The following is a 230,686-nucleotide window of genomic DNA, read 5'->3' on the forward strand; positions in this document are numbered from 1 at the left end:
GTAATTGTGAACGCATCCGCGTTCCTTTCCCAGCTGCAAGAATAATAACAGTTGTTGACATAACTAACTCTAATAGTGGCTTAAGTCAAAAGATAAAAATGAAAAATAAGAATACAGAGTGCTGCCCAAAGACCAGCAATGATGTCATCCAGCATAATCCCTAAGCCGCCAGACACTTTTTGGTCAGCCCAGCTAATTGGGAATGGTTTCCAGACATCAAATATACGGAATAAGATGAATCCGACAATGACCCACAGCCAATTCATTTGCTGTAAATAGAGCAAAGGCAGGAGGGTAATGGATTGTCCTGCAAACTCATCCCAGACAATGCGACCATCGTCATGCACATTGATGACTTTTGCAGTATGTCCACAGATATAAATGCCAATTAAGGACATTAAAATAACCACAACGATACTGGCCGACAGACCCAAATAGAGCCATAGTGGTACAAATAACAGTGCAAAGGCAGAACCAAAGGTTCCAGGGGCTTTGGGTGCTAAACCAGAACCAAAACCGACACCACAGAATACGATGAAGCGGTCAAACCAAGTCATTTGGCTAAAGTGAATGGGAGGCTTATGCAAAGTGTTGGTATCCATGAACATGTAATGGGTGTGCTTTGCCCATATACTCAAATAACAATCCAGTTTGTTGGGTAATTTCGCCGATTATTGTAAGCGGAACATCTAATTGTTGTCGCGACAGTTCTTTGAAGTTTTGCGGTGATATTGTAAAGCATAATTCGTAATCATCACCACCTGCAAGCGCATAATGCCAAGCTTGTTGCAGATCAAGTTGTTTCAGTGATGCATCTAACGGAAGTTGCTCAAGCTGTAATTTTGCACCGACATTGGATGCTTTTAAAATATGACCTAAGTCTTGCGCCAATCCATCTGAGATATCAATCATACTCGATGCCAACCCTTTGAGCTGTTGACCCAAATGACAACGTGGGGTTGGATAATCTAAGCGTTGTTGTAGTGCATGCCCTAGATGCTGTAATCCAAACGCAGCATCGCCAATCTGTCCACTCACACAAATATAGTCACCAACTTGTGCACCTGCACGGGTAATGGCCTGACCGTGTTCAATCCAGCCTAGTGCAGTCACACTAATCGTGAGTTGAGTGCTTTGGGTGGTATCACCACCAATCAGGCTAACACCGAACTGATCGCAGCAATTAAACAAGCCCTGACTAAATCCAGCCAGCCAGTCATGATCAATAGTTGGGAGACTCAGTGCGAGTAAAATACTATGAGGTTTTGCCCCCATTGCTGCCAAGTCAGATAAATTGACTGCAACGCATTTCCAGCCGATGGCATGGGCAGCGGTGTCTAAGGGGAAATGACGACCAGCAACCAGTGTATCTGCACAGATCACCAGTTGTTGTGAAGAAGGTGGGGTAATAATGGCTGAGTCATCACCGATGCCTAAACTGACATCCGTATTGGATGTGCGTTTAAAGTAATGCTCAATAATTGAAAACTCAGCCATTTAACACAAGCCTATTATTTTGCTTGCTGTTTTTCAGCTTCACGCAGCTTTGATGAAAGACGGTCTAATACACCATTGATGTATTTATGACTGTCTGCACCACCAAAGTGTTTAGCTAGCTCAATCGCTTCATCAAGTACAACGCGATACGGAACTTCGAGGTGATCTCGAAGTTCATACGCACCCAGTCGTAAGGTTGCAAGTTCTACGCCATCCAAGGCATTTAACTCACGATCAAGTACAGGGATGAGTAACTCATCTAAAGCTTCATGTTGAGCAACCACTTGAGTGAGCAATTCATGGTAATAGTTAAGGTCAACTTTGTGCATGGCATTTTCAACACGCGTGCGTGCTTCAATTTCATGAACTGGGTTATGACTCATTTGCCATTCATAAATCCCTTGTACAGCAAAACGACGTGCTTTGCGTTTCGCTGCATAAGCGGCCTGAAGTGTTTGCGACATGCTTTAAATTGCCTTTAATAAGTTAACCATTTCGATTGCAGTCAATGCAGCTTCGCTACCTTTGTTTCCTGCTTTCGTACCAGAACGTTCAATTGCTTGCTCAATGCTGTCTGTAGTCAATACACCATTGATTACAGGCATTGTGCTTTCAAGAGCAACTACGCCTAAGCCTTTTGCACATTCACCTGCAACAAAGTCAAAGTGAGGTGTGCTACCACGAATCACTGCACCTAATGCAATGATGGCATCAAATTTATTTGAAGCTGCTAATTTTTTCGCAACAATCGGCAGTTCCCATGCACCTGGTGCATGAATAACAGTAATCGCTTCTTCTGCAACGCCATGGCGTTTTAAAGTGTCGATTGCGCCTTCAAGTAAATGTTCAACAACGAAGCTGTTGAAACGACCGACTAAGATCGCATAACGACCTTCGCTTGCGAGATGTAATAAACCTTCAATTCGGCGAATTGCCATAGCAACCTCGATTATTTTGCTGTGATTTGATCGGCAGTGATGTATTCCACTACCTCTAAATTGAATCCGGATAAGGCATTGAAACGAAGTGGAGAACTCAACAACTTCATTTTCTCAACGCCTAAATCACGTAAAATCTGTGCACCCACACCAATGGTTTGATATTGGTGAGAAAGTGCGGCATTGGATTTCAGTGGTTTTGGCTGATTTAAATTCTGCAATGCAGGACCAAGATCTTCTAATTGACCCTGACCAATCCATACCAGTACACCGCGATCACTTGCAGCAATCGTTTGCATAGCAAGGTCTAAGTTCCAAGCAGGAGAACCATCGGCTTTATTAAGTTTTAATAAATCACGAATCGGGCTGAAACCATGAACACGTACCGTAGTGACGCCTTGTTTTGGTTCACCTTTAACTAAGGCAACATGAATATCAGGATTGCCGATTTCACGATACTTATACAGCTCAAACGTTCCGTATTCAGTCTCAATGGTTTCTTGAGACAAGCGTTCAACGGTTTGTTCATTGGTCATGCGGTAATGGATCAGGTCCGCGATGGTGCCAATTTTTAAGCCATGTTTTTCTGCAAATACTTCTAAATCAGGACGACGTGCCATTGTACCGTCATCATTAATAATTTCACAGATCACAGACGCTGGCTCTAGACCTGCTAAGCGGGTGAGGTCACAACCTGCTTCGGTATGACCTGCACGGTGTAAAACACCACCTGGTTGTGCCATTAACGGGAAAATATGACCCGGTTGAACAATATCACTTGGTTTGGCATGTGCCGCAACCGCAGTACGAATAGTATGCGCGCGTTCTGCAGCTGAAATACCTGTACTGATGCCTTCTGCAGCTTCAATCGAAAGCGTGAAGTTGGTTGCGTGTTGCGCGCCGTTCTGATCAACCATCAATGGAAGGTTGAGCTGTTTACAGCGGTCGCGACTGAGTGTTAAGCAAACCAAACCACGTGCATGGGTAATCATGAAGTTAATATCTTCAGGGCGAACATGCGTTGCGGCGATGACTAAGTCACCTTCATTTTCACGATCTTCATCATCCATCAGGATGACCATTTTGCCTGCACGAATATCTGCAACAAGCTCTTCAACATGACTCAGCGGCATTCGCTTTCACCTTTTATCTTGCCTTTTTAGGCACTAGTATTCGATAAATCTGGCATAGTTTACCGCATTTTAAAAAATTTCGCCTGTGCTTCTTTATCAATAAAAAGTCAGGCCAAACAAATTATCTTGCAACACATTATCCTGCCCAGCTTTGCCACTTTAAAAGACAGTGTGATGCGATTGTAAGCTTTATATGTATGGGCTAAACAAAAAAACACAAGGCTTTGTATCTAGACAAAGCCTTGTGTTTTGAATGACTCTATTCGCGTAGTCTAAATGCTATTTATTCCAGCTCTGTCGATGCTTTGGCTTTTTTACCCATTAAAATTTCTGTACGTAGCGTTTGCGCCAACGTTGCACATTCTTCATTCATGCCATTAATCATAAAAGCGTGACGGGTCATGATATTACTTGGATTTGGCATTGCCACTAATTCATAACTGTTTTGAATGGTTTTGAGCTGCTCATGATTTAAATGCAAAGCTGCTTCTTTGGCATGTAAATGTTGTGCCAATCGTTTCGCGGCTTCAACTGCATCTAGCTGCATTGCATCGACTGCACTTGCAACAGCACCACGGGTTTGTAAGGCAAAACGTTTATCTTCACGATAACGTTTATACAGTACATCGGCCAATAATTGGAAAACAGCACCGACCATCATCAGACATTCAAGGGTATGACTGTTTTCAGACGTCGTTGCTAAGCTTGCTCCATCTGCATTGAATTCTTGAACCACCTGAATCTGAGCCGCGTCGATCTGGTAATGCTTGGCACAGAGCGCAATACTTTTATCTAAAAATAATTGGCATAGCTTGAAATACGGGACTGAAACAGACTGGTTCACACTACTCAATAACTGCTTAGGATCATAAAACTGAATATTGAGCGCCAAAGCTTGATCATCAAGTGATACGGATTCAGCTGGATTTTTTTCAACACGCGGTTTGGCTTGAACTTTTGCCTGCTGTTGTGCCTGAGTAACCAAAGTCACGGTATTTTGTTTTTCAAGGGCAAGAGCTTGGGTTAAACGTTGAATCTCATGCTTGAGATGATTCTCTTGATTGATACGTGCCAAGTATTCGCTACGTGTTGGGCGTGCGATGGCGCGATAGGCCAACCAAATCAAGCCATGAATGAACAGGGAAACTAAAATCGCTAACCATTGAGTTCGCAAAATCTCACCGATACTCGGTTGGATTAAGGTAATTTCAACGGTACCGACTTTCTTTTCATTTTGTAGCGCATCGCGAACAAACACTTCACCTTGGCGGGTTTTAGCCATACCACTGGTTGCAAGCACTTGTTTATTGGCGTCTAAAATACGAATGGATGCAACACTTGGGTTGGTTGCATAACGATTCGCCACCAATGCCAGCGAAACGGTATTGGCTGGTTCCAACTCAGCAAGACTATCTGCCACTAACTGACTGGTCATCAGTTGTCCTTGGCTAGCGCGATTTTCATTGAGTTGATGTGTCGTTGCAATCACCAATAAAAAGGTATGCAATGCAAAACTTACGATCAGTAGGCTAGCAAATAGCCCTTGGCGAGGCGCATTCAAGTTAAATTTCCAAGGCAAATAGATTCATGGGTTATGTTATGATTCTTACAATAGTTGTCGCTCAACCACGAGTCAATTCATGCGAGAAATCATTCTTATATCCTTTCTAGGACCAGATCAACCGAATCAGTTTACTCGATTAATGCAGGTACTATCCGTACATTCTTTGCAAATACTCGATGTGGGGCAGGCAGTTATCCATAATCAACTGACCCTTGGGATCGTTGTTGCATCGGATAATGAGACTGCAACTGCATTAGCAATGAAAGAGATTTTGATTTTAGCACATGATATTGGCTTAACTGTGCGATTTAAACCAATCTCCAACGCAGAATATGATCAATGGGTAAGTGAAGGTGGTCGAACTCGCTATATCGTGACTGCGCTTGCACCTGAACTTACCGCTGCACATCTGCAAGCCGTGACTAAAATTGTGTCAAGTCAAGGCTTTAATATTGAAACGGTCACTCGTTTATCGGGGCGTTTAGATCTGGATGCAGAAAGCCAATTTCCACGTCGTGCCTGTGTGCAGTTTGGCCTTAGCGGACAGATGTTGGATGCTCAAGCGATGCGTGCAGCATGTTTAAGCCTATCTGGCGAGTTAAATATTGATGTCGCTGTGCAGGAAGACAATGCCTATCGCCGTAATCGTCGTTTGGTGTGCTTTGATATGGACTCCACCTTGATCGAGCAAGAAGTGATTGATGAACTGGCATTAGAAGCAGGCGTTGGTGCTCAAGTCGCTGAAATTACTGAGCGTGCCATGCTGGGTGAACTTGATTTTCAACAAAGTTTCCGTGCCCGTGTTGCTTTATTAAAAGGTTTGGATGCTTCTGTATTGCCGAAAATTGCAGAACGTTTGACGGTGACGGAAGGGGCAGAGCGTTTGATCTCTACCTTGAAAGCCTTGGGTTATAAGACCGCAATTTTATCAGGCGGTTTCCAGTACTTTGCTGAGTATTTACAGGCAAAACTTGGCATTGATGAAGTACATGCCAATATTCTTGATGTAGAAGATGGTTTTGTGACGGGTGAAGTGAAAGGTGCGATTGTTGACGGTGCTCGTAAAGCAGAGTTATTGCGTCAACTGGCCGAAAAAATGGGGATTTCGCTAGAGCAGGCGATGGCTGTTGGTGATGGTGCCAATGACTTACCGATGCTTTCAATTGCAGGTCTGGGCGTTGCATTCCGTGCTAAACCTTTGGTCCGCCAAAATGCCAATCAGGCAATTTCAAGTGTGGGTTTAGATGGCGTGCTGTACTTATTAGGTATGCATGATAAGGATTTAAACCGCGCTTAGATCAACATTTATTGTGTTTCAATAAGGTCGCTTTTACTGCGGCCTTATCCATTTTTTGTACGTCATTTATTCGTCATAATTATGTCTAAATGTATAGAAAAACAACGATAAAAAAATTCCGAAAAAAGTTTTTTTGCAGCAAAAAATAGGCATAGTTTTTTGTAATGACACGCTGTAATTGATGCTATATGGACATTCAAGACTTTTATATGTTTTAAAAATGTAATGACAAAAGCATATTGCGACAGCTTGTGTCGTAAGGTTAATTTCAGGCTCTTTTTTTCTAAAAAAAACGCTCCATAATGCATAAAGACGTTAATGCAATACGAAGTACTGTTAGAGATTACAGAACAAGATAGAGGTCTGAATTAAATACAGACCACCCCTTTTAAGACGGAGGTTTCTATGGAAGCAGCGAATTTCACCATGTGGGTTGGATTTGGCTTAATCGCTGTCGCAGTTATTGCTGTTTTCTTTTCTCCTTATCGTCGTTGGTTAGGTTTTATGTTGGCGGGTATGCTGTGCTGGGGACTGTTAGAAGTGGTGCGCTTTGGTGCGCAAACCATATTCGAGATGTCCGTCGCCTATAGTTATTTGACCGCGTTGAGCCTTGCGATGATAACGGTTACATTTATCCTTTTACGTGAAGACAAACAAGCACAAAAACAGCTGGCAAATCGTCAGTATATTGAACATACACCTGTATATAAGGACGACCAGCAGCAATGTTCTAGCAGATAAATTATAATAATTTGAATAACATCAAAGGTATGCTCAGCATGCCTTTTTTGTACTAATTTTCTGCAACAAAGCTTTTACAGACTTATATACAATTGTGCTAGGATACGGTTGTCTTAATTTTCATCATAATACTGTAGGCATAATTGTCATGAAGCTTTCTTCTTTACCTGTGGTTAAGTTACCTATCGTTGATGTAAGCACTGATCCACTGGATTTATTAGTGGCAGGTTTGGCGTTACGTATGAAGCAATTGGCACGTACCAGCCCAAAGTTTATTGAATTGGTGCATGACCGTGAATTCCGTATTCAGATTGGTACAGATTTAGGTTTTGCCCGTCAGATTCTTGTGAATCGTGGCAAGATTGATACGGTTGCAGGTAGCCCAGAAAAAGCAGATTTTATTTTACAGTTTGCATCAAGTGAGCAAGGTGTAAAAACGTTGCTAAAAGGTGACCCGACCGCATTTATGACGGGTATGCAAGATGGCAGCATCAAGATGGAAGGTGACTTTAGCTTATTGGTGTGGTTCAACCAAGCGGCGAAATTGATTCCACCTAAAGTGCCAAAACCTGTTAAAGAAAAAATTCGTCAAGCACGTGCCTTTATTAAAGAAAAAACAGGCAAATAAGCGGATATAAAAAAACTCCCAAATTGGGAGTTTTTTATTGCCTAGAATTATTCAATCTCTAAATTGAAAGTGACTGGTCCATCATTGATTAAATGAACTTTCATATCCGCTGCAAAAATACCTGTTTGCACGTGGTCGAATTGTTGTTGTGCATATGCAACCAATTGTTCATATAGGGCTTTGGCTTCTGTTGGAGGCATGGCGGGTCCAAAGTCAGGACGTAAGCCTTTTTGGGTTTGTGCCATCAGCGTAAATTGAGAGACCAGTAGTAGTCCACCATTGGCTTGGCAGACATTCCATCCCATTTTGCCTTGTTCATCATCAAAAATACGATATTTCAAGATTTTATCAATCAGCTTTTGGCCTTTTTCTAAAGTATCTTCTTTACCTAGGCCTAGAAACACCAATAAGCCGTGTTGAATCTCGCCTGTGGTTTGCCCGTCAACCACAACTTTGGCTTCGAGGACACGTTGAATTAATGCACGCATAAAAACTAGAGATCTGTTGGGTATAGAGATGCCGCAGTCTAGCAGATTTGGCTGCTTTGCATCGAGCTTGCAACATGGGGGATTTACTATGATCTTATTTTTCGATTTATTTTATTAAAATTATCTTTTTTATCTATTGTTTAAATCTTTGTATAGTCCTGTTGCAGGAAAGGTATTTAGATTTTGGATTTAATAGTATGTTTAAGCGAACATTTTTATTTACGATAATGGCAGCAACGCTTGGCACCGCGTATGCAGCGCCTTTAACAAAAGACAACGGTGCACCTGTAGGTGACAATCAAAACTCAATGACAGCAGGTGCGAATGGCGCAACGCTACTACAAGATGTACAGCTGATTCAAAAATTACAACGTTTTGGTCGTGAACGTATCCCTGAACGTGTGGTGCATGCCCGTGGTACAGGCGTGTATGGTGATTTCGTTGCAAGTAAGGATTTGTCTGATTTAACGGTCGCATCGATGTTTAAGGCAGGTACAACCACCCCTGTTTTTGTTCGCTTCTCAACAGTCATCCATCCTAAAGGCTCGCCTGAAACCGCACGTGACCCGCATGGTTTTGCCGTGAAGTTCTATACACAGCAGGGCAATTGGGATTTGGTCGGCAATAATCTACCCGTATTCTTTATCCGTGATGCAATCAAGTTCCCTGATTTTGTTCATGCCATGAAGCCTGACCCAGTCACCAATGTCCAAGATCCGAACCGTATTTTTGATTTCTTAAAAAGCCAGCCGTGGTCAATCAATATGTTGACCTATGTCTATTCAAATTTAGGCACACCAGAAAGCTACCGCACGCTAGATGGCTTTGGCGTGCATGCTTTTAAACTCTATAACGACAAAGGTGAATATAAGTACGTTAAGTTCAACTGGCGTTCTAAACAAGGCGTGAAAGGGTTGAATCTTGATCAGGTCCGTGAAGTTCAAGGTCGTGACTGGAATCATTTGACCAATGATATGTATAAAAATGTCTATGCCGGAAACTATCCGAAATGGGACTTATACATTCAGGTACTTGATCCAAAAGATTTGGATAAATTTGATTTTAATCCATTAGATGCAACCAAAATATGGCCAAATGATCTAGTCCCTGAAGTCAAAGTCGGAACCTTGACCCTGAATCGTATGCCGAAGAACTTCTTCCAAGAAACGGAACAATCGGCTTTTGCACCAGGCAACTTGATTCCAGGTATTGAACCGTCAGAAGACCGCTTACTGCAAGGTCGTATCTTCTCTTATTCGGATACGCAATTATATCGTTTAGGTGCCAATCATCAGCAGATTCCAGTGAATCGTCCTCGGGTTGCAGTGAATAACAACAACCAAGAAGGCTTTATGAACATGGGGCAAACCGGGTCTCAGGTTAACTATGAGCCAAGTACGATTGAGCCTAAACCATCTACTGAGATTGCCAGAGCTGTACAAACACCGTTGCAAGGAACGGTTTTACAACAGGCAATCCAGAAACAGCAACCCTTCAAGCAAGCAGGTGAGTTATACCGTAGCTATTCTGCGCTAGAAAAAAATGACTTGATTCGTAATCTTGCGGCAGACCTTGGACAAGTCAAAGATATCGAGACCAAGACCATCATGGTGTCTTATTTCTATAAAGCCGATGCTGATTATGGGACACGTCTTGCCAAGGCTGTGGGTGTGAATCTTAAAAATGCTCAAGCGAAAGCAGCGCAATTGAAAGACGAATAACTAGTTTTAGCATGTGGTAACAGGTGCCTGAATGTTACCCCCAGAAAGTCCTGTAACCTCAATAGCCTTTCCTGCACCTAGGGCGAGTGTTACAGGCACTCCTGATTCAATTTTAGGATATTGTGATGATTCACTTTAGAACTGCATTATTTGCAATTGGCGTAGCCTGCGGCAGTGTTTCGGCCTCAGTTTATGCGGACACAGCATCTGCCGCAATCAACGGATCAGAAGAAGTGGTTGAGCTATTTTTCTCTGCGGCCAAGATAGGCAATGTTGAAGTTTTACAAGAGTTTTTGAAGCATGGTTTTCCGATCGATGTGCAGGATCGCTCCGGTTATAGCGCATTGATGATGGCGAGCTATTACGGGCAAAAAGAAGCGGTCAATGTGTTGATCAAACAAGGTGCCAATCGATGTCTTCGAGACAAGCGTGGACATACCGCCTTAATGGGGGCGATTGTTAAGGCCGAATGGAGCATTGCCAAACAATTGCGTCAGGTCGATTGTGATGTTAATGCCGCAAAAACAGGTCAACTCAGCGCTGAACAGTTTGCAATTCAATTCGGACAACAGCAACGCTTAAAACAGATTCAGGCTGAGCTCTCCAACTAGGTTCTACTATATCTGTAAGCTATTGAATTTAAAAAGACACTGAATCAGATGATTTTGAGAAAAATAACCATCGTCGTAGACAGTCTCATTTCTGGATAAAAGTATGCTTTAATGCTTGAAACAGAATAGATCCTAATTCAGTCATGTCTACACCAATTATTCAATCTTTACTGGATACCGACTTATATAAATTCACCATGTTACAGGTGGTGTTGCATCAGTTTCCGCAAACGCATAGTGTGTATTTATTTCGTTGCCGCAATTTAGAAGATACGGTTTATCCCTTAGTTGATATTTTGGATGACTTGAATCAGCAGCTGGATTTGCTCTGTGAACTACGTTTTGCAGAAGATGAATTGCAGTACTTGCGTTCATTGCGTTTTATTAAAAGTGATTTTGTTGATTATCTGGAATTGTTCCAACTTAAACGTCGTTTTATTCAAGCCAGTATCGATGAGGCTGGGCGTTTAGATATTCGCATTGAAGGCCCGATGGTTCAGGCGATGATGTTTGAGATTTTTGTCTTGGCCATCGTCAATGAATTGTATTTCCGTCGTATTCGTACTGATGAGGTGTTGCTTGAGGGTGAACGCCGTCTGCAACAGAAATTGCTGCAGTTACAGCACTATGCCCAAGAACAACAAGATAAAGAGCCACCATTTTTAGTCTCTGATTTTGGTACGCGTCGTCGTTATAGTTTTGAATGGCAGAAGCATGTGGTGCAAGCCTTTCAGGCCGCTGCACCTAAAGTATTCCGAGGCACCAGTAATGTGCTGTTGGCAAAGCAATTGGGGATTAGCCCGATTGGTACTATGGCACATGAATTCTTACAGGCTTTTCAAGCACTTGATGTGCGTTTGCGTAATTTTCAGAAAGCTGCTTTGGAAGCATGGGTACAAGAGTATCGTGGTGATTTAGGTATTGCTTTGACCGATGTGGTGGGAATGGATGCCTTTTTGCGTGATTTCGATTTGTATTTTGCCAAGTTGTTTGATGGTTTGCGTCATGACAGTGGCGACCCGTATGAATGGGGGGATAAGGCTTATGCACATTATCGCAAACTCAAGATTGATACCAAAACCAAGATGTTAACTTTTAGTGATGGCCTGAATTTAGAAAAAGCATGGTCTTTGCATCAGTATTTTAAAGATCGTTTCCAAGTGAGTTTTGGGATTGGCACCAATTTGACTAATGATATGGGGCAGAAACCATTGAATATTGTGTTGAAATTGGTGGAGTGTAATCGGCAGTCGGTAGCGAAGATTTCAGATAGTCCAGGTAAGACTATGACGGATAATGATACCTTCTTGGCGTATTTACGTCAGGTGTTTGAGATTGAAGAAACAAGCGAGACTTTATAAGTTTAATTCGATACGCGTAAACGTCATCCACAACCTGCGTGATATAAGCAAGAAGTCTTTTTTGCGATACAGTTAAATAGATGAAAGAAGTGAACAGGTTTTGTGGATGACAATGGTTTTGCCTACTTTTGTCGAAACAAAAGTAGGTCGAGCCGAAGGCTTATCCCAATATAGGATGAGAACGCAGTAAGACTCTGTAATGAAAATTCAATTATTTAACCTCTCTATATCTTTTTTTCTGCTAAATGAATGCAAAAAATCAGACAAAGATAAAAAGTCGGCTATGTTAATATCATCCCCAATGCGGATGATAAAACAGCATAACCATGACTGACGTAGATTTGAAACTGGGTTTACTGATTGAGCCTGAACAACTGGTACCGTATTTAGGTAGCGAGTTGATTCGTATTATCGATTTAAGCCGAGCTTCGGTATATGAACAATTGCATATTCCTCATGCGATTCATTTACAACCTAAATACTTGGTTGCACAACAAGAACAAGCCAATGGGGTACTACCTGATTTAGCAGGTTTACAAGCCTTAATCGAAAAATTAAATATTTCACCTCAGCATCATGTCGTGGTCTATGACGATGAAGGGGGGGCTTGGGCAGGGCGTTTAATTTGGAATTTACATTGCCTTGGTTTTAATCGGACCAGTTTGATTAATGGTGGCATTCATGGCTGGTTGGGGGCAGGTTTGCCGACTACCGCGGAAGTTGATCCAGTAAAACCCGTTGTGGATCTGTTTCAGATCGATTTAGATACCGTGCAGCAGCATCGAATTGAATATCACGAATTGTTACAACAAGTCGAACAAGACAATATTCAGCTCTGGGATTGCCGTACCAACGAGGAATATACAGGCTTGCGCCTAGCTGCGCGACGCGGCGGTCACATCCCAAATGCACTGCATTTTGAATGGAGTACTGCCCTAAACCGTGAAAATCATCTAAAATTACACCCGCTTGAACGCACACAACAACGTTTAGAACAATTAGGCTTTAATTTACAACAACCTGTGGTGGTGTACTGTCAGTCTCATCATCGTTCTGGCTTGGCGTATATTTTGGCAAGATTGCTTAACTGGCAGGTGAGAGCCTACGATGGTGCGTGGAGTGAATGGGGCAATCGCCTCGATAGTCCTATTATTTCAGGGGAGTCACCGTCTTGAGTTTTGCAGCAGATTTGAAAAAACAACTCTTTATCAAAGCACAGAATCTTGTGCCGCAACATCAACTCAGCCGTGTTGTCGGTAAGGTTGCCGCAAGTGAAAATGTCTTGGTAAAAACTGCTGTAATTCAGGCATTCAAAGCAAAATATGGCATTGATATGAGCATTGCAGCGCAAAGCAACGCACTGCAATATAAGTCATTTAATGAATTTTTTACCCGTGCGTTAAAAGAGGGTGTCCGTGGTATTGATGAACAAGCTGATAGTATTGTTTGTCCAGCGGATGGTGCGATTTCGCAACTGGGTAAAATCGAAGCAGGTGATATTTTTCAAGCTAAAGGCCAAAGCTTTTCTGCTGAAAAATTGATTGGTGATCCGCAGTTGGCGAAACCATTTATTGATGGTCAATTTGCAACCGTGTATTTATCGCCAAAAGATTATCACCGCGTCCATATGCCATTGGCGGGGACATTGACCGAAACTTTATATATTCCGGGCGAGTTGTTCTCAGTCAATCAAACCACGGCTGAAAATGTACCAGGTTTGTTTGCACGTAATGAGCGTATGGTGTGTTTGTTTGATACCGAACTGGGTCGTATGGCGGTGGTTTTGGTTGGTGCCATGATTGTGGCAGGGATTGAAACGGTTGCCACAGGCAAAGTAAAACCATCTGGCAAAGTTGAATTGCAGCATCACCAAATGAAATTGGATAAAGGTGCAGAGTTAGGTCGTTTCTACCTAGGCTCAACCGCTGTGGTTTTATTTGAAAAAGATAAAATGGTCTGGGAAGAACAGTTTAAAGCCAATTCGACGGTGGTGATGGGTGAGCGTTTAGGTCATTCGGTTTAATTTAGATGTGATTTTAAAAAGCTCCAAAATTGGGGCTTTTTATTTATAGTTTAATTCTTATATATTTTGTATGACGTGAAATAGTCTTAGATAATTTAAAATAAAGGCAAATAATGATGAAATTTTTAATACCACAACTCTCATTTTTTGAATTTTTAGGAATACTTACTTTTGCAACAATATTCAGTAATTATTTTCTGGATCGACCATTGATCAATATGACGATTTTTATATTGTATTGTATTTTTGCAGGGATATTATCCAGTTTAAATTTTTATATCCGTTATAAAAGACACACAACCATTTCTGATTAATTTTGATTCTTATTTATGAGCTCATCTTCGGTAGATCAAACATATGATTGAAGATATCAGATATTTAATTATTTTTGCAAAAATTGCTGAGTTTGGTTCAATTTCAAAAGGTGCTAAAGCATTAGGTTTATCCACAGCAACTGTCAGTCTGCATTTAGCCAAGTTAGAAAAAAATTTGGAATGTGCTTTATTTTATCGAAATACACGGAAAATGACCTTAACTCATGATGGGCAAAAACTTTTAGATACAGCCCAAGTCATGTTGGAAACCTATGAATTAGGTATTTCAGATTTTAAGCAACGTTCTATTCTTAGAAAGACACAGCTGCATATTTCTATTCCAGCGGTTTTTATTCACAGTGAGTTGATGCGCTGTATCACGACATTTTGTGAGGCATATAAGGACTTAACTGTGCATATCACCTGTGATGATAGTCGGACAGATTTGATCGCTGAGAATGTGGATATTGCTGTTCGAATTGGTGAGCTTCCAGATAGTTCATTTAAAGCTCGCTATTTATTTCCTTTAGCCCGAAGTATTGTTGCAACACCTGAATTTTTAAGCCAACAGCAACCCATTACTCATCCTAAAGAGCTGATCAATATGAAATGGATTGGTTTGAGTATGAGAAAAAATAAAAGAATATTGCGGCATCAACACACAGGTGAGGAAGTCGAAATTTGCTATCAGCCTCATATTTATGTGAATAATGTTGAAGCCACGTATCGTCTGGCAAAATTAAATGCAGGACTGGCAGCGCCTCCTGATGAGTTAATCCAAGCTGATCTTGAACAGCAAAATATTGTGAAAGTTCTACCGAATTGGACACTTGAGCCGCTGAGTGTGTATGCGGTTTGGCCTGCCAATATTCCAATCAATAGTATTGCACATGCTTTGATTGAGCGAATTTATCAATCATTTAACTCCAAAATAGTTTGATGAGCATGTAGCTTGATAGAATGATTAACGACCCACCCATTATGGTATTCAGGATTTTGAGCTGGCGTGAGTTGGTTAATATTTTGGCGAGTTTATGCCCAGAAATGCCCCAAAGCATTAAACAGATATAGCAGGTAATGAAATAGATGAGAGTAAACAAAATAAAGGGATGATAACTCACGGGGGAGGAAAATAATGAGATACCAGAGAGGCAGGCAATCCATGCTTTGGGATTGAGCCACTGTAAGAGAAATCCATCTATAAAATTGGCTGCCGCAATATTGTTTGATATTTCAACTTCTGCTTTTGAACATATAATTTTTTGCCCGATATAGAAAATAAATAAGCTGCCTAAAACCTCAAGGATCATAAAAAATGTCGGGTAATGCATGATGGTTTTAGATATCCCAAAACCTAAAAATATAAGCAGTAAACTAAAGCCAATGCTTGCACCTGAGATAAAGGGCAGTGTTTTTCTAAATCCATACATTAAGCTGGAGGAGAGAATGGAAATATTGATGGGTCCTGGTGAGATGGACATCGTGAATGAAAAAATAAACATACTGAAAAGAATGGAAAGCTGCATGGTTATGGTCTTTTGAGATCAAGCTTAAAAGCAGATGATACAGCGTGGTTTAAATAAGATTAGTCTGGTTTTATCAAAAGCAGATTTTGATTTTTTGAAGTTTTAAAGCTAAAAGGTAATGCATTTTATTTATCAAAAATAAACATTATTGTGCTCATGAGTTGAGTATCTTATCTAAAAATTATAGCTGTTAGAAATAATGAAAATTTACCAAGTAGATGCTTTCAGTAATCAACTCTTTAAAGGAAATCCTGCTGCAGTTGTCTTGCTAGAACAGTGGTTAGATGAGCATATCATGCAGAATATTGCATTAGAGAATAATTTGTCTGAGACCAGTTTTGCTAGAAAAATTGATGATCAAAATTATGAAATTAAATGGTTTTCACCGGTAAAAGAAGTACAGTTTTGTGGTTATGGCACGCTAGCGACCAGTTTTATTATTTTTAGGAATCAGCCTGAAATTGAGTCATTGGTCTTTCACGTCCCGCACTTAGGTGAGTTTTTTATTACTCGTGGTGAAAACGGACAGATCAAAATGAACTTTCCGATACAAATGCCACATCGCTTGGAGATGATTCCTCATACATTAAAAGACAGCCTGTCTCAAGAAATCTCTGAGGTTTATATCAATCCACAGGCCTATATTGTGGTCTATCCTAATACCCAGGCTGTTTTAAATGAACAACCGAATTTTGATTTGATTAAAAACTCGGTGGGCGGCGTGTTGCAATCACCACACTAAATGATGCTGTAGAAGAAAGACTTGCTCGGTTTGATATCATTTCCCGTTACTTTACGCCGTCTATGGGAATAGATGAAGATCCAGTCACAGGTTCATTACATACGTCACTGATACCACTGTGGCAGCCATTACTTAAAAAAGAAAATATTGTCGCTTATCAAGCTTCAAAACGCGGGGGTGTGCTGCATTGCAAGTTACTAGAACATGATCGAATTGAAATCGCAGGCGAGTGTCGCTTATATCTAGAAGGTGAAATTTTCATTTAATTAATAAACTAAAAATCCATGTACGTTTTTGCTTACATCGATTAGGGGCAATGTCCCATTTTCAGACTCAGCCGAATTGCCTAATATGAACTCATCAGGAACAGGAAGTTCCAGAACATAAAACAAGAATGATAAGTTTGCGCATCAGGACGTGAGATATGACAGGAGTTGTATCTAGTGAAAGGAATACGAAAAAGCCCGACAGGATGTCGGGCTTTTTTCATTTGAGCTAAAGCTCAGTCAATTTTTAGCTCATCTGCTTGGCACTATAATAAGCATGAATCGAGGCTGCACAACGTTCAATAATCGAGTCTTCATCCTTTTTCCAGATGAGCTTCACTTCACTGAGGGTACTCTCGTCCTGAATCGGAATCAGTCTGACATTGCTGGGTAAAATCACTTTAAACTCTTCAGGCACAATACAAATGCCAAAACCATTAGCGACCAGTTCCAGTTGAGATCTTTTTCTTGAGTAGATTCTGGTTCTTTGGGGACTAAAACCATTCACCAAACATAAATTGGCTGCCAAATAGCTTAAGCCACCACGGGCTTTATGCGGTACAGAAACAAAATTTAATGGCTCTAATTCACGGATCGATATACTTTCTTTTTCACTTAATAATGGATCTGCGATATGGGCAGCAACATATAAGGGAGCCGTGTATAGACTGATCGAATTGATATCATTTAAATTGTGATAAATCGGGGGCCGAATAAAGCCTAAATCAATTGTCCCATTCAACAAATATTCGAGCTGTAATTCAGAGGATAGGGTATTCATTTCGATATCAATGTTATGGGTATCACAGAGCTGCTCAAAGATTTCCAACTTGTTTTGATCCAGCACAATACTACTGGAGTGCGCGATTTTAATGATTCGACCTTCACCACGGCTGATACTTTGGGCGCTGACAATCGAACTTTTTAAATGATCAATATTGGTTTTTAGACTTTTATACAGGGCTTCCCCTGCAGGTGTGAGTCTAATTTTCTTCTCGGATCGATCAAAAATTTCAAAACCGATTTCTTCTTCTAAATTTTTAATTTGTCTGCTGAGGGCAGATTGAGCAATAAATAGCTTTTCCGAGGCAGCAATAAAGCCCCCAGTTTCAACAATTGTGATTAGATAATTGAATTGTTTGAATGTCCACATATCTCAAAATTAGATCATTGCTTGTTTTTTCTATATTAGATTAGATGGAAGAAATCTTATACCTTTTTTATAGATCCTTGATTTAGGTGGCTGAACATGACAATGAGAAATAAGATTTTGACCTTGATTACTGCTGTAGTGATTTGTTTACTGGCGCAAAGCTACGATCAGTATATGGGTGTGATGAAGACAGAGCAGACTATTGATTTATTGGGAGATTGATAAGTTTTCCGTACCCAGTTCCATATAATTACTGACTTTTTAAAGGATGAGAAAGCTCAGCAGTGTACGCTTTTTCTTACATTGATTAGGGGCAATGTCCCATTTTCAGCCAAGGCTGAATTGCCTAATATGAACTCATCAGGAACAGGAAGTTCCAGAACATAAAACAAGAATGATAAGTTTGTGCATCAGGACGTGAGGATATGACAGGAGTTATATCTAGTGAAAGGAATACGAAAAAGCCTGACTTGGATGTTGGGCTTTTTTTATGCGCGATGGATTTGTTTTTCCCACAGCTCAATCAAAAGCTGCATGGATTTGCTCAGTGGTTTATAAGCTGGCCAAATGGCATGAATCGGCATATCCAGCCCATTGGTGGTATCGAGAAAGGCTAAGCGCACCAGACTTTGTTTGGCAAAATGTGTTTGCACTACGGAAAGCGGAAAATTACCCCAACCCAGGCCTTGTTCCACCATATCAATGGCCATGGATAAATTGTCGCTATACCAATAAGAGTCCGAGACCAAAACCCGACTGTCAGGTAGAGGGTAATTTTTGCTTGCAACAATAATCTGTCTGAGTTCAGATAACATGGTGAGTTCATTCTTATTATGTGCTTTGAGCTGTTGTGCATCTTTCGGTGAAACCGCAGCAACGAATTGTTCCATACCCAGTAAACGGAAACGCTCATTGTTATCGAGTTGTGATGAGCTATAAGCGATATAGAGATCAATTTCGTTATTGTGTTGCCGTGTTTTGAGCTCTTGTTGTGGTGCACTGACTATTTCAATATTTAACAAGGGATAGCGTTGAATCAGCTGTTCAATCCCTGCCAATAAAAACTTTTGATTCACATCTGCAGCGATGCCAATGCAAAGACTGGTTTCTAATCCCGTTGAAAGTTCGGTCAAATGCAGGTCGAGCTGACGTAATTTGGTCACAATCAGTCGGGCATGCGGTTCGATTGAAAGTGCAACCTCTGTGGGGGCAAGGTGGTTTTTACTGCGTTCAAATAATTTTAAATTCAATTCTGCTTCAAGATTGGCAATCGCCATGCTGACTGCTGAAGGGACTCGATTTAACGCACGTGCCGCTGCGGAAAAATTACCACGATCCATAATTTCAAGAATCAGTTCAAGCTGCTCACGACTGAGTTTCATGGCAATTTCCTTGTCAGTAAATCTGATGACGATTGACTTTTTTTATCAAATTTAAGGCGTAAAATCCACTCATTATTGATTTTAAGGTGTGGTCATGCAAGGAACCAAGAGAAGAGTCACTTACGTATTTTTCTATGAAGTTTTGAGCTTTTTTATCTGTGCGATGGTGTTGGCGGTGCTTTCAGGTACCACCATCAGTCATACAGGACCTTTGTCGATCTTGATTGCTGTGATCGCAGTGACAGTCAATTTCTTTTATAACTATGTATTTGAGATGTGGGAAAAGAAGCAGACATCAAAAAAACGTACGGTACTCAGACGTGTGGCACATGCCATAGGCTTTCAAATTGTCTTGGTGACAATTTTGATTCCCTTGATTGCTTGGTGGATGCAGATCAGTTTAGTCAAAGCTTTCCTGCTCGATTTTAGTTTGATGGTGCTGATTCCATGTTATACCTTTGTTTATAATTACTTTTTTGATCATATTTTTGGTTTACCTAGCCATTTGGTTGAGCCAGCAGCACTGAATGCCAAAACCAGCTCATAATTGACAGTTTTATGGTTAAATTCATAAAAAAGTGTGCATAAATTGCACTCTTTTTTATGTGAAATATAAATTATTTCCGTGGCTGAATTTAAATCATTAAAGTCGAATCCAGGTCATATTACGGAAACTATTATTGTTTGGGTTTTTCGCATTGATACTCAGCATTTTGCCTGTTTTGCTTAAACGAGCATTCAGGTTATATTTTTGGCCATCATAAGGATTGAGCCAAACGCCTTGTACAAATTCCTCATTTTGATTCAACATCTTTAGACCAGTTAGGACTTCCATGCCGATAATCTGTTGGTTTTTTAAAGCGCCAGAACATGCTGTACATAAGGTCGGTGCGGCCTCCTTGGCAGAGGGGTACATTTTGACAATCACCGCACTGTATTGTTCGGTCGCAGAATGCCTGCGAATGACGATATCAGACAGGTACGAGCCCGTACGCTCATCGACTACTTTCCACGTCCCAATCAGTGGGTCTGTTGGAGCAGCATGTATTGCCAAAGGGGTATTGAGTCCAAGTAAGAGAATACAAGCACGAAGATAAGGTGTATTTAGCATGAGGAATACATCGAAAAATATAAATAATGAAATTAAACAACAATTTATTATATTATTTTAGTGGAATGATCACATCATATTTAAGGGAACTTGGCAGTTCCCGTCACGCTTAAATCATGCGGTATAAGCGTTCTTTCGGGAACACTGCGGTAAAGGTCGAGCCTTCATTTTCTTTAGAGGTGATTTCCAGATGCGCTCCGTGTTGCATTAACACGTGTTTCACAATTGCCAATCCAAGTCCAGTTCCACCTGTTTGACGGCTACGTGCGCTATCGACACGATAGAAACGCTCTGTTAAACGTGGCAAATGTTTGGGGTTAATCCCGATCCCATTATCCTGTACGGTGAAGTACGCATGATCGCCATCTTCATGCCAGCCAATGGTGATAATGCCGCCAGCAGGGGTGTATTTAATCGCATTGGTGATTAAGTTGCTGAATGCACTGGCAATTTCGATATCGGAACCGATCAGGTCGCAATGGCTATCAATATCCAGATTCAAGGTATGACCATAATCGAGATTGTAGGCGCGGGCATCATCAAAGATTTGATTCATCAGATTGGCCATATCAATAATCTGATTTTTCGCGACTTTTTTATTATTTTCTAAATTAGATAGCAACAATAAATCATTAACCAAAGCATTCATACGCTTGGTTTGTGACTGCATTTGTGTGAAAGCGCGTTTCCAGCGCGGGGTAATGTCATCTTGATCAATAAAGGTTTCGATATAACCACTGAGTACGGTAAGCGGTGTACGTAATTCATGTGAAATATTATCAACAAAGTCTTTACGCATTTGCTCGAGGTTATGTACTCGTGTGGTGTCATAAGCAACCAATAGACGACTTTCGCCACCGAAGCGAGTCAGTTTGACTTGTACATAACGATCTTCATCCATCTGCGCTTGTAGACGGATGCCATCAGGAGATTGATCACTGTGGTTAAAATATTCAATAAAACTGGGTTGGCGCAGAATCGACAATAAGTTGCGGCCACGATCTAAGGGACTAATGCCTAACAGTTTTTCAGCGGCAGGGTTCCACCATTCGATTTGATGCTGATCATCAATTAAGACCACGGCTTCGGCCAATGCCACCAAAGAAGATTGTGCGCGATCAATCAAACCCACCATTTCGGCTTGAACAATGCGTTCTTGACGCTGTGCGCGGTAGACATTGAACAGCAATGCGCCCCAAATCCCGTTCAGATTTGGGGGGACATCATAAGGGCGATTGGAAATCCATTCATTGACCAGATAAAGCGAGCGGAGCTGTAGCATGAAAAACAGCACAAAGGCGACAAAAATACAGCTCCAGAAGTAACCCACCCCGAATCCGACTAAGCTCGCAATTAATAAGAAAAAAAGTAACAGTCTTAAATCTTGCTTTGCAAAGGTCCATAAACTGCTATAGCGAAAACGTTGGTGTTCACGTGCTAGTTCAGGGACGGGGTAAGGTTCATACATAAAGGATTTTTAACCTACTGCTAAATCTGCTCGTGTCGAGAAGCGATAACCTGTGCCACGAACGGTTTGTACAAAACGGTCGACACCAAAAGGCTCTAACACTTTGCGTAAACGACGAATATGCACATCAATGGTACGGTCTTCGATATAGACATTACCACCCCAGACTTGATCTAGGAGTTGAGCGCGCGTATAGGCACGCTCAGGATGCGTCATAAAGAAGGCCAATAAACGATATTCAGTTGGACCCATCTCTAAAATACTGTTGCCGAAACTCACGCGCTGGCTGACAGGATCAAGTAATAAGCCATTGGCATCAATCACTTTCTCACCGCTCAAGGCATTGGCACGACGTAATACCGCTTTGATACGAGACACCAGTTCACGGGTTGAAAATGGCTTGGTCATATAATCGTCTGCACCCGCATCAAGACCTTGTACTTTATGGTCTTCTTCGCCACGTGCAGTCAGCATGATTACAGGAATCTCGGCCAAGTTTTCATCGCGTTTGAGGCGGCGGCATAAATCTACACCACTCACACCACCCGGTAGCATCCAATCCAGCAAAATAAGCGCAGGACGCTGATCAACGATAATCTGATGCGCTTGTTTGGCATCCTCTGCTTGTAAACATTGGAAGCCTGCCATATCTAAAGAGGTATGGATCATTTCGCGGATCGGTAGCTCATCATCGACAATTAAAATATAGTCATCTTTCACAGCGCAATACCCTTAAAATCTGTAACGGTTTAACCGTTTTGTTGTTATGACAGGCTTATTACAAAGATTAATTATGACAATATCATTGCAAAAGAATTAATAAAGTCGAATTTAGCAATAAATTGTGACAATCGTAGGGCAGCATGGTGACGGATTTATGACAATCTGCTTAGCAATAAAGCAAATAAATTCATTTGCTTAACTGAAGTGTAGTTTAACAGCTTTGCGTGTCACAAAACTGTAAAACGATTTTAATTTTTTTGCGAGGTTGTTTCGATAAAAGACAAAAAGACAGCACAGCAGGCTGACAAAACATCTTCTAGAGGCTGTTTGAAGCCTTCTGAGACCCAGCGAATAATAATATGCGTAACATAACCATTTAAGCCCGTTGCCATGAGCGAGACTTCTTCAGTGCTATGTGGGGCATTGGGCATGGTGATCATCACAAAGCCTTGAATGATACGATCGAACTGGGTCAACGTCTCTTGAATGGTGGCTTGATTATGCAGATCTTGCACCAGCATGGCATCAATATAAATAATCCGTGCCATACGAGGATCATCTTTAATCGCACCCAATAAAGCCGACAAACCTGCAGTTACCATATTCTTGGGTTCTGGCGCAGCCATCAGAACAGCTTGGGTTAAGCAGGTTTGCATTTTTTCAATCATTTTTAAGAACACGGTTTGAAACAGTTCTTCGCTTTTCTTAAAAGATTCATAAAAATAGCGTTCAGTCAGCTTGGCTTCATTACAGACATCTTTGACGGTAACCGAGAAAAAGCCTTGTGTGCCGTAGGTTGCAATACCTGCCTCAATCAATTTTTCACGACGTGCTTCTTTGCGCTCGGTTAAAGAAAGACCTTTAAATTGTCGTTCTTTCGCTTCTGTATTCTTTTTCTTGCTTGTCGCTTGATCTTGAGTTGCCATTGAGAAAACCGTTCCCTAAAAAGTCTTTAAATCGTGTGTCTAATATTTGCATTTCAACCATGTTGTGCTGACTAGCATAACCAAATTTTGAAAATATGCCTTGTCTCTTTTAAACATCATCAGTCATGAAATGTAAATAGGCCTATTATGACATGTAGGATGTTGGTTATTGCCATTTGTCTTAAAGCTAGAGTGTACTATATTGACAACACGTATTGTCAAAATTATATTGGTTACAGGTTAAACAGCACATGGTCTGAGCGAATATGTGCGTATCATTCGCAGTACAAAGGATAGGCAATGAAAAATTTTAAAAATAAAGTCGCAGCGATCACCGGTGCAGGTTCTGGGATTGGACAACAATTGGCAGTTTTATTGGCGAAACAAGGTTGCCATTTGTCATTGAGTGATATCAATGAAAAAGGCCTGACGCAAACTGTTGAATTAGTGAAGCAGTACCCAGTGACAGTGACCACAAAAGTACTCGATGTTTCAAACCGCGATGCGGTGAAGCAGTGGGCGCAAGAGACTGTACAGGATCATGGCTCAGTCAATTTGATCTTCAATAACGCAGGCGTAGCACTTGGCTCAACCGTCGAAGGTGCGAGCTATGAAGATTTAGAATGGATTGTTGGAATCAATTTCTGGGGTGTGGTCTATGGCACCAAAGAATTTCTGCCATTCATCAAACAAACCAAAGATGGTCACATCATCAACATCTCTAGTATTTTTGGTTTAACCTCGCAACCAACCCAATCCGCGTATAACGCAACCAAATTTGCGGTGCGCGGTTTTACTGAATCACTGCGCCAAGAATTAGATATTGAGAAGGGCGGAGTCAGCTCACTCTGCGTACACCCAGGCGGGATTCGTACCAATATCGCCAAAGCAGCGAAAATGAATGACAGTTTGAAGAGCTTGGGCATGGACCCGAACAAATCAATCAAGCAATTTGACAAGTTCCTGCGCACCCCACCAGAAGAAGCAGCTCGTCAAATTTTAAATGCAGTATTGAAAGATAAACGCCGTTTATTGATTGGTACCGATGCGCGTATCGTGGATTCGTTCCAACGTTTATTCCCGACGGGTTATCAACGTATTGCAGCGCTTGCAACCAAGATGATGTAAGTCATCAGCATGAAAAAAGCCATTCTCTGTGAATGGCTTTTTTATTTGCATCAGAATGTGATTTTAGATCAGCACTTTAATCTTGGTATTTTTCCAAAAGAATTGATAATAAAAGGCTTGGAACAGACATAGACAAACAAAGGACAGTGCATAGGCAATCCAAATCCCCGTTAAGCCCCACAATGAGCTAAACCAATACGCGCACGGCACTTCGATCAGAACAATCGTGAAAATATTGATCAGCATTGGGATATTGACGGCACCACTGGCACGCATAATCGATGCAAAAATAGCACTGGCACCAAAGAACAGAATCGACCACAACACGATAAATAATAATTGTTGACCCAGCTCAATTACGCTGTGATCGGTAATAAACAGTGCCATCAGATATTTTGAGAACAAATAAGCCAAGGCAATCAAACTACCGGTAAATAAGAAATTCATACCTAAAGCGGTACGGGTGACTTTGGCCAATAAATCAGGCTTACCTGCACCAATTGCTTGTGCTGCAAAAATCGAAGCGGCAATCGAAATCGACAAGGCTGGAAATTGAATGTAGTTCAGTACTTGATTGACTGCGCCATAAGCTGCGGTAGCGTGTGCACCATAATGGTTAATCAAGCCAATAATCACCAAACCAGCCAAGGAAGTGGTGACCATCTGAATCCCTGTTGGAATACCGAGTTTTAAAATTAATTTACTCAGTTCAGCATCGTGGCGAATATGTTGCAGCAATAGCCCATCAATTTTTAGCGGATGGTTTTTATAGTTTAGATAAATTGCTAAGAAAATCAGCACAGCGGCATAACCGATAATGGTTGCAATCGCAGGGGCAACAATACCTAAAGCCGGAAAACCAAAATAACCTTTCAGTAAAACGGGGGTTACGCCCAAACCAATCAAGCTAGTGAGGCTCAGTGCAATCAGTGGTGTCACACTATCACCGACACCACGCAGAATCGAAGTATAAATAATATAGACGAACAGTAAGGGGCTGCCCACCAACATCCATTGCACATAAGGCAAGGACAGGTGCATCACTTTAGGATCGGTACCCAGCAACTCCAAAATATGTTTGGCGAAGATCAGGCCCAAGACCGCAATAATGCTGCCACCGATCAAGGTCATAAATACGGTTGAACCAATCACAGAACGGACTTTTTCTAGATTCTGTGCGCCCCATGCCTGCCCAATCAGCACCGTGGAGCCTGCGGAAATCCCGATCACAAAAGCCAGTAAAAAGAACAGGATGGGGAAGAATACCGAGACTGCGGCAATTGCATTTACTCCCATCATTTGCCCGACAAAGATGGTATTAATGGTTCCCGACAGGTTTTGTAAAATATTGGTGGCAATCAGCGGTACCAGAAACACAAAAAAGGTTTTCCAGAGATTCGGTTGCATGACCAAGGGTTGGCGTGGTGTCATTCAGTTTCCTTCACGCTTCATCCTGAAACGATTGTATTTTTTTCAAGATAACATGATCAATTGTGTTGAAGATGAGGGTTCAGTTTCTTTTTGTTGATCAACATTGTACGAGGATTTCACCTGCGCGTTGTAGTGTTTGATCGGTTTTGGCAAAGCAGAATCGAATCAAGCGTAATGATTCCGGTGCCTGCTGATAGAACACCGAAATTGGAATTGCCACAATTTTATGTTGCTCCGCAAGGAATTGGCACATCTCAATATCATTAAGATCAGGGCGAATAGTGCTGTAATCCAGATTTTGGAAATAGGTGCCTTGAGATGGGATGAAGTCGAAACGTGAATTTTGAATTTGGGCATTGAACAAGTCACGTTTCGCCTGATAAAAGCTAGGCAATTCCTGAATATGTTCAGGGTGTTGTTGCATATAGTTGGCCAGTGCAATCTGGCATGGAGTGGTGCCACAGAAATTGGCAAATTGATAAATCTGGCGGAATAGACGCATGAGTTGTGGCGCAGCAACACAATAGCCGGTTTTCCAGCCTGTGACATGATAGGTTTTGCCGAAAGAACCAATCACAAAACTGCGTTCACGCAATTCTGGAAATTGCAGTGCGCTATGGTGTTTTTGCCCATCAAAAATCAGATGTTCATAGACTTCATCTGAGAGCACCACGATATTTTTATCTTGAATCAAATCAATTAACTGACGCCAATCCTGTTCTAACCAAATTGCACCTGTTGGATTGTGTGGGGTGTTGACAATAATCATGCGAGTGTTGGCATTGATACTGTCTTTGACCTTTTGCCAATTCACCTGAAAACTTGGTGCATCTAAATGGATATGTACTGATTTTCCACCTGCTAACTGAACCGCAGGGGTATAGCTGTCATAGCTTGGATCGAAAATAATCACTTCATCGCCTGCATGGATACAGGCTTGAATGGCACAGAAAATTGCAATGGTTGCGCCTGGGGTGATGGTGATTTCAGAGACAGGATCGAGTTGTAACTGATCACGTGCCAAGAATTGCGTCGCCAGTTGTTGTCTTAAAGCCAGTACGCCGTCACCCGCAGGGTATTGGTTATAGCCTGAAAGTGTCGCTTGGCTCAGTGCTTCGAGCAATGCAGGTGGCGCAGGGAAATCTGGGAAACCTTGAGACAGGTTCAGGGCATTGAGTCGGTGTGCGAGTTCAGTCATGACACTAAAGATGGTGACGCCTTGGCTTGGGAGTTTTGACTGAAGTTGCAACATGATTGAAATGACCTAATAGAATTTTAATGGATTATGTATTTTGACGGTGTCTTACCGAGAGCTCATCTAATTTCAGGATAAGCCTTCAGCTGGAGTTACTTTGGTTTCGCCCAAAGTAACCAAAAGCATTGTCATTCGCAAAACCTGTTTACTTCTTTCATTGGTTTTATTACATCGCAGAAACAGTACTTAATTGAAATCACGCAGGTTGCGAATGACCTTTCTCACGTATCTTATTGATGACAGGTTTTTGTAGTCAATATTGACGCTATATTACAAAACATTTTCAACAATGGCACGAATCACGCCGAGTGCTAAACCAATAAATGCACCGACAATGACACCGTTGACGCGGATCATATGTAAATCACCGCCAACTTCACTTTCGATTTTGGCGATCATTTCACGAGAATCCCACTCATGGATGCGCTCACTGATATAACGAATGATCTTGTCACTATATTGCTCACTGAAGTTGGTGGCTAAGCCGACCATTTTTTCATTCAGCACCTGACGCACTTTTTCATTCTGAATCAGGCTCTCACCCAACTGTTGAATGGCGGCTTGTAAATTGGTGGCAATGCCTGAATCTTCCTGCATTAAATCAGTTTTAATCGCATCACATAGAATGGCCACAGCACCACTGATAAAGTTCAATACCTGTGGGCTATCGAGCAGGGCATCTTTACCACGGTTTAAGCGCTGGCTGGCTTCACTGTCAGGTTCTGCCAGTTCCAGCATCAAGTTATGCGTGGTGGCTTCAATATCTTGACGCCAAGGATGGTCAGGATTGGCCAGCATTGATTCAACTTTTTCAATGAGTGAGTCAATGGTGCGTTGCTGTACATCAATGCCGATCCAGCTTGCGCCTTTAGCCAGCTTCCAAACACCGAGTTCTTGGAATAATTTACGTGATAAATCACGTGCTTCTTCAGGGTGAGATACCATCCATTCATGCGCCAGATCCAGCCCACGCTGCAACACATCTTGATGGAAATCATTTTCCAGTACCGCACGCAGCATTTCACTGGCCAGTTTATTGACCTTGGTACTTCTGACCCATTGCACACTGTTATTTTGGACAAAGTGTGCAATCTGATCTTGGCTGACAAATTCAAAGATTCTCGGCACGGTGTGCTGAATCATCTGCACCACCTGCTGGTTGTTCTTTGGACTGGCCAACCATTGACCCACCGCCAAACTGATATCGGCATTTTGAAGGCTGCGTTCAACAATTTGTGGTGATAAGAAATTTTCCTGTACAAAACGTCCCATTGATTCGGCAATACGCGCTTTATTGCGTGGAATAATTTCAGTGTGGTCACGCAACAGTTTGGGTAAGGGCATTCTGCCGAAAGGGTTGCGGAATAAGACGGTGACTGCATACCAATCGGCTAAGCCGCCAACCACACCAGCTTCTGCACCGAGCATGAAAATATGGATGAGCCATTTATATTCAGGCAGAAAATGTGCCGCGACCATTAAAGCGACCCATGACACCACTGCAATAATCAGTGCCATGGTGGCGAAGTATTTACTTCGTTGTAAGCTTGGGACGTGGATTTCTTCGACTGAACTCATTGAGTCATCCTTTTAATTTCATTTCTTGTTTTGAGGTGGTGCAGGCGGCTGCAGCACATCTCCTGTTGGACTCAAGCCATATTTAGGCCCTAGGGATTGCAAAATCAGTTGTGCATCAAAGGCATCTGGTGATTGCTGCTGTGTCTTAAAGCACTCGATAGTATACGACACTTGAATCGGATCAATATTGACCACTTGTGGGGTATCGTAGAATGGATCCGGCCAAAAGGCAGGATGACGACGATAATAACCATAAGGATAATAAGATGGTGTCGGATAAATTACCGCCTGACGAGGTGTTTTATGACGGGCATTACTTGGATCGTCCACCACACTAAAATAACGGAAACCATTTTTGACCGTGGTTTGCGCTGCTTTGAGCAAGGTAATTTCCTCAGCCGTACCATAACTCAAATTATTATCCGCTTGGAAACCAACGCGGTAAGTTTTGTTATTTAACGGATAAGCGGTGAATTGTCCGAGTTGATCAAAGGTTCTGGGTTTGGAGGGAACCGTTGCACATCCTGCAAATGTCAGTGCGACAAGGAGCGGGGTGCATATTAATAAAGCTTTCATATGCCATTCCTTTATTCAGTGTCGAGGGAGATCGACTTAAAAACTACTATTCGGTTGAGTTAAAAATTCCAGTTCTTCAGCGCTTGAGCTGCGACCCAAGATTGCATTGCGATGTGGATAACGGCCAAAACGATCAATGATCACTTTATGCTTTTTCTCAAAGTTTAAATTAATTTCATTGCCTAGGCGTTGAAACAATTTTAGGGCAAATTCATGTATGAGCTTGGATTCGCTATGCATAAATGGCATATAAAGAAAGGAACGTTGCTCAGGACTGAGTTGTGCATCCAACTGCAAGCTAATCGCTTCTTGTGACAGGGTTAAAGCCAAGCTGTCGTAGGCAAAGGCTTGTGCCTGATCTCGATATAAATTTCGTGAGAACTGATCGAGGATAATAATTTCAGCCAAACGTCCTTCAGGTGTTTGGCGCCATGACCACAGCTCTGCCTGAGCAGCTTGTTGATGAATCTCTGCAAAGGACGCACGAATTTTTGCATCAAAATCATCACTTTTGGCAAACCAAAGTGCACGATGATCAGGGTCAAACCAAAAATTAAGAATGTCTTGCGCTTGCATGGTCGAGTATCCATTGGAAGATTTATTTTTCAATAAAATCACAATTTTTGCGTGTCTTATGTAACAAGATTGTGATAAAAATTGCCAAACTAAATCAGATGACTAGATTGTAATTGTCGTTATAATTGGCTGAGTCGAAGGGATTGGCATGCACATCATGTCTGTAGAATCGACGACGTCGCTACCATGCATGTGGTCGGCTGATCTTGAATAAGCGAGCATAGAATATGAATCAACCCAGCCTTACTTCCTCTGTGATACCAACTTGGGTAGATGCCTCGCTATTAAAGGGGATGTTACGTGGGATTGAGCGTGAAAGCCTACGCATGCAAAGCAATGGATTTTTATCACAACAAAATCATCCCATCGCTTTAGGTTCGGCACTCACACATCCGCATATCACCACTGATTATTCAGAAGCGTTGATGGAGTTTATTACCACGCCTCAAACGACCATTGCTGCCGCTTTAAATGAGTTGAGTGATATCCATAGCGTTGTACATCAGCAGCTTGAAGAGGGTGAGAAGCTCTGGCCTTTGTCGATGCCATGTATGCTGGATGATAACGAAGAAAATATTAAACTGGCACAATATGGCAGATCCAATATTGGCCGCTTTAAAACCTTATACCGTCGTGGTTTAGGGGTACGTTATGGTCGCCGTATGCAGACCATTTCTGGGGTGCACTATAATTTATCCTTTCCAGAACAACTGTTTGCGGTTTTGCAGCAGCATGAAAGTAATGAACAATTAAAACAGCTCAGCCTGCAAGACTATCGTAGTCACCGTTATTTTGGCTTGATCCGTAATTTTATTCGCCTAATTCCTTTAGTGATGTATATGTTGGGCGCAAGTCCATCGGTGTGCCGTTGCTTCCTGACCGGTCGCCAGCACCATTTACAGCCTTTAGTCAAAGGCACACTCTATTTACCTGAAGCGACTGCATTGCGGATGGGGCGTTTGGGTTATCAAAACTCAGCACAAAAAGAGCTTGGTATTCATTATAACGATCTGCATGATTATTTAGATGGCTTACAAAAAGCCGTGCATACCCCCTATCCAGAATTCACTCAGCTCGGTTTAAATGATGAACAGGGTGAGCCGATTCAGATCAATGATCATGTGCTACAGATTGAAAACGAATATTACAGCCTAGTACGTCCTAAACAGGTACCACAAGCGGCTGAAACACCTTCACAAGCCTTAAAAAATCGTGGCGTCGGCTATGTCGAATTACGTGCAGTGGATGTGAATCCGTATAGTGCGATTGGGATTGATGAAATTTCGGCAGGCTTCCTTGAAAGTTTAGCCTTGTACTGCTTACTCAAAGACAGTCCAGATCTCTTTGCTGAGGAACAAGAACAGGTTGATCGGAACCAAACTGAAGTGGTCAATCGTGGTCGTGCAGCAGATGCCAAGATCGAAGAAGGAGATCGTTCGATCTCATTAAAAGACTGGGCACAAACGCACTTAAATGCGATTCAAGCTTGTGCCAAGATCCTAGACCAAATGGATGGTACCCAGCTGTATCAAGATGCCATTCAAGTGATGCAACAACGCTTAGATCATGTTGAAAACACGCCTTCAGCTCATGTGATTGCAGATACTTTACAACATGGCGGCACATGGAATTTTGGTAGTGTCATGGCACAGCAACATGTCGATCATTATGACCAGCATCCACTCAGTGAAGAACGCAAACAATATTTTGAACAATTGGCGCGAACTTCGTTGCAAAAACAGGCGCAACTTGAACAAGATAACGACATGAGTTTTGAACAATATCTTGCACAATACCGTTAAAATTTTAGAGGACTTCCCATGCGATGGAATTACCGCTTAGTCAGTGCATTACTGGTACTGACCAGCATTATTGGTATCTCATTTGCGTTGTATTTAGAACATGTGCAAGGTTTGGATCCTTGTCCACTCTGTATTTTCCAACGCCTTGGCTTAATTGGGATGGGTTTAATTGCGCTTGTGGCATTTATCCATAATCCAGTTTCAAGCGGATTTAAACGTTTTTATGCCTTCTTGGCGACTTTATCCATTGGCTGGTCGGTGGGTGTTGCGGCTCGTCATGTTTGGTTGCAAAGTTTACCACCCGATAAAGTGCCGAGTTGTGGACCTGGCTTAAACTATCTGGTAGATGCTTTACCGATGAAAACCGTACTGCAAGAAGTACTTTCGGGTTCAGGTGAATGCGCCGCGATAGATTGGACTTTCCTCGGTCAATCGCTACCCGTTTGGTCTCTGGTTTATTTCAGTTTGATTTTATTGATCTGCTTATGGCAATTATTTAGAAACTATCGCGTTACACAAAAATAAGCGAATCGTTGTTCTAAATGATTTTAAAACCCGAAATGTGAATGCATGTTTCGGGTTTTATTATTCTCAACAACTAAACAAGTTGTGCCATTTTGTTGCTTAAAGGCTTTTTTTGTGGACAGATAGGTCTGTTTTTTGTAAAGTTCAGCCGATTCCCCGTACGATCTGATTATAAAAAATGCTTTTTAATATATTTAATGTATTAGAAAAAATAGGGCTAAATGCACAGAAACGTGCCATCCACGTACAATTTTCTAATAATCTACTGAATAATCAAGTTTTTTTACAACGCATACAAGGCCAACATCAACTTAATGAGGGCTTGGAAGCAGAGTTGATTTGTCTTTCGACCAATGCCCAGATTCCCCTGAAACAATTTATTGGGGTTCAGGTTGCGGTTGATCAGGTCACCGACTCAGGGCAACTGTTTCGCACCACGGGGATTGTGACCGAGGCCAGTTATGGACAGAGTGATGGTGCATTAACGCTGTATAAGCTGACGGTAAACGATGCAACCCATTTATGGCATAAGCGCCGTAATAGCCGTGTGTTTATGAATAAAAGCATTGTGGAAATCACCGAAGTTTTGTTCAAGGAGTGGCAGCAAAGAAGTCCACTATTTGCGGCAAGTTTGAGTCTGGATCTAAATGGCTTAAGCCAGAATTATGATATACGCCCATTTGTGATGGGCCATAATGAATCCGACTATTCTTTTCTTACACGCCTATGGCGCAGTGAAGGCATAAACTGGCTGATTGATGAAGCTGAGCTTTTTGTGGCGCATTCAAGTACCCCTGTCAAAGCGCAAAAGTTGAGATTGATTGATGATAATAGTCAATATCAAGCTTTAGCTCGACGGAGTATTCGCTATCACCGCAGCAGTGCTACTGAATTCCAAGACAGTATGACCAGTTTCGTGGCGGTGCGTAGTTTGCAGCCGACTGCGGTGCATCTGCAACGTTGGCAGCCTGATGCCTTGGCACAAGAAGAAGGTGCAGGTTCAGTGGTCACCAGCCATAACCATTCGGACAGTTTTGATTCTGCCAGTTTAAGCCTTGAGCAGGCATGGCATATCAGCCCAGCTTGGATGCAGGACTTAAAGGGTGAAGACCAAGCCACGGCTTCAGGCGGCAGTCAGTTAGAAAAGCTGAATCAGCAATTCAATGACATGTACGCCAGTCAAGCCAAATATTTTAAGGCTTATAGTACCGTACGTGATAGCCAAGTCGGTTATTGGTTTAATCTCAGAGAACATCCTGAAATTGACCAACATGCAGGAGCCGATCAGGAGTTCCTGATTATTGCCAAGAATTTCTATAATCAAAATAATTTACCGAAAGATTTACAGCAACAGGTCAGTCAACTGTTCAGCCAAAGCCGTTGGGATCAACGAGGCTATGACGACATCGAGCGTCAAGGCAATGAACTGACCTTGATTCGCCGTCAGATCAAAATCACCCCTGAATATGATCCAGAATTGCATCGTCCGATTGCCTATCCACAACGCGCCAAAGTAGTGGGGCCCGAAGGGGAAACCATCTATGTGGATGAGTGGGGACGGATCAAGGTACGTTTTCTGTTTACCCGTAGCGATGATCATGGACATGATGGTGGTGCGGGCAGCAATGACAATGACACCGACTCCGCATGGGTGGATGTCCTGACGCCTTGGGCGGGGGAAGGCTATGGTGCACGTTTCTTGCCGCGTATTGGGGAGGTGGTGGTCATCGACTTCTTTGATGGCAATATCGACCGTCCTTTTGTGACAGGGCGAATCCATGAAGCACAGCGTTCTCCGACCAAATTTGATGTCAAAGGGCAGCTTCCAGATACTAAAAAACTCAGTGGTATTCGCAGTCAGGAAGTGAATGGCAATGGTTTTAACCAGTTACGTTTTGATGATACGACAGGGCAAATCAGTACCCAGTTACAAAGTAGCCATGCGGCAACACAGTTGAATTTAGGCAATTTAAGTCATCCTAAAGTGCAGGAAACCAGTAACGGTCGTGGTGAGGGCTTCGAGCTTAGAACGGATGCTTGGGGTGCTCTACGGGCAGGCAAAGGCATGCTGATCAGTACCTATGCCCAAGAACAGGCCATTGCTGATCATCTGGAAGCTGCTCAAGCACAATCTTTGCTGTCACAGGGGTATGACAGCATGAAAATGCTCAGTGAAGTGGCTGCAAAGCAACAGACAGATGCGCTAAATGTGATTAACCGTCTACCGAAGTTTATTCAATCATTGGAACTTAAAACCACAGGTCAAGCACTGGATAGCACTTTAAATCTATTTAAAGAAGGGATGAGTAATGATCCGATTCATGCGCTGAAGGATTGTGGTGGTTTTATTGAGGATATTGGTGCCCTCGGCGGCAATGCCAAAGGCGCGGTAGAAGAGTTTAATGCGTTCTTTAGTGATGCCAAAGATGCGGTCGAAAATCTGAAAGAGTTCATTGAAAACGTAGAACAGCATGGCGCTGATATTGTCAAAGGCAAGCTTGCCAGCATTAAAGATCGGATTCAGCAGAATCCGTTTGAAAGTATTAAAGAAGTCGGCAATGTTTTGGCCAATGTCGATATTAAAGATTTTGAGCTGATGAGTACCTGTGGAACCTTTAGTAAAGGCAGCAAGTTAGAAGTTACCCCGTCCAAAGCGTTGAGTTCGTTACAGGGCTTTATGGAGGGTTATACCCAAGGTTTGGAAAGCAGTTCGAATGCCAAGCAGCAAGAGCAAGGCAAGATTTTCAGACAGGCGTTGATGTTGTTGGCATCGCCGAATGGGATTGCATTAACCACGCCTGAAAATATTATCTTACAGGCCTCTCAGGATATTGCCGAGAGTGCCAGTGGTTCAATTAACTTGAGCGCACAGAAGAATATTATTGGGCATGCACAGGACAAGATCAGTTTGTTTGCTGCACAAAAGGGCTTTAGAGCGTATGCAGCAAAAGGGAAGTTGGAGTTGCAGGCGCAGGATGATGCGATTGAAGCGATTGCCAAGAAGGTGATTAAACTGATTTCTACTGAAGATAAGATTGAAATTACCAGTCCTAAAGAGATTGTACTTACAGCGGGTGGTTCTCAGCTGAAGATCAATGCCAACGGGGTGTTTTCAACCACAGGTGGTAAGTTTGAGAGTAAGGCTGGTCAGCATTTGTTTGTGAGTGGAGCTAAGGTTTCATATGAGGTTCCTGAATTACCAAAAATAGGACCGTATGCTGTTGATTTCTTATTCTCAAGTTTAGCAGGTACGGGGATAGAAAATGCAAAAATACAGATGTATGAGCCAGATAAAAAAGAAATTATTTGGGAAGGGGTAACGAATTCAACAGGGAAAAGCAATTTATCAATGCAAGAAGAATCAAAACGATACGAAGCATTGATTGGTTTTGATGAATGGTCAAGTATCTTTGATGATGAGGAAAAATACGAAGAAGAAAATGAAGATGAATTTGAAATTGGTGAGCATGGTTTGCAAGCTGAAAAAAAAGATTTGGAACAATAGGTAAGTCTATATGTCAAATGTTTATATAGTTAAATCTGGTGATACTCTTTGGGGAATCTCAAAAAAACATCGTATTACAGTAAAAGAGCTTGCGAGAATTAACTCATTATCAGGCAGAATGATTCATAACTTGAAAATAGGGCAGAAAATTCATTTAAAAGATGAGTCTAGTAGCGGTCATAAATATGAAACCCAATTAAAAATAGTTTTAATGGATCTTTCTTTCAAACCAATCTTAAAAGCTACAATTCAATTGGATTTTGATGGCAAGAAAATCATAAAGAATACAACTAATGGTATATTTGATGATATAGGAATAGAAGACCATTCTAAGGGGCTAAAAGTATTCTTCAAAAATATAAATGGCAGCTTTGATTTAATTGCTGACCATAAAATGCTTCCCTTAGGTCGGAAAGTATTAAAATTAACTTCAAGAAAAATTAAAGTAGAAGGATCACATTATGTAAAAGAAGGCTTACTTAACGAGACTGCATCTGAAATTAAAAATAGTTTAAAAAGGGTGGGTAAGCCGATAGTCGATGGAATCTCTTCAGTGCTTGAAAGTCTATCAACTACAAAAAATCCTCATCAGCCCCAAAGAGTAGCATCTAAAGAAAAAAATCAATTACCTGAAGAAAGACAGGAGCAGAAACGAACAGATGCTGGTAATAGTACACATATAATTGCTGCACAATTTACAGAAGATAATTTTTTATTAAAGCCAGTTAATAATAAATATAGAGCTTATATTGTGAGCGCTGCTAAGCGACATGGTTTTACTGCACATTCATTAGCAGCTGTTATCGATGCCGAAGCAGCAAAAATAAAAAAAACTGGGGAGTGGAATGTTAATAGTAAAGCAAACTCTAGTTCTGCTGCTGGGTTGACTCAATTCTTAGATGGAACATGGCTCGCTATGTGTAATGATAGGAGTTCATTAGTTGGGCAATATGTAAAAAATAATCCAAAATTAACTAAAGAGCAAAAATTAAATCTGAGGTTCAATGCAGAAATGGCAATTGATGCTGCCGCTGCGTATGCTGTTAGTAATTTTAAAACTTCTGGTCTTCCTTATCAGAATTTAAGTGAGCCAAGTTCAATGGCAAAGTTTGCTTATTTGTTACACCATGAGGGGGCTTCAGGAGGCAAGAATTTCGTCTTAAATACTTTAAGCTCAGAACGAGCTAAGAAACTATTGTTTATTCAATTTGGTAAAAATGGTACTAAACAGGCTGAAGAATTCTTAAAAAGGTATAAAGGTGATGCGAAAGCAGCTTATGGAGCATGGCTAAGAAATTATATTGATGGGCACATCAATATTTATCAGTATGTCGTCGATAAGAGTAAAACTTCGGGAATAAACCTAAGCATGGAGGAAACAATTAAACTATTAAAAGGACAATCAGTACCATCCCCTATTTCTAAAGAGCAAAAAGTAACCTCACCAGTAGCGACACAAACTACTAATACTCAACAACCAGCACCAAAGAGTGAGAGTAATAAACCTCAAGTTCAAAGTGATGAGAAAACTCTGGGAGGGGATGAAGGCTGGCATAATCCTTTACGTGATTGTAAGTTGCGGACAGCTGGCTTAGCTAACGCAAAAGGCGCAACCTTTGGTAAAGTAAGAAATAATGGAACCAAAAATCACCAAGGCGTTGACTTACAGGCTAATCCCGGCACAAAAATATATGCTGTCTGTGGAGGGGTGATTGTTTTTGCTAAGGACTCTGGTGGTGCGTATGGTAAAGTTATTGTTTTAAGGGTTGATATAAATGATTTAGCGGAAAAACAAAAAAAATATGCTCAAAGTAAACTTACAAAAAATCAATATGTCTACTTTTTTTACGCTCATTTGTCAGATATTAATGTGGATAAAGATGATCCAGTGGATACTGGAGAGGAAATTGGAAAGACAGGTTCAACTGGCAATGCGAATAAGATGACGGCAATTTCCAATGGTGCTCATCTTCATTTTGAAGCAAGGAGTGCTCCTTTATTAGGCGTTGGATTGGATGGAAGGATTGACCCTATACCATTTATAAATGCGAATTTACCGTATTGATTTTGAGGTTTTTATGAAATTTATGAACACTTTTGCAATGATAATCGTCTGTGGTTTTTCTTTTAATGTTTGTTATGCAAAAGAAAATTCTTCTTGGAGTGATTATTTACAAGATTCTACCCAAGTAAAATCACCTGTGGAATATATAGATACATATAATAAATATTCTGTTATTAGTCCTAGTTTGAAAATAAAACTAACAGATTTTGGTAATGTTGATAAAGTAAAGAAAAATGTTAACTACACATTAAAGAAATATGGGGTTCAAGTTTTAAATGGAAAAGATGTATATAATGTATTTGAAACAACAGCCCCTTTGAAGTCTAATGTTGATTTTACTTTACTATATCATGATAAAGATATTGTTGCTTTTAGAATAAAAGAAATTAGTACTGTTGATTATGTTAGAGTTCCTTTTAAAAAAATTCAGGTCACAACTTACTTATATAATATAAGAAATAATAATTTTACCGAAATACCAGTAATACTCTCTAACAGTGACGGTAGTAATGAGAAAACAGATCTACTAATGGGTGATCAGGTAACATATGATGCCAAGAAAGGTCAGTATACATATCTTGCAAATGTTAAAACTTATAAAGATGGAAAAACTTCCCCATCCAAAATTTCTCTTAATGTTAATCTAAAATGTATTTCATCAACCTTAGGTTGCGAAACTACGGGTATTTTAGCAGCTGAAAAAGAAATTAAATAACTAACATTGGATTCTAGGGTTTTATTTAATGCCTAAACCCTAGAATGATAATTAATATAAATAGTAAGGATAAAAATATGTATTTCTTATTTTTTAAAAGTCATTTTTTTGAAATGTTTATCATGAATAAAATTTTTTTATTATCGCTATGTTTGATTTTAGTGGCATGTAGCTATGTTGGTGAAATTAAAAGTAAGAAAAATGTTATAGATTTTGATTCGTTATATTATAATGGAAAGGTTTATTCTATTGGTGATAAATATTCTGAAATTAATTTCTCTTCAAAAGATAATTTAATGAATTATATGGGGAGTTGTACCACTATTTTTAATCCGGACTTAGCTATTTCATATACTTTTCACTCTAAAAAGCTAGTTGAGATTTTAATTAAATATGGAAATAAAAGTGTGCATACATCAAAGGGTATTAGTAATGGAATGACTGCTGAAAATATAAATAATAATTATAAAGCAGGATATAAAGTTATAAAAATTAAAAGTGAGGGGGCTGGAGATTATCAGCAAGATTTTAATTATCAGGTTTTTGATAGTGGTCAAAAAAACAATATTTTATTTTTTGATGTAGTAAATAGAGAAATACAAGGGATTCATTTGCAGGAAAAAGATTTTTCTATATCAGATTGCGAAGAGTAACTATGTTTTTATAGGTGTTGAAACTATATAAAGGGTATTTAATTTTGAGAAAAACTGGTTTATTAATGTCATTACTCTTGTTAGTTTTTTTGAGTATTTCTTTTAATGTTTGTTATGCAAAAGAAAATTCTTCATGGAGTGATTATTTGCAAGACTCTATCCAAGTAAAATCACCTGCAGTAAAGTATATTCATAAAATCGATGTCAAAGGCTGTTCTGTTGATTATGATGAGGTTGATTTTTGTACCAATGAGAAATTAATAAATTATAATAATATTATAAAAAGTAAAAAATCAAATTTTGATAAAAATAAGTTTTTAATGAGTTTTAAGGAAAGAAACGATTTATATTTTGCAATCATAGATATGGAAGGTAAAAAGGTTTATACATTTCCAGCATCATTAAGTGTGATATCAAATATTAAACCTATAGAATTTTCATTAGATAATAACTTATTTTGCCTAAGCGGAAATTTTAATCAGTATCGAAACTCTTATACCTCAGTGAAAACTTGCTATGAATATCATAATGGGAGTTTTGATTTTAAATCCAGAGTTGAGTTGGAGAGTGAAGTAAAGAAATATGATAATCATGGTTATAATAATTTGATAAATAAAGTGAAATTACCAATTTCTTCGGATTATTTCTCTAAATGTGCCGAGAAAAACGCAATTAAAAAATGTGAGCAGCTTGAAAGATCTAATAATAGGCCATATACTTTACCTGAATTACAAAAAATATCACCTAATTTAGTGTTTTTGTTAAATGACTCAAAAATAAAATCATTAAATGCAGATACATTTAGATTCCTTCCTGAAATTAAAGATAGTTTTTATTCTATTGCTGAAAAGTATGTAGAAACAGATGAGGATTCTAGCTCTGAATTTTATTTAATAAAAATAAAACCTGTACTTAATGTAGAGAAGATAGGTGACTATTACTCAATTGATAAATCTGGAGTAATAACTTATAAAGATAAAAATGGAAAATTATTAAAAATAAATTTGAAATAATAATTTAATGTTGATTTGATATACCCTAATTGAGTTGGGGTATATCATTCTAAAAATAAAAGATGGAAAGTGGTTGGTTTAGACTAATAGGAAGTTTTAAATGAGTTTTTTGAAAACAGTAATGATATTGACTATTGGTTTAGTCCTTTCAAATTATTGTTTTTCTAAAGAAAATAATCAAAATTTTGATATTGATGCAATTACACGAGAGCATGTCGTTAAGTGTGAATTTGAACAAGGCTACATTGATTTTTGTTCAGATAATTTTTTAAAACTTTATAAGGATGCATTAAGCAAAAAAGTAAACTTTGCTCAGAATAAAATTGCTTTAGTAATTGATAAGGAAAGAGATACAGGAAAGGGTGTACCTAGAAAAGTTAAATACTTTATTGTATTGGATCCAAGAACGAAAAAAGTATATCCATTAGAGCAATCTGTAGGTTATTTTGTTGATGATAGATTCGATGAGATTGCATCAGAACCACCTATCGTTAAGTTTAGTCAAAGCAACAATCAAATTTGTTTGTCAGGTACAACATTTTCATATCATGATAATAATATAAATGTTGAGAATGAATGTTATATCTTTAATTTAAACGAGAGAAATTTTTTCAAAAAAATAGTGAGGTAAAGTGCAATAAAATTATGGGGAAAACTCAAGATAGCATAACTCAATTATTATTTTAATTTTACAGAGTCTTCCTGAATCTAATTTTACATTTTTCGAGGCTAAGCCAATTTTTCTTGAGTCTATTATGATAAAACTGTTCTATTCTGGAGAGAAAATGAAAATTAGTCTTTTGATCAAAGGGTTGTTAATCAGTATCATTCTAGGTTTTACAACAGCGTCGACACATTCTGCAGAAAATGATTCTTTGAATGCGAAAGCAATGGTTTTACAATCTTACAGAATGGATATTAATCGTGATGGTGTTTTTGATTTAATTGAAATTTTAGGAAAAAAAGACCAACTGACGTCCATACGTGTTCTGAGTGGCATAGATAAATCACTAATGTATGAAAACAAACAAATTTTTAATAATTCTTATAATGGATGCATTTATAGCTCATTTGATAATATTGCTGTTAGCAAAAATAATTTTACCTTGGAATATCATACTTGTGCAGATCGTTCTGAAGTCGGACATAGGTATTCAACCTTTAAAACAGAAAAGAATAAAGAACCCGTTTTAATTCAAGATGATTATTTACTTTATCCTAAAGCTGAAACACCTGATGATTTTGTACCTAAGCAGGTAAATTGCTTAACCAAGAAAAAGATTAAATTTAGTGAATATTATGGCCGTTGTGGTTGATTTTAATGGAATTTATTATGACTTCACCTTATAAAAAATATACTTATATTCTAGGCTTGGTCTGCCTAAGTCTCTTAGCTTCTTCCTGTAGCACTGCCTCAGAAAAGAAACATGAGATTTCTCATCAAAGCCAAATACATAAAGCTTCATCAAATCCTGCAAAGTTAAAAAATGATGATGGTTTCCTGATCACTTCACTTCCTTATAACTCAAATGCACATCTGAATTGTATTTTATCGGCACAGAGAATGAATTGTGGCTCGATTAACTTAATTGATAGTGTTGGTTTGATCAAAGTTTATAAATTTATTAACCCAAGCTATGGTGATTCGGTTGTTTTCCCAGAAACAAGAGCGGGTGTTTTATTGATCGCGTCTCCCTCAACAAGTGAAGGGGAAACCCCAGAAATAAATCTGACGACGGTCAACAGGTTTGGCTTGGTTAAAAGCATTACCTTAGATGCATCTCAAAATATTTTCATTAATCAGAAGTATGAGGTTTTATATAAAGAATTTGGAAAAGATCTAAAACTAAAATTAAATGACCAAGGTGAATTTGTTCAGTAAGGGTATTTCTAAGCTGATGAAGTTTGTCACGGATTTTGATCGATAAAAGCTCAGCTAGATCCTAACTGAGCTTTTATCTTTTAGGTCTCAACAATGCCTTCTAAATCATCAAAGGTATAGTTTTGAGGTACGTTGATCATATGGGTTTGTACACCAGCTTCAACTTTCTCTTTAGCATCTGGATATAACCAGCGTGTGATTTGTTCGGCCACACTGGAATGATACTGAATTTCAAAATGATTCAGCCCATAGAAAACCGCTTTATGAGTGTCTGGTAATTTCAATTGGAAACGTGGATTTTGATGTTCACCCAAAGCACTTTTCACACTGACCAGATAATCCCCAATCACAGACAGCGCTTTATTACGTAACTTCTCGAACTCTAAAGTCCCTGCAATCAAAAAGGTATTGATATGGGACGGTAGCGGAGCAGGTTTACGATTATCGTCGGCAAAACCAATGCGCGCATCATTATGTTCCCAGTCATCATCACGGACACTACCATAACGTAGATCGAGTATGCCGTTACTACGCACATTCACCAATTGACCAAGCAAGTTGATAAACGGGAATCCACCGAGTTTGTCTTGTAAAACGAAGCCAAAGCGTTCAAGTACTGCACCATGATGTGGCGAACCGATACAAACCAGATTCTCGACCATATGCACCCATTGATACAGATTTTGTTTGCCATAAAATAGAGCACTACGCGAAACCAAGCCGCCCATACTGTGCCCGATCAGGTCGATACTGGTAATACGCGGATTACGCTGTACCAAATCCTCTAAGGTATTGGCAAAACTACGGCCATTTGCGGAAATTCGGCGACCAGTGTTGTAATTCAAATACAGCATGGTGTTGTTATCACGTTGCGCGAGTAAACGCTCACCAATCCCACCATAACGATGATTAGACCAGGTTAAATGATTCATACATAAACCATGAGCCAGAATCACCACACGCCCTGTGAGCTCGCCTTGCTGTAAAGAACCATAGTGATCATAAAGCACCATTGGCAAAGCCATTGGATTGTGCTGCTTTAAAAAGAAATCACCAAAAATTCCATTCAACGCACCCACCAAAAAATGTAGAGTTGGGGTTAAGGGCTTGTCATGTAAGACTGGAAATTTTTCAATAATGCGACGTAAATTTGGCGCAAGAAAATGACTGCCATATTTTTGTAGCGCCACATAAGAAAACTGATAAAACTTTTGCAGTTGCGGGTGCTTTTGTAATTGTTTGGCTTTTTGTGCACTTAAACCGAGCGTTGTCCTTAATACCTCAGTCTGTACCACTTGAATCAGTTCGTGTACACCACTAAGGCTGGTACTGACCAGCTGTGCCAAACCCTCCAAAACATCTGCCTGACTCGGGGGCGTGCGATCCCACTTACAATAGGTTTCATGCAGAGGTGTTAAACTTGGCATATTGATTTCCCCATCCTTGATATATACCGAAGGTTTGAAGTGTTTTTTCTGAATATTGTTTAGATAAACTACAACAAACGCTTACATCTTATGTCTTTCATACGTAATTTTTTTAGAATACTGATGAACGGAGTACAGTATCGTTTTTTGTGTCAGACAATATCCAGCTTAAATGTAATTTATATTGTTATTTGTTTAACTATTAATCAAAATAATGTGATTTATTTCACTTTATGTCAAGTCATTGCCTATTTTGGTGCGTATGCAAATTATCTATCTACATGGTTTCCGAAGCAGTCCGATGTCGATAAAAGGACAGCAGTTGCAACAATATTGTGCACAGCATGAGGCGATACAAGTGCATTTACCTGATTTAAATCAGCCACCCGATCAAGTGCTAGAACAACTCTCTCAGCTTATCGAAAATTTAGCACAGGATAAAGTAGTTTTAGTGGGAAGCAGTCTCGGTGGTTTCTATGCGACATATCTTGTCGCAAAATATGGTTGTGCTGCTGTATTGATTAATCCTGCTATGCGACCATGGCAATTATTCGAAGATTTATTTGGGGTTGAACAAATCCCACTCAAAGTCACTGCATCATGGACACTTGATGCCAATCAACTGCAGCAATTACAATCGATTGCTGACACGAAGCTCGTTCATGCTGATAAAATTCTAGTGCTTTTGCAACAAGGCGACGAAGTTTTGGATTATCGTGAAGCTCAACGCTATTATAGTGCAGTTCATCCATCCTCATTGATTTTAACCGACGCAGATGGTAATCATGCAATGGATGATTTTGAAGAAAAATTACCTTTAGTTCTCGAATTTTTATCGGCAGCCATCCAATAAGGAAGTCAGACCAAGTGACACAATACACGGCACAATCTCTTGAAGTTCTTTCTGGTTTAGATCCAGTGCGTCGTCGACCGGGCATGTATACCGACACCTCACGTCCAAACCATTTGGCGCAAGAGGTGATTGATAATGCAGTCGATGAAGCGCTTGCAGGTCACGCCAACCAGATTTGTGTCACGGTGTATGAAGATGGTTCATTGTCAGTCGAAGATAATGGACGCGGAATGCCAGTCGATATTCACCCAGAATATGGACAAAGTGGTATTGAAATTATTTTGACCAAGCTGCATGCGGGTGGAAAATTCAGCACCGATAACTATCAGTTCTCTGGTGGTTTGCATGGTGTCGGGATTTCGGTGGTCAATGCTTTATCGACCCGTGTTGAAGTAGCAGTACAGCGTCAAGGTAATCTGTATCAAATGGCCTTTGAACAAGGCGAGCCAGTTGCACCATTATCGGTGTTAGAAGGTAAGGTCGCTAAACGTGCGACAGGCACGACGGTACGTTTCTGGCCTGAAACCAAATATTTTGACAGCCCTAAATTTGCGCTTAAGGCACTGAAACATAATTTAAAGGCCAAAGCGGTTTTAGCTGCGGGCCTAAAAATAATTTATGACGATAAAATTAATAATGAAAAGATCGAGTGGCAGTTTGAAAATGGTCTAGTCGACTATTTAATGGATGAACTGCAAGATCGTGAAATCTTGCCAGATCCCGCTTTTGTCAGTAGCGGACAAGCAGACCGCGCAGCCTGTGAATTTGCGATTTGCTGGAATGTGGAAGGTGGCGAGCAGATTCAGGAAAGCTATGTCAACTTGATTCCAACTGCGCAAGGCGGTACCCATGTCAATGGTCTGCGTTCAGGTGTGACTGAGGCTTTACGTGAATTTTGTGAATTACGCAATTTGTTGCCGCGTAATATGAAGCTCTCTGCGGAAGATGTCTGGGATGGGGTGAACTTCATTTTATCGCTGAAATTCCAAGAGCCACAATTTTCAGGCCAAACCAAAGAACGTTTATCCAGTCGTGAAGCCTCTAATATTGTGCTGAACATAGCCAAAGATGCATTTGCTTTATGGTTAAACCAGCATGCCGAGATTGCAACACAATTGGCTGAAATGGCGATTGCCAAAGCTGGACGTCGTTTAAAAGCAGCGAAAAAAGTTGAACGTAAGAAGATTGTCGCAGGTCCAGCACTACCAGGGAAATTAGCCGATTGTGTCGGTTTAACCCGTGAGGACAGTGAGCTGTTTATTGTCGAAGGGGATTCTGCGGGCGGTAGTGCCAAACAGGCACGTGACAAGAATTTCCAAGCGATTATGCCGATTCGTGGAAAAATCCTGAATACTTGGGAAGTCTCCTCGGACGAAGTTTTGGCTTCTCAAGAAGTGCATGATATCGCTATTGCCATAGGCGTTGATCCAGGCAGTGATGATCTGTCTGAATTACGTTATGGCAAGATCTGTATCCTTGCCGATGCAGACTCGGATGGTCTGCATATCGCAACCTTATTATGCGCTTTATTCGTAAAACATTTCCCGACCTTGGTTGAAGAAGGTCATCTGTTCGTCGCTATGCCACCGCTCTATCGTATTGATATTGGTAAAGAGGTGTACTATGCCTTGGATGATGATGAACTTGAAAGCATCCTGAAAAAAGTTAAAGGCAATAAAAATCCTCAGATCACACGATTTAAAGGTTTGGGCGAGATGAACGCCAGCCAATTGCGTGAAACCACCATGGATCCGAACACCCGTCGTTTGGTGCAGTTGGATTTGGATGATGCGCATTTAACTGCAGGGTTATTGGATAAATTGCTGGCAAAAAAACGTTCGGCGGACCGTAAACATTGGTTAGAACAGAAGGGTAATTTGGCGGATATCGTGGTTTGATGAAAAAATATCCTTCACCTAGTGATATTCAGGAGATGCGCAAGAAAGGCTATGATCCCATCACGATTGAAGCAGCCGAAGAACTCTTGCCACGTTGGCAACAGTTAGATGAAGTGAAACAAAAAATCTCTAGTGCTTTTAATGGAGTCACTCTACAAGAGGGAATTGGTTTATATGAAGCACAAGGGATGGATGATTATGCAAGCCAAGCAGAGTGCTTGGCTTATCGCGCTAAAGATGAAAAGCTAAATTGGCATAACATTTCGGTTGATGCCTTAAATCGTTGTAACAGCGGTCTCTCATTTTTTGATGCTCAAGGCATGTTGTTTCATTTACCTGCATTTTTATTAGCAAGTTTAAATGGGGATTATTTACATGACCTCAGTTTTACGTTGACACATGAATGGCATGATACAGAAAGAAAATTCAGCTTATTTAATGCTGAACAGCGTGCAGTTGTGGCAGATTATTTACAAATTTTGCTGGATGAGCCTGATTACACTTATCATTATAAGGAAATCATGAGTGCATTAATTACAGGCTACTGGTCAGGCACAGCCATCGTATAGTTAATATATCAGTAGATAATGATGAGCATCTGCACTCTTTTAGGTCGTTGCGTATTTTTTGTATGCAATGTTGTATACAAGATGGAAGAATTAATACTTAACTTTTATTTAAATTAAATAAAAACAATAGCTTGCTGTGTTGGCACAGAAATTGAATAACTCCACCCAGTAAAAATCACAATTATTGATGGGTGGAGAAACAAGATGCAAAACAAATTGATGTCGATGTCAGTGCTCATGGCAGCCATGATGGGGATCGGTCTAGTTGGCTGTTCAAAACCAGCAGAAAAAACAGAACAGACCAAAACAGAAGCTAAAACTGCACCCGCAGCGAGTGGCGATACCATTAAAGTCGGAATTCTGCATTCGCTTTCAGGCACCATGGCGATTTCTGAAACGTCACTGAAAGACACTGCCTTGATGACCATTAATGAGATTAATGCCAATGGTGGGGTACTGGGTAAAAAATTAGAGCCTGTGATTGTTGACCCTGCATCGGATTGGCCATTATTTGCAGAAAAAGCCCGTCAGTTGATTACCCAAGATAAGGTCGCAGTAATTTTTGGCTGCTGGACATCCGTTTCGCGTAAGTCAGTGTTGCCTGTGGTGGAAGAACTGAATGGCTTGTTGTTCTATCCAGTGCAATATGAAGGTCAGGAACAGTCTAAGAATATTTTCTACACAGGCGCAGCGCCAAATCAACAAGCGATTCCTGCGGTTGAATACTTGATGGGGGATGAAGGCGGTAAAGCAGAACGTTTTGTGTTGTTGGGCACAGATTATGTCTATCCACGCACCACTAATAAAATCTTACGTGCTTTCTTGAAGTCGAAGGGTGTGGCTGATGCTGACATCATGGAAGAATATACGCCATTTGGCCACAGCAATTATCAAACCATTGTTTCCAATATTAAGAAATTCTCTGCGGGTAAAAAGACTGCGGTAATTTCGACCATCAATGGTGACTCCAATGTACCGTTCTATCGTGAACTGGGTAACCAAGGCATCAAAGCATCGGATATTCCGGTGATGGCGTTCTCGGTGGGTGAGGAAGAATTACGTGGTATTGATACCAAACCATTGGTGGGTCATTTAGCGGCATGGAATTACTTCATGTCGGTGAAAAATCCTAAAAACACTGAGTTTGTGAATAAATTCAAACAATATGCGGTGGAATACAAACTTCCAAATGCAGACAAAGTGGTGACCAACGATCCAATGGAAGCGACCTATGTCGGTATCAATATGTGGAAGCAAGCGGTTGAAAAAGCGGGCTCTACAGAAGTCGACAAAGTTCGTGATGCGATGGCAGGTCAGACTTTTGCTGCGCCATCAGGCTATACCTTAAAAATGGATGAAACTAATCACCATCTACATAAACCTGTGATGATTGGACAGATCCGCGGCGATGGTCAATTCGACGTGGTTTATAAAACTGCACAAACCATCAAGGCAGAGCCTTGGAGCCCGTATATCCCGAAATAAGTGACTTTTAGCCTGCTGTATTCATAGCAGGCTTTTCTATTCTGTTTTTTTTGATCTATTTAAAACCGTAATAATAAGGGGAGTTCTATGGCGAAACACTATGTTTTGGCACTGCTCTGCATCATGGCACAGATGATTTTTAGTCCAGCATGGGCAGAAGCCACATCCGCAACAACCGTGACGTCTACAGCTTCTCAAGATGCCATTCAGACCTTTGTGAAGTCCGATTTTGCGACGCGTCGTGCCATGCTCAATCAATGGCCTGCCAGTATTGAACAACTGGATCAACTGGTGGCATATATTGATCAAAATGAGCTGTATACCGATAGCGCAGGCAATACGTATTTGCTGAAAAATGATGACAAACTGTTTAGTTATCCTGAGCAGCAAGCATTGGAGCAATGGCCAGCAGATTTATCCCAAGTGACTTTGGTGAATACCTTACGCAAGGCGCTGAATTTTGGTCAAGCCAAAGCCAAACTCGATTCTACAGATGCTTCTCAACGTTTAGCTGCAGTTGATATTTTAGAAAATAACTTGGCTGAACTTGATGTCGCGATGGTGAAGCAGCTTTATCTGAATGAAAAAAATGATCAGGTCAAAGCACGTTTAGCACAGCTCAAAGCTCGTCTGGATTTTAACAGTGCTGATGAGTTTACCAAGCTTGAAGCAGTGAAAGTCTTGGCCGATTCAAATCGTCCTGACGTATTCGCTTTGATCAACCAAACTTTAGAACAACCACAAACTAATCCTGCGCTGAAAGCAGCTTTACTGGATGCACAAAATAAAATTAAAACCCGCCTACAAATCAGTGAGTGGTCAGGCCATGTCTTTTCAGGCCTAAGTACCGCCAGCATTTTACTGCTTGCAGCACTTGGCTTAGCCATTACCTATGGTCTGCTTGGGGTAATTAACATGGCACATGGTGAGCTCATCATGATTGGTGCCTATACCACCTATGTAATCCAGAGTTTTTTTAAGACTCATTTTGCTGGATTAGTCGATTGGTATCTGTTGGCTGCGATTCCTGCGGCATTCCTGGTCAGTGCCTTGATGGGCATGTTGATTGAACGCACCGTGATTCGCCCGCTGTATGGCCGTCAATTGGAAACTTTACTTGCCACCTTTGGTGTGAGTCTGATCCTGATGCAATTGGTGCGTATGGTGTTTGGCGCGCAAAATGTCGAGGTTTCCAACGTAGCATGGTTGAGTGGTGGAATTGCGCTAACACCGAGCCTGATGCTGCCTTATAACCGGATCGCCATTATTGGTTTTACCGTCGCAGTGTTATTACTGTTGCTGTTCTTACTCAATAAAACTCGTTTTGGTTTATTTGTACGTGCGGTGACGCAAAATCGTCAAATGGCACGCGCTGTTGGTATCCGTTCTGCACGGATTGACATGATGGCTTTTGGTCTGGGTTCAGGCTTGGCGGGTTTGGCAGGTTGTGCCTTGGCGCAGGTGGGTAATGTTGGCCCAGATCTAGGACAGAACTACATTATCGATGCCTTCCTTGTCGTTGTTGTCGGTGGCGTGGGTCAAGTGTGGGGTGCGGTATTGGCAGCGCTTGGACTCGGTATTAGCGGTACAGTTTTAGAGATTGGTTTAGGCGCAGTGCTCGCAAAAATTATTCTCTTGGTTCTTGTGATTTTGTTTATCCAAAAGCGTCCACAAGGTTTGTTTGCCATCAAAGGCCGTTTTGTGGAGTAAGCCAATGAAAATCACTTCTTTATTTGCCGACAAACCCTATAGCGCGGTGGCGATTGCAGTTTGTTTTGGCGTGCTCTTATTGTTGCCATGGCTACACCTGTTGTCTCCTGACTCTGCATTTTATCTGTCTGCTTATTGGATCACTTTGATTGGCAAGATCATGTGTTTGGCCTTGGTGGCTCTTGCACTGGATCTGGTTTGGGGCTATGCCGGGATTCTAAGCTTGGGACATGGTTTGTATTTTGCCTTAGGCGGTTATGCCTTTGGCATGTACCTGATGCGTCAATCCGCAGGCGATGGTCTGCCTGATTTTATGCGCTTCCTCAGTTGGACCGAGTTGCCTTGGTATTGGATCGGTACTGAGCATATCGCTTGGGCCTTGGCTTTAGTCATTCTTGTACCGGGTTTGATCGCGTTTATTTTTGGCTTTTTTGCCTTTCGTTCCAAAATCAAAGGCGTGTATTTCTCGATCATTACTCAAGCCATGACTTTTGCCGCCGCATTACTGTTCTTCCGTAATGAAACAGGCTTTGGGGGCAACAATGGTTTTACAGGCTTTAAAACAATTTTGGGTTTTGACATTACCTCTGCACCGATGCGTGCAACGCTATGCTTTGTGACTGCGTTGATGTTGATGTTGTGTTTCCTCGGTCTACGCCAGTTGATGAATCGTCCTTATGGGAGAGTATTGGGGGCGATTCGTGACAGTGAAAATCGCCTGCAATATCTCGGCTATCGCACGTTGTGGTACAAGCTATCTGCATGGGTATTATCTGCGGTGATTGCAGGCATTGCCGGGGCGTTGTATGTGCCGCAGGCAGGCATCATTAACCCAAGTGAAATGAACCCAGTCAACTCGATTGAAATGGCGGTGTGGGTGGCTGCGGGTGGACGTGGCACTTTGATTGGCCCAATTTTAGGGGCAGGTTTAATTAATGCAGTGAAAACCTATTTCACTGTGGCTGCGCCAGAAGCATGGTTATTGATCTTAGGTGCATTATTTATTGTAGTCACCCTATTCCTGCCGAAGGGTGTGATTGGTTTATTTGACCGTTTTAAAAAGGAGCGTGACTAAATGAGTAATGTATTAATAGACTCAGCTCAACATGGCGGTCAACTGGGTGAGGGTTATGGTCGCGCCAAGCCGCAAGGTGCGGATTTTAGCCACGGCATTGCCTTATATCTGGAAAAAGTCAGTATCTGGTTTGACTCATTTCGGGCCTTGAATGATTTGTCGCTGTACATTGCCGAGGGTGAATTACGCTGCATCATCGGGCCGAATGGCGCAGGAAAAACCACCTTGATGGATGTGATTACTGGTAAAACCCGTCCAACCACAGGCACGGCATTTTTTGGGCAAAACTATGATCTTGCCAAAATGAGTACCGAGCAAATTGCCGAAGCGGGCATCGGTCGAAAATTCCAAAAACCAACGGTGTTTGAAAATTTTACCGTCATGGAAAATCTACTGTTGGCAGCACCACGAGATAAACGGGTGAAGAAAAGCTTCTTTTCTCGTTTAGACCCAGAAGCGCAATTGGCTTTGGATGAAAGCTTGGAACAGATTCGTTTAAAGGAGTTTGTACACAAGCCAGCAGGTTTGCTGTCACATGGACAAAAACAGTGGTTGGAAATCGGCATGTTGCTGATGCAACGACCGAAGTTGATTTTATTGGATGAGCCTGTCGCAGGCATGACCGATGCTGAAACCGAGCGCACGGCTGAACTGTGTCTGGAACTGAAAAAAAATCACACCCTTGTGGTGGTGGAACATGACATGAGCTTTATTGATACCATCAGTGAAAAAGTCACGGTACTGGCGCAAGGGGCGATTTTGGCTGAGGGCACATTGGCAGAGGTTCAGGCCAATGAAGATGTGATCGAAAAATATTTGGGACGCTAGGAGAGGCACATGTTAGAAGTGAAACAAATTAATCAATTCTATGGTGGCAGTCATATTCTGCGTGATGTGTCTTTTAACGCGCCTGTCGGTGAATGTAGTGTGGTCTTAGGACGCAATGGCGTGGGCAAAACCACCTTACTGAAATGCCTGATGGGGATACTACCGATTAAATCAGGACAGATCCTATTAGATGGCAAAGACATTGCCAAGATGTCCCCTGAGCAACGGGTGCGTGCGGGGTTGGCTTATGTGCCGCAAGGTCGCGATATCTTTTCGACTTTAACGGTAGAAGAAAATATTTTAATTGGTATGGCGAAATTTTCAGGGGCCAAGACCCGTAAGGTGCCAAGCCATTTGTATGAAATTTTCCCTGTGCTGGATGAAATGAAACATCGCCGTGGCGGAGATTTATCGGGTGGCCAGCAACAGCAGCTTGCGATTGCCAGAGCGTTGGCCTCAGAACCAAGCGTGTTAATTCTGGATGAACCGACCGAAGGGATTCAGCCTTCAATTATTAAAGATATTGGTCGAGTGATTCGTAAGTTGGCTGATCAAGGCGAGATGGCGATTATTTTGGTGGAACAGTTTTATGATTTTGCTGAAGAGTTGGCAGATGCGTATACGGTGATGGCGCGTGGGCAGGTGATTGCACAGGGGCGGGGGGAGGATATGCCTGAGAAGGGGATTCGGGAGTTGGTGGCGATATAGTATTTCTTGGCTAATTGTTGCTTTATCAGTGTTTTTAGTAATCTATCTTTATGATGTACCCTACTTTTGAAGGATCAAAAGTAGGCAAAAATCCTTTGTTCGACTAACGGTACGTCCTTGTGACCGTAGTCGAACATGGCGACATCCATGTCGCCTATCACGATAGTGAGTGTTGGGGAAATGCAATTTAGAACATTAAATGGTTAGCCTAGATTTATTTGTCTTCAACCTTATAAAACGTGCCACCAGCATAGACATTGTGTCCAAAGCCACATGAGGACTCGCCGTTGTGCTGTTCAACCTCAATTTTTTGTCCAAGATTCGCATCATTGGCGAATAGAAGTTTGATTTGGCAATCTTCATAGCGATAGCTGGTTTGTTTTGACTTGATTGGCATGCTGGTTTCAAACTGTCCCATATTGGGTCCATAGATCAGGCCACGTAGTCCGAAGTAATAGCCATCAAATGCAATCTGATATTGATTCTGTTTTTTGCTGACCTTGAGGTAATCCCATTGCCCAAAACCATTGGCGCGGACATAAGTTCCTTGTAAATCTGAAGATAGTTTTGGTTTAGGGAGCTGTTTTAAATTGTATTGACTGGTTTTTGAGTCTTTATCTCTGAGAAACCAGACTCTGGCCCATTGCGGTTTGCCTAGTTTGGCATAGCTTAAGCCGACATTATTGTTAGCGATTTCAATGTCTCGGTCACTGACCTGAATCCCGCTTTCATCTGCATTAAGTTGACAGAAATGTGCCCATGCGGCTTGATCTTCAAATTGTTTGGCGGCTTTGAGATATTGCTTTTGATCGTAAAACTTTTTACCTGCTTGCGCATATTGTTTTACTTTGGCGCAGCCTTGTTGCAACTCTTGTTCAAAAGAAACTTCGGCAAAGCTCGCGCTTGACGCGATTGCGATGGAAAGGCACAGACCGAGTTGAGATGTTTTAATCATTTTGGCTATTTTTGAAATCAAGTATTGCTTTCATTCTAAGCTACAATTTAGTGGTAGGACAGTAGGGTAAAAGTGAGGTTTTATTGAGATTCTGTGAGTTGCAGTTGCATCCAGACCAAATCTCGCCATGTCCCAAACTTTTGCCCCACTTGCGGCATATAGCCTGTTTGGATGAAGCCCAGTTGTTCATGTAACACAATTGAGCCCTTATTTTCACTATCAATCGCAGCTACCATGATATGCATGTTTTGCTGTTTGGCCAGATGAATCAGTTGTTGCATCAGGGCTTTGCCCAGACCTTGGCGAGCGTAGCTTGGATCAACAAAAACAGAATGTTCAATGCTTTGGCGATAGCCGCTGATGGTTCGAAAGGCAGTGTAATAGGCATAGCCTGCAACCTGATGGCTATTCAGGTCTTCGACCACGATCATGGGGAAGTGCTGTTGCTGCATGTCGTGAAAACGTTGCTGATAATCCACTAAGGAAACTGCCTGATCATTCCAATTCGCCGTTCCATTCAGGATCTCTGCATTATAGATCGCGAGGATTTGTTCAAGGTCATCGACTGTGGCAAAACGCATGTGGAAATGTGCGGCTAAAACAGAAGCAGTAAGCGCAAGATGTTCAGACATAAGTGCAGGTCATCAAATTAGATAAAATAAACAGATATGATGTGGATAGAGCAAAAGGTCAGCTCACATTTATATTCGATGATACAAACAAAAACAGCAAGGAAATCCTTGCTGTTTTTTCACATTCTAAAAGGCTTAGAAGTGGTATTTAATCAAAGCACTGACGTTATTTTCGTCACGGTTTTTCATACCGAATTTGTTATTCCAAACAGAATGCTCAACACCTAAGTAAAGGCGAGTGTCTGGTGAAATGTGTTTACCCAAGTTCCACTTGTATTGTGTGGTCCAGTTGAGTTCACTTGCGTGATCTTTTTCGCCTGTAGACCAGTCAAGGAAACCATCCACCAAGAAATCTTCGTTTGATACTTTAAATGGCAAAGCATAAGCAATGGTCATCTGATAGTCATCAGCGGTATTTTCGTTGTTGGCACGGTAGAAGTTTACATTCGCATATTGGAAATATGGAATCGCGAGATCGAAACCAACACCATACAAGAAGTTGTCAAAACTAGCGAAGTCATCATTGTTGCTTTCCCAAGTGGTTGAGATCAGCACATCTTTGATTGGACCAAACGCAAGTTTTTGACCTGAAATTTCACCCAAGCTTAAACGTGGAGAAAGCTCGAAATAAGTGCTTTTGTGGTCATCGCTGCCACGCATACGGTCCATAAAGAAGAATACATCGGCATATTTAACTTTTGCCGCATATTCAACAGTGATGGTTGTTTGCTTTTCATCAACAACTTCGTAGTTCTCGCCATACAAACCAGTCAAGCTGAAATCTTGCCAAATCGGCTTCGCTTGAGTGAAAGTTGCTGTAGATACCAATAAACATGTTGCTGCAAGTTGCTTCAATTGCATTTAAAAAATCTCCCCCCAAAAGGCGTGTAAAGGATACAAGGTATTAAGCAAAAATAAAGCCAAATTTGACCAAATGAACAAAAGAATTGTATATGCCTGAACCCGTCTAAAAGGACGTTCAAGTTAGTTATCTTTTTGTTGAAGATTTCATCAAAATGTCAAAAATCAGCTTGCATATTTTGGAGGAAAGTCAGATATTGGAACTATAGAAGATCTTCTTACATACTGAAAAACAACAGATGCAAAGCGAGGAGACAACACGCATTTACACAATCAGAATATACAACTGCACTGAATGACTGCATGCTCAAAGTGTGCAAAGAAAAAAGTTTTGTAGCACCGTCTCACAGAAAAGAGAGGAAGATATTTATGAATATTGAAATCCGTACAGATAAAAACATTCAAGGTAGTGAACGCTTAAATAGTTATGTTCGTGCAGAACTTACACAAGAATTCCAACGTTATAGCGAGCGTATTACACATTTTTCGGTTCATATTAGTGATGAGAATGGGGACAAAACGGGCGATCATGACAAACGGTGTATGATTGAAGCTCGCCCAGCAGGAATGAAACCTGTCGCAGTGACACACAAAGCAGCAAATATTGATAATTCGATTCATGGTGCAATTGATAAACTGAAACGTAGTTTGGAGCATCTGTATGAGAAAAAAGAACACCATCGTGGTGGCTTGCCAGAATATGTCGATGTAGATGACGATGTAAAAGTGGATGATGAAGTGTAAAAATCGACGCATAAAAAAAGCCCTGTTTGGGGCTTTTTTTATGCGTGTATCAAATTTATACATGATTTTTTAGATGCTTTTATAAAATCCTGTCAGGATATTCGGCATAATAGACATATTAAAAAATATTGTGAGAATTGGTCATGTTAAATAAGCAACAGCAGGCCTTGGTGCAAGCCATACAACAACTCGATTTGGACCAAGTGCAATCTTTACTTGCTGAAGGACTCGACCCGAATTTTATTGACCCTGAACAAGGTCCGCCTGTCTCTGTGATTTGCGATGGTTTGTTCGTATGGTGGGAACGAATTTGTGAAGCTTATGAAGTAGGTAAGCCTTTCACTGATGAAGAAAAGCAACAACAACTTAAAGTTTATTTAGATATTTTAGATCTATTGATTCAAGCCAAAGCCAATCTGCATTTATGGGATTCAGAAGAGTTTTATGGTCCATTGTGGGATGCAGCAAGTTCTGCTTGCGTGCCTGTGGTAGAACGGTTATTGGTTGAAAAAGTAGATCCAAATACCCGTGATGAAGAAGGTTTAACGGTTTTATCATCAATCAGCCAATTGTTCTTTGATTGCGAATTTGATGAAATTGATTGGTCGGAGTCATTACCAGAAGAGCGTGCAACACTGGAATTGCTACGTGAACATGGTGCAAAAATGTCAAAAGAGCTCAGCGCATAAGCCAAGCTATTAGAAATAGAACGAGGAATAGAATGAAAACATTGCAAACATTGAGCTTAATTGCTGCATCTATGCTGACAAGTACCGTTTTTGCGGCTGACTTTTCTTTTGACCGCCCTGGTACGGGGATAGGGACTGGTATTACCCCTGTGGGACAGTTGGCATGGGAACAGGGTTTACCGAGTATCAACTACCAAGAGGGTAAGGTCGATGGTGTCAAAGACAAGACCTTAACCCTTAACGGTGACATGTTATTGCGTACCGGTTTGGCCGATGGTTTGGAACTGCAATTGGGTTGGCAAGGTCCAGTGTGGCAGCAATACAAACGTGCAGGCACGAAAAAAGAGACCAATGGTCTGGGCGATGTCAGCATTGGTTTGAAAAAAGCCATTGATTTAAAAGATGATCGTTTATCTATGGCATTGTTGGCTGAAGCCATTATTGCAACGGGGAATGATGAATTCACCAACCATGATGATATCTATAGTCTCACTTCAGCAGTTGCTTACGAATTTAGTGACTTGATTGGAACTTCGATCACCATGCGTTATGAAGCGCAGAACAGTAATTGGGCCGTGACTGCAATTCCAACCATTGACTATAAAATTGCAGGTAAATTATCGGGTTATTCAGAATTCGTTTATCGTAAGGCTGAGAGCCAAGATTATGAATATGGTCTCGGTACAGGTCTGATTTATGCTTTGAATAATCGCACGCAATTAGATGCCAGCATTGGTGTTGACCTGAATGGCGATCAAAAAGGTTATAACGGTGGCTTCGGCGTATCGGTTTTATTCTAACAATAATGAATACTCCTGACTTCTCTTAAATTCACTTCTGCATGAGTGGGAGGGAGGTTCAGGAGATTGATAGTGAGATAATCATGCAAATGTCTGTTCAGGCTGGGAAATCTTTCCCGCTGATGCGTTACTTTCTTGGGACTTTATTCTTGTTATGTGGGTCTTTGACTTACGCCCAAGAGAATTCATCGGCGCCATTACTCAGCCCCGAACAGGCTTTTGCATTTACGGTTGAGTCGACTGCACAGAATCAAGCACGTTTGCATTGGTCGATCCAGCCAAATTATTATCTCTATCAGCATAAGTTTGAAGTACAGCAGGGTAATCAGCCTGTCGCATTGACTTTACCGAAAGCGGTGGAGCAGTATGATGAGAATTATGGTCACAGCCAAGTTTATTATCAGCAAGCTGAATTTAGTATTCCAACCCAAGCTTCTCAGCATTATCGTGTGACTTGGCAGGGCTGCGCCAAAGATCGGATTTGTTATCCTCCACAAAATATTGAATTTCAGACCGATGCCGATGGTCTAGTCAGTGCTCAGAATGTCAGTGCAAACTCACAAAAAAGCTTTTTAGATGTGGCGCGTGCATCCAATGCCTTAAATACCCAAACGGCAACAAATGATGAAACGCAAGCTGAGTCAACTGCACAAACCTCAAATTCAAATAACTCAGGTGTGATGGCACAGGACCAAAAATGGTCAAGTGCGCTTGAACAGCATTCCTTGGCTTATAGCATCTTACTATTCTTAGGCTTAGGGATTTTATTGGCGTTCACGCCGTGTTCCTTACCAATGTTACCGATTCTGACCTCATTGATTGTGCGTGACAATAAAGGCGTCAAGGCTTGGTCAATTGCACTGACTTTTGTCGTGAGTATGGCTTTGGTCTATGCGGTATTAGGTTTGATTGCTTCTGCAGCAGGGCTGAATTTCCAACGCTGGTTACAACAACCCGCAACATTGATCGCATTTAGCTTATTGTTCGTGGTGTTTGCCCTCAATCTATTTGGCTTGTTCGAGTTGAAACTACCACAGAACTGGGTCAATCGACTGGATCAACTGCAGTCCAATCAAAAAGGCGGTACTTTGGTTGGTGCCAGTGTCATGGGTATGATCTCTGCATTGTTGGTTGGGCCTTGTATGACCGCACCTCTGGCAGGGGTATTACTGTTTATCTCGCAAACACAGAGTCAATGGCAAGGTGGGTTGTTGCTGTTTACACTCGGTTTTGGCATGGGCATTCCATTGCTGTTAGCCAGCGTTTTGGGGGCAAAAGCTTTACCCAAAGCAGGCGATTGGATGAACCAAATCAAGGTGATCTTTGCCTTTTTAATGTTGGCCTTGAGCATTTACTTTATTCGCCCTTTATTGCCAGAACTTGCGATTCAAATTCTTAGCTTAATTCTTGGTTTGGCCTTTATTATTTATGCAGCATATCGTCTGTTTGCACAGAAAAGTAAGCTGCAATGGCTCTATGCGATCTTACTGATTTTAGCGATTCCAGCATTGGCCTTTAATCAATATCAGCATTTTCAAAGTCTCAGTTCAGTTCAGGCAGATAAGCTGGCCGAATGGCATGTGGCAAAAACAGCAGATGAATTTCAGCAGATCTTAGCCAATGCGCCCAAAGACCGTGGCATTGTAATTGATGTCTATGCGGATTGGTGCGTGGCTTGTCAGCCGATTGAGCATCGCATTCTAAAAGATGCAGAGGTGCAACAGGCTTTGTCTGGTTATTATCTGATTAAAATGGATTTAAGCCACTATGATGCGTCACACCAAGCATTGCTAGCACAGTGGGATATTTTAGGGCCACCGACCTACTTATTCTTAGATCAGCAACAACAAGAAATTCGCTCGCTACGCTTAACGGGTGCATTCCAGAAAGCTGAGCTATTACAACAATTGGCTTTATTTAAAGGGAAACAATAACAATGTATCAACTCTTTATCGGCAATAAAAATTACTCCACGTGGTCGATGCGCCCATGGATTTTACTTACACAAGCGGGGATTTCCTTTCAGGAGCATGTGATTCGGTTTGATAGTTTTGAACCTGAAAGTGAATTTAAAACAGAGATTCTAAAGCTCAACCCAACGGGTAAAGTCCCTGCGCTTGTAAATGGCGAACTGGTAGTCTGGGATAGCTTGGCGATTTGTGAATATATTGCGGAACAGCATCCTGAGCTTGACTTGTGGCCACAAGAGAAGACATTACGGGCTAGAGCACGTTGTATTAGTGCAGAGATGCATAGCAGCTTTCAAAGCTTACGTAATCTTTGCCCCATGAATGTGGAAGCGGATCTAGGTCATATTGGTAAACAACTCTGGGCCGAACATGCGCAGTTACGTGCCGATGTGGCTCGAATTGATCAGATCTGGTCTGAACGTCCAAGCGAAGACGGTTTTTTATGTGGCGAGTTTAGTATTGCCGATGCATTCTATGCACCGGTGGTGATGCGTTTTGAATGCTATCAATTGCCACTTTCCGCATCCAGCCAAGCCTATGTGCAAAAAATCTTGTCTTTGCCATCGGTACAGCAATGGATTGACGAAGCCAAACAAGAGCAGATGTTTGTGCCTTTTGATGAACCTTATCGTCAACATCGAGAAGAATTTTTGAAAGCATAAAAATCATAAACAAAAGCTATCGATTTTTATTGCTTATTTATATTATGGTGTTCTCTCTCAACCATAGAGAGAACATATATACATGTTTCTAAAAATATATAAACAAATATGGTTTGCCTCTCATCGATTTGATGAAAAATCCAAAAAAAATATCATTGCTATTGTTGTTTTGGTGACGTTGGTTAGCTTAATCGATTCTGTTTTACCCTATATGATTAAATTGATTGTTGACCGTACACAAGATAATCAGAATATTCACTATATTTATTTGCTGGTCATTTCATATTGTTTTGCATGGTTACTCTCACAGATATTGGAATGGACCAAAAACGTGTTGACCGGATTGGTATCATCTAAACTTGGATCATCGATCCTCATTCTTGCGCTTGAAAATTATTTAAAGATTGAGAAAAGTCAGCAGGATAAGGTGGATATTGGTGTTTTTAACTCGGATGCAATGCGAGCAAGTAATGCATTTGCTCAACTTACACTTTCATTATTACTGGTCTTCTTCCCTATCGTTTTTCAGTTGATTTTTATTACCTGTATTTTATATGTCAATATTCATCCGCTGTTTGCTTTAGGCTTTATTGCCATGGCATTTTTTATCTTTCTTGTGACCAATGTGATTAATCGTGAAAGTAAAAAATATTATGAACCTCTCTACTCGGTTAGAAATACTTTAAATAGCAAGTTTTTAGAAAAAGTAAGTCACTATTATGAAATAAAAGCCAACCATTCGATTGAATTTGAAGTGGATGGATTCAAAAGAAAAGTAAAAAATCATGTTGATCAGACTTTTCATAGTCACTATAAAATTGGCCAATTGATGGTCTTCCAAATATTTTTAATCTTTATTTTTCTAATTACATTTTGGCTTATATCGACCAAACTTTTTGAATTGGATCAAATTACTTCGGGTGATATGGTTATGATCAGCTCTTATATCATGATGCTCACCATGCCATTTTTGATGATCTCACAGCAAATTAATTTGATTGCAGGACATATCGTTGCAATCAAAAAGTTTTCAGATTATTTAAATATGCCAAAAGAGGAGGTCGGGTCTGAAAAATTTCAGGATCAACGATCCTTATTTTCATTTCATCAGGCTGTAGTGGAAGTCGGTGGGCGTGTAAAACAAGCTTTTGATTTAAGTTTCAACAAGGGAAAGGTTTATGCAATCATCGGGCAAACGGGCTCGGGTAAATCAACCTTAATTAATTATCTATTGGGTTTTTATAAAATTAAATCTGGTCAGTTACGTTATAAAAATCTGGATATTAGTCAACTTTATTCAAAATATATCTTTGAGGAAATTGCTTTTGTTGGGCAAAATTATTCTGTTTTTACGGGCTCTTTGAGAGAAAACTTAATCTATAACTCAAGGTATACATACCAGGATGATGAAATATACCTGTTGTTGGATTTATTTGGTCTTCAGGATGCGATTTTAGATAAAAATTTATCATTGGATGATGATATCAATGAATATCTAAAAAGTTTTTCAGGGGGAGAAAAGCAGCGTTTAAATATTCTTCGCGCTGTTCTGAAAAAACCAAAGTTATTGATTTTAGATGAGCCAACTTCGGCACTAGACTCAAATACAGCATTAAAGATCATCACCTTTTTAAAAAGCCATGTTGAGACCCTGATTATGATTACTCATTCTAGAGAATGTATTAAGTTAGCGGATGAAATTATTGATGTAGAGCAACTCTTTCAGGATGGTTGATCAGAAAATTTTCCAACCATTTCAGGTAATGGTTGGAAGATATCTAATCAATGACAAGATCAGTAAATATTTTCACTTGATTACGCCCCGCAGCTTTGACCGCATACAGGGCTTGATCGGCCTGACTGATGATCAAATGTGGCTCATCGGCACTGAGTGAACTACTAATCCCAAAGCTGGCACTCACGCTAAATTCCTGCTTATATTCTGTAATAAAGCGCAGTTGTGATACTGCATGGCGACAGCGTTCAGCTACGTTCTGTGCTTGCATCGTCGGCGTGTTGGGCAGCAATAAAATAAACTCCTCGCCACCAAAACGACCAATGATATCCTGATCACGTAGATTACTTGCCAAGCATCGTGCGACTTGGATCAGCACTTGATCGCCCATGCTATGCCCATATTGATCATTAATCGTTTTAAAATGATCGAGATCAAGCAGAATAATGGAATAGAGGGGATGGGGTTGTTGATGCAATTTATTTAAATAGCTGCTGATACTGCGTCTATTTAACACATTGGTGAGTGGGTCGAGACGGCTGAGAATCTGAATGGTCATTTCTCGCGTTCGCCATTGCGTCAGTAAAATTTCAAATAAGAATAAACATGCTAATAAAATTGGTAATAAGAAAAACACCATACTACCTACCCAAAAAGGATGCATCGGGACTTCATTCAGACGCTGCATATTAAACAGTGGCGCATAGGTTAGAACACCGATCATACTGAGATAGTTGCACAGCAATAAGGCAAGTGTTGCAGGAATTAAAGCGCAGTAGACCATCCTGCGGTCAAAGAGTACTAAACCCACGCCAACCACACTGACATAACCCACCATAGTGGCTGGGCTGAAACTGCCTGCTAAGTAGCCTTTATGGCACAGCATGGCGGTAAAAATCTGCACACTTAGAATAGGTAAAATATTTTGCGCCCACGCTCGATCCTTAAACACATGACAAGGAATAATCAGCAACAACATCACAGTCAGTGTGATCAAACTGGTGATTAAGTGTGAGCGTACAATTCCGAGATTGACCCATTCAGCGTACTGCGGGTGGATTAGGACAAAAATATCCCAACTGATCCAAAATAGGCTCATAAATGCAGCAAGTATCAGTAATAAAATACTTTTTTTGAGTATGGTCCAATTGACTACAATATGATGTTCCCAAGAAAGCTTAAAGCCCCATCCTTTTGTGTCAGTTGACCGATTAAAACGAATCTTCACCATTGGCATGCATCCTTTTATGCAATGAGATTCCTAGCAACTGTAGATCTGTCGTCAAAATACCGAAGAACGATTATTGAAATAACAATAACATCTTTAGAATGAGAAAAAAGTCTAGCTCTGGGCTTTTTAATGCAAATCAGGACGGGAAAAATTCTTTGATAAATCAGCTCTTATCAGAATATCCAATCAATTTTATTTTATGATGACCAAAGGGAATTAAGAATGACAATGGTCAGACATAGCTGACCATTTTTTACACAATTTTATTTTGCTTAGTCACGATCGAGTGCATGTGCAAACTCTGCGATATCTGCCAATGCTTGCTTTGCTTCAGGGAACCAAGCATTAAACATCTGGAAATTATGCCACATGCCGGTATACAGCTTGAACTGAACTTTGACATCGGCTTTTTCCGCTTTTTCTCTAAAGCGTTTTGAATCATCCAATAGAATTTCTTTAGAGCCGACTTGCACCAAGGTGGGTGGAAGCCCTTTTAAATCATCAAACAACGGTGAAACACGTGGATCATCGGCTTGGATGTTCTCGGTGAGATAATGATTGATGCCTGCCTGTAAGGCCTCAATCGACAACAAGGCATCATGTTTCTGGTTAAAGCGTAGCGATTCACTGGTCAAGGTGAGATCAAGATAAGGCGACATCAGAATCAAGCCGCTTGGCATCAGTTCAGGTTGCTGTTTGAGACGTAAACACAGCGCCAAGGCAAGGTTAGCACCGCAAGAATCACCTGAGATAATAATATCTTTCGGTTTAATGCCTTGTACCAGCAGCGCTTGATAGACATCGAAAATCGCATCAATCGCTTCAGGATATGGATGTTCAGGTGCAAGTGGATAATCGACATGAATCACTTGCATTTGAGTACGTGCAGCAATATCTGTCATCAAAGCACGATGAGTATTTAAATTACCGAGGAAAAAAGCACCACCGTGAATATGGAAAATCAGTTGTGTAGCCGCGGCTTGGGCTTTGATTTCTTCACCACGTACACCCGCTAGACGGATTGGGCGGACTTGTACTGTTGAATCTTGTGGAAATAGACGACACAGCTGATCGAGCAACGGACGCAATGCATTTGGGGCCAAGTTAAATTGACTAGGTGTCCGAATCGTCGCTTTAAGTAAGGATTCAGTAAAATAATATTTCCAAACAGTAGCAAATTTCATAATTTTTCCATATTGTTAGATCAGTATAGCAATAAGAAAGTTCTTGAAAATAAGCTATGTCTAAGCACGACGATAAAATCTGAAAAAATGTGCACTATGACACTCTTACTCAGGTTATACCAAATAGTCATAATCAAGAATTGCAATATTGATTGAAGTTCTCAATACTTTCAGTTTGAAAGACCCCTTAAGGATATTACAAAAATGAAGAAAATTGCTTTAGCATTTGGATTGCTCGGTTTGACAACTTTTGCCAATGCAGCGGATGCGCTGAATGGCACTGTTTGGCAGACCATTGATGATGAAACAAAACAGCCAAAGGCGATCGTGAAGTTCACGGAGCAAAAGGATGGAACGTTAACGGCGTCGATTCAAAAATATTTAGTAGCAGGTCAGGAAAATGCTTGTTCTAAATGTGAAGGAACTTACCATAACAAACCACTGAAAGGCGTGACCATTGTGAATGGCCTGAAAAATGTCGGTGGTGTGAATTACGATGGTGGTTCAATTATCGATCCTAAAAATGGTAAAACCTATAAATTGAAAGCTGAAATTATCGAAGGTGGTAAAAAGCTGAAATTACGTGGCTATATCGGTGTCGCTGCTTTAGGTCGTAACCAGACTTGGATTCGTACCAACTAAGCCAGATTTAAATAAAAAAACCGAGTCCTAAGACTCGGTTTTTTTATTGCTGTTGATTTATAGAATTTAAGCTGATAAAGCTTGATAGATGGCTTCATCAAAGCCAATCACAAAACCTTTAGGCGTTTGCAGTACAGGGCGCTTAATCAGGCTAGGCTGCGCAATTAGGGCTTCAATCAGGTTCTGTTCATTGCTGGTGGCGTGTGTTTGCTCATCGGCAGTGAGTTTGCGCCATGTGGTGCCTTTTTTATTCAGTACTTTGTCTGCACCAATCTCTTTTAACCAGATCGCTAAAGTATCTGCATCAATGCCTTGTTTTTTATAATCATGAAATTCGTAATTGATGCCGTTGGCTTGTAAGGCATCAAAGGCTTTTTTCATCGAATTACAATTTTTAATGCCGTAAATTTTAAACATACCGAAAACCATAAAAAAGAATAAAAGATATGAGCCAAAGCCTAACGCAAAAGAAGGGTGGTGTACCAGTTGAAATTTTTTATTAAGTTGATCGGTAGGGTGTATGCAGCAACAATTGAATGACGAAAATGATCATGCGCTTTGAGCAGAAAAGCTAAAGACAAAGCCAAGAAAGAAAATCTAAGATTTAGAAAAGAGAAAACCCGCATATAATCTTCCTGATTATGCGGGTCTCATTTCAACGTCCAATGTCTCATCCATGCAAATAAACTTAATCTAAGTTTATTTTATCTTCCTACGGCGTCCTATCCCTTTTTGGTCATCCTGACCGCTTCCCTGTGCCGTGAAGCTATAATGCCGTTCTAGATGCGAAATAAAAATACACAAAAGCGACAAGTTATGTAAGCTAAAGAAGCGATCAAAGTGAACAAGTGTTCACTTATTCGTGTATTTTATAGTCGATAATCACGGGTGCATGGTCACTAAACCATTGTTCTTTATACACCCATGCATTTGTTGTGCGTGCTTTCCAGTCTGGAGAACAGGCATGGTAGTCGATACGCCACCCAACATTTTTCGCACGCGCTTGACCGCGATTTGACCACCATGAATACAATTCTGCTTCAGGGCGAACTTCGCGGAAAGTATCCACATAACCTAACTCGTCATACATATGATCGAGCCAAGCACGTTCATGTGGCAGAACCCCAGAAGATTTCTGGTTACCTGACCAGTTTTTAATATCGATGCGTTTATGCACGATATTGTAATCCCCACAGACAATGATTGATTTATTTTCATCTCGCCACTGTTTGAGTATTTTGGCGTATTCTTGTAAAAACACGTCTTTGCGTGCTTGCGCTTCGTCACCGCTTGATCCTGATGGCAAGTATAACGAGGCAATATGAACAGTTTGTGACAGACCTAAATCAAATTCAGCGGCAATAAAACGACCCTGAGAATCAGCCAATTCAAAGCCTAAACCATCTTTTACCGATACGAATGGCAGACGGCTATAAATCGCTGTACCTGCATAGCCCGCACGTTCAGCAGGGAACAGGTGGGTATACCAACCTTCAGGTTTAAATTTATCGGTCCATTGTTCATGGGTGATGCGGCTTTCCTGCATACACACCACATCGGCACCCGACTGTTCAAGCCATTCGAGTAGACCTTTAGTGACTGATGAGCGCAAGCCATTTACGTTAATTGAAACGACTCGAAGAATTTTTACATCACTTGGATAGCTATCCTTTGGTATCATACGTCTGTTTAACCTCAATTGAAGAATTTGGAGCACTTTAATATGACAACGCCTGTGTCATTTCATCCGCAAGCTTTTATCGAACTCGCATTATCACGTGGAGTGCTTAAATTTGGTGAGTTTACCTTAAAATCAGGCCGTGTCAGTCCTTATTTCTTTAACGCAGGTTTGTTAAACGATGGTGAAGCACTGTCTTTGTTAGCGCAAGGCTATGCCGACAAACTAGTACAATGTGACAATGTTGGTGTGATTTTTGGCCCAGCTTATAAAGGAATTCCTTTTGTCGCAGCAACAGCGGTGGCGTTGTCTCAAGTGCATGGCAAAAGCGTACCATGGGGCTTTAACCGTAAAGAAGCCAAAGATCACGGTGAAGGCGGTGTGTTAGTGGGTGCATCGGTTGCAGGTCAAAAAGTCTGGATCATTGATGATGTGATCACTGCGGGGACAGCGATTCGTGAAGTGGTCACCATCTTAAAAAATGCAGGTGCTGAAATTGCAGGTGTATTGGTTGCGCTAGATCGTCAAGAACGTGGTCAAGGTGAACTTTCTGCGATTCAGGAAGTACAAAAAGAACTCGAAATTCCTGTGCATGCTCTCATTACCATGAAAGATTTGATGGATTATCTGGATGCGAAAGGCGAAAAAGACGCTTTAGCCAATATGCAGGCGTATCGTGAAAAATATGGCATCTAAGTTTTAGGTGTATAAGAAAAGGAAGCTGAGGCTTCCTTTTTTGTTATAAGGTGCAGATCAGATTAACTCTTGATCTTAGTTCAGTTGATGTAGGTTTGCGAAATAACTGGCGGATAAAAAGATGATTAGCCTAAAACTAATCCCGAGAATGAGGGGGATGATCCAAGATTTTTTCTGATAATCTAAATTCTTGGTTTGATTGATTTGTTCCTTTGCAAAGAAAAAATACCATATAAATAAATAGACTAAACCTAATCCATTTGCACCACTGATACTGGACTCTAGATCATTGTTAAAATCGCTATAAATAACAAATAGTGACAGGCATAAGACGATGAGGCTAATGGCTAACCATTTGTTTGATTTTGCGATATTGTCTTTATTACCTAAAGCCTCTGAGTTTTTTAAATATAGAATAGAGCCAAATATGGGAGTACACAGAATACTCCAGTTGGTAATAGCAGATGGATTCCAAAGGTAAGTTTTATTATTTTGCTGATTTATTTTTGTTCCACAGTTTGAGCAAAACTGCGATGAATCAATATTCAAGTGTCCACAATTACGACACGTCATAGTCTTAACACTCCGTTTTTATTCTATTTTATCTGAGTGTATTTCAAGGTTTTTACCATGTTATTCTCTTTTTTATATCAAGTTGTTCCAAAAGAAGAGTTGGTCGGTATTTTATTAAACATTCTGATCCAACATCGCAGGCATTAAGATTTCTTTAACACAGCTTGCCTTAGTGGTTGAAATAATAAAGTGAATCGCCTGAATCACATCGGATAATGGAATAAGAGAGAATTTAGTTTCTTCTAAAACGTCTTGCGTTGGTTTATCTATTTCATATTCACTGGCCAGATAGCCCAAGTTGAGTACGCTGACGCCAATCAAGTGTTCACGCAAGATTTCTCGTAGTGAGTGTGCAATGCCTCTTAGAGCAAATTTAGTTGCGGAGAAAACAAGCTCTTTGCCGTTATGATTATCAACACCCCACGTTGAGCCGATCAGAATGATTTTGGCATTATCGGAGAGTTTGAGATTTTCAATGAGAGATTGAATCGACAGGATACAGGTGTTGATATTGGTATTGATGATTTGGTTGATTTCAGCAGCAGAAATCTCTTCAAAATTATAGTTTTCGCTAAATGCCTGTTGTTCCCAGATACCCACATTGTAAATCAGCACATCAAGTTTTTGCTGTCCAATTGCTGTTTTTACATCGCTTACAGCCTGCTCTGGTTTAGATAGATCAGCACAAATCCAGTTTAAGTTTGGAATTTCTTGTGGTTGGCTGCGAGATACGCCATAGATGGTATCTGTTGGCTTTGGTACAGCTTGAACAATGGCTTTGCCTAGACCTTTACTGACGCCGTATATGAGAAATGTTTTATTCAAGCGACTCATCAATTTATCCGTATTTTTTAGATTAAAAGATGAATATAAAAGCTCAAGCTGGCTTGAGGTCAATACTTAAACCTATAGTTCTAGAATACGCTTTGTCAGATATGTAAGTTTATCGTGAAAAGTATGGCATCTAAATGTAGATGGTAGAGAGACGGAAGAAAAAGCTTCCTTTTTGTTTCGTTGAGTGTAATTAATCAATTATTGGAAATAATGATTGAAAAACAAGTGTAGAACGTGAAAAGTGACGAAAAATCTGTTCAAATGGGTTGGGCTTTAGAATTTATTTTTATAACATATTGATTTTAATGTAAATTTTTTAGTTTTGCGCATAAGGCATATTACATTACTTTTAGGATTACTTGATTAATTTTAGATTAGAGTTAGATGAAATTTTCTCTCATTTAACAAGATAAAACTAAAATTAGTAATTTAATTGAAAATTTTGGTTTATAATATATGAATATACAGTTGGTGTATAAATAGATTATCTGCCTTTAGTTTATTTCTTATTCTAAAGGTTATAGTTCAACGTATAGAATTTCTATATCTGAAGAGTTGTTTTTGAATGTACTGCGAGATGGTCTAGGGGGGGCAACCCCGTCATTATATGACGAAGAGTTGTTTTTGTTAGATTGCGAGATGGTCATTGGGGGACAACCCCAGATAGTCAAAAATTTTATATTAGTTGATAAATAGCATTTACTATAAGGACTTACTTAGAAAAGTAAGTCAATAGTGAATCGCTACTAGATATAAATGTAAAGGCCCATCTTGGGCCTTTATGCTATATGATCATTTGAAAACACATTTATATGTGTCCTATTTACTATATTCCTAATTGCCTTATGGCAATCAAATAAATTTAAGGTTAATAAGTTAGAAGAACTATTTGCATTACATGCATTGTAATGTCTAATTGGATCGATGGCACAACCAAATCGATACCTAGCATTCAGGTCACATAACTGAGTATGAGGATTACCAGTTTCATGGCGTGCATGTAACTCTTTACCTAGCTCAAAGTGTAAACTTTTTTCGTCTATAAGATATCTTTTCCTAGACTGGGGTCTTTTCATAGGTTTTCTATGAACTCTCTTAATATCTCTAATACACCCTTCAAACTCATCATTAAAAGTACTAGGATCTAAAGTAATCATCGTTAATCGTAAGCGTTCTAAAATCTCAGATTGAAATGAACGAAATGGTAATCTCATTAGTTCTATTTCATCAGCTGTACTAAAACTAGCTTTAACAATATTAAATTGCTTTAATCTTTTCGCTATTTGGTTAGTGATAAAAGCATTAGAAGTATCTGGTAGGGAAACATCAATACTTCCAATAAATATACTCTTGTACAGTTCTTGATTAAGCTCAATTCGTTCATCCTTTAAGATGATAATATAAGTAAGATCTTCTGCACATAATTCATGTAATTTATCTATAAATTTTTCACCGCTAAAATCCTCAAAATCTAAGTACTCTATGCCGTAAGAAGCACAATAATTTCCTAAAACCATAGGATCAAAAAAAGATCTTTCACTTTTTTTTAATATCGAATTATGATGTTTTTTGAACAGGTTCACTATCTTTAACATATGATCTTTTTACAGTAATTTAACTAGTATTTTTAAAGGCAAGTTAATTTCTTCTAGCTCTTTAGGTGTACACTTTTTTTGTAAAAGCTCGATAAAAGATAGTGTTAATTCACGATCTGTTAGATTAGTGCTATTTATACTAATTTCGTCGTCTTCATAAGAAAATGTTTCGCTCTTAGGTATTAGCCCTATTTTCTCTTTTTGGCTTGGATGAGACACCAGTTTTAATTCTAAAGAGTCTAAATTATTACGAATCCAAGTACTGATGGTTAAACCACCTGTACTTTGCTTAATTTCCTCTTTATTGAACGCTGAGCCAATTGAACTAAGTAAAAAGGGTTCTTTCGTTTTTTGCCAATTTTCAGAAACACGTTCTCTTAAGTAATTATCAAGACTAGTTGGCATTTATAAACTCTCTTTTTTTAAAACTAATAGTTTATCATATATATCCTTACTTCTAGCTAAAGTAAATTATTCTAAAGTTAATCTTAAAGATACTAAATAGCCTTCATTTACTTAACATAAATCTCTGATAAAAACTGTACATCCTCACACTTCTTACATTCCAACATCATCCCTAATTTTTCTTTACGTCCTTGTTCGGTTAACACCCAAGGGCGATTCTGCCATGGTGGATCATGGCGCACATGCTGCGTATGCCCACAAGCAAGATCAGCAACGTAATGTCCTTGCTCATCGAGATGAAAACCGACAATGGCTTGCTGCATTTAATTTTCCAGAGACTCGAGTTTAGATTGTTCCAAACCCTTTAAAAAACGATGGCATAAGTTATGAATCGCCACTAAATCATTCGGGTCCATACCCAATGAGCAGGCGAGCTTAAACGGAATCAGGGTAATTTCATCTTTTGACGCCAGTGCTTTTTCCAGCAAAATCACTTTTTTCATCCGCTCATCTTCTTTGACCGCAACACGCTTTAAAAACTGCTTCTCTTCGAGTTTTTTAATAATTGGTGTCAGCGTTCCAGAATCGAAAAAAGTCTTTTGCCCAATTTCAGACAACATCACATTGTCCTGCTCATACAAAGCCAGCAACACAATAAATTGCGGATAGGTCAGATCATATTCCTGCAGCAAAGGGCGATATTGGCGAATCATCGCATTGGTCGCGGAATACATGGCAAAACACACTTGGTTATCCAAAAATGAAACTTCAGCCATGATGATTTGTCCTCGACTCGGTTGTTGAACATTCAGTATAAATGGGATTGCATAAAAAGTATATTGCGCATAATTAACTTGCACACAAGATAATTGTGTGAAATATTAAATAGACAAGCTGAATGATTCAGCAAACGATTTTGAGAACATCCACCAGTGGATCGAAGAGAGAACACCTATGAGCAAGATTTATGATTTTCAGGCTGAATTGTTAGAAGGCGAACAAAAGAACCTCGCCGATTACCAAGGCAAAGTTTTATTGGTGGTGAATACCGCAAGCCAGTGTGGTCTAACGCCACAATTTGAAGGTTTGGAAAAGTTATATCAGGACTATCAACAGCAAGGTCTGGTGATTCTTGGTTTTCCATGTAATCAATTTGCCAATCAAGATCCATCCAGCAATGAAGAAATTGGCAGCTTCTGTCAGCGCAATTATGGCGTATCGTTCCCCATGTTTGCCAAGGTTGATGTGAATGGCCCAACCGCACATCCTTTATATCAATATCTCACTTCTGAAGCCAAAGGTCTGTTAGGCAGCAGCATTAAATGGAACTTCACTAAATTCCTGATCAATCAAAAAGGGGAAGTGGTTAAACGTTATGCCCCAATCACCAAACCTGAAAAAATTGCCAAAGATATTCAAAAGCTTTTGCGATAAATAGGCTGGAAAATGAGGAAAATGGAAATGACTGGTCTACGATGCATCCACTGGTGATTTCCTCATCCGAAACAAATTAAATCATAAAGCTGAATATTTTTAATATGTTGTAATTAATTGAACAAAATAGATTTTTTAATCTTTAAGATTTATACAAGTTGTTTCACGATTGACCGCAAACTTCGCTATACTTTTTGCCAAGATTAAAAATACGAGCGTCAGATTATGCGTGTACTTGTAGTGATGGACCCGATTGAAACTGTGAATCTCAAAAAAGATTCAACCATGGCGATGTTATGGGCGGCCAACCGTCGCGGACATGAATTGGGTTATGCATTACAGCACGATTTATATATCGACCAAGGCAAAGCCTTTGGCCTGATCTCACCTTTAAAAGTCTTTGAAGACTATAACCATTACTATGAGTTGGGCGAGCAGCGCAAAGAATCGTTGGCGGATTACGATGTGGTGTTGATGCGTAAAGACCCGCCATTCGACATGAACTTTGTCTATACCACCTATATTTTGGAACAGGCAGAGCGTGAAGGCGTGTGGATTATCAACAAACCACAATCACTACGTGACTGTAATGAAAAGCTGTTCGCCACGCAGTTCCCAGAGCTACAAGTCCCAACTTTAGTAACCTCACAACAAAGCCTGATTCGTGAATTTATCAAAGAACATGGTGATGTGATTGTGAAGCCTTTGGATGGTATGGGCGGTATGGGGATTTTCCGTTTATACCAAGATGGCGTGAACATTGGTTCGACCTTGGAAATGCTCACTGAAATGGGCACACGTCCAATTATGGCACAGCGTTATATTCCTGAAATTGTCGAAGGTGATAAGCGCATCTTGCTGGTCAATGGCGAACCGATTCCATATTGCTTGGCACGTATTCCGCAAAATGGCGAAGTGCGTGGTAACTTGGCGGCAGGTGGTTTAGGTCAAGCCCGCCCACTGACTGAAAATGATAAATTGATTGCGGCAAAAGTCGGTCCATTCCTGCGTGAAAAAGGTCTGGTCTTTGTTGGTTTGGATGTGATTGGTAACTATGTGACTGAAATTAACGTGACTAGTCCAACCTGTATCCGTGAGATTGATGCACAATTTGGCACCTCGATTGCCGACGATCTTTTCGATGTTTTAGAAGCAGGTCGTAAAAACTAAAAAGTTGTATTTTTGACCGAATTGCCCGTTTGTATTCCATCAAAATTTGGACGCAAATGGGCTTTTGTATATTGGCAGAACCTTGTTTTTAACAAAGAATCGAAAAAAGCACAGCTTTCTGTTGTAAACAAGTGAAATTCGCTTTTCGTGAATGAAACTTTAGGATTAAAATAACTCCCGAAAACAATAGACGATAACCTTCTTTTTTTGAGTTGAAGAATTAGACCGTGACCAATTCACCGCAGAACAAACCCAAACATGTCATGATGATGGCCGCAGGTACAGGTGGGCATGTGTTTCCCGCACTTGCTGTTGCCAAACAACTGCAACAGGAAGGCTGTGAGGTCTCTTGGTTAGCGACGCCTACGGGAATGGAAAATCGGTTGCTGAAAGATCAAAATATTCCGATTTATCAAATTGATATTCAAGGTGTACGCGGTAATGGTCTTGTCCGTAAACTCAGTGCACCCTTTAAAATTTTAAAAGCTACGCTCAGCGCCATGCGCTATATGAAACAGCTCAAGATTGATGCTGTGGCGGGTTTTGGTGGTTATGTGGCAGGCCCAGGTGGCTTGGCTGCACGTTTGCTGGGTATTCCTATATTGATTCATGAGCAAAATGCCATTGCAGGGTTTACCAACACCCAATTGGCACGTATTGCCAAGACCGTGTGTCAGGCTTTTCCAAATACATTTGCAAACAGTGATAAAGTCGTGACTACAGGTAATCCTGTACGTGCGGAAATCACTGCGATTTTGAATCCATCTTGGCGTTATCAAACCCGTGAACAGGAACAATTGCCGATCAATCTTCTGATTGTGGGTGGTTCACTGGGTGCTCAAGCGCTGAATGAGCGTTTGCCTGAGGCTTTGAAAAAGGTCAATGTTCCGTTGAAGGTGTTCCATCAGTGTGGTCAAAACAAGCAAGATGCCACGCGTGCACTATATCAAGGTGCACCTGCGAGTTTGGATATTCAAGTGGAACCCTTTATTCACGATATGGCAAAAGCCTATAGTGAAGCAGATTTAATTATATGCCGTGCTGGCGCTTTAACGGTGACTGAAGTCGCAACCGCAGGTTTGGCGGCGATTTTTGTGCCTTTACCGATTGCGGTGGATGACCACCAAACCGCAAATGCAAAATTCTTGGCCAATGCTGGCGCAGCCAAGATTTGCCAGCAAGCAGACATGACACCTGCTGTTTTAGATGAGTTGTTAGCAACATTATTAAATCGCCAACTACTCTCTGAAATGGCGGTAAAAGCACGTCAACAAGCACAACCGAATGCAACACAGCATGTGGTTGATCTGATTAAAAAATTGTAATTCGAGTTTATCTATGTCTCCTACAAATCCAAACCAAGCCAAAAAGCTGATTAAAGTGCCAGAAATGCGCCGTATTAAAAATATCCACTTTGTTGGTATTGGTGGTGCGGGGATGTGTGGTATTGCCGAAGTATTGAGTAACCAAGGTTATAAAATTTCAGGCTCAGACATTAAAGCGTCGAAAACCACAGCTCAACTCGAAGCGAATGGTATTAAAGTATTTATTGGCCATTCAGCTGACAATATTAAAAATGCCAATGTATTGGTGGTGTCGACTGCGATTGATCCTGAAAATCCAGAGATTAAAGCAGCTATCGAACAACGTACGCCAATCGTGCGTCGTGCGGAAATGTTGGGTGAGTTGATGCGCTACCGTCATGGTATTGCGGTTGCGGGAACGCATGGTAAAACCACAACGACAAGCTTATTGACCACCATGTTGGCGGAAGAAAACCTTGATCCAACGTATGTGATCGGTGGTTTGCTGAATAGTACTGGGGTGAATGCAGCGCTTGGTGAAAGTCGTTTTATTGTGGCGGAAGCGGATGAGTCAGATGCCTCATTCTTGTATTTGCAACCGATGGCTGCGATCGTGACCAATATCGATGCGGATCACATGGATACTTATGAAGGCAGCTTTGATAAGCTAAAAGATACTTTTATCCAGTTCTTACATAACCTGCCATTCTATGGTTTGGCTGTGGTCTGTGGCGATGATGCCAATATCCGTGAGATTCTGCCACGCGTGGGTCGTCCAGTGTTGACCTATGGTTTTGCTGAAGACAATGACATCCGTGCGGTGGATGTTGCACAAGAAGGCATGCAGTCGCATTTTACTGTATTGCGTAAAGATCGTGAGCCATTGCGCGTTACGATCAATCAACCAGGTTTGCATAATGTCTTGAATGCACTTGCTGCGATTGGTGTGGCAACGGATGAAGGCGTGTCTGATGGCGCGATTTGCCGTGCCTTAGAAGGTTTTAGTGGGGTAGGTCGTCGCTTCCAAGTTCAGGGCGAATTTGAGGTTGATGAAGGCTTGGTGAAATTGGTGGATGACTATGGTCACCATCCAAAAGAAGTTGAAGCAACCATTAAAGCAGCGCGTGCCAGCCATCCAGACCGTCGTTTAGTGATGTTGTTCCAGCCGCACCGTTTTAGCCGTACCCGTGATTGTTTTGATGACTTTGTTGATGTGTTATCACAAGTGGATCAGTTGTTATTACTGGAAGTTTATCCAGCAGGTGAAAAGCCGATTGTGGGCGCTGATAGTCGTGCTTTAGCGCGTAGTATTCGTCTACGTGGTGATGTTGAACCGATTTTGGTTGATCCAGTGGAAGGCAATTTACCGAACGTTTTACAAAAAGTGTTACAAGCAAATGACCTGTTATTAACACAAGGCGCGGGTAACGTTGGCGCAATTTCGGTAGAATTGGCTCAGCATCGCTTGTATGCCAAATAATTTTGTTTTGTGAATATTAAAAGTTTTAAGGATATAAACGTGTCAAATGCTGCAAAATTCGGCAAAGTTGCTGTGTTGTTTGGTGGGAAGTCGGCTGAGCGTGCTGTGTCATTGGACAGCGGTCAAGCTGTTTTAGAGGCGTTATTACGTTCGGGCGTTCAGGCAGAAGCATTTGACCCCCAAGATCGTAGTGTGACTGAATTGGTTGGCTATGATCGTGCTTTTATCGTATTACATGGTCGTGGTGGTGAAGACGGTCAGATCCAAGGTGTATTGGAGTGGCTAAACCTTCCTTATACCGGTACGGGTGTGCAAGGTTCTGCGATCGGTATGGACAAAGTTAAAACCAAGCAAATCTGGCAAGGCAGTGATTTGCCAACAGCACCTTATCGTATTGTTACTAAAGATACCGATCTGGATGCCGTGATTGCTGAATTGGGCTTGCCAGTGATTATCAAACCTGTACATGAAGGCTCAAGTGTTGGCATGAGCAAGGTTGAGAAAGCTGAAGATTTTGCTGCAGCAATTGAAAAAGCGACTCAGCATGATGCGGTGGTGATGGCAGAAAAATGGATCACAGGTCGTGAATTCACGATTTCATTCTTAAATGGTCAACCATTACCCGTGATTCGTTTACAGCCACCCGCAGACGTTGCCTTCTATGACTATGAAGCAAAGTATCAGCGTAATGATGTGGAATATGGCATTCCTTGCGGTCTAAGCGAATCAGAAGAGAAAAGCTTGCAAGCATTGTGCTTACGTGCATTCCAAGCGGTGGGTGCAGAAGGTTGGGGGCGTATTGATGCGATGCAGGATGAGCAGGGCAACTTCTGGTTATTGGAAGTGAATACCGTTCCAGGAATGACCAGTCACTCTTTGGTGCCAAAAGCGGCGCAAGCAGTGGGTTATAACTTTGATCAGCTCTGTGTTGCGATTTTAGAGCAAACCTTAGCTACGTCGGCTTAACGATTTATGGCTCAGCTTCCTGCCTCGATGCGCCGTAAAACGCGGCCAGCCATTAGCTCGATTCACGAGAAACCGCCTTCGCCTAAACAAAAAATGGTGAATGCGGGCGGTTGGGTCTTGCTGGTGATTGCGTTTGCTGTTTTGGCATTGGGTTTGTTTGGCTTGTATAAAGTCATGACCGATGCAAGAGCGGCGCAGTTGCAGGTGGTTGGAACCAATTCTGATATTGAGAACCAACAGTTAGTTCAATATCTGAGTCCAATTATTAAAGATAACTATTTCACTTCAGATTTAGAACAAATTCGAGATCAAGCGTTAAAAGTGTCATGGGTTGATCGTGTGGTGGTGTCACGGGCTTGGCCAAATGCAATTCGGGTACGGGTGATGCCGCGCCATGCGATTGCACGTTGGGGAACAGGGCGTTTGCTCAGTGACAATGGCGATGTATTTAGTGAGGCGGTGCCAACAGCACATCCAAACTTGCCGCTTTTACATGGGCCAGCCAGCCAATCCAAAATGATGATGCGTCGCTATAATGAAATTAATCAGTTATTTCATCCAGCGAATTTGAGATTAAAAGAATTGTATTTAACCGAGCGTATGACGTGGTTCATGCAGTTTGATTCGGGCTTACGGATTATTGTAGACCAAGATCAAACTATGAATAAGCTGCAACGCTTAAGCCATTTGGCACAAACGGATTTAAAACCTGTATGGTCAAAAATCACGGCAATCGATTTGCGTTATCGGAATGGTCTTGCCATTCAGTGGAAAAACGCAGCTCCGCCGAAGATTGTCAACGGTCAGTTAGTTGTAACGATTGATGACACAAGCCTTGCAGGGGCAATTCAGGCAAAGCCATAATACGTGGCTTAAAATAAAGGGCAATCGTCCTAAACAACACTAAAGATATGGTATTGAAGTAATGAGTGAAGCTGTTCCCTCAGTTGTTGCGATTGATATTGGGACCCATAAAGTCTCAGTTTTGATTGGTAAGATCCATGCACCAGATAAGATCCAAGTCATTGGCATGGCAACTGCTCGCAACCGAGGTATGGTTAAAGGCAAGATTGTTAGCTTAGACAAGGTCATTGCGGCGATTAAGAATGCGGTATCCGAAGCTGAGGATATGGCTGAGTGTCGTATTCATAGTGCGTGGGTGTCGATTCCAAGTACTGAATTACAAAGTTTTTATGCCTCAGGCCGTACGCCTGTTGCCAACCACGATCATATTATTACGACAAATGAAGTGGTGCGTGCGTTAGAGTTGGCCAAAGCCAGTCATGTATCGCCAGATTACTATCTTGCCAGTGCTGTGCCATTGGGCTTTGAGTTGGGTGATTCAGCGGAATGGGTACAGAACCCAGTCAATATGTCGGCGCATAGTATGACTGGGCATTATCAGTTAATGATGATGCCGATCAGCACCATGCAAAACCTTGATCGTGCCATGAAAGGTGCGAATATCGGGGTGGAGAAAATGGTGGTGTCTTGCTTGGCAACCGCTGAAGCCAGTCTGCTCAAAGATGAAAAAGAATATGGCGTGTGTCTGGTTGATATTGGTGCGGGTATTACCAATATCGCGGTATATCTAGATGGCCGTTTGGCTTTGGCACGAACCTTACCACGTGGTGGTGAGAATGTGACGCGTGATATTGCTGCCGTTTTGCAGACCACCACGGAAGAAGCGGAACGCATCAAGATTTTACACGGTTGTGTTGACTTGAGTGTGGTGAAACCTGATCACATGATTCAGGTGCAGGGGATTGATGGTACGCAAACCATCAGTCGTATTGAGCTTGCAGAAATCATCATTGCGCGTTATGAAGAAATCTTTACTTTAATTCGTGAAGAATTGGAACATAGCGGTGCGATTCATGGTCTCTATCATGGTGTGGTACTGACAGGTGATGCGTGTCAAATTGAAGGTATGGTGAATTTGGCGCGTCGAATGTTGGGGGTGTCTGCGCATTTGGGCAATCCGCCATTACAGGTGTATGCAGATGATCAGCATTTAGCTGCATTGCGTCGTTCAATGTACGCAACCGCATCTGGCTTGTTGATGTTTAGCCAAAGTGATTTGCAAGATACGGTTGAAGAGCCAGAAGAAGCAAATGATCGTAGTTTTGTTGATCGTGTTGCCAATGGTTGGAATGCATTAAATAGCAAATTAAAGGCCATCTTTTAAGTTGTAGTTATTTTTGGGAAAATTTGTTAGGAAGTTGTTCTAAATCAGCCACTGTACTTGACAAGCTAGCGATTATTGAACAGCATCCTAAACATCAGTTGTTTAAAAATCAGGGCAGTAACGGGCTGAAGTAACTGCCATTAATATTAGGAAATCTAAAGGTCATGGCCTCATTTGAATTTATAGAAGATGAACTAGACAATGGCAACGGTCAAGCCCGTTTCACAGTATTTGGCGTTGGTGGTGGTGGCGGTAATGCCGTGCAGCACATGGCGCAATCTGATATCCAAGGTGTAAAGTTCGTTTGTGCAAATACAGACAAACAAGCATTGGATAGCATGAACGCCCCATTCAAAATTCAATTGGGTGAACAAAGTACACGTGGTTTAGGTGCAGGTGCGAATCCAGAAGTGGGTCAAATCGCAGCGGAAGAAAGCCGTGAAGTGATTCGTCAGCATCTTGAAGGTACCGACATGGTGTTTGTCACTGCCGGTATGGGTGGTGGTACAGGTACAGGTGCTGCACCAGTGGTTGCAGAAGTTGCCAAAGAGATGGGCATTCTGACCGTAGGTGTGGTGACTACACCATTCAACTTTGAAGGCCGTCGTCGTCAAAAGTCTGCTGAAAAGGGTATTGATGCTTTAGAAGCACATGTTGATTCATTGATTATCATTCCAAACCAGCGCTTACTCAGCGTTTATGGCGATATTTCAATGAAAGATGCCTATAAAAAGGCAGATGATGTGTTGCTGAATGCAGTGCGTAGTATTTTTGATCTTGTGGTAAACCGTGGTCATATTAACCTTGACTTTGCTGACTTGAAAACAGCGATGAGTACACGTGGTTATGCGATGATGGGTGCTGGTTTAGGTCGTGGTGAAGATCGTGCTCGCCAAGCTGCTGAGCAAGCAATCCGTAGCCCATTGCTTGATAATGTGAATATTATTAATGCAAAAGGCGTATTGATTAACATTACAGGTGGGGATGATATTACCCTGCGTGAAACTGAAATCATTACTGATGTGGTCAACCAGATCGTTGATTTGGATGAAGGTGAGATCTTCTACGGTACGGTATTTGATCCGGATGCGCGAGATGAGCTTCGTGTGACTGTTATTGCAACAGGCTTAACCCGTAATGCAAGTGAAGTTGATCAGAAAAGACGTACTGTAGTTTCACATGCACCGTCTGCTCAAGCAGCTCAGCAACCAGTGGATGAAGATGATGTTCCTGCGATCAGCAAACGTGCAAATACGGATGCACCAGTGGGCGCAACAGCAAGTTCTACGCCACGTTCATCGCCAATGAGCATTCAAGACTATCTGAAAAATCAACAGCGTAAATAATAAAATCATATATTTAGAGAAAGGGGGTAAGTAATTACCCCCTTTTTTATTTTTTTAAAATGGCAAAATATGCTAAGTTATATCGGTTTTTGCAAATGAAGTTGGTATGGCATGTTGAAACAACGTACTCTCAAACGTGTGGTGAAAGCGAGCGGTATTGGTCTGCACAGTGGTCAAAAGGTGCTGATTAATTTTGTTCCACATCATATTGATGGAGGTATTGTCTTTCGCCGTATCGACTTAAATCCCCCGATTGACCTTCCAGCCAATGCTTTATTGATTCAAGAAGCCTTTATGTGCTCGAATTTGGTCCGTGAAGATATCAAAGTCGGCACTATTGAGCATGTCATGAGTGCGATTGCAGGACTGGGGATTGATAATCTGATTGTTGAAGTCTCTGCATCCGAAGTACCGATTATGGACGGTAGTGCAGGGCCTTTTATTTATTTATTGATGCAAGGTGAATTGGCGGAGCAAGACGCGCCAAAGAAGTTCATTCGTATTTTAAAGCCTGTTGAGGCTTTAATTGATGATAAAAAGGCTATTTTTTCACCACATTCAGGCTTTCAGCTGAACTTTACCATCGACTTTGATCATCCTGCCTTTGCCAAAGAATATCAATCAGCAACCATCGATTTCTCGACGGAAACTTTCGTCTACGAAGTGAGCGAAGCACGAACTTTTGGCTTTATGAAAGATTTGGACTATTTAAAAGCCAATAATCTGGCTTTAGGTGCGAGCCTTGAAAATGCGATTGGTGTCGATGACACAGGTGTGGTCAATGAGGAAGGTTTACGCTTTGCCGACGAGTTTGTACGTCATAAAATTTTAGATGCTGTTGGTGACTTATATTTGCTTGGACATCAAATTATTGCCAAGTTTGATGGCTATAAATCGGGGCATGCGCTAAACAATCAGCTATTACGCAATGTTCAAAACGATCCAAGCAGCTATGAAATTGTAACATTTAATAACGAGAGTGATTGTCCAATTCCTTATGTGAGTGTGACATAAGTCATTGTCTTTTATTGCCTATGTTATATTATAACAAATGAATGTGAGATTTTCGTCACATAAAACTAGTGTGTATTCCAACACTTAATATATGAAGTTTACTTTTTATTGCTTGCCAAACGTAGTAAAGCTTGGCTAAGCTTAGGGTCGCTCACATATTCAGCGGCGCTGCGCAATTGCTCTTGGGTCTCTGATGTTAGTGTTTTTGTTGGGGGAGAGGGTTCACGAGAGACAACTGTTTTGTTTCTTAACCGAACTTGAATTTTTCGTAATTCCTTGAGTCCTTCGAGCTGAGCTAACTGCGCAACATAGTGGCTTTGTAAATAGCTGAGTTGACTAATCATTGCTTGATTTTCACCAGTGATGATCAACACACCATGTTGATAACAAACAACCTGCCATTGCTCTGGTTGGGGCAATAAAGGTTGAATAATTTTCGTAAGTTGTTTCCATTGTGTGACTTGCGTCGTCAGAAACGTTAAGTTTCCAGTTTTTATGTGTTGTCCTTTCTGTTGGAAAACGTTGTTAGGGTCAGACATAGAACTTCCTCGGAGGTGATGTGTCCATCTTAAGCGTTTGCTTCAGCTGTTATCAAGGAACAGATGATAAAGGAACGTTTGAAGGACGGTTTCAAGAGGTTTTTTATGCATCATACGCGTCGTATTTTACTCGCATTTTCGTTGGCTGCTTCAGCTGCTTCGGTTGCTTTCGCAGATTATCAGAACATTGGTCAAGCCACAGGTGATGACCGCTTAGAGCAATTATCAAAAACCTTAGCTCAAGGTTCTTATACTCATTCTGCTGATATGGATCTGCCAGCCGTATCGAATGTCTCAGTTAAATTACGTGAAAAAACCATTGAATTGAACAACGCAACGATCGAGAAGAAATATGGTCGTTCAGCGATTTCATCCCAAGACAATGCTCCTTCATTCTCTGCAAACACAGGTTATTCTTGGTTGGTGAGTCATCCATTGCAAGAAGGCCGTGTCAGCTCTTCTTGGGGTAACCGCACCCTATTAGGTTCAACACGTCATCACTCAGGTGTTGATCTTGCTGCACCTTCTGGTACGCCAATTTACTCAACTGGTCCTGGTGTTGTGACGAAGTCGGGTTGGGGTACAGGCTATGGTCAGTATGTCGAAATTGATCACGGCAATGGCTATATCACTCGTTATGCCCATGCATCACGTTTAATCGTGAATGCGGGTGATCGCGTGAGTGCTGGTGAGCATATTGCCAATGTCGGTTGTACAGGTCGTTGTACTGGACCACATTTACACTTTGAAGTTGTAAAAGATGGTCAACGTAAAAATCCATCAACTTACTTAGCAATGTTGCCTTAATGTAATTTGTTAACAGTTGTATATAAATATTCAAAAAAATCGCCTTTATTGGCGATTTTTTATGTGTTTTGTTTCATTTAGGTCAATGACTATTTTGTCAGAAAATAATAAGGCGTTTTGCATTCATCTGGGGCAATAGTTCTATCACAGCAAAACATGATAAAAATAGGGTCGACAAATAACTTAAGGGAAAAGGTGAATTGTATGGCGTTTTATGGCGACTCTGACGCGCAAGAAACCCAAGAATGGCAAGAAGCATTTGATTCAGTATTACAACATATGGGCACGGAACGTGCTGCCTTCTTACTAGAAAAACTCTATCAACGGGCAATTGCGAAACATGTGCCAATCCAGCGCTTAAATACACCTTATCTCAATACCATTTCAGTTGAAGAACAACCAGCGATGCCTGGCGATCAGGATATGGAACGCCGTATCCGTGCCTTGATCCGCTGGAATGCCTTAGCGATGGTATTACGTGCCAATAAAACAGGCGATGACCTCGGTGGCCACCTTGCAAGTTTCGCATCATCTGCAACATTATATGATGTCGGTTTTAACCATTTCTTCCGCGCAAACAGCAATAACTTTGGCGGTGATATGATTTATTACCAAGGTCACTGTGCCCCTGGTATTTATGCGCGTTCGTTCTTGGAAGGACGCTTAACTGAAGATCAATTGAATAATTTCCGCCGTGAAGTGGGTGGCAATGGTCTTCCGAGTTATCCGCATCCCTATTTAATGCCTGATTACTGGCAGTTCCCAACCGTCTCGATGGGTTTGGGTCCTATTATGTCGATTTACCAAGCACACATTCAAAAGTATTTGATGAATCGTGGTTTGATCAAAGAAGAAGATCGTAAAGTCTGGGCTTATCTGGGCGATGGTGAGATGGATGAGCCAGAAAGTACAGGTGCAATTTCACTTGCGGGTCGTGAAAAGCTTGATAACCTCATTTGGGTTGTGAACTGTAACTTACAGCGTCTCGATGGTCCTGTACGTGGTAACGGTAAAATTATTCAAGAATTAGAATCTTTATTCCGTGGTGCGGGCTGGCGTGTGATTAAAGTGGTGTGGGGCCGTCATTGGGACCCACTACTTGCGCAAGATAATTCAGGCGCTTTAAAAGCGGTCATGGAAGAAACAGTTGATGGTGAATATCAGCGCTATCAAGTGAAAGGTGGTGCGTATACACGTGAGAAATTCTTTGGCAAGTACCCAGAAGCTGCGGAACTGGTCAAAGATTTAAGTGATGAAGACATCGATAATCTTAACCGTGGTGGTCATGATCCGTACAAGGTTTTTGCTGCCTATGCAGAAGCAATGAAAGCCAAAGGTCAACCAACCGTTATTCTTGCGAAAACGGTCAAAGGCTATGGTTTGTCTGAAGAAATTGAAGCGGTGAACAAAACTCACCAAATCAAAAAAATGCAGATCGACTCTTTGAAATATGTACGTGACCGTTTTAACCTGCCATTTACAGATGATAAGTTAGAAGAACTCCCATTCTACCGTCCAAGTGAAAACTCTCCAGAAATGAAGTACATGAAGGCGCGTCGTGAAGCATTAGGGGGTTACCTACCAGCACGTCGTCGTGAGAGTGACACTTTAGCGATTCCTGAACTCTCTGTATTTGATGCGGTATTAAATGGTTCAGGTGGTAAAGAACAATCGACCACGATGCTGATGGTTCGTTTAATTGCGGCTTTACTGAAAGAAAAAGCAATTAAAGACCGCGTCGTGCCAATCGTTCCAGATGAAGCGCGTACTTTTGGTTTAGAAGGGATGTTCCGTCAGCTTGGTATTTATGCGGCACACGGTCAAAAATATACCCCAGAAGACCAAGAACAGTTAATGCATTACCGTGAAGCAAGTGATGGTCACATGCTTCAAGAAGGAATTAACGAAGCGGGTGCGATGAGTGCGTGGGCTGCATTGGCAACCAGTTATTCAACCAATAACTTGCCGATGATTCCAATGTATATGTACTACTCAATGTTTGGTTTCCAACGTATTGGTGACATTGCATGGGCTGCTGGTGATGCGCAGGCACAAGGTTTCTTACTCGGTGCGACTGCTGGCCGTACCACATTGAACGGTGAAGGTTTACAGCACCAAGATGGTCATTCACATATCTTGGCGAACACCATTCCAAACTGCGTATCTTATGATCCATGTTTTGGTTATGAATTGGCGGTGATCGTCCATGACGGTTTACAACGTATGTATGTGAACCAAGAGCGAGTGTTCTATTACTTAACTGTAATGAACGAAAACTACGAGCATCCTGCAATGCCAGAAGGCGCTGAGGAAGGCATTAAACGTGGTATGTACTTGTTCGAAAAAGATGAAAAAGCAACGGTTCAATTATTGGGTTCAGGTGTCATTCTTCGTGAAGTGATTAAAGCGGCGAAAATCTTACGTGATGAATACCAAATACACTCAAATGTGTGGAGTGTCACCAGCTTCAATGAGTTGTCGCGTGATGGTATGGCATGTGAAGAATACAACCGTTTACATCCACTGACTGAAGAAGTGAAAGAATCTTGGGTATCTAAACAGTTACGTGGTACAGAAGGTATCGTGGTTTCTGCGACAGACCATATGCGTGCGTACAGTGAACAAATTCGCGCCTATCTTCCAGATGGTCGTCCATTTGTTGCATTAGGTACTGATGGTTATGGTCGTTCAGATACACGTGCGAACTTACGTAGTTTCTTTGGTGTTGATGCTGCACATATCGTGGTTGCGACATTGAAAAAATTAGCGGACGAAGGCGAAGTTGAAAACCGTTTGGTCAAAGACGCAATTTCTAACTTTGAGTTAGATACTGACCGTCCAGTTGCATGGGCACCACAAGCGCATCCAGAAGTTCAGGCAGTTGCTGAATACCATGAAACGCAAACAGGTGAGGGGAAATAATCATGCAAATCCAAGCACCTGATATTGGCGTAGATAAAGCCCTAGTTGCAGAAATCTTGGTCAAAGTGGGCGACCATGTTGCAGTTGACGATAGCCTTCTGGTTTTAGAATCAGATAAGGCAACGGTAGAAGTACCGAGTACTGCGGCAGGTATCGTGAAAAGTATTCTGGTTCAACAGGGTGATGAAGTCACTGAAGGCGTCGCATTGATTGAATTAGAGTCTGAGTCTGCTGTTGAAACACCTGTGAACGAAGCACCGAAAGCGGAGACACCAAAAGCCGAAGCAAAAGCTGTAGTTGCTGAAACAAAAGCACAACCAGCTGCTGCTCCAGCAGCGACTGCAAGCCAGATTGTGGATGTAAAAGTTCCAGATATTGGTGTAGAAAAAGCCTTGGTTGCAGAAGTGCTGGTCAAAGTCGGTGATCAGATTGAACCTGAACAAAGCATTGTGGTGGTTGAATCGGACAAAGCGACGGTAGAAGTCCCAAGTTCGGTTGCGGGGATTGTGGAAGCGATCCAGATTAAAGAAGGTGACAGTATTAAGGAAGGCGTGGTATTGATTCAGGTCAAGACTGCGAGCGCTGCAACACCATCTGAACCGCAAGCAGCCCCAGCTCAAACAGAAGCACCAGCAGCAACTCATACCTCAACAGGTAATGTTGAAATTGAAGTACCTGATCTAGGTGTAGAAAAAGCACTTGTTTCAGAAATTCTGGTCAATGTTGGTGATCGTGTTGAAGCGCAACAAAGCTTATGCGTAGTTGAATCAGATAAGGCATCGGTTGAAGTGCCAAGCTCGGTAGCAGGGATTGTGAAAGCGATCCATGTGTCTGCGAATCAAGAAGTGCGTCAAGGTGTGGCTTTGGCAACGATTGAGGTCAGTGGTCAGGCCGCTGCACCAGCATCTGCACCAAAAGCTCAAGCTCCTTCTGCACCAGCAGCAACGACAGCGCCAGCAAAATCACAGGTGGCAGCGACAGCAGCCCCAAGTGCGCCTGCACAAGCTGAGAAGTTGACTAAACAGCAAGAAGCTGACAATGCGAAAGTCTATGCGGGTCCAGCCGTGCGTAAACTGGCACGTGAGTTAGGTGTGGTTCTTGGACAGGTGAAAGCATCAGGTGAGCACGGTCGTGTGATGAAGGACGATGTCTTTGCCTATGTGAAAACACGTTTGACCGCACCACAACCAACTGCTGCAACGCAAGCCGCTCCAGTGGCTTCAGGCTTACCAAAGTTGCCAGACTTTAATGCATTTGGTGGTGGTGAAGTGAAAGCGATGACGCGTTTACAGCAAGTGTCTGTACCGCAATTGTCATTGAACAATTTCATTCCACAAGTGACGCAGTTTGACTTGGCGGATATTACCGAGCTTGAAGCATGGCGTGGTGAACTGAAAGATGGCTTTAAAAAGCAAGGTTTGAGCTTAACCATCTTGGCCTTTATTGCTAAGGCGGTTGCGCACTTGTTAAAAGAAGAGCCGTATTTTGCTGGGCATTTGGCTGATGATCAAAAGTCAGTATTGCTGCGTAACGAAATCCATATGGGGATTGCGGTTGCAACGCCAGATGGTTTAACAGTGCCTGTATTGCGCAATCCTGATCAAAAATCAATTAAGCAAATTGCAGCAGAATTGGCTGAACTCAGCCAAAAAGCCCGTGATCGTAAATTGTCACCGAAAGATCTACAAGGTGCCAATTTTACCATTACCAGCTTAGGCAGTATTGGTGGAACAGCATTCACACCATTGGTGAACTGGCCGCAAGTTGCGATTTTGGGTATTTCACCGGCGACCATGCAACCTGTGTGGAATGGTAAAGACTTTGATCCGCGCTTAATGTTGCCATTATCATTGTCTTATGACCATCGTGTGATTAATGGTGCGGATGCAGCGCGTTTTACCAATAAGCTGACTAAATTGTTAAAAGATATTCGTAGCTTATTGCTCTAATTGTTTTTGTACTTAGAAAACCTCGCAGAAGCGGGGTTTTCTATTTTTAGGCTGAACAAAAGATGAATCTATGTATGCTATGTTGAACTTAAAATAAATTTTCATTGCTTGAAGGAGCAGGGATGTTGGTGATTTATCGGGTGATGCTGCCTTTATTGCTGATTGTTTTTGTGGCGATGGGCTTGTGGGTCAGCTTCTTACATTTTCCATGGGATTGGGTGATGTATGTGGTGATGGGGGTTGAAGTGTTGCTTGCAACTGTCGTTATGGCGATGGAATATCAAGCCCAAGATGTGGGTGGAGCGAGTGGCTGGGGGAGCTTTGGTTTTCTGGGCTTAAGTGCTTATTTGGCGTTTTTACTTGGTTGTCTGCGTGTGTTGATCTGGAGTTACCAAAAATTTTGGGTTTAACCATTCAAAAGCATTTTATTGTTTGCTAGAATAGTTTCACTTCATTGGGGAGTAGCCGCTCTTTACGCAAAGTAAAGAGGTGATGATCAACATAATTGTTCAACCGAACATGGTCATCATAGCAAAGAACCAAGAACAGCTTCTCAGCTGTGCTTTTGTTGGCAAGACCTTTGATTTACCACTCTGCATCAATCTATTTGATTTTGGCTAGCAGGAGGGGTAGGTCATCGGTATATTTTGCTAGCCAGAGCATTCAACTATGTATGAATTTCTCATTTCCACCTCAATTGTTGCCCTTGCTGAAATGGGCGATAAAACCCAATTACTCGCTCTCTTGCTTGCAGCACGTTTCCGTAAACCGATTCCGATTTTAATTGCCATCTTACTGGCCACTACGATTAACCATGGTATTTCTGCTGTCTTGGGACAATGGATTACCACCGTACTCAGTCCTGAAATTCTATTATGGATTTTGGCGCTTGGATTTATTGGTATGGCAATCTGGATGCTGATTCCAGATGAATTGGGAGATGAAACTGAAAACATCAATAAATGGCAGAAATTTGGGGTATTTGGTGCCACCTTCATCTTATTCTTCTTGGCTGAAATTGGCGATAAAACCCAGATTGCAACCGTGGCTTTAGCGGCACGTTTTGATAGTGTGTTCTGGGTGATGTTAGGTACCACATTTGGGATGATGCTTGCCAATGCCCCTGCGGTATTTATTGGTAATAAGCTGGCGGATAAATTGCCGATTTCATTAATTCATAAAATTGGCGCCGCGATTTTCTTGATTGTGGGTATTTCAACTTTAGTGCAGCATTATTTCTTCTAAATGATTCGAATTTAAAATCAGTCCAGACCCATCCAACAGTGATGGGTCTTTTTTATAAATTATGATAAAAGTCCAATATTTGATTGAAACATGAACTAAATCCCATTATTTTATTATGGAATTAAAAATATTTCATATTTAAAGATTTTTTCTGGGGTAGTTATGAGTTTTGAACGGACAACATCGCAAATACTGTTTGATAATGGCACACATAAATGCATTAGTTTTACCAGTTTAGTCAAAGGCGAAGGTATTCAGGCCAATCAATTTTTAATTATTGATCATGATCGTGCAGCGGTTTTGGATCCGGGGGGGGATCTCACTTATGTTCCTTTAACCATGGAACTCAATCGCTATACCAAACTGAAAAATCTAGACTATGTCATGGCTTCGCATCAAGACCCTGACATTATTACCTCAATGCCGCGCTGGTTGGTGTATACCGATGCCAAAGTGGTGGCTTCTAAGCTGTGGGCACGGTTTTTACCGCATTTAAATTCAGCTTTTATGAGTGAGCGTATGAAAGGGAATTGGGAGGAGCGTTTGATCGAACTGTCAGATACGGGACAAATTATTCCTTTAGGTGAGTCTACGATTGTTGCAGTGCCTGCACATTTCCTGCATTCCGTTGGTAATTTCCAGTTTTATGATCCAACTGCCAAAATCCTATTTTCTGGGGACATGGGGGCTTCGATTGTTGATGATGCAAGCCTACCGATTACAGATTTTGAAACACATATCAAAAAGATGAAAGGTTTCCATCAGCGCTATATGTGTTCCAATAAGGTGATCCGTTTGTGGGTCAATATGGTTCGCCAAATGGATATCGACATGATTGTGCCGCAACATGGAACCGCTTTTGTTGGTAAACAGATGATTAATCAATTTCTAGACTGGATCGAAACGCTGGAATGTGGCGTAGATTTGATGAATGAATATGTTTTTAGTTTACCGACTGAAATGAGCTAAATTTCTGAGTCAGGAAAATGACTGGGAAATACATAAATCGCTGATTGAGCACGCTTGTCGCCATCAATAAATTTTCTTAGGATTCATCAGATAAAGGATTGTATTTGATAACGAGAATTTTAAGAAAATGTTGTCTCAAATTGCGACACTAGATGTGTGTGTCAGTTGTGGTGCGTGCTGTGCAAATTACCGTGTTTCTTTCTATTGGGCTGAGGCAGAACAGATCCCTGAGCACATGGTTGAACCACTTACAGCCGTCTATTCCTGTATGAAGGGAACCAATCAAGCACAAGTCAAATGTGTGGCTTTGCAAGGGGAGGTGGGACAGCAAGTGAGCTGTTCCATCTACCCATTTCGGAGTTCAAGTTGTAAGGAAGTACAGATTGCCGATTCACATTGTAACAAGGCACGGTTGGCGCACAACCTGATTCCGTTGGTCACGATTGAGCAGCAGGCCTCTGAAAATAATGACAATTATGATCAGGTTTGCTAACAGGAATTATCGGGTTCGGTAAGCATAAGCGCGCATCAGAAAGCTTTTTAAGCAACGCTTGAAATTATTTTCATCATAGAAAATGAAAATCACATCGAAATTTGTTTATAATAGCTCACGGAAATTACCAGTGAGATTGTTATGCTGACCATCGTTCAAGAAGCGCTAACCTTCGATGATGTCTTATTACTTCCTGCCTACTCAACTGTTCTCCCAAAAGATGTCTCCTTAAAGACACGTTTAACTCGCGGAATTCAACTTAATATCCCTCTCGTTTCTGCTGCAATGGATACGGTGACTGAGTCACGTATGGCAATTGCGATGGCGCAAAATGGTGGTATTGGTATTTTGCACAAAAACATGGATATCGCAGCACAAGCCGCTGAAGTTCGCCGTGTGAAAAAATTTGAAGCTGGTATGGTGAAAGATCCAATCACTGTTGGTCCTGAAACGACAGTGCGTGAGCTGATTGCGATTACCCAAGCGAATAACATTAGCGGTGTGCCTGTTGTAAAAGATGGCAAAGTGGTGGGTATTGTCACGGGTCGTGATACACGTTTTGAAACCAATCTTGAACAACCTGTAAGCAATATCATGACCGGTCAAGACCGTCTCGTGACTGTTCGTGAAGGCGAGTCTAAAGAAAATATCCAAGCATTATTGCAAAAACACCGTATTGAAAAAGTTTTGGTTGTTGGTGAGAACCATGAGCTTAAAGGCTTAATTACCGTAACTGACTTCCGTAAAGCTGAAAGCTATCCAAACAGTTGTAAAGATGATTTGGGTCGTTTACGTGTTGGTGCTGCGGTAGGTACAGGTGCAGAAACACCAAGTCGTGTCGAAGCATTGGTCGATGCAGGTGTAGATGCGATTGTGGTGGATACTGCCCATGGTCATTCAGCTGGTGTCATTGAACGTGTACGCTGGGTTAAAGCCAACTACCCACAAGTACAAGTGATTGGCGGTAACATTGCGACTGGTGATGCAGCATTGGCATTGCTTGATGCAGGCGCGGATGCCGTGAAAGTCGGTATCGGCCCTGGTTCAATTTGTACCACACGTATCGTGGCTGGTATTGGTATGCCACAGATTTCTGCAATTGATAGCGTTGCGAACGCATTGAAAGATCAAATTCCTTTGATTGCAGATGGCGGTATTCGTTTCTCTGGCGATATGGCGAAAGCGATTGGTGCAGGTGCGAGCACGATTATGGTCGGTTCACTCCTTGCTGGAACAGAAGAAGCACCAGGTGAAGTTGAATTCTTCCAAGGCCGTTACTACAAAGCATACCGTGGTATGGGTTCATTGGGCGCAATGGCCGGTGTATCTGGTTCTGCTGACCGTTACTTCCAAGATGCTAAAGCAGGTGCGGAAAAGTTGGTACCAGAAGGCATCGAAGGTCGAGTGCCATACAAAGGCCCAATGGGGAATATCGTACATCAAATGATGGGTGGTTTACGTTCATCAATGGGTTATACGGGTTCATCTGTGATTGAAGATCTTCGTCAAAATGCAAAATTTGTGAAAATTACTTCAGCAGGCATGTCAGAATCACATGTTCATGACGTGACAATTACCAAAGAAGCGCCAAACTATCGAGTTGGTTGATTTTTGGTAATTTTGTTGACAGAAAAACCGTCAGTCCACTGACGGTTTTTTCGTTTTGGTGTAAAGTGAATTAGATGAAGAAAGATATGGTTCCACACCATATAAAAGATAAGAAAGTGAGTAAAAGATGAGCTATTTTGGTACTGATGGAATTCGCGGCAAATTTGGGCAAATGCCAATTACCCCAGAGTTCGCATTAAAACTTGGCTTTGCTGCAGGGAAAGTATTAAAAAGAAATAGTCCTAAAAATAAACCGATTGTGGTGTTGGGGAAAGACACACGCTTATCAGGTTATATTTTAGAAGCGGCTTTACAAGCAGGTCTGAATGCTGCGGGTGTTTATGTACATTTATTGGGCCCGCTCCCAACACCTGCCATTGCACATTTAACTCGCGCATTACACGCACATGCTGGGATCGTGATTTCAGCATCACATAACCCATATTTTGATAACGGCATTAAATTCTTCTCAAGTGCTGGTAAGAAATTACCTGATACTTTGCAAGATGAAATCAATCAGGAACTCGAAAAAGATTTAGTGATTGAAGACACTGCAAACTTGGGTAAAAGTGTTCGTGTAAAAGATGCCAATGGTCGTTATATCGAATTCTGTAAATCAACTTTCCCGTACCACTTTGACTTACGTAATTTAAAAATCGTAGTGGACTGTGCCAATGGCGCAGCCTATAGCGTGGGGCCTTCGGTATTCCGTGAATTAGGTGCCAAAGTTATTCCATTATTTAACGAACCTGATGGTTTAAATATCAATGAAAACTGTGGCTCAACCCACCCAGAACAGCTACAAAAAGCAGTGTTAGAACATCAGGCAGATGTTGGTATTGCTTTTGACGGAGATGCTGATCGTGTGGTCATGGTGGATAAAAATGGTCAATTGATTGATGGCGACCATATTCTTTATATTCTTGCGACACAGGCGAAGAATAAGCCAGCGGGTGTTGTAGGTACCGTGATGAGTAATATGGCACTCGAGTTGGCCCTAGAACAAGCTAAGGTTGGCTTTGTTCGTGCTAAAGTTGGTGATCGCTATGTATTGCAAGCCCTAGAAGAAAAGAATTGGGTCACAGGTGGTGAGCCTTCAGGTCATATTCTCACTTTGGATAAGAGCACAACAGGTGATGCGATTATTGCAGCGTTACAAGTGTTGACCGTGATGGTAGAACGAGGCAAAGCACTGCATGAGTTGGTTGAAGGTTTTGTGTTATTCCCGCAAGTACTGGTCAATGTTCGTCTACAACACATGATTGATCCATATTCAATTCCAGCTTTGGTTGCAGAATTTGAAAAGGCTGAACAGCAATTGAAAGGTCGTGGTCGTTTGTTGATTCGTAAGTCAGGTACTGAGCCTGTGATTCGTGTCATGGTGGAAGGTGATCAGCAGCAAGAGGTTGAGGCTTTGGCGAATCATTTAGCAGATGCAGTACGCGCTCAAGCCCAAGCTGCTTAAGGGAGCCATCATGAGTGATGTCATTAAAGACCTGAGTGAGTTGCGTTTGAGCTATGAGCAGGGTGAATTACATGAAGCCCAGATCAGCGTACAGCCGCATTTACAGTTTCTGAATTGGTTTAATCATGCATTAGCTGCCAATTTACATGAACCCTATGCAATGTCATTAGCCACGGCAAATGCTCAAGGGCGTCCGCATGTGCGTACCGTATTATTACGCGGTGCGACAGAAGCAGGCTATGATTTCTATACCAATTATGACAGCCAAAAGGGTTTAGACTTAGCTGATAATCCGTATGCTGAGCTGCTGTTTTATTGGCCAAGTTTAGAGCGTCAGATCCGCATTGCTGGCAAAGTCGTGAAGATTTCTGAACAAGAATCGACGGATTACTATCATAAGCGCCCACGTGACAGTCAGATTGCTGCGCATATCAGTACTCCACAAAGCGGGGTGATTGAAAGTCGTGAGTTATTGCAACAACGCTTTCAAGCGCTGCAAGCTCAGGCTCAAGCTGAACTGGATAAGCCTGAGTTTTGGGGCGGTTATCGCTTAGAAGCAGATTATTATGAGTTTTGGCAAGGGCGACCAAATCGCTTACATGATCGTTTAAGTTATGAAAAACAAAATGGTCTTTGGACTATCCAACGTTTGATGCCATAAATGACGCAGATTCAAATTCAAAAAAGACCCTTGCTTACACGCCCTGAACAGTTTCAGGGCGTGCCTGCTTTTATTGCCGAAATTTTAGCAAGGCGTGGTGTGCAGTCTGAGCAAGAGCTGGAACTGAAACTCAAGCACTTGCTATCTCCAGAGCTTAAAGGCTTAGCAGAGGCAGTAGCGTTGATTGATCAAGCCATTGATCAGCAAAAACAGATCGTGATTGTGGGGGACTATGATGCCGATGGCGCGACCAGTACCGCTTTAATGGTGCTTGTCTTGCAAGATATGGGTGCCAGAGTTGAATATCTGGTGCCTGATCGTTTTAAGTATGGTTATGGACTTACGCCCGCCATTGCTGAATTGGCAAAGCAGAGCTATCAACCAGATCTGTTGATTACGGTGGATAATGGTATATCGAGTCATGCGGGTGTGGACACGGCTCAAGCGTTAGGGATGCAGGTGATCATTACCGATCACCATTTAACCACCAAACCGACACCGAGTGCTGAGGCTGTGGTTAATCCGAACCAACTTGGTTGTGGGTTTTCAAGTAAGGCTTTGGCTGGGGTGGGCGTGGCTTTTTATGTATTGGCGAAATTGGCCAGTTCACGCAGCCATCAAGGCAAAAGCAGCAGTAAAGTGACCCAGTATCTCGACTTGGTCGCATTAGGGACTTATGCCGATGTCGCGAGTTTGGATTATAACAACCGTATCTTGATTGATGCCGGATTAAAGCGGATTCAGCAACATCAATGTCGTGCAGGTATTTTAGCCTTACTGGATATTGCAGGACGTGACGCAGCCAGTTTACGTGCACAAGATTTAGGCTTTGTGGTAGGCCCGCGAATCAATGCAGCAGGTCGAATGGAAAGCATGCGGATCGGCATTGAGTGTTTACTTGCGGCTGATATGGCAACCGCTTATCCGATTGCACAACAGTTGAATCAGCTCAATATCGAACGCCGTCAAGTTGAAACTGAAATGAAGCAGCAAGCACTGAGTGCACTACAACATATTCAGTTAGAAACAGAGCATTTACCTGCAGCACTGGTAATGTTTGATGAACAATGGCACCAAGGTGTGATTGGCATTGTGGCTGGACGTTTAAAGGAGCAATTTCATCGTCCAAGTTTAGTGTTTGCTCCTGATGAAGATGGGATTCATATTAAAGGTTCAGCACGGTCGATTGATGGGATTCATATCCGAGATACCATTGAGCAAGTTGCAGAACACTATCCACATTTGGTCAGTCATTTTGGCGGGCATGCTGCAGCCGCGGGTTTAACCCTGAAGAAAGAAAATTTTGCTGCATTCAAAACGGCTTTCACCCAAGCGATTGCTGAAATGGATGATGAATTATTCACGGCAACCTTATGGACTGATGGCGAGCTGGGCGATTCGGATTTACATTTAGGGACTTTGGATTGGATAGAACAACTTGGGCCTTGGGGGCAAAAGTTTCCACTGCCGCAATTTGAAGGGCGATTCAAAGTGATCGATTATCGTTGGCTTAAAGAGCAACATTTAAAACTCAAATTGGCGGTCGGGTCACATTCCATAGATGCAATTGCATTTAATGCGATGGACCGTTTTGAATTTAATCCAATGCTGGGTTATGTCGATTTGGTGTATACCTTGGAACGGAATGTCTTTAATGGCAATACCCGTCTACAATTGCAAATCGCTTATTTAAAACAATAAAAAATCCGCTCTGATGAGCGGATTTTTTTAATCGTTTACACTATTGATTAGAAGCGGACAGTACCGTTGAGACCATAAGAATCAGCACCATCTGTTGTGGTATAGCCCACACCTAAAGCAAACTGTGGCGTAAAGAATTTTTGCGCGTGAATATTGAAAACACTGTCTGAATCATCAGCGGTAGAATCTGCAAATGAGATGCCGACACTGAGGGTTGGATCAAGATAAAGATCAGCACCTAGGCGATACGTCGTTTCATCACCGATATAGCTCAGTGCTTCAAAGTTGGTATAGTAACCGCCAATCTGCGAAACATATTTCGCGCGTAAAGAAACAGCGGTATCGTCATTTTCACCAGACACAATTGCAGCATTTGAAAGCGTATTGCTAAAGCCGTATTGAGCAACCTGAACTGGATTTAGGCTATCAGATAAATCTGCAACACCCACTGCTAGGAGTAATCCATTGATTGGTAAGAAACCTGCTTCAAGACTATAGCCATCGCCATTTTCGGAATGAGAGCCTAAACCATTAATCGTTGCTTTGACATTGGTACGATGTAAGGCTCCAGAAAAATAAAATTGAGAGTTAGGGACGTAGAACTCACCTTGAAGGCCGATAATATTGAATTGTAAGTCACCGAGATCTTCGTCATCTTTCAGTTTGCTATAGGCATAACCGCCGCCAATATTCGATGCTTTATCTAAGAAAGCAGCTTCTGCTAAGGGTGCATTACGGGTTTGCACAGGGTTAAAATAATATTTACCACTGATTACGGCACTGTTGCCTTTCCCATCATCCATGTTGATATGTTCATATGCAGCGTTGGCTTCAGTTTGATAAGCATGGGCATTGATGGTAAAGCAAGCACTTATAAGTGTTGCTAGAAGACTTAGTTTTTTCATTTGAATTTCCCCTGATTAAAAATAATACATATTTTGTTACACGGAGTAGTGTATTCAAAAAGAGCTAAGCGTCAATTCTTAAATACAGGATTAAGCTGGAAAAAACAAAAGAGGAGGGTTGAAAATGATAAGAAAACGGGGCAATAAAAAACGCCCTGAATGATTCAGGGCGTTTCCGATGTTACAAACTTCTGTTCAAGTCTTAGAAGCGGTATGCACCACGAATACCGAATGAAGTGTAGTCATTATCAATATATGATTTATCGTTACCGAAGCCTACACGACCTTCTAAACTCACTTGTTGGTTGAAGAATTTCTTCGCAGAAATACCCCATTCATTTGAGTTGATGAAAGTGTTGTCATAATCAAGCTTTTGATAGTCAACACCAACACTTAAAGTTTTGTCGATGAAGTAATCACCTTTTAACTTCACTTCTTTGTTGTCACCAAAAGCAGTGTATGCTTCTAGGTTCACGTCATTTTGACCAACTTTAGTCACATACTTGGCACGAAGTGTTGGACTAGTTTCACGGTCACCATCTTTCACATCAACAGTTTTTGCACCCGCAGCAACCAATAAACCTGGTGCTGGTAAGTAACCTACTTCTGCTGAATAATGGTTGATTTTTAATTTGTCTTCGTCAGTTGCATATTTAGAATTCGGTTTGATTTCTTCACGGCCAATATTACCGCTTAAATAGAAATCGCTGTTTGGAACAAAGTATTCAATACCTGCGCCATATTGGTTGTTTTTGAATGCATCATCTTTTTCATGAGCGTATTGTGCTTTTACATTGCTGGCACGATCAAGGAAAGCCGCTTCTGCAAGAGGTGCATTACGTGTTTGTACTGGGTTAAAGTAATATTTGCCGTCTACGCTGAAACGATCATTGTCACCAAAACGATCTTGGTCTTTATAGGTATAAGAACCACCTACCTCAGCTTGATAAGCATGAGCAGTTCCTGTTACTGCGATTGCAGATAAAAGTGCTGATGCAATTGCTAATTTTTTCATGGTTGTTTCCTCATTAAGATTTAAACCAAGTGTTAAACACTGATACATGTTTTGTTACAACTTGAGTCTAGAGTAATTTTCAATATCGTCAATCTTGATAAGGTAATCGAACAGTACGAATGTAATTGACTTGTAATTTTGACATTTTATCTTATTGATATTATTTAATAAAAAATCAATGTTTTGATTTATTAAAACTTAGGAGAGATTGTGTGTTTTAGTGTAATTGGTCTAATTTTTATACAAAAACTAGGGTCGCAGAAATTTGACTAAACATTTCAGGCATAAAATTAAGTAATTTAAAAAATCAATTTTAATAAATAAATGTATTAAAAATGACATGGCTGTGTCGACTAAAACAGTTATGTTAAAATAGCGGATTAAGTGAAAAAATAGTGTGAGAACAGACGCGTGGAAATTAATCCGTATTTAATTCAATTGAAAGACTTATCTGATCGTAGCCAAACACTACGGGGGTATCTTTGACTACGATCTAAAAGCTGAGCGTTTAGAAGAAGTTTTAAGAGAATTAGAAGACCCTGCGATTTGGAATGATCAAAGCCGTGCTCAGGCTATCGCAAAAGAAAAGGGCAGTTTAGAAAACACATTAGGTGTATTTGATCGTCTTGCTGAACAGTTAGATGATGCCAAAGCCATGCTTGATCTTGCGGTTGAAGCGGATGATGAAAGTTTATTGTTGGATGTTCAAGCAGAATTAGACAGTGCTGAACAGGCTTTAGGTAATCTTGAATTCCGCCGTATGTTCAGTAATCCGATGGATCCAAATCCATGCTTCCTTGAAATTCAATCTGGTTCAGGTGGTACAGAAGCACAGGATTGGGCGTCGATGTTATTGCGTATGTATTTACGCTGGATTGAACGTCATGGCTTTAAAGCTGAATTGATGGAAGTCTCAGACGGTGATGTGGCTGGAATTAAATCAGCAACCATCCGTGTCGATGGTGAATTTGCCTATGGTTGGTTACGTACCGAAAGTGGCGTACACCGTTTAGTGCGTAAGTCACCATTTGACAGTAACAACAACCGTCATACTTCATTCTCAGCCGTGTTTATTTCACCTGAGATTGATGACAATATCGAAATTGATATCAATCCATCCGATGTTCGTACCGATACTTACCGTGCTTCGGGTGCGGGTGGTCAGCATATTAACAAAACCGATTCTGCGGTTCGTTTAACTCACGCACCGACAGGCATTGTGGTGGCGTGTCAGAACCAACGTTCACAACATGCCAACCGTGACCATGCGTGGAAGCAATTACGTGCCAAGCTCTATGAATTAGAGATGAGCAAACGTAATGAAGCTGCTCAAGCCTTAGAAGACTCGAAGTCAGATATCGGTTGGGGAAGCCAAATTCGTTCGTATGTTCTCGACGACTCACGCATTAAAGATTTGCGTACAGGTGTGGAAAATTCCAATACCAAGGCAGTGTTAGATGGTGATTTAGATAAGTTCATCGAAGCAAGTTTGAAACAAGGTTTATAAGTTTTAACCCAATTAAAACGGCAATCTCGTTCAGCATCGGCTGGTTAATCGAAAAAATATGATATTAATATCGAAAAAAATGGATATTAATATTTAAAAATTTCGATATACTGGTTTCAGGTGCTGAACAAAGTGTTGCCGCTTGAGAAACGTGGTGAGTCTATGGATATTGATGTTATAAGCAAAGCCTTAGCCAATCCATTACGTCGACAGATTTTGCAATGGCTAAAAGAGCCTGAGCAATTTCTACCCGTTGAGCAATGTGGTGGTAGTTTTGAACGGGGTGTATGTGCAGGGCACATCGAACGTTTAGGAAAAGTTGCACAATCGACCATGTCGAATCATTTGTCTGTACTACAACAGGCAGGTTTGATTAAGGTTGAGAAATATGGACAGTGGTCTTATTTCACGCGCAATGAAGCTTTGATTCAGCAATATATCGAACATTTAAAACAAGCACTTTAAATCGAAGAAGTGTAAGTTGAGGCGATCATGGCTGAACTAAATTCTACTTTGCAAGTAGGTGATTTCACGATTAAAAACCGCTTGGTTTTAGCTCCTTTAACGAGAGCGCGTAGTGGTGCACAGCGTATTCCAAACGATTTGATGGTGGAATATTACCAACAACGTGCCAATGCTGGTCTTATTATTACCGAAGCAACAGTAATTAGCCCAAAAGCAGCGGGATATGCCAATACGCCGGGTTTGTGGTCACAAGAACAAGCACAGGCATGGCATAAAATTGTTGAAGCCGTACACGCACAAGGTTCAAAAATTGTGGTTCAGCTGTGGCATGTCGGTCGTATTTCACATCCAGACTTATTGGATGGTGATACACCTGTGGCACCCAGTGCGATTCAACCTGCGGGTGAAGTGAGCCTACTTCGTCCAAAGCGCCCTTTTGTGACACCGCGTGCTTTATCGCATGAAGAAATTCAAGAAATCGTTGCACAATATAGAAATGCAGCGGAACAGGCCAAAGCCGCTGGTTTTGATGGTGTGGAATTACACGCAGCCAATGGTTATCTGATTGATCAATTCCTGCAAAGCAGCACGAATCATCGTGATGATGAATACGGCGGTGCAATTGAAAACCGTGCGCGTTTATTACTACAAGTTGTAGATACCTTCATCGAAGTATGGGGTGCTGGTCGAGTGGGTGTACATCTTGCGCCACGTGGTGACTCGCATGATATGGGCGATGAAAATCCATTAGCAACTTTTGGTTATGTGGTTGAGCAATTAGATCAACGTAAGGTTGGCTTTATTTTCACGCGTGAATATGAAGCTGAAGATAGTGTATTGCCAAAACTGCGCCCGAAATTTAAAGGCGTGTGGATTGCCAATGAAGGTTTAACGGCGGATTCTGCGAAACGTATTTTGGCGACAGACCAAGCCGATGCAGTCTCATTTGGTAAACAATATATTGCCAATCCAGATTTGTTTGAACGTTTGCAACATGATTTGCCTTTAAATCCGCTTCAACCACAAACCTTATACGGCGATGGTGCTGAGGGTTATACTGATTATCCTGCCTTTGAGCAGTTAGAAGCATAATTTGCTTTAAAACTTTAAAAAATGACTCATGTGATTTACCAAAATTGCATGAGTTTTTGTTTTAATTACCTGAACGGATCTCTGGAAACCGAGGTGCAACATCAGAAGGCTTGAGGGTAATCAGTACTATGTACCCACAAACCGTCATTAAAAATGAAGTATGTATGATAGTCAGCAATTTCCAAGTGAAAAGCGGTTGTAGAAAAGGCTTCATTTAACACATAAATTGGGTCATGTTCTTTTAATATCAATGGGCTTGGGTTATCACCATTACCTATATATTTTCGATGCCCATCTGGGTGCTGCTCTAGAAAGAAATAATAATCAACGTTATCTATATCAAAGCCTTTTTTATCAGCGTCAAATATATTTCTCGGTGAATAAGATGCAGCAATAAAAGGCTTATCTGTCTTATATCGAGGTTGTACACTGAAAACTAATATTACAATGTCTATATCTCTAGTTTGAAGGATTTGTCCACTTTGTAATTCATCCAATTGTGTCCAACCAAGGCCATTAACCCAAAATGGATGATTCGGAGTGGCAAGAATTGTACTCATTTGACCTTTTTTAGATAGCTGTAATAACTTGCTTTTATTTAATTTTGAAATATCAGTATCTGCTTTAATTTGAAAGTATGTTAACTCCCAAATTTCTGTATCTTCATAAGAAGCTGTGCGTATAACAGGTTTATAGCAAAGCTCGCCCTCACCAGATTCTGGCTTGGACAGAACCATATCACCTACTTTAATGTCTTGTATCGGAACTAGACCTTGCTCTGTGATAATCCGAGTTCCAGCTGGAAAACATCCTTTTTGTTTATGGGCAGTATACATTTGCTTAATCCCTTGTTCGTTTTTTTCTTTTCATGGTTGTGTCGTGATCTAATGAAATTTCAAATAGATTTTTCTTTTAGAGTGAAAACATATCAATTCTTTAAGCCATTGACTAAATCGCGCAATTGGCTAATTTACAAGATAATTTGGCCTAAGCATATAGACAGAAAGTCCATATTTTTTTCAAAACACTTTTAAAAGTCTAACTGTCAAAACATCATAAATTTCCGCATAATGAGCTGGAATCACCTTGTAAATTATGGTCTCGGATGGCGCAGAACACAGCAACACAGCAAACACCGTTTTGGTATAACTTTTTACTGGCTTGTATCAAGCCGTTGTACCGCTGGAAAATAAAACAACGGGCTGAAAGTGATGCGCTGTTTCAACAGGAATGTATCGAGCGTTTTGGGCCGTTTCAACCCCCAAAAAATTTGGGGGCAATTTGGTTCCATGCGGTATCAGTCGGTGAAACCAACGCGGCTCAACCATTAATAGAACATTATTTAAAATTAGGTCATCCCGTTTTAGTGACCAATACCACCAAGACTGGGCAAGCGCGTGCCAAATCCCTGTTTTTAAAAGCCCCTTATCTCGATTTATTTCAGGCGGTGTATTTGCCTGTCGATCAAAAAGCATTATTAAAACAATTTTTTAATCTGTATCAACCGCGACTATTGGCATTGGTTGAAACAGAGATCTGGCCCAATTTAATTGCTGAAGCACAACAGCAACAGATTCCTTGTATTTTATTGAATGCGCGTCTGTCAGAGAAATCAGCCAAAGGTTATGGCAAGGTCCGTCGTTTAACTCAACCCATGCTGCAACAAATCACTTGGCTATTGGCACAAGATGTGGCAACGCAGCAACGTTATGTTGAATTAGGTTTAGAACAAGCCAAAAGTCAGGTGGTTGGCAATATTAAATTTGATATTTCAGCACCAGAACAGTATCTGCAACAAGCACAGCAGTTGAAACAAGATTGGCACTTGGCGGATCGTCAGATTATTACTTTAGCCAGTACGCATGCGCCCGAAGAACAAAGTTTACTCAAACAATTGCAGTCACATTTAAATTCAAATCCAGCTTTGCTGTGTATTGTGGTGCCGCGTCATCCTGAACGTTTTGATGAGGTATACCAAGTTTGCCAAAGTTTAAATTTAAAAACTCAACGCCGTAGTCTGCAACAATCGATTCAAGAAGATACCCAAGTCTTCCTTGCGGATAGTATGGGGGAAATGTGGTTATGGTACGCCTTGAGCCAAGCCTGTTTTGTTGGTGGTTCATTGAATGAACCAGGTGGCGGGCATAATATTTTAGAGCCTATGGTCTTGAATGTACCCACCGTCATTGGTCCGCGTTATTTCAATTTTCAAACCATTGTGGATGAGTTTGTGGCTCAACAAGGGATTTTGATTGGAGAGGATGCAGCACAGGTGGGGCAGCAATTATTAGCCTGTTTAGAAGATGATGCTCAGACTCAGCAACTGGTTACGCAGGCTCAGCGGGTTCTACAAACAAATAAAGGCTCACTACAGCAGCATATTCAGTGTCTTGATCACTATTTACAGCAAACAGCATTATCATGAATATTGTTTTACTCGAGCCAGATCAGTGTGTTTCAGAGGATGTATGGCAGATCAGTCAGCCCAGACAATTACAGCATTTAGCTCAGCACTTACAGCTCAATGTTGGTGATACCTTAAAGGTTGGGATTCGTGCAGGTCAGCGCTACTTAACTGAGGTGGTCGCTATCAGCGAAGAATGCATTAGGGTTCGTCCAGTTCAAACTGAAGCGGTTCCTGCAAAGCTTCCCGTGCATCTAATTCTGGCCTTGCCACGTCCTAAAGTATTACGTCGCATCATTATGGATGCGGTGACATTGGGGGTGGAACGGATTAGCCTGATTCATAGTTATCGCGTAGATAAAAGCTATTGGCAAACGCCGTTTTTGCAGCAGCTCAATGATTATGTCACTTTGGGTTTAGAACAGGCGGGCGATACCATTGCACCCGAAATCCAGCTGTATAAACGTTTTAAACCTTTTGTTGAAGATGTTTTACCCACATTGATCAGCGCAGAACAGCCTGCTTATGTGGCGCATCCTTATGCTGAGCAGCCAATGCCATATGCAATTCAACAGTCTTGTAGTTTGATCGTTGGTCCAGAGGGAGGATTTATTCCCTATGAGGTCGATCTACTCATCAAAAACGGCTGCCAAGCGATGAGCTTAGGCAACCGAATTTTGCGAACTGAAACAGCCGTATCGAATATTTTAGGGCGCTTGTTTGTCTAAAGCATCGCTCAGCTCAGATTGATCACCCCGATAGACTTTGACTTCCTGTACTGGATAAGGAATTGAAATTCCTTTTTCGTCAAAAGCAGTCACCACCAATTCTTGGATTTCACTGATAGAGGCTGAGGTGGTGGTTTCAGTGGTATTGACCCACCAGCGTACTGTTAAATTAATTGAGAAGTCTGCCAGTGCGGTAACGTTGACCGAGAAGCCGGGTTGACTCAGTACATTTAAATTACGATCCAGAATATCGAGAATAATCTTCTTGGCTTTTTGCATGTCATCTTCATAGCCAATACCGACCACAAACTCACAACGACGACGTTGATAGGCATTGTTGACTGTGACTGCACTGGTGTACACCGTGGCATTGGGAATTACGATACGGCGACCATCAGGCGAACGTAAGAAGGTTGCTCGGATTTGAATATCCTCGACGTTTCCTTCCAAGCCATTGACGACAATATCATCACCGATACGAAACGGTTCGCTGATCAGAATCAGAATCCCTGATAATAAGTTTTGAAAAATATCTTTGAAAGCAAAACCGATCGCAACCGAACCAATACCGAGTGCACCAATCAACTGACTTGGTGTGAAGCCTGGGATAGCAATCACCAGCGCGATCAAGAAGCCAAAGAAGATAATAAAAGTACTACCGACCCGATTCAGTACCAATACTAGGTTTTGGCGAGTATAGCTGCGATTTTCTAGCGTCTTGCGAATAAAGAGCTTAAACAACTTGGTGAGTAACCAAAAGATAATGAAAACTGTAATCGCGATACCGATATAGGGAATACGCTCCCAAAAGCTGTCCATGATTTTATCAATGGTGGTATAGGCATCGTGATACTTTTCAGTATGGGCCAAGACTGTTTCAGTGGTCTTGGTACTGGCTTGATGAATCAGCGCACCCGTATCTTTTGCAACTTCAGTCAATGTTGTTTGTTCGTTTGCCACAGCAAGATCTCTATTTCGCAAAGGAAGGAGTAAATGAGGGAAGCAATCATAATGAATTTATTGCCAACACGCATGCAAAATTCAGTCTTTGTTTCCCATGATGATTAAATCAATTCGCTGAATACGGTCGTTTAAAAATATTCGGTCGTATTTTGAATGATTTGGGTTGGGGCTTCCCATAAATCTGGACTAGCAAAATAATAAGCAAAAATGAATATCGTAAACATCATGAATAGGCTGAGCAGAATCATGAGCCATGCCAGTAATTTTTCCCAGCCACGAGATGGGCGAACATCACCATAGTCATTGCGATGCGGCGTTCCTGGTGCAAGCAAGACATATAAGGTAAACAGTAGTTGAATCACGGGCACCAATAGCAACAAGCATAGCCAGCCAGTTTTATTTAAGTCGTGCAGACGACGAATCAAAAACACGATTTGCAAATAAAAGGCACCCAACCACACTGCAATCATGGCAAAGACAGACATGCCTGAAAACGCGCTAAATATGGCATCATCGATGTTGCTGCTTGCAAAAATACCAGCAAAGGCAAAGATCAAGATAAATGCAGCCAGACAAGCCAAACTGAGCAAACCGTACCAACCTAAATAGCTGAGACGGTTAAAACGACCCTTAGGAGAAAGTGGATGGGCATTGATTGGTTGTACTTGGGTCGTTATTACAGGGTCAAACATAGTGCATTCCTATTTTTTTGATTATTAAATCTTTTAAGCTTTTGGCAATGATCAAAATAATCACTTATTTTAAAAACAAAAAGCATAGACAAGCAGTTCAAATTTAAATTATTTTGAGTAAATTTTTGAAAATAAATTGATCGTAAAAGTGTCGGTTTTGCTATTTTAGCCTATAAGTTAGTCAAGGTCGAAAGATTAAAAGCCCAGACATTTCTACGACCAAAGCCGCATTGTTTGCACTTGTAAATGGTGTCAATACTGCAAGTGAGAACAAAACATACCCGTGTAATAGATGAGAACATCTAAGGTATGAGATAAAAAACCAAGGAAGTGAGCTATGAAAGAAATCTACCCAGTGCCTGATAAATTCAAAGAAACGGCAAGAATCTCTGAAGCAGACTATTTCAAACGTTACCAGCATTCGATTGAGCAACCAGAAGCATTTTGGGCAGAGGAAGCCAGCAAGATTGAATGGATCAAACCATTTACACAGGTCAAAAATACCAGTTTTAATCAAGATAATTTCAAAATCGAATGGTTTGCTGATGGTGAGTTGAATGTCTCAGCCAATTGCTTAGATCGTCATCTTAAAGATAATCCATTAAAGCCTGCTATTATTTGGGAAGGTGATCACCCTTCGCGTCATAAAATCATTTCATTTTCTGAACTGCATGATGAAGTCTGTCGTTTTGCCAATGTGTTAAAGAAGCAAGGTATTCGCAAAGGCGATCGTGTGGTGCTGTATATGCCTATGGTGCCTGAAGCGGCAATTGCCATGCTCGCTTGTGCACGTATTGGTGCAGTGCATTGTGTGGTGTTTGGTGGCTTCTCTCCTGACTCCTTGGCGAGTCGTATTGAAGACTGCCAAGCAAAACTGGTGATTACTGCGGATGCTGGCATGCGCGGTGGCAAGTTACTACCACTGAAAGAAAATGTGGATGCCGCATTAGAAATTGATGGTACCAGCAGTGTTGAAAACGTGATTGTGGTGCATCGTACAGGTAATCCAATTCAGTTTAATGCACCACGAGATGTTTGGTATCACCTTGCCATCATGGAGGTAGATGAACACTGCCCGCCAGAACCAATGAAAGCAGAAGACCCTTTATTCATTCTGTATACCTCAGGTTCAACAGGGAAACCGAAAGGTGTATTGCATACCACAGGTGGTTATCTGGTCTATGTCAACACCACCTTTAGAGAAGTCTTCGATCTGCGTGAAGATGATGTGTATTGGTGTACTGCCGATGTCGGCTGGATTACAGGCCATAGTTATTTACTCTATGGGCCACTCAGTAATGCCACCACCACGGTGATGTTTGAGGGAATTCCACAATACCCAACTTGGGCACGTATTGGTCATGTGATTGATAAGCATAACATCACCATTCTATATACGGCTCCGACTGCGATTCGCGCCATGATGCGTGAAGGTGATGCCTATGTACGTGAGAGTGATCGCAGTAGTTTGCGCCTACTAGGTTCGGTGGGTGAGCCGATCAACCCAGAAGCATGGAATTGGTATCATGAAGTGGTTGGTGAAGGCCGTTGTCCAATCGTGGATACATGGTGGCAAACAGAAACAGGTGGCATTTTAATTTCACCTTTGCCGGGCGCAACTGCCTTAAAACCAGGATCTGCGACACGTCCATTTTTCGGGGTGCAACCCGCCTTGGTGGATGGCGAGGGCAATGAGCTAGAAGGAGCAACCGAAGGCAATCTGGTGATTAAGGATTCTTGGCCGGGTCAAATGCGAACCATTTGGGGTGATCCACAACGTTTTATCGAGGCTTATTTCTCAACCTTTAAAAACTACTATTTCACAGGTGATGGCGCACGTCGAGATGCTGATGGTTACTATTGGATTACGGGTCGTGTCGATGATGTACTCAACGTCTCAGGGCATCGTTTAGGTACAGCCGAGATTGAAAGTGCCTTGGTCTCGCATGTCGCAGTTGCAGAGGCTGCGGTAGTGGGTATGCCGCATGATATTAAAGGACAAGGGATTTGTACTTTTGTCACTTTACAGGCCGATGTGGCTGAATCTGAGGAGCTGCGTAAGGAGTTGGTGAATTGGGTGCGTAAAGTGCTTGGCCCTGTGGCAACTCCAGATGCACTGCATTGGGCACCCGCTTTGCCAAAAACCCGTTCAGGCAAAATCATGCGTCGTATCTTGAGAAAGATTGCTGCCAATGAATTGGATAGTTTAGGAGATACCTCGACCCTTGCTGAACCTGCGGTGGTTGATCATTTGATTGCGACAGTTTATCCAAACCGATAAACCCGATGCAAATGTGAAAAGAGCGTTCGATGGAACGCTCTTTTTTTTATCTGCATTGTTTAATGGTGTGCTAAAAAATCTGCGGTGTTTTGTACGGTGGCGAAGAAACCCAGTGCAGATAAGAACGCCGTTTGTACATCTGCTGCTTTGACGCTTTTACCTTCATGTTCCAGATCACGGGTTGCAGTGGCGTCGGCAATGACAATTGGTTGGTAGCCAAGCTCTTTGGCTGCACGTGTCCCTGAGTCAATACAGACATGGGTCATCATGCCTGTAATCACTAACTGTTCAACTTGATGCTGTTCAAGGATGGCTTGAAGGTTGGTTTCTAGAAAGCTATTTGGGAAATGCTTTTCGACAATCAGTGATTGATCTGTGACTTTAAGTTGAGGATGTAATTCAACACCCACGGTATTTTCCTGAAAAAAACTGGCTGAGGCAGGATTAATATGCTGAATATAAATAATCGGTAAATTGTTTTGAATAAAATGATCTTCTAATTGGTTGGTTTTCGCCAGAGCAAAGTCTGGATTGACCAATTCCATTTTGCCATTTTTAAAATAGTCGTTTTGAACATCAATAATCAGTAAGGCTTGTTTCATCGTTTTTTCTTCCAACATTAAGATAAAACAAGAGTAGGGTGAAACTGAGAAATCGGCTATATTCAAATGAAAGCATTGTTGCTGGTTTTCTTTCGTAATGAAAAATGAATATTGAACTTGATCCCATCGACTTAAAAATTATTGAACTGCTAAAACAAGACTCACGTTTAAGCCATAAAGAAATTGGGCAGCGAGTGCATCGTACTGGGCAGGCGGTGGGTGCTCGTATTGCACAGTTAATGGATGCAGGTATTATCAAAAATTACACCGTCGCGATAAAGTATGAACATAAACAATTCATCCAATTGTTTATGAATGATCAGCAAGCTTTTATTGAGGTTGAGCACTTAGTCAAACAATATGAACAGGTAGATGAGTGTTTTAAAATTCTCGGCAATGCCTGTTATATGATTGTTAGCCATTTTAATCCATCACAATTAAATGAATTTATTGAGCAGCTGTCGAAATGGTGCCGTTATTCGGTTGAAACTGTCATGCGAGAAATTGAGACCCGCTAAAATAAAAAAAGCCCCAAGCCGAGCCTTGGGGAGTATTTGCCATTTCTTTTGTTTTTCTTCTTATTTAATGCTGAAAACTACGCTGATTTTGCTGCGAGATGATGCTCCTGTTGTTGTTCAAGTTGACGGACGAGGGGTAGAACTTTTTCTCCAAAATATTCAACCTCCTCAATGAAATGAAGAAATCCAGAAAGAACCAGATCAACGCCCACATTTTTTAGGGCCACAATGCGTTCCGCAATTTGCTGTGGTGTACCGATCAGATTGGTTTTAAAGCCATCGTTATATTGCACCAAATCATCAAAGGTCGATTTTGCCCAATTGCCCTCACGCTCAGGGGCTGCTGCACCAGCTTCACGGGTGGCATCACCGAAGGCATTCACCGCTTCGACATTGGCTTGAGCAATAATTTCATTCAGTACCGCTTTGGCTTCTTCCTCAGTATCACGGGCAATGATAAAAGCATTAACCCCAATCTTGACTTGTCTGTTGGCTAACTTTGCTTTGCTGCGGACATCATCAACTTGCTTCTTGATTTCTTCAACGCTATTGCCGTTGGTAAAATACCAGTCTGATACACGCGCGGCCATATCACGTGCGGCACGGGAACTGCCGCCTTGAAACACTTCGATATAAGGTTTTTGCAAAGGTTTCGGTTTAAGCGTGTAATTTTGGAATTGGTAATATTTGCCATCAAAGCTGTAATTGTCAGTTGTCCAGATACCTTTGAGGGTACGAATAAATTCTTCTGAGCGAACATAACGTTGATCATGCTCAGGCCAAGGTTCACCAATCGCATCAAATTCGCCACGGAACCAGCCGCTGACGACATTAATCGCAATACGCCCTTGGGTGAGGTAGTCAATAGTGGCCAGCTGTTTAGCCGCGAGTACAGGCTTCCAAGGGCCAGGTAAGATTGCCGCAATTACTTTGAGTTTTTCAGTCTTTGCTAATAAAGCATGGCTAAAACTTACGGATTCATGTTGGTTTTCTGCGCCATAGCCAGCGGTAAAACGGATTTGTGTGAGGGCATATTCAAAGCCGCTACGTTCCGCTGCTTGTGCTAAGCGCACATTATAGTCATAGCTCCAGTCAGTACGCTGTTCAATGTTGCTTACAACGAGACCGCCACTAACATTGGGAACCCAGTAGGCAAATTTAATTGCGGATGCTGTTGTTGTCATCGTTGTATCCTCCATTCAATATGGTTATGCCACGTGGGTGAGGTTCTTGGTTGACTTCGGGTGTAAGCGAGATTCAGCTGCATCCAGATTTGGTACTGCCGCAGATGGTAAGACTTCTGCTTGTTCAATCTGTTTATTGATGCCGAGGTTTTGATTCGCTTGCTCAGTTTTGGCTTTGATAGCCGCTGCACGTTGGCCTTTGGCTGGTGCCCATTCTAAAATTGGTAAGGCACGCGCCACAGCAAGGGTGACGCGATCCGATAATTGTTCGCTTTTTACCGTATATTCAGGGGTGAAATCACGATCAGTGGCATAGACCCCAATCGGTAAGGTTTGTGCTTGGAAGAAACTGAATAAAGGGCGTAATTGATGTTCTAACACCAGTGCATGACGGTCACTGCCACCTGAAGCGGCAAGTAAGACCGGTACATCAACCAAAGCTGTTTGCTCAACAAAGTCGAAGAAATGTTTAAATAAACCCGTAAACGAAGCACGATAAACAGGGGTGCCCACAATCAATGCATCTGCGGCTTCAACTGCAGCCAAATCATCTTGTACGCGTTGAGGCAGTTGATTACGATAAATTGCACCACCCAATAAAGGTCCAATTTCACTAAGCTTAACGAAATGCACTTTAATATTAATTGCTTCAGACAGCTCATCCAGAATCGCCTGAACTAAGCTTTCTGTTTTTGATGGGCTATTTAAACCACCAGATACTGCAACAATATTAAGGGGAGTTGAGAGGGTATTGTGATTGGACATAATAACGGCCTAAAAGATCATTTCGAATTACTATTTATTTATCTACACCGCATGCCAAGCTGTAAAATAAGGAAATGCTGCAAGCTTATCTTTTTTAAAGATATGTCGATAAATCACAATAAATATCAAATTTTAGGTCGTTAATTTTCTGTTTCTATTCAATATTTTTGAATCTGTTTTATGCAAAGGTGATTTTAATCAAGTTATATCAATATTTGATTTATTTTGCGGGAAAAGGAAATAAATCATGTCTTGTGCTTGACCTAGCCTTGAATTGAAAATAGGCTTAAGCGGATTGAATTTAAATAAACATCGTACAGTGACGTACTTGCAGATAGCTTAAGCGCTTATGAATATTTTAATTGTAGACGACCATCCTTTATTTAGACATGCTTTGATTCAAGCGGTTCGTTATAGTTTGCCTCAGGCGCAGATCCAAGAGACTGCAGATGTAGATGAATTCTATGCACGTTTAGAACATGGTGCAGAACCTGATTTGGTCCTTTTGGACCTAAATCTACCCGGTGCTTCTGGTTTCTCTGCCTTAGTCTATGTCAGGGCCCAATATCCTGCGATTCCAATTATTGTGGTTTCCGCACACGAAGAGGTGTCGATTATTCAGCGTGCGATTGCGCATGGTGCAATGGGCTATATTCCGAAATCCTCTCATCCAAGCCATATTGGGGAAGCGATTAAGCATGTTTTGGAAGGTGAGATTTGGTTACCACCGAACTTACCGACCCATGCAGGCTTTGATCCGCGTGCAGCAGATGAAACCGCTTTAGCTGAACGTTTACAATCACTCACGCCACAGCAGTTCCGTGTATTGATGATGGTGGCAGAAGGTTTGTTGAATAAACAAATTGCGTATGAATTAGAAGTTTCAGAAGCCACAATCAAAGCACATGTCACCGCAATTTTCCGTAAGTTGGGCGTACAAAACCGTACCCAAGCGGTATTGGCAATTAGTGCTTTAAATATTGAAGATAAGAAGATGTAAATTTTAAAGCTGAGGAATTGGATTTCTTAGTTCGTTAATATCGGAAAACAAAAAACCAGTTCATCAGAACTGGTTTTTTGTTATGAATGAGATGTTCTATGTAGAACTCAAATCCAATATTAGAAACGGAACTTCGCGTTTAAGCCAATAGTTTGCGTATCAGTGCTTTCATGTTTCGCATTTGCGTTAACATAAGTTGCGCCTACAGCAATTGCTGGAGTGATGAAGTAGTTTACGTTTGCACCCCAAGCAGAATTGATTGCAGAGAAGTTGTCTTCATTTGCTGGGTTAGAGCTGAAGTTTGCTTCAGCATAAGAAGCACCAACGCTTAACTTAGGAGTCACATATACGTCAGTTTTCAATTCGTATGCTTGGAAGTCACCGTAAACAAGACCAGCTTCAAAACCTACAGCCATGTTTGTACCATCGATGTTACCTACGTATTTAGTACGCGCAGTGATCGCATCTTGGTCTTCACCAATAACTAATGGTTGAGCTACTGATTTAGCAATACCATTTGAAAGAACGCTGTTTGCGTCTAAAGCAAATTGGTCAGCGATGTTAGTATAACCAACAGCAACTAAGAAGTTAGGAGTAAGCATAGTACCGACTTCTAATGCGAAACGGTCACCATTGTCTTTTTCGCCTTCAGACTTAGTTTGTGAGTGGCTGTATGCAGCACTTGTATACACAGGTAAGTAAGGAGTTGGAAGGTAAGCTTCACCTTTTGCACCGAAAGAATTGTTCTTCACAGTTGCAACTTCGTCACCGCTTAATTCTGCAAAGCTATAAGCTACAGAAACATTAGACGCTTGGTTTAAGAATGCAGCTTCAGCTAAAGGACCTTTAGAAGCATCTACATTTTTGAAGTAGTAAGTACCTTGAGCAGCACCAGTGAAGTCTTTGTCATTGTTGCTTTTTGCATCGATGAATTCAGACTGACCTTGAACTTCTACTTGGTATGCGTGAGCACCGGTCATGGCTAAAACTAAAGCAGTGGCTAAACCGAGTTTTTTCATAATAATTTCCAGCTTTAAAACAAGAAAGAGTAAAGTTGGAGCCATTGTATTGTAACAAAGTATGAAGTCAATGTAATAAATTTGGGCTTCCGATAAATGAACAAATACCGATCATGCGGTGTATAATAAATGAACAATTAAGAAAAACGCTGTCAACCTTTTATAAAATACATATCTAACAAATAGATAAGTTTATTTTTTAACAAGATAAGTGATGTCATAATAATGTCATCCGTAAATATTTCAATTGGTTTATTCAATCATTGTGATCGGTTTTTTCATTTAAGTCATTCTTGTTATTGTCATAATTTTGACGATAAAAGTGTGTATTGAAATATTGTTCTACTGTTTTTATGCGACCTGCTTTGCATAATTTCATATTATTGGCTGCGTGTTAATATAAACCAAAAGCATCGAATAAATCTGATTTTTAATGAACAATCAACAAAATCGATTGTAACGATAAACCCGATCTATTTAATCAACTTTACTTTGTGAGAGCCAATTCACATAATACAAAGCAAGGGATATCTAATTTGCATTTAAGTATCTCATAACATTTTCTTTTGAGTTTTTTGATGTTTTTACATCATCGTTTTACTAGCTCGGCTTTCCCCAAGGCTGAGCTTTTTTTTGTCTGTTTTTTTACAAAGTATTGATGAAAATAACACTACAGAACAACGGAGACAAAACACTTATAGTGGCAGATTATTCTACTTTTCCAGCTTTATGATGATGTCGAAAAAATTAAAATGTCTGGCCTTTTTTACAGCCATCTTTTTTGCAATTCCCATGACTGCTTGTCAAAGTTTTAGCCAACAAAAGCAACAGCTCTCGACACAAAAAAATGAGCAGCAGCAGATCTCAAGTTTATTCCAGAGTGTCCAAACCAGTGGTGTTTTGGTGATTTATGATGGTAAGAAAATTCAAAGCTATGGCAATGATCTTGATCGTGCAGAACAGCGCTATATTCCTGCCTCAACCTTTAAAATGTTAAACGCCTTGATCGGAATACAGTATCATAAGACCACACCAGATGAAGTATTTAAATGGGATGGCAAAAAGCGGGCATTTAGTAGTTGGGAAAAAGATTTAACCTTAGCTGAGGCGATGCAGGCATCAGCGGTACCTGTCTATCAAGAATTGGCAAGACGTATTGGTTTGGAACTGATGACCCGTGAAGTAAAGCGCGTGGGTTATGGTAATAAAAATATCGGGGCACAAATCGATAATTTCTGGTTAGTTGGCCCCTTAAAAATCACTCCCATAGAAGAAGTTCGTTTTGTCTATGCGCTGGCAAAACAGAAATTGCCATTTGACCAGCCGACACAGCAACAAGTCAAAGCGATGTTATTGGTGGATCAGATTCAGGGAACCAAAATCTATGCCAAAAGTGGTTGGGGTATGGATGTCAGCCCGCAAGTGGGATGGTGGACAGGCTGGATTGAACAGCCAAATGGTAAGATCACAGCCTTCTCACTGAATATGCAAATGAGCCAGCCTGAGCATGCAGATGCACGTAAAGCGATTGTGTATCAGGCCTTGCAAGAGTTGGGGTTGTTAGCCCATTAAATAGGCAAAAAAAGACCCAGCTTTTGGGGAAAGCTGGGCTGAGAAAGGATGTTTTGCTTGGGGGAGAAAACATCCTAGAGGGTTAGAGGTTTAAATTCTGCAATCTCTGTATGTTTAAATTATCTGCTTTGGAAATTGATTTGTAAAATTGATAATTTATATATTTTGAATAGAATTTTTCGATTATTAAGTCTGTTCAAGATTGGAAAACCAGTGCCGAACCCAAGTGAAATATGATTGATATTATTTAAAGTAGAAGTTTAGTGGCAAAACGTTTAGATCACTGGTGATGTGTAATGAGACTCAAAACGTTTTGCCCATATGAGTGCATTAAATTTCGTGATTACCACTCGTAGCGTAAGCGAAATAAATGCATGTCAGGCGTATGGTTGCTATCTTGCGTATATAGGCGCTCATAGTCAAAGCCAATACCATGATTGAAACGGATTGCCACGCCAATGCCATGATCGCGTCGAGAGAAATCGTAGCCGCTCCGATATTTTAAATAATTCCCCATCAGATAAGGTTGAATGTATTTCATACCATGATGGTCAAGGTCGACATGATAGCCTGCATAATATTCAAGTCCATAAGCCTCCGTGTCTAACAGGTTTTCAACAGATTGGGCGGATGTCTGATTGAATGCATCAAAATTAGGCAATAGATTTTTATACCAGCCAGCACTGCTACTGAGCATCCATGTTCCATCAAAATAGAATAGGGCAGTCGCAAGCATGTCTTGAGAGAGCTTAGATGTTGCATGATCAGATTGCAGCTGAGCTTTGTTGTGTTTCCATGAAATCGCCCAGTTTAAGTTTTTATTTAAGTGAATATCGACAGCGGCTTCTTGCCCCGCTTTGCGTTGATAACGGAGCTGATTCAGACTAGTGTGATCTTCAAATAAATAAGCCGCATAAAAATCAATATTTTTCGTTTTTTTCTCATATCTTAAAGTCTTACTGGCCGCTTGAGTCCCATCGAAATAAGCAAAAGGGCTCCATGTTTGTGGTTGCGCCAAGGTACTGTAGTCCCAAAGATCGGTTTTACTCCCGACCACATCGTAATACAGACTATAAATTTTTCCATATTTTAAAGTGCCATAGCCATGGCTCGAGATTCCCGCATAGGCTTGTTCTGTGGTCAGACGCTCATCATTGTTTTGATAATGCCCATCCCAATCTAAAATTTTGGCTGGATTAATAAAATTCTGATAACCCGTAATCAAATGCAGATCATCATTGATTTTATAGTCGGTATTGAGATAGATCCTGCTGGTTGAGCTATAGCCATTACGACGATATTTCTGTGCTGCATTGGATGGCTGATACTGATCAAAATTCAGGGCTTGCAATCTGAGACTGCCGGCACTGGTCAGTTTAAAGTTGTCCTGTGCAGTGAAAATCTGATCCTGATTGATCAATTCAATCTGTGCAAATGCCGAAGAGCAGAGTGCAAAACTCAGGGCAATAAAAACCCGATGGTATTGAAGTTTGAACTTAACCATTTTTAAATACGTCCATGTATAGATTTAAGTGTGAGTGGTTAATCTCCGATGAAAATATTCATCTAAGATATTGTAATGATGCGTATTATCTAGCAACTGGAAGGAGACAAAGTCTGGGTCGATGACTTTCCTTCGATGAAAATACGACTGACTTTGCCCGATCAACTCATCGAGCTCTTCAGCACCACAGAAGATGGCATAGGGCTTTTGAACAGCGGCCTCGATCAGGAGGGGACTATATTGTTGAATCTCCTGTTCCGAGAGATTCAATGCTGTATTTAAATGGGTCTGTTGAATGGGCGTGAGATCATAAATACCACTCAATAAAACGGCTTCACTCACAGCAGGATGGGTGAGCATTAATGCAGATAAATGAGCTCCTGCAGAATGCCCAACCAGCATGATGTCTTGAGTGCTCCATGCTTGTTGTTGGATAAAATCAAGCGCTTGTTGGATTTGCTTGACGATTTCGCCCATGCTGCGTTGCGGGGCCAAGTCATATTCAAGCAAGACACACTGCATATTGTTGGCAACAACATCCGTGGCGATAAAGGCAAAATCGGATTTATTACACCATTGCCAATAGCCGCCATGTACAAACACGACGGTTTTGCGCGCCTGTGCTAAAGGAAAGAGATCTAAGCAGGATCGAGCCGTTTTGGCATAGGCAATATCCTGAATACAAGAGTGTTGCTGATAGCTCAACCGACTACGTTGTTGAAACTCCATCAGAATATCCTGCTCATTTGCAACCGTTCGAGAATTATCATAAAGCTTCATGGCGTGTTTACTCGGAAGCTTCGGTGTTTGTGCTTAAATCGAGCTTTGCCGAGCTGCGTTTTAGCATATAAAAAACGATTAACAGCACAATAAAAGGAATGCCAAACTGTAGCGTAGATTTAAATTCGGCAGTAAACCAGGTGGTGAGGGTAATGCTCAGAATACTGAATAAACCAAACAGTGAAATGAACTGACTTGCTGGGATTCTGTATTTTAATCCAATACCATTTTTCGCAATATGCCGTCTAAAACAGATATGGGTCACAAAGATGCTGCCCCAAGTAAACAATGCGCCGAACATGGATAAGGCAATCATGATGGGGAAAGCCGATTCAGGATTGATGGTATACACCACGCTGGCAACAGCAATCCCCATGGCGGATAAAAACAGCGCATTGATGGGCACGCCATTGGGACGGATTTTACCGAAGATTTGAGGTGCATCACCTGCCCGTGACAAGCTAAATAGCATTCGGGTTGAAATATACAGCATGCTATTCATGGCAGAGAGAGCGGCGACAATCACGATGAAATTGAGAATGCTATCTGCATATGGAATCCCGACAATTTTCATCACAGTCACAAAGGGGCTGCTGGCATCTTTGCCAATCAGTTCTGTCCATGGAACCAGTGCCACGATTAAAGACAGGGACAGTAAATAGAATAAAATTAGACGCAGTGCGGTACTTTTAAAGGCGTATTTAACCGCTTTTTCTGGGTTCGATGCTTCACCTGCAGCGACGGCAATCATTTCAATACTTAAATAGCTAAAAATTGAAATAATCACCCCAATCCAGACGCCACTGAATCCATTGGGAAAGAAGCCACCGTGTCCAGTCAGATTACTCACAACATGGTGACTTTGCTGCGTGTTTTGAGTCAGAATACCGATTGCCAACAGAATAAACACGATAATGGCAAAAATTTTAATGGTGGAGAACCAGTATTCCACCAGTCCAAATGCCTTGACGCTATAAGCATTCACTGCAAGCAATGTACCTGAAAAAAACACGATCCAGATCCATGCGGGCAGATCGGGAAACCACATTTTCATATAGTCTGCGACGGCGGTGATCTCAGTACCAACCGCCAGTACGATACAGGCCCAATAACTGTAGCGCACTAAGAAACCCGCCAAGGGGCTGATATAATGTTCAGCATAAGCCCCAAACGAGCCTGAAGTCGGGTGTTGCACTGTCATTTCGGCGAGACAAGCCATTAGTGCAAAGGCAATCAGCCCGCCAATGGCATAACTCAAAATGACAGCAGGGCCAGCAAAGCTAATCGCAAATTTGCTCCCCATAAACAGCCCCGTTCCAATCGCACCACCAATTGCAATCATTGCCATCTGCTTGGCGGATAATTTTTTATGTAGTCCTGCTTCACGTGCTTGAATCTTATCAAAATTATTCATCGGCCTCTCCTAGCCATCAGCTCAATCCGAAAGTGACGACTTAGGTCACTTCACCCCGTACCAGGTAGCTTTCATTGTTCCATTCTTGATGCTGCATGATGGCTTTGAGATGTTGCACTGCATGCCAGATATCTTCAAATCCCAGATAGAGTGGGGTAATGCCAAAGCGTAAAACTCCAGGTTCACGATAGTCTCCGATCACACCACGGGCGATCAGTGCCTGAATAATTTCATAGCCATGTGGATGTTGATAGCTGACATGGCTGCCGCGATATTGATGCGCTTTCGGGGTGATCAGCTCGAAACCATACTCGGCACATTCCTGATCAATCAACGCAATAAATAGGTCGGTTAATTTAAGCGATTTCTCACGAATTTTCTGCATGTTGGCTTGCAGGAAAATATCTACCCCACATTCGATCAGACTCATGGAAATAATCGGCTGAGTACCGCACAGATAACGGCGAATATTGTTGGCTGGCTGATAATGTTGAGCCATGGCGAAGGGCTTTTGATGTCCCCACCAGCCAGAAAGTGGTTGCCAGAACTGATCCCGATGTTTGGGATTGACCCAGAGCAGCGCAGGCGAGCCAGGACCACCGTTGAGATATTTATAGGTACAGCCAATGGCAAAATCACTGTCCGTTTGATTGAGATCCATCGGTACAGCGCCAACAGAGTGACATAAATCCCAGATGATTAAGGCATTACTGGCATGGATTTGCTGATTAATCGCGGTCATATCATAGAAATAACCAGTGCGATAATTGACATGAGACAGCACCACAACAGCGACATCAGTCGTTAAAATTTCGCTTAAACCTGCGGGGCCCTCAATCAATTCGATCTGATAGCCTTGATTGATCAAGTCAATGAAGCCTTCGATAATATAAATATCGGTGGGGAAAGCGTCTTTTTCCGCGACAATGATTTTACGATGTGGATACTTCTCGGCCTGAATTTTGACTGCAGCGGATAACACTTTAAATAAATTTAAGGTGGTCGAATCAGAAATCACGGTTTCGCCTGCATTGGCCCCGATCAGTTGTCCGACTTTATCGCCTAACCGAGTTGGTAAGCCCCACCAATCTGCTTTATTCCAACTGTTAATGAGATCTTCACCCCATTCTTGTTGAATAATATGCTGTGCATAATTTAAAGATTGCTTCGGTCTTGCACCTAAAGAGTTACCATCTAGATAAATTACATTGTTAGGCAAGGCAAATTCATTTTTAAATGTGCCGAGCTCGTCTTGTTTATCCCAATAAAGGCATTGTTCTTGTGTCACCATATTGAATTACATCCCTATATTTATTGAATTCCACTGTTAAATTTTATCACTGCAATTTTTGTTTTTTATCCGATAAAACCAGTAGATAAAGTTGAAAATTAGGATATGATTTCAATAATATTTAAATTATTAGAATAATTTCCGAATATGAATATTGATGCGATTGATCTTAAAATCCTAAATTTCTTGCAGAACGATGCACGCCTGAGTAATCAGGAATTGGCCGATCTGGTGAATCTTTCACCCTCTGCTTGTCATCGACGGGTCAAGCTTTTGGAAAGCAATGGCATTATTGAGAAGTACCAAGCTAGGCTCAATTATGAAAAATTAGGTATTAAAATTGAGGCCATAGTTGAAATAAAATTGATTCAACTTACTGAAAGTGATCATAATTTTTTCTTAAAGCAGATTGAGGACTTTGAAGAGGTCGTGAATGCCTATGTGATTACAGGCGAATCGAATTATGTGCTGCATGTGGCGACCAAAGACCTGAATGCGTTTTCACAATTCATTATTAATAAATTGAATAAGATTAAAGGCATTATGAGTATTAATTCTAAGATCATTTTAGATAAGGTCATTCAGAAAAAACTGCTTTGATTTCCGATTCTCTATTGAACCTTGGTCTAGATTTAAAAATATTTATTTTAGTGATATAAAATACTTAGATTAATTTAATTAAATAAAAATCATTCTCATAATCAATTTTGAAAAGTAATTGCGGGACTGAAATAACGATTGAATAAAGTCAGTCGCGATTAATGTAACCAAAAACCTCGGTTTAAGCGTGGTAGTGGGTTTTATAATTCAGGTAAAATTAAGTTCTGTTTAAAAATCAATTGAGATCGTTTTTGAAAAGTACAAGGTGTATGAATGGGGCGTGAATTAAAAAGCTCGAAATTACGTTCTGAGCAGATTAGTCGTCGTCTCTTTTTCTGCATGATAGTCATTATCTTTTCGATTTTTTATCTCTCCATCCCTTTAATTATTAATAGTTATCAAGAATATATAAAATCAGAACAAACACTCAATGAAATTACCTGCCTTCGCACATTAGTTAAAACAGCCAATAAAATTTCCAGAGAACGTGCACCTTCCAATAAGGTGATGTCGAGCGAACCGAATGTGTTATTGGAAAATCAAAAAGAGTTATTCGAGTATCGCAAGATTGTTGATGCAGAAATTGATAACAGCATTGAGGTCTTAAAACAAAACGGGTTTAGGCTGATTGCTTATGAACTGGAAACTGATTTAAAAGTTAAATTGGCTGCAGCACGCGCCATTGTTGATGCTTATGCCAGCACGCCACATGCCGAGCGAACATCCAAGCAATATGATCATGCGATTTTATCTATGTTTAGTGTCTGGGATGAAAGCCGTGAGTTCTTAACGTGGTTATTGGTTCGTTCCAATAGCAAAAACAGCAAGATGTCGAATTATTTCACCTCAATTTTGGTGCTCACCGATATGCGTGATCAGGCGGGTAGAGTTGCATCTAATGTCATGGCACCGGTGACATTTGGGGAAAAAATTTCGGATGAAAATCGAGCACGCTCATTACAGACACAACATCAAGCGATCTATCTGTGGGAGTTAATTGATACGATCCAGCCGGAACAGTCGAAGACGCTTGAATATGTAGACTTATATCGTCGTGTTAAAACGGAGTTTTTAGATAAAGGATTACCGATCATTGCGCGCTTATTGGATGAAAGTAAAAATAATAAAGCCTACTTTCTGTCTGGGACACAATTGACAGAACGAATGGTGGGGAAATTTACGCCAGTCATGGACTTGCAAAACTATATTCTGGATTACAGCATCCAAGTTGCAGTGAATGAAAATAAATTCGCAAAGCGGCAGTTTATTTTTACTTTAATTATTTCGAGTCTGTCTTTATTGATTGCAATTTTCACTATGATTTATGCCAAGCGCAAGGTGTTTAGTCCACTGATCCATGCCCGTGATATGATTTTGCGCTTATCTGGAACATCAGATGAACTTCCTTCAGGTAAAAATAATAAGGAAGAGTTTTTCTCGTTGTTTGAAGCGATTGATAAATTAAAAGGGATGTTAAAACAGCGCGATGCCATGGAGTTGCAACTCAAGCAGATTGCAAATTCTGATGTATTAACGGGTGTCGCAAACCGCTTGGCTTTAGATGAATATATTCAGCTTCTGGAATCCAAGCCTGAGGCTTTGTCTCAGACTTGTGTGATTGCGATCGATATTGATAATTTTAAGTTTGTAAATGATCAGTATGGACATATTGTCGGTGATCAGGTGATTAGCATGATTGCTGATCAGCTCAAGCATAATGTTCGTGCATCTGACTTAATTGTGCGTTATGGCGGTGATGAGTTTTTGGTGGTGATCGAGAATATTCAGATGACCGCCGCCAAAGTGGTGGCAGAGAGTATTCGTTCGGCTATTTTAAAGGAAAGGATTGTGATCCCGAATGTAGCTGAGTCGATTCATGTTTCGGTCAGTATTGGTGTTGCGATTGGGGCAAATAGCTGGTTAGAGTTATTAGAAAAAGCCGATCAATCACTGCTCAAAGCGAAGGCAAAAGGGAAGAATATTGTAGAGACTTAAAGCTTGTGCGGAAGGTGTGATGCTTATTTTGCTTTAGGTATCTTGAAATATTGAATCAAAAACAGGATTAAGTTTGTGTACTTAATCCTGTTAGAAAACGCTAAACCTTTAAAGAAGGATCATTTCAACAAAGGTTTTAAGAACTTCGCTGTATGTGAAATTTTAGATTTCACCACTTGCTCAGGGGTTCCTTCGGCAATGATTTGACCACCACCCGAACCGCCTTCAGGACCGAGATCAATCACCCAATCGGCTGTTTTGATCACATCCAGATTATGCTCAATCACTACGATGGTATTGCCCTTATTGCGCAGCTCATACAAAATGTCGAGTAACTTGGCAATATCATGGAAATGCAGACCTGTGGTCGGTTCATCCAAGATATATAAGGTTCGACCAGTATCACGTTTTGCCAACTCACGTGCCAACTTCACCCGTTGCGCTTCACCACCTGAAAGGGTTGTCGCTGCTTGTCCTAAACGGATATAGCCAAGCCCGACTTGGGTCAAAGTATCTAAACGACGATGAATCACAGGAATAGCACTAAAGAACTCAGCGGCATCTTCAACCGTCATTTCCAAGACATCAGAAATATTTTTGCCTTTATAACCGACTTCTAAGGTTTCACGGTTATAACGCTTGCCATGGCAGGCATCACATGGCACATACATATCAGGCAAGAAGTGCATCGCGACCTTGATCATGCCATCGCCTTCACAGGCTTCACAACGTCCACCTTTCACGTTAAACGAGAAACGACCTGCGCTATAACCACGTGCTTTGGCTTCTGGTGTTTGTGCAAATAACTCACGAATTGGTGTGAATAAACCCGTATAAGTGGCAGGGTTGGAACGTGGGGTACGGCCAATTGGGCTTTGGTCAATATCGACCACTTTATCCAAATGCTGTAAGCCATCGATTGAATCAAATTTTTCGGCAGTCAGTGTGGTTGCACCATTCAGCTGAGTCGCAGCCAAAGGTAATAAGGTACGGTTAATCAGCGTTGATTTACCTGAACCTGAAACCCCTGTGACACAGGTCATGATGCCCAATGGGATAGTCAAATCCACATTCTGTAAGTTATGTCCGCTTGCGCCAGACAACTTGATGACTTCGTCTGGACGTGGCGATTGAGTACGCTGTTTTGGCACTTCAATCTTCAATTTACCTGACAGATATTGACCTGTGAGTGAGTCAGGATGATTGGCCAACTCATCATAAGTACCTTCAGCAATCACCGCACCGCCATGAATACCCGCACCTGGTCCGATATCAATAATATGGTCAGCGGCACGGATGGCATCTTCATCATGCTCAACCACAAGCACGGTATTACCCAAATCGCGTAGGCGAATCAGGGTTTGTAATAGGCGATCATTATCACGTTGATGTAGACCAATCGAAGGTTCATCCAGCACATACATTACGCCCATCAAGCCTGCACCGATTTGTGAGGCTAGACGGATACGTTGTGCTTCACCCCCTGAAAGGGTTTCAGCCGAACGTGCCAAGCTGAGATAGTTCAGACCAACACTGACCAAGAAGTGTAAACGCTCACGAATCTCTTTAAAGATTTTATCGGCGATTTCACCTTTGGCACCTTCAAGGTTCAAGTCTTGATAATAGTTTTCCGCATCACCAATCGACATTTTGGTGATCTGTGCAATGGTCTTGTCTTTGACACGCACATGACGAGAAATTTCATTCAGACGTGAACCACCACAAGCATCACATGCTGCATTCGACAGATATTGTGCCAAATCATCACGCACATAATTCGATTCAGTTTCGCGGTAGCGACGTTCTAAATGCGGCAAAATCCCTTCAAAGGCTTGCACACGGCTGTGTTTACGGCCGCGTTCATCGATATAGCTAAGATCGATTTTCTCTTTGCCTGAGCCTTGTAAGAATTTTTTCTGCGTGTCTTTATCTAAGGTGTTCCACGGTTGATCAAGGTCAATATTGAAATGATCCGCCACTTTTTGCAGCATGGTGTAGTAATACGGGCGCTGTCTGTCCCAACCGCGAATAGCCCCTTGGCTGATTGAAACTTCAGGATTTGGAATTAGTTTATCTGAACTGAAATGGCTACGCGTTCCTAAACCATCGCAGACAGGGCAAGCACCGAAGGGGTTGTTGAATGAGAACAGACGTGGTTCAAGTTCAGCCACGGCACGATCGCACTCAGGGCAAGAATGTTTTGCTGAGAAGACACGTTCAGGATGCTCGCCGTTCATCCATGATAAAACTGCAATATCACCACCTAGACGTAATGCGGTCTCAAACGATTCTGCAATACGGTTCCCCAGATCATCACGGACTTTAAAGCGATCCACCACCACTTCAATGGTATGTTTTTTCTTCTTGTCCAGCTCAGGTGGAGTATCGATATCAATGATTTCACCATCGACACGCGCACGCACAAAGCCTTGACCTTGCAGCTGTTCAAACAGTTGGGTGTATTCACCCTTACGCTCACGTACCACAGGAGCGAGCAGCATCAGTGCAGTGCCTTCTTCAAGGCTTTTTACTGCATCGACCATTTCTGAAATGGTTTGTGCCACCATCGGCAGATCATGTTCAGGGCAGTAAGGTGTACCGACACGGGCATAGAGTAAACGTAAATAGTCGTAAATTTCAGTAATGGTACCGACGGTTGAGCGAGGGTTGTGGCTGGTTGACTTTTGCTCAATCGCAATCGCAGGCGATAAACCTTCAATCGAATCGACTTCTGGTTTTTCCATTTGTGACAGGAATTGACGAGCATAGGCCGAAAGTGATTCGACATAACGACGTTGACCTTCGGCATACAAGGTATCAAAAGCCAATGATGATTTACCAGAGCCAGAAAGTCCCGTAATCACCACAAACTTGTCACGTGGAATATCGAGTGACACATTTTTTAAATTATGGGTACGTGCGCCTCGAATACGGATATGACTTTGACTCATAAATACATCTCAATAAGCTGAATATGAAAACGTGTATATGATAGCGATTTAAAATCGTTCAAGTGGTATAAAAATAATTAAAACGACAAATTGTGACGGTTAATGAACTGGTTCACATTTATCTCACGCTAAGCGCCTAGTATTTTTAGCATTCAATGCCTCAGATTACCATGTAAAAATTGATCACTTAATAAAATAGATATTTTACTAGACGACTGGTCTAATATTGGTTTATAGTGTGACGATGAAACGATCAAATAAAAGTGAAGCCACGCGACAACACATTCTAGATACCAGCTTTGAATTGGTATTACGTAAGGGTTTTGTTGGTGTTGGCTTGCAAGAGATTCTCAAGGCCTGTGACGTCCCGAAAGGGTCGTTTTACCATTATTTTGCTTCTAAAGAGGCATTTGGTTGTGCCTTACTGGAACAGTACATGGCGGATTATAAAATCCGTGTCGAGCAGCTTTGGCAGCAGACCGAAAAAAGTGCCTATGCGCGGTTGATGGCGTTATGGCAGGCGTGGATCGATGATCCTGTTTATGGCAGCTGGGCAGAGAATTGTCTGATTGTGAAATTGGCCGCAGAGGTTTCGGATTTATCTGAAGACATGCGCCAAATTCTCAACCTCGGTGTGCATCGACTGACTCAACGCGTGGCGTTGTTATTACAAGAAGGGCAACAACAAGGCTCGATTCCTACCCATCTTGACCCACTCAAAACGGCCCAAGTGATGTATCAACTGTGGCTGGGTGCCGCCTTGATGACCAAGTTGGCTCAAGACAAAGCACCACTACATTTAGCTTTAGAAACCACTCAACAACTGCTCCAGCCGATTAAGGAATAAAACATGCAAAGTATTATCCATCACAGTTTTGGTGAACCCGTCGATGTGTTGCAGTTGGGTGATATGCCTCAGCCTGAGCCGAAAGCAGGTGAAGTTCGTATTAAAACCATCATGTCTCCTATGCATAATCATGATGTTTGGACCGTACGTGGTAGCTATGGTTATAAGCCAACCTTGCCTGCGATTGGTGGTAGCGAAGCGGTGGGTATTGTCGATGCAGTGGGTGACGGTGTCGATGCAAGTAAATTAGGGCAGCGCGTTGCGGTCGCAGGGGTACATGGCAGTTGGGCGGAATATTTTATCGCACCAGCAGCAAGTATCATCTCTTTAAATGATGCGATTGATGATCAGACCGCAGCACAGCTAATTGGGATGCCGATCAGTGCTTTGATGTTGCTCGATTTTGTTAATGTACAAGCAGGTCAATGGCTGATTCAAAATACGGCTAATGGTGCGGTAGGGAAAACGGTTGCCATAATTGCTCAAGCACGTGGACTACAAGTGATTAATTTGGTTCGTCGTACTGATGCGATTGCGGAAATGCAGGCCTTGGGGATTCAGCATGTGGTTGCGACGGATCAGCCAGATTGGAAACAACAGGTAAAAGCGATTCATGCGGATCAGCCATTAATTGCTGGGGTGGATTCAATTGGCGGCAATGCCAGCGGAGAAATGTTGAATTTACTCAGTGAAAATAGCCTATTGGTTTCGTTTGGTAGTATGACTGGCGAGACCATGCAGATCTCATCGGGTGATCTGATTTTTAAACAAGCGACGGTGAAAGGTTTCTGGGCCAGTGTGGTCAATAAGGAAATGCCAGCAGAGCGTAAAAAGGCTTTGTTTGTGGAATTACTAACACTTGCGACGCAGAAAAAACTGGTTCTACCTGTTGAAGGGGTTTTTGGTTTCGATCAGATCGAAGCGGCGGTATTGAAAGCAACTCAAGGCGCACGTCAAGGTAAAGTGTTGTTAACACCATCACTGTAAAACATATGAGGTCAGTCTAGGGGTTGGCCTCATTAAATTCGAACACAATAAAAAGGAAAAAATCGCATGTTGGGACAAGTACTGATCGGGTTAATTGCAGTATTGCATGTTTATATCTTGGTACTGGAAATGTTTTTATGGGACAAGCCTTATGGTTTAAAGGCCTTTGGCAATAGTCTGGAAAAAGCACAACTGACCAAAGTGTTGGCACAAAATCAGGGGTTGTATAATGGTTTTCTGGCGGCTGGGTTATTCTGGTCATTACTAGCACCTGCAACATATGCCATTGCGATTGCCAATTTCTTTTTGGGCTGTGTCTTGATTGCCGGGATCTACGGTGGGCTCACCGCGAGTAAAAAGATTATTTATATTCAGGCTGTACCTGCATTGATTGCTTTAATCGTGGTGAATGTTTTTTAACCCAGCAATAAAAGTAGGCATTTAAACTGATTTATGCTTTAATGCACTCAGTTTGAGATGAGCCTCATACAGTATATCGGACGATACGATATACGACTAAGCCCCTTAATTGGGGCTTTTTTATGTCTATAGAAAATACAGAGAGAAGCTGTTTAAGCTTGATCTAACCCTAACCATTGACGTTGTTGATAGGCGCTGTCCCAGAACAACCACTCCAGTTTTGCACCCATGCTATAGGCTGCATGCATTTTGGCTAAGGTATCTTCATCACAACGGGCTGCCACTTTATCAACCGTCGCAATCACATTACGTACCGCGGTATTAAATTCCTCTCCTGCATAGGTATCGATCCATGCTTGGTAAGGATTGTTGGCAACCGATTGGCTGACGATATCTTTACCCACTTCGGCATAAATCCAGAAACATGGCAGTAAGGCCGCCAAAATCACAGGATAGCTTTCTGACCATGCGGTTGCCGTTAAGAATGAGGTGTAATGATGGCAGGCCAAAGTCAGCGGTGTGCTTTCAAACTCAGTTTTGCTGATCTCGAATTCCTGCATAAAGTCGCTGTGCAAGCTGCGTTCTACAATAATGGCGATTTTTGCTGCTTCAGAAAATTGAATCACATCATCAGCTTCATAAGCTTTTGCGGCAGCAACCGCTAAGGCACGACCATAGGCCAATAAGTAATGCGCATCTTGAATCACATAATGACAAAAAGCTGAACGATCGAGTGTGCCTGCTGCAAGCTCTTGATTAAATGGAAGCGCTAATATTTTTTGATATAAATCTTGATTACGTTGCCAAACTTCTTGAGAAAACGTCATGGATTTGAACCTGTTTAAAACACGAAAATAAATCTGTTCGTACTATAGCAGAGTCTGGTCTGGATGGTTTTTTGCCAAAACAAGTCCAACAATCTTTTCTCTTTTTAGGTTAAAACTCGCCTACAATAAGCACATTTTTATCACTCTACATTTGGATAAAAGGCTGCTCATGAAGCATTTCCGTTTCTCAATATTTTTTACGATTGTGTGTTTAGCACTTTCGGCTTACTGGGGCTATACGCATGGCCCTGAAGCGGGTGTTGCCACCATGCTAAAAGCACTGACCATTACTGCCATTCTAGCGGTGATGGAAGTGTCTCTTTCTTTCGATAATGCGGTGGTGAATGCCTCAGTACTGCGTGGTTGGGATCATTTCTGGAAAATGATCTTCTTGACCGTGGGTATCCTGATTGCCGTATTTGGGATGCGTTTAATCTTCCCTGTGGTGATTGTCGCGGTAACCGCCGATATGGGCATGGTTGAAGTTGCTAAAATGGCCCTGAATGATCCGAAGACTTATTCAGAACGCTTAATGGCCCATCATGCTGAAATTTCAGCCTTTGGTGGTACCTTCTTATTGATGGTATTCCTCAACTTCTTCTTTGACGATGGTAAAGAAACCCATTGGTTTAAATGGTTGGAAGCGAAATTGGCCCATTTGGCTAACGTGCCTGCCATGTCGGTATTCTTGGCTTTGATTGCGATGATCATCATGGCGGCGAATGTTGATGAGTCTGCTCGTTTGGCTGTGACCATGGCCGGAATCTGGGGCATCGTGGTGTATATTGGTGTACAGGTCTTGAGTCATTTATTGGGTGGCGAGCCTGAGATTGATGAAAATGGCAATGCCATTGGCCATGACTCAAGTGGTGCAGCTTCGGGGGTGGTAAAAGCCGGTTTTGGTGGTTTCCTCTACCTTGAAGTGCTAGATGCATCCTTCAGTTTTGATGGAGTGATTGGTGCATTTGCGATTACCAGTGATGTGGTGATCATCATGCTGGGTCTAGCAATTGGCGCGATTTTTGTCCGTTCAATGACTATTTACTTGGTCGAAAAGGGCACTTTGGATGCATATATCTACTTAGAGCATGGTGCACATTATGCGATTGGTGCACTGGCATTCATCATGATTGCCAGCGGTACTGGCTTACATGTGCCTGAAGTGGTCACAGGTTTGATTGGCGTGGCCTTTATTGTGTGGGCGGTGTTGGCCTCGATTCAATATAGCAAGCGAGAACAGCAAGCTTCTTAAGCTTGTTTTCAGCTTGATCAGCTAGTGTAAATAAAGGAGCGAACATCGCTCCTTTATTTTCCCTTGAAGAAAGATTGTGATTTTCATGATCTAACTTACAACCTTTGTAGGCGAATGGCTTATAATTCGCTGAGCCAGTTATAGTGTCTTATCAATAATGAATGCTTTAGAACGCCGTTCAACCTTTGCCTTAAGTAGCATTTTTGCCTTACGCATGTTGGGCTTGTTCATGATTATTCCTGTATTTTCGGTCGCAGGACAATCCTATCAATATGCCACACCTGCCTTAATTGGACTTGCAGTGGGGGTCTATGGCTTAACCCAAGCAATTTTACAGATTCCATTTAGCTTATTGGCTGATCGCTTTAGCCGTAAGCCTCTGGTGGTGCTTGGCTTATTGTTATTTGCCATTGGCGGTGCTATCGCAGGTCTATCCGATACCATTTACGGCGTGATTATTGGGCGTGCCATTGCCGGTGCAGGTGCAGTTTCAGCTGTGGTGATGGCATTACTGGCCGATGTCACCCGTGAAGAACAGCGGACCAAAGCCATGGCCGCAATGGGCATGAGTATTGGCTTGTCTTTTGTGGTGGCCTTTAGTTTAGGGCCGTGGCTGACCAGTTTAGTCGGCATTTCGGGCTTATTTTTTGTGACCACGATTATGGGCTTGGCTGCGATTACAATGCTCTTGCTGGTCCCTAAAGTCACGCGACACCATCGCAACTATCAGCAAGGTTATCTGAATCAGCTCAAGCAAGTCATCCAAATGGGCGAGTTAAATCGTCTGCATGTCTCGGTGTTTGCACTGCATTTATTGCTGACTGCGATGTTTATTTATGTGCCTTCACAGCTGATCGAATATGCAGGAATTCCTTTAGCAAAGCATGGCTTAGTCTATTTACCTCTATTAGTCATTAGCCTGTTCTTTGCCTTTCCAAGCATTATCATTGCGGAAAAATATCGCAAAATGCGCGGCATTTTTCTTACTGCGATTGCAGGGCTTATCGGCGGTTTGCTGATTCTAATCTTTGGCTATGAGTCTAAATATGTATTGCTGGCAGGACTTGGTTTATTCTTTGTCGCCTTCAATGTCATGGAAGCATTATTACCCTCTTGGTTATCCAAAGCAGCTCCGATCCAATCCAAAGCCACTGCGATGGGCGTCAATGCCAGTAGCCAGTTCTTGGGTGCGTTCTTTGGCGGAACCTTGGGTGGGCAGCTTTTGATGTTACAGAATACTGCACTCGGGTGGAGTGTGCTAACGGGGATTGCTATAATATGGCTGCTGATTAGTTTTGGTCTGGCTCAGCCGAGATATTTGTCTTCTATTGTGTTGCCTTTACCTCAAGCAATACAAACAGATGAATGGACTTCAAAACTGTTGGCGATTCGTGGTATTGAAGAAGTCGTGGTGATGCCAGAACAGCAAGTTGCGTATATTAAAGTCGATAAACAGTGCATTGATGATGCTGGGCGACAAGATTTAACGCACTTGATTGGCAAAGAGGTAGCCATTTAATCATAACTCTTATAAAGTAAAACATAGAAATATATAGGATGAAGACAGCTAATGCGTGGTGTGAATAAAGTTATTTTAGTAGGTACTTTAGGTAAAGATCCAGAAACTAAAACCTTTCCAAATGGTGGATCATTAACTCAATTCTCGATTGCAACCAGTGAATCGTGGATGGATAAAAGTACGGGTGAGCGTAAAGAGCAAACAGAATGGCACCGTATCGTGTTGCACAACCGTTTAGGTGAAATTGCACAACAGTATCTCCGTAAAGGCTCAAAAGTGTATATCGAAGGTTCATTGCGTACCCGTCAATGGACAGACCAAAATGGTCAAGAGCGTTACAGCACTGAAATTCGTGGTGATCAAATGCAGATGCTGGATAGCCGTCAACAAGGCGAGCAGAGCGGTGGCGACTTTAACCAACCACGTTTTAACAACAATAATAACCAAGGTGGCGGTTACCAAAATACTGGTTATAACAATAACAACAACCAAGGTGGTTATGGTCAAGCTGGCGGCAATCAAGGCAATTATGCAGGTAGCCCTCAAGCAGGTAATGGTTTTAATACACCAAAAGCAGCACCACAACCAGCTGCGGCAGCACCTGCTGATTTAGACGACGATTTACCGTTCTAGATCGAAGTAACAGACATAAAAAAGGCATAAAACTGAGTTTTATGCCTTTTTTATTGGGGAAATTTTTTATCGTGCAGAGTCCAAGGTTTCGTGGTTGGTCACCACTTCTTGGGCTTTGCTATAGCTTTCAATCAGAAGCTGATAAGCTGGGAAAATCTGGGTATAGACCTGCGCCCATTCCAATGCATCGTCACGATTCCACGTACGCTGGATTTCTGATGCCACAGCCGCTGTATCCATCGGCACCACGCCGGCTTGCACCACACGGGCTAGGGTAATTTCTTCTGCCATTTTGCTATAGGTTCCAGAAGCATCAATCACGGCAAAGACTTTATAGCCATCGGCAACGGCACTGATCGCAGGGAAGGCCATACATACGCTGGTAATGGTTCCTGCAATAATCAGGGTATTACGGCCTGTCGCTTTAACGGCATTGACAAAGTCTTGGTTATGCCATGCATTGATTTCACCTTTACGTGGCACATATTGCGCATGAGGTGCATTGGCATGGATTTCAGGAATTAAAGGGCCATTGGGGCCTTGTGGTACGGAAGCGGTGGTGATCACTGGAATTTTGGCCAAACTGGCAATCTTAGCCAAGGCTGCTGCGCGTTGGCGTAATTCAGGCATTGGCATATCGCCGACGGTTTGGAATAAACCACTTTGGTGGTCAATCAAGAGCATCACGGCATCATTGACATCGATAACAGGTGCTTGACCGTTGAAGTTTGCTGGCATTGTCATTGTTGTATCCTCATCTTGTCTTAGGGGGTATGATTGATGATATAGACAGGACGATGACTGAAAAATATCTGCAATAGGATATATTGTCATGTCAAAAGAACAATTGTGGTCATCATTGACGGGTCGAGCAAATAACATGAAAGATTTAAATGACTTATATTTCTTTGTGAAAGTGATCGATTGCGGTGGTTTTTCGGCAGCCAGTCAGGAATTGATGGTGACCAAGTCTTTACTGAGCCGTCGTATTGCCGAATTGGAAGATCGACTCGGAGTGAAGCTGATCAATCGAACCACCCGACAGGTGTCGATTACCGAGGTGGGCAAAATTTATTATCAGCATTGCAAGGCCATGTTGATTGAAGCTGAAGCTGCTGAAGAAGCAATTGAATTTTTAACGGCTGAGCCACGTGGATTGATCAAGCTGTCTTGCCCGACCAATTTATTACATATCAATATCAGTCAAATGTTGAATGAGTTTTTACAGCTGTATCCGAAAATTAGTCTGCATGTCGAAGCGACCAACCGTCGTGTTGATTTAATCAATGAGCGTTTTGATTTGGCCGTGCGGATTCGTCCTTTACCGTTACCAGACAGTGATTTAATTGTGCGTGAGTTGGCTTTGGCACGGCAGTTTATTGTTGCAAGTCCAGACCTATTACATCAGTTTTATTCAATTAGCGAGCCGCAACAACTGACCCAATTTCCCGTGCTCATGATGGAATCCTTTGCCCCTGAATATTATTGGCAATTATTTTCAAAGGATAAGCAAGAACAAAAAGTCCAGTGCCATCCGCGTCTCACCACCACGGATTTAACCGCACTCAGAGAAGCCACATTGCAAGGTTTGGGCGTGGCAAAATTACCAGAGTTGCTGGTGGCTGAAGACATTAAACAAGGGCGTTTGATTCATGTATTGCCTGAATGGCAGCCTAAACCCGAGCTGATTCACTTGGTCTATACCTCTAGACGTGGATTGTTGCCATCAATGAAATTATTGATCGATTTTCTGGTGCAAAAATTTGCCGAAGTGAAACAGCACAATTTGGTGCTTTACTAATACTGCACTATAAAGAATAACCACTGTCAGTTTTTGCCAACTCTCTCAGGCCTTCCATCAGGGTCTCGATCAGCTTTTCCACCACCAAGCGTTGACCTTTGCGCGAGGCATAGACTAACTGTACGGTGCCCCGATTGGACTTCCATTCGGGTAATAGGTGAATCAGTTTACCTTTTTGGATATCCGCTTGCACCGTGAGATAAGGTAGATCTGCAATGCCTAAACCATCATGGACCGCATAATAAACCCCAGCCAAATCATTACTTTTGACCCGCGGTTGATAAGGCACATCTACACTTTCATCACTGTGGACATGACATAAATGCCAATAATATTGATGTTTTTGAATACCCAAGGCCACGCTCGGATAATGCTGTAATTCTGAATAATGCTGAATGGTTCTGTCTTGTAATAATTCGGGTGCTGCCACCAGACAATGCTCGGTTCGAATCACATCGCGGACAATGAGACTGGAATCTTGATTGGGCTCAAAACTGGTACGGATCGCGATATCAATATCATCATGTAGCACATCGACACGACGGCTGGTCAATTCTAAAGAGATTTCAACTTTGGGATAGGCTTTTAAAAACTGATTGAGTAATTTCCGAATCTGGAAATGCATCATTAATGGTGGGCAGCTTATTTTGACCATGCCCTGTGGTTCATTTTTCTGCTTGAGCAGGACATTCTCGGCACATTCGACTTGTGCAATCACTTTGCAGCATTCTTCATAAAACTCTTGCCCTAAATCTGTGACTTTAAAATGACGGGTGGTGCGTTGAATCAGGCTGACATTGAATTTATGTTCCAATTCAATGATGCGACGGCTAAGCTTGGATTTACTGATATTCTCAGCTTCGCTGGCCGCACTAAATCCGCCGTGTTTCACCACCAAATAAAAATAATGAAAGTCATCAAATGAGTTGATCAAGGCAAAGCGAATCCGATAAATATGACAAGATTAGGATAGCATTAACTCTCCTAATCTTGTTATGACGCTTTATTTTTCTGCAGTGTTGGTGAAATAACTGGTCATCAAGTTGCGATAATCAGGAATATGATTCGAGAATAAAGCACCTAAGCCTTCGATATCATTGCGCCAATCACGGTGCAGTTCACAGGCCATACCAAACCAGGTCATCAGTTGTGCACCTGCTTGTGACATACGATCCCACGCCGCATCGCGAGTGAGCGCATTAAAGGTACCTGACGCATCGGTAATCACAAATACTTCAAAGTCTTCTGCCAGTGCAGATAAGGCTGGGAATGCGACACAGACTTCCGTGACCACACCGGCAATAATCAATTGTTTTTTACCTGTAGCTTTGACCGCTTTAACAAAGTCTTCATTGTCCCACGCATTGATTTGGCCTGGACGAGCAATATAAGGGGCATCTGGGAACAGTTCTTTCAGTTCAGGAACCAGTGGACCATTTGGGCCATTTTCAAAGCTGGTGGTGAGAATTGTAGGTAAGTTGAAGTATTTTGCGGCATCTGCCAATGCCAAAACATTGTTTTTAAATTTGTCTGGATCAATATCCCGAACCAATGAAAGGAGGCCAGCTTGGTGGTCGACCAAAAGTACGGCTGCGTTGTCTTTGTCTAGGCGAATATAATCTTTAGCCATTGTTGTATCCTCGTGTTTTTGTAAAAAGAATACGGAAAAGAAAGTGAATTTCCGTCGTGCTTGAAATTATGCTAGTTAAATTTTTCATGTAGATGAAGCGCAAAAAATGAGATAAACAATATCAAAAATAGGATGATTGATAAGGTTTAGGGTTTGATTCGCTTTTTAATTTTCAATTGTCCTATATGTAGAATAATGTGTTGCTATTCTGAGGCTATAAGCACACCAGCTTGAGGCGTAAAATAGATCTCAAGAACAGAACTTCTACTCTATAGGAGAAACCAAATGAAAAGAATTCTGGGTGTGTATCAAAATAAACACATGCACTGGGTCGGTGATGGTTTCCCAGTGTATAACTTGTTTTCCTATGACCGTTTAGGCCAAAGCCTCAGCCCATTCCTTCTGTTGGACTATGCTGCACCATACCGTTTTGACCCAACCACAGCACAGCATGGTGTCGGTTCGCATCCACATCGTGGCTTTGAGACCGTGACCATTGCCTATCAAGGTGAAGTGACGCATAAAGACTCAAGTGGCGGTGGTGGAACCATCAAAGCAGGTGATGTGCAATGGATGACCGCAGGTGGTGGTATCTTGCATCAAGAGTTCCATTCGCCTGAGTTTGCCCATGAAGGTGGTTTGTTTGAAATGGTTCAGTTGTGGGTTAATTTGCCAGCACATTCCAAAATGACGCCAGCAAAATACCAAGCCATTGAAGCAGATCAAATTCAGCAGATTAAATTGGATGATGCGGGTAGTGAGATGCGAGTGATTGCAGGTCAATACCAAGACACCGCAGGTGCAGCAACCACCTTTAGTCCAGTCAATGTTTGGGATGGTACGATTGTAAAAGATCAGCAACATACCTTTTATGCGACTGAAGGCCATACCGCATTGTTGGTATTGCTCTCTGGTCAGGTGGTCTTAAATGAGAACCAAAGCATAGAAGCACCGAGTTTGGTGGTGCTGAGCCGTGAAGAGATTGACTTTAGCATCAAGGCTGAACAAGACAGTAAATTCCTGATTTTGACTGGTCAGCCACTGAATGAACCGATTGAAGGTTATGGACCTTTTGTCATGAATAGCAAAGCGGAAATCGTTGAGGCTGTTCGTGATTTCAATAGCGGTAAATTTGGTTCAATGCAAGCTTAATTGCAAGTTAAATCAGTTGCTTATATAAGAAAGCCTATCACTCCGTTAGAGTGATAGGCTTTCGCTGTAAGGGTCCTCTATTGATTTTTTTAATATTATGTCACTTATAATTATTCAGCTTGTTATGTGACTTTGTTCTCGTTATTGTTTAATAAAAATAGCACTAATATTGGGCTTTGCAAAGGCTATAAAGCACCGAAAATGAAAAAATATAGAATGTTCTGTATGTTTTTGTGTCCTAAAATGTAATAAGTCTAATTTTTTCATTATGTTAAGATAGAAATGCAATTTGTGATAAAATGTAACAAGAATCCAACAACGATATTACGACAAAAGTCTGGCAGAAGCCTTCAATCTGGTATTTTTTAATACCGTGTTTCGCTTAACTATCGGTCATAATCAAGAAAAATCATCAACTGATGGGACATAATTTTGGATATTGCAATTATTGGCAGTGGAATGGCAGGACTTGCCTCAGCCAGAATCCTACATGATGCAGGGCATAAGGTAACTATATTCGAAGCACTCGCAGGGCGAGGCATGGATAGTCATAGTATTGATTTTGATGGTGGCATTATTGATGCCCCGCTACGCGTAATGAATCCAAAGCTTTGGCAAAATACTTTAAGTTTGGCAAGCTACTTGGGCATAGAAACTTTCCCTGTCCGTACCTTTATGGCTTGCAGTTGGTTGTTTGAAGATAAAACAGATACATGGCTCACCACTTCACGTAGCCGTATCGGCAATTTTCCGATTATTAATAACCGCAAAGGCATTCAGCAATATGGTTGGCGCTTGGTCAAAGGCATGTTGCAGCTGAAAACAGCGGTGCATCAATTTTTTAAATCAGATAATCAGGACATCACACTAGCTGAATTCATGAATCAATATCATATTGAGGAAGTGTTCTGGCATGGTACGGTGATGCCAGTGCTGTATACCATTTGTACTTGCCATCCTAAAACCATTGGAGAATGGCCAGCCAAACCTTTATTAGAATTTATCCGTCAGTTGACGGAAGGTGAAGCCTTACTGCGAATGAAAGGTGGAACGCCTGCACTGGTCAATCGCTTGATTGAAGGCATTGAAATTCATAGTGGTTCGCCTGTTCAAAAAGTTGAAGAGCAGGGCGAAAAAGTTTTGGTGGAAAATGCACAGGGTGAAAGCCAGTTATTTGATCGTGTGGTGATTGCGACACCAACCCCAGTGATTGAAGATTTTCTCAAGCAGCCACAATTTGCCGATGATATTGCCTTACTGAAAAAATTCCGCTTTGAGCAGGGCGATTTGGTGATTCATACCGATCCAATTGTAATGCCACAACGCCGTAAAGATTGGGCGGTATTGAGCTATATGATGGATCGTAAATTTACCCGTCAGCAATTTACCGTGTGGATCAATGCGATTGAACCAAGCTTGGTGGGTAAAAATGCCGTGTTCCAGACGTGGTGCCCTGTGATTGATATCGATCCGAAGAAAATCATTTCTAAAGTCAAACTCACCCGTGCGGTGGTCGATTCAGAAACGGTCGCCTTGAATAAACAAATTCAGCAACGTCATTTGGACTTAAACCGTAAAGTGTTTTATTGCGGTTCATGGTCGTGTGATGGTTTGCCGATCTTAGAATCTGCTGTGACCTCTGCGATGCATATTTCTGAAATCTTAGGTGCCGCCGTTCCCTTTGTTGGATTAAAACCAAAAGTCAAAGTTGCGCCTGAACTCGGTTATTAAATATGGCCACCTTCAAGCAAGCGCTGATCGAAAAAGTCATAGGGCATAAATATGCGATTGATGCCAAACGACTCGGTGATGATGCATTGCTTGCTTGGAGTAATTTAGGTTTTTGGCAAGGCCAACATCATTGTTATCCACAGGCCTGCCAAAGTCTGGCCGATCAAATTGCGCAATCGATTCAACTAAAATCCACAGATCATGTTTTAGATCTAGGCTGTGGACAAGGTGCCAGTTTGTTGCACTGGACCCAGCATTATCACATTCAACAACTCAGTGCAGTTGAGTTACAGCCTGATTGTGTCAAACGAATTCAAAAACAATTACCGCAGGTTCAAATTCATTGTGGCTCTTTTTTGAATTTAAAAGCATCACAATTTTTGAATTCATTTGATGTGGTGCTGTGTATAGATGCGGCTTATCACAGTGATTTGAATTCATTTCTCAATTCAGCATCTGCAGTTTTGAATTCAAAAGGTCGGATCGCGTTTCACACATTAATGTGGTCGGAAAATTGGCTACAGTGTTCCGCTCTACAAAAACAAAAATATCGCTATCTGTTAAAAAGTGCCGATGTGAATTGGCAGCATGTGATGGATCAGCAGCAGCTGGGGCAGACTTTAGCGCAGCATGGTTTTACTGATATTCAAATTCAGGATTTTTCTGAGCCGGTGCTGAATGGTTTTGCGGAATATATCGAAACACGGAAAATTGAAAAATCAGCGTTTGATTTGGCCCAACTCAAAATAAACATGACTGCCAAGTTGTGCCGAAAACTCTACCAAGATGGATTAGTACGTTATATTCAAATCAGTGCAGTAAAAAAGTGAGAACAAGATGCCAAATGAATATAAAGGTTCATGCCTGTGTGGGGCAGTGAGCTATCAGGCGGAGGTTGCGCCACGTTATCGTTTTAATTGTCATTGTCGTGATTGTCAGAAAGCCACAGGCAGTGCTTATGCACCGATTGCCTTCTTTCATCAATCCGAACTGAAAATTAATGGTGAATTAAAATATTTTGAGTCTTTGGGATTATCTGGCAAGCCGATCCGCCGTGCATTTTGCCCCAATTGTGGTTCACAAATGTTTGGTCTACCAGAACTGGTACCTGAAATGATTTCAATCCGTGCAGGAACATTGGATGATCCAAATTTGTATCAACCGCAAGCAGAATGTTTTGTGAGTCATGCAAATGAATGGGATTTATTAAATCCGAATATTTCGCATTTTGAGAAAATGATGGGGAAGAAAAGAGAGTAAATCGAGAAATGGTGCCGGCACACGGATTCGAACTGTGGACCTACTGATTACAAGTCAGTTGCTCTACCAACTGAGCTATGCCGGCAACGTGGCGAGAATTCTACAGAATCTGTTTAAAAAAACAAGCGAAAAAATGAGCAATCAGATAAATTTAATTCGTTTGTCGAATTTTCGCCAATTTCAGCTTAGCTATTGAGTGCATAGACAAAGGAATCAATCATTTCACCTGTGCTTAAATGCGCTTTAACAGGGACACGTTGGTAGCCTGCACCTTCGAATTCATCCAGTGCTTGCCAGTGTTGTTCGAGATTGTCTGAGAAAAACACAAAGCCAGATACCTTGTTGTCACTCTGATCGAGCACAATACCTGGAAAGCCCAATTCAGCTCCCCAGCCTTGTTGTTTGAGTGTGCCAAATACATGTGCTTCTGCCCATGTACCACCAATATTTTCCATGATATGGGCATTGGGGCGGTTGGGCCCTAGAGTCCCGTAAACAAATAAACTGAGCATAGTAAAACGCAGAAAAGTAAAAGAAAGAGAGTAGCAGAGATGGGGCAGGATCGGGTATAAGCATGGATAAAAGAATTTTATTTTTTGAGAAATTATTATCTTTTGATATTTATGTAAGTGTTTAATTTTTGCCTTCTAACTCAATAAAAATATACCTCATATTCTAATTTTAAAATTTATACCTAATAGGTCAGTTTAATATACATATCAGGTGGATTGTTGATTTATAAAATAAAGATTAGTTAGTATTAAAATCGCTAAAAATGTTGGTGGATACGATTTTATATTTGATTACGAGCAGTGAAATAAAATAATGGGAAAATATAAATATTTTAAAATTAAAACGGTCAAGGATTGGGAGGGCGAGTATTGGGATGCCTACGAGGAGCGAAAAACACATACAGGTATTATCGTCTATCGTGGTTGGCCTTATGGGTTTACCGCTAAAGATGAGGGCGTTAGTCCAAGTTTTTCAGTGATTTTAACCACAGAGATTGCTGATCTTGTAAAAGAATACAAAGTCTTTGAAGTTGCGAAACAACTTGAACTCTCCTTAAGTATGGTCGGTAAATTCAGACGGCTATTGGGTATTCAAAGAAATTTTATCTATCGAAATAATTCATGGATTCTGGCACATCAAGATGAACTGTTGTACGACAGTTTAGAGACATTAAAAGCGAAGTATGGATTAACACGACCTCAAGTTTATCAACATAAAATCTGGTTAGCTGAACTTGTCGATATTCCTGTGCGAAAGCGACTTAGAAAAAAACAAGCTGAGGTGATTCAAGAGCAGTGGTTTCAAGCCAATAAACAACAGCTGAACGGCTTAACTGTTCAGGAAATCGTAGAAAAATTTGATGTCAGTGTATTCATCGCTAAAAAAATTTATAACCGTATTCGGCAAGAGCTAGATGAATTCAGTTTTTCTGAAAAATTTCAAAATGATAAACAAGCAAAGCGGCAATGGCTATTGGATCATCAGGAGGAATTATTAAACTCAGGAAAAACGGTTGCCGTCTTAGCTGATCAATTCCAAAAAATGCCAGGAGAAATTTTAAGAGCAAAAGCAAGATTAAGAGAAATGCTGGAGATCCCCAAAATCAAAGCACAAAAAGAGGCTTGGTTTGCGCTACATCAAGAAGACCTCATTAATCCTGAGTTAAGTAATGAGGACTTAGTCAAAAAGCTTGGTTTGAGCCTTGAACAGATTTTTAGGAAGAAAGATGAATTAAGACAGCGTTTAGGTCTGGCAAAGCATAAGGATCGAGTTCAAGCATGGCGTTTAGAAAATCAGGAGATTTTATTGGACTTGCATTTAAGTTTGACTGAAATTGCGAAAAGATTAAAACGGAGTGAAAAATATATTATTAAAAATCGTATGCTTTTAAGAAAATTTTTAAATATTAGCATTGAGGATCAAAAGAGGGCTTGGGTAAAACAACACCAACAGGATTTGGAGCAACTCAGTATTCCTAAAATACAAGAAAAATATCAGTTGGGCCGTTATGTTGTACAAGGCTATCGAAGACTTTTAGTTACAATGACACAAAACGAAACCTGTTCATAATTGAATCAGACAAATCATTCTGGTAATTTTTTTTGATCAAGAATAAGGCAATAATAATGTTGAATAATATCTTTAACGTCTTAGATAAATTAGGCGTTGGCACTCAAAAACGTGCGATGAGTATTCAGTTTTCAAATACAGCACTTAATACTCAAGTCATGCTGCAACGCCTAGAGGGTTATCATGGTATTAATGATGGATTATCCTTAGAACTGATTTGTTTATCTACCAATCCTTATATCGAACTCAAACAATTTATTGGCTGTCAGGTTGCTGTTGATCAAGTGACAGATGCTGGTCAACTGTTTAGAACCACAGGAATTATTACAGGCGCAAGTCAGGGGCAAAGTGATGGTGCTTTAAGCCTTTATCGACTGACGATGCAGGATGCTACCAGCTTATGGCATAAGCGACGCAATAGCCGCGTGTTTATGAATAAAAGTGCGGTGGAGATTTGTGAAATTATTTTTAAGGAATGGAAAGGTAAAAGCCCTTTATTTGCAGCTAGTCTTAAATTAGATAGCAGTGGTTTGAGCAAGGACTACGATATTCGTCCTTTCTCAATGCAGTCGAATGAAAGTGATTATGCCTATTTAACGCGGTTGTTACGTGAAGAGTCGATTAACTTTTTAATTGATGAATCCAGCTATATTGTCTCTAGTAATAGCCAGAGTATCGAGCCACAAAAATTACGTTTAATTGATGATAATGCACAATTTAAGGCACTTGAACGTCGAAACATTCGCTATCATCGCTCTCATGCGACAGAACAGTCGGATAGTATTACCAGCTTTATTGCACAACGCCAATTGCAACCCACTGCTATTCATGTGCAGCGCTGGCAGGCGGATAGTTTAAGCCAAGAAGATGCCAGTGGTTCAGTGATCAGTTCACATCAGCACAGTGCTCAGCGAGATAATGAAAGTTTAAGTCTGGAACAAGCATGGAATATTTCACCTGCTTGGATTCGTGATCTCAATGGAGAGGATCAAGCTACAGTCTCAGGAAATAGCCAGTTAGATAAACTCAATAAACAGCTAAACCAATATCAGGCTTTACAAGCAAAATATTTTACTGCGCATAGTAGTGTGCGGGATACACAGGTTGGTTATTGGTTTCAGTTGAACGATCATCCTGAGTTAGAAAAAAATCATAGTCAAAATGATAAACAGTTTTTGATTCTGACCAAGCATTTTTATAACCAGAATAACCTTCCTAAAGAGATTAAAGACCAAGTTGAAAAATTATTGAGTCTCAGCCACTGGGCGATTAGTAAAGACAGCGAACAAGAACGCCAAGCCAATGAATTGATGGTTGTGCGCCGAACGATTGATATTGTGCCTGAATATGATCCATTAACTCACCGTCCGACCGCACATGTACAGCGTGCCAGAGTGGTGAGTGATGGTGAAGAAATCCATGTCGATGAATGGGGGCGGATTAAAGTTCGCTTCCTGTTCACCCGTACAGCAGATCATACGCATGATGGTGGTGCTGGCGCTAATGACAGTGATACCGATTCAGCATGGGTGGATGTGCTGACCCCTTGGGCAGGTGAAGGTTATGGCGCACGCTTTTTACCGCGTAAAGATGAAATCGTGGTGATTGACTTCTTTGATGGCAACATTGACCGCCCATTTGTGACTGGCCGTATTCATGAAGCACAACGTTCACCAACCAAATTTGACATTAAAGGCCAACTTCCTGATACCAAAAAACTCAGTGGAATTCGCTCCAAAGAGGTTGGTGGCGAAGGCTATAACCAACTGCGTTTTGATGATACTACAGGGCAAATCAGTGCCCAGTTACACAGCAGTCATGGTACAACCCAACTGAATCTAGGCAATTTAAGCCATCCAAAAGAGAAAGCCGAAAGTGAAGGTCGTGGCGAAGGCTTTGAGTTAAGAACGGATGAATGGGGTGGAATTCGTGCCCCCAAAGGGATTTTGATTACGACTGAAAGTGCTTCTAATGCAAGTGGAAACCAACTTGATCGACCTAATTTACAACAAAATATTGAGAAATTCTTAGCGACTAATGCAGCAATAAAAGATGCAGCTAAAGGACATCAAACCACGGAACCTGAATTAGAACTTCAAGAGTCCCTAAAAACTGAACTTCCTCACTGGAATGAGTCAGATTCTACGCCATATATTGCGATTGATGCTAAAGATTCAATCATTCTAGATGCGGATAAAGGGATTGTTGCCCAAGCCAAAGAAAATATCGATTTAAGTTCTGAACGGAATGTACAGATTTTTTCAGGGCGAGGCTTTTTGGCGAATGTCTTAGATAAGATTTCCCTTTTTGCGAAAGCTGCGGGCATTAAAATTAAAGCTGGGCAGGGTCCCATAGAAATAGAAGCTCAGGCTGATACGATGAAAATAGCCTCGCAAGAACTGATGCACGTTTATGCGATTAATGACTTTGTCAAAATAGAAAGTGGTAAGGGAATATTATTAGCCGCGGGGGGAGGTTATATCAAAATTGAAGGTGGAAATATTGATCTTGTTTGTCCTGGTACCATGTCGCTAAAAGCAGGGCAAATTAAAACAATGGCGGGGAGTAATTTAAGTACTGACTTGGCGGCAATGCCAAAACTACAGATGGATTATGATGAGCAATTTATTGTTCGCAATCGTGCTGGTGTGGCGCAACCAAATACCAAATATAAGATTATGACAGAAGATGGGAAAGTTATTGAAGGTGTAACTGATGCTGAAGGAAAAACTCAAAAGGTTACGATGCTCTCTATGGGTAAAGCCGTATTGGAAATACTTGAACAGGCTAAAAACTAATGGTTTTTTACTCAAGCTTTAGTTTAGATAAATAGGTGTAATTATGAGAATCCCATTAGCCTCAATAAATCTAGTTGTTTTATTTTTATTCTCAGGCTGCTCTTACGCAGATAATGATAACACGAATGGTAGTCAAACAATGATTAAGTTAGATAAGATGCAAAATTGGTGCATTGGAAGGTATTCTTTCCAACTGCCTGTTAGCGCTGAATTAATAGGTGGTTCAGATCGTTATAATTCTTTTTATATTAAAAATAAAAAAAATGCTTCCCATTATGATCTTAAAAAGGCCTATGAAGATAAACTGTTGGAATACTCTAAAAATAATATGCTTATCATTGAAGATAGAGCTGAACAGGTTAATGATGGAAAAACTGTTAAAGTGTTTAAAGGAAAAGTAGGTAAAGATCAAAGAGGAGCAAATGATGTTTATGCTTGGGTTTTAATGAATAAAACACTTTTTTTGATTAATGGAACTTATTCAACAAAATTTAAAACTGAAAGTGATGAAGCACTTAATCACCTGCTTAATAATTTAGTTGCACGGAAAAATAATGAAATTCCAACACAGGCTGGAGTTTGTATAGATAATGGCTTTATAAGAAATGAGGGGAAAGTATATAGACATAGTTACAATAGTATTGGATTTAGGCTAAAAGATGCGCCTTCCGTGAGGGTTGCACTTGAAGCTGAGGCACTTTCAAAGCCAACCCCTGATTTAATAGAGCGAACAAACTATAATTTAAAAAAAGAAGGATTGCTTGCTAAAGCAGAGGCAGAGACGAAAACAATTCGAAAAGGAGTCAAAGCTCAAAATCTAGGAGGGAAGTTAGAAGGAGTTGAGTGGTTAGTTAAAACTCCAATGAAAGGGAAAGATGGTGTTTTGGCAACTTGGGAACATCTTGGTACCCCAGGTTTGGCAACAGACCCTCTTGTGCAGTTAGAAGTTGATACTGGTTATGAAAATAATAATATAAAAACTGCAAGTATTAATGAAAAAGAATCCATTCATTTGTATGAAGTAATACTAAATACAATTAAAAGATTTTAGGAATTTTTTCAATGCCAATTCAAAATGATGCCACAAAAAAAATGAAGATCACTTTACTTCAATAACAACACCGAGCACTAATCCTACATTAGCTAATGCTATTCTAGGCCCTAAATTTGTGATACCCATAATATTTATCCCTGGAATCATGGGCTCTAATATTATGAGTAATGATGGAGATCAAGTCTGGTTCCCGCCGAATGGTAAAATGAGTGGTGCCTGGGCTGCAGTAGATGGCAAATTTTTTAGAACTGCTAAAAAAAGACAACGACAATTAAATCCTGAAACAACTCAGGTTAGTAACGCGGGCGAAATCAATTTAAAGAAGAAAGATATTGCTAATTTTGATGAAGATAAAGCGCGAAGTCGTGGATGGGGAACCGTTTGGTGGGATGGATATGGTGCAGCTTTAATTCATTTGGAAAGATTTTTAAATAGAGAGCTAACTAAATTCGATTTAAGCTTTTTAGGAATTCAAAATGAAGATGATTTTAGAGGGTCAGATGTTTGGAGAGTGCTAACAAATATCACTGGTAGCGACATGATCAAAGAAAACGCGATCAGGAGTGTTTGGAACCCTACAAAAGATTTTAAATTGATTACAAAAAATGAATTTGGGAAATTAGCCGACTACGCTTTCCCTGTGTTTGCATTAGGTTATAACTGGCTACAATCCAATGATGTATCAGCTAAGAATGTGGCAGAAAGACTAAATTCAGAAGTTAAGGCTCAAGTAAAAAAAGAGTATCCAAAGGCTACCTTTAAGAAATTTATTATTGTTACCCATTCAATGGGAGGACTCGTAACTCGTTCTTTAATTCAAGATGATTCTATTAAAAATGATATCTTGGGGGTTGTTCATGGTGTAATGCCAGCCAGTGGGGCCCCTACTGTATATAAAAGATTTGCAAATGGTTGGGATGGATCAGAGGTAACGGGTAGTGCAGTTGATAGTATAGCGAAACATGTTTTTGGTGCGACTTGTGAAAAACTGACTCCTGTTTTAGGGAATTCGCCAGGAGGTTTACAGTTACTTCCTTTTGCAAACTTCGTAAATACAGGAAAGTCTAAAACTTGGTTAAAGCTTATTGCAAGAAAACTCAATGGAGAGATCATCACCGCAACTTTACCCAAATCAGATCCCTACGACGAAATTTATAAAGATACAAATGCATGGTGGCGTATGGTCAATATGGATTATTTAGATCCAGCTAGTATTTTAACAAATAGAATTAAAGAAATTGAAAGCTCAAGAAAATCTTGGCAAGGTGGAGCTTTAGGGCTTGGTGGCTTGGTGGCTTGGGTGGGTTGGGGAAATCTTTGGGAACTGACGTTGGCCAATTTGGGGATAAAAACGCACAATGGAAAAATCTTGGGGGAAGTGGTAAAGATGCCCAATGGCAAATGAATGATGGAAGAAATGATCAGCAAGACGGAGGATTAGAGCAGGCAGAGTTTACTGAAACATCGGATTTTTTTATAAAAAATGTAAGCTTGGTGCAAAATTTTCATGAGAGTATAAAGGATAGTTATCATACCAATACGTATGCTCATTATGGTAATGATCCACAACATCTTGCTTTTAATGAGGTTGTGTGGGAAACGGAACAAAGGATTGATGTTGAAACAGAAGATGAACTTATAAATTATAACGGTATTCCATTTGATAGAAATGCAAAAGTTATAACAGATCCTTTTACTGGTGAAAAAATATTACCCACTGTAGAAGTTTATACTTGGGATAGAAATTTATTTGCAGAGGATGGTGAGCGCAAGATAAAAAGACGACAGGGGGAGGATGTCATCTTTAAGCTGCATGTTGCACCAAATCCCAAGACTGGAGCGGGAGATGGAACTGTTTGTCACCAATCTGGAGCCGATGTACAAAGAGATATAACAAAGCAAGTTTTTGTAATAAATGGCTATGATCACGCCAGTAGTTATAAAGATCAACAAGTATTGGCAAATACTTTATATTCAATAGCTAAAATAGTGTCTTTAGATACAAAATGATTTAACTCGTAGCCTATTCTACAAAATTTATCTTTCATAGCATATGCTTAAATATTGCGATATCACAAGTATGGAAGCTAAACCTGAAACTGAAGCCGTATAAGGAATTTTAAATAATGAAAAAGACAGATTTTATGAAAATAGCTTGTGTAATGGCTATCGTTTTTCTGAGTGGATGCCAAACTTTAATTCGAGATATCTGGGGAGTTTAGTTTCAGACTGTAGACGATCTAACAGAAAGGAGTAGGAGCACAATAACGTTCTTATTTCTAGTAGAATTGAGAAAAAATTACTCATGGCATAAATGAAACAAACTTTAGACTATTACGATATCAATGCATTAGAGTTCTTCGAGTCTACATTCAAAGTAGATATGGAGAGTCTATATCAACCATTTTTACGCTATCTGCCAGACCATGCCTTTATACTTGATTTAGGCTGTGGTTCAGGTAGGGATACTTTGGCTTTTAAGAATAAAGGTTATCAGGTTGCAGCAACGGATTATTCAAAAGAACTAGTAGATAAAGCAAGTCGATTGTCTGGAGTTGATGTACGTTTTGAAAGCTTCTATGAGTTGTCAGAACAAGATCAGTATGATGGTGTTTGGGCATGTGCTTCACTATTACATTGTGAAAGAAAACGTTTGCCTGAGGTGTTGGAAAAAATATTAAAAGCATTAAAAGTGAATGGTATCTGCTACATGTCATTTAAATATGGTGAGGAAGATCGTTACAAGGATGGACGACAATTTACTGATATCAATGAATCACAAGCACAGAGCTTATTAAAAAAATTTGATAATATTTTATTGTTACAACAATGGATTACCATTGATAAGCGCCCCGATCATAATGAAGATTGGCTGAATATCGTATTTCAAAAACAAAATTGAATAAATAATAATGTCAGTATCTATACCAACTCCACAACAGCAACTCAAGTTTCTGAAACAGATTCAGCAAATTTTGCATTCAGGAAGTTTTTCTTCGACTTATAAATTTGCTTTATTGATGAGCCTTTCTCGTTTGGCGATTGAACAGGGAGAAGATACTGGAGAAGACTTAACTTTAGACTATTTAGATATTGCCGAGAAATTCATAGATTTATATTGGAAGCAATCACTTCCATTTTATTTTAATGAAAATGAACCGTTTTCATTACACCAGAATAATGGTAAACAAGCAGGAGTTATCAGCTTAATTCACGCTGCCCAGCAAAGTTATAAATCCCTTGCCTTAGCTAGACGAGACCATGTGTACTGGCTGCAATTGAAAAAGAAAGTGGCAGAGATCGTAAAGAAGATGCCTGTAACTTACCTACAAAATTTGAAAGGGCAAAATGTTGAGTTTTTATATCGCTTAGAAGATTCTCGAAAACAACTTATACTTCTCCCACATGTCATGTATTGCTTACGCCAATTCAGTGAAATTATTGAAGAGTTATGCCAGAAAAAATGGGTCGATTTTGTCAGGTTAAATAAAGGTAATTTACTTGTTTTAGACGGTTTACCTGATTTGGCAACATTCATGTTTGAGCCAAGCCGAAATCAGCTGCGTCAAGTAGGGGAATTCTTGGTTGATCTACAGGCATGTACATGTTTCTACTGTAAAAAGCCAATTAAGCAGAATAAATGGGCTGTAGATCATTTTATACCTTGGGTGATGTACCCAGCAGATACAGGTCATAATTTTGTGCTTGCAGATGAAAAATGCAATTCAGCTAAAAGTGATTTCTTGGCTTCAGAAGAGTTTTTATTTCAATGGCAAGAGCGAAACCAAAATTTTGATAGTTTAATTACGGATGAATTATCAAAGCTTGGTTTTCTGACAGATATTGAAAGATCGCATAGTATTGCGGGCTGGGCATATAGACAGGCTAAAGAGAATGGATATCTTTTATGGGGGCACTGATATAAATTATTTTTTGAATTTATCTATAATTTTTTGAAGAAAAAAACCTAAATTGGAAAATCGAAAAGTATTTCAGAATAGGTCTACATGATTTGGGGAAGCTCTTTTAAAGGGCGTTATAAAAATTGGTTTAATGAATAATGAATGATTTAACAACAAGATTTTTAAATAATTTTAGTCAGTGGCATGAAGTAGGGCTAACAACTATAAAAGCAATTATTTCGATTGGAATATTGTGCTTAGTTGCCTATCTGCTCACAATTGGTTATATCCCTTCAGAAATTAGCTTTGGCGATACACTTATTTTTCTATTGATTTTTGTTGCCTGTTCAATTGTCTATGCTGGATTAAGCATGGTACTGTTTTTCTTTGGAATTTCCTTAATGCCTATGGTCTATCTAATTTTTAGTACTGTAGATAAGTATTTGCCACAGCATACACGAATAGGCAAAAAACTTCCCTTTCCAAAGATAAGTATTCTTACATTGATTGCCTCCCTATATCTCTTATATACCATTCGTGGTTTGTTGTTATTACATTGGAAAATCAGCTTTTATGTAGTTCTTACTTCGGCCTTTATTTCGCTGTTCTATTATGCTTTTTATATTAATAGGCAGAAGATCAAGGAGTTTGGCAATAAGTTTGAAAACTTAAAGGATATTATTGATGATCCTGATGCCAGTGAAAATCTTAAAACATTTGCCAGAACTAAATTAAAGAGATTAGAAACACATATCAAAGACAGTATACAAATATCATTCTTTCTTATCCTAATTCCCCTTGTACCTATGTTTTTTATTGGGGATATTGGCAAAGTATTCTTAGATTTCACGATGCAAAAAACAGGTGTCAGTATAGAAAAAGCGACACTGTATATTAAAGCCCCTTATGCCAACTTAATTGATTTACCCAAAACAACAACTCCTGAGCTAAGTGAACATCAAACCTTTATTTTTAAGGATGTAAAAGTTTTATTCCAAGGTATTGGTAAAAATACTCTGATTGCTTACAAAGTTAAAAAGGTTGAGAAACAGATCGTTATTCCAAATGAGTACATTACGATTGAGAGAGTTCGGAAAGTTGATGAAAACTAGATTTACATTATTAGATGAGTTAATTCTATATACTTGTTTTTCATCATAATATTTAATATTCATTAAGGTTGATTGAAAAACATAAGGCAACAAAAAAAGCTTAAATCATCAGATTTAAGCTCTTTCATTTCATGCAATCACATGAATAAAAAATTCTGGCGATGAAAGAGGCCATCAGATTTAATATTCAAATACTTGAGTTGTTTAAGCATAAAGCGATAAGTTTGTAAATTTACCCAAATTAGCTGAAGCAATATAAGTATTTGATTTATATAGTTGAGAATAAGTCTCCTTAATTGTAATCCAAATCATTCAAGTTTAAGGATCACTGTAATTGGTGGTGATTTTATACTTTTAAAAAGTTCATTAAAGCAGATTTAGTTTCATTATCTTTCTGTTCTTCAATAATATTAATGGTGATGATTGCTTTGATTTTCTGAAGGTCTTCATTATGTTCTGGAAATTTGTTTTCAATCATTCTGATGATATCGATAAAATGGTTTATCATTTCATCGATAGCACCAATCATTGTAGAATAATATTCCAGTTTTAATGCAAAATATCTAAACTTGAACTTTTGGTCGGAATCTTCAAAGACCTTATTATGAATAACCGCATTATGACGTTTTGCTAATTGTGTCATCAGCAGATAGTTAAAATTTCCATATAGATTCAAAGCATGGGTATATCCAAAACTATGAACTTCATCTGCGAAAGTTGCTAAATCTGCCTCATAATCAGCATGAGAAAAACTTTGATGTACGTATTCATTAATACCAATTTTTTTGTAAGCTTTGCTTATCTGATAATCTAATTATTTTGCAAAATATTGATTAAGTGGATCTGTCAAAACTAGAGCAAATTCAACAGGTCTATTGGGAACATCTATTTTATTTCTACGAAAATATTTGGCAGTATCATTGAGTAATTTACGGTGGTTCTTAGCATCTTGAGAAAGGGTACTTCCACCTGCATCAATACAATTCAATTTATCCCCATTTTTTTCCATACGCTTTTTTGTAATATCTGAAATAGGAGAAATTACTTGATCAGTAATATTTTCAAGAAAAGGGGATTCAAGTAATTGATTTGGCGTAATCTTATGGGCGGGTTTATCTAGAAGTGGAAAACCTGCATCAGCAAATATTGCAGCGACAAGATGAGAGCAGAAATATCCACCATTAGTATGATCTTTATCATTTGTTGCTATCGACTCAATTGCTCCTCTATAGCTATATTCATTTCCTTGATATTCTGCGGAATTTTTTGAAATATATTCATAAGTAGCTAATGCCGTTTGCTCTTCAGGAAAAATACAGCGAAGAACAATCACATTGGCTTTATCATGAAATACTATTCTTAATTGACTTGTTCGTTGAACCCCAGTTCCTGTGATAGCTTCTAAACAAACACCATTTTCAAGTACTATCATCGCATGTGAAAAATGTCCATTAGTGAGTTTAGCAATTATTTTACTATGTTTGGCAGCACCACGAACTAAGATAATATCCCCGACTTTGATATTTGAGTTTAATATATACATGAAAAATTCCTATTGCTTTTTTCTTTAGTATCAATGAAGAAATTAATTTTTATTAAATTCAAATTAAATCTTTTGATCTATTATACATCAATATTTTATCTATTCATATTAATCAATATTTTGTGTTAGATAGTAATTCTTTGATTCTGGAAATAATAAATTCAGATGCTGTGGTCTAATTTTGAATAAAGGTCCTTTTTCTGTGGTTTTCCCAGTCATGTCTTTGCGCTTAATCAAATGATCCATCGTAATGATCCCTTGCTCCATCAAAAGTAAAAATTGGCTCGCTAAGGGATTCTTGGTGTGTGTAATTGATCTAAGTGTGAAATATTCATCGTCATTGCTTATATGGGTATCTGCCTTAATCCAGAAGGTTTCACGGTGCTTCTCGAGTAATTTACTTCTAAGGGTTTGACCAAGCCAACTGACAACTGACCCATTTTGGATATGAATTTCATTTAATACGTCATTATTGAAATCTACTTCAAAGCCCAATCCTTGAGAGTTGTATTTGTTGGCTGTTAAAGTGCAATAAAGCTTTAAGTCACCGTCACGCTCATAGCCATATTTATCAACAATTTGTTGACTGCTTTTAAGTGTGCTAATAGACCAATCTGGAACTTGTGCAAATAGGTTAGTACGGTTAGAAGCCTTATTTAAGCGTGATGATTTAAGCTCAATTCCTTTGTAATCAGGAGAAGGGGATGAATTGGCCGGAATACCTAAAGCATGCTCTATGGTCATGCCAATCGCCGTATCACCTTTCATTATTGCTTGTAATGGACCTTTCTTGCTTAAAGCCTGTAGTAAACCAAGTAACTCATTTGCCACGGCTTCATAGTCATTTACAATTTGGGCTAGAACTTGGTTCACCGATAAATCTAGTTTTGAAATGTTGAAAACATAAAGCTCATCTTTATCAATAATTAAAGCAATTTCATCGCCGGGTTGAGCACAGTTTTTTAAGCCATAGATCCAAATGCGTGGATCTCCTTTTTTTGTCTCTGGGCGGTATAAGCTCACTTTCTGTTTTTGCGCCTCATCGTCTGAGACAATTAAAAAGCAAGGGTTTAGAACTTTATAGGGAGTGCCTTGTAATTGACTATCATAGTCATGATATTGCTGTTCTTTTAGATATACACGTAATGAGCCTACAGCGTCCATGATTGATTTATCTAGACCTGTTTGAGTAATAGATAACAAGCCGTAATCAATGCCTTTTTGAGCTAAATATTGACGGTTCTTGAGAGAAATTTGATTTTGTTCAGATGTTAAAAGTATGGGAGTTCTTTGATTCATTTTTAATGGATTTAAGCCCTGGATTTTTAGTTAAGTGTACTTTAGAATAGGGGTGTTTTTAAAATTTAACAGAGTTTATTTTTGAACTATATTGAATTGTTCGCCGGTTGTGGTGGTCTGTCTCTTGGTCTTGAAGCATCAGGATATAACTTGGTAATTGCAAATGAACTGTCCCCAATGGCGGCAGAAACGTTTTCCTATAACTTTTTTAATGAAAAGCTAGAAGGGAATAGTGCGCCAGAACATGCTCTATGGATTAATTCAAATTTTCCGAAAGAAGAAATAAGTAAACGATTACGTGAGAATCCTAAAACATATCCACCGATAGTTGAAGGTGGTTATAGTGACGTCAATAGAAATACAGAGCTAAATAAGAAATTACTTGTAGGCAGTATTATTGAATTAAATAATCTTTTAGAGCAAAGCCCTGAGTTACTGGATCAAATTCAAGATAAAGGCTTATCCAATGGACTAGATTTAGTATCAGGTGGTCCGCCGTGCCAAAGTTTTAGTATGGCAGGGCTACGTCAATTAGGTAATGAAAGAAATACATTACCGTGGGAATTTGCTAAATTTGTTGAACATACACAGCCTAAGTTTGTTCTTTTGGAAAATGTGACTGGAATTTTAAGGGCATTTAATACTGATAAAGGTCAATTCTTTGCTTGGTACGAAGTTGCAAAAGCATTTGCGGGAATTAATTATATTCCTCTGTGTTTACATGTTAATGCAAAGTACGCTGGTGTAGCTCAAAATCGCCCTAGATTTATCTTGTTAGGTATAAGGGAAGATGTCTATCAGAAGATTAAAAATAGGCTGAATAGTACGGAAAAAGAGGCATTTGATAAAAGTTTTAAATTTTTTGAGAAAGTAAAAGCTGATCCAGAATTAGGATATGGCTATTTAGATTATTATGATGTAGATAATAATCATGATTTTTTTACAACTTCTTTTTTAAAGCCATTGATCGCTTTTAAAGGTAATGAATTTACAGTAAAAGATGCCATACAAGATTTATCGATTATGGCTAAATTGAAACCATCTGAATATGTTAAAAAATTAGATAAGCTATTTAACCCATTATTAGGTTTACCAGAAAGTTTAAGCAACTATGAACTGAGATCAAATGGTATCCATGTACAAAAGCGCTTCAAGCTTTATCAAAACCTAAATTTAGTTTCAAAAGAGGCTAAGAAGGAAGTTCAACAAGTTTTGAAAGGTAATTCAGATTCATTAACACAGAAAGCTTTTGATGAGCTGCAATCGTTAGAGTTTTTGGATGAGGAAAGTAAATCAATCCGTTTTAGTATGCGAGATGATTTAGTAAATTATTTGAAAAACCATCAAACAAAAAAACAGACACAAAAGGCGCTTGTACCAAATCAACCAGCTCCGGCTGCTTTATCTATTCCAGATGACGCTTGCCATTATAGTGATTTAAGAACGCTCACTGTACGGGAAATGGCCCGCATTCAATCATTTCCAGATAACTTTAAGTTTTTATCTAAGGTAACTACTGGTGGGCAAATGCGTAAATTTGAAGTGCCACAATACACACAAGTGGGTAATGCAGTACCACCATTATTAGGGTATGCATTAGGTCAGTCTATTAAGTATTTGATTGATTTGCATAATATAGATTGAAAGTTTCTGAATGTAATTTACTTTAAAACTGAATTCTTGATTTTTCAAATTAAAGAAATATTTGATTGAGTTTGGAAATATGGAATGGAGCAATAATGCTCCATTCTTTTTGTACATTCGTTAATTTATCATCTTGGCGGTGAGAGAGGGATTCGAACCCTCGATACGCGCAAACGTATACACACTTTCCAGGCGTGCTCCTTCAGCCACTCGGACACCTCACCAAAGTGTGCGATAGTACCCAAAAAAATGCACGCTGCCAAGTTGTAGTCGAACAGATTTGCAGAAAAACTTTTTGGCTAGTGATAATATTGCGCCATATAACGTTCAATTTTGAAGACAACATCATATGCAAAGTACTGCAAAAAAAGCCGCATTGCCCGCGATGACGCTGGCAGCATTAGGGGTGGTATTTGGAGACATTGGAACCAGTCCACTCTATGCAATACGGCAATGCTTTGTCACAGGACATGTTGATATCAGTGAAGGTTCGATTTTAGGTATTCTTTCGCTGATCTTCTGGTGTATGAACCTAACCATCAGTTTTAAGTACGTCTCAATGATCATGCGTGCGGACAACAATGGCGAAGGCGGGATCATGTCATTGCTCGCACTGAATCTGCGTTCCTCCGTTTTTAGCAATAAAAATAAAATCTTTCTGATCGCATTGGGCTTTATCGGCGCATCACTGTTTTTTGGTGACGGGATCATTACCCCGGCAATTTCAGTACTGTCTGCGATTGAAGGTTTAAGTCTGGTGACGCCTGCTTTAGATCGTTGGTTGGTGCCGATTGCTTTGGGTATCCTCACGGCATTATTTATGGTGCAGCGGCATGGTACCGCCACAATGGGGAAATTCTTTGGCCCGATTACACTGCTATGGTTTGCGTCCATTGGCCTGATTGGACTGTGGAGCATTATCCAGACCCCGTATGTCTTGATGATGGTCAATCCGTATTGGGCATTCCATTTTGTCTTTGATCAGCCGACAGTTGCCTTTATCACCATGGGTGCAGTGATTCTGACCATGACCGGTGGTGAGGCGTTGTATGCCGACATGGGACATTTTGGGCGCGTACCGATTAAATTGGCATGGTTCTTGGTGGTACTCCCTTGTTTACTTTTGAACTATGCAGGGCAAGGTGCATTGCTGTTGCGTGATGCCAAAGCCATTGAAAACCCATTCTATTTATTGGTTCCGGATTGGGCCTTATTCCCAATGATTGGCTTAGCAACAGCCGCAGCTGTGATTGCCTCTCAAGCGGTCATTACAGGTGTATTCTCGATGGCAAACCAAGCCATTCAATTACGCTATTTACCGCGCTTAACCGTGCACCATACCTCTGATGTAGAACAAGGGCAGATCTATTTGCCTTTTATTAACTGGGTGCTGTTTATCTCGGTGGTGATTCTGATTTTACTGTTTGAAAGTAGTGCCGAGTTGGCCAGTGCTTATGGTGTAGCGGTAACCATGACCATGCTCTGCGGTACGATTTTAATCTCGACTTTGGCCTATGGGGTATGGCGTTGGCCGTTATGGAAAGTGGCGTTATTTGCGGTGCCGTTCCTGATTATTGATTTAATTTTTGTGGGTTCAACCTCATTGAAAATTTTGTCAGGCGGTTGGGTGCCGATCTTGATTGGTGTGGTGGTATATACCATTTTGATGACGTGGAAACGTGGTCGCGAAATTGTCTATAACCGTATGGAAACCAATGCTTTGCCAATTGAATTGTTTATCAAAAGTATTGGTATGAGCAAAGAAACTCATTTTGTACCAGGTGAAGCGATTTTCTTAACAGGTACACCGAATATTGTGCCGCATGCGATGTTACACAACATCAAGCACAATAAAGTGCTGCATGAACGTAATGTGATGGTCACGGTATATACCCAAGATATTCCGTATGTGGCAGATGAAGATCGCTTAAAAGTTGAAAAACTGGATGAGCATTTTTATCGCATCTATGTTTATTATGGCTTTAAAGATCAACCGAATATCCCAGTCGCTTTGGCACAAGCCTATAAAGCGCTGGATTTTGAGTTTGATATGATGCAAATGAGTTTCTTTATTTCACGTGATCGTATTGTGCATACCGTGGGGGATGGCATGTCGCCATGGCGTGAAAAGTTATTCATCTCGATGCAGCGTAATACCAGCCCTGTCAGTGACTTCTATCAGATTCCAACCAACCGAGTGGTGGAGTTAGGCAGTCAGATCGAAATTTAAGAAAACTGTATAAAAAAGGCACCTGAGCGTGCCTTTTTTATTGTCTGTAGATCAAGTGTACAGATTTGCGACATAAAGTGTCGCTCTGGGCTGAAACTCAATATACACAGGGCTTTTGAGTTGTTAAGCTGTGCGTTCATATTGATTTTGATGTAGTTATGGCAAAGAGACCAACCCGAAAGAGTAAAAGCCCATTTGCTTTTTTGAGCCAAAATGTTGGAAAAATGATGTTGGCACTGGTCGCAACAGGGAGTTTTGCGATCGCATTTGGCAGTGAAAAAATTTCCAAGTTCATTCCCTTTCAATCCAGTAATACGGGTTGTTTAAAACAGTTTTATCGTGATGTTCCACCCTTACTCAGCAAAGACAGTCTGAAAAAAGACAGTTATGCGCTATGTTTTAATGATTTTAATGTGATGTATTCAGGTATTTCTAAGACCCCATTGTGGACGGCAGAATATCTGACCCCAGAACGCTTAAGCATCAAAATTAAACGTGAAGATAATTTCCATGAAGAAACACGGCTAAAGCCTGCACATCGTGCTTTATTGTCAGACTATCGTGGTTCAGGCTATGACCGTGGTCATATGGCGCCGAATGGTGATATGAATAATACCGCGTCGCAATATGACAGCTTTTCATTGGCCAATATGGTGCCGCAAGCGCCGAAGAATAATCAGGAAGTGTGGCGTAAATTAGAAGAAGCGGTGCGCTCGATGGTAACCAAGCAGCATAAAGATGCCTATGTGCTGACCGGTCCTGTATTTGAAGGCAAGCGACTTAAAACCATAGGCAGCGGCGTGATTGTACCGACTGCAGTGTACAAAGCGGTGTATTTACCAAAGCAGGGGATTATTGGGGCCTACTATGCACCGAATAATAATTCTCAACAGGTCAAAGTGGTTAGTGTTTGCTATTTGGAAGAGAAACTTGGCATCAACTTGTTCCCTCAATTGACGGAACAACAGAAGCGTAATGTTTATCAATTGCCACTTTCTGCAGTGCAAGTGAAGCCGAACAAAGACATCAGTTATTCGCATTGGGATGGACAGAGTCAGTGTGCAGAAGATGCTAAAACCGATGCCATTCAAGTGCAGCAACGTGAGTTTAGTTCAAAGCCGACTGAAGCGACGGAGAGTAAATTCCCGCAAATTGATGAAGAAACCAAGCAAGCCTTGATCAATCAATTGGTAAATGCTTTGGTGCAGTATTTCTTACAAATCTTGCGATAAGTAGCGCTTGCAAAGTCAGCCTGCTTGGCTCATGTTGTGGGATAGACAAGAACAATGAGAGGGAAACGATGTTTAAACCTTTTGAACAGGGTGATGAATCTTCGGCAATTTATGATCTGACTTTGGAAAATCAGGTCGATTGCGTGAGCTTATATGGCAATTTACAGATTACTAAAGATCAGGCAGGGCTGAAAACGGCAAAGGCATTGCAAAGCTTTATTAATGATGTGGTTGCTGCTCTGGAAAAAGAACAACTTCCTGAACAGATTGACAGAAAACCTGAGCAGGATATTGAAAATCCGTTTCTATAAATAAAAAAAACAGCCGTTGCAGGCTGTTTTTTTATGGAGTATATCGCGCTTAGTCTTTCTCGCTGCCCACCACTTTATAGATCACTGCACCAATGATGGCACCGATGATTGGTGCAACCCAGAATAACCAAAGTTGGCTGATTGCTGCTGTCTCAGCAAATAACGCAACCGCAGTACTACGTGCAGGGTTTACTGAGGTGTTGGTGACTGGAATACTGATCAAGTGAATCAATGTGAGAGCTAAACCAATTGCGATTGGTGCAAAGCCCGCAGGCGCGCGACGATCTGTAGCCCCCATGATCACGATCAAGAAGAACGCAGTTAAAACAACCTCAATCAGGAATGCTGACGCAACAGAGAAATGGTTTGGAGACAGTTCACCATAACCATTGGTTGCGAAACCTCCTGTACCTGCAAAGCCTGCTTGACCTTGTACGATGATATACAGCACGAATGCTGCAAGCGCACCACCAATCACTTGAGACACGATATAAGGAACTAAGTCTTTTGAGTTAAAACGTCCACCCACCCATAAACCTACACTGACAGCAGGGTTAAAGTGACCACCAGAAATATGACCGAAAGCGTAAGCACCTGTTAAAACAGTTAAACCAAATGCTAATGCAACGCCTAAGAAACCAATGCCAAGTTCAGGGTATGCAGCTGCAAGCACAGCACTACCACAACCACCAAAAACAAGCCAAAAGGTCCCGAGAAATTCTGCTAAATATTTGTTCATTGTTATCACCACATCAGTTATAAAAAATAAAAAAAGCAAACATCCAAAATTTATTATGGATATGTTTAACCCTCGTGAAAAAATTGTGAACTAATTCACATAGGTATATAGGCTCTTATATAAAACGGGCAAAAAAATCGGTCAGTTGCGAAACCGTTAGTTCATGAGTGTTTTTATTACGAATTGTAAGTTGTGTTGTTGTTTCGCCACTGTTGCGGGGTTTGCCCCGTCCAAATCTTAAAAGCACGTTGAAAAGCACTTTGTTCAGAATAACAGAGCAGTAGCGCGATTTCTTGCAAACTCAGATGAGGGTCTTTTAAATATTCGGTTGCCAGCATAAAGCGCACCTGCTGTACCCGTTCCTGAAAGGTGGTGTCTTGTTGTTGTAAATGACGCTGTAATTGGCGCACCGACAGACCCAGTTTTTCGGCGATAAAATCGATCTGATATTGGTTCTTTTGTAGCCCAGTCAAAATAGCATGTTGTAGCCGTTGATCCAGTTGGGTTGAATTGGGCAATTTATCCAGCAAGGCTTGGGCTTGCTGTAACAACAGTTGTTGTAAGGTGTGATCACCTGTTTTGAGTGGCTTAAAAGCTTCGCTCATTGGCAATAATAATTGTGTTTTGGGCTGTTCAAAACGTACTTTACAGTGGAAATACTGCTCATAAATGCTGATGTTTTTTGGTGCAGTATTGACGAAATGTACTTCATGCAGATGAATCGTGTCACCCGACATAAACAGTTTAAGGAACTGCACCATCAAGGCAATCGCGATTTCATCGGTCAACTGGGTCGGATGTGGTTCAGGGGCTTCCCAACGAATCGATGCATAAGGGTGATTAAATTCAACCACCAAAGGGCTACCATCATAAATCAGGCGATGAAAATCATGATAACGAGACAGTGCTTCACCTAGGTTTTCACAGGACAGCGCCAGATAGGCAATGATGCCCAAGTGTTTGGGTTGTACATAGGCTGCGATTTCCAAGCCTAGACCACTCTTTGGATGCAGTCGATTTAGATCTTCTAGCAAATCTCGCCAAATCACATAATCAAAGCGCTCTAGGTTTTGAACCTGTTGTAATTGTTCAGGAATATGGATGTTCTCTGCTTCACAATAGGCTTTTAATAAATGCCCCAAACCACCAAAAACAGAGCCTGTATAGTTCTTGAGTTGAGACATCCTGTCTACCTCTTATCTTGTCGTGTTTTGTCAATATAAATATATCGTATCGTCAATACTTCGCCTACAAAAATTTATATCTTGAATAAAAATAAGGAAACATTTGGAGAAAACCATGATTAAGGGTTTTATCGCAGGCTTAGCTGTTGCAAATGCATTTGAATGGTTTGCACATAAATACATTTTGCATGGGGTACATCGTCCGGGGCAGCCACGTTATAGCCCTGTGCCGAAAAGCATGGAGTCGCACTGGGCGCATCACCGTGAAGTACGTAAACAGCAGTTTTCGGATGATTGTTATGTGGAAGGTGTCGAGCATTGGCGTACCCGTAATGAAATCATGTCCTTAGCTGTCGTGGCAGGGGTTGCCAGTGTGGCGTTTTATCCCATTTCAAAAGGCATGTCTTTGGCGGCACTGTATAGTGCAGGCAACTATTATTATGTGCATCGTCGTGCACACTTAGAGCCAGATTGGGCCAAACGAACCATTCCTTGGCATTATGATCATCATATGAATTCCAACCAAGATGCCAACTGGTGTGTAACGCGTCCATGGTTTGATTATGTGATGGGTACTCGTGTGGTGTCTTCTGCGGATTTAAAAGAGGCTAATCCATTAGGTATTGCATTGCCAGCAGCTTTGTCTAAAGCATTGACGCAAGCGATTGAATCCGTTTTTCCTGCAAAATGGGTCGAGCAAAAACCAAAATTGGTGGAAGCACCTGTAGCTGAGCAACCGCAAAAACAATCGCAAGAATCGGTGGCCTAAATTCGATTGATCTAGTGGGCTGAGCAGGCTTTTATTGACAAATCATGACGACAAAAATAGGGGGTGTCGTGAATTGTCAATAAAATTGGTTTTTAATGTCAATATCTTTGTACATTTTCTCGCTAATTTAGCTCAAGCATTTCAAATGCTCAGAATTTGTTCAAAATGATAATATTGTGCTTACCCTCTAGCGTTGTATAACGCAGTTTCCATACCTTGCTCAGCAAGGTATTTTTTTATCTGTATACAGCTATTTTTAAATAAAAAAACCTCTCGCCTGAGAGGTTTTTTATGGCTCATCTAATTAAAGACGCATCTCAATGCCTTGTTCAGCAAGGTATTGTTTTGCTTCTGGAATGGTGTGTTGACCAAAGTGGAAAATAGAGGCAGCAAGTACCGCATCTGCACCACCTTTTAAGATGCCATCGGCCAAATGCTGTAAGTTGCCTACACCACCCGAAGCGATGGTCGGGATATTGACGCGATCATTGATCTGACGCATCAAGGCAATGTCATAACCGGCTTTGGTACCATCGGCATCCATACTGGTAATCAGCAGTTCGCCTGCACCGAAGTCGGCCATTTTCACCGCCCATTCAATCGCATCGATGCCTGTTGGCTTACGACCGCCGTGGGTAAAAATTTCCCACTTGTTCTCGCCGGTTTTTTTCGCATCAATCGCGACCACGATGCATTGTGCACCAAATCGTTGCGAGGCTTCTTGGACAAACTCAGGAGTAAACACGGCAGCCGAGTTGATACTGACTTTATCGGCACCTGCATTCAACAATAAACGGATATCTTCAACTTTACGGACACCACCACCCACAGTTAAGGGTACAAAAACGCTTTCTGCCATGCGTTCTACGGTACGGTAAGTGGTGTCGCGTCCATGATGGGTAGCAGTAATATCTAAAAAGGTAATTTCATCGGCGCCTTGTTCGTTATAACGACGGGCGACTTCAACAGGGTCACCTGCGTCACGAATATCAAGGAATTGAACGCCTTTGACGACTCGACCATTATCAACATCTAAGCAAGGGATAATACGTTTTGCGAGCATAAAATTTTCCAAAAAATCGCCAATAAAGAAAGGGGTGCTACACCTTCATGGAGGGAACAGGTATTCTATCAAACTTCACAGCTATTTTTTGCAGGTTTTCCATGTCGGTTTATACCCCGTTGAGTTTAGAAGAAGTTCAAGCCTTTGCTGAGCCTTATGGTTTAGCGGTGATTGACCTGATTCCAATCCAAGGCGGTATTCAAAACACCAATTATTTTTTGGTGGATCAATCACAGAAACAATATGTTTTAACGGTTTTTGAAGAATTAGATGCTGAAGGTGCAGGTGAGCTGGTACCTGTACTGGATTGTTTGGGTGAGGCAGGTGTGCCTGTGGCAGTGCCTTTAAAGCATAGTGGTCAGGCCATTCATAGTATTGCAGATAAACCAGCACAAATTGCGCCGCGCTTGATGGGTGAGCATCCTGAAGACGCTAGCATTATCCAAATTCAGGCGATTGCACAAGCACAGGCAAAATTGCATTTGACCTTACAAGGCTTTCCTTTAGAACGTGATTTTAATCGTAATCATCAATATTGGTCAGATGTCGCTGAACAACTTAAGCCACAAATGAGTGCACAAGATCAGGCATTGTTGGCTCAGGTTTTTCAGAAATTTGCACAGATTACCCAGCAGCATCCAGACCGTCCTACGGGCTTTATTCATTCGGATTTATTTAGAGATAACACCTTGTTTGAAGGCGATCAATTACAGGGTATTCTTGATTTTTATGAATTGAATCAAGATGAATGGTTATTTGATATTGCGATTAGTATCAATGACTTCTGTACTGCCTATCCACAAGCACATTTAGATCAAGCCAAGGCCGATGCCTTTCTTGCAGCCTATCAAAGCATTCGTCAGCTGACCGATGATGAGCTGGCCTGTTTAAATATCTTCTTGGCGATGGCGGCGTGCCGTTTCTGGAGTATGCGCTTACAAGTGGCGCAGAAAAATGTCGAGCAAGGGCGTACAGGCGATGATATTCTGCAAAAAGATCCGCTGGAAATGCGAATGATGTTACAAGACCGTTTACAACGAATCATAGCTTAGGAAACAGACATGCGAGATCAAGGTCGTTTAGTTGAGTGGTTTGATGATAAAGGCTATGGCTTTATCCAACCCAATGACACAGCAAAAGATCGTGTCTTTATCCATATCAAAGACTTTGCTCGCACAGGACCGCGACCCTTGGTCGGTTGTGCCTTGGAATATGTGGTGATTCTGGATGAGCGCGGTCGTTATCGCGCTCAGCAGGCAACGTATTTGAAAGCATCGCAGGTGATTGAACATCGTGCTCGTCCGAGTCAGCCTACAGCGTCGAAACGCTGGTCTGCGATGCAGATTGGTATTGTGATTTATATTGTTTTTATGGTGATCGCAAGCTTTAGCAAATTGCTGCCGCCGTATACTTTATTATTTGTCAGCTTGATGAATGTGCTGAGTTATTGGCTGTATGCGCAAGATAAAGAAGCAGCTCAGTTGGGCAATCGACGTATTCCAGAGCAGACTTTGCATATCGTGGATTCTTTGGGTGGATGGTGCGGTGGTTGGCTTGCTCAGCAAAAACTGAGACATAAAACACAAAAACAACCGTTTCGTAAGATTTATTTCTGTACCATAGTCTTCCATATACTATTGATATGTTGGTTAATTTCTCCGCTCAATGTGTTTTATTGATTGAGGGAGTTTGTTTCTGGAGATTAAATAAAAATGAATTATTCCGTTGATCAAGATCCAAATCGTACTTTGACTTTGGTGTTGTATGTACTTTATATCATTGCGATTTTTACTGGTGGTCTATTGGCAATCATTGCTTTGATCATCAACTATGTAAAACGCAGTGATGTCCAAGGCTCGATTTTTGAAAGCCACTTTACTTGGCAAATCCGCACCTTCTGGTGGTATTTGGCTTGGAATATTATTGCCTTTATTCCGTTCTCATTCTTGTTCTTTACCGGTGATAACGGGACGGCCTTTGCAGGCGTTGCGGTTTCTGCAACCACTTTTGCCTTTGCGGTAATTTTTGGTGCATGGATTTGGATTGTCTATCGTGCCATCCGTGGTCTGATTGCCTTAAATGACAATAAGCCGATGTATCAAGGCTAAGCTCGGCCAGAACTCGCTGGGTGGTGTGTTAACCTAAGCGAGTTCTGTATTGTTGTTGGTTTTCGCTGTTGCATGATAGCGATAGCTTGCGCCTCGATGCTGTTCTGTCAGCAATGGACCTTGTCCAAATAGTTTCTCACGCAACGTCCCTTCGGTATATTCAGTTGGATACACGCCACGTTGCTGTAGTTCCGGCACCAGATATTTCACCACATCTTCAAAGCTTTGATGCGCCAAAATATAGGCCAAGTTAAAGCCGTCAATATCGGTTTCTTCCGTCCATGCCTGTAGTTGATCAGCCACAGTTGCAGCTGAGCCCACCAGTACTGGACCATTGCCACCGATACTAATAAATTTGGCAATCTCTTCAATGGTCCAGATTCGATCCGGGTCGGCTTTTATATAAGAATCCAGCATGGATTGAATCGCATCGGTATGAATATATTCAACTTTGTCTTCTGCATGGAATTGCGAGAAGTCGACCCCTGACCAACCTGATGCCAAGGTTAAGCCGCCATGATAGCTGGCGTAATTTTGATAGTCTTTAAATTTTGCTTGGGCTTTCGCATCAGTTTCATCCACCACGATGGATAGCATGGTGTAGATCAAAATCGAATGAGGATCTTTGCCTTGTTCAATTAGGTTGGAGCGAATGCCCTGTACCAGTTTTTTCACCGCGGCTTTGGTCGGTGCAGAAATAAACACACATTCAGCATTTTGGCTGGCAAATAACTGCCCACGACTGGATGCACCTGCTTGATAGAGCACAGGGGTGCGTTGAGGTGATGGTTCGCAAATATGAATACCGGGAACGCTAAAATATTGACCTTGATGATTGATCGGATGAACTTTGCGATGGTCTGCGAAAATACCACGTTCTTTGTCACGCAGTACTGCATCTTGTTCCCAAGAACCTTCCCAGAGTTTATAGAGAACTTCTAAATATTCATCAGCGATGTCATAACGTTGATCATGATTGACTTGCGTTTTAAGACCTAAATTCTTTGAGCCACTTTCCAAGTATGAGGTGACGATGTTCCAGCCAATGCGGCCTTTGGTCAAATGATCCAAGGTGCTCATGCGCCGTGCAAAGGGATAAGGGTGCTCAAATGAAATCGAGGTAGTAAGGCCAAAGCCCAAATGTTTGGTCACCGCCGCCATAGCAGGCACGATTTGCAAAGGATCATTCACGGGAACTTGTACGGCACCTGTGAGCGCATGTTGTGCTGATTGATGATAAACATCATAAATGCCTAACACATCGGCAATAAAAACCCCATCAAACTTGCCACGCTCTAAGATCTTGGCCAAATCGGTCCAATATTCGAGGTCTTTATATTCAGTCGAGCGATCCTGAGGGTGACGCCACAATCCCGGCGATTGATGCGCAATACAGTTCATTTCAAAGGCATTAAATCTAATTTGCTTGCTCATTGCTCTTTACTAAATTAAAGATTTTTATTGATCTTAATTAAAAAAGATTGAATTGATTAATCATAAAAAAATAAATGGTTATCATGAATCTATTTAACGTGATTTTGGGTTGTGGTTTTAATGATTATTTTTTATTAAATTCAAAACGTTATTTTGTTTACTTGGGCAAATGGTGTTAACGCGCTCGTTCGTCTTTTTGAGTTGTTTATTATTGATTTTAAATTGTTTTTTAAATAAACAAGTGGTGGTTTTGGTTTATTTTAAATAAACAGATTAGGTTCTAAATTTAACTTATAAATAGGCAATAAAAATAGTGCTAGTTTATTTTTTATAACTGGAAAATGAGTATTTATAATGACCTCAAAAATAGAAATAAAATTGGAAGATGCACAGAGTATTCCGCAAGATTTTTACTTGAATAATACGCCAGCACATGTGATTGCTTCAGATCAAGAAGCCATCGCTGTGGCACATCGCATAGCGGCTGCTTTTGCCAAAGATGCGGCAAAGCGTGACCATGAGCGCAAGCTGCCACTGCAGGAAATCCAGCAATATTCCGCCTCTGGCCTGTGGGGGATCAATATTCCAAAACAGTTCGGGGGTGCAGGGGTGAGTTATAAAACCCTTGCTGAGGTGGTGACCATTATTTCCAGTGCAGATTTATCTTTAGGGCAAATTGCACAAAATCATTGGGCCTTTTTAGAACATATCCGTTTGGATGCGTCATTGGAACAGCAGCAGTTCTTCTTCGAACAAGTACTGCAAGGCAAGCGTTTAGGCAATGCATTCTCTGAAAAAAACTCGAAAACCGTCGCGGATTTGACCACTAAAATTGAATTTAAAGAGGATTATGCGCTGATCAGTGGTCAGAAATTCTTTGCCACAGGTGCTTTATTGGCACATTGGATTCCTGTGGTTGCGGTCAGTGATGATGGCAAAGTATTTGCAGCATTGGTTCCGCAACATACCCCTGGTTTGACCATTGTGAATGACTGGAGCAGCTTTGGTCAGCGCACTACGGCCAGTGGCAGCGTGCAGCTGGATCATGTGCGAGTCGATTTAAAATATGTGGTGCCGATCCATCAGGCTTTTGAACGTCCAACAGCAGCAGGTGCAATTTCGCAAATTATTCAGTCCGCTGTCGATGCGGGGATTGCGCGTGGGGCCATTGAGGAAACCATCCGTTATGTGCGTGAGTATGCCCGCCCTTGGATTGATTCAGGTGTGGAACACGCCAGTGAAGATCCCTATACCATTAGCAATATTGGCGAGCTAAAAATTAAACTCCGTGCCGCAGAGGCGGTTTTAGCTTTGGCAGGTGAGGCGATTGATCGTGCTTTGGCGAATCCAACCGAGGACAGCGTAACAGAAGCAACTTTACTCACGGCTGAATCGAAAGTATTAACCACTGAAATCGCACTCTTGGCAGCCAATAAATTATTTGAGTTATCCGGTACCCGTTCCACCTTATCCGAGTTGAATCTGGATCGACACTGGCGCAATGCACGCACGCATACCCTGCATGATCCGGTACGTTGGAAATACAATCTGGTGGGTAATTATTATTTGAATGGTGTGGCACTGCCACGTCATGCGTGGAGCTAGGAGGGTACTATTATGACCAGTCAAACGAATCAAAATCTCTCCTTGGGTGCACATTATGAACAGGTGGCGGGCAAGTTCCGTCCGATCTTCGAACGAATTGCGGAAGGTGCTTTAGCACGGGAAAAAAACCGAACCTTGCCCTATGAACCGATTCAATGGTTAAAACAGGCAGGCTTTGGCGCGGTACGCGTGCCTGTGGCTTTTGGTGGTGATGGTGTTTCGCAAAAGCAGCTATTTCAGTTATTGATTGAACTTGCTCAAGCAGATTCCAATGTGGTTCAGGCCTTACGCGGGCATTTTGCCTTTGTCGAAGACCGCTTAAATGCACAAAAAACTGAAGCACAGACACGCTGGTTCGAACGCTTTGTTCGTGGTGAGATTGTGGGGAATGCATGGACAGAAATTGGTAAAGTTGAAATCGGGGATGTAGTGACCCGTGTCACGGCAGCACAAGATGGCAAACTCCGTATCAATGGTCAGAAGTATTATTCCACAGGCACGATTTTCGCAGACTGGATTGATCTTTTTGCTTTGGATGAAAGCACCAATCAGCATGTGATTGCTGCGGTGTCTACGCAAGCAGAAGGCATTGATATTGTGGATGACTGGGATGGCTTTGGGCAAAAAACCACGGGCAGCGGAACCTTGACCTTAAACAATGTAGAAATTGCCCGAGATCATATTTTGGTGTTTGAAAACCGATTTAAATATCAAACCGCATTTTATCAGGTGGTGCATCTCGCGACTTTGGCGGGTATCGCACACAGTGCCGTAGAGACCTTTAAGCAGGAAGTGCGTCAGCGAACGCGGATTTATAGTCATGGCAATGCCAATCTGGTGCGTGAAGATGCACAAATCCTGCAAGTGATTGGCAAAGCTTCTGCACAGGCTTATGCGGCGCAAACGATTACACTGAGTACTGCTGAAGCTTTAGATGCTGCGTATTTACAACATTTTCAGAATGATGAACAGGCTGAGTTGGAGGCCAATGACCGTGCTGAATTAGTATCGGCACAGGGGCAGGTGGTGATTGCGGAGTTGGTCTTGAATCTGAGCACCGAGCTGTTTAATGCCTTGGGCGCATCGGCCAGTAGCACTGACAAGCAGTTGGACCGTTTTTGGCGCAATGCTCGTGTGGTCGCATCACACAACCCATTGGTCTATAAACAGAAAGTGATTGGAGATTGGGAAGTCAATCAAGCGCCTTTGCCGTACGTGTGGCAGATTGGCAATAGTCCTGTTGCTGTGAATCAAAAAGAAATTCCAGCTTAGTCTTTTGAAAGTGCACAATAGATTTTATTGAACTAAAACTGTTGTGCACTTTTATCTATTAATTTTCTGGTCGTTGTTTCTTCGCAAAGAATTTAAATTTTAATTCGCTGACGAGTACCCCAAGCACCACCAATACACCTCCAAACAAGGCCAGTAATGGTAAACGTTCTCCCGCAATACGACCGATCACCCCCGCCCAGACGGGTTCACCTGCATAAATAATCGCAGCACGCGTCGGATCGACTATGCGTTGTGCCCAGTTCATCACAAATTGAATCAAGGCACTGGCTAAGCCGAGCGCCACTGCAATAATCACTAATCCCCATGAGAAGTTAGGAATACTGTGTTCACCAACCAAGGGCATGCTGGCAAAAGATAAGCATGAAGCGACTGCCAGTTGAATCACCGTAACCCGTCTTAGATTCACTTTCCCCGCAAAATAACCAATCAGGATAATCTCGAGTGCAATCACAAAGGCACAAATCAGAGTGAGTACTTGTCCATAACTAAAGTTAATACTGGAAAAGCCGTTACCTGTTAACAAGATTAAACCAGTAAAGGCCAATGCCGTACCGACCCAAGTCATTATAGAGGGCATCTTTTGGAAGATCACCCACATTAAAATGGGCACTAAGGGCACATACAGCGCGGTTAGAAAGGCGGATTCGCTACTGAGAATGCTTTGTAAGCCAATGGTTTGAGTGCCGTAGCCAATTGCGATCACAATCCCGATGGCTGTACCAGCCAAGCCCTCTTTTAGGGTTAAGCCACGCATCGATTTAATCGAGATTAAGAAGATCACCAAAGCCGCGACTGCAAAACGGCAGCCGACAAAAAACATGGGGCTACTAAAATTCAGCGCATATTGCACGGCTAGAAAGGTGCCACCCCAAATCATGGTAATAAAAATAAGCGCGAATTGTGCGGCTTTAGGAGATTGAGACAAAGCGGTCAACGCAGCCATCCTCATGAGTAAAGTGCAATATACTGCACATATTGCATTGCATATTAGCTTTGTGCAATATATTGCGCAGATTTTTTATTTTCATTGTAGGAATGCATGAGTCATTCAGAGACGGTATTGCAAGATGTGGGACAGAATATTCGTCTGTTTCGTACCGAACGTCAGCTTAGCCAGCAAGATTTGGCAGATCGAGCAGGCGTTAGTCGCCGTACCATTGCTGCTTTGGAAACAGGACAAGTTAATATTAGTCTGGCCAAGCTTGATGCGATTGCCACGGCATTGGCTGTTGATTTTAAAAAACTGGTTAGCCCATTTGAGCTGAGTGAGTCGGCTATCGTCAATACCTTGGCGTGGCAGGGTCAACAGGCTGAAAGTCATGCCACGCTGTTAGCTGCTGTGCCAACCCAGACACAAGTCGAATTATGGACATGGTCTTTGGCTATGGGAGAGGTGTATCAAGCAGAGCCAGATCAAAAAGGCTGGCAAGAGTTGATTTATGTGCTGGATGGAGCGTTGACGATTTCGTTTGAACATGAAAATCGAGTGCTTCAGGCAGGTGAGTCGATTTTATTTGAGAGTTCTGTCAATTATCGCTATCTCAATCAGGGTAATCGTAGCGTTCGTTTTATCCGAAACGTGATTTATTAACGTTAAAAAAAGGTGCTTAAGTTTGATTGCTTAAGCACCTGTAGCATTTATGGATTCTTTTTCAAACTTAGCTTGAGCTTTGATGAGTTCCATATTTATCAATCATGATCGAGCTGGCTTCATTTAGACCTCGTACAATGACGTATACGCCTTTGCGCTGGAATTTATACACCACACTGTCGATCATGGCCACAGAAGTGACATCCCAAATATGTGAATGGGTCAAATCAATAATGACTTCTTTTACATCCTCTTTGAAATCAAAACTTTGCATAAATTTTTCTGAAGAACTAAAGAAAATTTGACCTTTCAGATTATAAACGCGTGCCTGATTTTCAAAATATCGCTCAACTCGAATATCTTGCTCTAATTTATTGGCAAGGAATAAAGCAGAAAGTAACACACCTGTCAGCACGCCTAAGGCTAAATTATGGGTTGCAACGACCACAATCACAGTGGCAAGCATCACGACATTACTGCTGATTGGATTCTTGCTAAAACTACTGATGGATTTCCATTCAAAGGTACTGATCGAGACCATGATCATCACGGCAACTAAGGCAGCCATGGGAATCACCTTTAACCAGTCGCTGATAAATACGACTAAGATGAGGAGGAATATTCCCGCTGAAAAGGTCGATAATCGAGTCAATCCACCTGATTTTACATTAATCATCGATTGCCCAATCATGGCACAGCCTGCCATGCCACCCATAAAACCTGAGGCGATATTGGCAATACCCTGACCTTTGCATTCTTGAAATTTATCGCTTGGAGTATCGGTCATTTCATCAATAATCGTCGCCGTCATCATCGACTCAAGCAAACCGACTGCAGCCAAAGCAACAGCATAAGGAAAGATGATTTTTAAGGTTTCAAAGTTAAGGGGAATATCAGGAATTAAGAACACGGGAAGCGTATCGGGTAATGAACCCATGTCTCCTACTGTACGAATATCAATGCCGAAGTAGATGGTCAGCAAAGTCACCGTGATGATGCAGACCAAGGGTGAAGGCAATAATTTACCGATTTTCGGAATCAGCGGAAATAGGTAGATAATGATCAGACCCAATAACACCAAGGCATAGACCTGCCATGTGACATTGACCAGTTCAGGCAGTTGCGCCATAAAGATCAAAATCGCCAATGCGTTGACGAATCCAATCACTACAGATTTAGACACGAAACGCATAAGTTTCGCTAGCTTTAGATAGCCCGCGATAATTTGCAATACACCCGTGAGCAAGGTGGCAGCCAGCAGATATTGTAAGCCATGCTCTTTAACCAAACTGGCCATGACCAAGGCCATAGCGCCTGTTGCGGCTGAAATCATGGCGGGGCGACCACCAACGAAAGCAATCACCACGGCAATACAGAATGAAGCATATAAACCGACTTTGGGGTCGACCCCTGCAATAATAGAGAAGGCGATGGCTTCTGGGATCAGTGCTAAACCGACAACCAGTCCAGCCAAAATATCCGCACGGATATTGGAGAACCATTGCGCTCGAATATTGGAAAACATAGAAATAGCCTATTTTTTAGGAATTTTTAAAGGCTAGTGATGTGATATACAGACACACGACTACACCACATCACTAGACAGTGATGAGTTAATACATAGGAAATGTAAAACTTAAGGTGGCGTAAGCATCATGTAAGAAGATAGGGGTTTTATTTGAACTGGGGCAAGCATAGCACCCAAGGGGATAAAGCTCTAGCGATTGTTACAATAACTAGAGCCTGAAACGATTAAAGTGATTGTTGGTCTAACAATAACTGCGCTTCACGAAGACTTAAAGTACCTTCATAGATGGCACGACCTGTAATCGCACCTAAAATTCCTTTTTTGTCTTTTAGATTACGTACATCATCCAGATTGGTGACACCGCCAGAAGCAATCACAGGAAGACCCGAATAGTTGGCCAAGTTCACGGTCTGTTCAACGTTCACACCTTGCATCATGCCATCACGTGCAATATCGGTATAAACAATGCTGGATACGCCTGCATCGGCAAAACGTTTAGCCAGATCGGTCGCTTTTACGTCAGTTACATTGGCCCAACCATCGGTTGCCACCATGCCATTGATGGCATCGATCCCGACAATGATATGACCTGCGAAGCGTTTACATGCTTCTTCAACAAACTCAGGCTCTTTCACGGCTTTGGTACCGATAATTACGAAAGAAACGCCAGCTTCCAAATAGTGTTCGATGGTTTCAAGTGAACGGATACCACCACCAATCTGAATTGGAAGTTCAGGTTGTGCGCGTGCAATCGCTTCAACCACTGGTTTATGAATTGGCGTACCTGCGAAAGCACCATTTAAGTCGACCAAATGTAAACGACGTGCGCCTTCATCCACCCAATGTTGTGCAGTTGCCACAGGGTCTTCAGAGAAAACGGTATCGTCTTCCATACGTCCTTGTTTTAAACGGACACATTTACCATCTTTCAGGTCAATTGCTGGGATGATTAGCATGCTTTCGCTCCTTGCGTCATCATAGAGTTTAAATTGGCTACATATTAGCAAAATATTGATCAATCGCTAAGCCTTGTCTGCTAAACCTTGCAGTATTCTCCTGATTTGTTGCAATAATTGGGTTGTGAGTAATTGTTGCTGATACAGTTGCTCGAAACAGAGCAGTGCTGCATAGGCATCTGCGGCGGCATAATTGATTTGTTGTGGACTAAGATTTTTAACCGACCAGTTGGAAGTACTGACTTTTTTACTTTTGGCAAAATAACGTTTGAATAGGAGAGCGATTGCGGTTTGAGTACCGACTTGGCTGCGATAACCAAAACTTGCAAAGCTCTTGGACAGGTCAATCATGGCATTAGGTTGAATACCTTTACTACGAAAGATATGCGCATCATTCTTCAGTCCAAAACCCACTTTGAGTTGCTGTTCATTTTCGAGAATCGGTTTGAGAAAATCTAATATTTCAGTACTGACTTGGAACAGATAAGCTTGGTTTGGGGTTGCCAGCTGGATCAGGTGAGGCCCCGTCGATTTTTCGCCAACTTTGAAGGTTGGCTTGGATTCAGTATCAAAACCAAAGACTTGAATAGAAGCGAGTTCCGCTTGAATGGCCTTACACTGTTCAAGCGTTTGGATGACTAAGATACGATCTGGGCTTAGATTCTGAAATGCAGGCAATGTGCGAATGTGTTCTTTGCTTAAAAGGGGAGTGTGTTGAGGCGTATCCATTTGCATTAAAAGCTCAAAGCGTTTGATTGAGCTTAAAGGGTTTTGTCACAATAAAAAAGCCAAGTCGAAACTTGGCTGCGGTTTATGTTTTTGAAGTCATTTATTGTTGCTGTATCAACTGACTTCTTTGCACATATTCCTGATATGCAGGAACTGCACTGCCCACTAAGGCAAAAATGACGGCAAGTGGAATAATCACAATATAAATCCAGCCCAAGACTTTTTCCCAGCCTGATGTCTCACGTTCAACACCAAACTTATTCTCACCTGCTGTTCCTTTGGCACAGAGCAGATAAATAATGAAAATGAAGTTTACAAAAGGGACAATGGCTAATAATGATAACCAACCTGTTTGATTCCGGTCATGTAGACGACGAATGGTAAATACAAAAGAAAAATAGACGAACACGATATAGAGAATGATAAACAGGACAATTGCGAGGACTGGATAATCTTGCCCTTGTTCAAGACTGCCACCAGTCACGAGTACAGCACCAAATGCCAAGACAAAAATGAGAATCACTGCGACGATTGAACTTAAAAATGTCCAAGCTGCATAGGATAGTCGGCCAAAACGACCTTTGGGACTCAGTGGGTGATCCACGCTTTGAGTAGATAAATTCATTGTTATTCCTATCTAGGTGTTTTTATGGGATTGTAAAAATTGAAAAATGTATCGTTTAGAATAATAAAGAAAAAATTGCAAAATTAAAGCTTAAATTATTTTATGAGTTGCAGACCAAGTGATAACGAAAAACTTGATCTGCATTAGGTGGACTTAAATCTTCCATTCCACAAAGTTCTTTAACAGCTGTAGGCCAGCGGTATGACTTTTTTCAGGATGGAACTGCGTTGCAAACAAATTATCTTTGTGAATCGCCGTGCAGAAATTCACGCCATAATCACAGGTCGCTGCAATAATTGCTGAATCGGTTGGCTCAACATAATAGCTATGTACAAAGTAGAAACGTGCATCTTGCTCAATGTTATTCCACATCGGATGCTCTGGATCAAGTTGATGTACTTGATTCCAACCCATATGCGGTACTTTTAAATTTGGGATTTGAGGAAAGTGTTTTCCCACTCCCTCAAAAATACCCAGTGCTTCGACGCCACCATTTTCTTCCGAACTTTGTAGTAGCGCTTGCATACCGACACAAATTGCGAGCACAGGTTTGTTGAAAGCAGCCTGACGTACCACCTCATCAATTCCAGCTTCACGCATGCCTTGCATGCAGTCACGCATAGCACCGACACCCGGGAAAACAATTTTATCCGCTTTGGCAATCAGTTTAGGATCATTGGTGACATCAACTGTTGCACCGACATGCTCTAAGGCTTTTGCCGCAGAGTGTAGATTGCCCATGCCATAATCAAGTAAAGCAATACGGGTCATTACAAACTACCTTTAGTCGAAGCGATGGTGTTTTCTGCGCGTGGATCAATTTCACAGGCCATACGCAATGCACGTGCCAAAGCTTTAAACACACTTTCAATCTGGTGGTGACTATTTTTGCCTTTCAGGTTATCAATATGCAATGTCATCAGCGCATGATTGACAAAACCTTGGAAAAATTCTGAAAATAAATCGACATCAAAGGTTCCGATGCGGGCACGTGTATATGGAATATCCATAAACAAACCCGGACGACCAGATAGATCAACCACAACACGAGACAGTGCTTCATCTAATGGTGCATAAAAATGCCCATAACGACGTAAGCCTTTTTTATCACCTAAAGCTTGTGCAAAGGCTTGCCCCAAGGTGATTCCACAGTCTTCGACCGTGTGATGGTCATCAATTTCTAGGTCACCATCGCAATGAATGTCGATATCAAATAGACCATGGCGCTTGATTTGATCAATCATATGGTCTAAAAATGGAACTCCAGTGTTGAGTGTGCCTTGACCAGTACCATCGAGATTGAGACGAACTCGAATTTTTGTTTCGTTGGTATTTCTTACCACTTCACTGATACGTTGCGTCATGGACACGTTCCTCAAAAAACGTCAAAAATGATTGAATTAAAAACCAATAGTTTCGCTGTGACGAAAAAGTGACAGCATCATAGTTTGCTCAGGAGGGTTAATCAATGCCTATTACCGTACATGCTTACAGTTCTCTGGATAATCTAGGAATTCGTACTCAGCTAGAGCGACTTTACGATACCAGCCCAGAGTTTGGCGATGGGCAAGATGCAATGGAACAACTTGAACAAAATCTCCAGCAATATACCACAGTTTACACTGCTGAATTTAACACCAAAATTATAGGTGCAATTTGGGCGACAGGACAAGGTGAAAGCCGTGTTTTGGAATATATTGTGGTACATCCAGCCAATCGCGGGCGTGGGGTTGCAGAACGCTTGGTTGAAGAGGTATGCCGTATGGAAGAAGAGCAAGGGGTTAAACAGTTTGAACCAGGTTGTGGGGCAATCCATCGCTGTTTATCACATCTTGGCAAAATCTAAGCTTTAGCGTACTGCTTTGCAGCAAAATTAAGCGCTTAAGAGAAAAATCCACAAATTTGCTTGACGGGCTTAGACAAACATTGTTTAATACGCCCACTTTGGCGTGATAGCTCAGTAGGTAGAGCAACGGATTGAAAATCCGTGTGTCCCCAGTTCGATCCTGGGTCTCGCCACCATAAATTTGTATTTTCAATCCCTGATCCCATCAGGGATTTTTTTTGCCCAAAAAATGATTGCATGAAAAATGTGCATTCAAATCAAAAGCTCATGATAATTATTGACTATTGGTCTGAGATACGGCTTAATACACCCCATTGGCGTGATAGCTCAGTAGGTAGAGCAACGGATTGAAAATCCGTGTGTCCCCAGTTCGATCCTGGGTCTCGCCACCATATTCAAAAAGCCTCAAACGAAAGTTTGGGGCTTTTTTTATATTTAAAATATTTTGCTATATTAAAGCCGAGTCAAAAATTTTAAGAATAGACCAGTATGAAAGATTTATTTTCTGAGCAAAGTGAACTTTATCAACAAGCACGGCCAACTTATCCGCAAACGTTAGTAAACTGCTTAATAGCGCAGCTCAATGGTTTGGACTGTGCGTGGGATTGTGGGGCAGGTTCTGGGCAACTGACTCAGCTGATCGCTCCTTATTTTCAGCATGTGGTTGCAACTGATCTTAGTCAAAATCAGTTAGATCAGGCCCCAGCATTATCCAATGTGCAGTATTTACAACAAGCCGCAGAGCAAACCTCATTTGCAGATCAGTCTTTTGATTTAATTACTGTTGCCCAAGCGATTCACTGGTTTGATTTTGAAAAGTTTTATGCAGAAGTAAAACGAACATTAAAGCTAAATGGTCTTTTTGCCGTAATTGGTTATGGCTTAATTCAGTTAGATGATACAGATTTAAATCAGCGAATCGATCTGCTCTATCATCAGACTTTAAAGGGCTTTTGGGATGCAGAGCGACGTTATATTGATGAGCATTATCAAACGATTCCATTTCCCTTTGAGGAAATCGCAATGCCACAGTTTCAGATTGAATTAGGTTGGACAGGGCCACAGTTGTGGGATTATCTCAATACTTGGTCTGCAGTAAAGCATTACCAAGATCGGCTGCATGTCAGCCCTTTGGCGAGCTTACAAGACATTTTACAGATACAGCAGCCGATTGCAGTTCGTTTTCCAATTTTGCTCAGAGTCGGGCGCTTAGCTACTTCTGGATAGAAAAATAAAAAAAGCATGTCGGAACATGCCGCTATAACACGCCAGCGATAAAAAGACTTCCATTCAACAGATGCGACCCTAATTTAACTTGATTGAATAAGAAAGTTTGTTTGCTTGGCTCAATGGTTAAACCTGGGCAGGCTGTTGAGGTATTACCACAAAAGTATTGTTCTCCATCTTCCGTAATGAATTTTAAACTGAAATTGCCCTGCATTTCTTCAATGAGCTCGAGTGTAAGTAGCTGATGTTGTTGTACAAAGCTAAGTTGGTAAATCTTTTGTTCATTTCTAGCTTCAGCTAATAACTCAGAGTTGGCAGGAATGAGCTTTGCATCTTGATGATTTATACTTAGATGAGCGTAATTTTTTGGGATAACAAGATTGATATTTAATGATTTAGTTTGCCCAGACTTGGCTTGAAGCAAAATATTCTTGGCACGAATCACAATCTTTTTATCATCTTCGTGCCAAAGGTTTTGGGGGGCTGGGGACTTAAGTTGATAAAGCTGATCGTGAGTCGTGATTTGTACCAGTGGCTGAGAGGATATGTTGTCTTGTTGAAAAGTGAAATCAACCCATTGATCTTGATGTTTTAAGCTGAATTGATAAGAAATCGGGTCATGAAGAACAGAGTGCTGAGAAACGGCACTATTCATACGAATCAGCTGATAGGGTTGTTCATCGAAAATAAATTGTCCTTGTATGGGAAGTTGAGGGAAACGCTTAGATTTTAAAACAGGCCAGTGTGAAGGGACCTTAAATTGTAATTGACCAGAGAGTTGTACGCTTTGTTGTTCTGAATGCTCAAGCTGGTAACGAATAGGCGTATTGTGAAATTGAAGGTTTAAGTTTTGCTGTGATGTTTGCAGATCAATTTGATAGCTTCCAATAGCTTTCTCTGAAGTAGAGGTCGTATAAACAGACCAAGGGACGTGGTCTTGTTGAGCGTCGAGCCGTTGAAAAATGGCAACATTTGAGTCTAAATTTAGATCAATCCAACCGGTAATATTTTTATTTTTGAGTTCAAAAGAGATGCTCGAGATAGGATCATTGCCTTTGGCAATCATATCAAACCAAAGTTGATCGGGAACTAAGTCTACCTGTTCTTGTAATTGATTACCTGAAATTGTGATGAAATAAGGGCTTGTATGCGAGCTTTTGATTAAGGTTGTGAATATTATAAGGCTGATTAGAATGAGTGATATAACGAATAGCCATAGCGTAATTTTCTTCATTGTATTCGGTTTGATTTTTATTGGATGATCGATTTTCTATAATTTGAATTAAAATAACAAGATGGCTTGATATTCAAGCAATAAAAAAGGTCTTTGCGTGAGGCAAAGACCTTTTTTGACTTACCAGAGAAGGTAGGTCCATAAAAATAAATATGAGCGTTAAGCAGACTTCGCCACAGCTGCAGGCGCTAACATATGACCTGTTTCTTCAAAATTGGCATGCCAAGATAAGGCTTCACGAAGAATGTGTGGGGTATGGCCGCCACGTTCGCATGCACGGTCAAAGTAATCGTTAAGTGCACCTTGATAAAGTGGATGTACACAGTTGTCGATAATGACACGGGCACGCTCACGTGGTGCTAAGCCGCGAAGATCAGCCAAACCAACTTCTGTTACCAAGATGTCGACATCATGTTCATTGTGATCGACATGGCTGACCATTGGTACGATCGATGAAATATCACCACCTTTGGCAATGGATTTGGTCACGAAGATCGCAAGGTGCGCGTTACGGGCAAAGTCACCTGAACCACCGATACCGTTCATCATCTTGGTACCGCAAACGTGGGTTGAGTTCACATTACCGTAAATATCAAACTCAAGCGCAGTATTGATGCCGATAATCCCCAAACGACGCACCAGTTCCGGATGGTTTGAAATTTCTTGCGGGCGAAGTACTAATTTGTCTTTGTAGTGTTCAAGATTACCGAAAACGCGCTCGCCACATTGTGCTGATAGGGTGATTGAGCTACCAGAAGCAAACTTCATTTTGCCTGCATCAATTAGTTCAAACGTACAGTCTTGAAGTACTTCTGAATACATGACTAAATCTTCGAAATTCGAATCTTTAAGTCCGGTTAAAACCGCATTGGCAATTGAACCAATACCTGCCTGTAATGGACCTAAGTTTTTCGCCAAACGACCTGCAGCCACTTCCTGTTCAAAGAATTTGATCAAGTGGTTGGCAATGCCTTGAGTCTCAGCATCAGGCGGAGTCACAGTTGATGGTGAATCTGCTGTGTCATTGAATACGATCCCCACGATTTTTGCTGGATCGATTGGAATCGCGGTTGAACCAATGCGGTCATCCACTTGCGTTAAAGGCAATGGTGTACGGGTAGGGCGATAGGTCGGGATATAAATATCGTGTAGGCCTTCGAAATTTTCGCTGAGCGAGGTATTAATTTCGACAATTACTTTTTCTGCAAAAATCGCAAAACTTGCTGAGTTACCGACAGAGGTGGTTGGAACGATATGACCATCTTCGGTAATGGCAACCGCTTCGATCACCGCAACATCAGGACGTTTTAGTTGCTGGTTACGCATTTGTTCAACGGTTTCAGACAAATGTTGGTCGATAAACATCACTTCGCCGTTATTAATGGCACGACGCAAAGTATTGTCGACTTGGAATGGCATACGACGGGCAAGGACACCTGCTTCCGTCAATTGTTTGTCTAAGTCATTGCCGAGACTCGCGCCTGTAATTAATGTGATTTTTAACGGATTTTTTTTGGCTTGTTCAACCAATGCTTGTGGGACTGCTTTCGCTTCACCCGCACGGGTAAAACCGCTCATACCAACCGTCATATCATTTTTAATAAACTGAGCTGCCTGCTCTGCACTCATCACTTTGTCATGCAGTGCTGCAAGACGAATACGACTTAAAGACATCATCCATTCTCAATATTGCTTTTCATTGGATATGGAGTTTAGCGCTAAAACATGAAAAGTGAATTGAAATAAGGCTAAGGTCTAATACAGCTGCATACGCTTTATTCATCTGCTTTCCAGTTGCTTATTTTCTGTGTGATATTTACTTGAATTTATACAGGAAAGGAACATTAGGGAAGGACAGTTTTTGGGCTTGAATCAGTGTAAAACCGAACGAAAGCAATCAATCCCGCACCAATTGGGCTGAAGACTTTAGTCGAAGAGTCCTGCATAGATGATAAGAGGATGCTGATTGATCACTTTAAAAATGCCCTGTTAGGGTTTGCTTTATTTTGTCGATAGCATTGTTTTGTGGTTCGTCACTGGGCGCTGGAGGAATGGGGAGGGAAATCACCACTTCCAAGCCACCTTGCTCACGGTTACGAATGTTAATCTGTCCTTGATGGATATCGACAATACGTTTCACAATTGCTAAGCCTAAACCACTGCCTTGAATCGTTCTTGCCGAATTACCACGAACAAAAGGCTGCATTAACTCTTCCACTTGATCAGGTGGAATGCCATCACCATGGTCGGCAACCGTAATCATAATATGATCATCGACATGGCTGGCAGACAGTTCAATCGGTTCTGCACCATAACGTTTAGCATTATTAATTAAATTGGCAATTAGGCGTTTTAAAGACAAGCTTCGTGCTGGAATGATGGGCAACTCTTGCGCTTCAAAACGAATGTCTAGTGGTTTGAATTGGACCACCAGTTCTTGCAACAGCGTATTCAGGTTGGTCTCTGTCAGTTCTTCATCAGAGCCATCCCGCATATAGGAAATAAACTGGTTGAGAATCGCGTCCATGTCATCTACATCGTAGATCAGACCTTCACGGAAGAACTCATCAGGGAGCATTTCTGCGGTCAAACGAATACGCGTTAATGGTGTGCGCAAATCATGGGAGATACCCGCCAACATAATCTGACGATCACGTTCGGTTTGTTCAAGCGTATACACCATATGGTTAAAAGCTTGGTTCACTTGACGGATTTCGAGTGGCCCATGATTGGTGTCGAGATAAGGCGCCTTGCCGGTTTTACTATAATTGTTGGCTGTATTTTGTAAGCGACGCAAAGGTCGGTTCATTTGCCGAACCAAAATTAAAATAATAATGGACGATACAATGGGAACACCAAACAACCAGCCCGCAATCAGTTCAACACTATAGTTGGTATAGGTTTTTAAAGGTTCTCTAACCCAGTTCCCTTTCATCTCTGGCGTTTGAATCCAGATGCGTGGAATCGGTTTAAATTTAAAATAAACCGTGACGTTTTCTACACCTAACTCTTTAGCCAGTTTGGACTCAATTTGATTGGTAAACAGTTCCGCTAAGAATTTATCTTCAACTCGAGGAAATTCGTTTGGGTCAGTTACATATTCGATGCCAATACGATTCTTTAACCAAGTATCGACATCAACTTCACTCTCGCGATGTAAAATTCGAATATCTGGATTATTGACCAATTCTAATTCAATCGCGAGGTAGCGGGCGTGTTGTTGTAACTCAGGAAGATAAAGTGTGCGCCAAAAGAACCACAAGGACATAAACAGACTGAAAAATACCATGAACAACACCAGAATCGTGGTGCGCATGGCTGCGGAACGCGGTTTAATTTTATCTAAAAAACGTTCCCATTTGGTTCGTGGTCTCTCGGAATAAGCCGCGAAATCCGTAAATTCTTGTGGATCAATTGGTTCAAGTTTCAACGTTTAATTTCCTAAGCTTATTCAGCACCATCTGGAACAAAAACGTAGCCCACGCCCCATACGGTTTGAATATAACGTGCACGAGCAGGGTTATCTTCAATTAAACGACGTAGACGAGAAACTTGGACGTCAATCGAGCGCTCCATTGCACCCCATTCACGACCACGTGCTAAGTTCATCAGCTTATCGCGTGTCAGTGGCTCACGAGGATGCTGAACCAGTGCTTTCAGGACTGCAAATTCGCCAGTGGTTAAAGTAACGACTTGACCTTCACGAGTTAAAGTACGGGTTGATAAATCCAAAGACCAAGGACCAAAGCTCACCACTTCAACTTGTTGGCTTGGTGCACCAGGTACTTCACGTACTTGACGGCGCAATACTGCACGGATACGTGCCAGTAATTCATTTGGGTTGAATGGTTTTGGTAAATAATCATCTGCGCCTGCCTCAAGACCCGCAATACGGTCAGAGTCACTACCACGTGCTGTCAGCATAATAATCGGTGTATCGATATTGGACTGGCGCAAGCGACGGCAAATGCTTAAACCATCTTCGACAGGGAGCATAAAGTCGAGCACGATAAGCGAGAACAATTCACGTTGCAGTAAACGGTCCATTTGAGTTGCATCATGGGCAGTTTTTACCACAAAGCCTTTGTCTTCTAAAAAGCGTTGTAACAGCGTACGCAAGCGCACATCGTCATCGACCACTAAGATGCGTTCGACCCGGTCTGTCTCATGGTGTACAGTTTCCGTCGATTCGGCAGGTACAACTAAACTCATGATGTGCTCCTTTATCGTTTATTGTCATCGTCTTTATGCAATGCGATTGTGAAATATCAATAGACCTTTGAGTATACGATTCATTGCACAGTTTTGGCTATGTTATAAAGCAACAAATATTGCCAATAAAATCAAGAGATAGATACCAAATATATACAGGCAAAATGATGACAATCAATCTATTTTTCAATATTTAGGCGAAAAAATCTTGGTATTTTAGAAACATTCAGCGATTTGCATAAACTACTTGCACAATATTCAAAAAAACAATGGTGGATTTTATAGCCATGAACTTTATAATCAGTGCTTTTAGACTTAACCCTTGTGGAATCAATCACGATGACTGACTTAGTTCAGCAGTTGGCAAATGAACTTGCCGTACGTCCAAACCAAGTAGAAGCTGCTATTCGTTTAATTGATGAAGGTGCTAGCGTTCCTTTTATTGCACGTTACCGTAAAGAAGTCACGCAAGGCTTAGACGATACGCAATTACGTCAACTCGATACACGTTTAACTTATTTACGTGATTTATTTGAGCGTCGTGAGAAGGTGATCCAATCTTTACAAGAACAAGATAAATTAAGCGATGATTTATTGGCGCGTGTAAATGCAGCTGAGACTAAAAATGCATTAGAAGAAATTTACGCACCGTATCGCCCGAAACGTACCAGTAAATCATTTAAAGCAAAAGAAGCAGGCCTTGGCGCTATTGCTGAAAAAATTATTGCAGACCAAGTTGATCCAACTGAAGCATTGGCTGGTTTTAGTCATGAAGACTACCCAGATGCAGAAAGCCAGCTTGATGCGATTCAGCATATCTTGATTGATGACTGGGCACAAAATATTGCATTAACCACTGAATTAAAACAGACTTTTGCTAAAACTGCGGTATTGAAAAGCGCGGTGGCTTCTGAAGAGAAAAAAGAAGTTGGTAAAAAATTCCGTGATTATTTCGAATTCTCAGAAAACTTTAATAAAGTCCCTTCACATCGTTTATTGGCGATGCTACGTGGTCGTCAAGAAAATGTATTGGGTTTGAAAGTGGATGGTGAAGATGATGCACCATTGGCTCGTATCGAAACTGAATATAATCTTGAACAAATTCAACCACAAACGCGTCAAGATTATTTAAAGCAAACAGCTAAACTGTTTTGGTTAGGTAAGATTCGTCCACAAATCGAACATTCCTTATTAACCGATAAACGTTTGGCTGCTGAAGCTGAAGCAATGGATGTATTTGCTGAAAACTTACGTCATTTATTACTTTCAGCACCTGCTGGTGGCCGTACGACTTTGGGTGTTGACCCTGGTATTCGTACGGGTGTGAAGCTTGCAGTGGTCAGTAATGCAGGTGATGTTCTTGCGCATAGCACCATTTATCCATTTGCACCGAAAGAAGACAAAGAGGGTTCTATTGCGGAACTTGCTCGTTTATGTCGAGAGTTCCACGTGGAACTTATTGCGATTGGTAATGGTACCGCAAGCCGTGAAACTGAAGCTGTGGTTGCAGAAATGATGGTGGCCAATACTGATCTGCAACTGACACGTATCACTGTAAGTGAAGCGGGTGCTTCTGTTTACTCTGCAAGTGAATTGGCTTCACAAGAGTTACCTGAGCTTGATGTTTCGATTCGTGGTGCGGTGTCAATTGCACGTCGTTTACAAGATCCATTGGCTGAGTTGGTAAAAATTGACCCTAAATCGATTGGTGTAGGTCAATATCAGCATGATGTGAACCAAGCTGGTTTGGCAAAAACATTGGATGCCGTGGTTGAAGACTGTGTGAATGCTGTAGGTGTGGATGTGAATACCGCTTCTCCAGCGATTCTGGCTTATATTGCTGGTCTAAATAAAGCCATTGCGCAACAAATTGTTGAATACCGTAAAGAAAATGGTCGTTTTGATAACCGTCAAGCTTTGAAAAAAGTGCCGCGTTTGGGCGAACGTACCTTTGAACAATCTGCAGGTTTCTTACGTGTTCAAGATGGTTCTGAGCCATTAGATGCTTCTGCTGTTCACCCTGAAAGTTATGGTTTGGTAGAAAAAATTGTTGCAGCAAAAGCAACCACGGTAAAAGACATTATCGGGAATACCGAAATTATTCGCCAAGTCAAAGCCGATGAATTTGTCGATGATCAATTTGGTCTACCGACCATTCAAGACGTTTTGGCTGAATTGGAAAAACCGGGTCGTGATCCACGTCCAGAATTCCGTACTGCGAAATTCCGTGAAGACATTACCGAAGTTGCGCAATTGACTGAAGGCATGCAACTTGAAGGTGTGGTCACCAATGTGACTAACTTCGGTGCCTTCGTCGATGTGGGTGTACATCAAGATGGTTTAGTGCATATTTCTGAACTTGCCAATGAATTTGTTTCTGATCCACATAAAGTGGTGAAACCAGGTCAAATTGTGCAAGTACGTGTGATGCAAGTGGACGTGGAACGTAATCGCGTGAATTTGAGTATGCGCGCTGAAGGTTCTGCACCAGCGAAAGCACCACGTCAGCAACGTCCACAACAAGATCGTACTGAACGTTCAGAACGTAAGCCACAAGGCCAACGTCCTCCGCGTAAAGAGGGTGACTTTAAGCGTCCACAAAATAACAAGCCAAAAAATGAAAAACCACAAGAGCAAAAAATTGGTGGTTTAGGTGCTTTGTTATTACAAGCCGGGATTAAAGGTTCTAAGTAATTAATTAAATGAATAAAAGCCTCTTCGGAGGCTTTTATTTTGAGCATATTATTGTGTCTTGTTCAGAGCGTGGAGATCTGTATGTCACTTAGCTCAATCATCGCATTCTTTGTAAATTAAGAAAGTATGTAGGAATTCAGATAAAATCAACAAACAGCAATTTTGTTCTATACATCTATCTGAATCGCGTTAACCTGACACAATGCAAAAAATTCAAAGGAGGTCTTGATGTCGCGAAGACCTCGTGAACAAGTCGATTACTTACATCTAGAAGAACTAGGTGGTCTGGAAATGCTGAAAGCAAGTTACTATCAGCAGGAATTTTCACGACATGTTCATGAAGGATTTTGTATTGGTGTGATTGAGGAAGGGGCGCAACGCTTTTATCGTACAGGGGGCAATCATGTTGCACCGCAAGGCGATATTATTCTGGTCAATGCCGATGAAGTACATACGGGTTCTGCTGCGGTTGAAACGGGATGGCGTTATCGTGCCATCTATCCAACCCCAGAAGTATTTTATGAGTTGACACGTGATTTGACCACAATACATGGTACAGCACCTTGGTTTAGAGAAGCCGTATTGCATGATGAAGGTTTAGCTCAGCAACTTCGTTTACTGTTTGATTTATTGGAACAACCCAATAATACCTTGCTTAAACAAACCCTATTTTTATCCACTATTGCTTGGCTTGTGTCTAAGTACAGTCAGGTCAAGCCGCAAGCAACCGATTTAAGCAGTGCTAAACAGCGCATCCTCAATATCAAGGATTTTATAGCAAGTATGCCTGAGCAAGAGTTTTCATTGGCTACACTTGCAGAAATGGCCAATCTCAGCCAATGGCATTTTTTACGTCAATTTAAAAAGCATGTCGGTTTGTCACCACATGCATGGTTAGTGCAGGCACGTTTACAAAAATCACAAAAACTGTTAAGACAAGGACTTAATTTATCTGAGGTTTCACAGCAATGTGGTTTTTCGGATCAAAGTCATTTTAGTCGTCACTTTCGTCAGACATTCGGTATTACCCCTGGTGGTTATATTTCCTACCTCAAATAAAACAGCAATTTTATACAATTCTCTCTTATCAAATTTTGGCATAGTCATAAGGTCTTTTATGAGCAATTGTGATTTTGATGTTAAGTGAAAGCATAACCGATGATACGCCAATGACGGTATCACGGGCATTTCTCAATGGGGTGATAAAAATCCTGCCGCTGTGTTTTGCGGTATTACCATGGGGCTTATTGGCGGGCTCGATGGCGATTCAGGCTGGGCTGAGTACTGCACAAGCGATTGGCATGTCGGCTTTAGTCTTTGCAGGTGCAGCGCAGTTGATGACCTTAGGTTTAGTAATGGCAGGAACGCCAGCCTTGACCATCATCATTTCAGTCTTCCTGATCACCACACAGCATTATCTATATGCACTATACCTGCGGGAAGACATTTCCAAGCAGCCTCTAAAACATCGCTTATTGTTGGGCTTTTTGCTGACGGATGAATTATTTGCGGTGAGTATTAAAAAGCAGCAGCATTATATTTATTATTTATTGGGGGCGGGCAGTTGTTTTTATCTGTGCTGGGTCCTGTTTAGCATTTGTGGGGTGCTGCTTGCCTCATCAGTGCCGAATCTTGATCAATATCATTTGGACTTTTCGATTGTTGCGACCTTTATCGCCATTGTGATTCCGTTTATTAAAAATATAAATACCTTGGTCGGTGTGTTGGTATCGGTGCTGTTGACCTTGGTTTTTCTGAGTCTAGGGATTAAAAGTGCTGCGATCTTGGCAGGGGTAATCGGGATGCTAACTGCGACGTGTTTACAGAATTTACGGGAGCGTATGGCATGACTTGGTTCCTTTTGATTATTCTCGCTTTAGTGGTGTTTATGAACCGCTATATTTTGCTGGAACCGAATATTCCGTTGCGATTACCGAAATGGTTTCAACAATCCTTACAGTATTCTGCCCCGTGTTTATTGACTGCGATTGCAACGCCGATTGTGTTTATGGATGAACATGGCGCATTTCGTTCGACTTTATTGAATCCATATTTTTTGGCTACGATTTTAACCGTCATCATTGCGTATAAGGTGAAACATACCTTATTGACCATTATTCTGAGTTTGGCTTGTTTCTATGCTTTGGTGTTTTTCTTACCTTAGCGGGTTTGGGCATTGCGGTTGAATGCCCAAACCACTATCAATATTCAAATTAACGGGTGGTATAACCACCATTGGCAAAAATGGTTTGTCCAGTAATCCACCAGCCATCTGTCACTAGAAAGCGAACCAAAGGCTCAATATCTTCGATCTTGGTTAAGCCACCTAAAGCAGATGCTGATTTATGATAGGCCACGGCTTCGGGTGCTTCCTGACCGTAGAAAAATGGCGTATCCATTGGGCCTGGTGCGACCGCAGTAACGGAGATGCCACGTTCACCAAACTCTTTGGATGCCGCACGAGTATAATGCTCGACAGGGGCTTTTAAGCCTTCATAGGTTGAATAAAGTCCTGTATACGCTGCAAGTAAACTGGTTACGATGGTACAGATCTTTCCATTGTCATTGAGATGACGACCTGCCGATTGAATAAAGAAATAGGCAATTTTATTGTTGATGTCATTCATGCCATCAAACTCTTGTTCGGTGGTGTCTAAATATGGTTTTTTCAGCACACGACCTACGGTATTAATCGCAATATCCACACCACCAAAGTTTTCTTTAGCGGTGATAAACAACTGCTCAATAGTTTGAATATCGGATAAATCAGCTTGTACCAAAACGGCTTTTGCACCGAGTGCCTGTACATCTTTTAAGGTTTGTTCGGCATCGGCTTGGGTGGCAGCGCTGTTGTAATGAATCAGTAAATTTGCACCTTGTTCAGCAAACTTGCGTGAAATTAAACCGCCTAAGTTTTTTGCGCCGCCTGTGATCAGTACGGTTTTTCCATTTAAATGATGTTGTGACATGTATTTGTCCTGATGTTGTTTTTGCATAAAAAACATACTAATTGAATTTATTTGTTTGAAATAGTTGTTAGTATTGAACTGATTGTGCAAAAAAGTTGAATAATAAAAATGGATAAGATTGATCGTTTAAGAATCTTTTGTTTGGTGGCAGAGAAGCAGTCTTTTGCACAAGCTGCAGTGCAATTGGGTTTGCCGCGTTCCAATGTGACTTATGCGATTCAAACACTTGAAAAAGAGTATGAGGTATTACTGTTTTATCGCACCACGCGTAAAGTGGCTTTAACCCATGAAGGGAGTTTATTTTACGATGAAGCCATGCGTTTGGTGGCACAGTTAAAAGAGCTGAATCGTTTTAAAACCCATGTGCGTAGTCAGGAAGGGAAGATCAGTATTGGTATGCCGAAACGCTTAGCCACACAAGTTCTGATTCCTCATCTATCTGAATTTTATCAACGTTACCCCAAAGTAAAAGTGTTGGTGAATGGCAGTGATGATTTTTCTAATTTGATCGAGCAACAGCTGGATTGTGTAGTACGTGTCGGACAAGTTCAGGATGAATATCTGCTGATTCGGCCCATTGCCCAAACTGAAATATGGACTGTGGCAGCGCCGCAATATTTGGCAGAGTTTGGCGAACCTCAACGTTTTGAAGAACTACAACAGCACTTCGCCGTGGATTACCATGTCGCTAAACATTATCGAGAGTGGAGTGAGCTTTTATTCCAAGCGCATCGAGTCAAAATGCCTTATCGTTTATTGGTTGAGAATACCGAGGCTTATATTCAGGCAGGTTTAGCAGGCATTGGCATGATTCAAATTCCTGAATTTGATGCAGCGCCTTATGTACAACAGGGACAGTTACAGCGATTGTTTACCGATATTCCAAACTTACAATTACCTGTCAGTCTGTTGCTAACCGACCGCCAATACCGTCCTAAATATTTTCAGGACTTTATTGACTGGTTAAATGAATTATTAAAAACCAAGTTGTAATGGGAAGGGAACTGCCAATGCATGTGGACAAAGCAGAGAGACAATAAAAAAGCATACCCGAGTATGCTTTTTTATTTTGGCAAGGATTAATACAGACCAAGTAAGAAGCCAGCGCCTAAGGTAAAGAAGCTGAATAACCAGATCCAGCCAAATGAATAGCGCAAATGGCGTCCCATATCGGTACCTGTCAGTCCGACCGCAAGCCAAGTTGCAGGTGAGAATGGGCTGACAAAGGTTCCTGCATTGTTGCCAATCGCCATGGCATACACCACAGAATCTGCATTCACCCCAGCGGTAGCAGTAACTTCCTGCACAATAGGTAGTAATGCAAAGTAATAGGCATCGGTACTGGTAAAGATGTCCATCGGTACACCTAGAATTCCCACCAGAATGTGCAGGCTCGCAATCCATGTACTTGGTAGGATTTTAATGAGATCTAGGGCAATCGATTGCAACATACCTGACTCAGACAAGATTCCGAGGAAGGCACCTGCTGCAAAAATAATGGCAACCATGCTTAGAGCTTGTGGTGCATGACGGCCAATGACTTCAATTTGTGTTTTCGGCTGTGGGAAGTTGACGATCAAGACCAAGGCAAGGGCAATCATAAACACATAAGGTGCAGAGAATAGTCCAAAAGCTAAACAGATAATGGCAGCAACGATCAGACCGAGGTTAAACCATAAATTCTTTGGTTTGGCGTCTTCTTGCAGATCTTCGGCCAGATCTTTGGCCATGCAGTCTTGTTCAAATGGGGTGGTGCCAAGGGCTTGAGCCGCGAGAATACGTTTTTTCTCACGTAAACCCATAAATACGGCAAACACCATCATCCCTGCAACACCCACCACTTGAACGGGAATCAGACTATGCCAGAGTGTGGCAGCATCTAAACCTGTCGCAGCTGAAGCACGTCCCAAAGGTCCGCCCCATGGCACCATATTCATTACGCCCATACTACCCGCCATCAGCAATAGCATCAGATAGGGACTCATGCCCAATTTACGGTAAAGTGGTAATAAGGCTGGAATAATAATTAAAAAAGTGGCAGCGCCTGAACCATCTAAATGCACAATCGCAGCAATCAGGGTGGTCATCACAGCAACAATCACCACATTGCCACGCGTCATTTGCACCATGCGTTTAATCATGGGATCAAAGACATGTAATTCTTTTAAAATGCTAAAAAACAAAATGGCGAATAAAAACATGGTCGCCACTTTGGTCACTTTGGCTAGACCGGCTTCAAAGAAACCAGAAATCTCGCTAATCGAAAAACCAGCAATGAGCGCGCCAATAAGAGGAACAATCGACATTGCAACAATTGGACTGGTTTTACCAGACATCAGTAGCGCAACAATTGTCACAATAATTAGAATACCTATCAGCGTCAGCATTATTTACTCCCTAAAGTTGTAACCTCTTGCCATAAAAAAAGTGTTAAAAATACACCAAAAATAAAAATTAAAGCGCCGACCATTATGCACAAAAACTTAATTTGTTCTTAAATTTAAGAAGAAAAACTAAACGAATAGGCCAAGAAATGAACATTATGTTTAATTTTTTCGGAAAATAGGTCAGAGCGAAATAATGCTGTGCCTAAAAAGTAGCCAAATTTGGAGCGATAACAGAAGATTGCAGCGGTAGATTTAATCACCAACTTTCTAAAAAATACTGTGCTGAGAACAATCAAAATGAAATGACTTGATTTTGACTTCGGTCATTTTTTGCAGTACAACATAAATTAGAGTAATTGCTCTAATTTTTAAAAAAGAGGTGAAAATGCAAATTGGTCGACACGCTTGGATGGCGCAGACTTCAGGGGATTTATCCTTAAAAAATCGTATGTTGCTGTTGCGTCATAGCCTTTTTCCTGTGTTAAAACAGAGTATAAAAATGTATAGTTTGGCCTATCGGATTAAACCTGCTACCCCGTATCAACTGGATATGGATGATCTGAGATTGCCAGACAGTGTAGACGTGCAACAAGCCTTGGAGAAAATGCAGGATTGCAGTTCGCAGGCCTTACAGAATCATTGTCTGAGAACATGGTGCTATGCCACCGCATTTGCGCAAATGCAGCATTTAAAACCAGATCATGAATTATTGGCAGTTTCTTGTTTATTGCATGATTTAGGGATGACAGAACAATATTATCAGTATCATGTACAGTGTCGCTGCTTTGCTGGGCAAGGGGCATATGCAGCAAGAGATTGGTCGCTTGAACAGGGCTGGCAAGTGCCACGGGCAGATCAACTGTTTGATGTGATCAGTCTGCATATGAATCCCCATGTCGCATTGACTGAGGGGATAGAAGCGCATTTGCTGCAGCAAGCGGCCAGTTGTGACGTCATCGGCAGTCGTGGTTTTGAATTTTCAACGCAGTTTAGACAGCAATTACAGCAAAGATACCCTCGTCTTGATTTTAATCAGATCATGATTAAATTTACTCAACAGGAAGCACAGCAACGGCCTCGATCTCGTACTGCCATGCTGGTGCAGAGTGGCTTTAAGCAGCTTGTGAATTTCAATCCTTATGTACAATAACGCTCAAAATAAAAAACCACCTTTGCTTTTTACAAAAGTGGTTTAGATTTAGGACACAATTTATTTAGTGGTCATGTTCAAGATATTCAGGCTTTTTCGGTAAGGCCCAACTACACATGAAACAGATTAACAGCATGATAATGACATAGACAAAGAAGGTATTTTCAATGCCTGCATCTTTAAACAATAACGCTACGGATGGCGCGGAACCGCCAAATAAGGCATTACCCACCGCATAGGAGAAACCTACACCTAAGGCACGAACATGCGGCGGGAACATTTCAGCTTTGACCAAACCACTGATCGAAGTATAGAAGCTCAGCAGCATCATCAAGAAAATCAGTAATAGGGTGATGATAACAGGGGAGTCAGCAAAGCTGCGCATACCTGTGACCATGACCGGATAAATAAAGATGGCGCTGAGTAAACTGAATGCCAACATGGAAGCACGGCGACCAATGCGATCTGACAACATGCCGAACAACGGTTGCGCCAGCATGAATACAAATAGCGCCGTGGTCATGATAAAGCCAACGGTTTTGCCATCCATACCAATATTGGTGAGGTAGGTTTTTGAATAAACCGTAACCACATAGAAGGTGAGTGAACCAGCTGATGTATAGCCAACAACCAATAAGAAAGTTTTCCAATGCTGCTTAAGCAGGGCAACTAAGCTACCCGATTCTTCACGTTCGGCATCTTCATGTGACAAGGTTTCTTCTAAACGACTACGGGCGAACAAAGACAATAATGCGGCAATACCACCGATGACAAAAGGAATACGCCAGCCACCATCATTCAATTGCTGTTCAGTCATAAACCCGAGCAAGATCACCCCGAGTAAACTGGCAAGTAACTGACCACCTGAAAGCGTGACGTACTGGAATGATGCAAAGAAGCCTCGTTGCCCTTTTAAGCCGAGTTCACTCATATAGGTGGCAACAGCACCATACTCACCACCCACGGAGAGACCTTGCAGTAAACGTACCATGAGCAGTAAAAAGGGGGCCCACATCCCGACTTGATCATAAGTCGGTAAGGCTGCGAACAGGAATGAACTGAGTGCCATTAAGCAAATTGAAATGACCATTGATTGCTTACGGCCTTGGCGGTCAGCAATACGTCCGAATAGCCAACTGCCGATTGGGCGCATGAAAAAGCTGGCGCCAAACACCCCCCAAACATAAATGGCTTTGGTGGTTGGATCCATATCTGGAGCGGTCAATGCATGGGTAAAATAGGCAGCAAAAACGGCATAAATATAGAAATCGAACCACTCAACTAAATTCCCTGATGCCGCACCGACGATACCTTTGATACGACTTCTTTTTTCTTCCTTGCTATATGTCTGACTCATATATGTTCCTTTTCAACCAAGCAAGATTCTGTAACTGAATCTTTACAGAATGTTATATACCGCTAAAGAAGCATGAAAATGACACTATTTTGTATGCTTTTTATGAATGTATTTTTAGATAGAGAGAATAATACTGGTTTTTAGCTAAATCATTGACAGATAAAGAATGTCAGAATGGTCAATATTGGGAATTTAATGTTTTTAAAAGCAATTAATTGAGCTGTATCAAGGGACAATCTAGGAACAGGACAAGCTGCTGTTATGTAAATAGATTGTAATAAAGGCATTTTTTAGGATTTTCATCTTTTTATTTCAATTCAATACATGAAGTGCTTGTCTTGGAAGGTGAGCGTGGCAATCGCATTGGAAATATGCGATCCAGAAAATATGCGAGAAGCAAAATCAACAGACGCTACTGATGATTAATGCAGCAAAGCTGTGGATAAGTTTTAGTTTATACACATTAGCTGTTGTGGGCATTGCAGAAAGTTTTTAAAGCAATTGGTTGAGGTCTGGAATCGGACAATCTTTTCTCAATGGGCACGCTTCACCTTGAGTAAATCGACTTAACATCATTCTGATTTGATGAAGCTGTGCAATCTTCTCATCTATCAAATCTAACTTGTCTTGGAAAATGCTTTGTACTTGTGGGGCAGGGATTTCATCTTGGGCTGTCATCGCTAAAATCTGCTTAATTTCATTGAGCGAGAATCCAAGATTTTTTGCGGTACGAATCAGTTGTAACTGTTGCAGCGTTTGTTCTGAATAATCTTTATAGCCATTATTACAGGTGATGGATTTGATTAACTGCATTTTTTCATAAAAGCGAATGGTATCCCGACTTAAATCCGTCTGTTTTGCCAATTGTCCAATTAACATGGTGATCATCCTTATTATTCTTGAATATGTCTAAAAAATGACTTGACCATTGAGTGTACTCCATCCTTTAGCCTATGCCTACATTCAATCAAAAGAGCATATGAGATGGCGCATAACAACTTAAAAACTCAGCAAGATCAACAAGTCGCTTTGGTCGCAGGTCCAACAGGATTTATTGGCCGTTATTTAATTTTAGAATTATTAAAACAAGGACATAGGGTTTTTGCCTTAGTCCGGAATCAAGCTAAACAACAACCCGTGCTCACAAATTGGCTCAGTCAAAAAGGTGTGTCCTTGAATCAATTGAGCTTTATTCAAGGTGATGTGACACAGGCTAAGCTAGCCATCAGCGAGCAAGATTGGCAAAAATTAAGCACAGTGGACACTTTATATAATAGTAGTGCACTGTTTGCATGGAACCTAAGTATGCAGCAAGCACGGGCTGTAAATGTCGAAGGTGCACTGAATTTATTGACTTGTGTTCAGCAACATTGTGCTTTGAAGCGCGCAGTACATGTTTCGGGTTATATGTTGACGATCACGAGTCATTTAGAGCAGGCTGGGATTTGTCTTGAACAACCTGAGCGTACCGAGTGGCCAGCTGTGTATCAAAACTTAGGGGCATATGAAGCCTCTAAAATAGAAGCGCATTTTGCATGGATACAGCAAGCACAACAGTTATCGGTAGATTGGACCATTATCCACCCAGCAACAGTGGTTGGCGATGATGTGTCGGGTGAAATTCCCACGAATCAGCCGATCGCGCAAATGATTGATGTGCTCAAACGGGGAAAAATGAGTGCCATCCCTGCAACAGCTCAGCATTATCTACCTTTAATCCGTGTCGATGATTTATGTCAGGTGATGGTGAAAGCAACGATGGATCAGACCTTGGCAAATCAAGCGATGCTGGTGGTGAGTGAGCATTCTGTTGCCCTGCATCAACTGACCCGAATGATTGCAGATCAATTACAGGTGAGTGCACCAACCAGACATGTACCAGTTGGACTGCTAAGGCTTATTTTAAAATGGCAATGGTTAGCGAAAAAATTAGAAATGTCTCCGGAAATGCTAAGTTTTTTAAGAACAGAACAGCTGGATCGAGAACGATTGACGCAGTTTCAACAGCGTTGGCAGATTTCGATGGGAAATTTAGAACTAGCGATCCGTAAAACAACCGATTGGATGAATCAAATCACCCCTTCATAGATATTTTTTCTAAAAAAACAGCCAATCAAAAGATCGGCTGTTTTTGAATCTTTAAAATGGATTACCAATGTTCACCTGGGAACAAACGCGCATAAGCACGTTGAATTAAATTCAATTTCTCTTGCTCACCAACAGATGCGGTAGAACTTGGGAATAAGTTGAAACCAATCGACATTAAAATGTTGTTAATGTCTGGTGCAATTGCATAGGTGATCGATGCAAGTCGACCTAAATTGGTTGCGATCTTTTTCGGACGCTTCACGATCGCATAGGCAATTAAATCAGCTGCTTCTTCAGGTGAAAGCGTTGGTACATATTTATAAATTTTAGTTGGCGCGATCATTGGTGTGCGCACCAAAGGCATATAAATTGAGGTAATCGCAATTTTGTGTGAGTGAACTTCCGCAGATAAACAACGACTAAATGCATCCAATGCCGCTTTAGACGCAACGTAAGCAGAAAAGCGCGTTGCGTTGGCAAGAACACCAATCGAGCTGATGTTAATGATTTGACCGTCTTTACGCTGCATCATGTGCGGTAAAACATTCAAGACTAAGCGTACTGCACCAAAGTAATTTAACTGCATGGTACGTTCGAAGTCATGGAAACGATCAACCGACTCATGTACCGCACGACGGATTGAACGTCCTGCGTTATTTACAAGAATATCAATGTGATCTACTGCTGCTAAGATTTCTTTTGAAACCGCATCAATAGATTCCATATCATTGAGATCACATGGAAATACGGTCGCTTTTCCACCTTCAGCCTCGATCTCAGCTTTGACCTCATCTAACTTCTCTTTGGTACGAGCGAGCAATAAGACATGGGCACCTGCTTGAGCAAGGTATTTTGAAACCGTTAAACCAATACCACTTGATGCTCCTGTGACAATGATTGTTTTACCGTCGACTTTTTGCTGAAAAAGTTTTTTGAGTTTTGCATTCATGTAAGTTACCTACATTAATCACGCTGTTGTTTGCAATGCCTTCTTATTACGATTAAACACTACACTTTATTTTGATGTAATATTAACCGATATTTTTTGTTTGTCTAGTGTAAATCTTTGAAAAATAATGTGTTTTTTAGAGTAAAAGCTCTAAAACAAGATATTGTAATAGTTGAAAAAGCAATTATATTTTTTAACTTTTGCACAAAAAATAAGCCCCTGAAGAGGGGCTTATTGATTTCATTAAAATTAAACTTGTGCAAGGGCCTGTTCTAGGTCGGCAATCAGATCATCGACATGCTCAATCCCAATAGATAAACGCACTAAGTCTTCACTGACGCCTGCTGATTTGAGCTCTTCTGCATTGAGTTGGCGATGGGTTGTCGTGGCTGGATGGCAAGCTAGACTTTTGGCATCTCCGATATTCACCAGACGGGTAAATAGCTGTAATGCATCAATAAAGCGGGTGCCGCCTGCCAGACCATCCTGAACACCGAAAGAAAGGATTGCAGAAGGTTTACCTTTCACATACTTTTGTGCCAAATGGTGCTGTGGATGGTCTTTTAGACCAGCATAATTTACCCACTTCACTTTTGCATGTTGTTTTAAATATTCGGCAATTTTGATGGCATTTTCAGTATGACGTTCCATCCGCAGATTTAAGGTTTCCAGTCCTTGTAGGATCAAGAATACGCTTAATGGACTAATTGCCGCACCAGTATTACGTAATGGCACCACGCGCGCACGCGCAATAAAAGCGGCTTCACCCAATACTTCGACATAATTCACGCCGTGATAGCTTGGGTCAGGTGTATTTAAAGCTTTAAAGCGTTCAGGATATTTGCCCCAAGGAAACTTGCCGCTATCGACAATCACGCCACCGATGCTATTGCCATGTCCGCCGATATATTTAGTCAGAGAATGCACAATAATGTCGGCACCAAATTCAAATGGCTTTAATAAGGCAGGTGTCGCCACGGTATTATCAACAATAACAGGCACGCCATACTCATGGGCAATCTTGGCAATCGCTTCAAGGTCGATAATATTGCCAAGGGGATTACCAATCGATTCAACAAAGACCAGTTTGGTCTTTTCATCAATAATCTGACGCAATGCTTCTGGATTTTGATAATCGAAGAAACGGACTTCAATACCTTGCTTTGGCAGTGTATGGGCAAATAAATTATAAGTCCCGCCATATAAGGTAGACACGGACGCGATATTGTCACCTGCTTCGGCAATGGTTTGAATCGCATAAGTAATTGCAGCCATACCAGAGGCTAAAGCCAATGCCCCAATACCACCTTCGAGAGCAGCTATACGCTGTTCAAGTACGGCCGTGGTTGGATTCATAATACGGGTATAGATATTTCCTTGAACTTTAAGATCAAATAAATCTGCCCCATGTTGCGTATTATCAAAGGCATATGAGGTGGTTTGATAAATCGGCACCGCCACTGCTTTGGTGGTTGCTTCTGGTGAATACCCCGCATGAATGGCTAAAGTTTCATCTTTATAAGTCATAATTACATCATCTACGTGTGTTAAATATTGATCGAGTCTAGCGTATATTTTATCCAAAATGGTGCATAATTTTTGCGCTTGATAGTGATTTTAATGATATAGCGAGTCTTTATCGGTCGTAATTGTTTTTGAAAATGACGAAATAATTCAAACCTGTAATGTCTTGCAAAAGAAAATTCTTTGATCTAGACAAACAAATGTCATCTTAACTTCAAGTCAATTGGGTTTTCAGCGTATAATACGCCGATTATTTTATTCGCTATTTTGCGATGTATTCGTTTTTCTTGAGGAGTCCTGCGTGGCCCAATATATTTATACGATGAATCGAGTGTCGAAAATGGTTCCGCCGAAGCGCGAAATCTTAAAAGACATCTCTTTATCATTTTTCCCAGGCGCAAAAATTGGTGTGCTTGGTTTGAACGGTGCTGGTAAGTCAACCTTACTCCGTATTATGGCTGGCGTAGACAAAGATTTCTCAGGTGAAGCTCGTGCACAACCAGGAATCAAGATCGGCTACTTAGAACAAGAACCGCCACTCGATCCAACCAAAGACGTTCGTGGTAACGTTGAAGATGGTGTACGTGAAGCACTTGATGCTTTAGCTCGTCTTGATCAAGTTTTCGCTGAATATGCTGAGCCTGATGCAGATTTTGATGCGCTTGCAAAAGAGCAGGAAAAATTAGAATCAATCATCCATGCTTGGGATGCGCATAACCTGAATAACCAGCTTGAAATTGCTGCTGATGCATTGAATCTTCCAGCTTGGGATGCAGATGTATCATTGCTTTCAGGTGGTGAGCGCCGTCGTGTTGCATTATGTCGTTTATTGCTTTCTAAGCCAGATATGTTGCTTCTTGACGAACCGACGAACCATTTAGATGCTGAATCAGTATCTTGGTTAGAGCGTTTCTTGAAAGACTTCCCAGGCACAATCGTTGCGATTACGCATGACCGTTATTTCTTAGATAACGTCGCTGAGTGGATTCTTGAACTTGACCGTGGCATGGGTATTCCTTATCAAGGTAACTATTCTTCTTGGTTAGAACAAAAGAATGCGCGTTTAGAGCAAGAAAACAAGCAAGAAGAATCTTTTGCCAAGGCATTGAAAAAAGAACTGGAATGGGTTCGTTCAAATGCCAAAGGTCAGCAAAAGAAAAACAAAGCGCGTATGGAGCGTTTTGAAGAACTTAACTCACGTGAGTTCCAACAACGTAACGAAACTTCTGAAATTTATATTCCACCTGGTCCGCGCCTAGGAAATAAAGTTGTAGAAGTTGAAGGGATCAGCAAATCATTTGATGGTCGTCTGCTTTATAAAGACTTAACCTTTACAATACCACCAACTGCGATTGTTGGTATTGTCGGTCCGAACGGTGCGGGTAAAACCACGCTATTCCGTATGATGACTGGCGAACAGCAACCAGATACGGGTACTGTGACTTTAGGTGAGTCAGTTAAAGTGGCTTACGTGGGTCAGATCCGTGATACTTTGGATAATAATAAAACCGTTTGGGAAGAAGTTTCTGGCGGTTTGGATATCCTGAGAATCGGCGAATACGAAATTGCATCGCGTGCTTATATTGGTCGCTTTAACTTTAAAGGCCAAGATCAGCAAAAACGTGTAGGCGAATTATCAGGTGGTGAGCGTAACCGTTTACAACTTGCGAAAATCTTACAGTTGGGTGCAAACGTTATCTTACTGGATGAGCCATCAAACGACTTGGATATCGAAACTTTACGTGCACTTGAGGATGCAATTCTTGTATTCCCAGGCACAGTGATGGTGGTATCACATGACCGTTGGTTCCTTGACCGTATTGCAACGCATATCTTGTCATTTGAAAATGAACAGCCTGAGTTCTACGAAGGGAACTATGCTGAATATGAAGCATACCGTCAGTCGCGTTTAGGTGACGCAGCGGTCGCAAAACGTTCTAAATATAAAAAGATTACAGGTTAATTTCTGTCAATAAAAAAACCAGCTTCCGAGCTGGTTTTTTTATGCTTATGAAAAAGCCAATTCACTGAATGCACTATATAAATAGGCTTTTGCTTCAGGATGCCCTAAATGGGCTGCGCGTTCTAACCAATATTGCGCTTTGCCATAATTTTTATCTAAACCTAACTCGCCATGCAAATAGCTTTCGCCGAGTTTAAAAGCGGCATCTGCATTACCACGTAAGGCTGCACGAAGAAAATACCAAACCGCGTTGCGATCATTGGCTGAAATAAAGGGGTGGCTGTCTTGCTCATGTTCTTGGTGTGCCAATGTTTTAAAAAACTCGGCTTTATGAATTTCTCGTTCAGACTCGGATAGAGGGTTCTGTTGAACTAAACCAGAACAATAGGAATGCAACCGCTGTTTGATACTTGCAATATTCATCATGCAACTCCTTGAGCTAAGTTTTTCATTATTATGTTTTTAATATATGTTTTTTCTTTGCAGCTATTGTTCTATTTGTGTATTCCTCAGCAGTGAGAAATGCTATAGAAAATAAGCCAATACCAGATTGTTTAGGTCGTTGGCTTATCTAGCTGTACCCATTTATTTGTGTCTATTTATTAAAATCACCTCGTAGATCAGACCACATCAGCAGTGGTGTAACAGTGACTACATCGAAGACCATTGCCAAAGGGTAGAGCACCATACGGGTTGCTCGTTTGACTGGGTGTTTGGTGGTGATGGTGGTCTCTTGTTGTAAGGTAATTGGATAGGGCTGTGCCAATTTTTGTTGGATTTTTTGCTGATCGAGTGCTTGATACAGCTGCCCTTTAAAAAACACATTGATATAAGGATAAGGCGCAGTTTCTTGATTTTGAATCAAGTCAAAATTTTGTCTAAAACCCAAGGATTTCAATAATTCTTTTTGCTTTGGATTGAGATCCACCATACGGGTGTGATAGCGAATTTGTAATACGCCACGAAAATGATTCGGGTCATCCATGGTCAGTACCAGTGGGCTAGGATGACTAAAGCTGCGTTGCTCGGCTGGAATGGCATGCAAAAGCTTTAGGAGTTCAGTACTACCATCGGTCATTAAGTAATTGAAATCTTGTCCAATAAAGATCAGGCCTTGGCTTTTTTCATTTTGAATGGCTTGTCCAAGCGCCAGAATCTGATCGGTTTTCAGTGTGGTGGTTTGAACCTGTGAGCTTTCATTGGGTAAGGCTGTGGAAAGTAGGCTGGTTGCGCATCCGCTTAATGCCATGGCTAAGACCCAAAGAGAGAAGATTTTATACATAAAATACCCGTAACAGAGAACATTATTATCATGAATGAGAATCAAAAAACGTTTTAAATCAGTGAGAAATTGACTGAAAATTGTTTTGTAATTTTATTACATTGGCATAGCCTGCTATAGTGCCTTTGTGCAATTTACTGTAAGGGTGTGCTGTTGCAACGCTCAACTGTTTTCGTGACCGTCTTGCTGAGTTTGTTCATGTTCCAAAGTTTCTGGAATGTGGCGGCAGCATTTTGCGCGCATGAGACGGTCAGTGAATACAGTACATTGAATCATTTTGGGCATCATGTTGCTGAACAGACAAACAGTTCTGAACAAGGCGCTGTCTTTGATAAAGTCGCAGCAGATTTACCGATGCCTTTAAGCTTGCAAGATCATCATGACCATCTACCATCTTGTTTTCATGTGGTGGTGGCTGAAGTTCAGCAACGTGTAAATGAACCGATGTTGCACAGTCAGGACGTAGAACAAAAATATTACTGGTCCAACTTCTATCAGTCTCCACATCTTTCAGGGCTAAATCCGCCGCCTTTATCAACCCCGCTATAGGTGGGGTAGCCGAAAAATAGCCCACCGCATTCTTATTACTTTGCGGGGCTTTATATGTCTTCTAGTTTAAATCAGCGTATTCATGCAGTTGAGCAGCATACGCGAAAAAATCGTACTCAATTGTCATTGAAGTGGTCAGTGTTGGCACTTGCCTTAAGCACTGCTATTTTGAGTCCATCCATTGCCGCAGAATCTTTACTTGATGCAAATCAGCCTGCAACCAAGGCTGCACAACGTAATCTGAATTTTGAGCAAATCTTGCAGGATGTGAAACAATATCAGGCAGGCACAGGGGTGTGGCAAACGCAGCAAGGAATCGCTGAGGCCAATGTGAAACAAGCCGGGTTATGGTCGAATCCAAGTATTTCTATTCAGCAAACCGACTTTAGGTCAGGCAAAGACAAAGAGTTGGAATTTGGTGTTTCACAAAAATTAGACATTTTTGGTCAACGTCGTGCTGCGGTTAAGCTTGCCGATGTACAAGCATCTCAAGTGGGGCTTAATCAGGAACTCTACAATGCGCAACTTGAGCTAGCAGTTAAATATCTGTGGTCGCAAGTCGTGGTGCTAGAGCTGGAACATGATGTGGTTCAGGCACAGTTAAAAACCAGTCAGGATACTTTGGATGCAACTCGTTTAAGACTCAAAGCGGGCAGCATTGCGCAGGTCGATTTAGATCGTACCTTGATGGCGCATATTGAAAATCAACGGTTGTTTCAACAAACCGAGCTCTCTTTAGCCACTGCAAAGCGTCAATTGGCAAATCTGTGGGGCAGTACCGATAACCGCTTCTCTACTCAGGCAAGCAATGTCTGGCCACAACAAAAAGATTTGCAAGATTATTTGCAGAACAACTTATTTGAGCGTGCTATTCAACTCGATATCGTGCGTCAAAAAGCCAATATCGATTATTTAAAAGTATCCAACCGACCAAATCCGACGGTCAATTTAGGTATGGTGCAAAGTAAAAGCGCAGAAACCAATTCGACCGATAACAAGTTCCGAGTGGGCATCGATATTCCGTTGAATATTTTCAATCGTCAACAGTATTCATTGCGAATTGCCAATGCCAAACAAGATTTACTGGTCAAACAGCAACAGTTTTACAAGCAGCAGAACTTGAATGCGATTCAGACCTTAACAGCAGAGTTGGCGGGGTTGAAACAACAGTTCGATCTCGTCAATCAACGACAAATTCCTTTGTCTGAAACGGTGCAAGAGAAAATGTTGCTCGGTTTCAAAGTCGGTAAATATGCCATTACCGATGTGCAGCAAGCCACCATGCAATTGCAAGATCAACGTTTAAACAAAGTGCAGTTACTCAAGAGTGCATGGCAAAAGCAAATTGATGCAGAAAGTTTAGCACTGGGAATTGAGCCGAGTATGGTGAGTTCAAGTGATGCCTTAAATCAGATTAATCAAACCCTTTGGAAAGATACCAATAACCTTCCCGCTGTAGTAGGAGCAGAATAATGTCGACAAATAAATCTAAAAAGCAGTGGTTTTGGGTCATTCTGGTTATCGCCGTTGGCTTAGTCCTGAGCGCGTTATTATTTTTCACGGGCAAGAACAAAGCCAGCGGTGATGCAGCAGCTGATAGTCATGGCGAAGGTGAGGAAGGACATACAGAAGGTGAGGCTGGGCAGGCGGAAAGTGAGGAAGGTACCTTAAATCTCAGCCCAAAACAGATGACTGAATATGGGGTTAAGCTGGCTCAGGTTGGTGTGGGTGAAGTCGGACAGCAATTTGCTTACCCAGCAAAACTGGTGACCAATACCGATCAGCAAGCGCATGTTTCAGCAACCTTTGCTGGGCGTGTGGAAAGTGTCAATGCGGTACTCGGTCAACAAGTCAAGAAAGGGCAGGTTTTAGCTACTTTATTTATTCCTGATTTGGTGGATCAGCAAGCTAATTTAAGTATTGCCCAAGAAGCTTTAACGCTTGCACAGCAAGATTATCAACGTGAAAAACAACTTTGGGAACAAGGGGTTTCTGCACGTCAGGATTATCAACGTGCCTACAATGCCTATCGTCAGGCACAGATTCAGGTACAAGCTGCACGTAGCCGGTTATCTGCCTTGGGCGCATCCAGTGGCAGTCAGGGTCGTTATGTCTTGACCGCACCTTTAAGCGGTGTGGTGAGTCTGAAAGATATTGTGGTGGGTGAGCAAATTACCGCCGATAAGCAGTTATTTGTGATTGATCAGCTGGATCAACTCTGGATTGAGTTTATTTTACCAAGCGTCAATAACATCAATGTCCAACCGGATCAGCAGATCGAGTTTAAATCGCTGCAAACCAATAATAGCTTTAAAGCACAAATCCAGACTTTGACCACAGCAGCAGATACCCAGACAGGTCGTTTGCAGGTGCGTGCCAAAGTGTTAACTCCAGCCAAAGAGCTTCGACCTAATTTGATGGTAAACGTGTTATTAGATGGCACGGACAAGAAGCCTGTGCTTCGTGTTGCCAAAGGGGCGATTCAGCAGATCGAGGGTAAAGCCACGGTTTTTGTCGCTAAGCAAGAGAAAGACCAAATGCATTTCACTCCAACACCTGTACAACTGGGTAATTACTCAAGTGATGGGCAGTGGGTAGAAATCCAATCGGGTCTGACTGAAAAGCAACAATATGTCAGTCAAGGCAGTTTCCTTTTGAAATCTGAGATCGAGAAGGGAGAGGCTGAGCATGGGCACTAAAGATAAGTTACAGCTTCCTCCCGCGGAAGGTCTGTTTGATCGGATTATTCAGTTTTCAATCCGCAATGCGATTTGGGTCATGCTGTTTGTGGTGGCATGGATTGGGGTCGGCATTTATAGCTACCAAAAACTTTCGATTGATGCCGTGCCTGACATTACCAACGTACAGGTGCAGATTAATAGCCAAGCAGGTGGATTCACTGCCCCTGAGGTTGAACAACGCATTACATATCCGATTGAAAATGCCATGTCGGGTATTCCGAACTTGGAACAAACCCGTTCCATCTCCCGTTACGGCTTATCCCAAGTCACGGTGATCTTTAAAGACGGTACCGATATCTATTGGGCACGCCAGCTGATTAACCAGCGCTTACAGGAAGCCAAGAGTGCTTTGCCTGATGATATTGATCCACAAATGTCACCGATTTCTACTGGCCTAGGCGAGATCTATCAATGGGTGATCAAAGCTGAACCGAATGCCAAAAAGGCCGATGGTACGCCTTATCAGGCCATGGACTTGCGTGAAATTCAGGACTGGATTGTTCGTCCTCAATTACAACGCGTGCCGGGTGTTGCTGAAATCAATACCATTGGGGGATATAACAAGACCTATGTGGTTTCTCCCGACCTGAAACGTTTGCAACAACTGCAAATTCCGTTAACCGATTTGCAAACTGTACTCACTGAAAATAATGAAAACCGCGGTGCGGGTTTTATTGAAGAAAATGGTCAGCAGCTGACGGTACGTATTCCGGGGATGTTGAAAACCGTACAAGACATTGAGAATGTCACGGTCAGTACCAAGAATGGTTTGCCGATTCGTGTTGCCGATGTTGCAACAGTTTCGATTGGACATGATCTAAGAACAGGGGGTGCCACCTATAACGGTGAAGAAACCGTACTCGGTATCGCGATGATGATGATGGGTGAGAACAGTAAATCCATCGCTCAAGCACTCGATAGTAAAATGCAGGAAATCAAACGTTCATTACCTGAAGGGGTGGTGGTCGAAACGGTATATAACCGCAGTAACTTGGTTGATAAAGCCATTAAGACGGTGGCCAAGAACCTGATCGAAGGTGCAATCTTGGTGATTGTGATTCTGTTTGTGTTCTTAGGTAACTTCCGTGCGGCATTGATTACCGCCTGTATTATTCCCTTATCCATGCTGTTTACCCTGACAGGGATGGCGGAGCAAAAAATCAGTGCCAACCTGATGAGTTTAGGCGCATTGGACTTCGGGATTATCGTCGATGGTGCGGTGGTGATTGTCGAAAACTGTATCCGACGGCTGGCAGAGGCTCAGCATCATAAAGGTCGACTCCTGACTCGTTCTGAACGTTTTACCGAAGTCTTCTTGGCGGCAAAACAGGCAAGACGTCCGCTGATTTTTGGACAAATCATCATTATGGTGGTGTATTTGCCAATCTTTGCACTGGCGGGTGTAGAAGCGAAAATGTTCCACCCAATGGCAATGACCGTGGTCTTGGCCTTGATTGGTGCGATTATTTTATCCGTAACCTTTGTTCCTGCTGCGGTGGCGTTATTTGTTACTGGTGAGGTCAAAGAGAAAGAAAGTCGTTGGATGGCCGCCTTAAAAAACGGTTATAAATCCTTGCTGGATAAAGCCTATGCTTTCCGCTATGTGGTGGTGGCCGGTGCGGTGACTATTTTGATACTTACCGCTGCGATTGGTTCGCGTGTCGGTAGTGAGTTTGCGCCACAACTGAGTGAAGGTGACTTTGCTTTACAGTTGATGCGTGCACCAAGTACCGGAATTGAAGAATCACTCAAGATTCAGGAAAGTGTTGAGAAGCAATTACTCGCAGAGTTTCCAGAAATCAAAGCAATCTTTGCCCGGACAGGTACCGCCGAAGTGGCAACGGATGTGATGCCGCCTAATATTTCTGATGCAATCGTTCTGTTAAAGCCGCGTGATCAATGGCCTGATAAATCGGAAACCATTGACGAGCTTCGGACCAAAATGTTGGCCTATGTGGAGAAAATTCCAGGTAACAACAGTGAGTTTTCTCAGCCAATTGAATTACGTTTCAACGAACTGATTTCAGGGGTACGTAGTGATATTGGGGTGAAAATTTTTGGTGATGATATGCAGGTTCTGAACCAAGAGGCTGAAAAAGTCGCGCAAACCTTGAGAACGATTACTGGTGCAAGTGAAGTCAAAGTCGAGCAAACTGATGGTTTACCTTTACTCAATGTCGATATCGACCATGCATTGGCTGCGCAATACGGTTTATCAGTGAAATCCATTCAGGATTTGGTTGCTGCAAGTATTGGTGGACAAAGTGTTGGGCAGATTTTACAGGGTGACCGTCGTTTTGATTTTGTGGTGCGTTTGGATGATGGGATGCGTACGCCGCAGCAATTGGCGATGTTACCGATTCAACTACCGAATGGTGGTTTGATCAAACTGCAAGACGTGGCAAAAGTGGAGAATATTTTAGGCTTGGCGCAAGTCAGCCGTGAAAATGGCAAGCGCCGTGTTGTAGTCACCACCAACGTACGCGACCGTGATTTGGGCTCATTTGTGGGTGAAATGCAGCAGAAATTATCTCAGCAAAAATTACCAAGCGGTTATTGGCTTGGTTATGGCGGTCAGTTTGAAAATCTGGCCTCGGCAAAAGCCAGAATGCAGATTGTGGTGCCATTGGCATTGCTGATGATCTTTGTTCTGTTGATGGCGGTGTTTAATAACTTTAAAGAAAGCTTGCTGGTGTTTAGTGGCGTGCCATTTGCTCTATCAGGCGGTTTGGTGGCGCTGTGGTTACGCGATATTCCCTTGTCGATGTCGGCAGGTGTCGGTTTTATTGCGCTCTCTGGTGTCGCCGTGCTGAATGGTCTGGTGATGTTGAGTTTTATCAAAGAGCTGCGTGAGCAATATGATGTTCACTATGCCACTTGGCATGGTGCGGTATTACGCTTACGTCCTGTCTTGATGACTGCTTTTGTCGCATCGCTTGGCTTTATCCCGATGGCGATTGCCACAGGTACGGGTGCAGAAGTTCAGCGCCCACTGGCAACCGTGGTGATTGGCGGGATTATTTCATCCACCTTGCTGACCCTGCTGATTTTGCCCGTGGTGTATCGTTGGATGAATGAAGCCAAACAGGACAAACGTCAGGAAAGTGCAATTTAATCTGTTTATGCTATCTTCTTAATGAAGCACTTTATTAAGAAGAATCTGAACCAGCCAAAGCGATTTTCGCCTTGGCTGACTTTAAGACTGCAACAGGTCTTATTCAATTATGATAAGGAGTCCAACATGGGTGGACATCAAGGGCATGACCATAGTCATGCAGCGGTCACTGAAGGTAATATCAAAAAACTCACCATTGCGTTGATACTGACTTCAACTTTCTTAGTGGTTGAAGTGGTTGCGGGTTTAATCACCCAGAGTTTGGCGTTACTGTCCGATGCAGCACATATGTTTACCGATGCCGCTGCATTAGCGATTGCTTTAGTGGCAATTAAAATTGCCAAACGTCCAGCAGATAACAAACGTACTTTTGGTTATCAGCGTTTTGAGATTTTGGCAGCCTTATTTAATGCCTCGATGCTGTTTTTTGTGGCAATGTACATTCTGTACGAAGCTTACCAACGCTTTACGCAACCGCCTGAAATTCAAAGTGTCGGTATGCTGATTGTGGCGAGTTTGGGTCTGATTATTAATTTAATTTCCATGAAACTGTTAATGTCCAGTGCCGCTGGAAGTCTGAATATGAAAGGCGCATATTTAGAAGTGCTGAGTGATGCATTGGGTTCAGTGGCTGTCATTGTGGGTGCAGTGGTGATCTATTTCACCAATTGGTATTGGGTCGATACCATTCTTGCGGTTGCGATTGGTTTCTGGGTATTGCCGAGAACGTGGATTCTGCTCAAGCAGAGTATCAATATCTTGTTGGAAGGTGTTCCAGAAGAGGTCGATATTGAAAAGCTACGCAATGATCTACTGGGATTGGATGGTGTTGAGAGTATTCATCAGTTAAAGGTCTGGGCGATTACATCGAAGAATATTCATTTGACTGTACATTTATTTGCACCGAGAGCTGATCGTAATCAATTGCACCGTGCTGCGATTGAGATGTTATCGCATGAGCATGGTATTGCTGAGGTGACCTTGCAAATTGAAGACGATGAAGAAATGAATTGTCAGCATACCCATCAACATGATGAGAAAGCTGAACAAGATCCTTCACATCAGCATTAAGCTGATGTGAAGATTTGTTTTGGAATAATAATTAATTCTGCCATTCGTTGTTGCAGTCACGGCATTTCCAATGTTTTTGTGCCTGCATAAACGCTTGCATTGAAATTTTAAAATCAGGTAGATCACGCCAGAATAAAACCCCTGCAATCACACAGATCGCAAAAACCACGACGGTCGCAATTTGCAGACTTTGGCCGGCACCATTGCCAAAAATCCACATCGCAACGCTAATCAAGACCAAAATTAATAAAATAAAAATGGCAGGAACCAGAAGCACCAAACTTTTGGGTACGTTAGGGCGAGGGCTGTTAGCACCCTGACTGGCAGGCATAATTTTCACGCTTTGACATTTAGGGCAACGGTATTGCATAGAAGATTCCTATTCTGTTTTGTCCATTTTAGCGAAAATTATGCAAAAGCAAAAATCTTGAGCCTTTCAAATACATAAATTTACTTATTTCGTTGTTTATGATGCCACAAAGTCGATTTTTACATTTGCTTGAAAAGCTTGCTACAGCTCGTCTAAAGCCATTCGCAAAAGTCAGGGCAGTCTGTTAAGTTGCAAGATGAATGGGTTGGATAATGCGAAAGGAAACGCATGTTAAGCACCAAGATTCTAAAATTGCGTTTATCTCGCATTCAGAAGGGCAAAGAACATTTATCCAGCCAAGATAAGTTGATGTTGGTGACGATGCAAAGCCCTGATCTCAGTGCGCACTTCCTCCTACGTTTATTTAAGGTGACTTTACCCAAGCAATGGACATTCAGGCATGAGGATGATGAAGACATTCTCTATGCCAGCCAATTGATTCAGTTGATTGAAGATGAGCTGCTGAGTGCTTATGAGTCGCATGCGCGTAAGTATGCATGGTATGAGCAGTGTTTGGTTTATCGTCTGAATTTCATTGAGACTCAGCCGAATCAGCAACATATCAATGGCTATCTACGTCAGTTGGATCGCTGTCTGGATCAACAACCGAAAATTGATCTTTTGCATTATTTTCAACAACATTATCCAAGTGCACAACATGCGATTGCGCTGGCCAAAGCCTATGCAGGGGCAGCACAATATAACCAAGCAATTAAATACTATGAATGGGCGGCACAACAATCGCAGCAGCGTAATGAAATGGCCTTTTATGCTTATATTGATTGTCTGTTGAGTCGCAATCAGCCTGAATATCAGCCACAGTTGAATGATGTTGAATATGCGCTGCATTTGTTACTCCATCATCTGAAACCGATTGACCAGAACAACCAGACTCAACGATTACAGCGTGCGGTCAGTTTGTTATTACCTGAGTCGATACTGCGGACACGAGCTTCAAATACCAATTTATTGGCAGATATGGGACGTGGCCTAAATTCGCTCGGGAAATCCTTAAATAGCATTTTTGGCGCTAAGCAATCGCATCTCCCTTTTAGTCAGGACGTGATTGCAACCGCACCGCAGCTTTTAACAGCACAGTGTGTGCTCTCAAGCTTGGTTCAGCAAAACACGATGCAAGTCGCCTGGCAGCATCTTCTCGAGCAGAATACGGCCAGTACAGGGCCAGCTGATCTACCGCTGACTTATTTATGGCAAGCCATGCAGCAGAATGCAGAGATTTTGTGTCTATTACAGCAACCTGTTCACCATGAGGAATTGCTTGCTCAATTGACTCCAATTGAATCGAAGCCAAAGCCTGCTTTTGATCTGGGGCATATTCAGATGATTCTGGAACAAGGGCTGATGGCGTATTTAGGAGACATCCGTTTGAATAAACAACATCCTGAGCGGGAGGCTCTTTATGCGCAACGTGATGTGGTTGTTCAGGACATGATTGCTTTTGCTGTCTGGTTCAATCAGGAGGTTTTAGCTCCATATCTGCAACAACAAAGCCAGCAGTTTGAGCAAGTGCGAAATGGATTGAGATTATTGGATGCCTCGGCCTTGAGTAGCGGACTATTTGCCTTGCAGTTTGAAATGCAAAAACGTGTGCAGGATCTCGCTGATTGGATGACGCTAAAACTGGTAAAAGGGAATGAATTTGATCAAATGCAAGCGGCTTGGGTGGCATTACGTGAATGCTCGAATTTTGGTGGTGGGCAGGAGAAAGTGCAGCGACTTGAGTCCACATTAGAGCAGTATAAAACGTTGCGTTCGAGTCAGATTCTCGTTACAGCAATTGAGAATGAACAACAACTGAAGCAAGTTGATCAGTGATAGCGTTTTCTGAAAAAGATGAAGTGAATTGGAAGAATAAATAATTTGAAGCTGTGCAACAAAAATAAGCAAATTGCTGTGCAGAGCATGCTAATCTACAGAAAAACGTCTAATAAGTTCAGAAAGCAGATCGACGCTCATAAGAAAAATGAGCCAGTAGCAAAGGGAAGAGGGAGAGCATCTTGAATCGACAAGATGATAAAAAGGCGATGTTCGATATTATGCCAGCAGATGTATCTTCATCTGATGATAAACCATCATTATCACGTCGACTAATTAATAAAACATTGCAACATGCACAAGATGCGGTGGAATTTGCCAGCGATACTTCTCGTAACATTGCAGGTGTGGCAGATGCTGCACTAGATGCCTTAGATCATGTCACACACCAGACCAAGCGCGGTGTTGAAGGAGTGCGTAATACGGTACGCGATATGGTGTCAGAAACGAGCGAGGTCGCACGTCAGGTTGCTTTGGCGATGGCAAGAACATCATTGGGGAAAAGCAGTCTCACCTTATATTTACCAGAAATGCTGTTGAATAATCAAATTCGTAAAAGAATGGATCGCAGCGAAATTGATGATATTAAAATTGAATGTGGTAATGATCGATTCCATATTGAACTCGATGGACACTATCGTCGTTTTCTGTATCGACTTTCGCTCGAATTTAATGTCTTAGAGTGTCGTATTGGGCAGGAAAAGTATTTGCGTCTACGCCAAGTCGATGAGCATCTTGATCTACAAATTCGCCATGGCGGCACCTTAACCAATTGGGCTGCACGTCGAGTGGGCAATGTCAGTTTTGAATTAATTAATTCTTTGCCGATTCCCTTTCTGATTAATCATTTGATTCGTGATGTCCCAGGGATTCAAAAAGAAGGGCATCGCTTGTGGTATATCGATCTGGAAGAGGCTGGCTTTATTGATTTCATTAATAACCGTTCGTGGATGGTGGATAAGTTATTAAACCTGACCGATTTTAGTATCTTACCGGGTTTAAATATCTTGCAGGAAAGCCGTGAGTTGGTACAACAACTGGTTGATCAATTCGAGATCCGTGGTCTGCGTGTGCAATCTGGACGTCTAGAAGTTCAGGTCGGGATTGGAACTGAATAGGCAATAAAAAAGCCACTGTCATTGCAGTGGCTTTTTTAGAATTTGGCGTCCCTACGGGGATTCGAACCCCGGTTACCGCCGTGAAAGGGCGATGTCCTAGGCCTCTAGACGATAGGGACTTATCGGAGGAGATTTACTTACAGAATATGAAACATATCGCTTGTAAGCCTAAATTCTCAGCAAGATGATTTATCTTTGCTTTTCCTCGAATTTAGTGGCGTCCCTACGGGGATTCGAACCCCGGTTACCGCCGTGAAAGGGCGATGTCCTAGGCCTCTAGACGATAGGGACGTTTCAGAGGTGGGCGTATATTAGGGTGAATTAGATAGGGTGTCAAACACTTTTCTGAATAAAATTTAAAAAAAGTGAACAAGTGTCTAAAAATAAAACATATCGCAGAATAAATAATCAAAAATAAGCAGTTAAGCGAAAAAATTATCAAACAAATGGTTTATTGGTAGATATAAAAAATGCAGCTTAAGCTGCATTTTTTCTGAGATTTGATTATTTACGGTTTCGATAGAAAACATAATGACTTAGGTAACATGCTGCAATAAACAGCAAACAACCAATAAAGCCTGCTTGCATCTCAGGGTCTGCCGCCATACTTAAACCGGTAATGAAACAGAAGATAAAACCTAAGATGGGTACGATAGGATAAAGCGGTGCAGCAAATTTTAAGTCTTTTGCGCTATGGCCCGCTTTGTACCATTGGCGTCTAAAGTTAAATTGGCTCCAGCAAATACTCATCCAGACAATGACCATGGTAAATGCCGCAACACCTAATAAATTCTTAAAAATTGTTTCAGGGGCAAAGTGCTCAGATAACAGACCAGGAATCGCACCAAACATGGTCACGACCAGTGCAATAATTGGGGTGCCACTTTTTGATAAGCGCGAGAATACACTTGGTAACTGACGCTGATCTGATAAAGACCACATCATACGTGATGCAGCATAAAGACCTGAGTTTGCAGCAGAAAGAAGTGCGGTAATAATCACGAAACGGATAATGTCGTCGGCATAAGGAATACCAATGTAGTTAAATACCGTCACGAAAGGACTGCTACTCACCCCTTCACCACCTAAGCCCGCGACTTGGAATGGCAATAAGGCACTGATCACCACGATTGTGCCGACAAAGAAAATCAATAAACGCCAGATCGCGGCATTGATTGCCTTTGGAACATTCTCAGCAGGGTCTTTGGTCTCACCTGCAGCAACACCAATCAATTCTGTACCTGAAAAGGCAAAATTAACAATCAACATGGTGGTAAAGATTGGAATGAGCCCTTGCGGGAACCAGCCGTGTGCAGTCAAATTGTGAAATAGTGGTGCTGATTCATAGCCTTGGAATGGAATGAAACCAAAAATAGCCATCAAGCCTAGAATGATAAAGGCAATCACGGTGACTACTTTAACTAGGGCTAACCAGAATTCGGATTCGGCGAACATTCGGGTAGAGGTGAGATTTAATCCCAAAATGGTGACTGCAAAGATAATGGTCCAGATCCACATGGAAATGTGTGGAAACCATTCCTGCATCAGCAAGGCCGCAGCGGTAAATTCTGTACCTAAAGTTGCGGTCCATGTGAGCCAGTAGACCCAAGAAATCATATAACCTGTGCCTGGACCAATATATTTTTGAGCGTATGCACCAAAAGATCCAGCAACAGGCATGTGTACTGCAAGCTCACCTAAGCAGAGCATGACCATATAAGCAATTAAGCCACCTAAAACATAGGCAATAATTGCACCCACAGGGCCGGTTTGAGCGATAACTTCGCCAGAACCTAAAAACAGACCTGTACCAATCGCGCCACCTAAAGAAAGCATGACTAAATGGCGAGTGCTCATGGCACGCTTTAGCGTTGTTGGTTCTGAATTCGCATTTGAGTTGGAAGATTGCATACGACAATTTGTCCAAGCATAGAGAAGCGGCTATTTTATGGAAAATTCGAAAATGTGCAATCTGCTTGAGAAAGATTATTAGAAAAATATAATTATTATATTCGAGAATATGGCGTCCCTACGGGGATTCGAACCCCGGTTACCGCCGTGAAAGGGCGATGTCCTAGGCCTCTAGACGATAGGGACAGATGAGGCAACACATACATGACTGAAAGCCTAACTTCATCTCGGAAAAGCATTGCGATTTCGAGAATCTGGTGGAGCCAAGCAGGATCGAACTGCTGACCTCTACAATGCCATTGTAGCGCTCTACCAACTGAGCTATGACCCCAGAATGTGTGAGCGCAATATTAGGGGGAATGCGCTCACACGTCAATCATTAAACTGAATTAAGTCTCACTATTTGCATCATTTTTCGGCAATTTTAGTGATTCATTTAGCTTTTCCCAAACTTTTAGCTCTTTCTTGCTTGGTCCACCGACAAGTTCTAGGGCGTGACGTAAACGTGAAAAAGTCAAATCAGGGCCGAGAGTAACCATCGCTTGCATGACAGGTGTTGAACTAGTCGAACCTGCAATCGCAATAAAGAAGGCTGGCATGAAATCACGTAATTTGATTTCCATCTGATTTGCCAAGTCCATCAAGGTTTGGCTGACGGTATCATTGTTCCAGGTAAACTGACTTTCTAAACGCCAAATTGCAAATTGTAGGCTCTGACGAACTTGTTCTTCAGTCAATTTTTTGCTTTCAAACTGCTCTTTGCTGATTTGTGGCATATGGTTGAAGTAAAAACCAGCCCAATTCACGGCTTCAGAGAGTAAGTTGATACGCGGTTGAATCGCTGCAGCAATGTCTTCAAGGGTTTGACGGTCACTTTTCCATGCCAACAAGCGGTCTAGAAGCTGTCCTGGCGTCAATCCTTTGATCCACTGACCATTGAGCCAGTTGAGTTTTTCAACGTCAAAGATTGGTCCACCCAGCGAAACACGCTGTACATCAAAGTTTTGAATCATGTCTTCTAGGGTGAATACTTCACGTTCATCAGGCATTGACCAACCCATACGACCTAAATAATTTAATAACGCTTCTGGTAAAACACCGATGTCACGATAGTAGTTGATTGAGGTTGGGTTTTTACGTTTAGACAGTTTCGATTTGTCTGGGTTACGCAACAATGGCATGTGACACAATGTTGGCATGTCCCAACCGAAATATTGATACAGTAATTGATGCTTCGGTGCAGATGGTAACCACTCCTCACCACGTAACACGTGAGTGATTTCCATTAAGTGGTCATCCACTACATTGGCAAGGTGGTAGGTTGGTAAACCATCCGTTTTTAACAGCACCTGCATGTCAACTTGTGCCCATGGAATCTCAACTTCACCACGGAGTAAGTCATTAATTTTACAAATGCCTTCCTCTGGTACTTTCATACGGATGACATGGGGCTCACCCGCAGCAAGACGACGTTGTACTTCTTCTTGTGATAATTTTAAGCCGCGGCCATCATATTTAGGTGTTTCGCCACGTGCTTGTTGTTCTGCACGCATTTGATCAAGTTCTTCTGCGGTTGCAAAACAATAGAAAGCGTGGCCTTTTTCAATCAAGTCAAGCGCGTATTGCTTATAAATACCCATACGCTCTGATTGGCGATAAGGGGCATGTGGGCCACCCACATCTGGACCTTCTGACCAGTTCAGACCTAACCAACGCAAAGAATCTAAAATCATCTTTTCAGATTCAGGCGTTGAGCGAAGTTGATCCGTATCTTCAATACGTAAAATAAACTCACCGCCATGCTGTTTGGCAAAACATAGATTAAATAACGCAATATAAGCTGTGCCTACATGTGGAAAACCTGTAGGAGAAGGCGCAATACGGGTACGAACTTTCATAAATGATCGGAGCTTAAATTTAAATTGAAACTATTATAACGAAAAAGCCTAGTCACAGCATGACTAGGCTTGATTTAAACATGTGAAGGGGCACATATTTAAAATTTAAGAAGTATGTGGCTGGAATATAGTTTGAACGAAACGTGAAAAACGTTCATGTTGACTGGCAAAGAACGTTTGTGTTGGTGTGGTACGAATCGTATTCAACATTTTTAACTCATCGTCTGACGATGGTAATAAACCGGTATTACGTTTTTGTTGATCAAGCGCTTTAACAATTAAGCTTGAAGATGATTTATCAATTGTTTTTATGTTATTACTTTCTTTAATTGCTGCCGCATGCCCCATTTGAACAGAAGCTGCTAAAAATAAGCTTAAGCCTAGTGCTTTTTTCAATTTTAATGCTCGCATTGCTCACATCCCCTTCATGATTTTGAGTCTACAAGACTAACCAAACAACTATAGTATTGCTTTAATAATACGATTTAAACATAAATCTTAATAAAAAAGTATAACTACGTCACACTTTTTACAAAAATCTTAAAATTTGACACATCTTGACATGTATTTATAGCAAAATGGCTACTTTGTGTGCAAGTTGAATTTAGCAAGCAAATGTGTAGAAAAAGTGGAGAATGATAATTTTTCTCATTTTGCCATAAAAATAAAAGGCTGAGTATTGTTTTAATACAAAAAATACGGGCTAGGGCTATATCTTAAAAATAGAATAGTAATAAAGTTATTGATATAACTATATGATTGTAAATTATTTTTAAAGAAATATAGTGATGACAAACGGGGCGAAATGAGTAAACAATAAATGAAAACTGTCATCGCAGCAGCATTGTTGGCGTTGGGCTTAAATGGTGTAGCACAAGCGGCAACTACTTTTTTAAACGTGTCTTATGATCCAACACGTGAGTTTTATCAAGAATACAATCAAGCATTTGGTCAGTACTGGAAAAAGAGAACAGGACAAGATGTTGACTTCAAGCAGTCGCATGGTGGCTCAGGTAAACAGGCACGTTCAGTCATCGATGGTTTGCAAGCAGACGTTGTAACGCTCGCATTGGCCAATGATATTGATGAAATTGCCAATGCTGGTTTAATTCGTAAAGACTGGCAAAAACAATTTAAAGACAATTCGGCACCCTACACTTCTACGGTGGTGTTCTTGGTGCGTAAAGGCAACCCGAAGAATATTCGTGACTGGAATGACTTGACCAAGTCAGGTGTGGAAATTATCACTCCAAACCCAAAAACCGGTGGTGCGCCGCGTTGGATTTATTTATCGGCTTGGGGTTATGCATTGAAACAGCCGGGTGGTAATGATGCCAAGGCACGTGAGTTGGTGAAAAAGCTTTATCAAAATGTCAAAGTCTTAGACTCTGGTGCACGTGGTTCACTCACCACTTTTGCTGAACGTGGCATTGGTGATGTGTTGTTGTCTTGGGAAAATGAAGCATTATTGGCAACTCAAGGCTTAGGGAAAGATAAATTTGAAATTGTGTATCCTTCAATTTCGATTTTGGCTGAACCTTCTGTGGCTATCGTTGATAAAACTGTCGATAAAAATGGCAACCGTCAATTGGCGCGTGGTTACTTAAATTTCCTTTATTCACCTTTAGGACAAGAGTTGGCTGCGAAATATTATTTCCGTCCACGTAATCCACAGGTTGCTGCCAAATATGCGCAACAATTTCCAAAGATTAAATTATTCAAGATTGATGATGTGTTTGGTGGTTGGGCAAAAGCACAAAAAACACACTTTGTGAATGGTGCGATTTTTGACCAGATTTATGCGGAAAAACCATAAATCTAGTTGTTACTGAGATTAAAGAGAACGATCGAAAAGCAAATACCGAAGGTGTTTGCTTTTTTATTGAGTGAAAAATGATAAGAAAACGGTTTTATCTATGAAAAGTTAAGAATTCTCTACAAAAAGTCGTTTGGTGCTGGCATAAAACAAGGTGATAATGTGCAGTTACATTTTCAGCTGTTGATTCATTTCTTATGTCGCATATTTCTGTCTTACTTCATGAAACCGTTGATGGCGTATTGGCAGGTCGCGATACTGGTATTTTTGTTGACGCGACATTTGGTCGTGGTGGGCATACCAAGTTGTTACTTTCAAAATTAGACCAAAATGCACGTGTTTACGCCTTCGATAAAGATCCGCAAGCCCTTGAAGTTGCAGCACAATTAGAACAAGAAGACCCACGTTTTAAAATTATTCATGCCAGTTTTGCAGATATTCAATCTGAGTTAGCTCAAATTGGTCTGACTGAAGTTGATGGCATTATGGCTGACTTAGGGGTGTCATCACCACAACTGGACCAAGCTGAACGTGGTTTTAGCTTCATGCAAAATGGGCCGCTGGATATGCGAATGGATAATTCGCAAGGTCTAACAGCAGCTGAGTGGTTGCTTGAAATTGAAGAAGAAAAACTCGCAAATATTATTTACCAATATGGTGAAGAACGTTATAGCCGTCGGATTGCCAAAGCCATTAAACTGGCAGGTGAAATGACAACGACTGCCCAACTGGCAGAAGTGGTTAAAACCGCACATCCAAAATGGGAAAAGCATAAGCATCCTGCAACGCGTACTTTTCAGGCGATTCGTATTGCCATTAACAAAGAACTTGATGATATCGAGACATTTTTACCGCAAGCTGTCACATTATTAAAACCAACTGCACAGCTGGCAGTGATTAGCTTTCATTCTTTGGAAGATCGTTTAATCAAGCAGTTTATTCAAAAAGAATCGAGTTTGGCTGAAGACACGGGCTGGGGGATGCCTCAAGCACAGGTCGATACTCGACGTTTAAAGAAAGTTTCTCGTATTCGTGCGAGTGAAGCAGAAGTAAAAGCAAATCCTCGTTCGCGTAGTGCATGGCTGCGTGTGGCTGAGCGTTTAGAGCAAAAAGGCTGAGAATGAACAACAAGAATGATGACGACGTAAAACCAAGCAGCAGAAAAGGACTGAAAAAGGTTGTTGTGTATGCTGTACTCGTTGCATTGGTGTTTACAAGTGCGATGATGGTGGTATTTCAAGTGTTTGAATACCGTCATGATTATCGTGACTTGAGTGCATATATGCGTGAAAGAGATGATTTAAACGCTGAATGGGGGCGTTTATTGATTGAACAGCAAACCTTTGGTGCAACCGCACAGATTGGTTCTCGCGCAGTCACACAACTACGTATGTTCTCACCTCCAGCCACGCAGACGGTTGTGATTTCTTTACCTATGACTTCAAAGCAAGATAAATAAGGCATGCTGTATGGCAGATAAGCGAAGTAAACCAATACGAAAAAAACAGCAGTCTATTTCTGAAAGACCGACCCTTGCTTTGGATATGTGGCGATTTTATCTGCTTTGGGGAACGGTACTCCTTTGTTTTGTTGTGTTGATTGCGCGTGCGTTCTATGTGCAAGTGGTCAATAAAGACTTTTTGCAAAATAAAGCCAATGCCAATATTTTAAGGACTGAGCGTTTAGAGGCGATGCGTGGTGTGATTAGTGATCGCCATGGCGTACCTTTGGCGATTAGTACCCCGATCATGAAAATTGTGATGGACCCAAGAGATTATTGGGAAACCAAACAGCAATTTGATGACATCACGGCAGAACTCAAAAAAGACCCGAATAATCGTAAATTAAAACGTCAATTGCCCGATAAAAACTTGAACCTAGATGAATTGGCAGATGCAGTGGGTGTAGATCGTGCAGATTTAAAGAAACAAATGCAGGCACGTCCACGTTCACGTTATTTAGTTTTGCAAAAAGAAATTCCACCACAACAAGCTGACTTGATTACCAAGCGTAATTTCCAAGGCGTTTATGCTGAGAAAAGTTATAAACGCTACTATCCACAACCGCAGCCGAATGCACAGATTATTGGTTTGACCAATAGTGAAGGGGTGGGGATTGAAGGTTTGGAAATGCAACTGAATAAACAGTTGTCAGGCATGGATGGCGAGCAGAAAATTATCCGCGATAAAAAGGGTAATCGTCTGAAAGTTTCTGAAGTCATTAAAGAAGTTGAATCAGGTGAAAATGTTACCCTGAGTATCGATTCACGTTTGCAATATATTATGTACCGTGAACTGACAGCTGCAGGTGTGGCCAATAACGCTCGCTCTGCAACAGCAATTGCGGTTGATGTCAAAACGGGTGAAATTTTGGCGATGACCAGTTGGCCGTCGTATAACCCGAACGATAAGAATGGTCTCAGCAATAAAGATGCGATGCGTAACCGTGGCGCGATTGATATGTTTGAACCAGGTTCAACCATGAAGCCATTTACTGTGGCTGCTGCCTTGGAAAGCGGTAAATACACGCCAAATACGATTGTTAATACTTCACCGGGATCGATGCGTTTAGGTTGGCATACCATTCGTGATACACATAACTATGGTGCTTTAACCGTTTCAGGCGTCATTATTAAATCCTCGAACGTCGGTTCGGCAAAAATCGCCCTGTCTTTACCAAAAGATACCGTTCCATCTTTCTTTAGACGTGCAGGTTTCGGCCATCGTTCAGCGGTGAAATTTCCGGGTGAAAGTTCTGGTTTGCTCTATTCAGGTGATAAGCTCAATCCATCGCAGTTGGGAACCATGGCATATGGTTATGGTTTGAATGCGACAATTTTACAAGTTGCACAAGGCTATGCCATGTTGGCAAATCATGGCGTACAAATGCCATTGAGTTTGCGAAAATTGGATAAGGCTCCAGAAGGCACACAGGTGTTGAGTCCTAAAATTGCCGATCAAGTCCTCACAATGCTTGAACAAGTGACCATGCCTGGTGGTACTGCGAAACAAGCGGTGATTCCTGGCTATCGCGTTGGGGGTAAGACAGGGACAGCGCATAAATTACGTGCAGACCGTAAAGGTTACTCAAACAGTGAGTATCGTGCTTTATTTGCAGGTGTTGCGCCAATCAGCGATCCGCGTTTAGCCATGATTGTCGTGGTTGAAAACCCACAAGGCCGTTATTACGGTGGTTTGGTTGCTGCGCCTGTATTTGCGCGCATCATGCAAGAGTCTTTACGCCTTTTGAATGTGCCTTTAGATAAACCACTTGATACTTCTATAAAATCCAATCCGTAGGTAAATTATGTCGATTCGTTTTCAACAGATACACCCGATCAGCATAGATGCGGCTTGGTATACCCATCCTTTTCAGGGTTTTTCTTTGGATAGTCGTAAGGTTGAGAAAGGGCAAATTTTTATTGCTTTAAATAGCTATAGCCAACCTGAAAAAACACGCCAGTTTGCACAAAATGCTTTGGATGCAGGTGCATTGGCCGTAATCAGTGAGGCACCATTGGGTCTCGCAAACGAATGGGTTTGTGCTGATGTCCGTTATCAAATGGGCGAATGGCAGAAGCAGTATTTACAAGCGACTGATCCTGTTCAGCCTTTACGTGGTATTGCGGTGACAGGAACCAATGGCAAAACCACGATTTCACGCCTCATTGCGGAGCTGATTAGTTCACAAGGCAAAGGTTGCGCTGTGATGGGGACCACGGGTAATGGGATTCTGCCAAATTTAACCCCATCCACACATACCACCTTGGATGCACTACAATTACAGCATGCGTTACATGGCTATGCCAAACAAGGCGCAAGTTTTGTTGCACTGGAAGCCAGTTCACATGGTTTGGAGCAAGGGCGTCTTAATGGTTGTGAGCTTGAAATTGCGGTGTACAGTAATTTAAGTCGTGACCATCTGGATTATCACGGTACTTTGGAAGCTTATGCTGAAGCCAAAGCCTTATTGTTTAAATTTACGACCTTAAAAGCTGTAGTGATCAACTTGGATGATGCACATGCACATCTGATGTTGGACGCTGCGAAGGCGAATCCAGCACAGCCGAAAATTCTGACTTATTCTTTGACTCAGACGACAGCGGATTATTATATTGCGGATTTGCAATATCGCTTGAGTGGAGCAAGTTTTACATTCATTGCTCCGACAGGTCACTATGTGGTGCAAAGTCCATTACTTGGGCAGTTCAATGTTGAGAATTTATTGGCAAGTTTGATTGCAGCAGAGTCTGCTGGTTTTGCCTTGGCTGATTTGATCCAGTTTGTGCCGCAACTCCAAGGTGCACCAGGTCGTATGCAGGTCATTCAAGATGCTGAGCGTCTATTCGTAGTGGATTATGCGCATACACCTGATGCTTTGATCCAAGTGCTGACGACCTTGAAGCGTCATGTGACTGGACAATTATGGGCGGTATTTGGTTGTGGTGGCGATCGTGATCGTGGCAAACGTCCACTCATGACTCAAGCTGCACTTGATCATGCCAATCCTGTTGTGCTGACTTCGGATAATCCGCGAACTGAGAATCCTGAACAGATTTTTGTGGATATGAAGCAAAGCATCAATTTCGCAGAACATGAGATGCATGAAATTCATGATCGTCGTGAAGCGATTAAATTTGTGGTGGCGCAAGCCCAAGCAGGTGATATTGTGGTGATCGCGGGCAAAGGACATGAAAACTATCAGGAGATTGATGGGGTTCGCCATTGGTTTGATGATGTGGTTGAGGTGCAGTCTGCGATTGATGCACAGCCACATCCTGTCGATTCAGCCTATCCTGCGCAATAAGGTTAAAAGGTAAATAAAGCGTATGCATACTTCAACGACCAGTACTGTTCCATTACAACCTTGGACCGCAGAACAATTACAACAGGCCACACAAGGCGAGTGGTTTCAACAGAAGCTTCCGCAAGGTGAAATTAAACGTATTTTAACTGATTCACGTCATGCAGAAGCAGGTGATGCTTTCCTTGCATTAAAGGGTGAACGTTTTGATGCGCATAATTTTGTCGCACAAGTAGCAGCACAAGGGTGCCAAATTGCGATTGTTGATCATCCTGTGGATGCGGATATTGCTCAGTTGGTTGTCAAAGATACGCGTTTGGCTTTGGGGCAGTTGGGTGCTTATCGTCGCCAACAGAATTCACAACTCAAAGTGATTGCTTTAACAGGCAGTAGTGGCAAAACCACCACCAAAGAAATGTTGGGCAGTATTTTATCTCGCTTGGCGCCGACCTTGATTACCCGTGGCAACCTGAATAATGATCTCGGTGTTCCGATGATGTTACTTGAGCTGCGCCCTGAGCATCAGTATGCCGTAATGGAACTGGGTGCCAGTCATCAAGGTGAAATTGATTACACCTCGAATCTGGTACAGCCACATGTGGCTGGGATTTTAAATATTGGTACAGCGCACTTGGGTGAGTTTGGTGGACGTGAAGGTATTTGCTGCGCTAAATCAGAAATCTATGCGCACATTTTGCCACAAGGCACTGCGATCGTGCCTGCACAAGATGATTTTGCAGCTACGATTCGTGAAAATGCACAGGCACATCCGATTCTCAGTTTCGGTGAAGGCGGTGATATTTTTGCGACAGATATTCAGCTTCATCCTCAATCAGCACAATTTAACTTGCATACACCACAAGGTATTCGTGCAGTGAATTTGCCATTTGCTGGCGCGCACAATGTACAGAATGCAGCAGCAGCGACTGCATTTGCTTTAGCAATTGGTATTGCGTTGGATGATATTGTGCAAGGTTTAGAGCAGGCACAAGGTGCCAAAGGGCGTCTGAACTTTATTCAACACCAACATCATTTGTTTATTGATGATACCTACAATGCCAACCCGACCTCTATGCGTGCAGCAGCACAGGTGCTCTTGCAGCAACAGGGCTTAAAAGTCATGGTGATGGGAGATATTGGTGAGCTGGGTGACAGTAGCTGGCAAGAGCATCATGATCTCGGCCGAGACTTGGCATCGTTACCGTTAGAGCATCTGGTTGTGGTCGGTGAATTCGCTGAAGCAGCGCAAAAAGGTTCATCTCATTCAGAAAAGTTACATGCCTTTGCAACACAGGCAGAAGCATTACCGTTTTTAATTAATTTAGTCCAAACACATCAACCCCAGTCAATGAGTTTCCTATTCAAAGGGTCTCGTTATACCCACATGGAAACGTTGATGGCTGACTTGATGGAGAAAATTTAAATGTTGTTATGGTTATTTGAGCAATTGGCGGACTATAACAGTTCGTTTCAGGTTGTTCGTTATTTAACATTGCGCTCTTTGTTGAGCTTACTGACGGCCTTGACGATCGGACTGGTTTTAGGACCAGTGATGATTCGTAAATTACAAGCATTAAAATATGGTCAGGCTGTGAGTTCTTTTGCGCCTGAAAACCATGCCAAAAAAATGGGAACCCCAACCATGGGCGGGATTCTTATTTTACTCTCCATTGGGATTAGCACCTTGCTTTGGGCTGATTTATCTAATCCATATGTTTGGATTGTGCTTGGTGTCATGGTGGTGTTCGGTGCTGTTGGTTGGGCGGATGACTGGATTAAAGTTCGTTATAAGGACAATGCGGGTTTACCTGCACGCAAAAAATTCTTCTGGACCTCAGTTGCCTCTTTGGGAGCTGGTATTGCACTGTATGTGATTGCAAAACAACAGGACAGCATAGAGCATACAGCCAATATGTTGGATTTGTTGATTCCATTCTTTAAGAATCTTTCTATCCCGCTTTCAGCTGTGCCGTTAGGTTTAGCCTTTATTGCATTTACTTATCTGGTGATTAATGGCGCATCCAATGCGGTTAACTTGACGGATGGTTTGGATGGTTTGGCGATTATGCCAATTGTCATGGTCGCAGCGGGTTTAGGCGTATTTGCTTATTTATCTGGTGATATTCGTTTTGCCAATTATTTGCATATTCCTTATGTAAAATATACCTCTGAATTGGTGGTGATCTGTTCTGCCATGGTTGGTGCTGGTTTGGCCTTCCTTTGGTACAATGCACATCCGGCCCAAGTCTTCATGGGCGATGTCGGTGCTTTGGCACTTGGTGCGATGCTTGGTACCATTGCGGTGATGGTTCGTCAGGAAATCGTATTTGCCATTATGGGTGGTGTGTTTGTGATGGAGGCGATTTCTGTATTCTTGCAAATCGGCTCATTACGGATGCGGAATAAGCGTGTGTTCCTGATGGCACCTTTGCATCATCATTATGAAAAGCAAGGCTGGAAAGAGACTCAGGTTGTGATTCGTTTCTGGATTATCACGATTTTCCTCGTCGTGTTAGGCTTAATGACCTTAAAATTACGTTAAACCAAGATTCAAGAAAGAAGCTGGTATTGACCAGCTTTTTTTATGTTTGGAGAAAATAGATGAGTTTGTTGATGTGTCCTGTTTGTCGCCAATCCTTGAATTTGGTTGAGAATTCTTGGCGTTGCGAAAAAGGACATCACTATGATGTAGCCAAACAGGGCTATGTTAATTTACACGTGGTGCAGCATAAGCATAGTAAAAGTCCAGGGGATACCCCTGAGTCAGTGCTGGCACGTCGTGAATTTTTACAAGCAGGTTTTTATCAGCCCTTGCAGCAAGCTGTAGTTGAAATTCTACAGCAACTTAAACCTCAAGCCGTTCTAGATATTGGTTGTGGTGAGGGTTATTACACCAGTGCCATGCAAGCACATACCCAACAGTGTATCGGTGTGGATATTGCCAAAACAGCCGTCCAGCGCGCAGCAAAGTTAAATGCAGAGGTCATATGGGTGGTGGGAACAGGTGCAACCTTACCCGTGCAAGATCATTCCATTGACATTTGTACCAGTCTATTTAGTCCGATTCCACAAGATGAAATCGTTAGAGTTTTGCGTGATGATGGCTATCTAATTGTGGCAACACCTGCACCTAAACATCTTTATGATTTACGTGAGGCATTGTTTGAGCAAGTGAATTTGCATGAACCACAAAAATTTGTAGAACAGCTAGATGCTCAGTTTGAGTTAAAACAGGCACAGATTGTTGAAGCACCGCTACAGTTGGATCAACAAGCATTAAAGAATTTAATTGCGATGACGCCTTATGCTTATAAAGCAAACCCTGAACGACGCAAAGTACTTGAGCAAGCGCAGCAATTTGCAGTGACTGCCGCCTTTCAGATTTATCTATTCCAAAAAAGAAAGAAGCCATCAATGTGATGGCTTCTTTTTTATTTACTGGATTTGATTGATCAAATGCTCAATCCCATCCTTTTCTTTTGGCGGTGGATTCTGTGAATTTGAACCCATTGCAGGCGGTTGCTTTTTCGCTGGGACAATAGGCTGCTCGTCAGTCACTGGTGTTGTTCCAGGGAGGTCTGAGAAATCATTTTGTGTTGAGCGAACTGGTGCAGGTGGTGCAGGGCGATAAAGTGGGCGAGCCAATGGTGGAGAGGCACGATATTCTTTTTTATCTTCGCTTTGCTGGATTTGTAACTTATCACGAGAGATTGGATCTTTCGCTTCTTTATCCAAACGCACCCAAGCTGATGGGGTATCTTTTAAAGATTTGCCCATAAAGTTGGTCCAGATTGGAAGTGCAGCAACGCCACCATATTCACGACGACCCAGTGTGCGCGGTTGGTCAAAACCGACCCAAGCAATTGCAACTAAGTTCCCATTAAAACCTGCGAACCAAGCATCTTTAGCATCATTGGTTGTTCCTGTTTTACCACCGAGATCATCACGACCAATTTTAAGTGCAGCTCGACCGGTACCATGTTGGATTACATCGCGTAAGATGTTGGCCATATCGTAAGCCGAGCTTGATTTTAAAATACGTTGTGCTTGACGATAATCACTATTGGCTTTTGCTGTTTGTGCCGCATCAGCAGACATTATTTGTGCTTCAGAAGCAGCAGAGACTTCATCTAAAGTTTGGTTGCTAACTTCTGTCACCTTGTCTTTAGATTCATCAGCTTTCACTGTTTGCTGTTCGGCCTTGGTATTTGGATTGCTGATACATGGAATACACGCGTACTCAGGCTTTGCTTCATAAATCACTTTACCCGCCGCATCTTCGATACGTGTAATAAAGTGCGGTTGAATACGATAACCACCATTGGCAAAAGTTGCATAACCTGTTGCCATTTGAATTGGCAGTACCTGCGGTGTACCTAATGCAATGGTATAGTTACGTGGAATCTGATCTTCTTGTAAACCAAAATCCATAAATAGTTGACGGGTACGTTCAATTCCCACGTTTTGTAATAAACGCACTGAAACGGTATTACGGGATAAATAAAGCGCACGACGTAAAGGGATCATACCCAAATAGCGGCCATCAGAGTTTCTTGGAGACCACTTACCAATGGTAATTGGACTGTCATTAACCATACTGTATGGGGTCATGCCGCGTTCCAAAGCCAATGCGTAGACAAAAGGCTTAATGGTAGAACCAGGTTGTCTCCAACCTTGTACGGCACGGTTAAATTTAGATTGATAAAAGTTATAACCACCCACAACAGCTTCAATTGCGCCATCATTGGGATTAATTGCAATCAGTTGCCCTTGGACTTTTGGAACTTGAACCAAAGACCAAACCGTTTTGCCTTCATTTGGGCGTAGACGAATAATATCTTTGACTTTGACAATTTGTGAGGCGTTCGAAGGTGCTCCACCGACGCTATTGGCATTGCGGTACGGGCGAACCCATGACATCCCTGACCAGTTGACCGTTACTGTTGAACCATCTTGCATCAAGGCATCAAAAGAATTGTTATTGACCTTGACCACTTGAGCAGGATAAGTGTTTGCATAAGCAATAAATTGTTTGAGTGGTTTGTCATGTGCTTCGGGACCACGCCAGCCATGACGACGATCATAAGCTTCTAAGCCATCTTGAATGGATTGTTCAGCATAACGTTGACGGTTACTGTCAACGGTCGTGTATACCTTATAACCTGAGTCAACCGCTTGTTCACCAAAATGTTCAACCAGTTCTGAACGAACCATTTCACCGACATAGGGGAATACGTTGCTGACCGAACGATCAATCATATTTAAGTTGATGGGCTCTGCAACAGCTTGTTGGTATTGATTTTGGTTGATATAGCCCAGTTGTAACATACGTCCTAAAATCCAGTTGCGACGTTCAAGTGCACGCTCAGGATTAACCACTGGATTATATTTTGAAGGTGCCTTAGGTAGACCTGCAATCATTGCCATTTGTGCTGTGGTCAGCTCGCCAATATTTTTGTTGTAATAGACACGTGCCGCAGCAGCAATACCATAGGCATTTTTACCTAAGAAAATTTTATTCACATAGGCCGCTAGAATTTCTTGTTTTGTTAAGTTTTGCTCGATTTTTCGTGCCAAAAACACTTCAGTTAGTTTGCGTCGAAGTGTTCGATCTGGGCTTAAATAATAGTTCTTTGCCACCTGCATGGTAATGGTTGAGCCCCCAGTTTGGACATCAGACCCTGTAACAGATTCAGTAAGTGCTCGCCCAAGCCCTTTAAAACTAATACCATTATGTTCAAAAAAGGATGAGTCTTCCGCTGCTAAAAAAGCATGAATAAAGGTTGGAGGAATCTGCTCATACTTAACTGGAATGGATAATTTTCCGCCATATTCTGCAATTAACTGATTATCTGCCGTGTAAACTTGCAATGGTTTTAGTAAAGGCGCTTTTTTAAGTGAACTCATATCTGGCAATGAAGGTGCGAGATAGAGATACATGCCATAAAATCCCATTGGAAGTGAGACTAAGATAATAATAATGATCAAAAAAAATGGGCGAACAATACCAGAACTGGATAGCTTTTTCATAATAAGTAAGTTTTAATAAGAGCGAATGACAAACTAATTGTGGTCAGTATATCCTTTAGACATGCGGATTGTTAGATGAGTTATTGTATCCGTAGCAATTAAAGACCAAAACAAATTAGTGTGTTGTATTTTTGGGGATAAAAAAATAAATAGGAAAGTACTGTGCTCAGGTTATATCGTAAACCAAATAAGGGGTTAACGGGTGTCGATATTAGTTCGACAACTGTTAAATTATTGGAGCTCTCTGTAAAGAACGGTAGATATTGGGTTGAAAGTTATGCAGTGATGCCATTGCCTGAAAGCAGCGTGGTTGAAAAAAGCATACTGAATCCAGAGGCGGTAGGGGATGCGCTTGAGAGAGTGGTCAACCTTGCAAATCCTCACACCATGAATGTTGCGATTGCAGTACCGACATCGATGGTCATTAATAAGATCATCGAGATGGATGCTGACATGACGGATGAAGAACGAGAAGTTCAAATTCGTATGGATGCTGAGCAATACATTCCGTTCCCATTAGATGAAGTGAGCCTAGATTTTGAAGTTTTACCTGATCGTTTGGCCAATCCAAACCGGGTAAATGTGCTCTTGGTTGCAACGCGCACCGAGAATGTAGACACGCGCGTAGAAGTGCTTGAACTGGCGGGTTTAACTGCAAAAATTGCAGAAGTTGAAAGCTATGCTATGGAACGTGCGTTCAGTGTGTTTGCAGATACGCTACCAATGGGCGCAAATACGGTGGGCATTTTGGATATTGGTCATACCATGACGACCTTATCTGTCATGCAAAAAGGCAAGATCATCTATACACGTGAGCAAGTGTTTGGTGGCCGCCAATTGACCCAAGATGTGCAAAGTCGCTATGGCCTTTCTTTTGAAGAAGCTGGTCGTGCTAAAAAAGAAAGAACCTTGCCCGATGACTATGACACAGAAGTCCTAGAACCTTTCTTGGACGCCGTCGTACAACAAGCTGCGCGTTCACTCCAATTTTTCTTTTCATCTTCTCAATTCAATGAAATTGATCATATTTTACTGGCTGGTGGGAATGCCAATATTCCAGGCCTAGCTAAGCTATTACAACAAAAACTCGGTTATCGTGTCACCATTGCCAATCCATTTCTACAAATGGGTTTTTCTCCCCAAATTGATATTAAAAAAATTGAAAACGATGCTTCCTCTTTGATGGTTGCATGTGGTTTGGCATTGAGGAGTTTTGATTAATGGCAAAGATTAACTTACTCCCTTGGCGTGATGAGCTAAGAGAACAAAGAAAGAAACAGTTTGTCGCATTTTGTGTTGGGGTTGCTGCATTAGGGGTTGCATCAGTTTTTTCGGGGTGGATGTATTTTGATCACAAATTGAATGATCAGGAGCAAGCCAATCAACTGATTGTGAGTACCAACCAGAATTTAGATACCCAATTAAAAGCATTGGATGGTTTACAAGAACGACGTAATGCCATTATTGAACGTATGAAGCTGATTCAAGGTCTACAAGGACAACGTCCTGTTACTGTACGTTTGGTCGATGAATTGGTTCGAGTCACTCCTCCAACCATGTATTTAACCAAGTTTAGTCGTACAGGGGATAAATTCACGATTGAAGGTAAAGCTGAAAGCCCAAATACGGTGGCGGAACTTCTACGTAATTTAGAGGCCTCTCCTTGGTATCGTAATGCCTTTATGAATTCCTTCCTTGCCGTGGATGAAAACAAAAATAAAGACAAAACAGCAAGTTCTTTGGTGCCTCGTGTTGAGGAAAATTATGGAAGCTTTGTTGTCACTGTAGATTTAGGTGAAATCGGGACAACTGCTGAGGCTGCACCAACGTCAGACGTTGCAGCATCAGGGGCAGTAGGGGTGACAAAATGAAGTTAGATAAATCGGATGATTTAAATCAAGACACCGTTGCTGTGAAGAAAAAGAAAATGACGGTAGACCAATTCTTTCAGCAATTTAATACGCTGGATATGAATAACTATGGTAGTTGGCCATTATCGGTCAAAATTACCTGCTGGATTTTTGTTTTCTTGGCGGTTGCAGCATTGGGTTATTTTGTGGTGATTAAATCTCAGCTTGAATCGATTGCAAACGCCGAAGCTCAAGAACAAAGTTTGTTGAATGAGTTTAAAGAAAAAGATTCAAAATTGCGTAATCTGCAACAATATCAAGCGCAACTGCAAGAAATGGAAGCTAACTTTAACCAACAGTTAGAGCAACTGCCTAAAGAGACTGAAATTCCAAGCTTGGTTGAGGATATAAACTTAACCGGTGTGAACTCAGGGTTGAAATTTAAAAATATTCGTCTTGAGAGTGAAGTTAAGCAAGAATTCTTTATTGAGCAGCCAATCAGTATTGATGCGACAGGCGATTATCATGCTTTTGGTGCCTTT

212 protein-coding genes, 8 tRNA genes, 1 pseudogene and 1 riboswitch (2 of these 222 only partly in view) are annotated in these 230,686 nt (G+C 41.5%); of the genes and pseudogenes, 130 read left to right on the top strand and 91 right to left on the bottom strand.

Features of this window, described 5'->3' with window-relative positions:
- The 7 genes from glmU to A7P54_RS13055 form a co-directional block, all read right to left on the bottom strand.
- Window positions 1-61, bottom strand: partial view of a bifunctional UDP-N-acetylglucosamine diphosphorylase/glucosamine-1-phosphate N-acetyltransferase GlmU gene (gene glmU / locus A7P54_RS13025; protein ID WP_171549840.1) — the 5' end (the start) only. 1,304 nt of this gene lie to the left of the window's left edge; 61 of the gene's 1,365 nt are visible here — the first part of the coding sequence; it begins with the start codon at window positions 59-61; its stop codon lies beyond the left edge, outside the window.
- A 19-nt stretch (window positions 62-80) separates the two neighbouring features.
- A complete protein-coding gene (locus tag A7P54_RS13030; protein WP_033132738.1) occupies window positions 81-602 on the bottom strand; it encodes a phosphatidylglycerophosphatase A in 522 nt (173 codons plus the stop codon).
- Window positions 580-1,497 (bottom strand): thiamine-phosphate kinase, encoded by a 918-nt coding sequence (gene thiL / locus A7P54_RS13035; RefSeq protein ID WP_171549841.1) that lies wholly within the window; start codon window positions 1,495-1,497, stop codon window positions 580-582. Before thiL ends, A7P54_RS13030 begins: the two co-directional genes overlap by 23 nt.
- A gap of 14 nt (window positions 1,498-1,511) precedes the next feature.
- Window positions 1,512-1,961 (bottom strand): transcription antitermination factor NusB, encoded by a 450-nt coding sequence (nusB, locus tag A7P54_RS13040; RefSeq protein WP_004657014.1) that lies wholly within the window; start codon window positions 1,959-1,961, stop codon window positions 1,512-1,514.
- Between the two features lie 3 nt (window positions 1,962-1,964).
- Window positions 1,965-2,435 carry a 6,7-dimethyl-8-ribityllumazine synthase gene (gene ribE / locus A7P54_RS13045; protein WP_004803462.1) on the bottom strand — a complete coding sequence of 157 codons (471 nt, stop codon included), beginning with the start codon at window positions 2,433-2,435 and terminating at the stop codon, window positions 1,965-1,967.
- Window positions 2,436-2,446: 11 nt separating this feature from the next.
- Window positions 2,447-3,568: a bifunctional 3,4-dihydroxy-2-butanone-4-phosphate synthase/GTP cyclohydrolase II gene (ribBA, locus tag A7P54_RS13050; protein WP_004803465.1), complete on the bottom strand. Its 1,122-nt coding sequence runs from the start codon at window positions 3,566-3,568 to the stop codon at window positions 2,447-2,449.
- 283 nt (window positions 3,569-3,851) lie between these two features.
- Window positions 3,852-5,147 (bottom strand): hypothetical protein, encoded by a 1,296-nt coding sequence (locus tag A7P54_RS13055; RefSeq protein ID WP_171549842.1) that lies wholly within the window; start codon window positions 5,145-5,147, stop codon window positions 3,852-3,854.
- A 61-nt stretch (window positions 5,148-5,208) separates the two neighbouring features.
- Here A7P54_RS13055 and serB point away from each other — a divergent pair, with 61 nt between their 5' ends.
- From serB to A7P54_RS13070, 3 genes are all read left to right on the top strand, one after another.
- Window positions 5,209-6,429, top strand: coding sequence for a phosphoserine phosphatase SerB (gene serB, locus A7P54_RS13060; RefSeq protein ID WP_004803468.1), 1,221 nt, complete (start codon window positions 5,209-5,211; stop codon window positions 6,427-6,429).
- A gap of 405 nt (window positions 6,430-6,834) precedes the next feature.
- Window positions 6,835-7,170 carry a ciprofloxacin tolerance protein AciT gene (aciT, locus tag A7P54_RS13065; RefSeq protein WP_004803470.1) on the top strand — a complete coding sequence of 112 codons (336 nt, stop codon included), beginning with the start codon at window positions 6,835-6,837 and terminating at the stop codon, window positions 7,168-7,170.
- A 148-nt stretch (window positions 7,171-7,318) separates the two neighbouring features.
- Window positions 7,319-7,798, top strand: coding sequence for a hypothetical protein (locus A7P54_RS13070; protein WP_004657026.1), 480 nt, complete (start codon window positions 7,319-7,321; stop codon window positions 7,796-7,798).
- A 47-nt stretch (window positions 7,799-7,845) separates the two neighbouring features.
- Here A7P54_RS13070 and dtd read toward each other — a convergent pair whose 3' ends face one another.
- Window positions 7,846-8,286, bottom strand: a complete 441-nt coding sequence (gene dtd / locus A7P54_RS13075) for a D-aminoacyl-tRNA deacylase (RefSeq protein ID WP_171549843.1) — start codon at window positions 8,284-8,286, stop codon at window positions 7,846-7,848.
- Window positions 8,287-8,483: 197 nt separating this feature from the next.
- Here dtd and A7P54_RS13080 point away from each other — a divergent pair, with 197 nt between their 5' ends.
- The 6 genes from A7P54_RS13080 to A7P54_RS13105 all read left to right on the top strand — a co-directional run bounded on the left by A7P54_RS13080 (window position 8,484) and on the right by A7P54_RS13105 (window position 15,256).
- Window positions 8,484-10,007: a catalase gene (locus A7P54_RS13080; RefSeq protein ID WP_171549844.1), complete on the top strand. Its 1,524-nt coding sequence runs from the start codon at window positions 8,484-8,486 to the stop codon at window positions 10,005-10,007.
- A gap of 125 nt (window positions 10,008-10,132) precedes the next feature.
- Window positions 10,133-10,618 (top strand): ankyrin repeat domain-containing protein, encoded by a 486-nt coding sequence (locus A7P54_RS13085; protein WP_171549845.1) that lies wholly within the window; start codon window positions 10,133-10,135, stop codon window positions 10,616-10,618.
- A gap of 143 nt (window positions 10,619-10,761) precedes the next feature.
- On the top strand, window positions 10,762-11,979 hold the full coding sequence (gene pncB, locus A7P54_RS13090) for a nicotinate phosphoribosyltransferase (protein WP_171549846.1): 1,218 nt from the start codon (window positions 10,762-10,764) through the stop codon (window positions 11,977-11,979).
- A gap of 326 nt (window positions 11,980-12,305) precedes the next feature.
- On the top strand, window positions 12,306-13,154 hold the full coding sequence (locus A7P54_RS13095) for a rhodanese-like domain-containing protein (RefSeq protein ID WP_171549847.1): 849 nt from the start codon (window positions 12,306-12,308) through the stop codon (window positions 13,152-13,154).
- Window positions 13,151-14,002, top strand: coding sequence for an archaetidylserine decarboxylase (gene asd / locus A7P54_RS13100; protein WP_005201664.1), 852 nt, complete (start codon window positions 13,151-13,153; stop codon window positions 14,000-14,002). The genes A7P54_RS13095 and asd overlap by 4 nt, the downstream gene beginning before the upstream one ends.
- A gap of 357 nt (window positions 14,003-14,359) precedes the next feature.
- Window positions 14,360-15,256, top strand: a complete 897-nt coding sequence (locus tag A7P54_RS13105; RefSeq protein ID WP_171549848.1) for a LysR family transcriptional regulator — start codon at window positions 14,360-14,362, stop codon at window positions 15,254-15,256.
- On the opposite strand, the gene A7P54_RS13110 is transcribed toward A7P54_RS13105, so the two are convergent.
- Complete coding sequence (locus A7P54_RS13110; RefSeq protein WP_171549849.1) at window positions 15,237-15,842, bottom strand: LysE family translocator; 606 nt, start codon at window positions 15,840-15,842, stop codon at window positions 15,237-15,239. The two genes, A7P54_RS13105 and A7P54_RS13110, sit on opposite strands and share 20 nt — an antisense overlap.
- A 199-nt stretch (window positions 15,843-16,041) precedes the next feature.
- Here A7P54_RS13110 and A7P54_RS13115 point away from each other — a divergent pair.
- Window positions 16,042-16,850: pseudogene (locus tag A7P54_RS13115) on the top strand (PhzF family phenazine biosynthesis protein).
- Between the two features lie 247 nt (window positions 16,851-17,097).
- On the opposite strand, the gene A7P54_RS13120 reads toward A7P54_RS13115, so the two are convergent.
- Window positions 17,098-18,003 (bottom strand): LysR family transcriptional regulator, encoded by a 906-nt coding sequence (locus A7P54_RS13120; protein WP_171549850.1) that lies wholly within the window; start codon window positions 18,001-18,003, stop codon window positions 17,098-17,100.
- Window positions 18,004-18,099: 96 nt separating this feature from the next.
- Between A7P54_RS13120 and A7P54_RS19040 the strand changes: the two genes are divergently transcribed.
- Window positions 18,100-18,225 carry a hypothetical protein gene (locus tag A7P54_RS19040; protein WP_289846872.1) on the top strand — a complete coding sequence of 42 codons (126 nt, stop codon included), beginning with the start codon at window positions 18,100-18,102 and terminating at the stop codon, window positions 18,223-18,225.
- A gap of 266 nt (window positions 18,226-18,491) precedes the next feature.
- Here the strand turns inward: A7P54_RS19040 and A7P54_RS13125 are convergent, their stop codons facing one another.
- Window positions 18,492-19,385 carry a LysR family transcriptional regulator gene (locus A7P54_RS13125; protein WP_171549851.1) on the bottom strand — a complete coding sequence of 298 codons (894 nt, stop codon included), beginning with the start codon at window positions 19,383-19,385 and terminating at the stop codon, window positions 18,492-18,494.
- A 94-nt stretch (window positions 19,386-19,479) separates the two neighbouring features.
- Between A7P54_RS13125 and A7P54_RS13130 the strand changes: the two genes are divergently transcribed.
- Complete coding sequence (locus A7P54_RS13130) at window positions 19,480-19,932, top strand: PACE efflux transporter (RefSeq protein WP_171549852.1); 453 nt, start codon at window positions 19,480-19,482, stop codon at window positions 19,930-19,932.
- A gap of 96 nt (window positions 19,933-20,028) precedes the next feature.
- Here A7P54_RS13130 and A7P54_RS13135 read toward each other — a convergent pair whose 3' ends face one another.
- The 4 genes from A7P54_RS13135 to A7P54_RS13150 form a co-directional block, all read right to left on the bottom strand.
- Complete coding sequence (locus A7P54_RS13135) at window positions 20,029-20,496, bottom strand: DUF2147 domain-containing protein (protein ID WP_171549853.1); 468 nt, start codon at window positions 20,494-20,496, stop codon at window positions 20,029-20,031.
- 109 nt (window positions 20,497-20,605) lie between these two features.
- Window positions 20,606-21,964: a phosphate regulon sensor histidine kinase PhoR gene (phoR, locus tag A7P54_RS13140; protein WP_171549854.1), complete on the bottom strand. Its 1,359-nt coding sequence runs from the start codon at window positions 21,962-21,964 to the stop codon at window positions 20,606-20,608.
- 9 nt (window positions 21,965-21,973) lie between these two features.
- Complete coding sequence (phoB, locus tag A7P54_RS13145) at window positions 21,974-22,684, bottom strand: phosphate regulon transcriptional regulator PhoB (protein WP_004803505.1); 711 nt, start codon at window positions 22,682-22,684, stop codon at window positions 21,974-21,976.
- 251 nt (window positions 22,685-22,935) lie between these two features.
- Window positions 22,936-23,613 carry a TetR/AcrR family transcriptional regulator gene (locus tag A7P54_RS13150; RefSeq protein ID WP_004803508.1) on the bottom strand — a complete coding sequence of 226 codons (678 nt, stop codon included), beginning with the start codon at window positions 23,611-23,613 and terminating at the stop codon, window positions 22,936-22,938.
- A gap of 300 nt (window positions 23,614-23,913) precedes the next feature.
- On the opposite strand from A7P54_RS13150, the gene A7P54_RS13155 reads away from it, so the two are divergent.
- A complete protein-coding gene (locus tag A7P54_RS13155) occupies window positions 23,914-24,741 on the top strand; it encodes an SDR family oxidoreductase (RefSeq protein WP_004657060.1) in 828 nt (275 codons plus the stop codon).
- Between the two features lie 63 nt (window positions 24,742-24,804).
- Here the strand turns inward: A7P54_RS13155 and A7P54_RS13160 are convergent, their stop codons facing one another.
- The 5 genes from A7P54_RS13160 to A7P54_RS13180 all read right to left on the bottom strand — a co-directional run bounded on the left by A7P54_RS13160 (window position 24,805) and on the right by A7P54_RS13180 (window position 30,157).
- Entirely contained in the window at window positions 24,805-26,172 is a 1,368-nt protein-coding gene (locus tag A7P54_RS13160) for an MATE family efflux transporter (RefSeq protein ID WP_171549855.1), read from the bottom strand.
- 97 nt (window positions 26,173-26,269) lie between these two features.
- Complete coding sequence (locus A7P54_RS13165) at window positions 26,270-27,424, bottom strand: methionine aminotransferase (RefSeq protein ID WP_171549856.1); 1,155 nt, start codon at window positions 27,422-27,424, stop codon at window positions 26,270-26,272.
- A gap of 273 nt (window positions 27,425-27,697) precedes the next feature.
- A complete protein-coding gene (locus A7P54_RS13170) occupies window positions 27,698-29,005 on the bottom strand; it encodes a DUF445 domain-containing protein (RefSeq protein WP_005201653.1) in 1,308 nt (435 codons plus the stop codon).
- A gap of 18 nt (window positions 29,006-29,023) precedes the next feature.
- On the bottom strand, window positions 29,024-29,581 hold the full coding sequence (locus A7P54_RS13175; RefSeq protein WP_004657069.1) for a hypothetical protein: 558 nt from the start codon (window positions 29,579-29,581) through the stop codon (window positions 29,024-29,026).
- Between the two features lie 36 nt (window positions 29,582-29,617).
- Window positions 29,618-30,157 carry a DUF924 family protein gene (locus A7P54_RS13180; protein ID WP_005317283.1) on the bottom strand — a complete coding sequence of 180 codons (540 nt, stop codon included), beginning with the start codon at window positions 30,155-30,157 and terminating at the stop codon, window positions 29,618-29,620.
- Window positions 30,158-30,384: 227 nt separating this feature from the next.
- Here A7P54_RS13180 and gshA point away from each other — a divergent pair, with 227 nt between their 5' ends.
- The 10 genes from gshA to A7P54_RS13230 all read left to right on the top strand — a co-directional run bounded on the left by gshA (window position 30,385) and on the right by A7P54_RS13230 (window position 42,317).
- Window positions 30,385-31,959, top strand: coding sequence for a glutamate--cysteine ligase (gshA, locus tag A7P54_RS13185; protein WP_171549857.1), 1,575 nt, complete (start codon window positions 30,385-30,387; stop codon window positions 31,957-31,959).
- A gap of 18 nt (window positions 31,960-31,977) precedes the next feature.
- Window positions 31,978-32,484 carry a disulfide bond formation protein B gene (locus A7P54_RS13190; RefSeq protein ID WP_171549858.1) on the top strand — a complete coding sequence of 169 codons (507 nt, stop codon included), beginning with the start codon at window positions 31,978-31,980 and terminating at the stop codon, window positions 32,482-32,484.
- Window positions 32,485-32,662: 178 nt separating this feature from the next.
- Entirely contained in the window at window positions 32,663-35,989 is a 3,327-nt protein-coding gene (locus tag A7P54_RS13195) for a type VI secretion system Vgr family protein (RefSeq protein ID WP_171549859.1), read from the top strand.
- Window positions 35,990-35,999: 10 nt separating this feature from the next.
- Entirely contained in the window at window positions 36,000-38,054 is a 2,055-nt protein-coding gene (locus A7P54_RS13200) for a LysM peptidoglycan-binding domain-containing M23 family metallopeptidase (RefSeq protein WP_171549860.1), read from the top strand.
- Window positions 38,055-38,067: 13 nt separating this feature from the next.
- Complete coding sequence (locus A7P54_RS13205) at window positions 38,068-38,769, top strand: hypothetical protein (RefSeq protein WP_171549861.1); 702 nt, start codon at window positions 38,068-38,070, stop codon at window positions 38,767-38,769.
- 122 nt (window positions 38,770-38,891) lie between these two features.
- Window positions 38,892-39,422: a hypothetical protein gene (locus tag A7P54_RS13210; RefSeq protein ID WP_171549862.1), complete on the top strand. Its 531-nt coding sequence runs from the start codon at window positions 38,892-38,894 to the stop codon at window positions 39,420-39,422.
- Window positions 39,423-39,487: 65 nt separating this feature from the next.
- Window positions 39,488-40,435 carry a hypothetical protein gene (locus A7P54_RS13215; RefSeq protein ID WP_171549863.1) on the top strand — a complete coding sequence of 316 codons (948 nt, stop codon included), beginning with the start codon at window positions 39,488-39,490 and terminating at the stop codon, window positions 40,433-40,435.
- Between the two features lie 100 nt (window positions 40,436-40,535).
- On the top strand, window positions 40,536-41,066 hold the full coding sequence (locus A7P54_RS13220) for a hypothetical protein (protein ID WP_171549864.1): 531 nt from the start codon (window positions 40,536-40,538) through the stop codon (window positions 41,064-41,066).
- 154 nt (window positions 41,067-41,220) lie between these two features.
- The gene (locus tag A7P54_RS13225; protein WP_171549865.1) at window positions 41,221-41,751 is read left to right on the top strand and encodes a hypothetical protein; all 531 of its coding nucleotides are present in this window, start codon (window positions 41,221-41,223) and stop codon (window positions 41,749-41,751) included.
- A gap of 17 nt (window positions 41,752-41,768) precedes the next feature.
- Window positions 41,769-42,317: a hypothetical protein gene (locus tag A7P54_RS13230; RefSeq protein WP_171549866.1), complete on the top strand. Its 549-nt coding sequence runs from the start codon at window positions 41,769-41,771 to the stop codon at window positions 42,315-42,317.
- An 80-nt stretch (window positions 42,318-42,397) separates the two neighbouring features.
- Here the strand turns inward: A7P54_RS13230 and A7P54_RS13235 are convergent, their stop codons facing one another.
- Window positions 42,398-43,744 (bottom strand): hypothetical protein, encoded by a 1,347-nt coding sequence (locus A7P54_RS13235; RefSeq protein WP_004803536.1) that lies wholly within the window; start codon window positions 43,742-43,744, stop codon window positions 42,398-42,400.
- A gap of 262 nt (window positions 43,745-44,006) precedes the next feature.
- Here A7P54_RS13235 and A7P54_RS13240 point away from each other — a divergent pair, with 262 nt between their 5' ends.
- The 8 genes from A7P54_RS13240 (at window position 44,007) to urtE (ending at window position 52,870) form a co-directional block, all read left to right on the top strand.
- A complete protein-coding gene (locus tag A7P54_RS13240) occupies window positions 44,007-44,597 on the top strand; it encodes a YqiA/YcfP family alpha/beta fold hydrolase (RefSeq protein WP_005185961.1) in 591 nt (196 codons plus the stop codon).
- Window positions 44,598-44,611: 14 nt separating this feature from the next.
- Entirely contained in the window at window positions 44,612-46,495 is a 1,884-nt protein-coding gene (gene parE, locus A7P54_RS13245) for a DNA topoisomerase IV subunit B (RefSeq protein WP_171549867.1), read from the top strand.
- Window positions 46,495-47,064, top strand: coding sequence for a DUF6714 family protein (locus A7P54_RS13250; RefSeq protein ID WP_050511440.1), 570 nt, complete (start codon window positions 46,495-46,497; stop codon window positions 47,062-47,064). The genes parE and A7P54_RS13250 overlap by 1 nt, the downstream gene beginning before the upstream one ends.
- 204 nt (window positions 47,065-47,268) lie before the next feature.
- The gene (gene urtA / locus A7P54_RS13255; protein ID WP_004803542.1) at window positions 47,269-48,549 is read left to right on the top strand and encodes an urea ABC transporter substrate-binding protein; all 1,281 of its coding nucleotides are present in this window, start codon (window positions 47,269-47,271) and stop codon (window positions 48,547-48,549) included.
- Window positions 48,550-48,636: 87 nt separating this feature from the next.
- The gene (gene urtB / locus A7P54_RS13260) at window positions 48,637-50,259 is read left to right on the top strand and encodes an urea ABC transporter permease subunit UrtB (protein ID WP_005201622.1); all 1,623 of its coding nucleotides are present in this window, start codon (window positions 48,637-48,639) and stop codon (window positions 50,257-50,259) included.
- A 4-nt stretch (window positions 50,260-50,263) separates the two neighbouring features.
- On the top strand, window positions 50,264-51,334 hold the full coding sequence (gene urtC, locus A7P54_RS13265) for an urea ABC transporter permease subunit UrtC (protein ID WP_171549868.1): 1,071 nt from the start codon (window positions 50,264-50,266) through the stop codon (window positions 51,332-51,334).
- On the top strand, window positions 51,335-52,162 hold the full coding sequence (gene urtD / locus A7P54_RS13270; protein ID WP_171549869.1) for an urea ABC transporter ATP-binding protein UrtD: 828 nt from the start codon (window positions 51,335-51,337) through the stop codon (window positions 52,160-52,162).
- 9 nt (window positions 52,163-52,171) lie between these two features.
- Window positions 52,172-52,870 carry an urea ABC transporter ATP-binding subunit UrtE gene (gene urtE, locus A7P54_RS13275; protein WP_004657106.1) on the top strand — a complete coding sequence of 233 codons (699 nt, stop codon included), beginning with the start codon at window positions 52,172-52,174 and terminating at the stop codon, window positions 52,868-52,870.
- A 214-nt stretch (window positions 52,871-53,084) separates the two neighbouring features.
- Here the strand turns inward: urtE and A7P54_RS13280 are convergent, their stop codons facing one another.
- The 3 genes from A7P54_RS13280 to A7P54_RS13290 all read right to left on the bottom strand — a co-directional run bounded on the left by A7P54_RS13280 (window position 53,085) and on the right by A7P54_RS13290 (window position 55,318).
- Window positions 53,085-53,825 carry a hypothetical protein gene (locus A7P54_RS13280; RefSeq protein WP_171549870.1) on the bottom strand — a complete coding sequence of 247 codons (741 nt, stop codon included), beginning with the start codon at window positions 53,823-53,825 and terminating at the stop codon, window positions 53,085-53,087.
- A gap of 80 nt (window positions 53,826-53,905) precedes the next feature.
- Window positions 53,906-54,457, bottom strand: coding sequence for a GNAT family N-acetyltransferase (locus A7P54_RS13285; protein WP_171549871.1), 552 nt, complete (start codon window positions 54,455-54,457; stop codon window positions 53,906-53,908).
- Window positions 54,458-54,592: 135 nt separating this feature from the next.
- Window positions 54,593-55,318, bottom strand: a complete 726-nt coding sequence (locus A7P54_RS13290) for an outer membrane protein OmpK (protein ID WP_171549872.1) — start codon at window positions 55,316-55,318, stop codon at window positions 54,593-54,595.
- A 369-nt stretch (window positions 55,319-55,687) separates the two neighbouring features.
- On the opposite strand from A7P54_RS13290, the gene A7P54_RS13295 reads away from it, so the two are divergent.
- The 6 genes from A7P54_RS13295 (at window position 55,688) to A7P54_RS13320 (ending at window position 61,918) form a co-directional block, all read left to right on the top strand.
- On the top strand, window positions 55,688-56,062 hold the full coding sequence (locus A7P54_RS13295) for an HPF/RaiA family ribosome-associated protein (protein ID WP_171549873.1): 375 nt from the start codon (window positions 55,688-55,690) through the stop codon (window positions 56,060-56,062).
- 143 nt (window positions 56,063-56,205) lie between these two features.
- Window positions 56,206-56,751 carry an ankyrin repeat domain-containing protein gene (locus A7P54_RS13300; protein ID WP_171549874.1) on the top strand — a complete coding sequence of 182 codons (546 nt, stop codon included), beginning with the start codon at window positions 56,206-56,208 and terminating at the stop codon, window positions 56,749-56,751.
- 32 nt (window positions 56,752-56,783) lie between these two features.
- Window positions 56,784-57,551, top strand: coding sequence for a transporter (locus tag A7P54_RS13305; RefSeq protein ID WP_005201616.1), 768 nt, complete (start codon window positions 56,784-56,786; stop codon window positions 57,549-57,551).
- Between the two features lie 83 nt (window positions 57,552-57,634).
- Complete coding sequence (dsbD, locus tag A7P54_RS13310) at window positions 57,635-59,485, top strand: protein-disulfide reductase DsbD (protein ID WP_171549875.1); 1,851 nt, start codon at window positions 57,635-57,637, stop codon at window positions 59,483-59,485.
- 2 nt (window positions 59,486-59,487) lie between these two features.
- Complete coding sequence (locus A7P54_RS13315) at window positions 59,488-60,183, top strand: glutathione S-transferase family protein (protein WP_171549876.1); 696 nt, start codon at window positions 59,488-59,490, stop codon at window positions 60,181-60,183.
- Between the two features lie 82 nt (window positions 60,184-60,265).
- Window positions 60,266-61,918: an ABC transporter ATP-binding protein gene (locus tag A7P54_RS13320; protein WP_171549877.1), complete on the top strand. Its 1,653-nt coding sequence runs from the start codon at window positions 60,266-60,268 to the stop codon at window positions 61,916-61,918.
- A 43-nt stretch (window positions 61,919-61,961) separates the two neighbouring features.
- Here the strand turns inward: A7P54_RS13320 and A7P54_RS13325 are convergent, their stop codons facing one another.
- Both A7P54_RS13325 and A7P54_RS13330 read right to left on the bottom strand, forming a co-directional pair.
- Window positions 61,962-63,149, bottom strand: coding sequence for a GGDEF domain-containing protein (locus A7P54_RS13325; protein WP_171549878.1), 1,188 nt, complete (start codon window positions 63,147-63,149; stop codon window positions 61,962-61,964).
- Between the two features lie 272 nt (window positions 63,150-63,421).
- Window positions 63,422-64,333, bottom strand: coding sequence for an alpha/beta hydrolase (locus A7P54_RS13330; RefSeq protein WP_171549879.1), 912 nt, complete (start codon window positions 64,331-64,333; stop codon window positions 63,422-63,424).
- A 204-nt stretch (window positions 64,334-64,537) separates the two neighbouring features.
- Here A7P54_RS13330 and A7P54_RS13335 point away from each other — a divergent pair, with 204 nt between their 5' ends.
- Window positions 64,538-64,975, top strand: a complete 438-nt coding sequence (locus A7P54_RS13335) for a DUF2147 domain-containing protein (RefSeq protein ID WP_004803572.1) — start codon at window positions 64,538-64,540, stop codon at window positions 64,973-64,975.
- A 66-nt stretch (window positions 64,976-65,041) separates the two neighbouring features.
- Here A7P54_RS13335 and A7P54_RS13340 read toward each other — a convergent pair whose 3' ends face one another.
- Together A7P54_RS13340 and A7P54_RS13345 are read right to left on the bottom strand one after the other, a co-directional pair.
- Window positions 65,042-65,392 (bottom strand): arsenate reductase, encoded by a 351-nt coding sequence (locus A7P54_RS13340; protein ID WP_171549880.1) that lies wholly within the window; start codon window positions 65,390-65,392, stop codon window positions 65,042-65,044.
- Window positions 65,393-65,831: 439 nt separating this feature from the next.
- Window positions 65,832-66,656, bottom strand: coding sequence for an exodeoxyribonuclease III (locus tag A7P54_RS13345; RefSeq protein ID WP_171549881.1), 825 nt, complete (start codon window positions 66,654-66,656; stop codon window positions 65,832-65,834).
- Between the two features lie 42 nt (window positions 66,657-66,698).
- Between A7P54_RS13345 and pyrE the strand changes: the two genes are divergently transcribed.
- On the top strand, window positions 66,699-67,349 hold the full coding sequence (pyrE, locus tag A7P54_RS13350; RefSeq protein WP_005209496.1) for an orotate phosphoribosyltransferase: 651 nt from the start codon (window positions 66,699-66,701) through the stop codon (window positions 67,347-67,349).
- A 75-nt stretch (window positions 67,350-67,424) separates the two neighbouring features.
- Here pyrE and A7P54_RS13355 read toward each other — a convergent pair whose 3' ends face one another.
- The 6 genes from A7P54_RS13355 to A7P54_RS13380 all read right to left on the bottom strand — a co-directional run bounded on the left by A7P54_RS13355 (window position 67,425) and on the right by A7P54_RS13380 (window position 71,532).
- Window positions 67,425-67,922 carry a zinc ribbon domain-containing protein gene (locus A7P54_RS13355; protein ID WP_289846874.1) on the bottom strand — a complete coding sequence of 166 codons (498 nt, stop codon included), beginning with the start codon at window positions 67,920-67,922 and terminating at the stop codon, window positions 67,425-67,427.
- 114 nt (window positions 67,923-68,036) lie between these two features.
- Window positions 68,037-68,756 (bottom strand): SDR family oxidoreductase, encoded by a 720-nt coding sequence (locus A7P54_RS13360; protein WP_171549883.1) that lies wholly within the window; start codon window positions 68,754-68,756, stop codon window positions 68,037-68,039.
- A gap of 779 nt (window positions 68,757-69,535) precedes the next feature.
- Window positions 69,536-70,351 carry a hypothetical protein gene (locus tag A7P54_RS13365; RefSeq protein ID WP_171549884.1) on the bottom strand — a complete coding sequence of 272 codons (816 nt, stop codon included), beginning with the start codon at window positions 70,349-70,351 and terminating at the stop codon, window positions 69,536-69,538.
- A 9-nt stretch (window positions 70,352-70,360) separates the two neighbouring features.
- Window positions 70,361-70,756 carry a hypothetical protein gene (locus A7P54_RS13370; RefSeq protein ID WP_171549885.1) on the bottom strand — a complete coding sequence of 132 codons (396 nt, stop codon included), beginning with the start codon at window positions 70,754-70,756 and terminating at the stop codon, window positions 70,361-70,363.
- 107 nt (window positions 70,757-70,863) lie between these two features.
- Entirely contained in the window at window positions 70,864-71,079 is a 216-nt protein-coding gene (locus A7P54_RS13375; RefSeq protein WP_171549886.1) for a DUF3565 domain-containing protein, read from the bottom strand.
- Window positions 71,080-71,532, bottom strand: a complete 453-nt coding sequence (locus A7P54_RS13380) for a MarR family transcriptional regulator (RefSeq protein ID WP_171549887.1) — start codon at window positions 71,530-71,532, stop codon at window positions 71,080-71,082.
- A gap of 178 nt (window positions 71,533-71,710) precedes the next feature.
- On the opposite strand from A7P54_RS13380, the gene A7P54_RS13385 reads away from it, so the two are divergent.
- From A7P54_RS13385 to lpxC, 9 genes are all read left to right on the top strand, one after another.
- Complete coding sequence (locus tag A7P54_RS13385; RefSeq protein WP_004657140.1) at window positions 71,711-72,190, top strand: glutathione peroxidase; 480 nt, start codon at window positions 71,711-71,713, stop codon at window positions 72,188-72,190.
- A 225-nt stretch (window positions 72,191-72,415) separates the two neighbouring features.
- Complete coding sequence (gshB, locus tag A7P54_RS13390; RefSeq protein WP_171549888.1) at window positions 72,416-73,360, top strand: glutathione synthase; 945 nt, start codon at window positions 72,416-72,418, stop codon at window positions 73,358-73,360.
- 227 nt (window positions 73,361-73,587) lie between these two features.
- Window positions 73,588-74,685 carry an undecaprenyldiphospho-muramoylpentapeptide beta-N-acetylglucosaminyltransferase gene (gene murG, locus A7P54_RS13395; RefSeq protein ID WP_171549889.1) on the top strand — a complete coding sequence of 366 codons (1,098 nt, stop codon included), beginning with the start codon at window positions 73,588-73,590 and terminating at the stop codon, window positions 74,683-74,685.
- A gap of 13 nt (window positions 74,686-74,698) precedes the next feature.
- Entirely contained in the window at window positions 74,699-76,144 is a 1,446-nt protein-coding gene (gene murC / locus A7P54_RS13400) for a UDP-N-acetylmuramate--L-alanine ligase (protein WP_004803601.1), read from the top strand.
- Between the two features lie 39 nt (window positions 76,145-76,183).
- A complete protein-coding gene (locus A7P54_RS13405; protein WP_005201595.1) occupies window positions 76,184-77,110 on the top strand; it encodes a D-alanine--D-alanine ligase in 927 nt (308 codons plus the stop codon).
- Between the two features lie 6 nt (window positions 77,111-77,116).
- A complete protein-coding gene (locus A7P54_RS13410) occupies window positions 77,117-77,974 on the top strand; it encodes a cell division protein FtsQ/DivIB (protein ID WP_005201594.1) in 858 nt (285 codons plus the stop codon).
- Window positions 77,975-78,035: 61 nt separating this feature from the next.
- Window positions 78,036-79,298 carry a cell division protein FtsA gene (gene ftsA / locus A7P54_RS13415; protein ID WP_004803607.1) on the top strand — a complete coding sequence of 421 codons (1,263 nt, stop codon included), beginning with the start codon at window positions 78,036-78,038 and terminating at the stop codon, window positions 79,296-79,298.
- Window positions 79,299-79,462: 164 nt separating this feature from the next.
- Complete coding sequence (ftsZ, locus tag A7P54_RS13420) at window positions 79,463-80,644, top strand: cell division protein FtsZ (protein WP_005317373.1); 1,182 nt, start codon at window positions 79,463-79,465, stop codon at window positions 80,642-80,644.
- A 111-nt stretch (window positions 80,645-80,755) separates the two neighbouring features.
- On the top strand, window positions 80,756-81,658 hold the full coding sequence (gene lpxC / locus A7P54_RS13425; protein WP_004803611.1) for a UDP-3-O-acyl-N-acetylglucosamine deacetylase: 903 nt from the start codon (window positions 80,756-80,758) through the stop codon (window positions 81,656-81,658).
- A gap of 98 nt (window positions 81,659-81,756) precedes the next feature.
- Here the strand turns inward: lpxC and A7P54_RS13430 are convergent, their stop codons facing one another.
- Window positions 81,757-82,197 carry a hypothetical protein gene (locus tag A7P54_RS13430; protein WP_004803613.1) on the bottom strand — a complete coding sequence of 147 codons (441 nt, stop codon included), beginning with the start codon at window positions 82,195-82,197 and terminating at the stop codon, window positions 81,757-81,759.
- Between the two features lie 105 nt (window positions 82,198-82,302).
- On the opposite strand from A7P54_RS13430, the gene A7P54_RS13435 reads away from it, so the two are divergent.
- The 11 genes from A7P54_RS13435 (at window position 82,303) to recJ (ending at window position 96,017) form a co-directional block, all read left to right on the top strand.
- The gene (locus tag A7P54_RS13435) at window positions 82,303-83,004 is read left to right on the top strand and encodes a M23 family metallopeptidase (protein WP_005201593.1); all 702 of its coding nucleotides are present in this window, start codon (window positions 82,303-82,305) and stop codon (window positions 83,002-83,004) included.
- Window positions 83,005-83,208: 204 nt separating this feature from the next.
- Window positions 83,209-85,926: a pyruvate dehydrogenase (acetyl-transferring), homodimeric type gene (gene aceE / locus A7P54_RS13440; RefSeq protein WP_005201592.1), complete on the top strand. Its 2,718-nt coding sequence runs from the start codon at window positions 83,209-83,211 to the stop codon at window positions 85,924-85,926.
- 2 nt (window positions 85,927-85,928) lie between these two features.
- Complete coding sequence (locus tag A7P54_RS13445; protein WP_171549890.1) at window positions 85,929-87,875, top strand: 2-oxo acid dehydrogenase subunit E2; 1,947 nt, start codon at window positions 85,929-85,931, stop codon at window positions 87,873-87,875.
- A 122-nt stretch (window positions 87,876-87,997) separates the two neighbouring features.
- Window positions 87,998-88,285, top strand: coding sequence for a hypothetical protein (locus A7P54_RS13450; protein ID WP_004803620.1), 288 nt, complete (start codon window positions 87,998-88,000; stop codon window positions 88,283-88,285).
- 34 nt (window positions 88,286-88,319) lie between these two features.
- A riboswitch (yybP-ykoY riboswitch) is annotated at window positions 88,320-88,460 on the top strand.
- An 84-nt stretch (window positions 88,461-88,544) separates the two neighbouring features.
- On the top strand, window positions 88,545-89,120 hold the full coding sequence (locus A7P54_RS13455; protein ID WP_004803622.1) for a TMEM165/GDT1 family protein: 576 nt from the start codon (window positions 88,545-88,547) through the stop codon (window positions 89,118-89,120).
- Window positions 89,121-89,282: 162 nt separating this feature from the next.
- Window positions 89,283-90,089, top strand: a complete 807-nt coding sequence (locus A7P54_RS13460; RefSeq protein WP_171549891.1) for an MBL fold metallo-hydrolase — start codon at window positions 89,283-89,285, stop codon at window positions 90,087-90,089.
- Window positions 90,090-90,216: 127 nt separating this feature from the next.
- On the top strand, window positions 90,217-90,582 hold the full coding sequence (locus A7P54_RS13465; protein ID WP_171549892.1) for a YkgJ family cysteine cluster protein: 366 nt from the start codon (window positions 90,217-90,219) through the stop codon (window positions 90,580-90,582).
- A gap of 141 nt (window positions 90,583-90,723) precedes the next feature.
- Window positions 90,724-92,190, top strand: coding sequence for an IMP dehydrogenase (gene guaB / locus A7P54_RS13470; RefSeq protein WP_004803627.1), 1,467 nt, complete (start codon window positions 90,724-90,726; stop codon window positions 92,188-92,190).
- A gap of 127 nt (window positions 92,191-92,317) precedes the next feature.
- Window positions 92,318-93,655, top strand: a complete 1,338-nt coding sequence (gene glmM / locus A7P54_RS13475) for a phosphoglucosamine mutase (RefSeq protein WP_171549893.1) — start codon at window positions 92,318-92,320, stop codon at window positions 93,653-93,655.
- A 10-nt stretch (window positions 93,656-93,665) separates the two neighbouring features.
- The gene (pdxH, locus tag A7P54_RS13480; RefSeq protein ID WP_004803631.1) at window positions 93,666-94,316 is read left to right on the top strand and encodes a pyridoxamine 5'-phosphate oxidase; all 651 of its coding nucleotides are present in this window, start codon (window positions 93,666-93,668) and stop codon (window positions 94,314-94,316) included.
- Window positions 94,317-96,017, top strand: a complete 1,701-nt coding sequence (gene recJ, locus A7P54_RS13485; protein ID WP_171549894.1) for a single-stranded-DNA-specific exonuclease RecJ — start codon at window positions 94,317-94,319, stop codon at window positions 96,015-96,017.
- Between the two features lie 47 nt (window positions 96,018-96,064).
- On the opposite strand, the gene A7P54_RS13490 is transcribed toward recJ, so the two are convergent.
- Both A7P54_RS13490 and A7P54_RS13495 read right to left on the bottom strand, forming a co-directional pair.
- Window positions 96,065-96,922 carry a putative porin gene (locus A7P54_RS13490; RefSeq protein ID WP_171549895.1) on the bottom strand — a complete coding sequence of 286 codons (858 nt, stop codon included), beginning with the start codon at window positions 96,920-96,922 and terminating at the stop codon, window positions 96,065-96,067.
- 202 nt (window positions 96,923-97,124) lie between these two features.
- Complete coding sequence (locus A7P54_RS13495) at window positions 97,125-97,937, bottom strand: putative porin (protein WP_005317392.1); 813 nt, start codon at window positions 97,935-97,937, stop codon at window positions 97,125-97,127.
- Window positions 97,938-98,348: 411 nt separating this feature from the next.
- Between A7P54_RS13495 and prfB the strand changes: the two genes are divergently transcribed.
- The 3 genes from prfB (at window position 98,349) to A7P54_RS13510 (ending at window position 101,001) form a co-directional block, all read left to right on the top strand.
- A protein-coding gene (gene prfB / locus A7P54_RS13500; RefSeq protein ID WP_096089470.1) for a peptide chain release factor 2 occupies window positions 98,349-99,444 on the top strand; the annotation gives its coding sequence in 2 pieces (ribosomal slippage) (window positions 98,349-98,420 and window positions 98,422-99,444; 1,095 coding nt in all).
- 162 nt (window positions 99,445-99,606) lie between these two features.
- On the top strand, window positions 99,607-99,909 hold the full coding sequence (locus tag A7P54_RS13505) for a helix-turn-helix transcriptional regulator (RefSeq protein ID WP_010590065.1): 303 nt from the start codon (window positions 99,607-99,609) through the stop codon (window positions 99,907-99,909).
- A gap of 27 nt (window positions 99,910-99,936) precedes the next feature.
- The gene (locus A7P54_RS13510) at window positions 99,937-101,001 is read left to right on the top strand and encodes an alkene reductase (RefSeq protein ID WP_171549896.1); all 1,065 of its coding nucleotides are present in this window, start codon (window positions 99,937-99,939) and stop codon (window positions 100,999-101,001) included.
- A 101-nt stretch (window positions 101,002-101,102) separates the two neighbouring features.
- Here the strand turns inward: A7P54_RS13510 and A7P54_RS13515 are convergent, their stop codons facing one another.
- Window positions 101,103-101,837 (bottom strand): Hint domain-containing protein, encoded by a 735-nt coding sequence (locus A7P54_RS13515; protein WP_171549897.1) that lies wholly within the window; start codon window positions 101,835-101,837, stop codon window positions 101,103-101,105.
- Between the two features lie 269 nt (window positions 101,838-102,106).
- Here A7P54_RS13515 and A7P54_RS13520 point away from each other — a divergent pair, with 269 nt between their 5' ends.
- Together A7P54_RS13520 and A7P54_RS13525 are read left to right on the top strand one after the other, a co-directional pair.
- Window positions 102,107-103,426, top strand: a complete 1,320-nt coding sequence (locus tag A7P54_RS13520) for a 3-deoxy-D-manno-octulosonic acid transferase (RefSeq protein WP_171549898.1) — start codon at window positions 102,107-102,109, stop codon at window positions 103,424-103,426.
- Entirely contained in the window at window positions 103,423-104,133 is a 711-nt protein-coding gene (locus A7P54_RS13525) for a 16S rRNA (uracil(1498)-N(3))-methyltransferase (protein ID WP_171549899.1), read from the top strand. The genes A7P54_RS13520 and A7P54_RS13525 overlap by 4 nt, the downstream gene beginning before the upstream one ends.
- On the opposite strand, the gene A7P54_RS13530 is transcribed toward A7P54_RS13525, so the two are convergent.
- A complete protein-coding gene (locus A7P54_RS13530) occupies window positions 104,113-105,093 on the bottom strand; it encodes a mechanosensitive ion channel domain-containing protein (protein WP_171549900.1) in 981 nt (326 codons plus the stop codon). The genes A7P54_RS13525 and A7P54_RS13530 overlap by 21 nt on opposite strands.
- Window positions 105,094-105,224: 131 nt before the next feature.
- Entirely contained in the window at window positions 105,225-105,788 is a 564-nt protein-coding gene (locus A7P54_RS13535; protein ID WP_171549901.1) for a DUF805 domain-containing protein, read from the bottom strand.
- Between the two features lie 337 nt (window positions 105,789-106,125).
- Here A7P54_RS13535 and acs point away from each other — a divergent pair, with 337 nt between their 5' ends.
- Window positions 106,126-108,069 carry an acetate--CoA ligase gene (gene acs, locus A7P54_RS13540; RefSeq protein WP_171549902.1) on the top strand — a complete coding sequence of 648 codons (1,944 nt, stop codon included), beginning with the start codon at window positions 106,126-106,128 and terminating at the stop codon, window positions 108,067-108,069.
- A gap of 59 nt (window positions 108,070-108,128) precedes the next feature.
- Here acs and A7P54_RS13545 read toward each other — a convergent pair whose 3' ends face one another.
- Entirely contained in the window at window positions 108,129-108,671 is a 543-nt protein-coding gene (locus tag A7P54_RS13545; protein WP_171549903.1) for a cysteine hydrolase family protein, read from the bottom strand.
- Window positions 108,672-108,775: 104 nt separating this feature from the next.
- Between A7P54_RS13545 and A7P54_RS13550 the strand changes: the two genes are divergently transcribed.
- The gene (locus tag A7P54_RS13550; protein ID WP_171549904.1) at window positions 108,776-109,189 is read left to right on the top strand and encodes a winged helix-turn-helix transcriptional regulator; all 414 of its coding nucleotides are present in this window, start codon (window positions 108,776-108,778) and stop codon (window positions 109,187-109,189) included.
- Between the two features lie 77 nt (window positions 109,190-109,266).
- On the opposite strand, the gene sfnG is transcribed toward A7P54_RS13550, so the two are convergent.
- Both sfnG and msuE read right to left on the bottom strand, forming a co-directional pair.
- Window positions 109,267-110,373: a dimethylsulfone monooxygenase SfnG gene (sfnG, locus tag A7P54_RS13555; protein WP_005209451.1), complete on the bottom strand. Its 1,107-nt coding sequence runs from the start codon at window positions 110,371-110,373 to the stop codon at window positions 109,267-109,269.
- 24 nt (window positions 110,374-110,397) lie between these two features.
- Entirely contained in the window at window positions 110,398-111,138 is a 741-nt protein-coding gene (msuE, locus tag A7P54_RS13560; protein ID WP_005185815.1) for an FMN reductase, read from the bottom strand.
- Between the two features lie 349 nt (window positions 111,139-111,487).
- Here msuE and A7P54_RS13565 point away from each other — a divergent pair, with 349 nt between their 5' ends.
- Entirely contained in the window at window positions 111,488-112,138 is a 651-nt protein-coding gene (locus tag A7P54_RS13565) for a response regulator transcription factor (RefSeq protein ID WP_004657203.1), read from the top strand.
- Between the two features lie 119 nt (window positions 112,139-112,257).
- Here A7P54_RS13565 and omp33-36 read toward each other — a convergent pair whose 3' ends face one another.
- Complete coding sequence (omp33-36, locus tag A7P54_RS13570) at window positions 112,258-113,202, bottom strand: porin Omp33-36 (RefSeq protein WP_263974988.1); 945 nt, start codon at window positions 113,200-113,202, stop codon at window positions 112,258-112,260.
- Window positions 113,203-113,886: 684 nt separating this feature from the next.
- Between omp33-36 and blaOXA the strand changes: the two genes are divergently transcribed.
- On the top strand, window positions 113,887-114,729 hold the full coding sequence (blaOXA, locus tag A7P54_RS13575; RefSeq protein ID WP_171550079.1) for an OXA-286 family carbapenem-hydrolyzing class D beta-lactamase: 843 nt from the start codon (window positions 113,887-113,889) through the stop codon (window positions 114,727-114,729).
- 343 nt (window positions 114,730-115,072) lie between these two features.
- Here blaOXA and A7P54_RS13580 read toward each other — a convergent pair whose 3' ends face one another.
- The 4 genes from A7P54_RS13580 to kynU are packed head-to-tail and all read right to left on the bottom strand — an operon-like array spanning window position 115,073 to window position 119,718.
- Window positions 115,073-116,233: a porin gene (locus tag A7P54_RS13580; protein WP_171549905.1), complete on the bottom strand. Its 1,161-nt coding sequence runs from the start codon at window positions 116,231-116,233 to the stop codon at window positions 115,073-115,075.
- A 24-nt stretch (window positions 116,234-116,257) separates the two neighbouring features.
- On the bottom strand, window positions 116,258-117,013 hold the full coding sequence (locus A7P54_RS13585) for an alpha/beta hydrolase (RefSeq protein WP_171549906.1): 756 nt from the start codon (window positions 117,011-117,013) through the stop codon (window positions 116,258-116,260).
- A 7-nt stretch (window positions 117,014-117,020) separates the two neighbouring features.
- Window positions 117,021-118,427, bottom strand: a complete 1,407-nt coding sequence (locus A7P54_RS13590) for an amino acid permease (protein WP_171549907.1) — start codon at window positions 118,425-118,427, stop codon at window positions 117,021-117,023.
- Between the two features lie 40 nt (window positions 118,428-118,467).
- Window positions 118,468-119,718: a kynureninase gene (gene kynU, locus A7P54_RS13595; protein ID WP_171549908.1), complete on the bottom strand. Its 1,251-nt coding sequence runs from the start codon at window positions 119,716-119,718 to the stop codon at window positions 118,468-118,470.
- 147 nt (window positions 119,719-119,865) lie between these two features.
- Between kynU and gigD the strand changes: the two genes are divergently transcribed.
- Both gigD and A7P54_RS13605 read left to right on the top strand, forming a co-directional pair.
- Window positions 119,866-120,318 carry an Lrp/AsnC family transcriptional regulator GigD gene (gene gigD / locus A7P54_RS13600; protein WP_004657217.1) on the top strand — a complete coding sequence of 151 codons (453 nt, stop codon included), beginning with the start codon at window positions 119,866-119,868 and terminating at the stop codon, window positions 120,316-120,318.
- Window positions 120,319-120,591: 273 nt separating this feature from the next.
- Window positions 120,592-122,313, top strand: a complete 1,722-nt coding sequence (locus A7P54_RS13605; protein WP_005317425.1) for a GGDEF domain-containing protein — start codon at window positions 120,592-120,594, stop codon at window positions 122,311-122,313.
- A 119-nt stretch (window positions 122,314-122,432) separates the two neighbouring features.
- Here the strand turns inward: A7P54_RS13605 and uvrA are convergent, their stop codons facing one another.
- Complete coding sequence (gene uvrA, locus A7P54_RS13610; RefSeq protein ID WP_033132684.1) at window positions 122,433-125,264, bottom strand: excinuclease ABC subunit UvrA; 2,832 nt, start codon at window positions 125,262-125,264, stop codon at window positions 122,433-122,435.
- A 244-nt stretch (window positions 125,265-125,508) separates the two neighbouring features.
- Here uvrA and A7P54_RS13615 point away from each other — a divergent pair, with 244 nt between their 5' ends.
- The 3 genes from A7P54_RS13615 to A7P54_RS13625 all read left to right on the top strand — a co-directional run bounded on the left by A7P54_RS13615 (window position 125,509) and on the right by A7P54_RS13625 (window position 127,518).
- The gene (locus tag A7P54_RS13615) at window positions 125,509-126,111 is read left to right on the top strand and encodes a TetR/AcrR family transcriptional regulator (RefSeq protein WP_171549909.1); all 603 of its coding nucleotides are present in this window, start codon (window positions 125,509-125,511) and stop codon (window positions 126,109-126,111) included.
- Between the two features lie 3 nt (window positions 126,112-126,114).
- Window positions 126,115-127,098: a zinc-binding dehydrogenase gene (locus A7P54_RS13620; RefSeq protein ID WP_171549910.1), complete on the top strand. Its 984-nt coding sequence runs from the start codon at window positions 126,115-126,117 to the stop codon at window positions 127,096-127,098.
- A gap of 66 nt (window positions 127,099-127,164) precedes the next feature.
- Window positions 127,165-127,518, top strand: coding sequence for a DUF1304 domain-containing protein (locus tag A7P54_RS13625; protein ID WP_004803688.1), 354 nt, complete (start codon window positions 127,165-127,167; stop codon window positions 127,516-127,518).
- A gap of 152 nt (window positions 127,519-127,670) precedes the next feature.
- On the opposite strand, the gene tenA is transcribed toward A7P54_RS13625, so the two are convergent.
- Entirely contained in the window at window positions 127,671-128,345 is a 675-nt protein-coding gene (gene tenA, locus A7P54_RS13630; protein WP_005201544.1) for a thiaminase II, read from the bottom strand.
- Between the two features lie 169 nt (window positions 128,346-128,514).
- Between tenA and A7P54_RS13635 the strand changes: the two genes are divergently transcribed.
- The 3 genes from A7P54_RS13635 to ssb all read left to right on the top strand — a co-directional run bounded on the left by A7P54_RS13635 (window position 128,515) and on the right by ssb (window position 131,749).
- Window positions 128,515-129,597, top strand: coding sequence for a DUF475 domain-containing protein (locus tag A7P54_RS13635; protein ID WP_004657231.1), 1,083 nt, complete (start codon window positions 128,515-128,517; stop codon window positions 129,595-129,597).
- Window positions 129,598-129,751: 154 nt separating this feature from the next.
- Window positions 129,752-131,116: an MFS transporter gene (locus tag A7P54_RS13640; protein ID WP_171550080.1), complete on the top strand. Its 1,365-nt coding sequence runs from the start codon at window positions 129,752-129,754 to the stop codon at window positions 131,114-131,116.
- Window positions 131,117-131,167: 51 nt separating this feature from the next.
- Complete coding sequence (gene ssb, locus A7P54_RS13645) at window positions 131,168-131,749, top strand: single-stranded DNA-binding protein (RefSeq protein ID WP_101235455.1); 582 nt, start codon at window positions 131,168-131,170, stop codon at window positions 131,747-131,749.
- 66 nt (window positions 131,750-131,815) lie between these two features.
- Here the strand turns inward: ssb and A7P54_RS13650 are convergent, their stop codons facing one another.
- The gene (locus A7P54_RS13650; protein ID WP_171549911.1) at window positions 131,816-132,493 is read right to left on the bottom strand and encodes a hydrolase; all 678 of its coding nucleotides are present in this window, start codon (window positions 132,491-132,493) and stop codon (window positions 131,816-131,818) included.
- A 136-nt stretch (window positions 132,494-132,629) separates the two neighbouring features.
- On the opposite strand from A7P54_RS13650, the gene A7P54_RS13655 reads away from it, so the two are divergent.
- Window positions 132,630-133,550 (top strand): LysR substrate-binding domain-containing protein, encoded by a 921-nt coding sequence (locus A7P54_RS13655; RefSeq protein WP_171550081.1) that lies wholly within the window; start codon window positions 132,630-132,632, stop codon window positions 133,548-133,550.
- Between the two features lie 7 nt (window positions 133,551-133,557).
- On the opposite strand, the gene A7P54_RS13660 is transcribed toward A7P54_RS13655, so the two are convergent.
- Both A7P54_RS13660 and ycaC read right to left on the bottom strand, forming a co-directional pair.
- Window positions 133,558-134,484 (bottom strand): LysR substrate-binding domain-containing protein, encoded by a 927-nt coding sequence (locus tag A7P54_RS13660; RefSeq protein ID WP_004803710.1) that lies wholly within the window; start codon window positions 134,482-134,484, stop codon window positions 133,558-133,560.
- 69 nt (window positions 134,485-134,553) lie between these two features.
- Window positions 134,554-135,180 carry an isochorismate family cysteine hydrolase YcaC gene (gene ycaC, locus A7P54_RS13665; RefSeq protein WP_004657244.1) on the bottom strand — a complete coding sequence of 209 codons (627 nt, stop codon included), beginning with the start codon at window positions 135,178-135,180 and terminating at the stop codon, window positions 134,554-134,556.
- Between the two features lie 285 nt (window positions 135,181-135,465).
- On the opposite strand from ycaC, the gene A7P54_RS13670 reads away from it, so the two are divergent.
- The 4 genes from A7P54_RS13670 (at window position 135,466) to A7P54_RS13685 (ending at window position 139,323) form a co-directional block, all read left to right on the top strand.
- Window positions 135,466-136,332, top strand: coding sequence for a pirin family protein (locus tag A7P54_RS13670; RefSeq protein ID WP_171549912.1), 867 nt, complete (start codon window positions 135,466-135,468; stop codon window positions 136,330-136,332).
- A gap of 432 nt (window positions 136,333-136,764) precedes the next feature.
- Window positions 136,765-138,063 (top strand): FAD-dependent oxidoreductase, encoded by a 1,299-nt coding sequence (locus tag A7P54_RS13675; protein ID WP_004803715.1) that lies wholly within the window; start codon window positions 136,765-136,767, stop codon window positions 138,061-138,063.
- Between the two features lie 2 nt (window positions 138,064-138,065).
- Complete coding sequence (locus A7P54_RS13680; protein WP_171549913.1) at window positions 138,066-138,893, top strand: class I SAM-dependent methyltransferase; 828 nt, start codon at window positions 138,066-138,068, stop codon at window positions 138,891-138,893.
- Between the two features lie 7 nt (window positions 138,894-138,900).
- Window positions 138,901-139,323, top strand: coding sequence for a GFA family protein (locus A7P54_RS13685; RefSeq protein WP_005201535.1), 423 nt, complete (start codon window positions 138,901-138,903; stop codon window positions 139,321-139,323).
- Between the two features lie 9 nt (window positions 139,324-139,332).
- On the opposite strand, the gene A7P54_RS13690 is transcribed toward A7P54_RS13685, so the two are convergent.
- Both A7P54_RS13690 and A7P54_RS13695 read right to left on the bottom strand, forming a co-directional pair.
- A tRNA-Thr gene (locus tag A7P54_RS13690) sits at window positions 139,333-139,408 on the bottom strand.
- 100 nt (window positions 139,409-139,508) lie between these two features.
- Window positions 139,509-139,835 carry a gamma-glutamylcyclotransferase family protein gene (locus tag A7P54_RS13695; RefSeq protein ID WP_171549914.1) on the bottom strand — a complete coding sequence of 109 codons (327 nt, stop codon included), beginning with the start codon at window positions 139,833-139,835 and terminating at the stop codon, window positions 139,509-139,511.
- Window positions 139,836-140,148: 313 nt separating this feature from the next.
- Between A7P54_RS13695 and A7P54_RS13700 the strand changes: the two genes are divergently transcribed.
- The 8 genes from A7P54_RS13700 to A7P54_RS13735 all read left to right on the top strand — a co-directional run bounded on the left by A7P54_RS13700 (window position 140,149) and on the right by A7P54_RS13735 (window position 150,271).
- Complete coding sequence (locus A7P54_RS13700) at window positions 140,149-141,405, top strand: hypothetical protein (protein WP_171549915.1); 1,257 nt, start codon at window positions 140,149-140,151, stop codon at window positions 141,403-141,405.
- 56 nt (window positions 141,406-141,461) lie between these two features.
- Window positions 141,462-144,203, top strand: a complete 2,742-nt coding sequence (locus A7P54_RS13705; protein WP_171549916.1) for a type VI secretion system Vgr family protein — start codon at window positions 141,462-141,464, stop codon at window positions 144,201-144,203.
- A gap of 43 nt (window positions 144,204-144,246) precedes the next feature.
- On the top strand, window positions 144,247-145,254 hold the full coding sequence (locus A7P54_RS13710; RefSeq protein ID WP_171549917.1) for a T6SS immunity protein Tli4 family protein: 1,008 nt from the start codon (window positions 144,247-144,249) through the stop codon (window positions 145,252-145,254).
- Window positions 145,255-145,402: 148 nt separating this feature from the next.
- A complete protein-coding gene (locus A7P54_RS13715) occupies window positions 145,403-146,662 on the top strand; it encodes a hypothetical protein (protein WP_216077119.1) in 1,260 nt (419 codons plus the stop codon).
- A complete protein-coding gene (locus tag A7P54_RS13720; RefSeq protein WP_171549919.1) occupies window positions 146,575-147,267 on the top strand; it encodes a hypothetical protein in 693 nt (230 codons plus the stop codon). The genes A7P54_RS13715 and A7P54_RS13720 overlap by 88 nt, the downstream gene beginning before the upstream one ends.
- 304 nt (window positions 147,268-147,571) lie before the next feature.
- On the top strand, window positions 147,572-148,159 hold the full coding sequence (locus tag A7P54_RS13725) for a class I SAM-dependent methyltransferase (RefSeq protein WP_171549920.1): 588 nt from the start codon (window positions 147,572-147,574) through the stop codon (window positions 148,157-148,159).
- Between the two features lie 10 nt (window positions 148,160-148,169).
- Entirely contained in the window at window positions 148,170-149,177 is a 1,008-nt protein-coding gene (locus A7P54_RS13730; protein WP_171549921.1) for an HNH endonuclease signature motif containing protein, read from the top strand.
- A gap of 140 nt (window positions 149,178-149,317) precedes the next feature.
- Window positions 149,318-150,271 carry a hypothetical protein gene (locus A7P54_RS13735; protein WP_171549922.1) on the top strand — a complete coding sequence of 318 codons (954 nt, stop codon included), beginning with the start codon at window positions 149,318-149,320 and terminating at the stop codon, window positions 150,269-150,271.
- Window positions 150,272-150,617: 346 nt separating this feature from the next.
- On the opposite strand, the gene A7P54_RS13740 is transcribed toward A7P54_RS13735, so the two are convergent.
- From A7P54_RS13740 to A7P54_RS13750, 3 genes are all read right to left on the bottom strand, one after another.
- Entirely contained in the window at window positions 150,618-150,914 is a 297-nt protein-coding gene (locus A7P54_RS13740; protein ID WP_171549923.1) for a hypothetical protein, read from the bottom strand.
- A 171-nt stretch (window positions 150,915-151,085) separates the two neighbouring features.
- Window positions 151,086-151,814 carry a hypothetical protein gene (locus tag A7P54_RS13745; protein ID WP_171549924.1) on the bottom strand — a complete coding sequence of 243 codons (729 nt, stop codon included), beginning with the start codon at window positions 151,812-151,814 and terminating at the stop codon, window positions 151,086-151,088.
- A 108-nt stretch (window positions 151,815-151,922) separates the two neighbouring features.
- Window positions 151,923-153,113 (bottom strand): MvaI/BcnI family restriction endonuclease, encoded by a 1,191-nt coding sequence (locus A7P54_RS13750; protein WP_171549925.1) that lies wholly within the window; start codon window positions 153,111-153,113, stop codon window positions 151,923-151,925.
- An 81-nt stretch (window positions 153,114-153,194) separates the two neighbouring features.
- On the opposite strand from A7P54_RS13750, the gene A7P54_RS13755 reads away from it, so the two are divergent.
- The gene (locus A7P54_RS13755) at window positions 153,195-154,757 is read left to right on the top strand and encodes a DNA cytosine methyltransferase (RefSeq protein WP_171549926.1); all 1,563 of its coding nucleotides are present in this window, start codon (window positions 153,195-153,197) and stop codon (window positions 154,755-154,757) included.
- Between the two features lie 134 nt (window positions 154,758-154,891).
- Here the strand turns inward: A7P54_RS13755 and A7P54_RS13760 are convergent.
- Window positions 154,892-154,981 (bottom strand) — tRNA-Ser (locus A7P54_RS13760).
- A gap of 125 nt (window positions 154,982-155,106) precedes the next feature.
- Here A7P54_RS13760 and A7P54_RS13765 point away from each other — a divergent pair.
- The 3 genes from A7P54_RS13765 to A7P54_RS13775 all read left to right on the top strand — a co-directional run bounded on the left by A7P54_RS13765 (window position 155,107) and on the right by A7P54_RS13775 (window position 158,530).
- Window positions 155,107-156,987, top strand: a complete 1,881-nt coding sequence (locus tag A7P54_RS13765; RefSeq protein WP_171549927.1) for a potassium transporter Kup — start codon at window positions 155,107-155,109, stop codon at window positions 156,985-156,987.
- A 158-nt stretch (window positions 156,988-157,145) separates the two neighbouring features.
- A complete protein-coding gene (locus A7P54_RS13770; RefSeq protein ID WP_171549928.1) occupies window positions 157,146-158,219 on the top strand; it encodes a DNA/RNA non-specific endonuclease in 1,074 nt (357 codons plus the stop codon).
- Between the two features lie 68 nt (window positions 158,220-158,287).
- Complete coding sequence (locus A7P54_RS13775; protein WP_005185690.1) at window positions 158,288-158,530, top strand: hypothetical protein; 243 nt, start codon at window positions 158,288-158,290, stop codon at window positions 158,528-158,530.
- 49 nt (window positions 158,531-158,579) lie between these two features.
- Here A7P54_RS13775 and aqpZ read toward each other — a convergent pair whose 3' ends face one another.
- Window positions 158,580-159,269 carry an aquaporin Z gene (gene aqpZ / locus A7P54_RS13780; protein ID WP_004657301.1) on the bottom strand — a complete coding sequence of 230 codons (690 nt, stop codon included), beginning with the start codon at window positions 159,267-159,269 and terminating at the stop codon, window positions 158,580-158,582.
- Between the two features lie 176 nt (window positions 159,270-159,445).
- Window positions 159,446-160,453: an AraC family transcriptional regulator gene (locus A7P54_RS13785; RefSeq protein ID WP_171549929.1), complete on the bottom strand. Its 1,008-nt coding sequence runs from the start codon at window positions 160,451-160,453 to the stop codon at window positions 159,446-159,448.
- A gap of 115 nt (window positions 160,454-160,568) precedes the next feature.
- On the opposite strand from A7P54_RS13785, the gene A7P54_RS13790 reads away from it, so the two are divergent.
- Window positions 160,569-161,222 (top strand): sterol desaturase family protein, encoded by a 654-nt coding sequence (locus A7P54_RS13790; RefSeq protein ID WP_005185684.1) that lies wholly within the window; start codon window positions 160,569-160,571, stop codon window positions 161,220-161,222.
- Window positions 161,223-161,526: 304 nt separating this feature from the next.
- Here the strand turns inward: A7P54_RS13790 and hisF are convergent, their stop codons facing one another.
- Window positions 161,527-162,285: an imidazole glycerol phosphate synthase subunit HisF gene (gene hisF / locus A7P54_RS13795; protein ID WP_004659983.1), complete on the bottom strand. Its 759-nt coding sequence runs from the start codon at window positions 162,283-162,285 to the stop codon at window positions 161,527-161,529.
- A gap of 101 nt (window positions 162,286-162,386) precedes the next feature.
- Here hisF and A7P54_RS13800 point away from each other — a divergent pair, with 101 nt between their 5' ends.
- Genes A7P54_RS13800 through A7P54_RS13810 form a run of 3 tightly spaced genes read left to right on the top strand, consistent with a single transcriptional unit; the run spans window position 162,387 to window position 164,393 of the window.
- Window positions 162,387-163,337, top strand: a complete 951-nt coding sequence (locus tag A7P54_RS13800; protein WP_171549930.1) for a homoserine kinase — start codon at window positions 162,387-162,389, stop codon at window positions 163,335-163,337.
- A 9-nt stretch (window positions 163,338-163,346) separates the two neighbouring features.
- Window positions 163,347-163,964 (top strand): DUF1294 domain-containing protein, encoded by a 618-nt coding sequence (locus tag A7P54_RS13805; protein WP_005209318.1) that lies wholly within the window; start codon window positions 163,347-163,349, stop codon window positions 163,962-163,964.
- Window positions 163,965-163,997: 33 nt separating this feature from the next.
- The gene (locus tag A7P54_RS13810) at window positions 163,998-164,393 is read left to right on the top strand and encodes a hypothetical protein (protein WP_004803794.1); all 396 of its coding nucleotides are present in this window, start codon (window positions 163,998-164,000) and stop codon (window positions 164,391-164,393) included.
- Between the two features lie 33 nt (window positions 164,394-164,426).
- On the opposite strand, the gene A7P54_RS13815 is transcribed toward A7P54_RS13810, so the two are convergent.
- The gene (locus tag A7P54_RS13815) at window positions 164,427-165,827 is read right to left on the bottom strand and encodes an LLM class flavin-dependent oxidoreductase (RefSeq protein ID WP_171549931.1); all 1,401 of its coding nucleotides are present in this window, start codon (window positions 165,825-165,827) and stop codon (window positions 164,427-164,429) included.
- Between the two features lie 354 nt (window positions 165,828-166,181).
- Between A7P54_RS13815 and A7P54_RS13820 the strand changes: the two genes are divergently transcribed.
- Window positions 166,182-167,432 carry an SfnB family sulfur acquisition oxidoreductase gene (locus A7P54_RS13820; RefSeq protein WP_171549932.1) on the top strand — a complete coding sequence of 417 codons (1,251 nt, stop codon included), beginning with the start codon at window positions 166,182-166,184 and terminating at the stop codon, window positions 167,430-167,432.
- Window positions 167,433-167,444: 12 nt separating this feature from the next.
- Window positions 167,445-168,704, top strand: coding sequence for an acyl-CoA dehydrogenase family protein (locus tag A7P54_RS13825; protein ID WP_171549933.1), 1,260 nt, complete (start codon window positions 167,445-167,447; stop codon window positions 168,702-168,704).
- A 58-nt stretch (window positions 168,705-168,762) separates the two neighbouring features.
- On the opposite strand, the gene A7P54_RS13830 is transcribed toward A7P54_RS13825, so the two are convergent.
- Window positions 168,763-169,659 (bottom strand): DMT family transporter, encoded by an 897-nt coding sequence (locus tag A7P54_RS13830; protein WP_171549934.1) that lies wholly within the window; start codon window positions 169,657-169,659, stop codon window positions 168,763-168,765.
- 105 nt (window positions 169,660-169,764) lie between these two features.
- Between A7P54_RS13830 and A7P54_RS13835 the strand changes: the two genes are divergently transcribed.
- A complete protein-coding gene (locus tag A7P54_RS13835; protein ID WP_171549935.1) occupies window positions 169,765-170,316 on the top strand; it encodes an XRE family transcriptional regulator in 552 nt (183 codons plus the stop codon).
- Between the two features lie 67 nt (window positions 170,317-170,383).
- Here A7P54_RS13835 and A7P54_RS13840 read toward each other — a convergent pair whose 3' ends face one another.
- From A7P54_RS13840 to hisB, 6 genes are all read right to left on the bottom strand, one after another.
- Window positions 170,384-171,841: a SulP family inorganic anion transporter gene (locus tag A7P54_RS13840; RefSeq protein WP_171549936.1), complete on the bottom strand. Its 1,458-nt coding sequence runs from the start codon at window positions 171,839-171,841 to the stop codon at window positions 170,384-170,386.
- Between the two features lie 227 nt (window positions 171,842-172,068).
- Window positions 172,069-172,800, bottom strand: coding sequence for a 1-(5-phosphoribosyl)-5-[(5-phosphoribosylamino)methylideneamino]imidazole-4-carboxamide isomerase (gene hisA, locus A7P54_RS13845; RefSeq protein WP_004803807.1), 732 nt, complete (start codon window positions 172,798-172,800; stop codon window positions 172,069-172,071).
- 66 nt (window positions 172,801-172,866) lie between these two features.
- Entirely contained in the window at window positions 172,867-173,535 is a 669-nt protein-coding gene (locus tag A7P54_RS13850) for a 3'-5' exonuclease (protein ID WP_171549937.1), read from the bottom strand.
- A gap of 94 nt (window positions 173,536-173,629) precedes the next feature.
- Window positions 173,630-174,154, bottom strand: a complete 525-nt coding sequence (locus A7P54_RS13855) for a DUF805 domain-containing protein (RefSeq protein WP_005201408.1) — start codon at window positions 174,152-174,154, stop codon at window positions 173,630-173,632.
- Between the two features lie 153 nt (window positions 174,155-174,307).
- The gene (hisH, locus tag A7P54_RS13860) at window positions 174,308-174,925 is read right to left on the bottom strand and encodes an imidazole glycerol phosphate synthase subunit HisH (protein WP_004803814.1); all 618 of its coding nucleotides are present in this window, start codon (window positions 174,923-174,925) and stop codon (window positions 174,308-174,310) included.
- Window positions 174,925-175,518 (bottom strand): imidazoleglycerol-phosphate dehydratase HisB, encoded by a 594-nt coding sequence (gene hisB / locus A7P54_RS13865; RefSeq protein ID WP_004803817.1) that lies wholly within the window; start codon window positions 175,516-175,518, stop codon window positions 174,925-174,927. Before hisB ends, hisH begins: the two co-directional genes overlap by 1 nt.
- A 104-nt stretch (window positions 175,519-175,622) precedes the next feature.
- On the opposite strand from hisB, the gene A7P54_RS13870 reads away from it, so the two are divergent.
- The 4 genes from A7P54_RS13870 to A7P54_RS13885 all read left to right on the top strand — a co-directional run bounded on the left by A7P54_RS13870 (window position 175,623) and on the right by A7P54_RS13885 (window position 177,227).
- On the top strand, window positions 175,623-176,000 hold the full coding sequence (locus tag A7P54_RS13870; RefSeq protein ID WP_004657331.1) for a GNAT family N-acetyltransferase: 378 nt from the start codon (window positions 175,623-175,625) through the stop codon (window positions 175,998-176,000).
- Between the two features lie 100 nt (window positions 176,001-176,100).
- Window positions 176,101-176,176 (top strand) — tRNA-Phe (locus A7P54_RS13875).
- A 140-nt stretch (window positions 176,177-176,316) separates the two neighbouring features.
- A tRNA-Phe gene (locus A7P54_RS13880) sits at window positions 176,317-176,392 on the top strand.
- A gap of 97 nt (window positions 176,393-176,489) precedes the next feature.
- Complete coding sequence (locus A7P54_RS13885) at window positions 176,490-177,227, top strand: class I SAM-dependent methyltransferase (RefSeq protein ID WP_171549938.1); 738 nt, start codon at window positions 176,490-176,492, stop codon at window positions 177,225-177,227.
- A 31-nt stretch (window positions 177,228-177,258) separates the two neighbouring features.
- On the opposite strand, the gene A7P54_RS13890 is transcribed toward A7P54_RS13885, so the two are convergent.
- From A7P54_RS13890 to ompR, 4 genes are all read right to left on the bottom strand, one after another.
- The gene (locus tag A7P54_RS13890; protein ID WP_005201403.1) at window positions 177,259-178,461 is read right to left on the bottom strand and encodes a hypothetical protein; all 1,203 of its coding nucleotides are present in this window, start codon (window positions 178,459-178,461) and stop codon (window positions 177,259-177,261) included.
- A 159-nt stretch (window positions 178,462-178,620) separates the two neighbouring features.
- Window positions 178,621-180,135 (bottom strand): acetyl-CoA hydrolase/transferase family protein, encoded by a 1,515-nt coding sequence (locus A7P54_RS13895; protein WP_171549939.1) that lies wholly within the window; start codon window positions 180,133-180,135, stop codon window positions 178,621-178,623.
- Between the two features lie 301 nt (window positions 180,136-180,436).
- Entirely contained in the window at window positions 180,437-181,891 is a 1,455-nt protein-coding gene (locus tag A7P54_RS13900) for an ATP-binding protein (RefSeq protein WP_171549940.1), read from the bottom strand.
- A gap of 17 nt (window positions 181,892-181,908) precedes the next feature.
- Window positions 181,909-182,673: a two-component system response regulator OmpR gene (gene ompR / locus A7P54_RS13905; RefSeq protein WP_004657337.1), complete on the bottom strand. Its 765-nt coding sequence runs from the start codon at window positions 182,671-182,673 to the stop codon at window positions 181,909-181,911.
- Window positions 182,674-183,012: 339 nt separating this feature from the next.
- Here ompR and A7P54_RS13910 point away from each other — a divergent pair, with 339 nt between their 5' ends.
- The 4 genes from A7P54_RS13910 to A7P54_RS13925 all read left to right on the top strand — a co-directional run bounded on the left by A7P54_RS13910 (window position 183,013) and on the right by A7P54_RS13925 (window position 187,531).
- Complete coding sequence (locus A7P54_RS13910; RefSeq protein WP_171549941.1) at window positions 183,013-185,367, top strand: Tex family protein; 2,355 nt, start codon at window positions 183,013-183,015, stop codon at window positions 185,365-185,367.
- 228 nt (window positions 185,368-185,595) lie between these two features.
- A complete protein-coding gene (locus A7P54_RS13915) occupies window positions 185,596-186,426 on the top strand; it encodes an AraC family transcriptional regulator (protein WP_171549942.1) in 831 nt (276 codons plus the stop codon).
- Between the two features lie 77 nt (window positions 186,427-186,503).
- The gene (locus A7P54_RS13920; RefSeq protein ID WP_171549943.1) at window positions 186,504-187,217 is read left to right on the top strand and encodes an AzlC family ABC transporter permease; all 714 of its coding nucleotides are present in this window, start codon (window positions 186,504-186,506) and stop codon (window positions 187,215-187,217) included.
- The gene (locus A7P54_RS13925; RefSeq protein WP_171549944.1) at window positions 187,214-187,531 is read left to right on the top strand and encodes an AzlD domain-containing protein; all 318 of its coding nucleotides are present in this window, start codon (window positions 187,214-187,216) and stop codon (window positions 187,529-187,531) included. The genes A7P54_RS13920 and A7P54_RS13925 overlap by 4 nt, the downstream gene beginning before the upstream one ends.
- A gap of 49 nt (window positions 187,532-187,580) precedes the next feature.
- Here the strand turns inward: A7P54_RS13925 and A7P54_RS13930 are convergent, their stop codons facing one another.
- Window positions 187,581-188,336, bottom strand: coding sequence for an SDR family oxidoreductase (locus A7P54_RS13930; protein ID WP_004803840.1), 756 nt, complete (start codon window positions 188,334-188,336; stop codon window positions 187,581-187,583).
- Between the two features lie 108 nt (window positions 188,337-188,444).
- Here A7P54_RS13930 and A7P54_RS13935 point away from each other — a divergent pair, with 108 nt between their 5' ends.
- On the top strand, window positions 188,445-189,329 hold the full coding sequence (locus A7P54_RS13935) for a LysR family transcriptional regulator (RefSeq protein WP_171549945.1): 885 nt from the start codon (window positions 188,445-188,447) through the stop codon (window positions 189,327-189,329).
- Window positions 189,330-189,415: 86 nt separating this feature from the next.
- Here the strand turns inward: A7P54_RS13935 and A7P54_RS13940 are convergent, their stop codons facing one another.
- A complete protein-coding gene (locus tag A7P54_RS13940) occupies window positions 189,416-190,723 on the bottom strand; it encodes a citrate:proton symporter (RefSeq protein WP_004803844.1) in 1,308 nt (435 codons plus the stop codon).
- Window positions 190,724-191,108: 385 nt separating this feature from the next.
- Here A7P54_RS13940 and A7P54_RS13945 point away from each other — a divergent pair, with 385 nt between their 5' ends.
- Window positions 191,109-191,873 (top strand): HD domain-containing protein, encoded by a 765-nt coding sequence (locus tag A7P54_RS13945; RefSeq protein WP_171549946.1) that lies wholly within the window; start codon window positions 191,109-191,111, stop codon window positions 191,871-191,873.
- A 64-nt stretch (window positions 191,874-191,937) separates the two neighbouring features.
- On the opposite strand, the gene A7P54_RS13950 is transcribed toward A7P54_RS13945, so the two are convergent.
- Both A7P54_RS13950 and A7P54_RS13955 read right to left on the bottom strand, forming a co-directional pair.
- Window positions 191,938-193,230, bottom strand: coding sequence for an MFS transporter (locus tag A7P54_RS13950; RefSeq protein ID WP_171549947.1), 1,293 nt, complete (start codon window positions 193,228-193,230; stop codon window positions 191,938-191,940).
- Between the two features lie 492 nt (window positions 193,231-193,722).
- Complete coding sequence (locus A7P54_RS13955) at window positions 193,723-194,109, bottom strand: MerR family transcriptional regulator (protein ID WP_171549948.1); 387 nt, start codon at window positions 194,107-194,109, stop codon at window positions 193,723-193,725.
- Window positions 194,110-194,214: 105 nt separating this feature from the next.
- On the opposite strand from A7P54_RS13955, the gene A7P54_RS13960 reads away from it, so the two are divergent.
- Window positions 194,215-195,318 (top strand): SDR family NAD(P)-dependent oxidoreductase, encoded by a 1,104-nt coding sequence (locus tag A7P54_RS13960; RefSeq protein WP_171549949.1) that lies wholly within the window; start codon window positions 194,215-194,217, stop codon window positions 195,316-195,318.
- Between the two features lie 61 nt (window positions 195,319-195,379).
- Here the strand turns inward: A7P54_RS13960 and A7P54_RS13965 are convergent, their stop codons facing one another.
- Window positions 195,380-196,267 carry an SDR family NAD(P)-dependent oxidoreductase gene (locus tag A7P54_RS13965; protein WP_004803857.1) on the bottom strand — a complete coding sequence of 296 codons (888 nt, stop codon included), beginning with the start codon at window positions 196,265-196,267 and terminating at the stop codon, window positions 195,380-195,382.
- Window positions 196,268-196,516: 249 nt separating this feature from the next.
- Window positions 196,517-197,794, bottom strand: a complete 1,278-nt coding sequence (locus A7P54_RS13970) for an aminotransferase class V-fold PLP-dependent enzyme (RefSeq protein WP_159886044.1) — start codon at window positions 197,792-197,794, stop codon at window positions 196,517-196,519.
- Between the two features lie 298 nt (window positions 197,795-198,092).
- Here A7P54_RS13970 and ettA point away from each other — a divergent pair, with 298 nt between their 5' ends.
- Window positions 198,093-199,754: an energy-dependent translational throttle protein EttA gene (ettA, locus tag A7P54_RS13975; RefSeq protein ID WP_004803860.1), complete on the top strand. Its 1,662-nt coding sequence runs from the start codon at window positions 198,093-198,095 to the stop codon at window positions 199,752-199,754.
- Between the two features lie 45 nt (window positions 199,755-199,799).
- On the opposite strand, the gene A7P54_RS13980 is transcribed toward ettA, so the two are convergent.
- Both A7P54_RS13980 and A7P54_RS13985 read right to left on the bottom strand, forming a co-directional pair.
- The gene (locus tag A7P54_RS13980) at window positions 199,800-200,177 is read right to left on the bottom strand and encodes an SEL1-like repeat protein (protein WP_171549950.1); all 378 of its coding nucleotides are present in this window, start codon (window positions 200,175-200,177) and stop codon (window positions 199,800-199,802) included.
- A gap of 172 nt (window positions 200,178-200,349) precedes the next feature.
- Window positions 200,350-201,036: a hypothetical protein gene (locus tag A7P54_RS13985; protein ID WP_171549951.1), complete on the bottom strand. Its 687-nt coding sequence runs from the start codon at window positions 201,034-201,036 to the stop codon at window positions 200,350-200,352.
- Between the two features lie 153 nt (window positions 201,037-201,189).
- On the opposite strand from A7P54_RS13985, the gene A7P54_RS13990 reads away from it, so the two are divergent.
- The 5 genes from A7P54_RS13990 to A7P54_RS14010 all read left to right on the top strand — a co-directional run bounded on the left by A7P54_RS13990 (window position 201,190) and on the right by A7P54_RS14010 (window position 208,512).
- Window positions 201,190-201,585: a cation efflux protein, CzcI-like gene (locus A7P54_RS13990; protein ID WP_216077120.1), complete on the top strand. Its 396-nt coding sequence runs from the start codon at window positions 201,190-201,192 to the stop codon at window positions 201,583-201,585.
- Between the two features lie 54 nt (window positions 201,586-201,639).
- Window positions 201,640-203,058: a TolC family protein gene (locus A7P54_RS13995; protein WP_004803868.1), complete on the top strand. Its 1,419-nt coding sequence runs from the start codon at window positions 201,640-201,642 to the stop codon at window positions 203,056-203,058.
- A complete protein-coding gene (locus tag A7P54_RS14000) occupies window positions 203,058-204,284 on the top strand; it encodes an efflux RND transporter periplasmic adaptor subunit (RefSeq protein WP_171549952.1) in 1,227 nt (408 codons plus the stop codon). Before A7P54_RS13995 ends, A7P54_RS14000 begins: the two co-directional genes overlap by 1 nt.
- Window positions 204,274-207,441: a CusA/CzcA family heavy metal efflux RND transporter gene (locus A7P54_RS14005; RefSeq protein WP_171549953.1), complete on the top strand. Its 3,168-nt coding sequence runs from the start codon at window positions 204,274-204,276 to the stop codon at window positions 207,439-207,441. Before A7P54_RS14000 ends, A7P54_RS14005 begins: the two co-directional genes overlap by 11 nt.
- Before the next feature lie 126 nt (window positions 207,442-207,567).
- The gene (locus A7P54_RS14010; RefSeq protein ID WP_171549954.1) at window positions 207,568-208,512 is read left to right on the top strand and encodes a cation diffusion facilitator family transporter; all 945 of its coding nucleotides are present in this window, start codon (window positions 207,568-207,570) and stop codon (window positions 208,510-208,512) included.
- Window positions 208,513-208,543: 31 nt separating this feature from the next.
- Here A7P54_RS14010 and A7P54_RS14015 read toward each other — a convergent pair whose 3' ends face one another.
- Window positions 208,544-208,882, bottom strand: coding sequence for a hypothetical protein (locus A7P54_RS14015; protein ID WP_004803875.1), 339 nt, complete (start codon window positions 208,880-208,882; stop codon window positions 208,544-208,546).
- 228 nt (window positions 208,883-209,110) lie between these two features.
- On the opposite strand from A7P54_RS14015, the gene A7P54_RS14020 reads away from it, so the two are divergent.
- Together A7P54_RS14020 and A7P54_RS14025 are read left to right on the top strand one after the other, a co-directional pair.
- The gene (locus tag A7P54_RS14020; protein WP_171549955.1) at window positions 209,111-210,718 is read left to right on the top strand and encodes a hypothetical protein; all 1,608 of its coding nucleotides are present in this window, start codon (window positions 209,111-209,113) and stop codon (window positions 210,716-210,718) included.
- A 209-nt stretch (window positions 210,719-210,927) separates the two neighbouring features.
- Window positions 210,928-211,836: a hypothetical protein gene (locus tag A7P54_RS14025; RefSeq protein ID WP_171061116.1), complete on the top strand. Its 909-nt coding sequence runs from the start codon at window positions 210,928-210,930 to the stop codon at window positions 211,834-211,836.
- Window positions 211,837-211,879: 43 nt separating this feature from the next.
- On the opposite strand, the gene A7P54_RS14030 is transcribed toward A7P54_RS14025, so the two are convergent.
- The 7 genes from A7P54_RS14030 to A7P54_RS14060 all read right to left on the bottom strand — a co-directional run bounded on the left by A7P54_RS14030 (window position 211,880) and on the right by A7P54_RS14060 (window position 216,056).
- A tRNA-Glu gene (locus A7P54_RS14030) sits at window positions 211,880-211,955 on the bottom strand.
- A gap of 96 nt (window positions 211,956-212,051) precedes the next feature.
- Window positions 212,052-212,127 (bottom strand) — tRNA-Glu (locus tag A7P54_RS14035).
- 213 nt (window positions 212,128-212,340) lie between these two features.
- Complete coding sequence (locus A7P54_RS14040; RefSeq protein WP_005185572.1) at window positions 212,341-213,747, bottom strand: amino acid permease; 1,407 nt, start codon at window positions 213,745-213,747, stop codon at window positions 212,341-212,343.
- A gap of 110 nt (window positions 213,748-213,857) precedes the next feature.
- Window positions 213,858-213,933: transfer RNA gene (locus A7P54_RS14045), tRNA-Glu, on the bottom strand.
- A 69-nt stretch (window positions 213,934-214,002) separates the two neighbouring features.
- Window positions 214,003-214,078, bottom strand: a tRNA-Ala gene (locus tag A7P54_RS14050).
- 58 nt (window positions 214,079-214,136) lie between these two features.
- Complete coding sequence (gene gltX / locus A7P54_RS14055; RefSeq protein WP_171549956.1) at window positions 214,137-215,645, bottom strand: glutamate--tRNA ligase; 1,509 nt, start codon at window positions 215,643-215,645, stop codon at window positions 214,137-214,139.
- Between the two features lie 105 nt (window positions 215,646-215,750).
- Complete coding sequence (locus A7P54_RS14060) at window positions 215,751-216,056, bottom strand: hypothetical protein (RefSeq protein WP_005201364.1); 306 nt, start codon at window positions 216,054-216,056, stop codon at window positions 215,751-215,753.
- Window positions 216,057-216,465: 409 nt separating this feature from the next.
- Here A7P54_RS14060 and A7P54_RS14065 point away from each other — a divergent pair, with 409 nt between their 5' ends.
- The 8 genes from A7P54_RS14065 (at window position 216,466) to A7P54_RS14100 (ending at window position 225,684) form a co-directional block, all read left to right on the top strand.
- Complete coding sequence (locus A7P54_RS14065; RefSeq protein WP_004803885.1) at window positions 216,466-217,461, top strand: sulfate ABC transporter substrate-binding protein; 996 nt, start codon at window positions 216,466-216,468, stop codon at window positions 217,459-217,461.
- A gap of 197 nt (window positions 217,462-217,658) precedes the next feature.
- Window positions 217,659-218,579, top strand: coding sequence for a 16S rRNA (cytosine(1402)-N(4))-methyltransferase RsmH (gene rsmH / locus A7P54_RS14070; protein WP_005185559.1), 921 nt, complete (start codon window positions 217,659-217,661; stop codon window positions 218,577-218,579).
- A 2-nt stretch (window positions 218,580-218,581) separates the two neighbouring features.
- Entirely contained in the window at window positions 218,582-218,920 is a 339-nt protein-coding gene (locus tag A7P54_RS14075) for a cell division protein FtsL (RefSeq protein ID WP_004803889.1), read from the top strand.
- A gap of 10 nt (window positions 218,921-218,930) precedes the next feature.
- The gene (ftsI, locus tag A7P54_RS14080) at window positions 218,931-220,760 is read left to right on the top strand and encodes a penicillin-binding protein PBP3 (RefSeq protein ID WP_004803891.1); all 1,830 of its coding nucleotides are present in this window, start codon (window positions 218,931-218,933) and stop codon (window positions 220,758-220,760) included.
- Window positions 220,761-220,767: 7 nt separating this feature from the next.
- The gene (locus tag A7P54_RS14085; RefSeq protein WP_171549957.1) at window positions 220,768-222,267 is read left to right on the top strand and encodes a UDP-N-acetylmuramoyl-L-alanyl-D-glutamate--2,6-diaminopimelate ligase; all 1,500 of its coding nucleotides are present in this window, start codon (window positions 220,768-220,770) and stop codon (window positions 222,265-222,267) included.
- A gap of 22 nt (window positions 222,268-222,289) precedes the next feature.
- On the top strand, window positions 222,290-223,687 hold the full coding sequence (gene murF, locus A7P54_RS14090) for a UDP-N-acetylmuramoyl-tripeptide--D-alanyl-D-alanine ligase (RefSeq protein WP_171549958.1): 1,398 nt from the start codon (window positions 222,290-222,292) through the stop codon (window positions 223,685-223,687).
- Entirely contained in the window at window positions 223,688-224,806 is a 1,119-nt protein-coding gene (mraY, locus tag A7P54_RS14095; RefSeq protein WP_004803897.1) for a phospho-N-acetylmuramoyl-pentapeptide-transferase, read from the top strand.
- Window positions 224,807-224,865: 59 nt separating this feature from the next.
- Window positions 224,866-225,684: a putative RNA methyltransferase gene (locus A7P54_RS14100; protein ID WP_005201360.1), complete on the top strand. Its 819-nt coding sequence runs from the start codon at window positions 224,866-224,868 to the stop codon at window positions 225,682-225,684.
- 15 nt (window positions 225,685-225,699) lie between these two features.
- Here the strand turns inward: A7P54_RS14100 and ponA are convergent, their stop codons facing one another.
- Window positions 225,700-228,294 carry a penicillin-binding protein PBP1a gene (gene ponA, locus A7P54_RS14105; protein WP_171549959.1) on the bottom strand — a complete coding sequence of 865 codons (2,595 nt, stop codon included), beginning with the start codon at window positions 228,292-228,294 and terminating at the stop codon, window positions 225,700-225,702.
- 162 nt (window positions 228,295-228,456) lie between these two features.
- Here ponA and A7P54_RS14110 point away from each other — a divergent pair, with 162 nt between their 5' ends.
- The 3 genes in view from A7P54_RS14110 to A7P54_RS14120 are tightly spaced (each overlapping or abutting the next) and all read left to right on the top strand, a layout consistent with a single transcriptional unit that may run on beyond the window.
- Window positions 228,457-229,515, top strand: a complete 1,059-nt coding sequence (locus A7P54_RS14110; RefSeq protein ID WP_004803903.1) for a pilus assembly protein PilM — start codon at window positions 228,457-228,459, stop codon at window positions 229,513-229,515.
- Window positions 229,515-230,165 (top strand): PilN domain-containing protein, encoded by a 651-nt coding sequence (locus tag A7P54_RS14115; protein WP_171549960.1) that lies wholly within the window; start codon window positions 229,515-229,517, stop codon window positions 230,163-230,165. Before A7P54_RS14110 ends, A7P54_RS14115 begins: the two co-directional genes overlap by 1 nt.
- Window positions 230,162-230,686: the 5' portion of a type 4a pilus biogenesis protein PilO gene (locus A7P54_RS14120; RefSeq protein WP_171549961.1), read on the top strand. Its footprint extends 219 nt past the window's final position; the window shows 525 of its 744 coding nt (coding positions 1-525); the start codon lies at window positions 230,162-230,164; its stop codon lies off the right edge, out of view. The genes A7P54_RS14115 and A7P54_RS14120 overlap by 4 nt, the downstream gene beginning before the upstream one ends.

Origin of the sequence: Acinetobacter sp. Ac_3412, assembly GCF_013072675.1 — a bacterium.
Lineage (GTDB): Bacteria > Pseudomonadota > Gammaproteobacteria > Pseudomonadales > Moraxellaceae > Acinetobacter > Acinetobacter higginsii.

Bases quoted from the DNA above. Each gene is read 5' to 3' on its own strand.
- A7P54_RS13460 (WP_171549891.1), top strand. From the start codon at position 89,283: ATGAGTTTTGAACGGACAACATCGCAAATACTGTTTGATAATGGCACA.
- A7P54_RS13320 (WP_171549877.1), top strand. From the start codon at position 60,266: ATGTTTCTAAAAATATATAAACAAATATGGTTTGCCTCTCATCGATTT.
- A7P54_RS13220 (WP_171549864.1), top strand. From the start codon at position 40,536: ATGAGTTTTTTGAAAACAGTAATGATATTGACTATTGGTTTAGTCCTT.
- kynU (WP_171549908.1), bottom strand. From the start codon at position 119,718: ATGGTGACACAAGAACAATGCCTTTATTGGGATAAACAAGACGAGCTC.
- A7P54_RS13070 (WP_004657026.1), top strand. From the start codon at position 7,319: ATGAAGCTTTCTTCTTTACCTGTGGTTAAGTTACCTATCGTTGATGTA.
- A7P54_RS13650 (WP_171549911.1), bottom strand. From the start codon at position 132,493: ATGACAATGCCAGCAAACTTCAACGGTCAAGCACCTGTTATCGATGTC.
- A7P54_RS13280 (WP_171549870.1), bottom strand. From the start codon at position 53,825: ATGATTAAAACATCTCAACTCGGTCTGTGCCTTTCCATCGCAATCGCG.
- A7P54_RS13745 (WP_171549924.1), bottom strand. From the start codon at position 151,814: ATGTATATATTAAACTCAAATATCAAAGTCGGGGATATTATCTTAGTT.
- A7P54_RS13535 (WP_171549901.1), bottom strand. From the start codon at position 105,788: ATGTTTGACCCTGTAATAACGACCCAAGTACAACCAATCAATGCCCAT.
- ycaC (WP_004657244.1), bottom strand. From the start codon at position 135,180: ATGGCTAAAGATTATATTCGCCTAGACAAAGACAACGCAGCCGTACTT.
- A7P54_RS13430 (WP_004803613.1), bottom strand. From the start codon at position 82,197: ATGTCTGACCCTAACAACGTTTTCCAACAGAAAGGACAACACATAAAA.
- sfnG (WP_005209451.1), bottom strand. From the start codon at position 110,373: ATGACAACAACAGCATCCGCAATTAAATTTGCCTACTGGGTTCCCAAT.
- A7P54_RS13155 (WP_004657060.1), top strand. From the start codon at position 23,914: ATGAAAAATTTTAAAAATAAAGTCGCAGCGATCACCGGTGCAGGTTCT.
- A7P54_RS13210 (WP_171549862.1), top strand. From the start codon at position 38,892: ATGAATAAAATTTTTTTATTATCGCTATGTTTGATTTTAGTGGCATGT.
- A7P54_RS13130 (WP_171549852.1), top strand. From the start codon at position 19,480: ATGCAAGGAACCAAGAGAAGAGTCACTTACGTATTTTTCTATGAAGTT.
- murC (WP_004803601.1), top strand. From the start codon at position 74,699: ATGTCTCCTACAAATCCAAACCAAGCCAAAAAGCTGATTAAAGTGCCA.
- A7P54_RS14005 (WP_171549953.1), top strand. From the start codon at position 204,274: ATGGGCACTAAAGATAAGTTACAGCTTCCTCCCGCGGAAGGTCTGTTT.
- A7P54_RS13615 (WP_171549909.1), top strand. From the start codon at position 125,509: ATGAAACGATCAAATAAAAGTGAAGCCACGCGACAACACATTCTAGAT.
- pncB (WP_171549846.1), top strand. From the start codon at position 10,762: ATGTCTACACCAATTATTCAATCTTTACTGGATACCGACTTATATAAA.
- A7P54_RS13095 (WP_171549847.1), top strand. From the start codon at position 12,306: ATGACTGACGTAGATTTGAAACTGGGTTTACTGATTGAGCCTGAACAA.
- A7P54_RS13620 (WP_171549910.1), top strand. From the start codon at position 126,115: ATGCAAAGTATTATCCATCACAGTTTTGGTGAACCCGTCGATGTGTTG.
- phoR (WP_171549854.1), bottom strand. From the start codon at position 21,964: ATGTATGAACCTTACCCCGTCCCTGAACTAGCACGTGAACACCAACGT.
- A7P54_RS13355 (WP_289846874.1), bottom strand. From the start codon at position 67,922: ATGACGTGTCGTAATTGTGGACACTTGAATATTGATTCATCGCAGTTT.
- A7P54_RS13285 (WP_171549871.1), bottom strand. From the start codon at position 54,457: ATGTCTGAACATCTTGCGCTTACTGCTTCTGTTTTAGCCGCACATTTC.
- A7P54_RS13240 (WP_005185961.1), top strand. From the start codon at position 44,007: ATGCAAATTATCTATCTACATGGTTTCCGAAGCAGTCCGATGTCGATA.
- dtd (WP_171549843.1), bottom strand. From the start codon at position 8,286: ATGCGTGCATTAATTCAACGTGTCCTCGAAGCCAAAGTTGTGGTTGAC.
- A7P54_RS13825 (WP_171549933.1), top strand. From the start codon at position 167,445: ATGACCAGTCAAACGAATCAAAATCTCTCCTTGGGTGCACATTATGAA.
- urtA (WP_004803542.1), top strand. From the start codon at position 47,269: ATGCAAAACAAATTGATGTCGATGTCAGTGCTCATGGCAGCCATGATG.
- A7P54_RS13735 (WP_171549922.1), top strand. From the start codon at position 149,318: ATGAATGATTTAACAACAAGATTTTTAAATAATTTTAGTCAGTGGCAT.
- A7P54_RS13135 (WP_171549853.1), bottom strand. From the start codon at position 20,496: ATGCTAAATACACCTTATCTTCGTGCTTGTATTCTCTTACTTGGACTC.
- urtE (WP_004657106.1), top strand. From the start codon at position 52,172: ATGTTAGAAGTGAAACAAATTAATCAATTCTATGGTGGCAGTCATATT.
- A7P54_RS13765 (WP_171549927.1), top strand. From the start codon at position 155,107: ATGCAAAGTACTGCAAAAAAAGCCGCATTGCCCGCGATGACGCTGGCA.
- A7P54_RS13160 (WP_171549855.1), bottom strand. From the start codon at position 26,172: ATGACACCACGCCAACCCTTGGTCATGCAACCGAATCTCTGGAAAACC.
- A7P54_RS13300 (WP_171549874.1), top strand. From the start codon at position 56,206: ATGTTAAATAAGCAACAGCAGGCCTTGGTGCAAGCCATACAACAACTC.
- A7P54_RS13455 (WP_004803622.1), top strand. From the start codon at position 88,545: ATGTATGAATTTCTCATTTCCACCTCAATTGTTGCCCTTGCTGAAATG.
- A7P54_RS13655 (WP_171550081.1), top strand. From the start codon at position 132,630: ATGAAAGATTTAAATGACTTATATTTCTTTGTGAAAGTGATCGATTGC.
- A7P54_RS13965 (WP_004803857.1), bottom strand. From the start codon at position 196,267: ATGAATGCAAAACTCAAAAAACTTTTTCAGCAAAAAGTCGACGGTAAA.
- A7P54_RS13585 (WP_171549906.1), bottom strand. From the start codon at position 117,013: ATGAAGCTTTATGATAATTCTCGAACGGTTGCAAATGAGCAGGATATT.
- A7P54_RS13945 (WP_171549946.1), top strand. From the start codon at position 191,109: ATGCAAATTGGTCGACACGCTTGGATGGCGCAGACTTCAGGGGATTTA.
- A7P54_RS13410 (WP_005201594.1), top strand. From the start codon at position 77,117: ATGGCTCAGCTTCCTGCCTCGATGCGCCGTAAAACGCGGCCAGCCATT.
- A7P54_RS13360 (WP_171549883.1), bottom strand. From the start codon at position 68,756: ATGAGTCGCTTGAATAAAACATTTCTCATATACGGCGTCAGTAAAGGT.
- ompR (WP_004657337.1), bottom strand. From the start codon at position 182,673: ATGAGTTTAGTTGTACCTGCCGAATCGACGGAAACTGTACACCATGAG.
- A7P54_RS13925 (WP_171549944.1), top strand. From the start codon at position 187,214: ATGACTTGGTTCCTTTTGATTATTCTCGCTTTAGTGGTGTTTATGAAC.
- A7P54_RS13345 (WP_171549881.1), bottom strand. From the start codon at position 66,656: ATGATACCAAAGGATAGCTATCCAAGTGATGTAAAAATTCTTCGAGTC.
- A7P54_RS13605 (WP_005317425.1), top strand. From the start codon at position 120,592: ATGGGGCGTGAATTAAAAAGCTCGAAATTACGTTCTGAGCAGATTAGT.
- A7P54_RS13770 (WP_171549928.1), top strand. From the start codon at position 157,146: ATGGCAAAGAGACCAACCCGAAAGAGTAAAAGCCCATTTGCTTTTTTG.
- A7P54_RS13890 (WP_005201403.1), bottom strand. From the start codon at position 178,461: ATGAAGAAAATTACGCTATGGCTATTCGTTATATCACTCATTCTAATC.
- A7P54_RS13520 (WP_171549898.1), top strand. From the start codon at position 102,107: ATGGCGCAGAACACAGCAACACAGCAAACACCGTTTTGGTATAACTTT.
- hisB (WP_004803817.1), bottom strand. From the start codon at position 175,518: ATGACGCAACGTATCAGTGAAGTGGTAAGAAATACCAACGAAACAAAA.
- A7P54_RS13125 (WP_171549851.1), bottom strand. From the start codon at position 19,385: ATGAAACTCAGTCGTGAGCAGCTTGAACTGATTCTTGAAATTATGGAT.
- hisF (WP_004659983.1), bottom strand. From the start codon at position 162,285: ATGCTCGCAAAACGTATTATCCCTTGCTTAGATGTTGATAATGGTCGA.
- A7P54_RS13805 (WP_005209318.1), top strand. From the start codon at position 163,347: ATGCGAGATCAAGGTCGTTTAGTTGAGTGGTTTGATGATAAAGGCTAT.
- A7P54_RS13730 (WP_171549921.1), top strand. From the start codon at position 148,170: ATGTCAGTATCTATACCAACTCCACAACAGCAACTCAAGTTTCTGAAA.
- A7P54_RS13515 (WP_171549897.1), bottom strand. From the start codon at position 101,837: ATGTATACTGCCCATAAACAAAAAGGATGTTTTCCAGCTGGAACTCGG.
- hisH (WP_004803814.1), bottom strand. From the start codon at position 174,925: ATGACCCGTATTGCTTTACTTGATTATGGCATGGGCAATCTACACTCT.
- A7P54_RS13180 (WP_005317283.1), bottom strand. From the start codon at position 30,157: ATGCAAGCGCAAGACATTCTTAATTTTTGGTTTGACCCTGATCATCGT.
- ssb (WP_101235455.1), top strand. From the start codon at position 131,168: ATGCGTGGTGTGAATAAAGTTATTTTAGTAGGTACTTTAGGTAAAGAT.
- A7P54_RS13510 (WP_171549896.1), top strand. From the start codon at position 99,937: ATGGCTGAACTAAATTCTACTTTGCAAGTAGGTGATTTCACGATTAAA.
- A7P54_RS13370 (WP_171549885.1), bottom strand. From the start codon at position 70,756: ATGCCAACTAGTCTTGATAATTACTTAAGAGAACGTGTTTCTGAAAAT.
- A7P54_RS13545 (WP_171549903.1), bottom strand. From the start codon at position 108,671: ATGAAACAAGCCTTACTGATTATTGATGTTCAAAACGACTATTTTAAA.
- A7P54_RS13340 (WP_171549880.1), bottom strand. From the start codon at position 65,392: ATGTTTAAAATTTACGGCATTAAAAATTGTAATTCGATGAAAAAAGCC.
- thiL (WP_171549841.1), bottom strand. From the start codon at position 1,497: ATGGCTGAGTTTTCAATTATTGAGCATTACTTTAAACGCACATCCAAT.
- A7P54_RS13870 (WP_004657331.1), top strand. From the start codon at position 175,623: ATGCCTATTACCGTACATGCTTACAGTTCTCTGGATAATCTAGGAATT.
- aqpZ (WP_004657301.1), bottom strand. From the start codon at position 159,269: ATGAACAAATATTTAGCAGAATTTCTCGGGACCTTTTGGCTTGTTTTT.
- A7P54_RS13195 (WP_171549859.1), top strand. From the start codon at position 32,663: ATGCTTTTTAATATATTTAATGTATTAGAAAAAATAGGGCTAAATGCA.
- blaOXA (WP_171550079.1), top strand. From the start codon at position 113,887: ATGATGATGTCGAAAAAATTAAAATGTCTGGCCTTTTTTACAGCCATC.
- A7P54_RS13895 (WP_171549939.1), bottom strand. From the start codon at position 180,135: ATGTCTTTAAGTCGTATTCGTCTTGCAGCACTGCATGACAAAGTGATG.
- hisA (WP_004803807.1), bottom strand. From the start codon at position 172,800: ATGCTAATCATCCCAGCAATTGACCTGAAAGATGGTAAATGTGTCCGT.
- pdxH (WP_004803631.1), top strand. From the start codon at position 93,666: ATGAGTGATGTCATTAAAGACCTGAGTGAGTTGCGTTTGAGCTATGAG.
- A7P54_RS13120 (WP_171549850.1), bottom strand. From the start codon at position 18,003: ATGTGGACATTCAAACAATTCAATTATCTAATCACAATTGTTGAAACT.
- A7P54_RS13910 (WP_171549941.1), top strand. From the start codon at position 183,013: ATGACTGACTTAGTTCAGCAGTTGGCAAATGAACTTGCCGTACGTCCA.
- A7P54_RS13215 (WP_171549863.1), top strand. From the start codon at position 39,488: ATGTCATTACTCTTGTTAGTTTTTTTGAGTATTTCTTTTAATGTTTGT.
- A7P54_RS13590 (WP_171549907.1), bottom strand. From the start codon at position 118,427: ATGAATAATTTTGATAAGATTCAAGCACGTGAAGCAGGACTACATAAA.
- tenA (WP_005201544.1), bottom strand. From the start codon at position 128,345: ATGACGTTTTCTCAAGAAGTTTGGCAACGTAATCAAGATTTATATCAA.
- uvrA (WP_033132684.1), bottom strand. From the start codon at position 125,264: ATGAGTCAAAGTCATATCCGTATTCGAGGCGCACGTACCCATAATTTA.
- A7P54_RS13150 (WP_004803508.1), bottom strand. From the start codon at position 23,613: ATGGCAACTCAAGATCAAGCGACAAGCAAGAAAAAGAATACAGAAGCG.
- A7P54_RS13700 (WP_171549915.1), top strand. From the start codon at position 140,149: ATGGGAAAATATAAATATTTTAAAATTAAAACGGTCAAGGATTGGGAG.
- A7P54_RS13110 (WP_171549849.1), bottom strand. From the start codon at position 15,842: ATGCAGCTTTCCATTCTTTTCAGTATGTTTATTTTTTCATTCACGATG.
- A7P54_RS13835 (WP_171549935.1), top strand. From the start codon at position 169,765: ATGAGTCATTCAGAGACGGTATTGCAAGATGTGGGACAGAATATTCGT.
- A7P54_RS13670 (WP_171549912.1), top strand. From the start codon at position 135,466: ATGAAAAGAATTCTGGGTGTGTATCAAAATAAACACATGCACTGGGTC.
- A7P54_RS13920 (WP_171549943.1), top strand. From the start codon at position 186,504: ATGTTAAGTGAAAGCATAACCGATGATACGCCAATGACGGTATCACGG.
- A7P54_RS14025 (WP_171061116.1), top strand. From the start codon at position 210,928: ATGTTCGATATTATGCCAGCAGATGTATCTTCATCTGATGATAAACCA.
- A7P54_RS13785 (WP_171549929.1), bottom strand. From the start codon at position 160,453: ATGTCTCAACTCAAGAACTATACAGGCTCTGTTTTTGGTGGTTTGGGG.
- A7P54_RS14010 (WP_171549954.1), top strand. From the start codon at position 207,568: ATGGGTGGACATCAAGGGCATGACCATAGTCATGCAGCGGTCACTGAA.
- ftsZ (WP_005317373.1), top strand. From the start codon at position 79,463: ATGGCCTCATTTGAATTTATAGAAGATGAACTAGACAATGGCAACGGT.
- A7P54_RS13230 (WP_171549866.1), top strand. From the start codon at position 41,769: ATGACTTCACCTTATAAAAAATATACTTATATTCTAGGCTTGGTCTGC.
- A7P54_RS13935 (WP_171549945.1), top strand. From the start codon at position 188,445: ATGGATAAGATTGATCGTTTAAGAATCTTTTGTTTGGTGGCAGAGAAG.
- A7P54_RS13820 (WP_171549932.1), top strand. From the start codon at position 166,182: ATGACCTCAAAAATAGAAATAAAATTGGAAGATGCACAGAGTATTCCG.
- A7P54_RS13995 (WP_004803868.1), top strand. From the start codon at position 201,640: ATGTCTTCTAGTTTAAATCAGCGTATTCATGCAGTTGAGCAGCATACG.
- A7P54_RS13085 (WP_171549845.1), top strand. From the start codon at position 10,133: ATGATTCACTTTAGAACTGCATTATTTGCAATTGGCGTAGCCTGCGGC.
- dsbD (WP_171549875.1), top strand. From the start codon at position 57,635: ATGCAAATGTCTGTTCAGGCTGGGAAATCTTTCCCGCTGATGCGTTAC.
- A7P54_RS13165 (WP_171549856.1), bottom strand. From the start codon at position 27,424: ATGTTGCAACTTCAGTCAAAACTCCCAAGCCAAGGCGTCACCATCTTT.
- A7P54_RS13970 (WP_159886044.1), bottom strand. From the start codon at position 197,794: ATGACTTATAAAGATGAAACTTTAGCCATTCATGCGGGGTATTCACCA.
- A7P54_RS13930 (WP_004803840.1), bottom strand. From the start codon at position 188,336: ATGTCACAACATCATTTAAATGGAAAAACCGTACTGATCACAGGCGGC.
- A7P54_RS13960 (WP_171549949.1), top strand. From the start codon at position 194,215: ATGGCGCATAACAACTTAAAAACTCAGCAAGATCAACAAGTCGCTTTG.
- A7P54_RS13855 (WP_005201408.1), bottom strand. From the start codon at position 174,154: ATGAATTTATCTACTCAAAGCGTGGATCACCCACTGAGTCCCAAAGGT.
- A7P54_RS13080 (WP_171549844.1), top strand. From the start codon at position 8,484: ATGTTTAAGCGAACATTTTTATTTACGATAATGGCAGCAACGCTTGGC.
- acs (WP_171549902.1), top strand. From the start codon at position 106,126: ATGAAAGAAATCTACCCAGTGCCTGATAAATTCAAAGAAACGGCAAGA.
- murF (WP_171549958.1), top strand. From the start codon at position 222,290: ATGCATACTTCAACGACCAGTACTGTTCCATTACAACCTTGGACCGCA.
- A7P54_RS13385 (WP_004657140.1), top strand. From the start codon at position 71,711: ATGAGCAAGATTTATGATTTTCAGGCTGAATTGTTAGAAGGCGAACAA.
- A7P54_RS19040 (WP_289846872.1), top strand. From the start codon at position 18,100: ATGACAATGAGAAATAAGATTTTGACCTTGATTACTGCTGTAGTGATT.
- A7P54_RS14075 (WP_004803889.1), top strand. From the start codon at position 218,582: ATGAACAACAAGAATGATGACGACGTAAAACCAAGCAGCAGAAAAGGA.
- A7P54_RS13715 (WP_216077119.1), top strand. From the start codon at position 145,403: ATGGGCTCTAATATTATGAGTAATGATGGAGATCAAGTCTGGTTCCCG.
- A7P54_RS13305 (WP_005201616.1), top strand. From the start codon at position 56,784: ATGAAAACATTGCAAACATTGAGCTTAATTGCTGCATCTATGCTGACA.
- A7P54_RS13685 (WP_005201535.1), top strand. From the start codon at position 138,901: ATGCCAAATGAATATAAAGGTTCATGCCTGTGTGGGGCAGTGAGCTAT.
- A7P54_RS13810 (WP_004803794.1), top strand. From the start codon at position 163,998: ATGAATTATTCCGTTGATCAAGATCCAAATCGTACTTTGACTTTGGTG.
- A7P54_RS14085 (WP_171549957.1), top strand. From the start codon at position 220,768: ATGTCGATTCGTTTTCAACAGATACACCCGATCAGCATAGATGCGGCT.
- ftsA (WP_004803607.1), top strand. From the start codon at position 78,036: ATGAGTGAAGCTGTTCCCTCAGTTGTTGCGATTGATATTGGGACCCAT.
- gshB (WP_171549888.1), top strand. From the start codon at position 72,416: ATGCGTGTACTTGTAGTGATGGACCCGATTGAAACTGTGAATCTCAAA.
- A7P54_RS13850 (WP_171549937.1), bottom strand. From the start codon at position 173,535: ATGCAAATGGATACGCCTCAACACACTCCCCTTTTAAGCAAAGAACAC.
- A7P54_RS13940 (WP_004803844.1), bottom strand. From the start codon at position 190,723: ATGCTGACGCTGATAGGTATTCTAATTATTGTGACAATTGTTGCGCTA.
- rsmH (WP_005185559.1), top strand. From the start codon at position 217,659: ATGTCGCATATTTCTGTCTTACTTCATGAAACCGTTGATGGCGTATTG.
- A7P54_RS13380 (WP_171549887.1), bottom strand. From the start codon at position 71,532: ATGGCTGAAGTTTCATTTTTGGATAACCAAGTGTGTTTTGCCATGTAT.
- urtB (WP_005201622.1), top strand. From the start codon at position 48,637: ATGGCGAAACACTATGTTTTGGCACTGCTCTGCATCATGGCACAGATG.
- nusB (WP_004657014.1), bottom strand. From the start codon at position 1,961: ATGTCGCAAACACTTCAGGCCGCTTATGCAGCGAAACGCAAAGCACGT.
- A7P54_RS14100 (WP_005201360.1), top strand. From the start codon at position 224,866: ATGAGTTTGTTGATGTGTCCTGTTTGTCGCCAATCCTTGAATTTGGTT.
- A7P54_RS13565 (WP_004657203.1), top strand. From the start codon at position 111,488: ATGAATATTTTAATTGTAGACGACCATCCTTTATTTAGACATGCTTTG.
- A7P54_RS13250 (WP_050511440.1), top strand. From the start codon at position 46,495: ATGAAAAAATATCCTTCACCTAGTGATATTCAGGAGATGCGCAAGAAA.
- urtC (WP_171549868.1), top strand. From the start codon at position 50,264: ATGAAAATCACTTCTTTATTTGCCGACAAACCCTATAGCGCGGTGGCG.
- serB (WP_004803468.1), top strand. From the start codon at position 5,209: ATGCGAGAAATCATTCTTATATCCTTTCTAGGACCAGATCAACCGAAT.
- A7P54_RS13705 (WP_171549916.1), top strand. From the start codon at position 141,462: ATGTTGAATAATATCTTTAACGTCTTAGATAAATTAGGCGTTGGCACT.
- pyrE (WP_005209496.1), top strand. From the start codon at position 66,699: ATGACAACGCCTGTGTCATTTCATCCGCAAGCTTTTATCGAACTCGCA.
- A7P54_RS13335 (WP_004803572.1), top strand. From the start codon at position 64,538: ATGAAGAAAATTGCTTTAGCATTTGGATTGCTCGGTTTGACAACTTTT.
- A7P54_RS13445 (WP_171549890.1), top strand. From the start codon at position 85,929: ATGCAAATCCAAGCACCTGATATTGGCGTAGATAAAGCCCTAGTTGCA.
- A7P54_RS13450 (WP_004803620.1), top strand. From the start codon at position 87,998: ATGTTGGTGATTTATCGGGTGATGCTGCCTTTATTGCTGATTGTTTTT.
- A7P54_RS13980 (WP_171549950.1), bottom strand. From the start codon at position 200,177: ATGAATATTGCAAGTATCAAACAGCGGTTGCATTCCTATTGTTCTGGT.
- A7P54_RS13750 (WP_171549925.1), bottom strand. From the start codon at position 153,113: ATGAATCAAAGAACTCCCATACTTTTAACATCTGAACAAAATCAAATT.
- A7P54_RS13985 (WP_171549951.1), bottom strand. From the start codon at position 201,036: ATGTATAAAATCTTCTCTCTTTGGGTCTTAGCCATGGCATTAAGCGGA.
- A7P54_RS14115 (WP_171549960.1), top strand. From the start codon at position 229,515: ATGGCAAAGATTAACTTACTCCCTTGGCGTGATGAGCTAAGAGAACAA.
- A7P54_RS13235 (WP_004803536.1), bottom strand. From the start codon at position 43,744: ATGCCAAGTTTAACACCTCTGCATGAAACCTATTGTAAGTGGGATCGC.
- A7P54_RS13725 (WP_171549920.1), top strand. From the start codon at position 147,572: ATGAAACAAACTTTAGACTATTACGATATCAATGCATTAGAGTTCTTC.
- A7P54_RS13840 (WP_171549936.1), bottom strand. From the start codon at position 171,841: ATGTTTTCCAATATTCGAGCGCAATGGTTCTCCAATATCCGTGCGGAT.
- A7P54_RS13695 (WP_171549914.1), bottom strand. From the start codon at position 139,835: ATGCTCAGTTTATTTGTTTACGGGACTCTAGGGCCCAACCGCCCCAAT.
- guaB (WP_004803627.1), top strand. From the start codon at position 90,724: ATGCTGACCATCGTTCAAGAAGCGCTAACCTTCGATGATGTCTTATTA.
- A7P54_RS13315 (WP_171549876.1), top strand. From the start codon at position 59,488: ATGTATCAACTCTTTATCGGCAATAAAAATTACTCCACGTGGTCGATG.
- A7P54_RS13950 (WP_171549947.1), bottom strand. From the start codon at position 193,230: ATGAGTCAGACATATAGCAAGGAAGAAAAAAGAAGTCGTATCAAAGGT.
- ftsI (WP_004803891.1), top strand. From the start codon at position 218,931: ATGGCAGATAAGCGAAGTAAACCAATACGAAAAAAACAGCAGTCTATT.
- ribE (WP_004803462.1), bottom strand. From the start codon at position 2,435: ATGGCAATTCGCCGAATTGAAGGTTTATTACATCTCGCAAGCGAAGGT.
- mraY (WP_004803897.1), top strand. From the start codon at position 223,688: ATGTTGTTATGGTTATTTGAGCAATTGGCGGACTATAACAGTTCGTTT.
- glmM (WP_171549893.1), top strand. From the start codon at position 92,318: ATGAGCTATTTTGGTACTGATGGAATTCGCGGCAAATTTGGGCAAATG.
- A7P54_RS13465 (WP_171549892.1), top strand. From the start codon at position 90,217: ATGTTGTCTCAAATTGCGACACTAGATGTGTGTGTCAGTTGTGGTGCG.
- urtD (WP_171549869.1), top strand. From the start codon at position 51,335: ATGAGTAATGTATTAATAGACTCAGCTCAACATGGCGGTCAACTGGGT.
- A7P54_RS13325 (WP_171549878.1), bottom strand. From the start codon at position 63,149: ATGGTGAAGATTCGTTTTAATCGGTCAACTGACACAAAAGGATGGGGC.
- A7P54_RS14065 (WP_004803885.1), top strand. From the start codon at position 216,466: ATGAAAACTGTCATCGCAGCAGCATTGTTGGCGTTGGGCTTAAATGGT.
- A7P54_RS13580 (WP_171549905.1), bottom strand. From the start codon at position 116,233: ATGGTTAAGTTCAAACTTCAATACCATCGGGTTTTTATTGCCCTGAGT.
- aciT (WP_004803470.1), top strand. From the start codon at position 6,835: ATGGAAGCAGCGAATTTCACCATGTGGGTTGGATTTGGCTTAATCGCT.
- recJ (WP_171549894.1), top strand. From the start codon at position 94,317: ATGACGCAGATTCAAATTCAAAAAAGACCCTTGCTTACACGCCCTGAA.
- A7P54_RS14000 (WP_171549952.1), top strand. From the start codon at position 203,058: ATGTCGACAAATAAATCTAAAAAGCAGTGGTTTTGGGTCATTCTGGTT.
- A7P54_RS13295 (WP_171549873.1), top strand. From the start codon at position 55,688: ATGAATATTGAAATCCGTACAGATAAAAACATTCAAGGTAGTGAACGC.
- A7P54_RS13525 (WP_171549899.1), top strand. From the start codon at position 103,423: ATGAATATTGTTTTACTCGAGCCAGATCAGTGTGTTTCAGAGGATGTA.
- A7P54_RS13190 (WP_171549858.1), top strand. From the start codon at position 31,978: ATGCGATGGAATTACCGCTTAGTCAGTGCATTACTGGTACTGACCAGC.
- A7P54_RS13635 (WP_004657231.1), top strand. From the start codon at position 128,515: ATGAAGCATTTCCGTTTCTCAATATTTTTTACGATTGTGTGTTTAGCA.
- A7P54_RS13495 (WP_005317392.1), bottom strand. From the start codon at position 97,937: ATGAAAAAATTAGCAATTGCATCAGCACTTTTATCTGCAATCGCAGTA.
- gigD (WP_004657217.1), top strand. From the start codon at position 119,866: ATGAATATTGATGCGATTGATCTTAAAATCCTAAATTTCTTGCAGAAC.
- A7P54_RS14015 (WP_004803875.1), bottom strand. From the start codon at position 208,882: ATGCAATACCGTTGCCCTAAATGTCAAAGCGTGAAAATTATGCCTGCC.
- A7P54_RS13205 (WP_171549861.1), top strand. From the start codon at position 38,068: ATGAAATTTATGAACACTTTTGCAATGATAATCGTCTGTGGTTTTTCT.
- A7P54_RS13815 (WP_171549931.1), bottom strand. From the start codon at position 165,827: ATGAGCAAGCAAATTAGATTTAATGCCTTTGAAATGAACTGTATTGCG.
- A7P54_RS13775 (WP_005185690.1), top strand. From the start codon at position 158,288: ATGTTTAAACCTTTTGAACAGGGTGATGAATCTTCGGCAATTTATGAT.
- A7P54_RS13170 (WP_005201653.1), bottom strand. From the start codon at position 29,005: ATGAGTTCAGTCGAAGAAATCCACGTCCCAAGCTTACAACGAAGTAAA.
- A7P54_RS14060 (WP_005201364.1), bottom strand. From the start codon at position 216,056: ATGCGAGCATTAAAATTGAAAAAAGCACTAGGCTTAAGCTTATTTTTA.
- A7P54_RS13955 (WP_171549948.1), bottom strand. From the start codon at position 194,109: ATGTTAATTGGACAATTGGCAAAACAGACGGATTTAAGTCGGGATACC.
- A7P54_RS13175 (WP_004657069.1), bottom strand. From the start codon at position 29,581: ATGAAAGCTTTATTAATATGCACCCCGCTCCTTGTCGCACTGACATTT.
- A7P54_RS13290 (WP_171549872.1), bottom strand. From the start codon at position 55,318: ATGCAATTGAAGCAACTTGCAGCAACATGTTTATTGGTATCTACAGCA.
- A7P54_RS13435 (WP_005201593.1), top strand. From the start codon at position 82,303: ATGCATCATACGCGTCGTATTTTACTCGCATTTTCGTTGGCTGCTTCA.
- A7P54_RS13490 (WP_171549895.1), bottom strand. From the start codon at position 96,922: ATGAAAAAACTAAGTCTTCTAGCAACACTTATAAGTGCTTGCTTTACC.
- ribBA (WP_004803465.1), bottom strand. From the start codon at position 3,568: ATGCCGCTGAGTCATGTTGAAGAGCTTGTTGCAGATATTCGTGCAGGC.
- msuE (WP_005185815.1), bottom strand. From the start codon at position 111,138: ATGTCCAATCACAATACCCTCTCAACTCCCCTTAATATTGTTGCAGTA.
- A7P54_RS14020 (WP_171549955.1), top strand. From the start codon at position 209,111: ATGTTAAGCACCAAGATTCTAAAATTGCGTTTATCTCGCATTCAGAAG.
- A7P54_RS13505 (WP_010590065.1), top strand. From the start codon at position 99,607: ATGGATATTGATGTTATAAGCAAAGCCTTAGCCAATCCATTACGTCGA.
- gltX (WP_171549956.1), bottom strand. From the start codon at position 215,645: ATGAAAGTTCGTACCCGTATTGCGCCTTCTCCTACAGGTTTTCCACAT.
- A7P54_RS13550 (WP_171549904.1), top strand. From the start codon at position 108,776: ATGAATATTGAACTTGATCCCATCGACTTAAAAATTATTGAACTGCTA.
- A7P54_RS13915 (WP_171549942.1), top strand. From the start codon at position 185,596: ATGTCGCGAAGACCTCGTGAACAAGTCGATTACTTACATCTAGAAGAA.
- A7P54_RS13225 (WP_171549865.1), top strand. From the start codon at position 41,221: ATGAAAATTAGTCTTTTGATCAAAGGGTTGTTAATCAGTATCATTCTA.
- A7P54_RS13200 (WP_171549860.1), top strand. From the start codon at position 36,000: ATGTCAAATGTTTATATAGTTAAATCTGGTGATACTCTTTGGGGAATC.
- A7P54_RS13740 (WP_171549923.1), bottom strand. From the start codon at position 150,914: ATGACACAATTAGCAAAACGTCATAATGCGGTTATTCATAATAAGGTC.
- A7P54_RS13885 (WP_171549938.1), top strand. From the start codon at position 176,490: ATGAAAGATTTATTTTCTGAGCAAAGTGAACTTTATCAACAAGCACGG.
- A7P54_RS14040 (WP_005185572.1), bottom strand. From the start codon at position 213,747: ATGCAATCTTCCAACTCAAATGCGAATTCAGAACCAACAACGCTAAAG.
- A7P54_RS13680 (WP_171549913.1), top strand. From the start codon at position 138,066: ATGGCCACCTTCAAGCAAGCGCTGATCGAAAAAGTCATAGGGCATAAA.
- aceE (WP_005201592.1), top strand. From the start codon at position 83,209: ATGGCGTTTTATGGCGACTCTGACGCGCAAGAAACCCAAGAATGGCAA.
- A7P54_RS13030 (WP_033132738.1), bottom strand. From the start codon at position 602: ATGGATACCAACACTTTGCATAAGCCTCCCATTCACTTTAGCCAAATG.
- A7P54_RS13790 (WP_005185684.1), top strand. From the start codon at position 160,569: ATGATTAAGGGTTTTATCGCAGGCTTAGCTGTTGCAAATGCATTTGAA.
- A7P54_RS13375 (WP_171549886.1), bottom strand. From the start codon at position 71,079: ATGCAGCAAGCCATTGTCGGTTTTCATCTCGATGAGCAAGGACATTAC.
- A7P54_RS13365 (WP_171549884.1), bottom strand. From the start codon at position 70,351: ATGTTAAAGATAGTGAACCTGTTCAAAAAACATCATAATTCGATATTA.
- A7P54_RS13625 (WP_004803688.1), top strand. From the start codon at position 127,165: ATGTTGGGACAAGTACTGATCGGGTTAATTGCAGTATTGCATGTTTAT.
- A7P54_RS13330 (WP_171549879.1), bottom strand. From the start codon at position 64,333: ATGAAATTTGCTACTGTTTGGAAATATTATTTTACTGAATCCTTACTT.
- lpxC (WP_004803611.1), top strand. From the start codon at position 80,756: ATGTTGAAACAACGTACTCTCAAACGTGTGGTGAAAGCGAGCGGTATT.
- A7P54_RS13710 (WP_171549917.1), top strand. From the start codon at position 144,247: ATGAGAATCCCATTAGCCTCAATAAATCTAGTTGTTTTATTTTTATTC.
- gshA (WP_171549857.1), top strand. From the start codon at position 30,385: ATGAATCAACCCAGCCTTACTTCCTCTGTGATACCAACTTGGGTAGAT.
- A7P54_RS13105 (WP_171549848.1), top strand. From the start codon at position 14,360: ATGATTGAAGATATCAGATATTTAATTATTTTTGCAAAAATTGCTGAG.
- omp33-36 (WP_263974988.1), bottom strand. From the start codon at position 113,202: ATGGCTCCAACTTTACTCTTTCTTGTTTTAAAGCTGGAAATTATTATG.
- ponA (WP_171549959.1), bottom strand. From the start codon at position 228,294: ATGAAAAAGCTATCCAGTTCTGGTATTGTTCGCCCATTTTTTTTGATC.
- A7P54_RS13800 (WP_171549930.1), top strand. From the start codon at position 162,387: ATGTCGGTTTATACCCCGTTGAGTTTAGAAGAAGTTCAAGCCTTTGCT.